Below are 190,710 nucleotides of genomic sequence, written 5' to 3' on the forward strand. Positions count from 1 at the left end.
CTCCTCGTCGTCTTCGACGGCTGGGAAACAGTGGCCACACAGGCGTCGTCCGTGGGCGTGATGCTGGGGCGCTGAGCGGCGACCCCAGGCCCGGAAGAGCGGTCCGGGCGGGGACATCCACCCATGAAACCCCGTGGGGACGGGGGTGCGGCGGACGGCACAAATGCCGGCGCAGCTGGGGAGCTGCGCCGGCATTGCTCTGCCCTGACCCCGGAACGCCCGCTTCCCCCGAGGCACGGACGTGACCGGCCCGTGCCCCCGTCCACCGCCGGGCCTCGCCGCCACAGTCGGGGCGCTCCAACCGCCGGCCGGCAGGCCCGGAGGGCCCCGTTCCCGCCGTCCAGTCGCGGGCAGTCGTGCTGGCCCGGGGCGGCACGGGTGGGCGCAGGCGGCACCCCGCCCGCGCCGGGCTGCGCGACCCCCCCGCCCCGACACGGCGCATCCGGCAACCCCGGCCACGGCCCCTGCGTACGCTCGCCCACAGACCCGCACGCCCAGGGAGCCCCATGACCGCCACCCCCCTGCTCACCGAGCTCACCCTCCGAGCCCGAGCGCAGGCTCACGCAGTCAGGTCGCCCTGCCCCTGCGGCGCAGCCACCCTCGCCGACCGTCCCGACGCCACCGTCGTCCGCCACGCCGACACCGTCGCCAAGGCCCACGCCCCGGACACCACCCCGACGGACCTGACCCCCCGCCTCGCCGCCGCCACGCACCTCCCCGACGTCCTCCTCCCCCCACTCACCTCCACCCCCACCCCCCTGCACGGCCGCCTCGTCACCTTCTGGCCGTACGGCACCCCGGTGGACCCGGACGACCCGGACGCCGCCCCCTGGGAAGCCGCGGGCACCCTCCTCGCCCGACTCCACCGCACCCCCGCCCCCGTCCCGCTCCCTCCGATGCGCGGCCCCGCCAAAGCGGCCCTCGCCGTGACACGCCTCCGCGAGTCCGGCCCCCACCCCGGCGCCGCCCCGGTCCTGCGCGCCTGGAGCCACCTCCCCGCCTGGGCCCGTGCCGAGGCCCCCATGCCCGGCACCGCCACCCTCTGCCACGGCGACCTCCACCTCGGTCAGCTCGTGCGCCACCCCGCCCCCGACGGCCCTTGGCGCCTCATCGACGTCGACGACCTCGGCGTCGGCGTCCCGGCCTGGGACCTCGCCCGCCCCGCCGCCTGGTACGCCTGCGGTCTGCTCCCGCCCGAGGAGTGGACCCGCTTCCTGACCGCCTACCGCGAGGCGCACGGCCCGGCCGTCCCCGCCGAGGGCGACCCCTGGCCGGCCCTCGACGTCCCGGCCCGCGCCCTGACCGTCCAGACCGCCGCCCGCGCCCTCACGAAGGCGCTCGCGCAGGACCGCCCCCTGGACGAGGTCGAGCAGTCCCTCGTCGACGCCTGTGCGCGAATGGGGCCGGTGCCCCCGCAGTTGGCACCGAGTTCCGCGACATAGGGTGCAACCGACCGCAGCCGGACAGAGTCTGTCCTGGCGATACGCGAAGCAGGACCGACCGGCGAGGAGTTGAGCCGAACCATGCAGTGTCCGAAGTGTCACGCTCCCATGCACACCTACAACCGCAACGGCGTCCAGATCGAGCAGTGCAGCAACTGCCGTGGGATCTTCCTCGACTACGGCGAGCTGGAGGCGCTGACCCGCCTGGAGTCCCAGTGGTCCCAGCCGGCCCCGCCGCCTCCGGCCGCCCCGCAGGCCTACCCGCCGGCCCCGCCCGCTCCCGCCTGGGGCGCCCCGCACGGCGGCCACGGAGGGCACTACGGCCATCGCCGTAACAAGAGCTTCGGCCACATGCTCTTCTCCAGCTGAGCCGACGGGCCGGCCCGGCGCCGAGCCCGCACACGGAGAAGCCCCCGGCCGCAGAGACGGCCGGGGGCTCCGGAGTGTGGACGATACTGGGATTGAACCAGTGACCTCTTCCGTGTCAGGGAAGCGCTCTCCCGCTGAGCTAATCGTCCTCGGGACCACGACCCGCGGGTCGGGGGTGCTGCGTGCGCGATACTGGGATTGAACCAGTGACCTCTTCCGTGTCAGGGAAGCGCTCTCCCGCTGAGCTAATCGCGCGGGGGATCCGAAGATCCAGTGGACGATACTGGGATTGAACCAGTGACCTCTTCCGTGTCAGGGAAGCGCTCTCCCGCTGAGCTAATCGTCCTTGGAGGTGGAGACGGGATTTGAACCCGTGTAGACGGCTTTGCAGGCCGTTGCCTCGCCTCTCGGCCACTCCACCAGGAGTGTAGGGGACCGGGAAGATCCCTACTTCCTTCGAGCGGACGACGAGGCTCGAACTCGCGACCTCAACCTTGGCAAGGTTGCGCTCTACCAACTGAGCTACGTCCGCTTGTCGGTTCGGTCGGCTCACGCGTCCCGGCGACGTGTTGAACTCTAGCGGATTCCCGGGCCAGTACAAAAACGCGTTTGTGCAGCGTGCTGCCCTGCGTGCCGCCGAAGACCTGCTCGGGCTCCCAACGGGACATCCGCAGGCCACCCCCGGGACACCCGCCCTAGACTCGACACCGTGCTCGACCTCCCTCCTCTCGCCCGCTTCGGTGACCGAACCGCCACCGGCCTCCTCGATGTCACCGACGACCCCGCGGCCCTGGACTCCACCGGTTTCTGGGCCGTCTGCGCCGACTTCGAGGGCCGTCTGGTCTGCGCCCGGTTCGCGGACGTGCGCGTGGGGCCGGTGCCCGCGCCGGTACCGGGGGAGTGGCGGGGACCCGCGGACGGTGACTGGACGTCGTCCCTCGACCGCGCCGCGTACACGGCCGGGGTGCGCCGCATCCGCGAGCACATCGCGGCCGGCGAGGTCTACCAGGCCAACCTCTGCCGCGTCCTGTCCGCGCCGGTCGCGCCCGACGCCGACGTGGACGCGCTGACCGCGCTGCTCGCACGCGGCAACCCGGCGCCGTACGCAGGAACGATCCGTCTGCCCGGGTACGGCGTCGAGATCGCCACCGCGTCGCCCGAGCTCTTCCTGCGCCGCGACGGGCGGGTCGTCGAGTCCGGGCCGATCAAGGGCACCGGACGGACCGAGGCGGACCTCCTCGACAAGGACTACGCCGAGAACGTGATGATCGTGGACCTGGTCCGCAACGACATCGGGCGCGTGTGCGCCACGGGCAGCGTGACCGTCCCCGATCTGTGCGCGGTGGAGAAGCATCCGGGCCTCGTGCACCTCGTGTCGACCGTCCGCGGCGAGCTGAGGGAGGGCGCGGGATGGGCGGAGCTGCTCGACGCCGCCTTCCCGCCCGGCTCGGTCACCGGGGCGCCCAAGTCCAGCGCCCTCAGGATCATCGACGCGCTGGAGACCGCGCCCCGCGGCCCGTACTGCGGCGGTATCGGCTGGGTCGACGCCGACCGGGGCACGGGCGAGCTGGCCGTCGGCATCCGCACCTTCTGGATCGACCGCGCGGAAGGCGTGCTCCGCTTCGGTACCGGCGCCGGAATCACCTGGGGCTCGGACCCCGAGGCGGAGTGGCGGGAGACCGAGCTGAAGGCGGCCCGACTGCTCGCGGTAGCGTCGGGAGCGTACGAGGTGGAGGGAAGGACACTGACGTGAAGATCTGGCTCGACGGCGGACTGCAGGACACCGAGTCCGCCCGCGTCTCCGTCTTCGACCACGGCCTGACCGTGGGCGACGGCATCTTCGAGACCGTGAAGTCGGTGGACGGGAAGCCGTTCGCGCTGACCCGCCATCTCGACCGGCTGACCCGCTCCGCGCGCGGCCTCGGCCTGCCCGACCCCGACCACGACGAGGTCCGCCGCGCCTGCGCCGCCGTCCTCGAGGCGAACCCGATGCCGCTCGGCCGGCTGCGCATCACCTACACCGGCGGCCACGGCCCACTCGGCTCCGACCGCGGCGAGCACGGCCCGACCCTCGTGGTCGCCCTCGGCGAGACCACCCGCCGCCCCGACTCCACGGCCGTGATCACCGTGCCCTGGACCCGCAACGAGCGCGGCGCGCTCACCGGCCTGAAGACCACCTCGTACGCCGAGAACGTCGTCGCGCTGGCCCGCGCGCACCAACACGGCGCCTCCGAGGCGCTGTTCGGCAACACGGTCGGGCAGCTCTGCGAGGGCACGGGATCGAACGTGTTCGTCGTCCTCGACGGCGAGATCCACACTCCTCCGCTCGCTTCCGGCTGCCTCGCGGGCATCACGCGTGCGCTGGCCGTCGAGTGGACCGGAGCCAAGGAGACCGACCTGCCGCTGGAGGTGCTCCAGCAGGCCGATGAGGTCTTCCTCACCTCCACCCTGCGGGACGTCCAGGCCGTACACCGCGTCGACGACCGCGAACTGCCGGGTACGGCGGGCCCGGTGACCGCCAAGGCGATGCGGATCTTCGACGAGCGGGCGGGCGACGACCTCGACCCGTAGGGCCCGCGGGCAGCGCCGTACAGGGACGCCCCTGCGCAGAGGCCGTACATATTCGGCTGATCCGGAGCGCGGCAGCGGGTAGAACACCGGTGATGACCACGACCCTGCGGCCGACCGAGCCGCTCCAGCGCGCCGCCGACGGGGGGCTGTCCCGCCGCTACCAGGTGTGCGTGAACAGCCGTCCCGTCGGCGCGATACACCTGTCGACGTCCGCCACCTTCGGGCCCCGCGTCGCCGAGATCAAGGATTTGCGCATCGAGGAGCCGGACCGCGGGCGCGGCCGGGGCACGGTGGCCGCGCTCGCCGCCGAGGAGGTGGCGCGGGGCTGGGGCTGCGGGCGGATCGACCTGAGGGTGCCGGCCGACGCGGAGGCCGCTCTGCGGCTGGCCACCGCGCTCGGATACGTCCACCGCAACCGCGGCCTGGAGAAGCCCCTCGGCAGCGTCGTGCCCGAACTGCCCGCCGGCAGCCGGGCCCGGCCCATGACGGAGGCCGAGTTCGGGCGGTGGTACGAGCAGGCCGTCCCCGAGTACGCCCAGGACTGGCTCGACCGGGGGGTGCCGGAGGACGAGGCGTGGGCCAGATCGCGCCGGGACCACGAGGTGCTGCTGACCCAGGGCCTGGCGACGGAGAACATGCGGTTCAGCGTCCTGGAGCACGAGGACACCCGGGTCGGCGTCCTGTGGGTGTCGTTCGCCGACGCCAAGGCGTTCGTCTTCGACGTCAGAACCGACGAGCCCTTCCGGGGCCGAGGCCACGGCCGGTCGCTGATGCTGCTGGCCGAGGCCCAGGCGGCGGCCGCCGGCAAGCGCGCGATCGGCCTCAACGTCTTCGCCGGGAACACCCCCGCCGAGCGGCTCTACGAGTCACTCGGGTACGTACCGGTGGGGTACTCGCTCTACAAACACCTGCTCTGAGCGCCGGCCCGAGACCGGCTCACGCCCCCTCGGCCAGCAGCCGGTCCGCGATCTCCTCGACGCGCTCGCGCAGCCCTTCCTGGCTCTTGCCGCCGTCGAGACGCTCGCCGCCGATGACGTACGTCGGGGTGCCGGTGACGCCGATCGCCTTGCCCTCGGCCTGGTCGGCGTCCACGATCAGGATGTGCCGCCCGTCGATGAGCGCGGTGTCGAACTCCTCGGCGTCCAGCCCGAGTTCCCCGGCGACCTCGACCAGGAAGGGTTCTCCCTCACGGTCCAGTTCCTCGACCCGGCCGAGCACCGCCTCGACGTACGGCCACCCCTGCCCCTGCTCCGCGGCCTCCTCGGCGGCCTGCGCGGCGGCGAAGGCGTGCTTGTGCTTCTCCAGCGGGAAGTGCCGCAGCCGCAGCTCCAGCCGGTCGCCGTAGCGCTCACGCAGGGCGCGCAGGTCGTCGAGGGCGCTGCGGCAGTCCGGGCACTGCAACTCGCACCAGACGTCGAGGACGACGGCGGGTCGGGCGGGTACGGGTGCCGGGGCGGAGGCCCGGGAGGGGGCCGGGGAGGAGTCGCTCATGCCACCAGTCTCCCAGCCCGGCTCCCACTGCCCCAATCCGGACCGCACGCACCGCTTGTACGGCGCACACTCCTGTACGACGCACACCGCACCTGCGGAGGAGGGGACCCGGAGATGTCCCTGATGTCCGCTCGAACCATGGCCCGGGAGCGTCGCGCAGGTGCAGGATGGAGGGGACGAAGCGCCGCCCTGCCGCGGTGCCGAGCCGAACCGCCCTGCCCGAGTGTGCCGCGTCTGGAGGCCCGGATGATTGCCGAGACCGTCTGTTCCGCCGTCGCCGCGGCCGGCCTGGGCGTCGCCGCGGTCACGGCCTACCGCAAGCGTTTCCTGAAGGCGACGCGCATCGCGGCCTACGCGCTCGTTCCGCTCGGCCTGGTGATGACCGGGGTCGTCGAGTGGATCGCCGGCACCGCCTTCAGCCCGATGGCCTGGGCCGGCTTCGGTGTGCTCGGCGCCGCCTGGGCCCTCTTCGCGACCACCCGGGTCGTGGAGCGCCGCCGCGGCGGCACCCGCAAGGAGCGCAAGGCGGCAGCGCGGTCCGCGCAGGCCGACGCCGTCGCCCCGGTCGCTTCGGCGCCGTCCCTGGGGGCGGGGTCGGGCCAGGGCTCCCGACCGGCCTCCCGGCCCGCCGCGGCACCCCGGGCGACGGCCTCCGACGACTTCAGCGACATCGAGGCCATCCTCAAGAAGCACGGCATATGAAGCGGTGCCGTACCCGACGGATACGGCACCCGCGTCGACGCCGCAGCTGAAACGGCCCTGCACAGGCCGCTCGCCTCGCGACTGAAACGACACAGTCGAGCCGCACACGCGCGGAAGTGATCAAGGCTGGAAGCCGAACTCGCGGAATTCGGCGAAGACCCGCTCAATCCGGGCACGTTGATCGCGTCATGTGTCCTGCCTGCGTCATCATCGCCCGCGAGATGCTGGACACGACACAGAGCGACGCCGCGCCACCTCAGGAGGAACCGCGCGGGTGCCTCTTCGCCCTTTCCCAGCCACCGCTGATGATCTTCCTTGCGGTGATCGGGTGTCTGCTGCTCATGGCTGCGCTGCACGATCTGCTGCTGCTGTGACCGTACCCGCGGTCCCCGGCGCCACCCGCCGGGCCCGCGTCGGCATCGAGGACGTAGACGACCGGTGGCCCTGCCGGCCGATGGCCTTCCCACGCCCGCCTATCTGGCTCCAGACGGCGTTCCCGCCCGACTGCCTGGCGACCGATGGCCTCCCTCGCCCCACTGCCCGGCGCCCGATGGCCTCCCCGCTCGACTGCCCGGATCGGCGGCCTTCGGAATCGGCCGCCTGGGGCGAGGGCCTTTGCGGTCGACGGGGGCCTTGCGGCCGACTGTCTGACGCCGACGGACTGACCGCCTCCGGATCCACGATCTTCCCGCCTTACGGCCGACACCCTCCGCCCGACCACCTGACGGCCTCCCGATCGGTGCCCAGGCGATCGGCGGCCTCGCGGCGATCGGCGGCCTCGATCAGATGGGCGGGGCTCAGACGCGGGATGCGCGTCGTGGATCAGCACCTCGGCCTCGTTCTCCACGGTCACGGTGACGACCTCGGGTCGCCGGCCCGGGGCCTCGCCGCGACCGGTGGCCTCGGTCAGGCGGCCGTGGCTCAGCCCGCGGCCTCCTTGCGGCGCGCTCGGTAGGCGGCGACGTGGAGGCGGTTGCCGCAGGTGCGGCTGTCGCAGTACCGGCGGGAGCGGTTGCGGGAGAGGTCGACGAAGGCGCGTCGGCAGTCCGGGGCCTCGCAGCGCCGCAGCCGCTCCTGTTCCCCGGCCACGACGAAGAAGGCCAGCGCCATCCCGCAGTCGGCCGCCAGGTGGTCGGCGACGGAGGCACCGGGTGCGAAGTAGTGCACGTGCCAGTCGTAGCCGTCGTGATCGGTGAGCCGGGGCGTGGTGCCCGCGGCGGCGACCAGTTCGTTGATCAGTCCGGCGGCGCTACGGGCGTCGGGCGCCGCGAAGATCCCCGCGAACCGCCCGCGGATCTTGCGCACCGCGGACAGGTCGAACTCGGAGAGCACACCGACGTCACTGATCTCGTGCTTTCGTACGAAGTCCTCGAGGGTGGCGACATCCGGCAGCCCGTCCGGAGAGGTGTCGTCCTCCGGTGCGGTGTTCACCAGATCCACCACGGCATCGAGCGCACACCGGGCGTCGTGGGTGATCAGCACGTTTCGCTCCCTGGCCTGGGGGACGGGCGGGCGCCCGCCGATGCTGGCCGATGGTAGCCGCACCGGGCCGTGAAGCCACGGGCGGTCGACGTCCCGCATGCTCGCGAACACGTCGGCGCCGCCCCACGGTGGACCCGTGGCGCGGCGCCGGCGCGTGCCCTATGCGGTTGTACTGGCCCGAGCCGTCTCCCCGAGTGGACGGCGCCGGGCTGCTCAGTGAGAGCCTCGTCCTAGCTTTCCGCCAGGATGTGCGAGAGCTCCTGATCGAGATCGAAATGGCGGTGTTCCGTGCCGGGGGGCACGGCTGCGTCCGTTCGCTTCAGGAAGGATTCCAGGGCCCGCGCCGGGGCCTCGAGCAGGGCCTCGCCCTCGGGGGAGCTCAGGGCGATGCAGACGACGCCCTGACCGTGGCTGCGCGACGGCCAGACGCGGACGTCGCCGGTGCCCGTGGGCCGGTGCAGGCCCTCCGCGAGGAGGTCGCGGGCGAACACCCACTCGACGGTCTCCTCGGCTCCGGTGTGGAAGGTGGCGTGCACGGCGTAGGGGTCGGCCGTGTCGTACCGCAGGCCTGCGGGGACAGGCAGGGAGGACTCGCTCGACACAACGAGGCGCAGGTGCAGCTCGCAGCTGACCGTGGTGTTCATAAGCGCCAGGGCCTTTCGCTCAGTGTGCGCTCGGGGATTCGCACGTCGGCGAAATCGACATGCCACCTACGGTGCCGTTGTAAACCCCTCTGCGTGTTTTGCGTGCCTTTACGTAACTCTTCCGGCCGAGACATCGTTCGAGAAGTACCACCAATACGGTGACGGGAATCTCTCGGGTAGGGTTTGGCCGTATGAATACGGGGAGTGACGAGCCGGGCGAGGTGGCCATGGCGGCGGACGACCAGGAGACCGACGAAGTGACGGAGGAGCACGGGCAGGGGCTCGGCTCCCGGGCGCCGGAGTTCATCAAGGCGCGCCGCATCCTGCACCTGAGCTGGCAGGTCGGGATTTTCATCATCGGCCTCGCGGTCGTGGTCGCCGGCATCATCATGCTGCCGCTGCCCGGACCCGGCTGGATCGTGATCTTCGGTGGCATGGCGATCTGGGCGACCGAGTTCGTCTGGGCCCAGATCGTGCTGGGCTGGACCAAGCGCAAGGTCACCGAGGCGGCCCAGCGTGCCCTGGATCCGAAGGTGCGCCGACGCAACATCATTCTGACGTCCGTCGGCCTCGTGATCATCGCGGTGATCACGGGCGTCTACGTGTGGAAGTTCGGCTTCGAGATGCCGTGGAAGATCAAGGACCAGTGATCTACGGCGGGCGTGAGGATCGGCCGACCGTGGTCACAGGCACCCCCTGACTTGGGGTAATCTTCTTCCTGCGTCCGGGCGATTAGCTCAGTGGGAGAGCGCTTCGTTCACACCGAAGAGGTCACTGGTTCGAACCCAGTATCGCCCACCCGGAACGGCGGCCCGTCTGCGACAGAGCAGACGGGCCGCCGTCGTCGTAGGGCGGCGCGATGAGGTGCCGTCGCCAGCCTGCCGACAGGGGCCGTCGCCGGCCCCTGTCGGCGTCGTGAGCCTGTCGACGGGGTGCCTTGACAGCCTCTCGTCGGCGTCGCGGTGCCGCCGACGAGAGGCTGGGCCGACGGTCACGACGGCCCCACGGCAGGAGACTCGCGACGGTTCCACGGCGGCTGACCCACGACGGCCCCACGACAGCCCTACGGCAGTTGACCTCGAAGAGCGAGGCCTCCGGCCGGAAGGAAAGTGCTCCACGGCCGCCGAATCGATCCAAGCCGCACCGACGACTCGCCGAGGGGCTTCACCAGACCGAGCCGGGCGCGGCCTCGCGCCGGCACCCCTGATGAGCTCCCAGCGGGATCCTGGCGCGGCGCGGCGCGTTGCCGCAGGCCGTGGGCGTGCTCCCGCCGGGATCCCGGGTGCGCTCCCGCCGCCGCCCCTCACGCCCTCGCGATGGGCCCCTCACGTCCCTCCCGCCGGCGCCCCCGGCGCTACCCCGGCACGACCTCCAACTGCGCCCCGTCCCGGCCCCGTCCCGCACGTCCAGCCCCACCGCTCCGGGCGGATTTCAGTCCCTCGCCATGGTTCCGCGCACGCCCACTCGCCGTCCGGGAAGCCGAACAACCGTCTCTGACCTGCGAGTTCACCCCGTTCGTGACAGCGCATCAGCCCGGCGGCACCCCGTCGACCCGCACCCGCCCCGCAAGAAATTCCTGTCCGAATCATTGACGCTCCCTCAGCCCCCTCGTACCTTGTGCCAGCAAGCGCTTTCTTGAAACGATTCATGCCAGTGACAGCGACGCTGCGGGGAGGCCGACTGTGGGAACCAGCGGGAACATCGAGAGGCGAACGATCCTGAAGGCGGCGGGGGCCACGGCGGCCACGCTCGGCCTGGCCGCGACCACGGGCTGCGGGGGGAACGGAGGCACGTCCTCCGACGGGACGGTGACGATCCGTTACTCCTGGTGGGGTGCCGACGAGCGGGCCAAGCGGATCAACGAGTCCATCAAGCTCTTCGAGAAGAAGTACCCGAAGATCAAGGTGAAGACGGACTTCCAGGACTACCTCTCTTTCTGGGAGAAGTTCCAGACCCAGGCCGCGGGCGGGAATCCGCCGGACGTTTTCCAGAACGCAGTCGGTTTTCTTCGGAAGTACGACAAAAGAGGAATACTGCTGGACCTCAAGTCCCAGATCGACGCGGGGAATCTGAGCCTCGACAACTTCCGTGAGGGCGTCACCACGGTCGGCGAGGTCGACGGAAAGCAGCTCGGCATTCCCGTCGGCTCCAACACCATGGCGCTGGTCATCGACAAGAAGGTCTTCGCGAAGGCCGGCGTCGAGCCGAAGCCGGGCTGGACCTGGGACGAGTACTTCAAGGCCCTGAAGACGATCCACGACAAGACGAAGGTCGCGGGCGACACGGGCTACCACAGCATCATGTACCTGTACGACCTGTACCTCCGGCAGAACGGAAAGGCGTTCTTCTCCGAGGACGGACTCGGTTTCGAGCAGGCCGATCTGACCGAGTGGTGGACGGACGCCTTCAACCGCGTCAAGGCGGGCATCATCACCGACCCGAAGATCGTCGAGCAGGACAAGCCCAAGTCCTCCCTGGCCGCCGGTCACGGCGCCTCGGAATTCACCTGGGACAACTTCACGGTCCGTTATGCCGCGGAGGGCGACAGCGAGTACGGCCTCGCGCCGATCCCCACCACCGACGGCAAGAACACCGGCCAGTACCTCGCCTCCCTGATGCTGAGCGCCTCCGCGCGCACCAAGCACCCCAAGGAAGTGGCCCAGTTCATCAACTTCATGGTCCACGACCCCGAGGTCGGCAAGATCATGGGCTACGACCGCGGCATCCTCGCCAGCACCGAGCAGTACGAGGCGTACAAGCCGACCGAGGCGATCGGCCAGGAGATCGCGAAGTACGAAGAGGACACCGCCAAGGCCGGCGTCCTCGGCAAGATCACCCCGCACCCGGCCGGTGCCGACACCGTCGAGGCCGCCTTCCTGCGGATCGGCGGGGACATGGCCACGGGCAAGACCAAGGTCTCCGACGCCGTGAAGCAGTTCTTCTCCGAGGCCGAGGCCGCCTTCCAAGCCTGATTGCCTGATTGGGAACCCCCGTGACGCTCGTCAAGGACTCACCTCTCGACACCCGGAAGGCACGGCCCGTCGCCCCCGCCGCCGTCAAGCGGCGGGGCCGCCGGGAGAACCTCGCCGGTTACCTCTTCATGTCCCCGTGGATCGCGGGCTTCCTGCTCCTGACCGCGGGCCCGATGGCCGCCTCGCTGTACTTCGCGTTCACCGACTACAACCTTTTCAACTCCCCGCAGTGGATCGGCTTCGACAACTTCACGCGGATGCTCGACGACCCGCGCTGGCAGAAGTCGGTCGAGGTGACGGCGAAGTACGTCGTCATCGGCACCCCGCTCAAACTGCTCCTGGCCCTCGGCGTGGCCCTGCTGCTCGCGCAGAGCCGGCGAGGCCAGGCCTTCTACCGGGCCGCCTTCTACGCGCCCTCGCTGATCGGCGCGAGCGTCTCCGTCGGCTTCGTCTGGCGGGCGCTCTTCTCCGACGAGGCCATCGTGGACCAGGGCCTGTCCGTCTTCGGCGTGAACGTCGGCGGCTGGGTCGGCAACCCCGACTGGGTCCTCTACTCTCTCGTCGCCCTGACGGTCTGGCAGTTCGGCGCCCCGATGGTCATCTTCCTCGCCGGCCTCAAGCAGGTGCCGCAGAGCCTGTACGAGGCGGCCGAGATGGACGGCGCCGGACCCTTCCGCAGGTTCTGGAACATCACGCTCCCGATGATCTCCCCGGTGCTGTTCTTCAACGTGCTGCTGGAGACCATCCACTCGTTCCAGATCTTCGGCTCCGCCTACGTCGTCTCGAACCAGTCCTGCGGACCGGCCGACGCCACGCTCGTCTACACCTGCTACCTGTACCAGAAGGGCTTCAAGGAGTCCCAGATGGGCTTCGCCTCCGCGATGGCCTGGATGCTGCTCCTCGCCGTGGCCCTCGTCACCGCCGTCCTCTTCTGGTCGCAGAAGAAGTGGGTGCACTACGAGGAGGACGCCCGATGAGCGCCACCACGTCCACCACGCCGCCCGCCCTCCACAAGGCGTCCGGTCTCGGCCGCAGGCGCGCGGGCTCGCTCGTCTGGCACCTCGGCTCCGTGCTGGTCCTGGCCGTCGTCCTCTATCCCGTGGTCTGGGTCATCGGCGCCTCGTTCAAGCCCAGCCGGGAGATCGTCGGCAGCCTGGAGCTGTTCCCGACGGATCCGATCGTGGCCAACTTCAAGGGCCTCGCCGACGGCATCGCCGACATCTCGATCGCGACGTTCTTCCAGAACTCCCTGTACTACGCGCTCGGCTCGGTCGTCGGCATCCTCGTCTCCTGCTCGCTGACGGCGTACGCCTTCGCCAAGATCAGGTTCGCCGGCCGCAACCTGATGTTCTCGCTGATGATCGGCACGCTGCTGCTGCCGTACCACGTACTGCTCATCCCGCAGTACGTGATGTTCCAGAAGATGGAGCTCATCAACACCTACGTCCCGCTGCTGATCGGCAAGTACCTGGCCACGGAGGCGTTCTTCGTCTTCCTCATGGTGCAGTTCATGCGGAACCTGCCGAGGGAGCTGGACGAGGCGGCCCGCCTCGACGGGTGCGGTCATTTGCGGATCTACTGGTCGATCGTGCTGCCGCTGTGCCGTCCGGCGCTCATCACCAGTGCGATCTTCACCTTCATCAACGCCTGGAACGACTTCATGGGCCCGCTGATCTACCTCAACGAGCCCGGCAAGTACACCGTCTCCCTCGGCATGATGATGTTCCGCGACCAGGAGAGCGTCGCCAACTACGGCGGCATGATCGCGATGTCGCTGGTCGCGCTGCTGCCGGTGCTGCTGTTCTTCCTCGCCTTCCAGCGGTACCTCATCGACGGTATGGCGACCTCCGGACTGAAGGGCTGAGGCGGGTCACACCATGGCCGAAGCGCGCGTGAAAGCCCCTAAGGAGTCCGCCTACGCCGAGCGGTTCGGTGTGTTCGCCGAGTGCCTGCTCACCGGAGTGTGGATCGCGGTGGCCTCGGTGGGGGTGGTGACCTATCCGGCCGCCTTCGCCGCCGGGGCCCGGCATCTGCGCCGCCGTACCGCTCACGAGGCGGGCGGCTGGCGGGAGTTCGTCGCCGACTTCCGGGCGGCGGTGCGCGGGGGGTGGCTCGCCGGGCTCGCCGGATGGGGGGCGGCGGCCGCGGTCTGGGTCGACGTGCAGGCAGCGCGGGCCGGAATCCCCGGCGGGCCGCTCGTCGGGGCCGTGGGCCTGTTCGCGCTGATCGGGTTCGCGGTCGCCGGGATGCGCGCGGCCGCGGTCTGGGCGCCGGGCGACTCCTGGCGCTCCCTGCTCGCGCGGGCCGGCCGCCGAACCGTGCTGGACCCCGCCGGATCCTTTCTGCTCACTGCCGGGCTGGCCGTGGTCGCCCTGTCCGGCTGGTTCGTCGCACCGCTGGCGGTCCCCGTCCTGGGGGCCGTCGCGGCGGCGGCCGTCGCCGTCGAGGAGCGCTACCGGCACCGCTGACGGGCGGTGCCCCCGCTACCGGGTCGGCGCCCCGCGCGCCGTACCTCTTTCTGCCATGCCCCTGACCACCCCGTATCCCGCACGGACAGGAAAGGCTGCATCTCTATGTCTCCCATCCCCCGCAGGTCCGTCCTCAAGGCGGCGGCCGTCGCCGGAGCCGCCGCCCAGTTCAGCTGGGCGCTAGGGGCCAAGGACGCCGAGGCCGCCCCGAGAGCCGAGCCCGCCGGTGCGGATCCGGTGACCCTGGACTGGCTGGAGGACGGCGGCCTCGGCGCCGCTCCCGGCTCCACCCTCGGTGTGCCCTGGCCGATGGGCACCTACCAGGAGGACCAGACCTTCGCGCTGACGGACGCCGACGGCAAGGACGTGCCCGTACAGTCCTGGCCCATCGCCTACTGGCCGGACGGGTCCCTGAAGTGGACCGCCCACGCCGTCAGCTCCGGCACCGGCAAACTCACCCTCACCGCCGGCGCCCCGGCCGCCCCCGCCAAGAAGGTCACCGTCGACAAGAGCGGCGGCACCATCGACGTCTCCACCGGTGTCATCACCGCGAAGATCGGCAAGTCCGGCGCCACCCTCGTCAAGTCGGTCACCCGCGGCTCCACCGAGATCGCCCGTAACGGCCGCCTGGTGCTCATCCGGCAGCCCGAGATCGAGGACGAGGACCAGGGCACGGTCAAGACCGAGCGCTTCGACGGCGCCATCTCCGAGGTCACCGTCGAACAGGAGGGCCCGGTCCGCGCGGTCGTCCGCATCGACGGCAAGCACCGCAAGGGCAGCCGCAGCTGGCTGCCGTTCTCCATCCGCCTCTACTTCTACGCCGGCGCCGACTCCTTCCGCATGGTGCACACCATCACCTACGACGGCACCCAGGAGCCCGGCAAGGCCAGCGGCGACTTCATCCGCGGCCTCGGCGTCCGCTTCTCCGTCCCCCTGCGCGACGAGTCCTACGACCGCCACATCCGCATCGGCGGCGAGGGCACCGGTCTGCTCCGTGAGGCCGTCAAGGGCATCACCGGTCTGCGCCGCGACCCGGGCGCGGCCGTCCAGGCCGCCCAGTACGAGGGCAAGAAGCTCCCCGACCCCGCCACCTGGGACCAGCGGGTCACCACCCGCCTCCAGTACATCCCCGAGTGGGGCGACTACACCCTCTCCCAGCTCTCCGCCGACGGCTTCACCCTGCGCAAGCGCACCAAGAAGGGCTACGGCTGGATCGGCGCCGGCGGCGGCAAGCGGGCCTCCGGGTTCGGGTACGTCGGCGGCGTGAGCGGCGGATTCTCCTTCGGCCTCCGTGACTTCTGGGAAAAGTTCCCGGCCCAGCTCGACATCCGTGACGCGCACACCGACGAGGCCGAGGTCACCCTCTGGCTCTGGTCGCCCGAGGCGCAGCCCATGGACCTGCGCTTCTACCACGACGGTATGGGCCAGGACACCTTCCCCGAGCAGCTCGAAGGCCTCAACATCACCTACGAGGACTACGAGCCCGGCTTCGGCACCCCCTACGGCATCGCCCGTACCTCCGAACTCCTCTTCTGGGCCAACGACTCCACCCCCAGCCCCGAGAAGCTCGCCGAACAGGTCGAGGCCGTCCGCGTACTGCCCCAGCTCGCCGCCCCGCCCAAGCAGCTCATCAGGGCCAAGGTCTTCGGCCCCGGCCTGTACTCCGAGCCCGACCGCTCCACCCCGGCCAAGGCCAGGATCGAGGACCACCTCGACTTCCTCTTCACCTACTACAAGGACCAGGTGGAGATGCGCCGTTGGTACGGCTTCTGGGACTACGGCGACATCATGCACACGTACGACACCGTCCGGCACCAGTGGCGGTACGACATCGGCGGCTACGCCTGGGACAACTCGGAGCTGTCGCCGGACCTGTGGCTGTGGTTCGCGTATCTCCGCTCCGGCCGCGCGGACGTCTTCCGCTTCGCCGAGGCGATGACCCGCCACACCGGCGAGGTCGACGTCTACCACCTCGGCCAGTGGGCGGGCCTCGGCACCCGGCACGGCGTGCAGCACTACGCCGACAGCGCCAAGCAGCAGCGCATCGCCAACACCACCTACCGCCGCTACTACTACTTCCTCACCGCCGACGAGCGCGTCGGCGACCTCATGCACGCCAACGTCGACTCCGACGAGACCTTCCTCGTCCTCGACCCGATCCGCAAGATCCGCACCGAGCCGTACACCCCCGACCGGCACGCCCTGTCGATCGGCTTCGGCACCGACTGGAGCGGCCTGGTCTCCGCGTGGCTCACCGAGTGGGAGCGCAAGGGCCCCAAGTGGGAGAAGGCCAAGGCGCGCGTCCTGTCGACCATGGAGACGATCGCCGCCCAGCCCAACGGCTTCGTGCAGGGCACCGGCCTGTACGACCTGGACACGGGCCGGTTCGCCATCGCCGACAAGCCGGTCGTGGGCGTCTCGCACCTCTCGGCCGTCTTCGGCCTCAACGAACTGTGCGCCGAGCTCATCCACCTCGTCGACATGCCGAAGTTCAACGAGGCGTACTACGACTACTGCCGCTACTTCAACGCCACCAAGGCGGAGCAGGCGGCCCGGTACGGCTCCAACTTCGGCACGCTGCTGCTCTTCCAGGGCCACTCGCGTCTCGACGCGTACGCGGCCGTGCAGACCGGGGACGAGAAGCTCGCCAAGCGGGCGTGGGACAAGTTCTACAACTCCGACGGATACAAGGAGTCCGCGCCCTGGAAGACGGAGCGGCTGAGCGGCCCCGCCACCCTGGTACCGGGCAGCGAGGCCACCTGGGTGTCCACCAACGACACCGCGCTGTACGGCCTCGCCGCCATCGAGAACCTGGCGCTCCTCGGCGACAAGATGCCCTCGTAGGGGCCTAGGTCATCCTCCCCAGCACCTCCCGCACTCGCCGTGCGTCACGCAGCCGCCGCTCGTAGGTGGCACCCAGCGCGAGCAGCAGCAGACCGGCGAGTGCGGGAGGCATCCACCGCGGGAGGAGACCGGCGACCTGGGCGAGGTACGGCGCGAGCTCGTGCAGCGCGTCCAGGGCCAGGACCGAGGCGCCCAGCGTGAGGGGCGCCTGGAGGCGGTGCCGGGCGCCCAGCAGGGTGACCAGCAGGGCCGTCGCGCCCAGCAGCAGTGGGCGCGTCCACTGCGGGTCGCCCCAGGCCGCGGCGAGGCTCGGCAGGAGCGTGGCGGCGAGTCCGGGGCCGTACGCCGTCCAGGACGAGGTCAGCGGGTCGCGGTGCCGGCGCCAGGCGCCGACGACCAGGGCCGCGGCGGTCACGGGGAGGGTGTACGCCTCGGGCGTGGTGACGTCCCAGGCGGCCAGCCGGACCCAGGTGGCCAGGAGGAACAGGACGGTGGCCGCGTAGCCGACCCGCCGGCGGTCGGCGCGGACCGCCGTGGCCGCGGTGATCACAGCGCACAGGGCCAGCACCAGGGCCAGCATCGGCGGATCGGTCACCGCCAGACCCATGGCGAGCAGGCCGGCGGCCGCCCCCGTCACCTCGACCGGCACGGTCGCCGGGGACTGTCCGAGCCGGGCGGCGAGCAGGGCCGCGGCCACGGGGACCGTGAGCACCAGCAGCGCCGTGTGCGGCGGCGGCCAGTTCGCGGCCGCGCCCGTCGCGCAGGCCAGCGCGGCGGCGTACCCGAGCGCGGCCGGGGCCGTGACCGGGGTGAGGCGAGGCCGCGCGGACACGGTCACGAACAGCGCGGTCAGGGCCGCCAGCACGGTCAGGGTCGCGCTCTGCGTGGCCAGGGAGAGGAAGGCGAGGTTGAACGAGGTGCCCAGGGCGAGGGTGGTGGCGGTCCACGGTGTGGGCAGGAAGGCCGCCGCCGCGGTCAGGACGCCCAGAACCAGCAGCGTGGCCACGTAGGAGAAGGCGAAGGCCGCCGGAACGGCCACGCCCGCCGCCCACCCCAGGCCCAGCGCGGCTGTCAGCGCCCGCGGCCGCCAGGTCTCGTCCCGGACGGCCGAGGCGAGCACCGCGGCGACGACCACCAGGACGAGCAGCGCCTGTGCCGTGTACGGCGGCCACGGCATGTGGACCGTCACCGCGGCGCGGGCGTCCGACGGCTCGCCCGACCAGGGCCGCTCCACCCAGCCGAGCGGGCCCAGCACGGTGACGAGGACCAGCGGGACGGCCCACAGCAGCGCCAGCGCCTGCACCGCGACGCAGGCCCGGGCGAGACCGTGCCGTACGGACTCGGGGAGCCCGGTTCGTACCGCCGCCAGCAGAACGATGCCGCAGGCCAGGTGGGCGGGGACGGCCCAGCCGTCGGGCAGCGCCGTCCGCAGCGGGCCGCCGCCCGCCGCCACCAGCAGCAGACCGCCGGTGAACGCGGTCGCCCTCGCGACGGCCGGCTTCGGCAGCCGCGGCGCGGCGCCCAGCGCGATGGCCGCCGCGAGGGCGAGGAGCGCCGCCGCACGGGTGGCGGCGCTCGGACCGGCGGCCGTCCAGGACAGCCAGCCGGCCGCCAGAACCCCACCGCCACCCAGGCCGCAGGCCCCGGCGGCGGCGGTGACCCGCACGGCACGGGCGCTCACGCGGAGCGCGACGACCGTGTCGAGGCCGGAGGTCACCAGCAGCGCCACCGCGACGGCGTACGGGTCCGCTCCGGTCGCGAAAGCCGTGAGGGGCAAGGGGAGTTGGGCCGCGACCAGCGCGGCGGGCAGGGGCAGGCGCAGGGCGTCGAGGCCGCGGCCGTAGAGCGCCCACAGACCCGCCAGGACCGCCGCCGCGACCGCCGCGTACCCCGTGCCGTCGGTGCCGGTCAGCGCCGCCTCGTGCAGCGCGTAGGCGTCCAGCACGGTCAGTGCCAGTCCCAGGCCCGCCAGCGACTCCGCGGTCGAGCGCAGCCCGCGCCTCAGCAGGGGCACCGGCGCGGCGAGCACGGCCAGCGTGACCGTGCCGAGCACCAGGGCCCGCCCGGCGATCCCCAGATGACCCCAGCTGACCAGCGTGAACGCGATCGCCGCGATGGTGAGCAGGATGCCGCCCAGCAGCAGGAGGACGTTCTGCACCCGTGGGGCGGTCGCCTCGGGGCGCACTGCGGCGGGGGACGGCCGTACCGGCTGCCGCGGCTGCTGGAGCGCGGCGACCAGCCAGGCGCGGCGAGTCAGCAACTGGGCCCGGCGGGCGTCCAGTTGCCACAGCTCGGCATCGACGAGCCGCAGCTCCTCGGCCGGGGACGGAATGTGCGTCATGGATCGGAGTGTGGCCCGCGTCACGTCGTACGGCATGAGCGCGGCTACTCAGAACGTACTCAGATCCCCGCCCGGGTACCGGCACACTCGGCCCATGGACTGGACGCACTACCGCTTCCGCAGCCTGTGGCCCCTGCCCGCGCCCCCCGCCGCCGTCTTCGGGGCCCTGGAACGGCCCGAGGACTACCCCCGCTGGTGGCCCCAGGTCCGGGAGGTGACCCGGCTCGACGACGTCACCGGCGTCATCACGATCCGCTCGCTCCTGCCGTACGCCATGACCTTCACCGCGCGCGAGGTGCGGCGCGATGCCGGGGCCGGGGTGCTGGAGGTCGCGCTGTCCGGGGACATCGAGGGCTGGGCGCGCTGGACGGTCACCGCGGCCGGGTCCGGCACACTCGCCCGCTACGACCAGGTCGTCCACGTGAACAAGCCACCGCTCAGGCGGTTCGCCGTGCCGGGGCGGCCGGTCTTCCGCGCCAACCACCGGCTGATGATGCGCGCCGGACGACGAGGGCTCGCGGCGTACCTGCAAGCGGTTTGAAGGAAGCCCGCGGGGACCTGTATTGTTCAGTGCGTTCCCGGGCGATTAGCTCAGTGGGAGAGCGCTTCGTTCACACCGAAGAGGTCACTGGTTCGAACCCAGTATCGCCCACCGGGAAAGGCCGGTCCGCACCACGCGGGCCGGCCTTCTTCATGCCGCCGACCCCCTGTCCGCCGCCGTCGGCAGCGCCGGGCGCAGCGGCCACGACGTGTCCACGACCTCCGGCGAGCCACTGCGCGCGAACCACGCCTGAAGCCCGCGCGCCTGCGCCGCGTGCCAGGACGTCTGCAACGAGTGCAGTTCGGCGGGGGAGAGACGCTCCAGCCGGGCCGCGAACCGCCGGCCCAGGGCCCGTACGACCTCCAGCGCGGCCACCGCGTCCGCGGCCGCGTCGTGCGCGTCGGCCAGCGGCACGTCGTAGTGCGCGCACAGGTCGGTGAGCGTGCGGCGCCCCTTGCGGTAGCGGTCCAGGTGCTTGTCCAGCACCCGTGGGTCCAGCACCCGCAGCGGCGCCGGCTCCAGCCAGTGGGCCAGTGAGGAGGCGCGGTGCCGGCGCAGCTCGCGGTCGAGCAGCGTCAGGTCGAACGGCGCGTTCATCACCACCAACGCCCGTCCCGCCGCCGCCTGTTCGGCGAGCAGCTCGGCTATCTCGTACATCACCGGCGCCGGCCAGCGGCCGTTGCGGTGCAGATGTTCCTCCGTCAGCCCGTGCACCGCCGTCGCCTCGGCGGGCACCGGCACGCCCGGATTCACCAGCCAGCGGCTCACCCGCGGCCGGACGCCCGGCGCGTCCTGGACGACGAGCGCGGCCGACACGATCCGGTCGGTCTCGACGTCCACTCCTGTCGTCTCCGTGTCGAACGCCGCCAAAGGGCCCTCGTACCAGCACGCCATAGCTCACAACCCCTCGTCCACCCATGGCAGCTGACGCCCCGTCTTCTGCCTGTTTGGTGATACCCGGGCTGTTTGCGCCGTACGCCGGGAGGACACAACAGGAGTACGGGTCTTTGCAGTTCAGGGGCTCGACGCGGAACTCACTCGGCCCCCGGTGCGGGGATCCTCTTTGCTTGGAAGGCTGTTGGTCATGGCGATAGCGCAGCCCGAGCGGGGCGGGCTGCTGCCCGAGCGTGCGGACCCCCGCCGCGGCACACTCGCCACCACCGCCTGTATGGAGACACTGCAGGTCGGTTACCTCCACGCGGTCGCGGCGGCCGCCGGCTGCTCGCTGTCCCAGCCCTTTCCGGACAACGGCATCGACTGGCACGTCAGCCACAGCGCGCCCGGGCACACCGTCGACGACGAGGTGACCATCAAGGTGCAGCTGAAGGCGACCTACCAGATCCCGCCGAACCCGCCCGGCCGGTCCTTCTCCTTCACGCTCGACAACGAACACCTGAGGAAACTCGCCCGCACCCCGGTGTCGGTGCACAAGATCCTCGTCGTGATGATCGTCCCCCGGTCCCGGGACCAGTGGCTGCGGGCCGGCCACGACCGGCTCGACCTCCGGCACTGCTGCTACTGGGTCAACCTGGCCGGCCACCCGATCACCGGTCGGACCCGGACCACCGTGCGGATACCGACCTCACGCGTCTTCGACGACCGGGCCCTGTGCGAGATCATGACGCGGGTCGGTACGGGAGGCAGACCATGACGCACCGCCCCCTCGACGAACCCCTGCGGCCGGTACGGCCCCACCCCGCCGGGACCGCCTGGGACCGTCCCCCCGACCCGGGGGAGGTCGACCCGGCAGTCCTCGGCGCCCTCCTGCGCCGGCACGGCTGGCAGCGGCGCGGCGGCGCCGCCGGACGCTACGGCCGCTGGACCCCGCCCGGTCCCGGCGGCAGCGGCACCAGCCTGCTCGTGCCCGAGAGCCGTGCCTTCCCCGACAGCGACGACCTGCTCGGCGAAGCCCTCCAGGCGCTGGCCCGCAGCCAGACCCCGGCCGCGCGCGAGGTGCTGGTCGGCCTCGCCGTGCCCAGCGACGAGATCCGCTGGTGGCGGGACACCCCGACCGGCCCGGCCGAGACCGCCGGGGCCGCCGGGGCCGCCTCCTGGGCCGTCGAGGAACAACTGCGCGGCGCCGCCCGGCAGATGCTCCTCGCCGGCGCGCTCGCCACCCGCGCGCGTGCCGGCTACTACGGCGCCCGGCACCGGCGCACGGCCGGCGCGATGCTGGAGACCGTCCTCGTCGGCTCCGCGGCCGGCGGCCGCCACCTGACCGCGTTCACCCCCGTCGCCACCGCCCGCCCCCTCGCCGTACGCCTCCACCAGGCGCTGTACGCCGTCCGCGAGGCCGTCGACTACCAGCGGGCCACCGGCGGCATGGACGCCTTCGACGGCGCGGTGGAGGCCGGCGCCAGCCGCGAGCTGACCGAGGCGCTGATCGCCCTCGTCCGGGGCACCGAGGGCGCCCGCGTCGCCGTCGAGTGGGCGCCCGCGGCGGGGGTCCCCGAGGACTGCGCCGCCGACGACGAACCCGTGGAGTTCTCGCCCGGCGACCTGCCCGCGCTGCGCGAGGCCGGCGCCCGCTACCTCCGCGCGGAACCCTCCGTGCCCGTGCGGATCACCGGCACGGTGGTGCGGATGCGCAGGTCGGGGCCGCGCGGCGAGGGCAGCGTACGGCTGCGGGTGCTCGCCGGGGCCGAGATCCCGCACGTCCGGCTCACCCTCGACGAGGAGGACTACCGCATCGCCGGCCAGGCCCACCTGGTGGGAGTGCCGGTGCGGGTGCGGGGGCGGCTGGAGAGCGGGGGCGGGTTCCGCAGGATCACCGGCGCCTGCGAGGTCGTACCCGTACAGGTGGACGAGGCCGAGCGGGACCGGCTGATGAAGTCGCTCCAGGAGAATCTGGACTTCTTCGAGGAGGCCTGCGGAGGGGACTGAGGCGCGGGCGGGCCGGACGGCGCGCGGGGGTGAGGTCATCCGTTTCGCGGTCGGGGCGCCCGGGTCGGTACGATCCGGTATTGCGCGCGCTCCCGGTATGGCGCCGCACCCGCCTTCAGTCAGGAGAGACCGGTGTCAGACGTCCGTGTGATCATCCAACGCGATTCCGAGCGGGAAGAGCGAACGGTGACGACGGGCACCACGGCCGCCGACCTCTTCGCCGGCGAGCGCTCGGTCATCGCCGCACGCGTGGGCGGTGAGCTGAGGGACCTCACCTACGCGCTCCAGGACGGCGAGACCGTCGAGGGCGTGGAGATCTCCTCCGAGGACGGTCTCAACATCCTGCGCCACTCCACCGCGCACGTCATGGCCCAGGCCGTGCAGGAGCTCTTCCCCGAGGCCAAGCTGGGCATCGGCCCGCCCGTCAAGGACGGCTTCTACTACGACTTCGACGTCGAGAAGCCGTTCACGCCCGAGGATCTCAAGGCCATCGAGAAGAAGATGCAGGAGATCCAGAAGCGCGGGCAGCGCTTCGCGCGCCGTGTGGTGACCGACGAGGCAGCCCGTGAGGAACTCGCGGACGAGCCGTACAAGCTGGAGCTGATCGGCCTCAAGGGCTCGGCCTCCTCCGACGACGGCGCGGACGTCGAGGTCGGCGCCGGCGAGCTGACGATCTACGACAACCTGGACGCCAGGACCGGCGACCTGTGCTGGAAGGACCTCTGCCGCGGTCCCCACCTGCCCACCACCCGGAACATCCCGGCGTTCAAGCTGATGCGCAACGCCGCCGCCTACTGGCGCGGCAGCGAGAAGAACCCCATGCTCCAGCGCATCTACGGCACCGCCTGGCCGTCCAAGGACGAGCTGAAGGCGCACCTGGACTTCCTCGCCGAGGCCGAGAAGCGCGACCACCGCAAGCTGGGCAGCGAACTCGACCTGTTCTCCATCCCGGAGCAGATCGGCTCCGGCCTCGCGGTCTTCCACCCCAAGGGCGGCATCATCCGCCGGGTCATGGAGGACTACTCGCGGCGCCGCCACGAGGAGGCGGGCTACGAGTTCGTCTACACCCCGCACGCGACGAAGGGGAAGCTCTTCGAGACCTCGGGCCACCTGGACTGGTACGCCGAGGGCATGTACCCGCCCATGCAGCTCGACGAGGGCGTGGACTACTACCTCAAGCCCATGAACTGCCCGATGCACAACCTGATCTTCGACGCGCGCGGCCGGTCGTACCGTGAACTGCCGCTGCGCCTCTTCGAGTTCGGGACCGTGTACCGGTACGAGAAGTCGGGCGTCGTGCACGGCCTGACCCGGGCGCGCGGCTTCACCCAGGACGACGCGCACATCTACTGCACGCGCGAGCAGATGTCCGACGAGCTCGACAAGCTGCTCACCTTCGTCCTCGACCTGCTGCGCGACTACGGTCTGACCGACTTCTACCTGGAGCTGTCCACCAAGGACCCGGAGAAGTTCGTCGGCTCGGACGAGGTCTGGGAGGAGGCGACCGAGACGCTGCGCCAGGTCGCCGAGAAGCAGGGCCTGCCGCTGGTGCCGGACCCGGGCGGCGCCGCCTTCTACGGCCCGAAGATCTCCGTGCAGGCCAAGGACGCCATCGGCCGCACCTGGCAGATGTCGACCATCCAGCTCGACTTCAACCTGCCGGAGCGCTTCGACCTGGAGTACACCGGCGCGGACGGCACGAAGCAGCGGCCGGTCATGATCCACCGGGCCCTGTTCGGTTCGATCGAGCGGTTCTTCGCGGTGCTCCTCGAGCACTACGCGGGCGCGTTCCCGGCGTGGCTGGCGCCGGTGCAGGCGATCGGGATCCCGATCGGCGACGGGCACGTGGAGTACCTGGAGCGGTTCGCCGCGGCCGCCAAGAAGCAGGGGCTGCGGGTGGAGGTCGACTCCTCCTCCGACCGCATGCAGAAGAAGATCCGCAACGCCCAGAAGCAGAAGGTTCCCTTCATGGTCATCGCGGGCGACGAGGACATGTCCAACGGCTCGGTCTCCTTCCGCTACCGCGACGGTTCGCAGGAGAACGGCATCCCCTTCGACGAGGCCCTCGCGAAGATCGCGAAGGTGGTCGAGGAGCGGGCGCAGGTCTGACACGGCGACCGCCGGGGCCCTCGGGGATCAGCTCCCCGGGGGCCCCGCGTCGTCTCCCCGGGAGAACACCTGCAGCAGCCAGGACGAGAACGACCCGGTGACCGCGCCCAGCAGCGCCAGACCGCAGGCCATCAGGCCCACCGCGACCAGCCGTCCCAGGGGCGTCACCGGGGCGACGTCGCCGTACCCGACGGTCGCCAGCGTGGCGCAGGCCCACCACGCCGAGTCGCCGAAGGTCCGGATCGTGGCGTGCGGCGCGGCGTGCTCCTGGTGGTACACGGCCAGCGCCCCCGCGAAGCCGAGCAGACCCACCGACAGACCGGCGTACACGATCACCCTGAGGTGCAGCGCGAGCCGCGGGTGGCCGTGCCGGCGCTGCACGGCCTCGTACGTCTTGACGATCCGCACCGGCCGCAGCAGCGGCAGCACCACGACCACGGTGTCCAGCCAGTGCCGGTGCACGAAGCCCGGACCCTGCCCGCTCAGCCGCCAGCGCACGAGGTAGTCGACGACGAACATGCCCCAGACCACGCAGGTCACCGCCAGACACAGATCGCGCCAGGCGGCGGGCAGACCGTGCCCGAGGACCCTGACCGCGTACGAGCCGAGGTAGAGCAGCGATCCCACGGCGAGCGGGATCCCGGTGCGCTCTTCCCACCTGGTCAGCCTGCTGTCGTCGTCCACCGGCCCAGCTTGGCCCGCGGGGCTTTTCCCGCAACCCCGGCGACACGCCGCGAACGGGCGAAGCCATATGCTGCCTTGCATGACGAGTGAGCCGGAGCAGCAGATCGGAGTGGGGACGCAGGACGCGTTCCAGCGCCTGTGGACGCCCCACCGGATGGCCTACATCCAGGGCGAGAACAAGCCGACCGGTCCGGGGGCCGACGACGGCTGCCCCTTCTGCTCGATCCCGGCGAAGTCCGACGAGGACGGGCTGATCGTCCGGCGCGGTGAGCACGTGTACGCCGTGCTGAACCTGTACCCGTACAACGGCGGCCACCTCATGACCGTCCCCTACCGGCATGTCGCCGACTACACCGACCTGACCGGGCCGGAGACGGCGGAGCTCGGCGAGCTGACCAAGCAGGCGATGACGGCGCTGCGCACCGCGTCCGGTGCGCAGGGCTTCAACATCGGCATGAACCAGGGCTCCGTGGCGGGCGCCGGCATCGCCGCGCACCTGCACCAGCACATCGTGCCGCGGTGGGGCGGCGACACGAACTTCATGCCGGTCGTGGGGCACACGCGCGTGCTGCCGCAGCTGCTGGCGGACACGCGGAAGATGCTGGCGGAGGCGTGGTCGGCGGGGTGATGCCTCCCGGCGCCGGACGACGGTGCCGGCGTCGCCGTGCGACACGATCAGGCGCCTCACGGCGCCAGGCCGGGAGAACCAGCACGTCCGGCGTGTGAGGCAGAGGCCCGTTCAGGGGCCCGGAGCGGCGGCCTGGGGGCGGCAGCCCCCTGGGTCCGGCACACCTCATCACCCGCGCGAAGAACGAGAGCACGGGGCGCCGCCGCCTCCGCCGGCAAGGCCGGCCCGGACGCGGCCTTGAAGAAGGGCCTCACCGTCGGGACGACAGTCCGCGCCACCGCCGGAGACTCACGCGTCGTAGGTGTCGGCCTTGCGCGGTGACAGGTCCTGGATCGCTCCGCTGAGCACCGACGACCGCGAGCTGAACTTCTCGGTGTCCACGTCGTGCTCCTTGAGCACCCGCAGCGCGGCCGTGTGCACCACCCGCAGCACCGGCGCCGCCGCGCGCAGCGCGTCGTCGGCCATGAAGCGGTGCCGCCACGGCTGGTCGGCCCAGGCGTGCCGCAGGCCGAACGGCTCGGGCAGGCCTATGGAACCGCCGAGCCAGTTCAGCAGCGGCGGATACCAGCTCAGCGTGGCGCGCGCGGCCAGCCGGACCACCTCGTCGGCGGTGACCAGCGGCAGACTGATCTTGCGGGTCTCCCAGAAGCGGACGGTCTTCGCGACCTCCTTGGTCGGCGCCTCGGGCTTGGTGGTGAACAGGCCGTTCACGGGACCGAGCGCGTGACCGGTGACCTCGATGCGCAGCGTCTCGTGCAGCACCGTCACGGTGATCATCATGGTGATGATCAACTGGCCGTCCCAGAGCGGCCACTGGACCCCGAGGTAGTGCCGGTCGCCGGCGCCGAACTGCTGCTGGTCGCAGATCTGCTCGATCGCCTTCGGCTTGACCTGGTACGCCTCCACGTCCGTGCCCTCGGGCCTGGCCACCGCCGCGGCGTTCTCGCCGACGGGCGTGACGACCCAGTGGCGTACGGACGGGGGCGGGAAGCCGCCGGTCTTCAGGCTCTGCCGGTTCAGCAGGGTCAGCTGGTCGTGGATGGCGCGCACCACCGTCCAGCTGCGGAACTCGTGGACGCCCTTGTTGGGGTCGACCGGGACCAGTTCCTCCGCGAGGTGCCAGGCGCCCCAGCGCGTGCCCATGCCGAGGATGCCCTTGGGGCCGGCGTAGAAGACGGAGTTGGACTGCTGCTCGGCGCTGAGGCGGGCCAGGGACTGGCGCAGCTGCTCGGCCGCGGTCTGGTTGGGGCTGGTCGGCACCGCCTCGGGGACCTTGGCGCCGACGCTGCTGCCGGCGAGCAGGCTGTCCCAGCGCTCGCGCAGGTCCTTCGCCGTGCTCTCGCAGATCCGCTTGGCGAGGAACCAGCCGGCCACGGGGGCGATCACCGCACCGCGCGCGTACCACCCCCAGAAGCCCGTGAACGGCATACGGAGGATGAAGATCACGGCGAGGGCGCCGACGGCGATCAGCAGGCCGGTGGCGAGCCCGGAGACCCGCCTGTCGGTCAGCTTCCCCATCGTGGCCCGGAGCTGGAAGACCAGCAGCCACACCAGGAGGCCGGGGAGGAAGAGCAGACCGCACAGGACCATGACGCCGGTGAGCTTCTTGTCGCGCTCGCGGCGGATCCGGTTGGCGGCGAGACAGTGCTCGACGACCACCTGCGGCTCACTGCCGAACGACTGGATGAGCGGCTTGCGGCCGACGCCCAGCATCCGGTCGATCACCGCCTGGGAGAACGCCTCGCCGAGGTTCGGCCGGAAGATCCTGGCCCAGCTGCGGCCGGGGTTGACCGTCGACTGGTGCCACTCGTTGTCGGCCTTCTTGATGTCCTCGACGGGGTTGTCCCGGTAGGCGGCCGAGGCCAGCGCGAAGGTCGGTGTCTGCCCTCCGCCGCCCGTCTGGGGCACCTGTGGTCCGAAGATGTCCGCGTAACCACTGCCAACGGTCATTCCCGCCCCCCAACGCCGCCACTCTCGCTCCTGCGGCCTTCCCGACTTCCGTGCTCCGCACACCTGTTGATCAGGTCATCAGCGTATCCGCAGGCACCGACGTCCGTCGGCGGACGGCCGAAGCCGCCCGCCGAATCGGAGGAACACGTTCCCCACGGGCCACTTGAGGTCACCAAAGGCGACTCGGGGTCACCCGGCGCGACTTGCGGCGGCCCGCGGCCAACTCCTACCCGTCCTGCGCCTGTTGACGGATCCGCTCGGCCACCTGGGCCGGCATCGGCTCGTGCCGGGCGTAGGCGCGGTGGAAGCGGGCCGTGCCGTGCGAGAGGGAACGCAGGTCGACCGCGTACCGGCCGATCTCGATCTCGGGCACCTCGGCACGCACCAGGGTGCGTCCGCCGCCGGTCTGCTCGGTGCCCAGCACCCGGCCGCGCCGGCCGGACAGGTCGCTCATCACGGCGCCCACGTACTCGTCGCCGACCAGCACGCTCACCTCGGCCACCGGCTCCAGCAGATGGATCCTCGCGTCGGCCGCGGCCTCCCGCAGCGCGAGCGCGCCGGCCGTCTGGAAGGCGGCGTCCGAGGAGTCCACCGAGTGCGCCTTGCCGTCGAGGAGCGTGATCCGCACGTCGACCAGCGGATGCCCGGCCGCGACACCCCTGGCCGCCTGGGCGCGTACGCCCTTCTCGACGGACGGGATGAACTGGCGCGGCACCGCGCCGCCGACGACCTTGTCCACGAACTCGATGCCCGAGCCGCCCGGCAGCGGCTCCACCTCGATCTCGCAGATGGCGTACTGCCCGTGCCCACCGGACTGCTTGACGTGCCGCCCGCGCCCGGCGGCCTTCTCCGCGAACGTCTCCCGCAGGGAGACCTTGTGCGGCACGACGTCGACCTGGACGCCGTAGCGGCTGCGCAGACGTTCCAGGGCGACGTCCGCGTGGGCCTCGCCCAGGCACCACAGGACCACCTGATGGGTCTGCTGGTTCTGTTCGAGCCGCATCGTCGGATCCTCGGCGACCAGCCGGGCGAGGCCCTGCGAGAGCTTGTCCTCGTCGGGCTTGCTGTGCGCCTGGATGGCCAGCGGCAGCAGCGGGTCGGGCATCTGCCACGGCTCCATCAGGAGCGGGTCGTCCTTGGCGGAGAGGGTGTCGCCGGTCTCCGCGCGGCTCAGCTTCGCCACGCACGCGAGGTCGCCCGCGATGCAGTGCGTCAGCGCGCGCTGCTGCTTGCCGAAGGGCGCGGACAGGGCGCCGATGCGTTCGTCGACGTCGTGGTCCTCGTGGCCGCGGTCGGTCAGCCCGTGCCCGGAGACGTGGACGGTCTCGTCCGGGCGCAGGGTGCCCGAGAAGACACGGACGAGCGAGACGCGGCCGACGTAGGGGTCGGAGGACGTCTTCACGACCTCCGCGACCAGCGGCCCGTCCGGATCGCACGGCTTCAGCTGGCGCGGCTCGCCGTCGATGGTGGTGACACTGGGCGCCTCGCGTTCCAGGGGCGTCGGGAAGCCCCGGGTGACCAGTTCCAGCAGCTCGACCGTGCCGATGCCCTGCCGGGCGCCGTCGGCGGCCGGGGCGGCCGCGAGCACCGGGAAGAACGTGCCGCGGGCGACGGCCCGCTCCAGGTCCTCGATCAAGGTCTTGACGTCGATCTGCTCGCCCCCGAGGTAGCGGTCCATGAGGGTCTCGTCCTCGCTCTCGGCGATGATCCCCTCGATCAGTCGGTTGCGGGCCTCCTCGATCAGCGGCAACTCGTCCTCGCCCGGCTCGGACTCCTTGCGCTCCCCGGTCGAGTAGTCGAACAGCTTCTGCGACAGCAGCCCGATCAGCCCGGTCACCGGCGCGTGCCCGTCCGGTGCCTGCGGGCCGTGCAGCGGCAGGTACAGCGGCAGCACGGCGTCGGGGTCGTCGCCGCCGAAGGCCTCCGCGCAGATCCGGGTCATCTCCTCGAAGTCCGCGCGGGCGGCCTCCAGGTGCGTGACCACGATCGCGCGGGGCATGCCGACGGCCGCGCACTCCTCCCACACCATGCGGGTCGAGCCGTCCACGCCGTCCGAGGCCGAGACGACGAAGAGGGCCGCGTCCGCCGCGCGCAGACCGGCCCTGAGCTCCCCGACGAAATCGGCGTATCCGGGGGTGTCGAGGAGGTTGATCTTGATGCCGTCCCATTCGACCGGCACCAGGGAGAGCTGTACCGAGCGCTGCTGGCGGTGCTCGATGTCGTCGTAGTCGGAGACGGTGCCGCCGTCCTCCACGCGGCCCGCCCGGTTCACCGCTCCCGCGGTCAGCGCGAGAGCCTCCACCAGAGTCGTCTTGCCCGATCCGCTGTGGCCGACCAGCACCACATTCCGTACGGACGCGGGGTGGTCGGCCGCCGTAGCCCTGCCGGCGGCTCCGGGGTGGGTGTTCGCCTTGTCGCCCATTTCTTGCCTCCCGTGCACGGTGAGGTCATCGGGGGCGCGGACACGGCGGCTCCGCGTGCGGTGGCGGCTCCGGCGACGCCCGCGGTCCTTCGAGCTTTCCACTCCCGTCACGGTGCGTCCATACGAAGGACGCGACGACGCCCCACCGCCGCCGCGGGCGGGGCGGGACCGGGCCGCGATCCGGCCGCCGTCAGGCCGTGACACGGAGGGGTCGGGTGCCCGACGGTCGCACACGCGCGCGCGTGGCTACGATGGGCCAGCCGGCGGCCAGCAGGGGCCGCGGCGACACCGACCCTCGGGAAGGCCATGCTGAACAAGTACGCGCGTGCATTCTTCACGCGTGTCCTCACACCGTTCGCCGCGTTTCTCATCCGGCGGGGCGTCAGCCCCGACACGGTCACGCTGATCGGCACCGCCGGCGTGGTCGCGGGCGCGTTGGTCTTCTACCCCAGGGGCGAGTTCTTCTGGGGCACGGTGGTGATCACCCTCTTCGTCTTCTCCGACCTCGTCGACGGCAACATGGCCCGTCAGCTCGGCCGCTCCAGCCGCTGGGGCGCCTTCCTGGACTCCACGCTCGATCGGGTCGCCGACGGCGCGATCTTCGGCGGCTTCGCGCTCTGGTACGCGGGCGGCGGCGACGACAACGTCCTGTGCGCCGTCTCGATCTTCTGCCTGGCCAGCGGCCAGGTCGTGTCGTACACCAAGGCGCGCGGCGAGTCGATCGGGCTGCCGGTCGCCGTCAACGGGCTCGTCGAGCGGGCCGAGCGGCTGGTGGTCTCGCTGGTCGCGGCCGGGCTCGCGGGTCTGCACGCGTTCGGCGTGCCCGGCGTCCAGTACCTGCTGCCGGTGGCCCTGTGGATCGTCGCCGTGGGCAGCCTGGTCACGCTGATCCAGCGGGTCGTCACCGTCCGGCGCGAGTCGGCGGAGGCCGAAGCGGAGGCCCGGCCGGACACCGAGGGGCGTGAGGCGACCAAGTGAACGCCCGGGACCAGGTCACCGACGCGCTGTACGGTCTCGGCTGGAGCACCGTCAAGAGGCTCCCCGAGCCCGTGGCGGTACGCCTCGGCCACACCCTCGCCGACCTCGCCTGGAAGCGGCGCGGCAAGGGGGTGCTGCGCCTGGAGAGCAACTACGCGCGCGTGGTGCCCGACGCGAGCCCCGAGCGCCTGGCCGAGCTCTCGCGCGCGGGCATGCGCTCCTACCTGCGGTACTGGATGGAGTCCTTCCGGCTCCCGGTCTGGAGCCCCGAGCGCATCGCGAGCGGCTTCGACCCGAAGGACCTGCACCACCTGACCGACGGGCTCGCCGCCGGGAAGGGCGTCGTCATCGCGCTGCCGCACCTGGCCAACTGGGACCTGGCCGGCGCCTGGGCCACCACGAAGCTCGGGATCCCGTTCACCACGGTCGCCGAGCGGCTCAAGCCCGAGACCCTGTACGACCGCTTCGTCGCCTACCGCGAGGGCCTCGGCATGGAGGTCCTGCCGCACAGCGGCGGCTCCGCCTTCGGCACCCTGGCCCGGCGGCTGCGCGACGGCGGCCTCGTCTGCCTGGTCGCCGACCGCGACCTGTCCGCGTCCGGCGTCGAGGTCGACTTCTTCGGCGACACGGCCCGGATGCCCGCGGGGCCGGCCCTGCTCGCCCAGCAGACCGGCGCGCTGCTGCTCCCGGTCACGCTCTGGTACGACGAGTCACCCGTCATGCGGGGCCGCCTCCATCCCCCGATCGAGGTGCCCGAGTCAGGTACGCGGGCCGAGAAGACGTCTGTCATGACACAGGCGCTGGCGGACGCCTTCGCCACCGGCATCGCCGACCACCCGGAGGACTGGCACATGCTCCAGCGGCTTTGGCTCGCGGACCTCGATCCCACGCGTTCCCCCGGAGGAGCCGCGTGAGAATCGGCATCGTCTGCCCGTACTCGTGGGACGTGCCGGGCGGCGTCCAGTTCCACATCCGCGACCTCGCCGAGTACTTCCTCCGGCTCGGCCACGAGGTGTCCGTCCTCGCGCCCGCCGACGACGACACCCCGCTGCCGCCGTACGTCGTCTCGGCCGGCCGCGCGGTCCCGGTGCCGTACAACGGCTCGGTGGCCCGGCTGAACTTCGGCTTCCTGAGCGCGGCGCGCGTGCGGCGCTGGCTGCACGACGGCAAGTTCGACGTGGTCCACATCCACGAGCCGACCTCCCCCTCACTGGGCCTGCTGACCTGCTGGGCGGCGCAGGGCCCCATCGTGGCGACCTTCCACACGTCCAACCCGCGCTCGCGCGCGATGATCGCCGCGTACTCGATCCTCCAGGCCGCCCTCGAGAAGATCAGCGCCCGGATCGCCGTGAGCGAGTACGCCCGCCGGACGCTGGTGGAACACCTCGGCGGGGACGCGGTCGTGATCCCCAACGGCGTCGACGTCGACTTCTTCGCCAGGGCCGAGCCCAAGCCGGAGTGGCAGGGCGACACGATCGGCTTCGTGGGCCGCATCGACGAGCCCCGCAAGGGCCTGCCCGTCCTGATGCGGGCCCTGCCGCAGATCTTCGCCGAGCGGCCGAACGCGCGCCTGCTGGTCGCCGGCCGCGGCGACGAGGAGGAGGCCGTCGAGAACCTTCCGAAGGAGCTGCACGCGCGCGTGGAGTTCCTCGGCATGGTCAGCGACGAGGACAAGGCCCGCTTCCTGCGCAGCGTCGACCTGTACGTCGCCCCCAACACCGGCGGTGAGAGCTTCGGCATCATCCTGGTCGAGGCCATGTCCGCGGGCGCCCCGGTCCTCGCCTCCGACCTGGACGCCTTCGCCCAGGTACTGGACCAGGGCGCGGCGGGCGAACTCTTCGCCAACGAGGACGCCGACGCGCTGGCCCGGGCGGCGGTACGGCTCCTCGGGGACCCCGGGCGCCGGGCCGAGCTGCGGGAACGCGGCAGCGCCCACGTCCGGCGCTTCGACTGGTCCACCGTCGGCGCGGACATCCTGTCGGTGTACGAGACGGTGACGGCCGGCGCGGCGGCGGTGGCGGCGGACGACCGGGGATCGCCGGGGCTGATGGCCCGCTTCGGGCTGGCACGGGACTGACGGCGGTGGCGCCGTTCGCGGGCCTCGAAGCGCCGGCTCCGGCCAGTCGACCCGTCCGGCGGTCGAGGACGAGGCCCGCTCTGCGAGGGAGCGGGGTCTGGGGTGCGGCTACTTCGGCTCGGCCAGGTCGGGCTGGGGGCGGTGGCTCCGGTTCGGTCGCGTTGGGACGGGGTCGGCGGGCCTGGCTCGGTCGCGGTGGGCTTGGGGTCGCCATCGGCTGACCACCGGCGAGGGCAGGCTGTGCGGCATCGACCACGGCGTCACCTTCCACGTCGACGACAAGCTGCGCACGCTCCTGTCGGGCTGGGCGGGGGAGCCCCTCACCGGAGAGGCCGCCGAGGCCCCTCAAGGGCCTGAAGAGCGCCCTGAAACCGGGCGGTGAGCCGGCGGCCACCCTGGCCGCACTCCTCACGCCCACCGATCTCGACGCCACCCGCGCGCGGGTCATGCCCGCCGATCTCGACGCCACCCGCACACGGGTCGACGCGCTGCTGGAGTCCGGCCGACATCCGGATCCGGAGCCCGGCGGCGAGTGGCCCCGGCTCGGTCACGTCGGGCTGGGGTGGTGCCCCTGGTTCGGTCCCGTCGGGCTGGGGTGGTGCTCCCGGTTCGGTCACGTCGGGCTGAGGGGCGGCGGCCCCGGTTCCGTCACGTCGGGCTGGGGTGGTGCCCCCGGTTCCGTCACGTCGGGCTGAGGGGCGGCGGCCCCGGCTCGGTCACGTCGGGCCGGGTTGGACCGCTCCCGGTTCGGCCACACCAGGCTGGAAGCGGCAGCCCGGTTCCGGCCACGCCAGGCTGGAGGGCCGCAGCCCCCGGCTCGGCCACGCCAAGCTGGAGGCCACAGCCCCCGCTCGGCCACGCCAACGCGTCGCACGCCGCCCTGCCGGCCCGGGGGAGCGCCCCGGTAGCCTTGCCGCCCGTGACCGCAACACTCATCTGGATCCTCGTCGTCCTCGCCGCGATCGGCCTGTACCTGAGCTGGACCGCGGGGCGCCTGGACCGGCTGCACGCCCGCATCGACGCCGCGCGCGCCGCGCTGGACGCGCAACTGCTGCGCAGGGCGTCCGTGGCCCAGGAACTGGCCACCTCCGGGGTGCTCGACCCGGCCGCGTCGATCGTGCTGTACGAGGCGGCGCACGCCGCCCGGCAGGCCGAGGAGGAGCAGCGGGAGGTCGCCGAGAGCGAGCTCAGCCAGGCCCTGCGGGCGGTCTTCGCGGACGTACGGCAGCTGGAGGTCGTCCGCGAGGCGCCCGGCGGAGAGGCCGCGGCCGGCGAACTGGCGGAGGCCGTCCGCCGCGTTCCCATGGCCCGCCGCTTCCACAACGACGCCGTGGGCGCGGCCCGCCGACTGCGCGAACACCGCAAGGTGCGCTGGTTCCGGCTGGCCGGCCACGCCCCGTTCCCGATGGCCTTCGAAATGGACGACGAGCCGCCCGCGGCGCTGACCGACCGCGCGGCGTGAGCCCGGCCGGACCGTCCCGCGAACCGAAAAGGATCCACCGCCTTCCCATTGGCCCTTGCTGTGGACTGGTCCACTCGCGTTTCCTCGGTGCTTGCAGAAACCCCTTTTCCACTCCAGTGAGGTCAACCCGTGTCCATCACCGAGAACCAGGCCCCCGCGACCGGCACCGCGCGCGTGAAGCGTGGCATGGCCGAGCAGCTCAAGGGCGGCGTGATCATGGACGTCGTGACGCCGGAGCAGGCGAAGATCGCCGAGGACGCGGGCGCCGTCGCCGTCATGGCCCTGGAGCGGGTCCCGGCCGACATCCGCAAGGACGGCGGCGTGGCCCGGATGTCCGACCCGGACATGATCGAGGGCATCATCGAGGCCGTCTCGATCCCTGTCATGGCCAAGTCCCGCATCGGCCACTTCGTCGAGGCCCAGGTCCTGCAGTCCCTCGGCGTCGACTACATCGACGAGTCCGAGGTCCTCACCCCGGCCGACGAGGTCAACCACTCCGACAAGTGGGCCTTCACCACCCCGTTCGTCTGTGGCGCCACCAACCTGGGTGAGGCCCTGCGCCGTATCGCCGAGGGCGCCGCGATGATCCGCTCCAAGGGCGAGGCCGGCACCGGCAACGTCGTCGAGGCCGTCCGCCACCTGCGCCAGATCAAGAACGAGATCGCCAGGCTGCGCGGCTACGACAACAACGAGCTGTACGCCGCCGCCAAGGAGCTGCGCGCCCCGTACGAGCTGGTCAAGGAGGTCGCCGAGCTGGGCAAGCTGCCGGTGGTCCTCTTCTCCGCCGGTGGCGTCGCCACCCCGGCCGACGCCGCCCTGATGCGTCAGCTCGGCGCCGAGGGCGTCTTCGTCGGCTCCGGCATCTTCAAGTCGGGCGACCCGGCCAAGCGCGCCGCCGCCATCGTCAAGGCGACCACCTTCTACGACGACCCGAAGATCATCGCGGACGCGTCCCGCAACCTCGGCGAGGCCATGGTCGGCATCAACTGCGACACCCTGCCCGAGACCGAGCGCTACGCCAACCGCGGCTGGTAACCAGCCTGGTAAGGACCCGGACCACTCCATGAACACCCCTGTCACAGGCGTCCTGGCCCTCCAGGGCGACGTACGGGAGCACCTCATCGCCCTGGCCGCGGCCGACGCCGTGGCCAGGCCGGTGCGGCGCCCCGAGGAACTCGCCGAGGTCGACGGCCTGGTCATCCCCGGCGGAGAGTCCACGACCATCTCCAAGCTGGCCGTCCTGTTCGGCGTGATGGAGCCGCTCCGCGCGCGCGTGCGCGACGGAATGCCCGTCTACGGCACCTGCGCGGGCATGATCATGCTCGCCGACAAGATCCTCGACCCGCGCTCGGGCCAGGAGACCGTCGGCGGCATCGACATGATCGTGCGCCGCAACGCCTTCGGACGGCAGAACGAGTCCTTCGAGGCGGCGGTCGACGTCAAGGGCGTCGACGGGGCCCCTGTGGAGGGCGTCTTCATCCGCGCCCCCTGGGTCGAGTCCGTGGGCGCCGGGGCCGAGGTGCTCGCCGAGCACGACGGCCACATCGTGGCCGTCCGCCAGGGCAACGCGCTCGCCACGTCGTTCCACCCGGAGCTGACCGGTGACCACCGTGTGCACTCCCTGTTCGTCGACATGGTGCGCGCCAACCGGGCGGCGGAGTCCTTGTAGGATCTCTGGCGTTCGTATCTGGATGGGTTACGCGAAGGAGACAGGCAGATGTCCGGCCACTCTAAATGGGCCACGACGAAGCACAAGAAGGCCGTGATCGACGCCAAGCGCGGCAAGCTCTTCGCGAAGCTCATCAAGAACATCGAGGTCGCGGCGCGTATGGGCGGTGTCGACCTCGAGGGCAACCCGACGCTCTACGACGCCGTCCAGAAGGCCAAGAAGTCGTCGGTTCCCAACAAGAACATCGACTCCGCGATCAAGCGCGGTGGCGGTCTCGAGGCCGGTGGCGCCGACTACGAGACGATCATGTACGAGGGCTACGGCCCGAACGGCGTCGCGGTGCTCATCGAGTGCCTCACCGACAACCGCAACCGCGCCGCCTCCGAGGTCCGCGTCGCCATGACCCGCAACGGCGGCTCCATGGCCGACCCCGGTTCGGTGTCGTACCTCTTCAACCGCAAGGGCGTCGTGATCGTCCCCAAGGGCGAGCTGTCCGAGGACGACGTCCTCGGCGCCGTGCTGGACGCGGGTGCCGAAGAGGTCAACGACCTCGGTGAGAACTTCGAGGTCATCAGCGAGGCCACCGACCTGGTCGCGGTCCGCACGGCCCTGCAGGACGCCGGCATCGACTACGACTCCGCCGAGGCCAACTTCGTCCCGACCATGCAGGTCGAGCTGGACGAGGAGGGCGCCAAGAAGATCTTCAAGCTGATCGACGCCCTGGAGGACAGCGACGACGTGCAGAACGTCTTCGCCAACTTCGACGTCAGCGACGAGGTCATGGAGAAGGTCGACGCGTAGCGCCGCCGCGGGCTCAACCGGCTCAACGGGCCGACGGGACACACCCGTCGGCCCGTCGCTGTGCCGGGCGGTGCCGCGGCCGTTTGTCAGCGGCACCCGATAGCCTGCACAAACTGGGGGTACCGCCCAGCGAAGCCGGGGGAGATCGAAGGGAGGGCGCGTGCGCGTACTCGGGGTGGACCCCGGTCTGACGCGGTGCGGTGTCGGGGTCGTCGAGGGAGTCGCCGGGCGCCCGCTCACCATGCTCGGTGTCGGCGTCGTCCGCACGCCCGCCGACGCCGAGTTGGGACAGCGACTCGTCGCCGTCGAGCAGGGCATCGAGCAGTGGCTGGACGAGCACCGGCCCGAATACGTCGCCGTGGAGCGCGTGTTCAGCCAGCACAACGTCCGTACGGTGATGGGCACCGCCCAGGCCAGCGCCGTCGCCATGCTCTGCGCCGCCCGCCGCGGCATCCCCGTCGCCCTGCACACCCCCAGCGAGGTCAAGGCCGCCGTCACCGGCAGCGGCCGCGCCGACAAGGCCCAGGTGGGCGCCATGGTCACACGCCTGCTGCGGCTCGGCGCGCCCCCCAAGCCCGCCGACGCCGCCGACGCCCTCGCCCTGGCCATCTGTCACATCTGGCGCGCCCCCGCGCAGAACCGACTCCAGCAGGCCGTCGCCCTGCACACCGCCACAGCACAGCACACGTCGAAAGGCCGTACGGCATGATCGCCTTCGTGAGCGGCACCGTCGCCGCACTCGCTCCCGACGCCGCGGTGGTCGAGGTGGGCGGGGTCGGCATGGCCGTGCAGTGCACGCCGAACACCCTGTCCACGCTCCGGCTCGGCCGGCCCGCCAAGCTCGCCACCTCCCTCGTCGTACGGGAGGACTCCCTGACCCTGTACGGCTTCGCGGACGACGACGAGCGGCAGGTCTTCCAGCTGCTCCAGACGGCCAGCGGTGTCGGCCCGCGCCTGGCCCAGGCCATGCTCGCCGTGCACACCCCGGACGCCCTGCGCAGAGCCGTCGCCACCGCGGACGAGAAGGCACTCACCGCCGTTCCCGGCATCGGCAAGAAGGGTGCCCAGAAGCTGCTGCTCGAGCTGAAGGACCGCCTGGGCGAGCCGGTCGGCGCCCCCGCGACCGGCGCGCCGGTCACCCAGGGGTGGCGGGACCAGCTGCACGCCGCCCTGATCGGCCTGGGATACGCCACCCGCGAGGCCGACGAGGCCGTGTCCGCCGTAGCGCCCCGGGCAGAGGCAGCCGGGGGCACGCCCCAGGTGGGCCAGTTGCTGAAGGCGGCCCTGCAGACCCTGAACCGCGCCCGCTGACCGACCAGACCCCGAGGCACATCACATGAACTGGGACGAGACGACCGACAGCCCCGCCCCCGAGCGGCTCGTCGACCCCGCCGCGGAGCGGCTGGTGGGCTCTGTCGCCGACCGTGAGGACCAGGCCGTCGAGGCGGCCCTGCGCCCCAAGGACCTGGGCGAGTTCATCGGTCAGGAGAAGGTCCGCGAGCAGCTGGACCTCGTCCTGCGCGCCGCACGCGCGCGTGGGGCGACCGCCGACCACGTGCTGCTCTCCGGCGCCCCCGGGCTCGGCAAGACCACCCTCTCGATGATCATCGCCGCCGAGATGGGCGCCCCGATCCGCATCACGTCCGGCCCCGCCATCCAGCACGCCGGCGACCTCGCCGCGATCCTCTCCTCCCTCCAGGAGGGGGAGGTCCTCTTCCTCGACGAGATCCACCGGATGTCGCGGCCCGCCGAGGAGATGCTCTACATGGCGATGGAGGACTTCCGCGTCGACGTCATCGTCGGCAAGGGTCCCGGCGCCACCGCGATCCCGCTGGAACTGCCCCCGTTCACGCTGGTCGGCGCCACCACGCGCGCGGGCCTGCTGCCGCCCCCGCTGCGCGACCGCTTCGGCTTCACCGCCCACATGGAGTTCTACGAGCCGGCCGAACTCGAGCGCGTCATCCACCGCTCGGCGAACCTCCTCGACGTCGAGATCGACACCGACGGCGCCGCCGAGATCGCCGGCCGCTCCCGCGGCACGCCCCGCATCGCCAACCGCCTCCTGCGCCGCGTCCGCGACTACGCGCAGGTCAAGGCCGACGGCGTCATCACGCGCGAGATCGCCGCGGCGGCCCTCGCCGTCTACGAGGTCGACGCCCGTGGTCTGGACCGCCTCGACCGCGCGGTCCTGGAGGCCCTGCTGAAGCTGTTCGGAGGCGGGCCGGTCGGCCTGTCCACGCTCGCCGTCGCGGTGGGGGAGGAGCGGGAGACCGTCGAAGAGGTCGCCGAACCCTTTCTGGTCCGCGAGGGTCTGCTCGCCCGCACCCCGCGCGGCCGCGTCGCCACCCCCGCCGCCTGGACCCACCTGGGCCTCACCCCACCCGGCTCCACCACGTCGGGGAACGGACAACAGGGCCTGTTCGGGGCGTGACGACCGGTGCCGGCGCGGCGATCCGTGCCGGAACGTCACGGAATACGACGAAACGCGACAGGGTTGTTCGGAGGCCCGCACCGGTCAGGCATCGCGAGGACATCGGCGAGGCATCGGCGAGGGCGCCCAGCAGGACATCGGCGAGGGCAATGGCCGGGGCAGGAACCCAGGTGCCATGCTGAACGTTGTTCCCTGCGCGCGGACTCGCTTAGACTCCGCCGATGCCGCCGTTGTCGGCAGCACACATACACCCCCAACCATCAGGCCGCTCACCATCGCGGTCGCGTGAAGGAAGTACCGACCCGTGAGTCTCGTGACCCTCCTCCCGTTCATCGTGCTCATCGGGGCCATGTTCCTGATGACCCGGTCGGCGAAGAAGAAGCAGCAGCAGGCCGTGGACATGCGCAACGCAATGCAGCCCGGCAGCGGTATCCGCACCATCGGGGGCATGTACGCGACGGTCAAGGAGGTCAACGAGGACACCGTCCTCGTCGACGCCGGCCCGGGGGTGGAGCTGCTCTTCGCGAAGAACGCCATCGGCGCCGTCCTGACCGACGACGAGTACAACCGCATCGTCCACGGCATCGAGCACGACCTGAAGTCCGACTCCGACGTCGTCCCGGACGACGCCTCCTCCCTCACCGAGACCGACGAGTCCGCCGACGCTGCCGCCGCCTCCGACGACAAGCCCGTCGACCTCGGCAAGAAGGACGAGACCGAGGAGCAGGCCGCCGACGTCGAGGCAGAAGCAGAGCCGAAGAAGACCGACGGCGACTCCGACGCGAAGAAGTAGCCACGCCCCCGGGGGGCCGCGGGCGTGACCCGCGCACCCCGGGACGCGCGCATCTCGCACATAGGGGATCCCGACACCATGTCATGGCCGCCGCCGCGCTGACCCGGCGCGGGGCGGCCCGAGAGGGAGTACGAGAAGGTGGCAGCACCTAAAAAGGGCCGGAGCGCGAGTGCCCAGAGCAAGCCGGGGCGCTCGCTGGCCCTGATCCTGATCGCCATCGTGGCGCTCACCGGGGGAATGTTCCTCTCAGGGCACACCACCCCCCGTCTCGGCATCGACCTTGCCGGCGGTACGAGCATCACGCTCGAGGCGAAGGCCGACCAAGGGTCCGCGATCAACAAGGCCAACATGGACACCGCGGTGGAGATCATGAACCGCCGTGTCAACGGGCTGGGCGTCTCCGAGGCGGAGGTGCAGACCCAGGGCGACAGCAACATCATCGTGAACATCCCCAAGGGCACCAACTCCAAGGAAGCCCGGGAACAGGTCGGCACCACCGCCAAGCTGTACTTCCGTCCGGTCCTGGCCAGCGAGCCCACCGGCTCGGCCGCGGGCGCCTCGCCGAGCCCGTCCGCCAGCGGCTCGTCCACCGCCTCGCCGACCCCCTCCACGAGCGCCTCCCCCGGTGAGAAGGCCTCCTCCTCCGCGTCCCCCTCGGCCTCCGCGACCTCTCAGGGCCGCGCCGTCACCGACGCGCTGAAGGCCGACCCCACCCCGTCGGCGTCCGCGAGCGCCAGTGCCTCCGCCAGCCCGTCGGCCTCCGCGAGCGGCGGTGCCACCGACGAGGCCGCGGTCCAGGCGACGTACGCCTCCCTGGACTGCTCGAAGGAGTCCGTCCGCGTCGAGGCCGGCGAGGGCGCCAAGCCCGGCGACACGACCGTGGGCTGCGGCGAGATCCAGGGCGTCTGGTACAAGTACCTGCTCGGCCCGGCCGCCGTCGACGGCACCGAGGTCGAGAAGGCCCAGGCCGTCTTCGACACGCAGACCGCCGCCGGCTGGCAGGTCACCATGGACTTCAAGCCCAAGGGCGCGAAGAAGTTCGCGGACATCACGGCCCAGCTGGCGCAGAACCAGGACCCGCAGAACCAGTTCGGCATCGTCCTCGACGGCGAGGTCGTCTCCAGCCCGTACGTCAGCTCCTCCATCACCGGTGGCCAGGCGCAGATCTCCGGCAGCTTCACGCAGGAGGAGGCCCAGAACCTCGCGAACATGCTGTCGTACGGCGCGCTCCCGCTCTCCTTCCAGGAGCAGAGCGTCACCACGGTGACCGCCGCGCTCGGCGGTGACCAGCTGCACGCGGGTCTGCTCGCCGGCGCCATCGGCCTCGCCCTGGTCGTCATCTACCTGGTGGCCTACTACCGCGGCCTGTCCCTCATCGCGATCGCCTCGCTGCTGGTCTCCGCGGCCCTCACCTACGTGCTCATGGCGCTGCTCGGCCCGGCCATCGGCTTCGCGCTGAACCTGCCGGCCGTCTGCGGTGCCATCGTCGCCATCGGTATCACCGCGGACTCGTTCATCGTGTACTTCGAACGCGTCCGGGACGAGATCCGCGAGGGCCGCTCCCTGCGCCCCGCCGTCGAGCGGGCCTGGCCGCGCGCCCGGCGCACCATCCTGGTCTCCGACTTCGTGTCGTTCCTCGCCGCCGCGGTGCTGTTCGTCGTCACCGTCGGCAAGGTCCAGGGCTTCGCGTTCACGCTCGGTCTGACCACCGTCCTCGACGTCGTGGTGGTCTTCTTCTTCACCAAGCCGCTGATGACGCTGGCCGCGCGCCGCAAGTTCTTCGCGAGCGGCCACAAGTGGTCCGGCCTCGACCCCAAGAGCCTGGGCGCCAAGCCGCCCCTGCGCCGCACCCGCCGTCCCGCCGGTATGGCCGCCGGCCCCGTCGAGACGAAGGAGGCGTGAGCGTGTCGAAACTCGGCAACCTCGGCGCCCGACTGCACCGTGGCGAGATCAGCTACGACTTCATCGGTCACCGCAAGATCTGGTACGGCATCTCGATCCTGATCACCATCACGGCCATCGTCGGCCTGGCGGTCCGCGGCCTGAACATGGGCATCGACTTCCAGGGCGGTGCCGTCTTCACCACCGCGAAGAACACCAGCGTCTCCGTCTCGCAGGCGCAGAGCGCCGCGGAGGAGGCGGCCGGCCACGAGGCGGTCGTGCAGAAGCTCGGCGACGGCTCGCTGCGCATCCAGATCGCCGGCATGGACACCCAGCAGTCCAACGAGGTCAAGGAGACCCTCGCCGAGGACTTCAAGGTCGACCCGGAGACGATCGCGGCCGACCTGGTCGGTCCCAGCTGGGGTGACCAGATCGCCGACAAGGCCTGGCAGGGTCTGGCGATCTTCATGGTCCTCGTCGTGATCTACCTGGCGATCGCCTTCGAGTTGCGCATGGCCATCGCCGCGCTCGTCGCCCTGATCCACGACATCACCATCACCGTCGGCATCTACGCCCTCGTGGGCTTCGAGGTCACGCCGGGCACGGTCATCGGTCTGCTGACCATCCTCGGTTACTCGCTGTACGACACGGTCGTCGTCTTCGACTCCCTCAAGGAGCAGACGAAGGACCTCACCAAGCAGACCCGCTGGACCTACAGCGACGTCGCCAACCGTTCGATCAACAGCACCCTGGTCCGCTCGATCAACACCACGGTCGTCGCGCTGCTGCCGGTGGCGGGCCTGCTGTTCATCGGTGGCGGCGTCCTCGGCGCGGGCACGCTCAACGACATCTCGCTGTCGCTGTTCGTCGGCCTCGCGGCCGGTGCCTACTCCTCGATCTTCATCGCCACGCCGCTCGTCGCCGACCTCAAGGAGCGCGAGCCGCAGATGAAGGCCCTGAAGAAGCGCGTCTTCGCCAAGCGCGCCCAGGGCACCGCCGACGACGAGGAGTTCACGGACTCCCGCGGCGCCGACCTGCACGACGACGAGCCGGAGAGCGCGGCGGCCGCGGTCGTCGGCCCGCGCGCCCAGACCGCCTCCCGCAGCCGGGGCCGCGGCCGACCTTCGGGGAAGCGCCGGTGACCGACATCAAGGAGCTGCTGCTCAGCCGCATCCGTGACGTGGCCGACTACCCGGAGCCGGGCGTGATGTTCAAGGACATCACCCCGCTGCTCGCGGACCCGGCGGCGTTCACCGCCCTCACCGACGCGTTCGCCGAGACCGCCGAGCGCACCGGCGCCACCAAGGTCGTCGGCCTGGAGGCCCGGGGCTTCATCCTCGGCGCCCCCGTCGCCGTCCGCGCCGGCCTCGGCTTCGTCCCCGTACGCAAGGCGGGCAAGCTCCCCGGAGCCACCCTCGCCCAGGCCTACGACCTGGAGTACGGCTCCGCCGAGATCGAGATCCACGCCGAGGACCTCACCCCCGACGACCGCGTCCTGATCGTCGACGACGTCCTCGCCACCGGAGGTACCGCCGAGGCGTCGATCCAGCTCATCCAGCGCGCGGGCGCCGGCGTCGCGGGCGTCGCCGTCCTGATGGAACTCGGCTTCCTGAGCGGCCGGCCCCGCCTGGAGGCGGTCCTGGCCGGAGCGCCGCTGGAGGCGCTGCTCACGGTCTGAGCACCGCCGTACGGCTGTCGCAGCGCGAGGGGCGGGCCCGGAGGAATCCGGCGCCCGCCCCTTGCGTTTCTCGGGTAGACGGCCCTCACATCGGCCTGAAGGCGATCCTGGAGCCCAGGCTCGCTACGATGGGTGCTCCGGAGCCTGACCGGGGGACCCGGATCGCGCACGAGGAGTCCTCTTGCCAGACGAGGCCCAGCACCTGACCGCCGCCAAGCCCGAGTCCACCTCGGCGCCGGCGGCCACGCCCGCGTCGCAAGCGCAGAACGACGCCCGCGGGCCGGTCGAGCACGACCGTTCCGCGCCCGTCGACAAGCCGGCCGAGCAGCCCCGCCCCAAGCCGGCCCCGACCGAGCGCCCCGCGGCCACGCCCGCCGCCCGTCCGGCCGCCGCACAGCCGTCCGCCCGCTCCGGCTCCTCCAACCGCGTCCGCGCCCGCCTCGCCCGCCTCGGCGTCCAGCGCGCGAACCCCTACAACCCGGTCCTGGAACCCCTGCTGCGGATAGTGCGCAGCAACGACCCCAAGATCGAGACGTCGACGCTGCGCCAGATCGAGCGCGCCTACCAGGTCGCCGAACGCTGGCACCGCGGCCAGAAGCGCAAGAGCGGCGACCCGTACATCACGCACCCGCTCGCGGTGACGACGATCCTCGCCGAACTGGGCATGGACCCGGCCACCCTCATGGCGGGCCTGCTGCACGACACGGTCGAGGACACCGAGTACGGCCTGGACGACCTGCGCCGCGACTTCGGCGACGTGGTCGCCCTGCTCGTCGACGGCGTCACCAAGCTGGACAAGGTCAAGTTCGGCGAGGCCGCGCAGGCCGAGACCGTGCGCAAGATGGTCGTCGCCATGGCCAAGGACCCGCGCGTCCTGGTCATCAAGCTCGCCGACCGCCTGCACAACATGCGCACCATGCGCTACCTCAAGCGCGAGAAGCAGGAGAAGAAGGCGCGCGAGACCCTCGAGATCTACGCGCCGCTCGCCCACCGCCTGGGCATGAACACCATCAAGTGGGAGCTGGAGGACCTCGCCTTCGCGATCCTCTACCCCAAGATGTACGACGAGATCGTCCGCCTGGTCGCCGAGCGCGCTCCCAAGCGCGACGAGTACCTGGCCATAGTGACCGACGAGGTCCAGGCCGACCTGCGCGCGGCCCGCATCAAGGCGACCGTCACCGGCCGCCCGAAGCACTACTACAGCGTCTACCAGAAGATGATCGTCCGCGGCCGCGACTTCGCGGAGATCTACGACCTGGTGGGCATCCGCGTCCTCGTGGACACCGTCCGCGACTGCTACGCGGCCCTCGGCACGGTGCACGCGCGATGGAACCCGGTCCCCGGCCGGTTCAAGGACTACATCGCGATGCCCAAGTTCAACATGTACCAGTCGCTGCACACGACGGTCATCGGCCCCAACGGCAAGCCGGTCGAACTCCAGATCCGCACGTTCGACATGCACCGCCGCGCCGAGTACGGCATCGCCGCGCACTGGAAGTACAAGCAGGAAGCCGTCGCCGGCGCCTCCAAGGTCCGTACGGACGCGCCCAAGTCGTCCGGCAAGGACAAGGACGCCATCAACGACATGGCGTGGCTGCGGCAGCTGCTGGACTGGCAGAAGGAGACCGAGGACCCCAGCGAGTTCCTGGAGTCGCTGCGCTTCGACCTCTCCCGCAACGAGGTCTTCGTCTTCACCCCGAAGGGCGACGTCATCGCGCTCCCGGCCGGGGCCACGCCGGTGGACTTCGCGTACGCCGTCCATACCGAGGTCGGCCACCGCACCATAGGAGCACGGGTCAACGGCAGGCTCGTACCGCTCGAATCCACCCTGGACAACGGCGACCTGGTGGAGGTCTTCACCTCCAAGGCGCCCGGCGCCGGCCCGTCCCGCGACTGGCTCGGCTTCGTCAAGTCGCCGCGCGCCCGCAACAAGATCCGCGCCTGGTTCTCCAAGGAGCGCCGCGACGAGGCGATCGAGCAGGGCAAGGACGCCATCGCGCGGGCGATGCGCAAGCAGAACCTGCCGATCCAGCGCATCCTCACCGGCGACTCGCTGGTCACGCTGGCGCACGAGATGCGCTACCCGGACATCTCCTCGCTGTACGCGGCGATCGGCGAGGGTCATGTGGCCGCGCAGAACGTCGTGCAGAAACTGGTGCAGGCCCTCGGCGGCGAGGAGGCGGCCAGCGAGGAGATCGACGAGACGGTCCCGCCGTCCCGCACCCGCGGCCGCAAGCGGCGCACCAGCACCGACCCCGGTGTCGTGGTCAAGGGCGTCGACGACGTCTGGGTGAAGCTGGCCCGCTGCTGTACGCCCGTCCCCGGCGATCCGATCATCGGATTCGTCACGCGCGGTAGCGGTGTATCGGTTCACCGCAGCGACTGCGTCAACGTGGATTCACTGTCCCGCGAGCCGGAACGCATCCTCGACGTCGAGTGGGCGCCCACCCAGTCCTCGGTCTTCCTGGTCGCCATCCAGGTCGAGGCCCTGGACCGCTCCCGGCTCCTCTCGGACGTCACCCGCGTCCTGTCCGACCAGCACGTCAACATCCTCTCCGCGGCCGTCCAGACCTCCCGCGACCGCGTCGCCACCTCCCGCTTCACCTTCGAGATGGGCGACCCCAAGCACCTGGGCCACGTCCTGAAGGCCGTGCGCGGAGTGGAGGGCGTCTACGACGTCTACCGGGTGACGTCGGCCCGGAGACCGTAACCTACGGGGTGACCTGAGCGGAGGAGACGGGGGACGGGGCATGGGCGGGCCGGGACACGAGGGATCCACGAGCGCTGCGCCACCCTCCGTACCCGTCCTGGTCGCCGACCGCTACCGGCCCGTCCGCTTCCTCGGACGCGGCGGCATGGGCGTCGTCTACGAGGCGGAGGACACCCGGCTCGACCGCCGCGTCGCCGTCAAGATGCTCACCGCCGTCGACGGCCTGACCGGCGACAGCGAGGCCTGGGACCGCTTCCGGCGCGAGGCCCGCGCCCTGGCCCGGATCGACCACCCCGGCGTCGTCACGCTGTACGACAGCGGTGTCCACGACGGCACGCCGTACCTCGTGATGCAGGTGCTCGACGGCACGAGCCTGGCCGACCTGGTCTCGCAGTGGGCTCCCTTACCGACCCCGGTGGTGTGCACGGTGGCGTTCGGCATCGCGGAGGCCCTCGAAGCCGCCCACACGGCCGGCGTCCTGCACCGCGACGTCAAGCCCACCAACGTCGGCATCACCCGCAGCGGGCGCGTCGTCCTCCAGGACTTCGGACTGGCCCGGCTGGCGGGCGAGGCCGCGATCACCCGCACCGGTGCCATCGTCGGCACCCCGCAGTTCATGGCGCCCGAGGCCATGCGCGGCGCACTGCCCGAGCGCGCGGCGGACTGGTACGGCCTCGGCGCCTGTCTGTACCTGATGGTCACGGGCGACCTGCCGTTCGGCCCGACCGTCGACTACGGCGCCATCATTCAACGCGCCCTCGGCGACGGCGTCCCCCAGCTGTCCGGGCGCCGTTGGGACTGCCCCGAGGACCTGTGCCAACTGGTCGACGACCTGTGCCGGCAGGACCCCGCCCAACGCCGCCAGAACGCCGAGACGATCCGCGAGACCCTCCTGCCCCTGACCTACGGCGGTACGGAACTCCTGGCGGACCTCGTGCAGGGGCGGGTGCGCGAGGACGCCGTACGCGCCGCGCACGTGGTTCCCCGCGTCCCCCACCCGGTGTCCCGGGTCGAGGAGGTGCCCGAGTACCTCTGGGACGAGGAGGCCGCCCTGCCGGCCCAGCGCGAGACGCCCCCGGACCCCTTCCGGCCCGCCACCCTCAGCGACGCCACCCGTCGGATCGTCCTCGGCAGCATGACCCCGCAGAGCGCGCTGTCCCGGCAGCGCGAGGCGGTCAACCTGGTGCTGCGCGGCCGGCTCCAGGAGGCCGCGCAGATGCTGTCGGTCGTGGTCCCCGTCTGCCTCTCCACCCTCGGACCCGACCATCCGACCACCCTGACCAGCCAGTACTGGCACGCCGTGTGCCTGGCCAGGCTGGACGCCCGGCACGACGCGCTGAAGCTGTTCTCCAGCGTCAACAGACGCGTGACACGACGAACGGACGGACACGATGACTGACCCCGGTGCGCAGCTCTCGGCCTGTCTGGACCCCACGGGGACCGAGGACGACCTGCGCTCCCTGCTGCACTGGCTGCGCGAGGACGACGGCGTCGACCTGCCCGTCCGCCCCGGCAGCGCCGGCCCGCCCCCGCCCGGCGGCATGGGCACCGGCTTCGACGTCCTCCAGTTCGCGGTCTCCGGCGGCCTGTCCGCGGCCTCCCTCGTCGTCTCCGTCCTGCAGTGGCAGACCTCCCGCCGACGCGCCCCGGCCGTCACCCTGCGCCGCGGCGACGTGGAGGTCCTGCTCACCGCCCGGGCGGCCCGCGACGAGGAGACCGTACGCCGTCTCGTGACGCTCCTCGACGGGGACACCCGGCCCGCCACCGTGCCCGGCGCGCGCACCGAGGGAAGCGGAGGCGATGACGGCACTGCCTGACCCGGCGCGCTCGCGGGCCGTCCTCATCGGCACCGCCTCCTACCGCCACCTGCCCCAGCTCCCCGCCGTCGAGGCGGGCGTCATCGACCTCGCCGCCGAACTGTGCGACGCCACCGTCTGGGGGCTGCCCGTACAGCACTGCACGGTCGTCACCGACCCGCTCAGCCCCCAGACGATCCTCGACCCCGTCTACCAGGCGAGCGAGGAGGCCACCGACACCCTCCTCGTCTACTTCGCGGGACACGGCATGCGCGACGCCGAGTCCGCCGACCTCTACCTCGCCCTCGGCGACACCCGCGAACACCTCGGCTACACGGCCGTCGCCTACCAGCACCTGCGCTCCGCCCTGCGCTCCGCCCGCGCCCGCCGCAAGATCGTCGTCCTCGACTGCTGCTTCAGCGGCCGCGCCGCCCGCGCCCTGGCCGGCGGGGACGTCCTCGCAGCCGAGGCCGCCGTCGACGGCGCCTACGTGCTGACCGCCTCACCCCGCGACCGGATCGCCCTGGCCCCCGACGGCGAGCGCTACACCGCCTTCACCGGGGAACTCCTCGGCGTCCTGCGCCACGGCGTCGAGGACGGCCCCGAGCTGATCGACCTCGACACGCTCTACCGCGTCCTCCTGGAACGCCTGCGCGCCAAGAACCGCCCGCTGCCCCAGCACTCCCAGGAGAACGGCGTCGGACGCCTCGCGCTGGCCCGCAACAAGGCCCGCGCCGGCCACCACGCCCCCGCCGGACCGGTCCTGCCCGCCGACCTGCGCGCCGCCATGGTCTCCACCGGCCTCGCCGTCGCCCGCCTGCTGCGCGCCGAGGGCAACACCCGCGACGCCCTGCCCGTGCTGCGGCTCGCCCTTCAGGAACAGCAGACCGCCCGCGCCGAGGGCGACCTGCTCGCCGTCCAGCTCGAACTCTCCGAGCTGCTCTCCGAGACCGGCCAGGTCAAGGAGGCCATCGAAGTCCTGGAACACGCCTTCCAGCAGGTCCACAAGGTGTACGGCCCCGAGGCCGTCCTGGTCTGCCGACGGCTGGCCGACCTGCTTCAGGAGTCCGGCAACCACCTCCAGGCCTGCGAGGTGCTCAAGCACGCCCTGGACATCAGCGAGCGGGGCGGGCCGGGCTGAGGCCGGAACGCGCGACGGCCCGGCCGTGGTCTCCCACAGCCGGGCCGCGACGACCGCGACGGGCCGGCTCGCTCAGCCGCCGAACTCCTGCAGACCCTTCAGCGCCTGGTCCAGCAGCGCCTGACGGCCCTCCAGCTCCCGCTCCAGCTTGTCGGCCCGGGCGGTGTTGCCCTGGGCGCGCGCCTGCTCGATCTGGGACTTCAGCTTGTCCACCGCCGCCTGGAGCTGACCGGTCAGACCCTCGGCACGCGCGCGTGCCTCCGGGTTCGTCCGGCGCCACTCCGCCTCCTCGGCCTCCTGGATCGCCCGCTCCACGGCGTGCATCCGGCCCTCGACCTTCGGCCGGGCGTCCCGCGGCACATGGCCGATGGCCTCCCAGCGTTCGTTGATCGAGCGGAACGCGGCCCGGGCCGCCTTCAGGTCCTCGATCGGCAGGAGCTTCTCGGCCTCCTCGGCCAGCCCCTCCTTCAGCTTCAGGTTCTCCCCCTGCTCGGCGTCCCGCTCGGCGAAGACCGAGCTGCGGGCGGCGAAGAAGACGTCCTGGGCGCCGCGGAAGCGGTTCCACAGGTCGTCCTCGTGCTCGCGCTGGGCCCGGCCCGCGGCCTTCCACTCGGCCATCAGCTCGCGGTAGCGCGCGGCCGTCGGACCCCAGTCCGTCGAACCCGACAGCGCCTCGGCCTCGGCGACCAGCCGCTCCTTGGTCCGGCGGGCCTCCTCGCGCTGCGCGTCCAGCTGCGCGAAGTGCGCCTTGCGACGCTTGGAGAACGCCGAGCGCGCGTGGGAGAACCGGTGCCACAGCTCGTCGTCCGACTTGCGGTCCAGGCGCGGCAGACCCTTCCAGATGTCCACCAGGGCCCGCAGCCGCTCACCGGCCGCCCGCCACTGGTCGGACTGGGCGAGCTGCTCCGCCTCCGTGACCAGGTCCTCCTTGGCCCGGCGGGCCTGGTCGGACTGCTTGGCGCGCTGCTGCTTGCGCTCCTCGCGGCGCGCCTCGACCGTCGCCACCAGCTTGTCCAGCCGGACCCGCAGCGCGTCCAGGTCGCCGACCGCGTGGTGTGCGTCCACCTGCTCGCGCAGGTGGTCGATGGCGGCCTGGGCGTCCTTCGCCGACAGGTCGGTGGTCTGGACTCGCTTCTCGAGGAGGCCGATCTCGACAACCAGGCCCTCGTACTTGCGCTCGAAGTAGGCCAGCGCCTCCTCGGGGGAGCCTGCCTGCCAGGAACCGACGACCTGCTCGCCGTCGGCCGTACGCACGTACACGGTCCCCGTCTCGTCGACGCGGCCCCACGGGTCGCTGCTCACAGCGCCTCCTCCACATGATGCCTGCGTGGGGCTTCGGCGCCCCCGGCATCGTCCACAGTTTCGTCACGGCCAACATAGGCGACCGGCGGGTCGCCTGTCCGCATCCCGCACGACCGAAATTGCGCAGTTGACCGCCTTGCGGTCAGGACTTCGTGACCGTCGCCTTGTCAATCACGACCGTCGCGTTCGGAGCACCGTCACCGGCGCCCGTGTTCTCGCCCGCGGCGGCGATCTTCTTCAGGACCTTCATGCCCTCGGCCGACACCGTACCGAACGGTGTGTAGCTGGGCGGCAGCGAACTGTCCTGGTAGACGAGGAAGAACTGGCTGCCGCCGGTGTGCGCCTGACCGGTGTTGGCCATCGCGACCGTGCCCGCCGGGTACACGTTGTCCTTGAGGCTCGCGTCCTTCAGGTTCTCGTCCGGGATCGTGTAGCCCGGTCCGCCGCTGCCGCTGCCCGTCGGGTCGCCGCACTGGAGCACGTAGATGCCGTTGGTGGTGAGCCGGTGGCACTTGGTGTGGTCGAAGTAGCCCTTCGACGCGAGGAAGTTGAACGAGTTCACCGTGTGCGGGGCCGCCGACGCCTTCAGCGCGACGTCTATCTCACCGCACGTCGTCGCGAGCTTCATCGTGTACTTCGCCGACTTGTCGATCGACATCGCCGGCTCCTTCTTCCAGCTCTGCGACGTGACCGAGCCCGCGGCGGGCTTCTCGCAGGGGTCCTCGACCGCGCTGGGAGTGGCGGACGGGGTGGCCTCCGAGCTCGCGTTCGTCTTGTCGTCGTCCTTCAGGACGCCCGTCGTGTACAGCGCCAGGCTGCCCACCAGGACCACGCCGAGCACCGACGCGATCACCGAGTTGCGCACGCGCGCCTTGCGCCGCGCGGCCGTGCGGCGCTGCTGCTGCCGCAAGAACTTCTCCCGGGCGAGCTGACGCTTGCGCTGTTCCTGGGTGACCACCGGGTTCTCTCCTCATGGGTCTCGTAGGTCGACCGGTACGCGTGCGTCCTTGAGAGCCGACCGCCTGCGTGTGCCCCGTACCGTATATGGGTTCGCTGAGGAATCGGCAGCGCCGGTAGGCTCTGACGACGGGCGTAGCCGCTCGCAAGCCCTCCCGTACCGACACAACGAAGGACGATCGTGCTCATTGCCGGGTTCCCCGCCGGGGCCTGGGGGACGAACTGTTATCTCGTCGCCCCCGCCGCCGGTGAGGAGTGCGTGATCATCGACCCGGGCCACCAGGCGGCCCCCGGAGTCGAGGAAGCGATCAGGAAGCATCGGCTCAAGCCCGTCGCCGTCGTCCTCACCCACGGCCACATCGACCACGTGGCCTCGGTCGTCCCGGTCTGCGGCGCGCACGACGTACCGGCCTGGATCCACCCCGAGGACCGGTACATGATGAGCGACCCCGAGAAGTCGCTCGGCCGGTCCATCGGGATGCCGCTGATGGGCGAGCTGACGGTGGGGGAGCCGGACGACGTCCGGGAGCTGACCGACGGCGCGCGACTGGACCTGGCGGGGCTGGAGTTCTCCGTCGCGCACGCGCCGGGCCATACCAAGGGGTCGGTGACCTTCCGGATGCCCGAGGCGGCGGAGATACCGTCCGTGTTCTTCTCGGGCGACCTGCTGTTCGCCGGCTCCATCGGACGCACCGACCTGCCCGGCGGTGACATGGCCGAGATGCTCGACTCGCTGGCCCGCGTGTGCCTGCCGCTCGACGACTCGACCGTGGTGCTGTCCGGCCACGGCCCCCAGACGACCATCGGCCAGGAGCGCGCCACCAACCCGTATCTGCGGCAGGTGGCCGCCGGCCAGGGAGCATCGCAGGCTCCCCGACGAGGAATGTGACGAGAGACCTCCCGTGAGCACCTTCAAGGCCCCCAAGGGCACGTACGACCTGATCCCGCCGGACAGCGCCCAGTACCTGGCCGTCCGTGAGGCGATCGCCGCGCCGCTGCGCAACTCCGGGTACGGCTACATCGAGACGCCCGGCTTCGAGAACGTCGAGCTGTTCGCGCGCGGTGTCGGTGAGTCCACGGACATCGTGACCAAGGAGATGTACGCCTTCGAGACCAAGGGCGGCGACCGGCTCGCCCTGCGGCCGGAGGGCACCGCGTCCGTCCTGCGTGCCGCCCTGGAGGCCAACCTCCACAAGGCGGGCAACCTGCCGGTCAAGCTCTGGTACTCCGGCTCGTACTACCGCTACGAGCGCCCCCAGAAGGGCCGCTACCGCCACTTCTCCCAGGTCGGCGCCGAGGCGATCGGCGCCGAGGACCCGGCGCTGGACGCCGAGTTGATCATCCTGGCCGACCAGGCGTACCGCTCGCTGGGGCTCAGGAACTTCCGCATCCTGCTCAACAGCCTGGGCGACAAGGAGTGCCGCCCCGTCTACCGGGCCGCCCTGCAGGACTTCCTGCGCGGCCTGGACCTGGACGAGGACACCCTGCGCCGTGCGGAGATCAACCCGTTGCGCGTCCTGGACGACAAGCGCGAGTCGGTGCAGAAGCAGCTGACGGGCGCCCCCCTCCTGCGCGACTACCTCTGCGACGCCTGCAAGGCGTACCACGAGGAGGTCCGCGAGCTGATCACGGCCGCCGGTGTCGCCTTCGAGGACGACCCCAAGCTGGTCCGCGGCCTGGACTACTACACCCGGACGACCTTCGAGTTCGTCCACGACGGTCTCGGCTCGCAGTCCGCGGTGGGCGGCGGCGGCCGCTACGACGGCCTGTCGGAGATGATCGGCGGCCCCGCGCTGCCGTCGGTCGGCTGGGCCCTCGGCGTCGACCGCACGGTCCTGGCGCTGGAGGCGGAGGGCGTCGAGCTGGAACTCCCCGCGTCCACCAGCGTGTTCGCCGTCCCGCTCGGCGAGGAGGCCCGCCGCGTCCTCTTCGCCAAGGTCACCGAACTGCGCAAGCTCGGCGTCGCCGCCGACTTCTCCTACGGCGCCAAGGGCCTCAAGGGCGCCATGAAGAACGCCAACCGCAGCGGCGCCCGCTACACGATCGTCGCCGGCGAGCGCGACCTCGCCGAGGGTGTCGTCCAGCTCAAGGACATGGACTCCGGCGAGCAGACGGCGGTCGGCGTCAACGAGATCGTCGCGGAACTGGAGTCGCGGCTCGGCTAGATCGTGTCTTTCGGATCACCCCCGAGTCGGGCTGATCCGACAGAGACGGCCTGGTTCGCGCACGGGCGCCGGATGCCTCGAGGGGCGTCCGGCGCCTTCGTCGTACCCGGCGCGTGGCCGGAACCGAGCACCCGCCGGGCGTCAGACGTTCACCCTTATGTGAAGCGAACGGTGTGTACACGCGCGGGTGCGGCACAATGGCCCTTGCCCGAAGAAGGTCCAAGTCTCAAGTGACGGAATCGGCGTGATGAGCAAGACGACAGTCAAGGACGTCTCCACGGAACCCGAGCCGGAGCGCGCCGAGGTGGCCGCGCCGGGGACTGCGGGTGGCAGCCGGGCGCTGGCCCTGCTGCTGGTGATCACCGGCGCGGCCGGTCTGCTCGCCGCGTGGGTCATCACGATCGACAAGTTCAAGCTGCTCGAGGCGAAGGTCGAGGGCAAGACGTTCACTCCCGGCTGCAGCCTGAACCCCATCGTCTCCTGCGGCAGCGTCATGGAGAGCGAGCAGGCCGCCGCCTTCGGCTTCCCCAACCCGATGCTCGGCCTCGTCGCCTACGGCATCGTCGTCTGCGTCGGCATGAGCCTGCTGGCAGGCGCCCGCTTCCCGCGGTGGTACTGGCTCACCTTCAACGCCGGCACGCTCTTCGGGGTCGGCTTCTGCGCGTGGCTGATGTTCCAGTCCCTGTACCGGATCAACGCCCTGTGCCTGTGGTGCTGCCTGGCCTGGGTCGCCACGATCGTCATGTTCTGGTACGTGACCTCGTTCAACGTCCGCAAGGGCTTCCTGCCCGCGCCGGGCTGGCTGAAGAGCTTCTTCGGCGAGTTCACCTGGGTCCTGCCGGTGCTGCACATCGGCATCATCGGCATGCTGATCCTGACCCGCTGGTGGGAGTTCTGGACCAGCTGACCCCGGATCCCGGGCCGCCGGCCGCCCCGGCCGGATTGTCGGTGCGGTGATTTAGGGTTTCAGCGTGGAGCCCGACCTGTTCACCGCCGCAGCAGAAGAACGCCAGGAGAAGGACCCCGCCGGCAGCCCGCTGGCGGTCCGGATGCGTCCGCGCACCCTCGACGAGGTCGTCGGCCAGCAGCACCTGCTGAAGCCGGGCTCACCCCTGCGCCGCCTGGTCGGCGAGGGCGCCAAGGGGCCGGCCGGTCCCTCCTCGGTGATCCTCTGGGGCCCGCCCGGCACCGGCAAGACCACCCTCGCCTACGTCGTCTCCAAGGCCACCAACAAGCGCTTCGTCGAGCTGTCCGCGATCACCGCCGGAGTCAAGGAGGTCCGCGCGGTCATCGACGGCGCCCGCCGCGCCACCGGTGGCTTCGGCAAGGAGACCGTCCTCTTCCTCGACGAGATCCACCGCTTCAGCAAGGCCCAGCAGGACTCCCTCCTCCCGGCCGTCGAGAACCGCTGGGTGACCCTGATCGCGGCGACGACCGAGAACCCGTACTTCTCGGTGATCTCGCCGCTGCTGTCCCGCTCGCTGCTGCTCACCCTCGAACCGCTCACCGACGACGACCTGCGCGGCCTGATCCGGCGCGCCCTCGCCGACGACCGCGGCCTCAGGGGCGCCGTCACCCTCCCCGAGGACACCGAGGCCCATCTCCTGCGCATCGCCGGCGGCGACGCCCGCCGCGCCCTGACCGCCCTGGAGGCGGCCGCCGGGGCCGCGCTCGACAAGGACGAGACCGACATCGCCCTCTCGACACTGGAGGAGACGGTCGACCGCGCCGCCGTGAAGTACGACCGCGACGGCGACCAGCACTACGACGTCGCCAGCGCGCTCATCAAGTCCATCCGCGGCTCCGACGTCGACGCCGCCCTGCACTACCTGGCCCGCATGATCGAGGCCGGCGAGGACCCCCGCTTCATCGCCCGCCGCCTGATGATCTCCGCCAGCGAGGACATCGGCCTCGCCGATCCGCACGCCCTGCCCATCGCGGTCGCCGCCGCCCAGGCCGTCGCCATGATCGGCTTCCCCGAGGCCGCCCTCACCCTCAGCCACGCCACCATCGCCCTCGCCCTCGCCCCCAAGTCCAACTCCGCGACGACGGCGATCGGCGCCGCCCTGGACGACGTACGCAAGGGACTGGCCGGGCCCGTGCCGCCGCATCTGCGGGACGGGCACTACAAGGGCGCGGCCAAGCTGGGGCACGCGCAGGGGTACGTGTATCCGCACGACCTGCCCGAGGGGATCGCCGCGCAGCAGTACGCCCCGGACACCGTCAAGGAGCGCGAGTACTACACGCCCACCCGGCACGGCGCCGAGGCGCGGTACGCGGACGCCGTGGAGTGGACCAGGAAACACCTCGGTCGCAAGCGGTCCTGAGCACCCTGTAGAATCGGCCGAAGTGCTGCGTCCCGTGTCCGGGCCCTTGTGAAAGAGGGGCCGGCTCACCAGAGCGGGACATCCAGCCGGAGACCTGGTCCGCCAGGAACTCCAGGAGCGTCGCGCACCGTCGAACGGTGTCGCGGGCAGCCCACCACCACTCGGATCTCCGGGACGGTCGGTGGGCCACTCGCGTGCTGCACGTATGTGCCCAGACCAGGGAGCGGCTGCCCGGCCCGTCCATCAGGACAGGCGGGGTTTCCCAGGCTGCGGATGCGACCTCCCCTAACCCTGGTGAAGCCGTATTCGCATAAGAGACACGAGGTGTTTGGTTCATGGCGAACCAGTCCCGCCCCAAGGTCAAGAAGTCGCGTGCCCTCGGTATCGCGCTGACCCCGAAGGCCGTCAAGTACTTCGAGGCCCGCCCCTACCCGCCGGGTGAGCACGGCCGTGGCCGCAAGCAGAACTCGGACTACAAGGTCCGTCTGCTCGAGAAGCAGCGTCTGCGCGCGCAGTACGACGTGTCCGAGCGCCAGCTCGTCCGCGCCTACGAGCGTGCCTCCAAGGTTCAGGGCAAGACCGGTGAGGCCCTGATCATCGAGCTGGAGCGTCGCCTCGACGCCCTGGTGCTGCGTTCGGGCATCGCCCGCACGATCTACCAGGCCCGCCAGATGGTCGTCCACGGCCACATCGAGGTCAACGGCCAGAAGGTCGACAAGCCGTCCTTCCGCGTCAAGCCCGACGACGTCGTGATGGTCCGCGAGCGCAGCCGCGAGAAGACCCTCTTCTCGATCGCCCGTGAGGGTGGCTTCGCCCCCGACGGTGAGATCCCGCGCTACCTCCAGGTGAACCTCAAGGCCCTGGCGTTCCGCCTGGACCGTGAGCCGAACCGCAAGGAGATCCCGGTGATCTGCGACGAGCAGCTCGTCGTCGAGTACTACGCCCGCTGATCCCTCGGCGGTCGTAGGACTTCTGCGCCCGAACCCGTCGTCCCTCCGCCCTTCCGGGCGGGCGGGGCGGCGGGTTCGCGCTTTGTGCGCGCATGGGTGGGAGCGCCGTGGCTACCCGGCGGTCCGCACCGGCAAAATCCGGTTCGGAGCGCCGCCTGCGGCGCGATAGGCTCGGTGCACGACTTTTTCGATGCAGAGGCACGTATCAGGGAGCGGGTGCGCAGTGTCCGGTGGAGAGGTGGCCGGCATCCTGGTGGCCGTGTTCTGGGCGATCCTGGTCTCCTTCCTCGCCGTCGCGCTGGCGAGGCTGGCCCAGACGCTCAGGGCGACCACCAAGCTGGTCGCGGACGTGACCGACCAGGCCGTTCCGTTGCTGGCAGACGCGTCCGCCGCGGTGCGCTCGGCGCAGACCCAGATCGACCGGGTCGACGCGATCGCCTCGGACGTCCAGGAGGTCACCTCGAACGCCTCCGCGCTGTCCACCACGGTCGCCTCCACCTTCGGCGGGCCCCTGGTGAAGGTCGCCGCCTTCGGCTACGGCGTCCGCCGGGCCCTCGGCGGCCGCAAGGACGACGTGCCCACCCAAAAGCCCCGGCGTACCGTGATCGTGGGCCGCACCGTCCCGGCCTCGCGGCGGGCGAAGCGGAAGAAGGACTGACGCAGCAATGTTCCGCCGTACGTTCTGGTTCAGCACAGGCGTCGCCGCCGGTGTGTGGGCCACCACCAAGGTCAATCGCAAGCTGAAGCAGCTGACCCCCGAGAGCCTCGCCGCGACCGCGGCCAACAAGGCCCTCGAGACGGGAGCACGCCTCAAGGACCGAGCGGTGGGCTTCGCGCTCGACGTCCGCGACAACATGGCCCGGCGGGAGGCCGAGCTGGAGGAGGCACTCGGGATCCACACGGACCCCGAACTCCCGGCGCCCCGGCGGTACGCCGCCATCGAGAACCGCAGCACACCGAAGAACGCCCAGTACATCGAGAACACGACGTACTCGCAGACGAAGCACTCGTACAACCGGAATGAGGACCACTGATGGAGTCGGCTGAGATCCGCCGCCGCTGGCTGAGCTTCTTCGAGGAGCGCGGGCACACCGTCGTCCCTTCGGCGTCGCTCATCGCGGACGACCCGACTCTGCTCCTCGTCCCGGCCGGCATGGTGCCCTTCAAGCCCTACTTCCTGGGTGAGGTCAAGCCGCCCTTCGCGCGCGCCACCAGCGTGCAGAAGTGCGTGCGCACGCCCGACATCGAAGAGGTCGGCAAGACCACGCGGCACGGCACGTTCTTCCAGATGTGCGGCAACTTCTCCTTCGGCGACTACTTCAAGGAAGGCGCCATCAAGCTCGCCTGGGAGCTGCTCACCAGCACCCAGGACAAGGGCGGTTACGGCCTCGACCCCGAGCGCCTGTGGATCACCGTCTACAAGGACGACGACGAGGCCGAGCGCATCTGGCACGACGTCGTCGGCGTGCCCAAGGAGCGCATCCAGCGCCTGGGCATGAAGGACAACTACTGGTCGATGGGCGTCCCCGGCCCCTGCGGCCCGTGCTCCGAGATCAACTACGACCGCGGCCCCGAGTTCGGCGTCGAGGGCGGCCCCGCCGTCAACGACGAGCGGTACGTGGAGATCTGGAACCTCGTCTTCATGCAGTACGAGCGGGGCGAGGGCACCGGCAAGGAGAGCTTCGAGATCCTCGGCGACCTGCCGAGCAAGAACATCGACACGGGCCTCGGCCTGGAGCGCCTCGCCATGATTCTGCAGGGCGTGCAGAACATGTACGAGATCGACACCTCCATGGCCGTCATCGACAAGGCCACCGAGCTGACCGGGGTGGCCTACGGTGACGCCCACGACTCGGACGTCTCCCTGCGCGTCGTCACCGACCACATGCGCACCGCCACCATGCTCATCGGCGACGGCGTCACCCCGGGCAACGAGGGCCGTGGATACGTCCTGCGCCGCATCATGCGCCGCGCCATCCGCAACATGCGGCTGCTCGGTGCCACCGGTCCGGTCGTCCAGGACCTGATCGACGTGGTGATCGGGATGATGGGCCAGCAGTACCCCGAGCTGGTCACCGACCGCGAGCGGATCGAGAAGGTCGCCCTGGCCGAGGAGAACGCCTTCCTCAAGACGCTGAAGGCCGGCACCAACATCCTCGACACCGCCGTCACCGAGACCAAGCAGGCCGGCGGCACCGTCCTCTCCGGCGACAAGGCCTTCCTGCTCCACGACACGTGGGGCTTCCCGATCGACCTCACCCTGGAGATGGCCGCCGAGCAGGGCCTCTCCGTGGACGAGGACGGTTTCCGCCGCCTGATGAAGGAGCAGCGGGAGCGCGCCAAGGCCGACGCCCAGGCCAAGAAGACCGGCCACGCCGATCTCGGCGCCTACCGCGAGATCGCCGACTCCTCCGGCGAGACCGAGTTCATCGGCTACTCCGACACCCAGGGCGAGTCCACCATCGTCGGCATCCTCGTCGACGGCGTGTCCTCCCCGGCCGCCACCGAGGGCGACGAGGTCGAGGTCGTCCTCGACCGCACCCCGTTCTACGCCGAGGGCGGCGGCCAGATCGGCGACACCGGCCGCATCAAGGTGGACTCCGGCGCCGTCGTCGAGGTGCGCGACTGCCAGAAGCCGGTCCCGGGCGTGTACGTCCACAAGGGCGTCGTCCAGGTCGGCGAGATCACCGTCGGCGCCAAGGCCCACGCCTCGATCGACGCCAAGCGCCGCACGGCCATCGCCCGCGCCCACTCGGCCACGCACCTGACCCACCAGGCGCTGCGTGACGCCCTCGGTCCGACGGCCGCCCAGGCCGGTTCCGAGAACCAGCCCGGCCGTTTCCGCTTCGACTTCGGCTCCCCGTCCGCCGTGCCGCAGACGGTCATGACCGACGTCGAGCAGAAGATCAACGAGGTGCTCGCCCGCGACCTCGACGTGCGCGCCGACGTCATGGGCATCGACGAGGCCAAGAAGCAGGGCGCCATCGCCGAGTTCGGCGAGAAGTACGGCGAGCGCGTCCGCGTGGTGACCATCGGCGACTTCTCCAAGGAGCTGTGCGGCGGCACGCACGTGCACAACACCGCCCAGCTGGGCCTGGTGAAGCTGCTCGGCGAGTCGTCCATCGGCTCGGGTGTCCGCCGTATCGAGGCCCTCGTCGGTGTCGACGCCTACAACTTCCTCGCCCGCGAGCACACCGTCGTCGCCCAGCTCCAGGAGCTGATCAAGGGCCGTCCGGAGGAGCTCCCGGAGAAGGTCTCCGCGATGCTCGGCAAGCTGAAGGACGCCGAGAAGGAGATCGAGAAGTTCCGCGCCGAGAAGGTGCTGCAGGCCGCCGCCGGTCTCGCCGAGTCCGCCAAGGACGTGCGCGGCGTCGCTCTCGTGACCGGTCAGGTCCCGGACGGCACGACCGCCGACGACCTGCGCAAGCTCGTCCTCGACGTGCGGGGCCGCATCCAGGGCGGACGGGCCGCCGTGGTCGCCCTGTTCGCCGTGGCGAACGGCAAGCCGCTCACGGTCATCGCCACCAACGAGGCCGCCCGCGAGCGCGGTCTCAGGGCCGGTGACCTGGTCCGTACGGCCGCCAAGACCCTCGGCGGCGGCGGTGGCGGCAAGCCGGACGTCGCCCAGGGCGGGGGCCAGAACCCGGCCGCCGTCGGCGAGGCCGTCGACGCCGTCGAGCGCCTCGTGGCGGAAACGGCCAAGTGAGCGCCGACCGGCAGACGGGCGGGGACGGCCCGGTGATGCGCCGCGGTCGTCGCCTCGCGATCGACGTCGGGGACGCCCGGATCGGGGTCGCCTCGTGCGACCCCGACGGGATCCTCGCCACTCCGGTGGAGACCGTCCCCGGCCGTGACGTCCCGGCGGCTCACCGCCGGCTGAAGCAGCTGGTCGAGGAGTACGAACCGATCGAGGTCGTCGTCGGCCTCCCTCGCTCCCTCAAGGGGGGCGAGGGCCCGGCGGCCGTGAAGGTCCGCGGCTTCGCCCAGGAGCTGGCCAGGGGCATCGCACCGGTTCCGGTCCGGCTCGTCGACGAGCGGATGACCACCGTGACGGCCAGTCAGGGACTGCGCGCCTCGGGTGTGAAGTCCAAGAAGGGACGTTCCTTCATCGACCAGGCAGCCGCTGTGATCATCCTTCAGCAGGCGCTCGAATCCGAACGGGTGTCAGGTACAGCACCGGGCGAGGGCGTCGAAGTGGTCATCTGATCGCGATACGGTAACGTTCCGCGCGATGCGGCCGTGTTCGAACAGCTGCCGCACAAAGAGAGGCGGAACGGTAGCCGGGCCCACAAGCCGCGCGACTGCCGCCTCGCGGCTCTAGGGGATCGATGACTGAGTATGGCCGGGGCCAAGGCTCCGAACCGTGGCATCCGGAGGACCCGTTGTACGGGGACGGCGGATGGGAAGGGCAGCAGGCCCAGATCGGCCATCAGCCTGCCTACGGCGGCCAGCAGCAGCACCATCCGCAGCAGTCGCAGCAGCAGGAGTACGGCGACTGGGGCCAAGGACAGGCGCAACAGTACGACCAGCACCAGTACGGCCGGCAACAGTACGACCAGCAGCAGTACGACCAGCAGCAGTACGACCAGCAGCAGTACCCACAGCCGTATCAGCAGTCCTACGACGAGCAGCAGTACCGGCAGCAGTACGACCAGCACGGCCACCAGGACCACCAGGGCCAGCAGCAGGCGTACCAGGAGGGCGGGTGGGACGGCACCGGCACCCACGCGCACGTTCCCTACGCCGCCGACCCCGGTGACCCGTACGGCCAGCAGGCCGCCGCCTACGGTGCCGAGCAGCCCGACTTCTACGGCACCCCGGACGCCTATCCGCCGCCGGAGCCGCCCGCCCGGCGACGGACCGAGCCGGAGCCGGAACCCCAGGTCGAAGAGCAGCAGCCCGACTGGGACCCGGGTCCGGACCAGGGCGAGCACGCCTTCTTCGCGGGGGGCGGGGCCGACGAGGACGACGACGAGTCGGAGGGCCGGGACCGTCGGGGCCGGGGCGGAAAGGGCAGCAAGGGCGCCAAGGGCAAGAAGCGCCGCAACGGGTGCGCCTGCCTGGTCGTCGTCCTCGTGTTCGGCGGCGGTATCGGCGGCGTCGGCTACTTCGGCTACCAGTTCTACCAGAATCGTTACGGCGCGGCCCCGGACTACGCGGGCGACGGCAGCAGCCAGACCGTGAGCGTCGAGGTGCCCAAGGGCGCGGGCGGCGCGGAGATCGGCCGTAGGCTGAAGGAGGCGGGCGTCGTCAAGAGCGTCGACGCCTTCGTGTCCGCCTTCACGAGCAATCCCGACGGGGACCAGATCCAGGCGGGCGCGTACATCCTGAAGAAGCAGATGTCCGCGGCGAGTGCCGTCGAAATGATGCTGGACCCGAAGAGCCAGGCGAATGTGATGGTCACGCCCGGCCAGCGCAACATTCAGGTCTACAAGACGATCGACGCGAAACTCGGCCTTTCCGCCGGCACCACCAGGGGCGTCGCCGAAAAGGACTTCAAGACCCTCGGGCTGCCCAGCTGGGCGAACAACAACAGCGACATCAAGGACCCGCTGGAGGGATTCCTCCACCCGGGCACCTATCCCGCGGCCAAGGGCATGAAGCCCGCGACGGTGCTCAAGGAGATGGTGCAGCGGGCCAACGAGGCCTACGGCAAGTACGACCTGGAGGCCAAGGCCGAGGCGCTCGGCCTGGAGGACCCGTTGCAGGTCATCACGGTCGCCAGCCTTGTCCAGGCCGAGGGCAAGACGGACGATGACTTCCGCAGGATGGCGGAGGTCGTCTACAACCGCCTCAAGCCGACGAACACCGAGACCAACCAGTTGCTCCAGTTCGACTCGACGTTCAACTACCTGAAGAACGAGAGCAACATCCACATCAGCGAGTCCGAGATCAACAGCAACCAGGACCCGTACAACACCTACACCCAGAAGGGTCTTCCGCCGGGACCGATCGGAAACCCGGGTGCCAACGCCCTCACGGCGACGATGAATCCGACGAGCGACGGTTGGATCTACTTCGTCGCGACCGACGGCGAGAACAAGACGGAATTCGCGAAGACGTACGCGCAATTCCAGCAACTCAAGCAAAAGTTCAACGAGAGCGCCGGTAACTGAGCACATGAGCGACACCGCCAGGGCCGAGCACGTCCACCGTCATCGGGCGGCGGTGCTCGGCAGCCCCATCACCCACTCCCTCTCCCCGGTGCTGCACAGCGCCGCGTACCAGGCGATGGAGCTCACGGACTGGACGTACGACCGCTTCGACGTCGACGAGGCGGCCCTGCCGGGGTTCCTCGACGGGCTAGGCCCCGAGTGGGCGGGGCTGTCGCTGACCATGCCGCTCAAGCGGGCGGTGATCCCGCTGCTCGACGGGATCAGCGAGACGGCGGCCGCGGTCGAGGCAGTCAACACCCTGGTGTTCACCGAGGACGGCCGCCGTGTCGGCGACAACACCGACATCCCCGGCATCGTGGCCGCCCTGCGCGAGCACGGTGTCGAACAGGTCGACTCGGCCGCGATCCTCGGCGCCGGCGCCACCGCCTCCTCGGCGCTGGCCGCCCTGGCCCGGATCTGCACCGGCGAGGTCGTCGCCTACGTGCGCAGCGAGGCCCGCGCCGCCGAGATGCAGGGGTGGGGCGAGCGCCTCGACGTCGAGGTCCGTACGGCGGACTGGGCGGACGCGGCCGAGGCGCTCCGTTTCCCGCTGGTCGTGGCGACCACCCCCGCAGGGGCGACGGACGCCCTCGCCACCTCGGTGCCGGGGCGGCCCGCCACCCTCTTCGACGTGCTCTACGAGCCCTGGCCGACCGAACTGGCGGCCCGCTGGTCCATGTTCGGCGGTGCCGTCGTCAGCGGGCTCGACCTGCTGGTGCACCAGGCGGTGCTCCAGGTGGAGCAGATGACCGGGCAGGCCCCGGCCCCCGTGGACGCCATGCGAAAAGCGGGCGAACACGCACTCGCCTCCCGCTAGGATCCGCGGAGTTCCGCAGGGGGCGGAGCGCAGCGTGGGGGGAGTCAGGTACATGTCCAATGTGGTCGCCGGGGTGCCGCTGGCGTCGGTCAAGGGCGAGATCTTCGAGGCCGCCCTGTGGTTCCTGCCCGAGTGGGCGCAGCTCACGGTGCTCGCGCTGATCGTGCTCGCCGTCGTCGCCTCGTGGCTCCTGAAGCTGAAGCGCAGGATCGCCCACCGGCGTGCCGTACAGGCCGGTGTCGCCGTGCAGGCGGCCGCGCAGTACGGGCAGGGCCGCGGCGCGGACTACCTGGGTGCGTACGCTCCGCAGCGGAACCCGCAGAACCCACAGAACCCGCAGCACCCGCAGAACGAGAACCGGACGTCGCCGCCCCCGGCGGCGACCGGCCCCAGCGGTGCCGACTTCCTCGGCGCCTACGCCCCGCGGCGGAGGCCGGACGACGCGCGCTGAGGCCACCCCCGGTCCTCCACCGTCCGCCTGATGGACCGGCGGCCGGTTCCCGGTCGCGGACGTGGGAGGATCGTAGGTGGCGGGCCTGGGTCGCGCACCCGGTCGCGCCGTTGCCGTACGCGAGGACGCGCGTACGCAGGGCAGTACCAGGCGCGAGCACTGAGGAGCACCGTTGAGCAGGTTGCGCTGGCTGACCGCGGGGGAGTCCCACGGTCCCGCACTCGTGGCGACGCTGGAGGGCCTTCCCGCCGGCGTGCCGATCACCACGGAGATGGTCGCGGACCATCTGGCGAGGCGCCGGCTCGGCTATGGGCGCGGTGCGCGGATGAAGTTCGAGCGGGACGAGGTCACCTTCCTCGGCGGCGTCCGGCACGGCCTCACGCTCGGCTCCCCGGTCGCGATCATGGTGGGCAACACCGAGTGGCCGAAGTGGGAGCAGGTCATGGCGGCCGACCCGGTCGACCCCGACGTGCTCGCCGGGCTCGCGCGCAACGCGCCGCTGACCCGTCCGCGCCCCGGCCACGCCGACCTCGCCGGCATGCAGAAGTACGGTTTCGACGAGGCTCGCCCGATCCTGGAGCGCGCCTCCGCGCGCGAGACGGCCGCCCGCGTCGCGCTCGGCGCCGTCGCCCGGTCGTACCTGAAGGAGACGGCCGGCATCGAGATCGTCTCCCACGTCGTGGAACTGGCCGCCGCCAAGGCGCCCTACGGCGTCCACCCCACCCCCGCCGACGTCGAGAAGCTGGACGCCGACCCGGTGCGCTGCCTGGACGCGGACGCCTCGAAGGCGATGGTCGCGGAGATCGACCAGGCCCACAAGGACGGCGACACCCTCGGCGGCGTCGTCGAGGTGCTGGCGTACGGCGTTCCGGTGGGCCTGGGCTCGCACGTGCACTGGGACCGCAAGCTGGACGCCCGGCTGGCCGGCGCCCTCATGGGCATCCAGGCGATCAAGGGCGTGGAGATCGGCGACGGCTTCGAGCTCGCCCGGGTGCCCGGTTCGAAGGCGCACGACGAGATCGTCAACACCCCCGAGGGCATCCGGCGGGCCTCGGGCCGCTCCGGTGGCACCGAGGGCGGTCTGACCACCGGCGAGCTGCTGCGGGTCCGTGCGGCCATGAAGCCGATCGCGACCGTGCCGCGCGCGCTGCAGACCGTGGACGTCGCCACCGGCGAGGCCACGCAGGCCCACCACCAGCGCTCCGACGTGTGCGCGGTGCCGGCGGCCGGCATCGTCGCCGAGGCCATGGTCGCCCTGGTCGTCGCGGACGCGGTGGCGGAGAAGTTCGGCGGCGACAGCGTGGCCGAGACGCGCCGCAACGTGCGGTCGTACCTCGACAACCTCCCGATCCGATGAGCGGGCCGCTGGTCGTCCTGGTCGGGCCGATGGGCGTCGGCAAGTCGACCGTCGGGCAGCAGCTGGCCGAACGGCTCCGGGTCGCCTACCGGGACACCGACGACGACATCGTCGCCGAGCAGGGCCGTGCCATCGCCGACATCTTCGTCGAGGAGGGCGAGCTCGCCTTCCGGGCCATCGAGAAGCAGGCCGTGCACCGGGCGCTCACCGAGCACGACGGCGTCCTGGCGCTCGGCGGCGGCTCGATCCTGGACGCCGACACGCGCGCCCTGCTGTCCGGGCTGCGGGTGGTCTACCTGTCCATGGACGTCGAGGAAGCCGTGAAGCGCACCGGCCTCAACGCGGCCCGCCCGCTGCTCGCGGTCAACCCGCGCAAGCAGTGGCGCGAGCTGATGGAGGCGCGGCGGCACCTCTACGAGGAGGTCGCCACGGCCGTCGTACCGACGGACGGCCGCACGCCCGAAGAGGTCACCCGAGCAGCCCTGGACGCCCTGGAGTTGAAGGAAGCATGAGTGAGGCAGTGACGCGGATCAGGGTCGGCGGCAGCGCGGGCTCCGAGCCGTACGAGGTGCTGGTCGGCCGTCAGCTCCTCGGTGAACTCGGCGGACTGATCGGCGACCGGGTCAAGCGGGTCGCCGTCATCCACCCCGAGGCGCTCGCCGAGACCGGCGACGCGCTCCGCGCCGACCTGGCCGAGCAGGGCTACGAGGCCGTCGCCATCCAGGTGCCCAACGCGGAGGAGGCCAAGACCGCCGAGGTCGCCGCCTACTGCTGGAAGGCGCTCGGCCAGTCCGGGTTCACGCGCACGGACGTCGTGGTGGGCGTCGGCGGCGGCTCGACCACCGACCTCGCCGGGTTCGTGGCCGCCACCTGGCTGCGCGGGGTGCGCTGGATCGCCGTCCCGACCACCGTGCTGGCCATGGTGGACGCGGCCGTCGGCGGCAAGACCGGCATCAACACCGCCGAGGGCAAGAACCTCGTCGGCTCCTTCCATCCGCCGGCCGGCGTGCTGTGCGACCTGGCCGCGCTGGACTCGCTCCCGGTCAACGACTACGTCTCCGGGCTCGCGGAGATCATCAAGGCCGGCTTCATCGCCGACCCGGTGATCCTCGACCTCATCGAGGCCGACCCCGAGGCCGCCCGCACCCCGGCCGGCCCGCACACCGCCGAGCTGATCGAGCGCTCCATCAAGGTCAAGGCGGACGTCGTCTCCTCCGACCTGAAGGAGTCGGGCCTCAGGGAGATCCTCAACTACGGCCACACCCTGGCCCACGCCATCGAGAAGAACGAGCGCTACAAGTGGCGGCACGGCGCCGCCGTCTCGGTCGGCATGCACTTCGCCGCCGAACTCGGCCGCCTCGCCGGACGGTTGGACGACGCCACCGCCGACCGCCACCGCACGATCCTCCAGGCGGTGGGCCTCCCGCTGCACTACCGCTACGACCAGTGGCCCAAGCTGCTGGAGACCATGAAGGTCGACAAGAAGTCGCGCGGCGACCTCCTGCGCTTCATCGTCCTCGACGGCCTGGCCAAGCCCACCGTCCTGGAGGGCCCCGACCCCGCCGTCCTGCTCGCCGCCTACGGCGAAGTGGGCGAGTAGGTCCGCGGGGTTCCCTTCCGCCCGATTCGCTTTCCACACCGGGCACTTCGGACCGCCCCCGGCCGTTCACCAAACGACGGCCGGGGGCGGTACCGTTCCGTAGCGAGGGCGGGGCCCGCCCCTGCCCGCGTCGATCGACCGCGGCGCCGAAAGGGGCTCTGGCGCCCCGGAGGTGAACCGAGCCCCAAAAGAACGAGACGGAGTGGCACCGGATGCAGCACGCAGTGGGTTCTCCGCTGCCGCCGCCCCACCAGCCGGGGCACGGACCGGCCGTCGGCTGGTCCCCGGCCGCACAACATCCCGGTGCGCACCAGCCGGGCGCCAACCCCCCGCACTCCGCCCCCGCGCCCCCGCCGCACCCGGCACCGGGCTTCACCGGAGCGCCCTCGGGCCCGGTCCCGCCCGCGCCCCAGCCGCCGGTCCCGCCCGTGCCGCACCCGCCGGCCCCGCAGCACGCCCCCGTCCCGCCGGCCACCGACACCACCGGGCACGTCCCGCTGCCGCCCGGCGGCCCGGTCGGCGTGCCCAGCCCGCCCCCCGCCGCGACCGCCCCCGATCCGACGGCCACCACCCTCGCGGTGCTGCTCATCGGCCCGGCCGGCGCCGGAAAGACCAGCGTCGCCAAGTTCTGGGCCGACCACCGCCGGGTGCCCACCGCCCACATCAGCCTCGACGACGTGCGCGAATGGGTCCGCTCCGGCTTCGCCGACCCGCAGCGCGGGTGGAACGACAACTCCGAGGCCCAGTACCGCCTGGCCCGCCGCACCTGCGGCTTCGCCGCGCGCAACTTCCTCGCCAACGGCATCTCCTGCATCCTCGACGACGCGATCTTCCCCGACCGCCCTGCCGTCGGCCTCGGTGGCTGGAAACGCCATGTCGGCCCCGGCCTGCTGCCGGTCGTCCTCCTCCCCGGCCTCGAAGTCGTCCTGGAGCGCAACGCCGAACGCTCCGGCAACCGCCGTCTCACCGACGAGGAGGTCGCCCGCATCCACGGCCGGATGGCCGGCTGGTACGGCTCCGGACTCCCGATCATCGACAACTCCCAGCTCGACGTACCGACGACGGCGAGGGTCCTGGACGACGTACTGGCCAGGGCGATCGCGAGCCCGCCGAAGTGGTAGGTCCCGTCGCTCCACCCCGCTCGGCCCGTCGCTCCACCCCGCTCGTCCGTCGGCCACCCAGCTCGGCCCACTGAGCAGCCCGCTCGGCCCACGGAGCAGCCCGCTCGGCCCACTGAGCACCCCGCTCGGCCCTCCGACCACCCCACTCGGCCCCTCCCGACCGGCACGATCCGGCCATCGCTCCTACGCTCGACTCATGTCAGAGGTGTACGCGTCCCGCCGAACCCGCCTCCGGGAACACTGCAACGCGTCCGGCAACGCGGCAGCACTCATCTCCCGCCCCGCCAACGTCAGGTACCTCGCGGGCGCGGCGCCCCGGGGTGCCGTCCTCCTGCTCGGCAGACGCGAGGACCTGCTGGTCTGCACGGGCCCGCCCGACGAACGCCCCAGCGAGGGCCGGCCCGACGAGAACCTCCGGGTGCGGTCCCTGCCCGGGGCCGGAGGCGACGCCGCCGTGGCCGCCGCAGGCATCCTCGCGGCCGAGGGCGCCGACTCCCTCGCGGTCGAGGAACACCACCTCACCGTCACCCGCCACCGTGCCCTGCGCTCGGTCGCGCCGCGCCTGCGCCTCGCCGACCTCGGCGGCGCGGTCGAACAGCTCCGGGTGGTCAAGGACGAGGAGGAGATCTCCTGTCTGCGCATCGGCGCCGAGATCGCCGACCAGGCCCTGGGGGAGCTGCTCGAATCCATCCTCGTCGGCCGCACCGAACGCCATCTCGCCCTCGAACTGGAGCGCCGCCTCGTCGACCACGGCGCCGACGGCCCCGCCTTCCCCACCTCCGTGGGCACCGGCCCCCACTCCGGCCGCCGCGGCCACCGGCCCACCGACCGGCGCGTGGAGGAGGGCGACTTCCTCTCCGTCTGCCTGGGCGCGACCTACCGGGGCTACCGCTGCGAGATCGGCCGCACCTTCGTCATCGGCACCTCGCCCGCGGACTGGCAAGTGGAGCTGTACGACCTGGTCTTCGCCGCCCAGCGCGCCGGCCGCGAGAGCCTGGCGCCCGGTGCCGCCCACCGTGACGTGGACCGGGCCGCGCGCCAGGTGCTGGACTCGGCGGGGTACGCGCAGGCGCTGCCGGCGCTGACGGGGCACGGCGTCGGACTCGAAATCGACGAGGACCCGCAGTTGGCTCCCGCGGCCATGGGTAAACTGGACGCTTGCGTGCCGGTCACCGTCGAACCGGGGGTCCACCTCCCGGGCCGGGGCGGTGTCCGGATCGATGACACGCTCGTCGTACGCCCCGAGGCGGACGGCGGACCCGAGCTACTCACCATCACGACCAAGGAGCTGCTCGCACTATAGGCAGGTGCGTGCCCCCGGGGTCGTCCACGTCAGTCCAGGAGATTCCGCAACCGTGGCTTCCACGAACGACCTCAAGAACGGCATGGTGCTCAAGCTCGAAGGCGGCCAGCTCTGGTCCGTCGTCGAGTTCCAGCACGTCAAGCCCGGCAAGGGCCCCGCCTTCGTGCGCACCAAGCTCAAGAACGTGCTCTCCGGCAAGGTCGTCGACAAGACCTTCAACGCCGGCGTCAAGGTCGAGACGGCCACTGTCGACAAGCGCGACATGCAGTTCTCGTACATGGACGGCGAGTACTTCGTCTTCATGGACATGGAGACGTACGACCAGCTGCACATCGACCGGAAGGCCGTCGGCGACGCCGCGAACTTCCTCGTCGAGGGCTTCACGGCCACCGTCGCCCAGCACGAGGGCGAGGTGCTCTTCGTCGAGCTTCCGGCCGCCGTCGAGCTGACCATCCAGCACACCGACCCGGGCGTCCAGGGCGACCGCTCCACCGGCGGCACCAAGCCCGCCACCCTGGAGACCGGCCACGAGATCCAGGTCCCGCTCTTCATCACCACCGGTGAGAAGATCAAGGTCGACACCCGCACGAGCGACTACCTCGGCCGGGTGAACAGCTAACCGTGGCCGCCCGCAACACGGCCCGCAAGCGCGCCTTCCAGATCCTCTTCGAGGGCGACCAGCGCGGCGCCGACGTCCTGACGGTCCTCGCCGACTGGATCCGGCTCTCCCGGGCCGACACCCGGCAGCCGCCGGTGAGCGAGTACACGATGCAGCTGGTCGAGGGCTACGCGAACCACGCGAAGCGCATCGACGAGCTGATCGCCCAGTACTCGGTCGGCTGGACGCTCGACCGGATGCCCGTCGTCGACCGCAACATCCTGCGGCTCGGTGCCTACGAGCTGATCTGGGTCGACGAGACCCCGGACGCCGTCGTCCTCGACGAGATGGTGCAGCTGGCGAAGGAGTTCTCCACGGACGAGTCGCCCTCGTTCGTCAACGGCCTGCTGGGCCGGCTGAAGGAACTCAAGCCCTCCCTGCGCAGAGACGAGGCGTAAGCGGTACGACCCGCATGCCGGAGGGCCCGCAGCATCCCCGCTGCGGGCCCTCCGGCATACCCGTGTCCCGGGGCCCCCACAGGCCCGCAGAACGCCGCCGGGGCGGCCCGAACCCTCAGGTTCCGGCCACCCCGGCGGCACGTTTCTGCTGAGGCGCTACGGCGCTCAGCTCTCCTCGTGGGAGACGGCGCGGCGCGCGTCCGCGTCCAGCACGCCCCAGCTGATCAGCTGCTCGGTCAGGACCGACGGCGACTGGTCGTAGATGACGGCGAGCGTGCGCAGGTCGTCCTGGCGGATCGAGAGCACCTTGCCGTTGTAGTCGCCGCGCTGCGACTGGATCGTCGCCGCGTACCGCTGCAGGGGACCCGCCTTCTCGACCGGCACGTGGGCCAGCCGCTCCAGGTCCAGGACCAGCTTCGGCGGCGGCTCGGCGGCGCCGCCCGGGGTGGTGCCGGGCAGCAGCTCCTGCACCGGGACGCCGTAGAAATCGGCCAGCTCCGCAAGGCGCTGCACGGTCACGGCGCGGTCGCCGCGCTCGTACGAACCGACCACGACCGCCTTCCAGCGTCCCTGGGACTTCTCCTCGACACCGTGGAGGGAAAGGCCCTGCTGGGTGCGGATCGCCCGGAGCTTGGCCCCGAGCTGTTTGGCGTATTCGCTGGACATATAGCTCCCCGGCACTGGGTCGACGCGACTGGCTCTGGTTCCATGCCGCGCGGCTGGTAACTCACTGTGAGGTTACGCAGCGTGATTCTTCTGCGTCAAGCCGAATGGTCCACACCGACTCTTCCGTGGTAGCGATGGCCGATTACGCCAAGGGGGTGATCAGGGGACTCGTCCCGGCCTGCTACCGTGGATGGCGCAATTCCGACGTCCTTTAAGGTCCGTCCCGTGAGGCGGAGAAGGAGGTCCGTTTCATATGGACAAGCACGACACGCGGCTCGAGCCGCAGCAGTCCGATGCGAGGCCCGTTCTCGAGGGCCCCGACATCGCGCGGGTACTGACCCGCATCGCCCACGAGATCGTCGAACGCGCCAAGGGCGCCGACGACGTGGTGCTCCTCGGCATCCCGACCCGGGGCGTCTTCCTCGCCCAGCGGCTCGCCGCCAAGCTCGAGCAGATCACCGACCGCTCCATCCCGGTCGGCTCCCTCGACATCACCATGTACCGCGACGACCTGCGCATGCACCCGCCGCGTGCGCTGGCCCGCACCGACATCCCCGGTGACGGCCTCGACGGCAAGCTGGTCGTCCTCGTCGACGACGTGCTCTTCTCCGGCCGCACCATCCGCGCCGCCCTCGACGCCCTGAACGACATCGGGCGCCCGCGCGCGGTGCAGCTCGCGGTCCTCGTCGACCGCGGCCACCGCGAACTGCCCATCCGCGCCGACTACGTCGGCAAGAACCTCCCCACGTCGCTGCGGGAGACGGTCAAGGTCCAGCTCGCCGAGGAGGACGGTCGCGACACCGTGCTGCTCGGTGTGAAGCAGACCGCACCGGGCGAGTAACAGTCCGGCGTACGCCCACGCGTGCGCGTTCTCATGCGCCCGCATGCCCGAAAACTCCCCCTTGTCCTACGGAGCCTGACAGATGCAGCGTCATCTCATCTCGGCCGCCGACCTCACCCGCGACGACGCCGTCCATGTCCTCGACACCGCCGAGGAGATGGCCCGGGTCGCCGACCGGCCCATCAAGAAGCTGCCGACCCTGCGCGGCCGCACCATCGTGAACCTCTTCTTCGAGGACTCCACCCGCACCCGCATCTCCTTCGAGGCCGCCGAGAAGCGCCTGTCCGCGGATGTCATCAACTTCTCCGCCAAGGGCTCCAGCGTCTCCAAGGGCGAGTCCCTCAAGGACACCGCCCAGACCCTGGAGGCGATGGGGGTCGACGCCGTCGTCATCCGGCACGGCGCCTCCGGAGCCCCCTACCGCCTGGCCAACTCCGGCTGGATCGACGCCGCCGTCATCAACGCCGGCGACGGCACCCACCAGCACCCCACGCAGGCCCTGCTCGACGCCTTCACCATGCGCCGCCGGCTCGTCGGCCGGGACGCGGGGATCGGCCAGGACCTGTCCGGCAAGCGCATCACCATCGTCGGGGACGTCCTGCACAGCCGGGTCGCCCGCTCCAACGTCGACCTGCTGCACACCCTCGGCGCCGAGGTCACCCTCGTCGCCCCGCCCACCCTGGTGCCGGTCGGCGTCGAGACCTGGCCCTGCGAGGTGTCGTACGACCTCGACAGCACGCTTCCCAAGTCCGACGCGGTGATGATGCTGCGCGTCCAGCGCGAGCGGATGAACGCCGCGTTCTTCCCGACCGAGCGTGAGTACTCGCGCCGCTACGGCCTCGACGGCGACCGGATGGCGCGGATGCCCGAGCACGCCATCGTGATGCACCCCGGCCCGATGGTCCGCGGCATGGAGATCACCGCCGAGGTTGCCGACTCCGACCGCTGCACCGTCGTCGAGCAGGTCGCCAACGGCGTGTCCATCCGCATGGCCGTCCTGTACCTGCTGCTGGGCGGGAACGAACCCGCTGTCCGCCACGCCCGTACCCCCGGCACCACCGGCACCCCCGAGGAGAAGTAAGCGACCATGAGCAAGATTCTGATCCGGGGCGCGAAGGTGCTCGGCGGCGAGCCGCAGGACGTCCTGATCGACGGCGAGATGATCGAGGCCGTCGGCGACGGGCTGTCCGCCGAGGGCGCCGAGGTCGTCGAGGCGGCCGGCAAGGTGCTGCTGCCGGGCCTGGTCGACCTGCACACCCATCTGCGCGAGCCGGGCCGCGAGGACTCCGAGACGGTCCTGACGGGAACCCGCGCGGCCGCCTCCGGTGGTTACACGGCCGTGTTCGCCATGGCCAACACCTTCCCCGTCGCCGACACCGCCGGCGTCGTGGAGCAGGTGTACCGGCTCGGGCAGGAGCACGGCTACTGCGACGTGCAGCCGATCGGCGCCGTCACCGTCGGCCTGGAGGGCAGGAAGCTCGCCGAACTCGGCGCCATGCACGAGTCGGCGGCCGGTGTCACCGTCTTCTCCGACGACGGCAAGTGCGTCGACGACGCCGTGATCATGCGGCGGGCGCTGGAGTACGTGAAGGCCTTCGGCGGGGTCGTCGCCCAGCACGCGCAGGAGCCGCGGCTGACCGAGGGCGCCCAGATGAACGAGGGCATCGTCTCCGCCGAGCTGGGACTCGGCGGCTGGCCGGCGGTGGCCGAGGAGTCGATCATCGCCCGGGACGTCCTGCTCGCCGAGCACGTCGGCTCCCGCGTCCACATCTGTCACCTCTCGACCGCCGGCTCGGTCGAGATCGTCCGCTGGGCCAAGTCCCGCGGCATCCAGGTCACCGCCGAGGTCACCCCGCACCACCTGCTCCTCACCGACGAGCTGGTGCGCACCTACAACCCGGTCTACAAGGTCAACCCGCCGCTGCGCACCGAGCGCGACGTGCTCGCCCTGCGCGAGGCGCTCGCCGACGGCACCATCGACATCGTCGCCACCGACCACGCCCCGCACCCGCACGAGGACAAGGACTGCGAGTGGGCCGCGGCCGCCATGGGGATGGTCGGGCTGGAGACCGCGTTGTCAGTGGTCCAGGAGACGATGGTGGAGACCGGGCTCCTCGACTGGGCCGGGGTCGCCGACCGCATGTCCTTCCAGCCAGCCCGGATCGGGCGGGCCAGGGGCCACGGGCGACCCGTCTCGGCAGGTGAGCCCGCCAACCTCACGCTCGTCGACACGGCATACCGTGGGTCGGTGGACCCCGCGGGCTTCGCCTCGCGCAGCCGGAACACCCCGTACGAGGGGCGTGAGCTGCCGGGCCGTGTGACGCACACGTGGCTCCGGGGCAAGGCCACGCTCGTCGACGGGAAACTCACGTGACACCTGTAATCCTGCTCGCGGCCGAGAAGGAATCGGCCGAAGTGACCGACTGGGCCGCCCGCATCGGCTGGGTCGTCGGCCTCGCCCTGTTCGTCGCGCTCGTCTACTGGCTGATGCGCGAGGGCTGGAAGTGGCGCGGCACGCTCCAGGGCGACCTGCCCGAGCTGCCCACCCGCCCGTCGCCCACCACCCTCGACGCAGGCGGCGAGCCGCCGCTGCCGGGAATGCCGGACGAGTCCGGTGAGGCGAAACTGACGATGAGCGGCCGCTACCACGGCTCGACCACCGCCGGGCAGTGGCTCGACCGCATCGTGGCGCACGGCCTGGGCACCCGCAGCCGGGTCGAGCTCACTCTGACGGACGCGGGACTGGACGTCGTACGCCCCGGCGCGGCCGACTTCTTCGTCCCCGTCGCCGCGCTGCGCGAGGCCCGGCTCGACAAGGGCATCGCCGGCAAGGTGCTCACCGAGGGCGGACTGCTCGTGGTGACCTGGGCGCACGGCGACAGGCTGATCGACTCCGGGTTCCGCTCGGACCGCGCGGCCGAGCACGGCGAGTGGGTCGACGTCATCAACTCCCTGATCAACAAGACGGAAACTCAGACGGAAACGGAAGGCGCACGATGACGACCTCCACCAGGGGAGCCACCAAGGCTTCCGCCGTACTCGTCCTGGAGGACGGCCGGAGCTTCCGCGGCCGCGCCTACGGGGCCGTGGGGGAGACCTTCGGCGAAGCGGTGTTCTCCACGGGCATGACCGGCTACCAGGAGACCCTGACCGACCCGTCGTACGACCGCCAGATCGTCGTCGCGACCGCCCCGCAGATCGGCAACACCGGCTGGAACGACGAGGACGACGAGTCCAGGCGCATCTGGGTCTCCGGTTACGTCGTCCGCGACCCCGCGCGCGTGCCCTCCAACTGGCGGGCCAAGCGCTCCCTCGACGACGAGCTGGTCGCCCAGGGCGTCGTCGGGATCTCCGGCATCGACACCCGCGCCCTCACCCGCCATCTGCGCGAGCGCGGCTCCATGCGCGCCGGCATCTTCTCCGGCGAGGCGATCGCCCCCGAGGCGGAGCTCCTCGCGCGTGTGCGGGCCCAGCCGCAGATGAAGGGCGCGAGCCTCTACGAGGAGGTCGCCACCCAGGAGTCCTACGTCGTCCCGGCGGTCGGCGAGAAGCGCTTCACGGTCGCCGCGATCGACCTCGGCATCAAGGGCATGACGCCGCACCGCATGGCCGAGCGCGGCATCGAGGTGCACGTGCTGCCGGCCACGGCCACGGCGGACGAGGTGTACGCCGTCGAACCCGACGGTGTGTTCTTCTCCAACGGCCCGGGCGACCCGGCCACCGCCGACGGCCCCGTGGCGCTGATGACCGAGGTGCTGGAGCGCAGGACGCCCCTGTTCGGCATCTGCTTCGGCAACCAGATCCTCGGCCGCGCCCTCGGCTTCGGCACCTACAAGCTGAAGTACGGCCACCGCGGCATCAACCAGCCGGTCCAGGACCGTACGACCGGCAAGGTCGAGGTCACCGCCCACAACCACGGCTTCGCCGTGGACGCGCCGCTCGACAAGGTCAGCGACACCAAGTTCGGCCGCGCCGAGGTCTCCCACGTCTGCCTCAACGACAACGTCGTGGAGGGGCTGCAGCTGCTCGACCAGCCGGCCTTCTCCGTCCAGTACCACCCCGAAGCGGCCGCCGGCCCGCACGACGCCGCCTACCTGTTCGACCGCTTCGTATCCCTGATGGAGGGCCAGCGTGCCTAAGCGCACCGATATCCAGTCCGTCCTGGTCATCGGCTCCGGCCCGATCGTCATCGGCCAGGCCGCCGAGTTCGACTACTCCGGCACCCAGGCGTGCCGGGTCCTGAGGTCCGAGGGCCTGCGGGTCGTGTTGGTGAACTCCAACCCGGCGACGATCATGACCGACCCGGAGATCGCCGACGCCACCTACGTCGAGCCGATCACCCCGGAGTTCGTCGAGAAGATCATCGCTAAGGAGCGGCCCGACGCCCTGCTGCCCACCCTGGGCGGCCAGACGGCCCTCAACACCGCCATCTCGCTGCACGAGAACGGCGTGCTGGAGAAGTACGGCGTCGAGCTGATCGGCGCCAATGTGGCCGCCATCCACAAGGGTGAGGACCGCGACCAGTTCAAGGATGTCGTGGAGGAGGTCCGCAAGAAGATCGGGCACGGCGAGTCCGCCCGCTCGGTGATCTGCCACACCATGGACGAGGTCCTCGCCGGCGTCGAGGAGCTCGGCGGCTACCCGGTCGTCGTCCGCCCCTCCTTCACCATGGGCGGCGCCGGCTCCGGCTTCGCGCACGACGAGGAGGAACTGCGCCGCATCGCCGGCCAGGGCCTCACGCTCTCCCCGACCACCGAGGTGCTCCTGGAGGAGTCCATCCTCGGCTGGAAGGAGTACGAGCTGGAGCTGATGCGCGACAAGCATGACAACGTCGTGGTCGTCTGCTCCATCGAGAACTTCGACCCGATGGGCGTCCACACCGGCGACTCGATCACCGTCGCGCCCGCGATGACGCTGACCGACCGCGAGTACCAGATCCTGCGCGACATCGGCATCGCCGTCATCCGCGAGGTCGGCGTCGACACCGGCGGCTGCAACATCCAGTTCGCGGTGAACCCCGAGGACGGGCGGGTCATCGTCATCGAGATGAACCCGCGCGTGTCGCGTTCGTCGGCCCTGGCCTCCAAGGCGACCGGCTTCCCGATCGCCAAGATCGCGGCCAAGCTCGCCGTCGGCTACACCCTCGACGAGATCCCGAACGACATCACCCAGGAGACGCCGGCCTCCTTCGAGCCGACCCTCGACTACGTGGTCGTGAAGGCACCCCGGTTCGCCTTCGAGAAGTTCCCCTCGGCGGACTCGACCCTCACGACCACCATGAAGTCGGTCGGCGAGGCCATGGCCATCGGCCGCAACTTCACCGAGGCCTTCCAGAAGGCGCTGCGCTCGCTGGAGAAGAAGGGCAGCCAGTTCACGTTCGTCGGCGACCCCGGCGACAAGGACGAGCTGCTGCGCGAGGCCGTCCGTCCCACCGACGGCCGGATCAACACCGTCATGCAGGCCATCCGCGCGGGTGCCACGCCCGAGGAGGTCTTCGAGTACACGAAGATCGACCCCTGGTTCGTCGACCAGCTCTTCCTGATCAAGGAGATCGCGGACGAGTTGGCCGCCGGGGACCGCCTGGACGTCGACCTGCTCGCCGAGGCCAAGCGGCACGGCTTCTCCGACCAGCAGATCGCCGAGATCCGCGGGCTGCGCGAGGACGTCGTGCGCGAGGTGCGGCACGCGCTGGGCATCCGCCCGGTCTACAAGACGGTCGACACCTGCGCCGCCGAGTTCGCCGCCAAGACGCCGTACTTCTACTCCTCCTACGACGAGGAGAGCGAGGTCGCGCCGCGCGAGAAGCCGGCCGTCATCATCCTGGGCTCCGGCCCGAACCGCATCGGCCAGGGCATCGAGTTCGACTACTCCTGCGTCCACGCCTCCTTCGCGCTGTCCGACGCCGGGTACGAGACCGTGATGGTCAACTGCAACCCGGAGACCGTCTCCACGGACTACGACACCTCCGACCGGCTGTACTTCGAGCCGCTGACGCTGGAGGACGTGCTGGAGGTCGTCCACGCGGAGGCGCAGGCCGGTCCGATCGCCGGTGTCGTCGTCCAGCTCGGCGGCCAGACCCCGCTGGGCCTGGCGCAGGCGCTGAAGGACAACGGCGTGCCGATCGTCGGCACGCCCCCCGAGGCGATCCACGCGGCCGAGGACCGGGGCGCCTTCGGACGCGTGCTCGCCGAGGCGGGCCTGCCGGCGCCGAAGCACGGCACGGCCACCACCTTCGCCGAGGCGAAGTCCATCGCGGACGAGATCGGCTACCCGGTCCTCGTCCGGCCGTCGTACGTCCTCGGCGGCCGGGGCATGGAGATCGTCTACGACGAGACGCGGCTGTCCTCCTACATCGCCGAGTCGACCGAGATCAGCCCGACCCGGCCGGTCCTCGTGGACCGCTTCCTCGACGACGCCATCGAGATCGACGTCGACGCGCTCTACGACGGCGAGGAGCTGTACCTCGGCGGCGTCATGGAGCACATCGAGGAGGCCGGCATCCACTCCGGCGACTCGGCGTGCGCCCTGCCCCCGATCACGCTCGGCGGCTTCGACATCAAGCGCCTGCGGGCCTCCACGGAGGCCATCGCCAAGGGCGTCGGCGTCCGCGGCCTGATCAACATCCAGTTCGCGATGGCCGGCGACATCCTCTACGTGCTGGAGGCCAACCCGCGCGCCTCCCGCACGGTCCCCTTCACCTCGAAGGCGACCGCCGTACCCCTGGCCAAGGCCGCCGCCCGGATCTCCCTGGGCGCGACCATCGCCGAGCTGCGGGCCGAGGGGCTGCTCCCGGCGACCGGCGACGGCGGTGAGCTGCCGCTGGACGCGCCGATCTCCGTCAAGGAGGCCGTGATGCCCTGGACCCGCTTCCGGGACACCTCCGGACGCGGCGTCGACACCATCCTCGGCCCGGAGATGCGCTCCACCGGCGAGGTCATGGGCATCGACACCGTCTTCGGCACGGCGTACGCCAAGTCGCAGGCGGGCGCCTACGGGCCGCTGCCGACCAAGGGCCGCGCGTTCATCTCGGTCGCCAACCGCGACAAGCGCTCGATGATCTTCCCGGCACGGGAGCTGGTCGGCCACGGCTTCGAGCTGCTCGCCACCTCCGGCACCGCCGAGGTCCTCAAGCGCAACGGCATCAACGCCACGGTCGTGCGCAAGCAGTCGGAGGGCATCGGCCCCAACGGCGAGAAGACCATCGTCCAGCTCATCCACGAGGGCGAGGTCGACCTCATCGTCAACACCCCGTACGGCACCGGCGGCCGCCTCGACGGCTACGACATCCGTACGGCGGCCGTGGCGCGGTCCGTGCCGTGCCTGACGACGGTCCAGGCGCTCGCCGCCGCCGTCCAGGGCATCGACGCGCTCAACCACGGTGACGTGGGCGTCCGTTCGCTCCAGGAGCACGCGGAACACCTGACCGCGGCCCGCGACTAGCAGCCGACGAGGGGGACACCGGAAACGGTGTCCCCCTCTTCATGAGGACCCCCGTCCTCATGAGGACCCCTGAGGACTCACGAGATGTACAAGATCTTCTTCCGTCTGGTCTTCCAGCGGATGGACCCCGAGAAGGCCCACCACCTCGCCTTCCGCTGGATCCGCCTCGCCGTCCGCGTCCCCGTGCTGCGCACCTTCGTCGCGGCCGCCCTCGCGCCCCGCTACAAGGAGCTGCGCACCGAGGCCTTCGGGCTGCGCATGCACGGCCCCTTCGGGCTCGCCGCCGGCTTCGACAAGAACGCGGTCGCCATCGACGGGATGTCGATGCTGGGCTTCGACCACGTCGAGGTCGGCACGGTCACCGGGGAGGCGCAGCCCGGCAACCCCGGGAAGCGGCTGTTCCGGCTGGTGGCCGACCGGGCGCTGATCAACCGCATGGGCTTCAACAACGAGGGCTCGCTGGCCGTGGCCGCCCGCCTGGCCTCCCGCGAGCCCGTCTTCAAGACGGTCGTGGGCGTCAACATCGGCAAGACCAAAGCCGTACCGGAGGAGAAGGCCGTCCTCGACTACGTGAAGTCGGCCGAGCGCCTGGCGCCGTACGCCGACTACCTGGTCGTGAACGTCTCCTCGCCGAACACCCCCGGCCTGCGCGATCTCCAGGCGACGGAGGCGCTGCGCCCGCTGCTGACCGCCGTACGCGAGGCCGCCGACCGCACGGTGACCAACCGCCGCGTCCCGCTGCTGGTGAAGATCGCGCCGGACCTGGCCGACGAGGACGTGGACGCGGTCGCCGACCTGGCCGTGGAGCTCGGCCTGGACGGGATCATCGCCACGAACACCACCATCGCGCGCGACGGCCTGGGTCTGGCATCCGACCCCTCCCTGGTCGGCGAGACCGGCGGACTGTCCGGCGCGCCGCTGAAGGCACGCTCCCTGGAGGTGCTGCGCCGCCTCTACGCGCGCGTGGGCGACCGCATCACCCTCGTGGGCGTCGGCGGCATCGAGAACGCCGAGGACGCCTGGCAGCGCATCCTCGCGGGCGCCACCCTCGTCCAGGGCTACAGCGCCTTCGTCTACGAGGGGCCCTTCTGGGGCCGCGCGATCCACAAGGGGCTCGCGGCCCGGCTGCGCACGAGCCCGTACGCCACCCTGGCCGACGCCGTCGGCGCCGACGTGAGGAGCACGGCATGACCCTGGAGCCCTTCGGCGCGCGCCTGCGCCGGGCCATGGACGAGCGCGGCCCGCTCTGCGTCGGGATCGACCCGCACGCCTCCCTGCTCGCCGAGTGGGGCCTGGACGACGACGTCGCCGGGCTGGAGCGGTTCAGCCGGACGGTCGTCGAGGCGACGGCCGACCGGATCGCCGTCCTGAAGCCGCAGAGCGCCTTCTTCGAGCGGTTCGGCTCGCGCGGCATCGCCGTCCTGGAGAAGTCGGTCGCGCAGGCGCGGGCGGCAGGCGCCCTGGTGGTGATGGACGCCAAGCGCGGCGACATCGGGTCGACCATGGCCGCGTACGCCGAGTCCTTCCTCCGCGAGGACGCCCCGCTGTTCTCGGACGCCCTCACCGTGTCGCCGTACCTCGGCTACGGCTCGCTGAGCCCGGCCGTCGCGCTGGCGCGGGAGAGCGGCGCCGGGCTGTTCGTGCTGGCGCTGACCTCCAACCCGGAGGGCGGCGAGGTGCAGCACGCGGTGCGCGTCGAGGACCCGGCCGGGCGGAACGTGGGCGCGACGATGCTGGCGCACCTGGCCGCCGAGAACGCGGGAGAGGAGCCGCTGGGCTCCTTCGGCGCGGTCGTCGGCGCCACGCTGGGCGACCTGTCGTCGTACGACCTCGACATCAACGGTCCGCTCCTCGCGCCCGGCATCGGGGCCCAGGGGGCGACTCCGGCGGACCTGCCCCGGGTGTTCGGGGCGGCGGTGCGCAACGTCGTGCCGAACGTGAGCCGGGGAGTGTTGCGCCACGGTCCCGACGTGGTCGCTCTGCGTGACGCCGCGGACCGGTTCGCGGACGAGGTCAGGTCCGCGGTCGGGGCCGCCTGAACGCCGTCGGCCGCCCGACCGGGGGCTCCGGCGGGCGGCCGTGGGCCGACTTGAGCCTGGATACATCCTCAAATCCAGGGCATTATGTCCTAAATATCCGTCCTGGCGGAGGCTGACCAGGACTTTTCCTCTGTTCTCGCTGACTCTGGCGGAGTTGGCCGCTAGTCTCCGACGGAGAGTGAACGGGCAAGCGTGTTGCTCGTAGCTCCCCAGGTGTGGGGCGATTAGGTTCCTCACCGGTCCGTATCCGACAGTTCGACATCCGAGGTGACGTAGGCGTGGCTCTTCCGCCCCTTACCCCCGAACAGCGCGCAGCCGCGCTCGAAAAGGCCGCCGCGGCTCGCCGGGAGCGGGCCGAGGTCAAGAATCGACTCAAGCACTCCGGCGCCTCCCTCCACGAGGTCATCAAGCAGGGTCAGGAAAACGACGTCATCGGCAAGATGAAGGTCTCCGCCCTGCTCGAGTCCCTTCCGGGCGTGGGCAAGGTCCGCGCCAAGCAGATCATGGAGCGACTCGGCATCTCCGAGAGCCGCCGGGTGCGCGGTCTCGGGTCCAACCAGATCGCCTCTCTGGAGCGCGAGTTCGGCGACACCGCCAAGTGAGTCCGAGGTGCTCCGGACCGAGCGTCCCGGGCACTGCGGGACAACTGGAATAATCGCTGCATGAGTGAACGTCCGCGGCTGACCGTGCTCTCCGGCCCCTCAGGGGTCGGCAAGAGCACGGTCGTCGCCCATATGCGCAAGGAACACCCCGAGGTCTGGCTCTCGGTGTCGGCGACGACCCGCAAGCCCCGCCCGGGCGAGCAGCACGGAGTCCACTACTTCTTCGTCACCGACGACGAGATGGACAAGCTGATCGCCAACGGCGAACTGCTGGAGTGGGCCGAGTTCGCCGGCAACCGCTACGGCACTCCGCGGGCCGCCGTGCTGGAGCGCCTGGAGGCGGGTGAGCCCGTGCTGCTGGAGATCGACCTCCAGGGCGCGCGGCAGGTCCGCGAGTCCATGCCGGAGGCCCAGCTGGTGTTCCTGGCTCCGCCCTCCTGGGAGGAGCTGGTGCGCAGACTCACCGGACGCGGCACCGAGCCGCCCGAGGTGATCGCACGCCGTCTGGACGCGGCGAAGGTCGAACTCGCGGCCGAGCCGGAGTTCGACGAGACCCTGGTCAACACCTCCGTCGAGGATGTAGCGCGCGAGCTGCTAGCCTTGATGGATGTCGTGTGATCACGATTGCCGTGGTCACCGCCCGTCTTTTCCCATCCATCGGAAGGTAGAGCGTGTCCTCTTCCATCTCCGCGCCCGAGGGCATCATCAACCCGCCGATCGACGAGCTCCTCGAGGCCACCGACTCGAAGTACAGCCTCGTGATCTACGCGGCCAAGCGGGCCCGCCAGATCAACGCGTACTACTCGCAGCTCGGCGAGGGCCTCCTCGAGTACGTCGGTCCGCTCGTGGACACCCACGTCCACGAGAAGCCGCTCTCGATCGCCCTCCGCGAGATCAACGCCGGCCTGCTGACGTCCGAGGCCATCGAGGGCCCGGCTCAGTAGTATTTTCGGTTCGCAGTTGGTTTTTCCACAGGCCCGGCAGCATCACTGCCGGGCCTGTGGTGTGTGATGGACTCGTACGCCGGGAGCCGAGGCGTGCGTATCCGAGGTTCGGGGAGAGACGGTGGACAAGCCGAGGGTCGTGCTCGGGGTCAGTGGTGGCATCGCCGCCTACAAGGCCTGCGAGCTGCTGCGCAGACTGACGGAATCCGGCCATGACGTGCGGGTCGTGCCCACCGCCTCCGCCCTGCACTTCGTCGGCGCCGCGACCTGGTCCGCCCTCTCGGGGAACCCGGTCTCCACCGAGGTCTGGGACGACGTCCACGAGGTCCCCCACGTCCGCATCGGCCAGCACGCCGACCTGGTCGTCGTCGCCCCCGCCACCGCCGACCTGCTCGCGAAGGCCGCCCACGGCCTGGCGGACGACCTGCTGACGAACACCCTGCTCACCGCCCGCTGTCCGGTCGTCTTCGCCCCGGCGATGCACACCGAGATGTGGGAGCACCCGGCCACCCAGGAGAACGTGGCGACACTGCGCCGTCGCGGCGCCGTCGTCATCGAGCCGGCCGTCGGCCGCCTCACCGGCGTCGACACCGGCAAGGGGCGGCTGCCCGACCCTGCCGAGATCTTCGAGGTCTGCCGCCGCGTTCTGGCCAGAGGCGTCCGCGAGCCCGACCTCACCGGCCGCCATGTCGTCGTCAGCGCCGGCGGCACCCGTGAGCCCCTCGACCCCGTCCGCTTCCTCGGCAACCGCTCCTCCGGCAAGCAGGGCTACGCCCTCGCCCGCACCGCCGCCGCCCGCGGCGCCCGGGTCACGCTGGTCGCGGCCAACACCGGCCTGCCCGACCCGGCGGGCGTCGACGTCGTCCAGGTCGGCACGGCCGTGCAGCTGCGCGAGGCCGTCCTCAAGGCGGCCGCGGACGCCGACGCGGTCGTCATGGCGGCCGCCGTCGCCGACTTCCGCCCGGCGGCGTACGCGGCCGGCAAGATCAAGAAAAAGGACGACCGGGATCCGGACCCCATCGTCCTCGTGCGAAATCCGGACATCCTCGCGGAGATCTCCGCCGAGCGCGCCCGCCCGGGCCAGGTGGTCGTCGGCTTCGCCGCCGAGACGGACGACGTGCTGGCCAACGGCCGGGCGAAGCTGCGGCGCAAGGGCTGCGACCTGCTCGTGGTGAACGAGGTGGGGGAACGCAAGACCTTCGGCTCCGAGGAGAACGAAGCCGTCGTCCTGGGCGCCGACGGCAGCGAGACCCCCGTACCGCACGGGCCGAAGGAAGCACTGGCCGAAACCGTGTGGGACCTGGTGACGGGACGCCTGGGCTGACTGTTTGATGCGCTTCGCCGTTCCCTACCAACCTTGCGCGATTGGGCGTGGCGCCCCTGGCCACGGCACTCGGCATTCGGCAGAATGCCCGTGCCGCAGGTCACAGCGCTCCCGAGAGGCGAGACGGGTGGGCCGGTGGTGAAGCGCGACCGATAAACTGTTCAAGGACGACGCCGGGCGCAGCCTCCGTCGCGTCCGCCAATGATCAGCCAGCAGCCGCTGCAACCCCAGGGAGCGTTGTGTCCCGTCGCCTGTTCACTTCGGAGTCCGTGACCGAGGGTCACCCCGACAAGATCGCTGACCAGATCAGCGACACCATTCTCGACGCGTTGCTCCGTGAGGACCCGACGTCCCGGGTCGCCGTCGAGACGCTGATCACGACCGGTCTGGTGCACGTGGCCGGTGAGGTCACCACCAAGGCGTACGCGCCGATCCCGCAGCTCGTCCGGGACAAGATCCTGGAGATCGGCTACGACTCCTCCAAGAAGGGCTTCGACGGCGCCTCCTGCGGTGTCTCCGTGTCGATCGGCGCGCAGTCCCCGGACATCGCCCAGGGTGTCGACGCGGCGTACGAGTCGCGGGTCGAGGGCGACGAGGACGAGCTGGACCGTCAGGGCGCCGGTGACCAGGGCCTCATGTTCGGCTACGCCTCCGACGAGACGCCGACGCTGATGCCGCTGCCGATCTTCCTGGCCCACCGTCTGTCCAAGCGCCTGTCGGACGTCCGCAAGAACGGGACCATCCCCTACCTGCGCCCCGACGGCAAGACCCAGGTCACCATCGAGTACGACGGCGACAAGGCGGTCCGCCTCGACACGGTCGTCGTCTCCTCGCAGCACGCGTCCGACATCGACCTGGACTCGCTGCTCGCTCCCGACATCCGCGAGTTCGTCGTGGAGCCGGAGCTGAAGGCGCTGCTCGACGAGGGCATCAAGCTCGACACCGAGAACTACCGTCTGCTGGTCAACCCCACCGGCCGCTTCGAGATCGGCGGTCCGATGGGCGACGCCGGCCTGACCGGCCGCAAGATCATCATCGACACGTACGGCGGCTTCGCCCGCCACGGCGGCGGCGCCTTCTCCGGCAAGGACCCGTCCAAGGTGGACCGGTCCGCGGCGTACGCGATGCGCTGGGTCGCGAAGAACGTCGTCGCCGCGCGCCTGGCCGCGCGCTGCGAGGTCCAGGTCGCCTACGCGATCGGCAAGGCCGAGCCGGTCGGCCTGTTCATCGAGACCTTCGGCACGCACCAGATCGACCCCGAGAAGATCGAGAAGGCCATCGACGAGGTCTTCGACCTCCGTCCGGCCGCGATCATCCGCGACCTCGACCTGCTGCGCCCGATCTACGCCCAGACCGCCGCGTACGGTCACTTCGGTCGTGAGCTGCCCGACTTCACGTGGGAGCGCACGGACCGGGTGGAGGCGCTGCGGAAGGCGGCGGGTCTGTAGTCCCGCACCCAGTCGTCCAGCGGGCCCGGCTCTCTTCCGCGGAGAGCCGGGCCCGTCCCCGTTGAGGGCCCCGGCGCGGGAATCGTCCCGGGCCCAGGTCCCGGTGGGGGGCTCGCTCTCACGGCGGTGCGGAGCCGTACGGACGTCCCGGTTGTCAGTGGCGTTTGGTAAGAATGCAAGCGTGAGCAGCGAGAACGGGCAGGGGGGCGGTGGCGGCGGGGAAGGGGCGCCGCCGGAGCAGCTCGCGCTGATCCGGGAGAGTGTGCGCCAGGCCAAGGTGCCGCGGGCGAAGCCGCGGACGTGGCGGGGGGCCGCGTTGGCCGAGGAGTTGCCGGTGGCGCGGGTGCTCGTCGACAAGGGCGTGCTGCATCTCGACCGGTACTTCGACTACGCGGTGCCGGCCGAGCTGGATGCCGACGCCCAGCCGGGGGTGCGGGTGCGGGTGCGGTTCGGGGCCGGGCGCGGGCGGGTGCGTGAGGGACGGCGTGAGGGCGGGGGGCTCATCGACGGGTTCCTGGTCGAGCGGCTCACCGAGTCGGACTACGCCGGTCCGCTGGCCGCCCTGGCCCAGGTGGTGTCGCCCGAGCCCGTGCTGAGTCCGGAGCTGCTCGGACTGGCCCGGGCGGTCGCCGACCGGTACGCGGGAAGCCTGGCGGACGTGCTGCAACTGGCCGTGCCGCCGCGCAGCGCGCGGGCCGAGCGGAGGCCCTCGCCCCCGCCGCTCCCACCGCCGGAGATGCCGGCGGTGGGGTCCTGGGCGCGGTACGAGCAGGGCGGCGCGTTCCTCCGGGCGCTGGCTTCGGGAGCGTCCCCGCGGGCCGTGTGGAACGCCTTGCCCGGGCCCGGGTGGAGCGAGGAGGTGGCGCGGGCCGTCGCCGCGACGCTGGCCTCCGGACGCGGGGCCCTGGTCGTCGTACCGGACGGGCGGGCCGCGGCGCGGGTGGATGCCGCGCTGACCGGTGTGCTGGGGGAGGGGCGGCACGCGCTGCTCACCGCCGACGCCGGGCCCGAGAAGCGGTACGGCGAGTGGCTGGCCGTGCGGCGGGGGGCCGTGCGGGCGGTCGTCGGGACACGGGCCGCCATGTTCGCCCCGGTGCGTGACCTCGGTCTGGTGGCCATCTGGGACGACGGGGACGACAGCCACAGCGAGCAGCACGCTCCGCAGCCGCATGCGCGCGACGTGCTGCTGCTGCGGGCGGCGCAGGACAAGTGCGCCTTCCTGATGGGTGGGTGGAGCTGCACCGTCGAGGGCGCGCAGCTCGTCGAGAGCGGGTGGGCGCGGCCGCTGGTCGCCGCGCGGGAGCAGGTGCGGGGCGCGGCTCCGCTCGTGCGGACGGTGGGGGACCAGGACCTCGCCCGTGACGAGGCCGCCCGGGCCGCCCGGTTGCCCACGCTCGCCTGGCAGGCGGTGCGGGAGGGGCTGCGGCAGGGGCCGGTGCTCGTGCAGGTGCCGCGGCGGGGATACGTGCCGCGGATGGCGTGTGCCGACTGCCGGGCGCCGGCGCGCTGCCGGCATTGTTCCGGGCCGTTGGAGGCGCGGGACGGCGGGGCGCTGTCGTGCGGGTGGTGCGGGCGGGAGGAGAGCGCCTGGCACTGCCCGGAGTGCGGGGGCTTCCGGCTGCGGGCGCAGGTCGTCGGGGCGCGGCGGACCGCCGAGGAACTGGGGCGGGCCTTTCCCGCGGTCCCGGTGCGGACGTCCGGGCGTGAGCATGTGCTGGACACCGTGCCGGGGACGCCCGCGCTCGTGGTGAGCACACCGGGCGCCGAACCGGTCGCCGAGGGCGGGTACGCGGCGGCCCTGCTGCTGGACGGCTGGGCCATGCTGGCCCGGCCCGACCTACGGGCCGGGGAGGACGCGCTGCGACGGTGGATCGCCGCCGCCGCGCTGGTACGGCCGCAGGGTGACGGGGGGACGGTGGTCGTCGTCGCCGAGCCGACCCTGCGGCCCGTGCAGGCGCTGGTGCGGTGGGATCCCGTCGGGCACGCCGTGCGCGAGCTCGCCGAGCGGGCCGAGCTGGGTTTTCCGCCGGTGTCGCGGATGGCGGCGGTGGCGGGCACGGCGGAGGCGGTGGCCGAGTTCCTCGGGACCGTGGAGTTGCCGGCGGAGGCCGAGGTGCTGGGGCCCGTTCCGCTGCCGGTCACGCCCGCGGGGCGGGCACGGCGGCCGGGGGGGCCGCCTCCCGGCGAGCAGTGGGAGCGGGCGTTGATCCGGGTGCCGCCGGGGCGGGGGGCCGCGCTGGCCTCCGCGCTCAAGGCCGCGCAGGCCGCGCGGATGGCTCGGGGTGGCAGCGGGGGTGGGGGACCGGCGGTGTGGGTGCGGATCGATCCGCCCGACATCGGGTGACGAGCCGTGGAGGCTCGGATCGGCGCGGGCTTGCGGCGGGCCGGCGGGTGGCGTTGACGCCGGATACGCGGCTGCCCTCCCGACCAGGTGCCGGGAGGACAGGTGGGGGGCGCGGTGGGCCGGGCCGCGGTGACCCGCGGCCGGAAGGGAGGATCAGCCGTTGCGCGGGCCGGGGAAGGCCGACGGTCTCGCCTCGTCGCGCAGGGACGGGCTGCCCGCCGTCGGCTGCGTCGGCATCGAGCGGGCGGCGGGGACCGCCGGGACTGTCGGGACCGCCGGGACTGCCGGGACCGCCGGGACCGCGGGGATCGCGGTGCCCACGTTGACCGTACGGTTGGCCGAGGGCTCCGTCGGCCGGTCGGGCTCCGCCGTCGCCTGGGCGGCGGCACGGCGGGAGCCGTAGCGCCGGTGGACGGCCTGCTTGGTGACGCCGAGCGCGGAGCCCACCGCGTCCCACGAGAAGCCGAGCGAGCGGTCGAAGTCCACCGCCGCGGTGACCAGGGTCTCGACGCTGTCTCGCAGCTCCTGCGCGAGGCGGACCGTGGGGGCGGGGGCGCGTCCGTAGACGACGAAGCCCGTGGAGGGACCGGAGCGGCGCGGACGGTAGACGTTGCCCAACTGGGCGGTCAGGGTGCGCAGTGCGTCCACCTGCCGGCGGACCCGCTCGATGTCCCGCACCAGCAAGTGCAGGCTGGCCCGGGCCTGGGCGTCGTGGGTTGCGTGGTCGGCCATGAACAAGCCTCTCGAACCGGCGTTGAAGAGAAAGGGTCGGGCCGCTGTGGGGAGCGGCCCGGTGTGGTCAACTCTGTCTTGACCAACGCGGGGCAGCTCCGCCGGTCACGGTGTGGGGGCGTATGGGCATATGCGTACGCCCCCTTCGCGGGGGTGTGCGCGGCCCGACGCGCGGCGTTCGCCTCCTTCGTGGGGGGTGTGCGGCCCGACGCGCGGCGTTCGCCTCCTTCGTGGGGGGTGCGCGGATCGGCCCCCGGCGTTCGCCGTCGGGTTCTCCCACCCGCGCACCGTCCGTGCCCCTTGGACGAGAGGCGGACGCCCCCCGTCGTTGGCCGTCCGCCCTCAGCGGCTTTCCCCTTCCTCCCCAATAAACTTGGGCGTTGCCCGTCGTCCCTTCCTCCGAGAGGCCCGTGCCCACCCATGAAGCTCGTCTTCGCCGGTACCCCCGAGGTCGCCGTTCCCGCCCTGGACGCCCTGATCGCCTCCGGGCGGCACGAGGTGGCCGCCGTCGTCACGCGGCCCGACGCTCCGGCGGGGCGGGGGCGGAGGCTGGTCGCGTCTCCCGTGGCCCAGCGGGCCGAGGAGGCCGGCATCGAGGTGCTGAAGCCGGCCCGGCCGCGCGAGCCGGAGTTCCTGGAGCGGCTCGGGGAGATCGCCCCGGACTGCTGTCCGGTCGTCGCCTACGGCGCCCTGCTGCCCAAGGTGGCCCTCGACATCCCGGCCCACGGCTGGGTCAACCTGCACTTCTCGCTGCTGCCCGCCTGGCGGGGTGCCGCGCCCGTGCAGCACGCCATCATGGCGGGGGACGAGATCACCGGCGCCTCCACCTTCCTCATCGAGGAGGGGCTCGACTCCGGGCCCGTCTACGGGACGGTCACGGAGGAGATCCGGCCCACCGACACCAGCGGGGACCTGCTGACGCGGCTCGCGTTCGCGGGCGCCGGGCTGCTCGCCGCCACCATGGACGGGATCGAGGACGGCTCGCTGAAGGCCGTACCGCAGCCGGCCGACGGCGTCTCCCTCGCTCCCAAGATCACGGTCGAGGACGCGCGCGTCGACTGGAGCGCCCCGGCGCTGCGTGTCGACCGGGTGGTACGCGGGTGCACGCCCGCCCCCGGCGCCTGGACCACCTTCCGGGGCGAGCGGCTGAAGCTGATCCAGGTGCAGCCGGTCCCGGGGCGCGGCGACCTCGCGCCGGGCACGCTGGGCGTCGGCAAGAACAGCGTCCACGTCGGCACCGGGTCGTACGCCGTCGAGCTGCTGTGGGTGCAGGCACAGGGCAAGAAGCCGATGCGGGCGGCGGACTGGGCCCGGGGGGTGCGGATCGCGGACGGCGAGCGCGTCGGGGCGTAACGCTCCTGCACGGGCCCCGGTCCGCCCGACGTAGGCTGGGTGGGTCTTCCTTCCTGCAATCCGGAGCACCTTTTTCGTGAGCGATCAGCCCCGCCGTTCCCGCCCCACCGGCAAGCCCTACCGCCGGCCCAAGAAGGACCCCGTCCGCATCCTCGCCTTCGAGGTGCTGCGGGCCGTGGACGAGCGGGACGCGTACGCCAACCTCGTGCTGCCGCCGCTGCTGCGCAAGGCGCGCGAGGGCGGGGATTTCGACGGACGGGACGCGGCCCTCGCCACCGAGCTGGTGTACGGGACGCTGCGGCGGCAGGGGACGTACGACGCGATCATCGCCGCGTGTGTCGACCGGCCGCTCAGGGAGGTCGATCCTCCCGTGCTCGACGTGCTCGGTCTCGGCGCGCACCAGCTGCTCGGGACGCGGATCCCGACCCACGCGGCCGTGTCCGCCTCGGTCGAGCTGGCGCGGGTGGTGCTGGGCGACGGGCGGGCCAAGTTCGTCAACGCCGTGCTGCGCAAGATCGCGCAGCACGATCTCGACGCGTGGATCGAGAAGGTCGCGCCGCCTTACGACGACGACCCCGAGGACCATCTCGCCGTCGTGCACTCGCACCCGCGATGGGTCGTCTCCGCGCTGTGGGACTCCCTCGGCGGCGGGCGGGCCGGCATCGAGGACCTGCTGGAGGCCGACAACGAGCGGCCCGAGGTGACCCTGGTCGCGCGGCCCGGGCGGGCCACGGTCGACGAGCTGCTGCGCGAGGAGGCCGCCGTGCCGGGGCGCTGGTCGCCGTACGCCGTACGGCTCACCGAGGGCGGCGAGCCCGGCGCCATCGACGCCGTACGGGAAGGGCGCGCGGGGGTGCAGGACGAGGGCAGCCAGCTCGTGGCGCTCGCGCTCGCGGGCGCGCCCCTCGACGGGCCCGACGAGAAGTGGCTGGACGGGTGTGCCGGGCCCGGTGGCAAGGCCGCGCTGCTGGCGGCCCTCGCGGCCGAGCGGGGCGCCCTGCTGCTCGCCTCGGAGAAGCAGCCGCACCGGGCCGGGCTCGTGGCCAGGGCCCTGGACGGGAACCCGGGGCCGTACCAGGTGATCGCCGCCGACGGGACGCGTCCGCCGTGGCGGCCCGGGTCCTTCGACCGCGTGCTGATGGACGTGCCCTGCACCGGGCTCGGCGCCCTGCGGCGACGGCCCGAGGCGCGGTGGCGGCGCAGGCCGGAGGATCTGGACGGGTTCGCGCCCCTCCAGCGCGGGCTGCTGCGGACCGCGCTGGAGTCCGTACGGGTCGGGGGCGTCGTCGGGTACGCCACCTGCTCGCCGCACCTCGCCGAGACCCGGGCCGTCGTGTCCGACGTCCTCAAGCAGCACGCGGGGGCCGAGCTGATCGACGCCCGGCCGCTGCTCCCCGGTGTGCCGGCCCTGGGCGACGGCCCCGACGTCCAGCTGTGGCCGCATGTGCACGGGACCGACGCGATGTACCTGGCGGTCGTACGGCGGACCGCGTGAGCTGAGCGGGGGTGGACGACCGGGCGGGACCGGCCGGCCGCGTGGTGGTGCGCAGGGCGGCCCGCACGGGCGGCGGCGCCGAGGGCACCGGCCGGTCCGCGCGGTTCACAGGGGCGGATGGGCGGCAGCGGGCGGTGGGGCGGATGGGCGGCAGCGGGCGGTCCGGGCTCGCGGGGCGCGGGGGGACCGTGCGGCCGGTCGCGGGCGGTCCGTGCCGTCGTGCGACCGCCTCCACCGGGGACCGATGCCGCCAACCCCTGGAGGGCATGGCAGGCTTGGGTCATGGCCGCGCAGATCAACCCCAGCATCCTGTCCGCCGACTTCGCCCGCCTAGCGGACGAGGCACAGGCGGTCGCGGGAGCCGACTGGCTCCATGTCGACGTCATGGACAACCATTTCGTCCCGAACCTCACGCTCGGCGTGCCGGTCGTGGAGTCGCTGGCCCGTGCGACGGACACTCCGCTGGACTGCCACCTGATGATCGAGGACCCCGATCGGTGGGCCCCGCAGTACGTCGAGGCGGGTGCCTCGTCCGTCACCTTCCATGTCGAGGCGGCCGCCGCGCCGGTCCGACTCGCCCGTGAGATCCGGGCCAAGGGCGCCCGCGCCTCCATGGCGCTCAAGCCCGCGACGCCGATCGAGCCGTTCGAGGACCTGCTGCCCGAGCTCGACATGCTGCTGATCATGACCGTCGAACCGGGCTTCGGAGGCCAGGCCTTCCTCGACATCATGCTTCCGAAGATCCGCCGCACCCGCGAGCTGATCGGCAAGCACGGCCTTCAGCTGTGGCTCCAGGTGGACGGCGGTGTCTCGGCCTCGACGATCGAGCGGTGCGCCGACGCCGGCGCCGACGTCTTCGTGGCCGGGTCGGCCGTGTACGGTGCCGAGGACCCGGCCGAGGCGGTCCGTGGCCTGCGCGCACAGGCGGAAGCGGCCACCGCCAAGGCGTCGTGGGCGTGCGACCACTGAGCCACAGCTACGTGAACGGCTCTCATCAGGGCTGATCGAGTGCGCCGGATCTGCAAGGATGAACGGCGAATCCAGAGTGTGAACAGCAGTGAGGAGATCGCCGTGTCGGGTATGTCGGCGGGCCGGTCAGCCATGCGGATGGGACCCGCTGAGCTGGTGCAGGCGGCGGCCATGGCCCGCCGCTTCTACCTCGAGGGGAAGTCCAAGATCCAGATCGCGGAGGAGTTCGGCGTCAGCCGCTTCAAGGTGGCCCGGGTCCTGGAAACCGCTCTCGAACGGGATCTCGTGCGTATCGAGATCCGCGTGCCGGCCGAACTGGACGCCGAGCGCTCCGACGCGCTCCGTGCCCGGTACGGCCTCAGGCACGCCGTCGTGGTCGAGTCCCCGGCCGATGCCGAGGAGTCGCCCGATCCCGAGAACCTGGGAGAAGTGGCCGCCGACCTGCTCGGCGAACTCGTCAACGAGGGGGACGTCCTGGGCCTGGCCTGGGGCCGCTCCACCATCCACATGGCGGCGGCGCTGGACCGGCTGCCGCCCTGCACGGTGGTCCAGCTGACGGGCGTGTACGACGCCGGGACCGCCGAGCGCGGCTCGGTCGAGGCCGTCCGCCGCGCCGCCCAGGTGTCCGGCGGAGACGCGCACCCCATCTACGCGCCGATGCTGCTGCCGGACGCGGCCACCGCGACCGCGCTGCGCCACCAGACCGGGATCGCCCGGGCCTTCGAGTACTTCGACAAGGTCACGGTCGCCTGCGTCTCCATCGGCTCCTGGGAGCCGGGCATCTCGACGGTGCACGACATGCTCAGCGACGAGGAGCGGGCTCACTACGCCTCGCTCGGCGTCGCCGCCGAGATGTCCGCGCACCTCTTCGACGCCGAGGGCCGCCGGGTCGGGCGCGACCTGGGCGAGCGGTGCATCACGGTCAAGGCGGACCAGCTCCGCCGTATCCCCGAGGTCGTCGCGATCGCGGGCGGGCAGCGGAAGGCGGCCGCGATCGACGCGGTGCTGCGGTCCGGGCTCGTCACCAGCCTGGTGACGGACACCTCGGCCGCGGACTACCTGATGACGGCCGGGCCGACGCCGAAGCCGGCGCTCAACCGGGCGGATCCGGACGGGGTCTGACGGGACGTCATGCGGGGGCGGCCGTGACGGCAGACCGTCGCGGTACGCCCCTGCGTGTCATGCGCATGTTGTTCTGGTCGGGTGCCTGTCGTCCGCCGGCGCCGGAACCGCCCGTGGCGCTCGCCCTGCGGGGCGATACGGGAGCTCGGCCGCCGGGCCGGGCGGCATCCCCTTGGACGTTCCTCCATACAGCCCCCTGACCAGCCTGGACGATCGTCCCGGGCAGGGCATCCCGGGCTTCGTGGGACACTGAAGTACGTGCTTTTCCCCCTGGCTGACCGGTCCGGGGGTCACCTCTGATCGACTGGGATGTGCAGCACGTGCGTTTCCTCAACGACATCCAGCCCGCCTACGACCTCACCTACGACGACGTCTTCATGGTGCCGAGCCGCAGCGCGGTCGGATCTCGTCAGGGCGTGGACCTCGGCTCCCCGGACGGCACGGGAACCACGATCCCGCTGGTCGTCGCCAACATGACCGCCGTCGCCGGCCGCCGTATGGCCGAGACCGTGGCCCGGCGCGGCGGTCTCGTGGTGATCCCGCAGGACATTCCGATCGACGTCGTCACCGAGGTCATCTCCTGGGTGAAGAGCCGCCACCTGGTGCTGGACACCCCCATCGTGCTCTTCCCGCACCAGACCGTCGCCGACGCGCTGGCCCTGCTGCCCAAGCGCGCGCACAACGCCGGTGTCGTCGTGGACGACGACCACCGGCCCGTCGGCGTGGTCACCGACGCGGACCTCACCGGCGTCGACCGCTTCACGCAGCTGACCGAGGTCATGTCCAAGGACCTGCTGCTCCTCGACGCGGACATCGACCCGCGCGAGGCCTTCAACAGGCTGGACACGGCCAACCGCCGCTATGCCCCCGCCGTCGACGCGGACGGCCGGCTCGCCGGCATCCTCACCCGCAAGGGCGCCCTGCGCGCCACGCTGTACACGCCGGCCACCGACGCGCGGGGCCGGCTGCGGATCGCCGCGGCCGTCGGGATCAACGGCGACTTCGCGGACAAGGCCAAGCTGCTGCTCGACGCGGGCGTCGACACGCTCGTCATCGACACGGCGCACGGCCACCAGGAGTCGATGCTCAACGCGATCAAGCTGGTCCGTGACCTCGACCCGCAGGTGCCGATCGCCGCGGGCAACATCGTCTCCGCCGAGGGCGTCAAGGACCTCGTCGACGCGGGTGCCGACATCATCAAGGTCGGCGTCGGCCCCGGCGCCATGTGCACCACCCGCATGATGACCGGGGTGGGCCGGCCGCAGTTCTCCGCCGTCCTGGAGTGCGCCGCCGAGGCGAAGAAGTACGGCAAGCACGTGTGGGCCGACGGCGGTGTCCGCCACCCGCGCGACGTCGCCATGGCCCTGGCGGCCGGCGCGTCCAACGTGATGATCGGCTCGTGGTTCGCGGGCACGTACGAGTCGCCGGGCGATCTCCACCAGGACGCGAGCGGCCGCCTCTACAAGGAGTCGTTCGGCATGGCCTCCGCGCGCGCCGTGCGCAACCGCACGGCCGAGGAGTCGGCGTACGACCGGGCCCGCAAGGCACTGTTCGAGGAGGGCATCTCCACCTCCCGGATGTTCCTCGACCCGGGCCGCCCGGGCGTCGAGGACCTGATCGACTCGATCATCGCTGGCGTCCGCTCCTCCTGCACCTACGCCGGCGCCGCCTCCCTGGAGGAGTTCGCCGAGAAGGCCATCGTCGGCGTCCAGAGCGCGGCCGGCTACGCGGAGGGCAAGCCGCTGCACGCCAGCTGGAGCTGACCCGACGCTGATCCAGCACCCCTTTGCGCACGGCCCCCGCCGACCCGGCCACCACCGGGAGAACCGGGGGCCGTTCGCCTGCCCGGCGGCCACGTCGGCCTCATGGAGATCACCGTCTGCGGCGCCGCCGACGTGGCGCTCCTCGACCGGCACATCGGCCCACCGGGAGCCACGTCCTGCCACGCCCGCCGGTTCGCACGCCAGGAGCGGGGCGAGAGCACGTACCTCGTCGCCTGGCGGGACGGGCGGCCCGTCGGGCACGCGGAAGTGCGCTGGACCGGCTGTGACGCCCCGGCCGTGCGCGCCGCGCGGCCAGGCTGCCCGGACATCGGCGGGCTCGGCGTACGGCCCGAGGAACTCCGCTCACGGGGCATCGGCACGGCCCTCGTGCACGCCGCCGAAGAACTGGCCAGGGAACGGGGCATCACCGTCGTCGGCCCCGGCGTCGCGAAGGACAACCCGCGCGCGGCCGCCCCCTACGCCCGGCTCGGGTACCGGCCCCTGATCGACTACGTCGACCGCTGGTCGTCCGAGGGCACCGACGGCACGACCCACGAGTGCGTCGACCCGTGCAGCCTCCTCGTCGGGGAATCGCGCCGGCCGGCCCCTGCGCAAAGGTCGACAGCGCCCGCGCAACAAATGCACGGCCACCCGCGAGGAACGCAATGATCTTACGGTGACGCGCAAGGTTGCTGCATTACAACGGCAACGCTCCTCCTCGTAGGGTCATGCGCTGTACGTGGCGTGGCGGGGACCCCGCTCGGTGGGTTCCTGCTCGCGCAGGGCTGCCTCCGGCCCCCGCCGCCCCGATCGGCAGCGACAAAGGAGTCAGCGCGTGCTCGACCAAGGCGCACCCCCGCAGCAGCGCAGTCAGACCGCCCCCGCGTCCCCGGGGCTCGGCGCGCGCCTCATGCGGCGCAAGCCCGTGGAACGCCTGGTCGCCGAGGGCGGCCAGGGAGAGGGAGGGTCTCTCAGGCGTTCCCTGGGGCTGTGGCAGCTCACCATGATCAGCATCGGTGCGACGCTTGGCACCGGCATCTTCGTCGTGCTCGGCGACGCCGTCCCCGAGGCCGGCCCCGCGGTCACCCTCGCCTTCGTGATCGCCGGTCTCACGGCGCTGTTCTCGGCCCTGTCCTACGCCGAGCTGGCGGGCAGCATCCCGGTCGCCGGTTCCTCGTACTCGTACGCATACGCAACCATGGGCGAACTCGTCGCCTGGGTCTGCGGCTGGTGCCTGGTGCTGGAGTACGGCGTGTCGGTGGCCGCCGTCGCCGTCGGCTGGGGCGAGTACCTGAACGAGCTGCTCGACGGGACCATCGGGGTCACCATCCCGGCCGCGCTGTCCTCGGCGCCGGGGGAGGGCGGGATCATCAACCTGCCCGCCCTGATCGTCGTCCTGCTGGCGATGGTGTTCCTGCTCGGCGGGGTGCGGGAGTCCGCGCGCGCCAACACGATCATGGTCGTGGTGAAGATCGCCGCGCTGGTGCTGTTCTGCGCGGTCGGCTTCATGGGCTTCAAGTCCGGCAACTACGCCGACTTCATGCCGCTCGGCATGGCCGGCGTCAGCGCCGCCGGTGCCACGCTGTTCTTCTCCTACATCGGGTTCGACGCCGCCTCCACCGCGGGCGAGGAGGCGAAGGACCCCAAGCGCGACCTGCCGCGGGCGATCATGCTGTCGCTGATCATCGTGACCGCGCTGTACGTGCTGGTCGCGGCGGTCGCCGTCGGCGCCTGGAACTGGAAGAAGTTCGAGGGCTCCCAGGCCTCGCTCAGCGCGATCACGAACGACGTCAGCGGCCAGAGCTTCTGGGGCACCCTGCTCGCGCTCGGCGCCGTCATCTCCATCGCGAGCGTGGTCCTCACCGTGCTCTACGGCCAGACCCGCATCCTCTTCGCGATGTCCCGCGACGGTCTGGTGCCCAGGGCGCTCGGCAAGGTCGATCCGAAGACCGGCGCCCCCCGCCTCAACACGGTCATCGTGTCCCTCTTCTGCGGCGTCCTCGCCGCCATGATCCCGCTGGGCAAGCTCGTCGACGCCACCAGCATCGGCACGCTGTTCGCCTTCGCGCTGGTCAACATCGCGGTGATCGTCCTGCGGTACAGGCGCCCGGAGCTGGAGCGCACCTTCAAGGTGCCGTTCGGCCCGGTCCTGCCGCTCCTGGGCTTCGCCTTCTGCGCGTACAACATGTTCAGCCTCGACACCGTGACCTGGGTCGTCTTCGGGTGCTGGATGGCCGCGGGTCTCGTGTTCTACTTCCTGTACGGCTATCGCCGCTCCCGTCTTGCCGCGCCAGAAGTGAAGTGAACCACCCTCCGTGCTGAACGATCTCGACGAACGCATCGTGCACGCCCTCGCCGAGGACGCCCGCCGCTCCTACGCGGACATCGGGCAGCTCGTCGGACTCTCCGCGCCCGCCGTGAAACGGCGCGTGGACCGGCTGCGCGCCACCGGAGCCATCACCGGCTTCACCGTGCGCGTCGACCCCGCGGCCCTCGGCTGGGAGACCGAGGGGTTCGTCGAGATCTACTGCCGGCGCAACACCTCTCCGGAGACGATCCAGCGGGGTCTGGAGCGCTATCAGGAAGTCGTGGCCGCCTCCACCGTCACCGGGGAGGCGGACGCGGTCGCCCAGGTCTTCGCCGCCGACATGCGCCACTTCGAGCGCGTGCTGGAGCGCATCGCGGGGGAGCCGTTCGTGGAGCGGACGAAGTCCGTGCTGGTGCTGTCCCCGCTGCTGCGCCGGTTCTCCTCCGGATCGCCCACCTGAGCCTCCTGAGCCTCGCGTGAGGGCCCGGGCCGCCCGCGTGAAAGCGGTGGTGAGCCGACCGGAGACGGGTCTACGCTCGGTGTCGTGACCTGGCGACATTGATCCACCAGCCGTGCCTCCCGAGGGCCGCCTCGGACGCCGTACCCCCGGTGTCCGAAACGTCCCTGCGGGAAGGCCTCATGACTCTCTCACCTGCGCGTGTGCCCGTCGGCGCCCATGACGTACGACGGCTCACGGCCACGCTGTACGGCTACTCGTTCCTCGACGAGTTCGTCCTGCTCTACCCGGTGTACGCGCTGCTGTTCGCGGACACCGGTCTGTCCGTCTGGCAGATGTCGTCGCTGTTCGTCCTGTGGTCGGCGACCGGCGTCCTGCTGGAGGTTCCGTCCGGCGCCTGGGCGGATGCCGTCTCACGGCGGTCGCTGCTGTGGCTCGGCCCGCTGCTGGGCGCCGTCGGCTTCGCCCTGTGGGTGCTCGTCCCGTCGTACTGGGCCTTCGCCGCCGGCTTCGTCCTGTGGGGCGCCCGGGGCGCGCTGGGATCCGGTGCGCTGGAGGCGCTCGTCTACGAGGAGTTGGAGCGGCTCGGCGCGGCGGACCGCTACGCCCGGGTCATGGGCCGCGCGCACGCCGCCGGGCAGGTCGCCACGACGGCCGCCATGACCCTGGCCGGACCGGTGTTCGCGGCGTACGGGTACCCGGTGGTCGGCGCGGCCAGCGTGCTGGCCTGCCTGCTGACCGCGGCCGTCGCCACCCGCTTCCCGGAGCACCGGGCCGCCGCCACCGGGAGCGAGCACTGGGCCGCCGCCCTGCGGTCCGGCCTCGCCGAAGCCCGCCGCGACCGCTCCGTCCGCGGCGCCCTGCTGCTCGTCCCCGCCGTCGCCGCGGTCTTCGGCGCCCTCGACGAGTACACCCCGCTGCTGGCCCGGGACACCGGCGTACCGGACGTGGCCGTGCCCTACCTGCTCGTGCTGATCTGGGCCGGCGTCACGGCCGGAAGCCTGCTGGCCGGCCCGGCCGAACGCCTCGGCCGCAAGGGAGTCGCCGCGGTGCTGTCGGTCTGCGCCCTCGCCCTCGCCGTCGGCGCGACCACCCGCACACCGGCCGGCATCGTCCTCGTGGCCGTCGCCTTCGGCGGCTTCCAGCTGGCGACCGTGCTGGCCGACGCCCGGTTGCAGCAGCGCATCGAGGGCACCGGGCGGGCCACCCTCACCTCGGTCGCCGGACTGGGCACCGAGCTGGCCACCATCGCCGTCTACGGCTCCTACGCGGTCCTCGCCTCGACGGGCACCCACGGCACCGCCTTCGCGCTGTTCGCCGTGCCGTACCTGGTGACGGCGCTGGTGCTGTACCTGCGCCGCGAGTGAGGAGCGCGCACGCCCGTGAGGGGCCTGCCCGCACCGTCCATGAAGGGCATGCACCGCCCATGAGGGGCGCGCAACGAATCGCCGTCGGGCGCCCCGCCGACGCAACGAACCGCTCACCAGCGCGCAACGGCTCCTTCTTGTCCGCCCTGGTCAGCCGCCCGTACCGTCTACGTGGCCCCCCGAACCCCCTCGTCCAGGTGAGGAACACGCATGCGCACCGCCCTGCTCCAGAGCTCCGGCCGCCCCGGCTCGGTCGTCGAGAACCTCAAGGTGCTCGACGAGGCCGCGGGCCGGGCCGCCGCCGCGGGCGCCGGGCTGCTCGTCGCGCCGGAGATGTTCCTCACCGGGTACGCGATCGGCGACGACATCGCCCGCCTCGCCGACCCGGCCGACGGGGCCTGTGCGGACGCGGTCGCGGAGACCGCCTCCCGGCACGGGCTGGCGATCGCCTACGGCTACCCGGAGCGCGACGGCGGGACGGTGTACAACTCCGCCCAGCTGATCTCCGGCGACGGCACCCGCCTCGCGAACTACCGCAAGACCCATCTCTTCGGCTGCTTCGAGCGCGACCACTTCACGCCCGGCGGGCAGACGGTCGTCCAGGCCGAGCTGAACGGCCTGACCGTCGGCCTGCTGATCTGCTACGACGTCGAGTTCCCGGAGAACGTCCGCGCCCACGCCCTGGCCGGCACGGACCTCCTGGTGGTGCCGACGGCGCAGATGCACCCCTTCCAGTTCGTCGCCGAGTCGATGATCCCGGTGCGCGCCTTCGAGAACCAGATGTACGTCGCCTACGTCAACCGGGCCGGCGCGGAAGGGGAGTTCGAGTTCGTCGGGCTCTCCACGCTGGCCGGCCCGGACGGGGTCGCCCGCGCCCGCGCCGGGCGCGGCGAGGAGCTGGTGTTCGCCGACGCCGACCCCGTCCTCCTGGCCGCCTCCCGCGAGGCGAACCCGTATCTGCACGACCGCCGCCCCGGCCTCTACGGGTCCCTCGTCTGAGCCCTCGCCACCCTCCCCCCAGTTCTTTCGCGCAAGGAGTCCGTACCCCATGACGTCCACGGTGCCCAACGCCGTCGAGCACGCAGACGAGCAGCAGCCGCCGATCACCATGTTCGGCCCGGACTTCCCGTACGCGTACGACGACTTCCTCGCCCACCCGGCGGGCCTCGGACAGATCCCGGCGACCGAGCACGGCACCGAGGTCGCCGTCATCGGCGGCGGCCTGTCCGGCATCGTGGCCGCGTACGAGCTGATGAAGATGGGCCTCAAGCCCGTCGTCTACGAGGCCGACCGGATCGGTGGCCGGCTGCGGACCGTCGGCTTCGAGGGCTGCGACCCGTCGCTGACCGCCGAGATGGGCGCGATGCGCTTCCCGCCGTCCTCCACGGCGCTCCAGCACTACATCGACCTGGTGGGGCTCGAAACCCGGCCCTTCCCCAACCCCCTCGCCGAGGCGACCCCGTCGACCGTCGTCGACCTCAAGGGCGAGTCGCACTACGCGGAGACGATCGACGACCTGCCGCAGGTCTACCGGGACGTCGCCGAGGCGTGGAACAAGTGCCTCGAAGAGGGCGCCGACTTCTCCGACATGAACCGCGCGATGCGCGAGCGGGACGTGCCGCGCATCCGGGAGATCTGGGCCAAGCTCGTCGAGAAGCTCGACAACCAGACCTTCTACGGCTTCCTCTGCGACTCCGAGGCCTTCAGGTCCTTCCGGCACCGCGAGATCTTCGGCCAGGTCGGCTTCGGCACGGGCGGCTGGGACACCGACTTCCCGAACTCCATCCTGGAGATCCTCCGGGTCGTCTACACCGAGGCCGACGACCACCACCGCGGCATCGTCGGCGGCTCCCAGCAGCTGCCGCTGCGCCTGTGGGAACGCGAGCCGGAGAAGATCGTCCACTGGCCCCACGGCACCTCGCTGGCGAGCCTGCACGAGGGCGGCGAGCCCCGCCCGGCCGTGACCCGGCTGCACCGCACCGCCGGCAACCGGATCACGGTGACGGACGCGAACGGCGACATCCGCACCTACCAGGCGGCGATCTTCACCGCCCAGTCCTGGATGCTGCTGTCGAAGATCGCCTGCGACGACTCGCTCTTCCCGATCGACCACTGGACGGCGATCGAGCGCACCCACTACATGGAGTCCAGCAAGCTCTTCGTGCCCGTGGACCGGCCCTTCTGGCTGGACAAGGCCGTCGACGACAGGGGAAACCCCACCGGCCGGGACGTCATGTCGATGACGCTCACCGACCGTATGACCCGCGGGACGTACCTTCTCGACGACGGCCCCGACAAGCCGGCCGTGATCTGCCTGTCGTACACCTGGTGCGACGACAGCCTGAAGTGGCTGCCGCTGTCCGCGAACGAGCGGATGGAGGTCATGCTGAAGTCGCTCGGCGAGATCTATCCGAACGTCGACATCAAAAAGCACATCATCGGCAACCCGGTCACGGTCTCCTGGGAGAACGAGCCCTACTTCATGGGCGCGTTCAAGGCCAACCTGCCCGGCCACTACCGCTACCAGCGGCGCCTGTTCACCCACTTCATGCAGGACCGCCTGCCCGAGGACAAGCGGGGGATCTTCCTCGCCGGCGACGACATCTCCTGGACGGCCGGCTGGGCCGAGGGCGCCGTCCAGACCGCGCTGAACGCGGTCTGGGGGGTCATGCACCACTTCGGCGGCGCGACGGACGCGGCCAACCCGGGCCCGGGTGACGTGTACGACGAGATCGCCCCGGTGGAACTGCCGGAGGACTGACCGGTGGCACTGCCGGAGGACTGACGGCGGTCACCCCGGCAGCGGCGTCAGCAGCATGCGGCCCGCGAGGCCGACCGCCGCGTCCAGCCGGGTGGTGAACTCCTCGGCGAGGTCGGGAAGCCCGCGCAGCGCCCACAGCGCGCGGGCGGCGGACCAGGTGGCGTCGCGGGCGCGCTCCAGGCTCCAGGAGCCGAGGAGATGGGTGAGCGGATCGGCGATCTGGAGCAGGTCGGGGCCCGGCATCAGGTCCTCGCGGATGCGTTCCTCCAGCGTGACGAGGAGATCGCCCACGCGGTCGAACTCGTCCTCCAGATCGGCCGGTTCGCAGCCGAGGGTACGGCAGGCGTCCACGACGGCGAGCGCGAGGTCGTGCCCGATGTGCGCGTTGATGCCCGCGAGCGCGAACTGCAGTGGTCGTACGCCGGGATGGCGGCGGAACTGGAACAGCGGGCGCCAGCAGGCCGGCGGGCGGCGGTCGGACGCCGCCGCGTCGACCGCGGCGAGGTAGCGCTCCGCGAACCGCACGTCCAGCGTGATCGCGGCCCGGGCGTCCGGGAACCGGCCGGCGCCGATGCGCCGGCCGACCTCCTCCGTGACGGTGAGGTAGACGCGGTTGAAAACCGCGACCCCGTCCCGGGGCGGCAGGGCCGCGTCGAGGGTGCGCAGACGGCGGAGCACTCCGTCGAGGGGGACGCCGGGAGGGTCCCGGGGAGGGGCGGACGGTTCCAGGTGCGGCATGGGGCAAGGCGGCATGGGGGAAGGGTCGCAGCCCCGGACCGGCCGGCGGGTCGGCGAGCCCGGGGCTTCCCCGGAACGGGGTAACGCAGCCGTCGCGCGGGGAGGGGCGAAGAGCGGTCGCGACCCGGACGGCCGTAGATCGGCCGCGGGTGCCTTCAGCCCGTCGTACGCCTACGAACTCGACCGCTGATCCGTCCGCTGCTCTGTCCGGTGTTCCGTCCGGCGTTCCGTCCGGTCGTCCTCCGTGTCGTACGACGACGTGCCCTCGTCCAGCAGGGGTCGCTGCGTCTTGAGGTGGGCGGGGGCGAAGGCGCGCAGGGCGTGGTAGCCGGTGATGACGACCAGGGTGCCGAGGGCGATGCCGCTGAGGGAGAAGGTGTCGGTGAACTCGATGGTGACGTTGCCGACGCCGATGATGATGCCCGCGGCGGCCGGCACCAGGTTCAGCGGGTTGCGCAGGTCGACCTCGGCGTTGATCCAGATCTGGGCGCCGAGCAGGCCGATCATGCCGTACAGGATGACGGTGATGCCGCCGAGGACGCCGCCCGGGATCGCGGCCACCACCGCGCCGAACTTGGGACACAGGCCGAAGAGCAGCGCGAAGCCGGCGGCGGCCCAGTAGGCGGCCGTGGAGTAGACGCGGGTCGCGGCCATCACGCCGATGTTCTCGGAGTAGGTGGTGTTGGGCGGGCCGCCCACCGCGGTGGAGAGCACCGAGCCGAGGCCGTCGGCGGAGATGGCCGTGCCGAGCCGGTCGTCCAGCGGGTCGCCGGTCATCTCGCCGACCGCCTTGACGTGCCCCGCGTTCTCCGCGACCAGCGCGATGACGACGGGCAGCGCGACGAGGATCGCGGACCACTCGAAGGACGGGCCGTGGAAGGAGGGGAGCCCGATCCAGTCGGCCTGGCCGACGGCGGAGAAGTCCAGCCGCCAGTGGTCGGTGACCTTGCCGCTCGCGTCCGCCGAGTGGATCCGGCCGAAGACCCGGTCGAACACCCACGAGATGCCGTACCCGAAGAGCAGGCCCAGGAAGATGGCGATGCGCGACCAGAAGCCGCGCAGGCAGACCACCGCCAGACCGGTGAACAGCATGACCAGCAGGGCCGTCCACTGGTCCTGCGGCCAGTAGGTGGCGGCGGTGACCGGGGCGAGGTTGAAGCCGATCAGCATCACGACCGCGCCCGTCACGATCGGGGGCATCGTGGCGTGGATGATCCGCGCGCCGAAGCGCTGCACGGCCAGCCCCACGAGGAACAGCGCCACGCCCACGACGAGGACCGCGCCGGTGACCGTGGCGCTCGTGCCGCCGTCGGCGCGGATGACCGCGGCCACGCCCACGAAGGAGAGGGAGCAGCCGAGGTAGCTGGGGATCCGGCCGCGGGTCGCGAGCAGGAAGATGACGGTCGCGACACCCGACATCATGATCGCCAGGTTGGGGTCCAGGCCCATCAGGACGGGCGCTACGAAACTCGCCCCGAACATGGCCACCACGTGCTGGGCACCGAGCCCGGCCGTGCGGGGCCAGGAGAGCCGCTCGTCGGGGCGGACCACCGCGCCGGGCGCCGGGGTGCGTCCGTCGCCGTGCGGTTTCCAGCGGACGCCAAGATCCATGGTGCGGTTTCGCTTTCGTTCGTGCGGTGCGATGTCCGGCCCATTCTCGCCCGAAAAAGAAAGGTGAGCGACCGCTTAGGATAGGGATGGTTGTCTCGTACACCTGCCCGAGAACGTCGTTTCCGCACCTCAGGAGCCCCACCCAGTGACCGCCGAAGCCCCGACCGCCCCCGCCCCGTCGTACGGCAGGCTCGTCCCCGTCACCGTCCACTTCGACGACCTGGACGCGCTCGGGCTGTTGCACAACGCCCGTTACCCGCTGATGGTCGAGCGCGCCTGGACCGAGCTGTGGCAGGGGCACGGGGTCCGCTTCGAGGGCGACTGGGCGACGGCCGGCGACGCCTGCAACGCCGTCAAGGAACTGCGCATCACCTACGAGGCCCCGGTCACCAAGCCGGGCGCGTACGCCGTCCACCTGTGGCTGGAGCGGCTCGGCACCACCGGTCTGACGTATGGCTTCCGGTTCTGCTCCACCGATGGCGCGATCACGTACGCGCGGGGCACCCGGGTCCTCGTCCGGCTGGACGCGGCGACCATGCGCCCCGCGCCGTGGAGCGAGACGCTCAGGTCCGCGGGCCGGGAACTGCTTCGCTCGGCCGGCTGACCTGCGGCCGGTCGCGGTCGCCCGCGCGCAGCACCCCCGCGAAGGCCACCAGCCCACAGGCCAGCAGCGTCACCAGCCAGAACGACACCGTCAGGCTGGTCGCCTGGGCCAGACCGCCGATGGCGCCCGGCGCGACCAGACCGGAGGTGTAGGTGATGGTCGCGACGCCCGCGATGGCCTGACTCGGGTTGGGGCCGCTGCGGCCCGCCGCCGCGAAGCAGAGGGGGACCACGACGGCGATGCCCAGGCCCATGAGCGCGAACCCGCCGATCGCCAGCGGCGGACGATCCGCCACGACGATGAGCAGACCGCCGAGGACGGCGAGGACGCCGCCCGCGCGGACCGTCCGGACCGACCCGTACCGGTCCACCACCTTGTCGCCGACGATCCGGGCGATCGCCATGGTGAGCGTGAAACCGGTCGTGCACGCGGCGGCGAGCCCCGCCGAGGAGTCGAGCCGGTCGCGCAGATAGACCGCCGACCAGTCCAGACTCGCGCCCTCCGCGAACACCGCGCAGAAGCCGACGGCTCCGATGAGCAGCGCCGACCTGGGCGGCAGGGCGAACCGAGGGGGCGGCTCCTCGTCCTCGGCGGGCTGCAGGTCGAGGACCCAGGCGCACGCCGCCACCCCCACCACGGTCAGCACCGCGGCCGCCAGGAGGTGGTGCAGCCGGGCGTCCGAGCCCAGGTGCGCGGCGAGTGTCCCGCCGGCCGAGCCGATCAGGGCGCCCGCGCTCCACATGCCGTGCAGACCGGACATGATCGACCGGCCGAGCCGGTTCTCCACCTCGACGCCGAGCGCGTTCATCGCCACGTCCGCCATGCCCGCCGTGGCGCCGTAGGTGAACAGAGCCAGGCAGAGCGTCGCCAGGTTGGGGGCGAGGGACGGCAGGACCAGCGACAGCGTCCACAGGGCGATCAGGCCGCGCAGGGCGTTCCGGGCGCCGAACCGGTGGCTGATGCGGCCGGCGACGGGCATCGCGACCGACGCGCCGAGGGCGGGGAAGGCGAGTGCGAGCCCCAACTGCCCGGCGCTCACCGAGGCGTGGTCCTGGATCCACGGCACCCGGGTGGCGAACGAGCCGGTGACCGCGCCGTGCACGGCGAACACGGCGGCCACGGCGTACCGGGCTCGCCGCAGTACCGACGGTGCGTAGGCCACTTCGCTCATTCTCCGTCCCTTCCCGCGAGGCGCGGTGCGCCTTCTCGTCGGCGCGCGCCGACGTAAACTATCAGGAACCCTGCCTGATAAATAGACGGCCGCTCGGAGTCACGCCCGGCGCCCCGTGGGAGGATTCCGCGCATGCCCGCATCCCCGCGCACCGCCCGGGCCATCAACGACCGGCTCGCCCTGCGGCTGCTCCAGGACGAAGGCCCGCTGACGGCAGGGCAGCTGAAGCAGCTCACCGGACTCTCCCGGCCGACGGTCGCGGACCTCGTCGAACGCCTCACGGCCTCCGGTCTGATCGAGGTCGTCGGCGAGGCCGGCGAGCAGCGCCGCGGCCCCAACGCCAAGCTGTACGGCATCGTCGCCGACCGCGCCCACCTGGCCGCCCTGGACGTGCGTACGGAGGGCGTCGCGGTGCTCGTCACCGACCTGGTCGGCCGGGTGCTCGCCGAGGCGTCCGTGCCGATCGGCGGCGACACCGGCACGGGCCCCGCCGTCGAGCAGGCGGTGACGCTGGTCGAGCGGGTGGTCAAGGAGGCCGGCGCCGACCGGTTGCACACCGTCGGGATCGGCGCCCCCGGCCTGATCGACCCCGCGAGCGGCGAACTGCGCGACTCCACCGGCCTGCCGGCCTGGCACCGCCGCCTGGCCGCCGCCCTCCAGGAACGGCTGCCCCAGGCCCGGGTCAGCGTCGAGAACGAGACCAACCTCGCCGCCCTGGCCGAACAGCGCGAGGGCGTCGCCCGGGACCGGGACACCTTCGTCCTGCTGTGGCTCGGCCACGGCACGGGCGCCGCCGTCGTCCTCGACGGCGCCCTGCGCCGCGGGGCCTCCGGCGGCACCGGCGAGATCGGCTTCCTGCCGGTGCCCGGGACGGGCGGCCTGCCCTCGGCGACGGACTGCGAGGGCGGCTTCCACTCCCTGGCCGGGTCGGCGGCGATCGTCGCGCTGGCGGCGGAGCACGGGCTCGAGGCAGGACCCGAGGGGGACGAGCCGAGGGGGGCGGCGGCGGTGCGGGGGGCTGTGCGGGCGGTGGGGGGCGACCACCGACTCGCCGACGGTGTGGGTGCGGTGGGTGCGGTGGGTGCGGTGGGTGCGGTGTCGGCGTCGGCGGTGGCAGTGGCGGGGGCCGGGGACGAGATGCCGTCCGGGCGCGAGGCGCCGCCGGGACGTGCGGCCGGGTCGGTGACGGAGTCGGCGGCGGGGTTGGTGGCGGGGTCAGGGCGCGGGACGTTGCCCGGGGATGCGGCGGGGCCTGGGGGCGGGACACCGCCCGAGTACGGGGCGCCTCCCGAGCGGGGGTCCGCGCCGGGGTCGAGGTCGGGTGTGGTGCCGGAGCCGGTGTCGGTGTCGGTGTCGGCGGGGCTTGGGGGCGGGACACTGCCCGAGTACGGGACGTCTCCCGAGCGGGGGTCGAGGTCGGGTGCGGAGCCGGAGCCGGTGTCGGCGGGGCCTGGGGGCGGGACACTGCCCGAGTACGGGACGTCTCCCGAGCGGGGGTCCGGGCCGGGGTCGAGGTCGGGTGCGGAGCCGGAGCCGGAGCCGGAGCCGGAGCCGGTGCCGGTGCCGGCGGGGCCTGGGCGCGAGCCGCCGCCTGGGCGCTGGACGCCGCCCGAGCACGAGACGCCGCCCGAGCACGAGACGCCGCCCGAGCACGAGACACCTCCCGGGTGGCCGGCGGAGTCGACGCCCGCGGCATCGGGTGAGGTGCGGCCGATGCCCGGACGGCCGGAAGCCGTACCGGACGCGGTGGGTGCCGATGCCGCCGCCCGTTTCCTCGACGCCCTCGCCGACCGGCTCGCCATCGGAGTCGCCTCCGTCGTGGCCGTCCTCGACCCCGGGTGCGTGGTGCTCGGGGGCGAGGTCGGCCGGGCCGGCGGGGAGGTGCTCGCGGCGCGGGTGGAGGAGCGGCTGCGACGGATGGCCCCCCTGCCGACAGAGGTGCGGCCCAGCAGCCTCGGCGGCGGCGCGGTGCTGCGCGGGGCGCTGCTCACCGCCCGCGGCTCCGCGCAGGCGGAGCTGTTCGGCGAGCCCTGACCGGACCGCCGGGGACGCCCGGACCGCGTTGCCCCGCGTCCGCGACGTGATCCGGACGACGGGCCCCAGGTGCGTCCCTAGCGGCGGGCCCGCCTCGCCAGGTACTCCTCGAACGTCCCCTTCCCGACCGCGAGTTGCGGCGCCAGGTGGCCCCCGGCCCGGAACGCCCGGTAGGCCGCGCCCCACAGCGGCACGTTCACCAGCGCACGCCGCTTGCCGGCCGCCCCGAGATACGCGCGGGCCAGCGACTCGAACGTACGGACCTCGGGCCCGGCCATGTCGTCCACCCGCCCCGCCGGCGCCCCGGCCGCCAGCTCCGCGAGCCGCGCCGCGACCTCCGCCACCTCCACGGGCTGGTCGCTCACCCCCGCCGGCAGCAACATCACGGGCACCTTCGACAACGCCTCGAGCACCTGGAACAGCAGGTCGTGGAACTGGGTCGCGCGCAGCACGGTCCAGCCCAGTCCCGACTCCTCCACGAGCCGCTCGACGGCCAGCTTGGACCGGTAGTAGCCGAACGGCACCCGGTCCACCCCGACGATCGAGATGTAGACCAGGTGCCCGACCCCCGCCTTCCGCGCCGCCCCGATCAGATGCTCGGCCGCCCGCTCGTCACCCCCGCGCGGCGTACTGGCGCAGTGCACGATCGTGTCCACGCCCGCGACGGCCGCGTCCAGCCCCGGCCCGCCCTCGCGCAGATCGACGGCGTACGGCTGCGCGTGCCGGCTCAGCACCCGCACCTCGTGCCCGTCCGCGCGCAGCAGTTCGGTGACGTGCCGGCCGAGGGTTCCGGTACCGCCGGTCACCAGAATCGTGGTCATGCTGGTCAGCTCCTTCGCCTGCGGGGCGCTCCCGGCCGGAGCACCCTCCGACGGGGAGACCGGGCAGCCCGCGAAAATGTGACAGCCTTCTGCACCCGGCTTCCCACCCGGCTTCGGACCCGGCTCTACGCCCGGCCGAGCTGACGCCGTACGAAGTCCAGTTTGTGCGGGTTCATCACGGTCCGCACGCCCGTGATCTCGCCGTCGCCGTACTCGAACCCGACCGCACCCGCCAGGGTGCCGCCCTCCCAGGCGAAGAACCCCGGCGCGCCGTTGACCTCGGCGACCGTGAACGTGAACCCGGCCGCGAAGCCCTGGAACGCGCCCGCCAGGAACCGCAGCACCTTCTCGCGCCCCTCGATCGGCCGCAGGGCCGCGGTGACCCTGCCGCCGCCGTCGCTCCACCAGGTCACGTCGGCCGCGAGTATCCGCTCCAGCCCGGCGAGGTCACCGTCCCGGGCGGCCGTGAGGAACGAGGCGAGGAGTTCCTCCTGCCGCCGGGGAGGAGCCTTGAAGCGTCCCTTCGCAGAGGCCAGCCGCTGTTCCGCCCGCCGGTACAGCTGACGGCAGTTGGCCTCGCTCAGATCCAGCACCTCGGCGATCTCCCGGTGGCTGTACGCGAACGCCTCGCGCAGGACGTACACCGCCCGCTCGGTGGGCGTCAGCCGCTCCAGCAGCACCAGCATCGCGAGCGACACGGCCTCGCGCTGCTCCGCCGACTCCAGGGGGCCGAGGGTGCCGTCGGAGGTGACGACGGGCTCCGGCAGCCAGGTCCCGACGTACTGCTCGCGCCGCGCCCGGGCCGAGGTCAGCCGGTTCAGACAGAGGTTGGTGACGGTCTTCGCGAGCCAGGCCGCCGGGTGCGTGATCTGGGCGCGGTCGGCGCCGCTGAATCGGAGGTACGCGTCCTGGACGGTGTCCTCGGCCTCGTCGGCGGAGCCCAGCATCCGATAGGCAAGGCCGAACAGCCGGGGGCGGTGGGCCTCGAACTCGTCGGCGGTCGCGCTCGTCGTCATGGGGCCACCCTGCCAGAACCGTGAGGTGGGAGGCCCGGCGGCGGGCAAGGGCCGTCGTCACCGCCGCCGGGCCGGTCGTACGGGGTCGGCAGGAGCCGGGGTCCTGCCGCGCCCCCCGTTCACCCGTGGTGCCGGGCTCCTCGCCCCCGTCCACCACGTGGCCTTCCAGGAGTGCCGCTCATGCCACGAGACCACGCTGCCGCCGGTGTACTCCACGGGCGGAGTCCCGCCAGGCCGCGGCCGCGCACTGCCCCCTTGAAGAGGGCGGAGAGGGCGAGGGGGTTCCCGAAGGAGTGCCCGGAGCGGTGGTCGCCCTTCAATCCGCTGGTGTCGCTCCCCGTGGGGTCGACGCGGATCACCGAGGTCCCACGGCTCCACCGGTCCGCGGCGTTGCCGGCCGCCGCGGGTGTCGCCCGGCGTCGCGAAAGGGGCAGCACGGTCGGTTCCTCTCCACGGAGTTGGGCAGACCCTAGAGAGGACTAGACCAGTGAGTCAATAGGTATGGACCAATCTCAAGGGTGCCTCGACGGTGGGGAGTTGGGGCGGCGGCGGCCCCTCCGAGAAGTCCATCCCTACGGTCTGTGAGCCACCCCACACTGATCGCCCGTATGGACGACGATCGGCCGTGGCACACTGGCCCTGTACCTAAAGCAGCGCACTCCGGGGTCGGTGAAAGTCCGAACCGGCGGTTACAGTCCGCGACCCGGTCGCTTCCAGCGACCGGTTGACCAGGTGAAATTCCTGGACCGACGGTTAAAGTCCGGATGGGAGGCAGTGCGCGGCGGGCGGGCATTCGTGCGCGCCGCCGTATACGTACTCGTCCCTGGACGAGTCTGTCCGGCGTCGCCCCGGTGTCCTCGCCCGTACTTTCTGTCGTCATCGACAGGCCCCGGAGTCCGTGCCCGAACGAGGCAGGAGGACCCGGGAAGTGTTCACCGGAATCGTCGAAGAACTGGGTGAGGTCACCGCCGTCGAGGACCTCGGCGACGCCTCCCGCTTCCGGCTGCGCGGCCCCGTCGTCACCGAGGGCGCGAAGCACGGCGACTCCATCGCCGTGAACGGGGTCTGTCTCACCGTCGTCGACCACGAGGGCGACGAGTTCACCGCCGACGTCATGGCGGAGACCCTGAACCGCTCCAGCCTCGGCTCCCTCTCCGTCGGCTCACGCGTCAACCTCGAACGGCCCACGGCCGTCGGCGCCCGCCTCGGCGGTCACATCGTCCAGGGCCACGTCGACGGCACCGGCCAGGTGCTGGAACGCAAGCCGTCCGAGCACTGGGAGATCGTCAGGATCTCGCTCCCCGCCGACCTCGCCCGGTACGTCGTCGAGAAGGGCTCCATCACCGTCGACGGCATCAGCCTCACCGTCGTCGACGCCGGCCTCGACCACTTCACGGTCAGCCTCATCCCCACCACCCTCGCGCTGACCACCCTCGGCCTCAAGCAGCCCGGTGACCCGGTCAACCTCGAGGTGGACATCGTCGCCAAGTACGTCGAGCGCCTCCTCGCCACGACGACCTCCCCGGGGGCCGCGCAGTGAACAGGCTGAACTCGGAGGCGTTCGTCCTGTTCGACCAGCACATCCTCTGGTCGGACATGATCGGCAACATCTTCGGCCTCGCCGCCCTCGCCCTCGGCTGGCGCCGGTCCATCTGGAGCTGGCCCGTGCAGTTCCTCTCCGGCCTCATCCTCTTCGGGGCGTTCTTCGGCCACCTGACCGGCAGCGCCGGCAAGCAGGCCGTCGTCATGGCCGTCGCCCTGTACGGCTGGTGGCAGTGGAACCGCGACAAGGACCGGTCCGAGGACGGCCACATCGTCCCGCGGTTCGCCACCTGGCCCGAGCGCGCGACGATGGTCGCCGCCGCGGCCGTCGGCACCGTCGCCGTCGCCCTCCTCTTCAAGGCCTACCCCGCCCTGTCCTGGGACCCCTGGCCGGACGCCTACATCTTCGTCGGCACCATCGTCGCCATGTACGCCCAGGCCCGCGGCATGGTCGAGTTCTGGTTCGCCTGGCTCCTCGTCGACCTCGTCGGCGTCCCCCTGAACTTCGCCAACGGCTACGCCTTCTCCGGCTTCGTCTACGTCATCTACGGCGCGCTCGTCCTGTGGGGCATGCGCGACTGGTGGCTGCGCTCCCGCAAGGGCCCGCAGCCCGCTCTGGAAGGAGCGCCGGCATGAGCACGGCATCGATCCTCTACAGCTCCGACGGCATCGAGGACTTCGCGCTCGACCCCATCGAGCAGGCCATCGCCGACATCGCGGCCGGCCGCCCGGTCGTGGTCGTCGACGACGAGGACCGCGAGAACGAGGGCGACCTCGTCATCGCCGCCGAGAAGGCCACCCCCGAGATCGTCGCCTTCATGATGAGCGAGTGCCGCGGCCTGATCTGCGCCCCCATGGAGGGCGACGAACTCGACCGGCTCCGGCTCCCGCAGATGGTCGCCGACAACACCGAGTCGATGAAGACCGCGTTCACCGTCTCCGTCGACGCCTCCGCCGCGCACGGCGTCACCACCGGCATCTCCGCCTCCGACCGCGCCACCACCCTCCAGCTCCTGGCGAGCGGCACCGCCGAGCCGACCGACCTGGTCCGCCCCGGCCACATCTTCCCGCTGCGCGCCAAGCCCGGCGGCGTGCTCGTCCGCGACGGCCACACCGAGGCCGCCGTCGACCTCGCCCGCCTCGCGGGCCTGCGCCCGGCCGGCGCGATCGTCGAGATCGCCGGCGAGGACGGCCGCATGCTGCGCCTGCCCGAACTGATCCCGTTCGCCCGCAAGCACGGCCTGACGATCATCTCCATCGAGGACCTGATCGCCTACCGCCGCACCGCCGAACCCACCGTCCGCCGCGAGGCCGAGACCCGCCTGCCCACCGTCCACGGCCCCTTCACCGCGTACGGCTACCGCTCCACCGTCGACGGCGTCGAGCACGTCGCCCTCGTCCACGGAGAGATCGGCGACGGCGAGGACGTCCTGGTCCGCGTCCACTCCGAATGCCTCACCGGTGACGTCTTCGGCTCCGCGCGCTGCGACTGCGGCCCCCAGCTCGACGCCTCCCTGGAGCGCATCCAGACCGAGGGCCGGGGCGTGGTGGTCTACCTGCGCGGACACGAGGGCCGCGGCATCGGCCTGCTGTCCAAGCTGCGGGCGTACGAACTCCAGGAGCAGGGCCACGACACGCTCGACGCCAACCTGGAGCTCGGCCTGCCCGCCGACGCCCGCGACTACGCGGCCGGCGCCCAGATCCTCGAGGACCTGGGCGTGCGCAGCGTGCGCCTGATGACCAACAACCCGGAGAAGACCGACGCGCTCACGCGCCACGGCCTCAAGGTCCGCGCACGCGAGCCGATGCCCGTACAGGCGGGCGAGCACAACATCCGCTACCTGCGCACCAAGCGGGACCGGATGGGACACGACCTGCCCTGGCTGGACGCGGCCCCCGTGTCCCCCTGCGGCAACCAGTAACCACGGCAACCAGTAACCACGGCACGACGGCACCAAGGCACGAAGGAGAGACGTGAGCGGCAAGGGCGCACCGGAACTGTCCGTACGCAATGTGGGGGACCTCAGGGTCGCCGTCATCGCGGCACAGTGGCACGAGAAGGTGATGGACGGTCTGGTCGACGGCGCCCTGCGCGCCCTGCACGACCTGGGCATCGACGAGCCGACCCTGCTCCGGGTCCCCGGCAGCTGGGAACTCCCGGTCGTCGCCAAGGTCCTCGCCGGACGCGGCTACGACGCGATCGTCGCCCTCGGCGTCGTCATCCGCGGCGGCACCCCCCACTTCGAGTACGTGTGCCAGGGCGTCACCCAGGGCCTCACCCAGGTCTCCGTCGAGACCGGTGTCCCCGTCGGCTTCGGCGTCCTCACCTGCGACACCGAGGAGCAGGCCCTGGACCGGGCCGGCATCGAGGGCTCCAGCGAGGACAAGGGCCACGAGGCGGTGACGGCGGCGGTGGCGACCGCGGCCACCCTCCGCTCAGTATCCGAACCGTGGCGCTAGGCCGGTCGGCACAACGCGTAAAGTGGGCGCCACCATGTCCAAGAAGACGTTCGAGGAGCTCTTCACCGAGCTCCAGCAGAAGGCCGCCACCGGCGACCCCGCCACTTCCCGCACCGCCGAACTGGTCGAGAAGGGCGTCCATGCCATCGGCAAGAAGGTCGTCGAAGAAGCCGCCGAGGTATGGATGGCCGCCGAGTACGAGGGCAAGGACGCGGCCGCCGAGGAGATCTCGCAGCTGCTGTACCACGTCCAGGTGATGATGGTCGCCCGCGGGATCTCCCTGGACGACGTCTACGCCCACCTCTGAGCCGCACCCGCACCGATTCCCGTACGAACGAAGGAAGCTCGCCTCATGCTGCGCATCGCCGTCCCCAACAAGGGTTCCCTGTCCGGCCCTGCGGCGGAGATGCTGCATGAGGCCGGCTACCAGCAGCGCCGCGAGTCCAAGGAGCTGCGGATCGTCGACCCGGAGAACGAGGTCGAGTTCTTCTACCTCCGCCCCCGCGACATCGCGATCTACGTCTCCTCCGGCCGCCTCGACATCGGCATCACCGGCCGCGACCTGCTCATCGACTCCGGCGCCAACGCCGAGGAGATCCTCCCGCTCGGCTTCGCCCGCTCCACCTTCCGCTACGCCACCAAGCCGGGCACGGCGAAGGGGGTCCGGGACCTCAACGGCATGACGGTCGCCACCTCCTACGAGGGCATCGTCGCCAAGCACCTCGCCGACCACGGCATCGACGCCTCCGTCGTCCACCTCGACGGCGCCGTGGAGACCGCCATCGAGCTCGGTGTCGCCGAGGTCATCGCGGACGTCGTCGAAACCGGCACCTCCCTGCGCAACGCGGGCCTGGAGGTCATCGGCGAGCCGATCATGAAGTCCGAGGCCGTCGTCATCCGCCGCACCGGCGCGGACGGCGAGGAGCCCAAGGTGCAGCAGTTCCTGCGCCGCCTCCAGGGCGTCCTCGTCGCCCGGACGTACGTGATGATGGACTACGACTGCCGGGTCGAGCAGCTCGAGAAGGCCGTCGCGCTCACTCCCGGCCTGGAGTCGCCGACCGTCTCCCCGCTGCACAACGAGGGCTGGGTCGCCGTCCGCGCCATGGTCCCCGCCAAGGAAGCCCAGCGGATCATGGACGACCTCTACGACATCGGCGCCCGCGCGATCCTGACCACGGCCATCCACGCCTGCCGTCTCTGAGACCGCAGCCGCCGTGTCCGACCGTCTCTGAGAGCCGCAGCCATGTCCGACCTTCCCACCCTGCCCGTCACGTTCCGGCCGGGACGCACCCGCGCGGTGCTGCTCACCGCCGGCGTCGCCATCTTCGTCGTCATCTCGGCCGTCGCGCTGCTCCTGGAGCAGCTCGGCCCGGGGGAGCGGCTCAGCTTCATCGTGACCGGCGGCCTCATCTTCTGGGTGCTGGCCCGGCTCGCCCGCGTCCGGGTCGTCGCCGACGACTCCGGTGTCACCGTCGTGAACATCGCCGGCAAGAGGCGCCTGGACTGGGCGGAGATCCTCCGGGTGAACCTCCGTCCGGGCGACCCGTGGGTGTTCCTCGACCTCAGCGACGGCACCAGCCAGCCCGCGCTCGGCATCCAGCCGGGCATCGCCAAGGAACGGGCCATCGCCGACGCGCGCACCCTGCGCACCCTCGTCGAGGCCCGCTCCCTCCGCGACCCCGAGCAAGATCAGGGCTGACTCGGGGGCGTCCACCCTGCCGCAGGAGCCCGTGTCTTGATTAATCTGGTGGCGGAGACGCGCCCCTTGCGTCTCCGCCCCTGTCGTGCCGTGCCCGGCGCACAGGGGTTCCTGCTACCCGAGGAGTGACCCTCTCCGGCGATGGACGGATCGTCCTGCAGTACCTGCGCCGCCCCCTGCCGACATAGCGCGGACCGAGATCTCTCGGCCCGCGGCTCTGCGGAGGCGGCGGCATCATGACCACCCCCCTGCTGCTCCTGGCAGCCGCGTTCCTGCTGATCCTCGCCAACGGCTTCTTCGTGGCCGCCGAGTTCGGCCTCGTCACCGTCGAGCGCGCGGAGGCCGAGAAGGCCGCCGCCGAGGGCGACAAACGAGCCCGTACGGTCGTCGAGTCGCTCAAGGAGCTGTCCTTCCAGCTCTCCGGCACCCAGCTGGGCATCACCATCACCTCCCTCGTCGTCGGCATGCTCGCCGAGCCCGCGCTCGCGGAGCTGCTGCACGGCCCGCTCACCGCGATCGGCATACCCGAGGGCGCCGTCTCCGGTGTCGCCGTCGCCGTGGGCATGCTGCTGGCCTCCGCCGTGCAGATGGTGATCGGCGAACTGGTGCCCAAGAACTGGGCGGTGTCCAGGCCGATGCAGGTCGCGCGCTTCGTCGCCGGCCCGCAGTACGCCTTCGCCCGCCTGTTCCGGCCGGTCATCGCCGGCCTCAACGCCGTCGCCAACCGCCTCGTGCGCGCCCTGGGCGTCGAACCCACCGAGGAGCTGGCCTCCGCCCGCACCCCCGGCGAACTCGTCTCCCTGGCCCGGCACTCCGCCCGGGCCGGCGCCCTCGAACAGGACACGGCCGACCTCTTCGTCCGGACCCTGTCCCTGGCCGAGCTGACCGCGCAGCACGTCATGACGCCGCGCGTGAAGGTCAGTTCCCTGCAGGCGTCGGCCACCGCCGAGGACGTGGTCAACCTGACCCGCGCCACCGGCCTGTCCCGCTTCCCCGTCTACCGCGAGAAGATCGACGAGATCGTCGGCATGGCCCATCTCAAGGACGCCCTCGCCGTCCCCGTCCGTGACCGGCTGCGTACCCCGGTGGGCCGTATCGCCCGCCCGGCGCTGCTCGTCCCCGAGACCCTCCCCGTCCGGCCCCTGCTGGCCCGGCTGCGCAGCGAGCAGCCCATCGCCGTCGTCGTCGACGAGTACGGCGGCACGGCCGGCGTGGTGACCCTGGAGGACATCGTCGAGGAGATCGTCGGCGAGGTCCGCGACGAGCACGACGGCCTGGACACCCCCGAACTCGCCGCCGCCCCGCCCGAGGACGGCCGGCCCGCCTGGGACGTCGACGGCAGCTGCCGCGTCGACACCCTCCAGCGGGTGGGCCTCGACGTGCCCGAGGGACCGTACGAGACGGTCGCCGGGCTCGTCGCCGACCTGCTCGGCCGCATCCCCGCCGTCGGCGACCGGGCCGAGCTGCCCGGCTGGCGCCTGTCGGTGCGCCGCGTCGGCCACTACCGGGCCGAACGGGTCCGCCTGGTGCGCACCGGCACGGTCGTGGAGGTCGCCCGGTGAGCGTCCTCCAACTCGCCTTCGCCGCCCTCCTCGTGCTCGCGAACGGCTTCTTCGTCGGCGCCGAGTTCGCCCTGGTCTCCGTCCGCCGCAGCCAGATCGAACCGCTCGGCACGGCGAGGGCCCGCCAGGTCCTCCACGGTCTGGAACACCTGCCGCAGATGATGGCCGCGGCCCAGTTCGGCATCACCGTCTGCTCCCTCACCCTGGGCGCGGTCGCCGAACCCACGGTCGCGCACCTGCTGGAGCCCGTCTTCGAGTGGATCCACCTGCCGCACGGCATGATCCACCCGCTGGGCTATGTCATCGCCCTGGCGGCCGTGGTCTTCTGCCACCTCGTCATCGGCGAGATGCTGCCGAAGAACCTCGCCATGGCGGCCCCGGAGAAGGCCGCGCTGTGGCTCAGCCCGGGCCTGGTCGCCTTCGCCCGCCTGTGCCGTCCGATCACCGTCGCCCTCGGCGCCTGCGCCCGGGGCATCCTGCGTCTGTTCCGCGTCGAGCCGAAGGACGAGGTCGAGGCCGTCTTCACCAGCGAGCAGCTCAACCGGCTGGTGGAGGACTCCGGCCAGGCCGGCCTGCTCGACCCCGAGGAGCAGGAGCGGCTGGAGGACGCGCTGGAGCTGGGCTCCCGCCCGGTGACGGACGTGCTGTTGAAGCGCGAGTCGCTGGTGACGGTCGGCCCCGCGGTCACCCCCGGGGAGATCGTCGGCCTCACCGCCCGCACCGGTTACTCCCGCTTCCCGGTCGCCGCGGAGAACGGCGCCTTCATGGGCTACCTGCATGTGAAGGACGTCCTCGACCTGGAGGACTCCGAGCGGGCGGTCCCGCAGCAGGTGTGGCGCCCGATGACGACACTCCGCTCGGAGCTGCCGCTCGACGACGCGCTGACTGTCATGCGCAGGGCGGCGACCCATCTGGCCCAGGTCGCCGACGCGTCGGGCAAGGTGCTGGGGCTGGTCGCGCTGGAGGACGTACTGGAGCTGCTGGTGGGCGAGGTACGGGATCCGGCGCACCGGGAGACGTCGAGCGCCAGGGTCGAGGTGAGGGTGACCAAGCCGCAGGTGAGCGGGGCGCCGGAAGAGGTCCTGGCGAGTTAGACCGCCCCCGCCGGTGCGGCGTCGCCCCCGCGCCGGTGGGGGCGGGTGGTTGCGCTCGCCAGCGCCGGCGGGGTGCCTCACATCGGCGACGGATCCTGCGGCCCCCGCCCCGACAGCACTTCTCCGTACGCCTGCATCAGATCCGGCAACCGCAGCGTCGACAGGTCGTCCCGCGACAGCGTCCCCGGATACGTCGACAAGCGCAGATCCCGGTAGGCGCAGCTCTTCTCGTACAGCGTCCGCAGGAACCGCCCGTTCCCCAACTCGTCGATCCACCCCTGGTCCACCACGTGCCCGGCGATCGACCGCAGCTCGTCCAACGCCTCCTCGTCCCACACGTCACCGTTCTCCGCGGCGAGCACCTCGCCGATCGAGGTGAGTTCGAGGGGCCGGTACGAGGGGAAGTCGACGCGGGTCGTGAAGCGGGACGACAGCCCGGGGTTCGCCGCGAGCAGCCGGTCCATGCCCTCCGGATAGCCGGCCAGGATCACCACCAGGTGGTCCCGGTTGTCCTCGGCCCGTTTCAGCAGCACCTGAAGGGCCTCGTCGCCGTACGCGTCGCCCTTGCCGTAGCCGGTGTTGGAGAGGGAGTACGCCTCGTCGACGAAGAGCACCCCGCCCAGCGCGGAGTCGATCAGTTCGTTGGCCTTGACGGCCGTCTGGCCGAGGTACTCGCCGACCAGGTCGGCCCGCTGGGCCTCCACGAGGTGGTCGCCGCCGAGCAGGCCGAGGGCGTAGAAGACGCGGCCGAGGATGCGGGCCACGGTGGTCTTGCCGGTGCCGGAGGGGCCGGAGAAGACGAAATGCCGTTTGGGCGGTTGGACCGGCAGGCCCTGCCCGGCCCGCAGCCGGGCCATGTTGAGCTGTGCCGACAGGGCCTTGACCTGGCGTTTCACCGGCTCCAGACCCACCATGCGCTCCAGTTCGGCGAGCGCCTCCTCCAGCAGGACGGGGTCGGTGGGCCCGGCGGGCAGCACCGAGGGCACCAGCGTCTTCTCGCGCACCGCCGGGTCGGTCACCGAGGGAAGGGGAGCGACGGGCGGCAGATCGGCGGGCTCGGTGAGTTTCAGGTCCCGCCCTTCGGTGCCGAACAGCGGGTCGAGGGCGTCCAGCCCGTCCCCGGTGTCCTGGCCGGCCCCGGCGAGTGTGATGGCGGCGAGGTCGGCGGGATCGTCGTAGCCGTCGCCCTCGGCGATCGCGGCGAGCCGGGCGGAGGTGTCCATGAAGGCGGGGTCGACGCGGTGGACGGCCCGGTAGAGGGGGAGCGCGGCCGCCGAACGGCCCGTGCCCTCGTGGGCCCGCGCCAGCCAGTACCGCAGCTCCTTGCGCTGCGGCTGCTCGCTGCGGCAGCGCATGAGCGCCGTCGACAGCAGCGGCTCGGCCTGCCCGTACATTTCCAGCCGCACCCGGGCCATGCCGCCGAACAGACCGGCCTCGATGCCGAGCAGGGGGTCGTCGAGCAGCGGGTCGGTGTGCCGGACGAGCTGTTCCCAGTCCTTGACCAGGTAGGCGCGGCAGGCGTGCAGGAAGCGGACCTGGTGGTCGGTGTCCACGGGCGGGAGCCCGGCGAGTGCCCGGTCCAGCTCGGGCACGTGCCGGCCGTCCAGCCAGTGCGAGGCGTGCGCGAGGAGCAGGTCGCGGGGGCTTTCCAGGACCGGCTGCACCCACCAGCCCAGCCAGTACCAGGAGTTCAGGGTGCGGCGGTGCCGGGTGCGCTGTTCACCGAAGCGGTCGCGGTGCCGGAACATCCTGAGCAGCGCGGTCGTCGTGTCGACGCGCAGCGCGTGCAGCCCGAGCCAGCCGTCGGCCATGCCCGGGTCGATCCGCACCGCGGTGCGGAACTCCTCCTCCGCCTGCGGATAGGCGCCCATGGTGTAGGCGTCCACGCCTCGCAGCCAGGCGAGGTCGGCCGGGGCCTCGGGGCCCCGCGTGCCGAAGTCCATCACGTCCCCCACAAACCGTGCCCCCGTCGGTATGCCGCAGGGCCGTCGCCCACCGGCTGCCTTGGTCGAACCGCTGTGCCGCGGACCGGAGTTGCAAGGTGCGCGCAGCAGCTGTCCGTAGGTCGCACCGAGGGCATCGTACCTGCGGGGGAGTCGCCCGCCGAAGGGTGCCGCACAGGCCGTTTGACGAGGTGGGAGCAGAGGGGGCGCACCGGGCGCGGTGACCCTGGGTGAGCGAATCGCGTCGCGTCGCGGTCGCAAGGAGCGCGGAAAACGGGGTGCGGGCAGAACGAAGCCCCCGATCACGGGGGAACAACCGGGGGCTTCGCGTCCTGAGGCGGCTTCGATTGCCGCACATTGAGAACGTAAGTCCTGTCCGGCTCGCGGGTCAAGCCGAGTTGAGGCACTTGGCGAAGTTCGAACGCACGGCCCTTCACAGCTTCACCACATCGCGGAGGGTCCCTCACGCTGCGTGACATCGCGGTGCGGTCCGCGCGTCCACATGGGCCCCGGCAGCACCTCATACCCCTCCGCCAACTGCCGTACCAGAGTGTCGGCGTACGGCCTCGAGGGGTCTTCGGCGAAATGACGTAGCTCGGCCCGTACCCATCCGTCCCAGAACTCCCGCTGTTCCTCCCCGTCCCGCGAGCGTCCCCGCGCCCAGGCGTCCTCGCGGGGCACGTCCATCCACAGCAGATGGGCGAGGTGCGGCCGCAGAACGCGGCGGCCGGCGCCGACGCCCTCCAGCAGGACCACGGGGGCCGGGGGCAGGGGGCGGGGCGGGCCGAAGCGGCGGGTGTGCCAGTCGTAGGGGGTGTAGTGGGCCGTCTCGCCGCGGCGGAGGGGAGCGATCACCTGGGTCAGCAGCCGTCCGGTCCAGGCGAACAGTTCCTCGTGGCTCGCGATGTCGTCGAGGTGGAGGACGGGCGGGTCGCCCAGTGCCTCGGCCAGCCGTCCCGCGAACGTGGACTTCCCCGAGCCGGCGTGCCCGTCGACGCCTATCAGACGGACGGGGCCGCAGGACGGGGGGAGGCGGCGGAGCCGGGAGGCGAGCTGGCGGATGGCGGTTCCTGGGTGTGCGGGGGCGCGCGCAAGTCTAGTCGGGTGCGTGTCGTGTTCCGCGGCGGTCGCGCCATTGGTCCACCCCCATGGTTCCCGGGCGTGGCACGGGCGGAGGTGCTGGCGGGTGCGGCCGCCTGCGTCCATAGTGGGCGCACACCGTGCACCGGACCCGCCCCGATGCGGACACCTTGGGGGTCTTCCGTCCATGAGCAGAGCCCAACAGCCGCCCCTCAGAGCCGATCAGCGCCTCGCCGGAGCCGATCAGCCCTCCCGCCGGAGCCTCCTCGCCGTCGCGGTCGCCGCCGCCGTGGCCGGGGGAACGGGGCCGGCGGCCGCCGACGCGACCGACACCGCGGGCTCCGCGGCGGCCCCGGCCCGGCCGGTCGACCACCACTCGTGGACCACCTACGCCGACTGGCGCACCGGCACCGCGCGGGGCACCCGGGCCGTCGCGGGCGCCCGCCCGGGCCTGGTCATCGGCACCCCGGCCGGCACCACCGACTACACCGACCCGCACACCGGCACCACCGCCGCCTGGGAGTACGCGACCTGGACGTCCCCGGTCCACCGGCCGACCGTCCCCTCGACCGAGGTGATCGTCTCCTGGAACGCGAGCACCCCGGCCGGCACCTGGCTCCAGATCGAGCTGCGGGGCACCTACTCCGACGGCACGGACACGCCCTGGTACGTGATGGGGCGGTGGGCGGCGAGCGACCGGGACATCCGGCGGACCTCCGTCGACGGCCAGTCCGACGGCAGGTCCACCGTCTGGACGGACACCCTCGCGATCGACGACGCCTCCACCGGCCGGCGGCTCACCTCGTACCGGATCCGCCTGACCCTGTACCGCAGGCCCGGCACGAAGCTCACGCCGACCGTGTGGCGGGTGGGCGCGATGGGCTCCGACGTCCCGGACCGCTTCACGGTCCCGGCCTCCGTGCCCGGCCTCGCCCGGGAGCTGAGCGTCCCGCGTTACTCGCAGGAGATCCACGTGGGCCAGTACCCCGAGTACGACAACGGCGGTGAGGCCTGGTGCAGCCCCACCTCCTCACAGATGATCATCGAGTACTGGGGCGGCCGCCTCACCCCCGAGCAGCTCGCCTGGGTCGACCCCGCGTACGCCGACCCGCAGGTGTGCCACGCGGCCCGCTACACGTACGACCACCAGTACGCGGGCTGCGGGAACTGGCCGTTCAACGCCGCCTACGCGGCCACCTTCGACGATCTCCAGGGTGTGGTGACCCGGCTCACCTCCCTGACCGATCTGGAGACGCTGATCGCGGCCGGCATCCCGGCCATCACGTCGCAGTCCTTCCTCAAGGGGGAGCTGACGGGCGCGGGCTACGGCACCGCCGGCCATCTGATGACCGTGATCGGGTTCACCGCGGACGGGGACGTGATCGCCAACGACCCGTACGCGGCGACCAACGAGGCGGTGCGGCGCGTCTACCCGCGGCGGGAGTTCGAGAACGTCTGGCTGCGCACCAAGCGCCACGACGCGAGCGGCAAGGTCGTCTCCGGTACCGGAGGCGTCTGCTACCTCTACTTCCCGGCGCGTCCGAGCGCGCGCGGGCGCAGGGCGCTCGCGGCGGTGGGGGTGCGCTGAGCGCACGGCGGGAGGCCCGGGCCTCCCGCCGTGTGAGCAAGGTCTCGGCCGCAAAAGCCCTGAGCGGTGGCAAGGTGGACAGACCGGATCCTGTCCACCCGACCTAGCGAGACACCATGAGCGCACACGCAGCCACCGCCGCCCGCACCCGCACCGGCGGTCCTCAGGACGACGGCCCGAAGATCCTCGAGCACGTCATGGGCTGGGTCCTCGTCGCGGTCGTCGCCATGCTCGTGACCCAGCTCGGACTGCTCTGACACCGGTGTCGTGATCGTCCCGCACGGTGAACTGATCCACCTTTCGACCTGACATACTGACGTCGTCCCGCCGACCGTTGAGACCAGGGTCGAAAGTGAATATCAGTCACCAGCGCGACGCCGTCCGCCCCCGGGCGCGCGGCACCGAGCGCTCGCTGGCGCGTCGCGCCGAACTCATCGCCATCGGGCGGAAGTTGTTCGCCGACACGTCCTATGACGCGCTCTCCATGGATGACATCGCCCGGCAGGCGCATGTCGCCAAGGGGCTGATCTACTACTACTTCCAGTCCAAGCGCGGCTACTACCTGGCGATCATCCAGGACTCCGTCGCCGACCTGGTCTCCTTCGCGGCGAGCGGCCTCGAACTGCCCCAGGTGGACCGGGCACACCGCACGATCGACAGCTACCTGCGCTTCGCCGAGCACCATCAGGCCGCCTACCGCACGATCGTCAGCGGCGGTGTCGGCTTCGACACCGAGGTGCACGCCATCCGGGACGGGGTGCGCGAGGCGATCGTGGCGACCATCGCCGAGGGCGCCTACGGCCGCAGCGACATCCCGCCGCTGCCCCGCATGGCCCTGCTCGCCTGGGTGTGCAGCGTGGAGGGCGCCACGCTCGGCTGGATCGACCGCCCCGACCTCTCCCGCGAGACGATGGGCGACCTCCTGGTGAAGACCCTGGGCGGCACGATGCGTGCCATCGAGGAGATGGATCCCGCCTTCCCGGCGCCGAAGCCGGCCCGCCGGGGCGACGACTGACACGGGACGGCCCGGACGACACGCGCGGGGGGCGGAGGCTCGTGGTCCCCCGCCCCCCTGCCCTCGTGGGTCCGGTCAGTTGATGGCCTTGATCAGCTCACCGCCCGCCGTGTCCCCGCTCAGCTCCCAGAAGAAGGTGCCGCCCAGGCCCTGCTGGTTCTTGTACGTCATCTTCGTCGCGATGGTCGCCGGGGTGTCGTAACTCCACCAGTTGGTGCCGCACTTGGCGTATGCCGTGCCGGCCACCGTCCCCGTCGCCGGGCACTTCGCCTTCAGCACCTTGTAGTCGTCGATGCCCTGCTCGTACGTCCCCGCCGCCGGGCCGGTCGCCGTGCCGCCGGGTGCCGACTGGGTGACGCCGGTCCAGCCGCGGCCGTAGAAGCCGATGCCGAGCAGCAGCTTGGCGGAGGGGATGCCGAGGCCCTTGAGCTTGGCGATGGTGGCCGAGGTGTAGTAGCCCGCCTTCGGGATGCCCGCGTAGGAGTTCAGCGGGGAGTGCGGGGCCGTCGGGCCGGTCGCGTCCCAGGCGCCGAAGAAGTCGTACGTCATCGGGTTGTACCAGTCCACGTACGGCGCCGCGCCCGCGTAGTCCGCCGCGTCGATCTTGCCCCCGGGTGTGGCGTCGGCGGTGATCGCCGCGGTGACCAGGTTGCCGGAGCCGAACTTGGCCCGCACTGCCTGCATCAGGTTCTTGAAGGCCGCCCGGCCGCTCGTGTCACAGGTCGCGCCGCACGCGTTCGGGTACTCCCAGTCGAGGTCGATGCCGTCGAAGACGTCGGCCCACCGGGAGTTCTCGACCAGGTCGTAGCAGGACTGGGCGAAGGCGGCCGGGTTCTTCGCGGCCTCACCGAAGCCGCTCGACCAGGTCCAGCCGCCGAAGGACCACAGGACCTTGAGGCCGGGATGCTTCCTCTTCAGCTCGCGCAGCTGGTTGAAGTTGCCGCGCAGCGGCTGGTCCCAGGTGTCGGCGACGCCGTCGACGGACTCGGCGGCGGTGTAGGCGCGGTCGGTGGCCGCGTAGGCGTCGCCCATCGCGCACTTGCCGCCGGTGACGTTGCCGAAGGCGTAGTTGATGTGGGTGAGCCTGGCCGCCGAGCCGGAGGTCTCGATGTTCCGGACGTAGTACTTGCGGTCGTAGGTGCCCCATTCGGTGAAGTAGCCGACGACCTTGGAACCGGGGGCGACCCGTGTGGCCTGGGCGGCCTGGGCGGCCTGGGTGGAGGGGGTCGCGGTCGCGGTGCCCGCGCCGGCCAACAGGGCCGCGCCGAGGACCGCGCAACACACGGCCGAGACGAGCGCCCGGAAACGGGAGCGGTGGGGAGGGTGCTGCATCGGGTGTCACCTCATGCAGGAGAGGGGGAGGCGCATCGGATTGGCATGAACGCGGTAAAGCGGTGTCGTGAGCGTAGGAGGACTAGACCAGTGCGGTCAATGGTTCGGACCAATGTGGCGCTCCGGCCCTCGCCGCCCCGTGCGGCCACCGCCCCCGGCGGGCATACTCACAGCGCCGAACCCCGGCCGAGCCAGGGAGGAGAGCGTCACCATGCCCGACCGTGTCCCGCCGCCGGTTGACCGCCTCCTGCCCACGGACGAGGCCCGCGACCTGCTCGCCCTCGTACGGGACATCGCCCGGCGCGAGATCGTCCCGGCGGCCGCCGAGGAGGAGGACGCCGGCCGCTTCCCGCGCGAGCTGTTCACCCTCCTGTCGGAATCGGGACTGCTGGGCCTGCCCTACGACTCCGTGTACGGCGGCGGGGACCAGCCGTACGAGGTCTACCTTCAGGTCCTCGAGGAACTCGCCGCCGCCCGCCTCACCGTCGGGCTCGGCGTCAGCGTCCACACCCTGGCCTGCTCCGCGCTCGCCGCCCACGGGACCGACGCGCAGCGGGCCGCGCACCTGCCGGGGATGCTCGGCGGCGGGCAGCTCGGCGCGTACTGCCTCTCCGAGCCCACCTCCGGCTCGGACGCCGCCTCGCTGCGCACGCGGGCGGTGCGGGACGGAGACGACTGGGTGATCACCGGCACGAAGGCCTGGATCACCCACGGCGGCATCGCCGACTTCTACACGGTCATGGCGCGCACCGGCGGCGAGGGACCGGGCGGGATCACGGCCTTCCTGGTGCCCGGTGACGCTGAGGGCGTCAGCGCCGCGCCACCGGAGCGGAAGATGGGGCTGAAGGGCTCGCCGACCGCCCAGGTCCACTTCGACGGCGTGCGGATCCCGGACGCGCGGCGCATCGGCGACGAGGGGGAGGGGTTCGCGATCGCTCTGGCCTCGCTGGACTCCGGGCGGCTCGGGATCGCGGCCTGCGCGATCGGGGTCGCCCAGGCTGCCCTGGACGAGGCGGTCGCGTACGCGAGGCAGCGGCGGCAGTTCGGGCGGCCGATCGCCGACTTCCAGGGGCTGCGCTTCCTGCTCGCCGACATGGCGACCCGGATCGAGGCGGGCCGGGCCCTGTACCTGGCCGCGGCGCGGCTGCGGGACGCCGGCCGGCCGTTCGCGCCGCAGGCGGCCATGGCCAAGGTGACCTGCACCGACGCCGCGATGCAGGTCACCACCGACGCCGTCCAGGTCCTCGGCGGCTACGGCTACACCGCCGACTTCCCCGTCGAGCGCTACCTGCGCGAGGCCAAGGTCCTGCAGATCGTCGAGGGCACGAACCAGATCCAGCGGATGGTCATCGCCCGTCACCTAGTGGGTCCGGAGACCCGCTGAACTGCCCCGGCCGCACCAGCGGGGCCACCAGCCGCACCCACTCCGGGTCGTGCCGGCCCGGCAGAGTGCGGCCCCGGTCGGCCCAGGTCCGCATCATGTCGCGGTAGATCGGCGGGTCCTGCGTGCGCGCCGGAGCCGGCGGAACCGATTCTGCGGACACCGGGACGAAGAGCTGGCGGTGACGCCCGGGCGCTGTCGAGTACGTGGGAGCCATACCGGGCCAACGCCGACGCGCGAGTCCAGGTCACCGGCTCGCGCGGTAGGGCGTGAGTTCGGAAGGTGCCCCCGTCTCCGTGCGGGCGGGCGTCCGACCACCTAGGATGCCGTCTGACGTACCGTCAAATTCCCTCCAGGCAGGTGCGCTCACGGCCGACGACCGTCCCGTGCCGCTCGACGACTACCCCGTCCACCAGGTGCTGCTGTCGATGAAGCCACGGCGCGCGGCTCGCGCGGGACCATCCGGCCGGGGGCTTCCACGGGATCCGGTGCCTGGTCCGCCTCGACAACCGCTTCCTGATGGTGATCACCCAGGAAGCCGCCGACGGCCACTGCTCCCTGAACGACGCCACCCTCGTCCGCTCCGGCCGACGCGACCTGGGCCGGCCCAAGGCACCTACCGCCCCGGCACCCGCCACCCGGGGCGTGCCCCGATCCACCTCGGCGCCCTCCGCAGACCCCTGAAGCTGGAGGTGGCGACCCTCACCTTCTCCCCGCTCGCGATCGGCGTCGGCTGTCCGCCGGTCGACGACCGGCACCACGGCACCGGGCGCGGCCCCGGTCGGACCGACCGCCGCCGTGACGAGCTGACGCGGCAGCATCCCTCGCCGTCCACGGCGTCACCGACCACGCGGCCCGCTTCAGGGCTCGACGGCCAGGTCGGTCACGGCATCTCCGAGAACGGCTCGTTCGGCCGCCACGACCCAGCGGCTTCACCGGCTTCGCCTCGCTCGCGCCGCAGGGGAGTTGACGCCACGGCACCGGCCCGCGGCCGTCCTCGACCGGGGAGGGTGCCATGGCCCCCGCGCGTGGTGGACCTCGCCCGGACCGGCTACCCGCACCGCTTCTTGCACGGCCTCGCCGTCTCCTCCGGCGCGCCCCGACCGCCCGCGCCTGTCCGGGCACACCGAACCCGCACCACGGCAGCCTGCTGGCCATGGTGCAGGGCAGGGCGGGCGGCTACGGAAGACGAACCGGCTCCGGTCGAGCGGAGACGCTCAGGCGGCGTGGCGGCGCATCGTCGGCACGCGCATCGGGCGCGAGCCCGGGCCGCCGACGTGCGAGAAGGGCTGCGTACGCCAGTCGAGACCCTGAGGGAGCGTCAGCAGGAGTGCGGTGTCCTGCTCCTGGGGCTCGAAGGACTCGTCCGCGGGGCGCGCCTCGGACGCCGCGCGTCCCGTACCGGCGCAGACCGTGAGCCCGAACGGGTTCCACGGCGAGGCGCACAGCGCGTGCTCCGGCAGGACCTCCTCGTCCGCCAGCAGCGCGATGGGCTGCGCGCAGTCCGGGCAGATCACCCGGTACATCTCGAAGGTGTCGTACGCGTCGAACTCGTCGGCACCGTCGGTGTAGTCGGCGTCGGGGCCGTCGGGTTCGACGCCCTCCGGCTCGGGCTCGACGACGACCGGCTGGAACCGCTTGGGCACGGTACGACCAGGGCGCTTAAGACTCTGCATGGGATTCTCCCCCTCGGGCTGGGCCGTGAAGGCACTGCGGCCTCGACCACAGCAAGCACTTCCCAACCCGTCTCGGCGGTAATCACGAGAACATCACGAAGCCCGGACGCGGTCTGTGGCATTCGTCACATGCCACCCGCAGGTGCCCGCCCGCGCGCCCCTGGCCTCGGAATCACCCGGACGATTGACAGGCCGTCCGGCACCACATCACGAACCGGTATGACCTGGGCTGCATAGGTATACGAAGAGATCGGGCGCCCTGTAAGTTCTTGCGCCATGGAGGAGCTGGACCGACAAATCGTGCAGCTGCTCGTCAAGGACGGGCGGATGAGTTACACCGATCTGGGCAAGGCCACGGGCCTGTCCACGTCGGCCGTGCACCAGCGGGTGCGCCGGCTGGAACAGCGCGGCGTCATCCGGGGATACGCGGCCGTCGTCGACGCCGAGGCCGTCGGGCTGCCCCTGACCGCCTTCATCTCGGTGAAACCGTTCGACCCCAGCGCACCCGACGACATCGCCGACCGCCTCGCCGGGGTGCCCGAGATCGAGGCCTGCCACAGCGTGGCCGGCGACGAGAACTACATCCTCAAGGTGCGCGTGGCCACCCCGCACGAACTGGAGGAACTGCTGGGGCGGCTCCGGGCGCTCGCGGGCGTCTCGACGCGGACGACGGTCGTGCTGTCCACCCCCTACGAGGCCAGACCGCCCCGAATCTGAGGGGGCCGTGCCGGACGGCTCCGGCAAGGCGCGAGACTGTTCCCCATGAGTGAGCGCACCCCCGAGCCGAAGACCGTCCTGCTCCGCCGTGGAGAGGTCCACAGCCCCGCCGACCCGTTCGCGACCGCGATGGTCGTCGAGCGCGGCCAGGTCGCCTGGGTCGGCTCCGAGGGCGCCGCCGACGCCTTCGCCGACGGGGTCGACGAGGTGGTCGACCTGGACGGCGCCCTGGTCACGCCCGCGTTCACCGACGCCCACGTCCACACCACGTCCACGGGCCTCGCGCTGACCGGCCTCGACCTGTCGACCGCCCCCACCCTGGAGGTGGCCCTCGCCTGGGTGCGGGACTTCGCCGCCGCCCGTCCGCGGGACAAGGTGCTGCTGGGGCACGGCTGGGACGCCTCCCGCTGGCCCGGCGGACGCCCGCCGACCCGCGCGGAACTGGACGAGGCCACGGGCGGCCGACCCCTGTATCTCTCCCGCATCGACGTCCACTCCGCGGTGGTCACCACGGCCCTGCTGGACCTGACGCCCGGCCTCGGCGCGGCGGACGGTCCGCCGGAGGGCCCGCTCACCGCCGACGCCCACCACGCCGTACGGGCCGCCGCGTTCGCGGCTGTGACGGACCGGCAGCGCACCGAGGCCCAGCGCGCCGCCCTCGCGCACGCCGCCTCCCTCGGCATCGGCTCGGTCCACGAGTGCGCCGGCCCGGAGATCTCCTCCGAGGACGACTTCACCGGCCTGCTGAGGCTCGCCACCGAGCAGCCCGGACCCCGGGTCGTCGGCTACTGGGCCGAGCGGGATGTCGAGAAGGCGCGGGAACTGGGTGCCCTCGGCGCGGCCGGCGACCTCTTCGTCGACGGCGCCCTCGGCTCCCACACCGCCTGCCTGCACGACCCGTACACCGACGCGGACCACACCGGCACCGCCTACCTGGACGCCGCCGAGGTCGCCGCACATGTCGTCGCCTGCACCGAGGCCGGACTCCAGGCGGGCTTCCACGCCATCGGCGACGCCGCCGTGACCGCCGTCGTCGACGGCATGCGCGCCGCCGCGGACAAGGTCGGCCTGGCCCGCGTCCGCGCCGCCCGCCACCGCGTCGAGCACGCCGAGATGCTCACCCCGGAGACGATCGCCGCCTTCGCCGAACTCGGCCTGACCGCCTCCGTCCAGCCCGCCTTCGACGCCCTGTGGGGCGGCGGGGACGGCATGTACGCCCAGCGCCTGGGCGCCGAACGGGCCCGCACCCTGAACCCCTTCGCGGCGCTGCTGCGGGCCGGTGTGCCGCTCGCCTTCGGCTCCGACAGCCCCGTCACGCCCCTCGACCCGTGGGGCACGGTCCGTGCCGCCGCCTTCCACCGCACCCCCGAGCACCGCGTCTCCGTACGCGCCGCGTTCACCGCCCACACCCGGGGCGGCTGGCGGGCCGTCGGACGGGACGACGCGGGCGTCCTGGTGCCGGGCGCGCCGGCGGACTACGCGGTGTGGCGCACGGACGAGCTGGTCGTCCAGGCCCCGGACGACCGGGTGGCCCGCTGGTCCACCGACCCCCGCTCCGGCACCCCCGGCCTGCCCGACCTGACACCCGGCGCCGACCTGCCCGTATGCCTGCGCACGGTGGTCGGCGGGCGGACGGTGTTCGTACGGCCGGGCGAGTGATCTCCCGGGTCGGCGGGCGGAGGATCACCCGTCCGCCCGCCGTCGCACGACCGCCCCGCTGACCAGCGCATTGACCGGATACCCGCAGGTGGAACGGCTGTTGACAGCCGACGGCGGGGGGCGGGTAGGTTCGGCCGAGTCCACCACCGGACGCCCCGCCGGGGAACGTCCGCGCACTCGCCGAGGCGCCGCTGGGTCAGGGACGGTCCGTCGCACCGGCGCACCGCCACTGGGAGCCAGGCGCAGCGCTCGCGCCCAGCGAGCGAACGTTCCGGCCGGTCGGGGGAGGTGTGACTCGGGTGGGGCCCGGCCGCTCAGTAGACAACGGCTCTGGGTCGATCCGCAGCCAGCGGGTCCCAGGTCGGCCCGAAGGGCGCCGGGCCCCCATCCGCAGGGCCTGGGCGGAGACCGCTTCGGCACCCCCGTACGCAGTAGCCTCGTACAGACAAGCCGAAAAGCGCATCCTTACCCCGCTTTTCTGCGAACGACACCCACCATACGAACGTCCCGTCACGTCAGCGCAGGCGACGGCCACTATGGTGGTCCCCTGCGTACGGACTTGAAGGGGCAGCAGTGAACGACGGCGACGCGACCCTCGCGGCACAGGACCGCGGGAGGCAGTTCGGTCCGCTCGGCAAGGCCTTGGTGATCATTCCGACCTACAACGAGGCGGAGAACATCAAGGCCATCGTCGGCCGGGTGCGCAAGGCTGTCCCCGAGGCCCACGTCCTCGTGGCCGACGACAACAGCCCCGACGGCACCGGAAAGCTCGCCGACGAGCTGGCCGCCGAGGACGACCATGTCCAGGTGCTGCACCGCAAGGGCAAGGAAGGGCTCGGCGCCGCCTACCTCGCGGGCTTCCGCTGGGGCCTGGAGAACGGCTACGGCGTGCTGATCGAGATGGACGCCGACGGCTCCCACCAGCCCGAGGAGCTGCCCCGTCTGCTGACCGCCCTCAAGGGCGCGGACCTCGTCCTGGGGTCCCGCTGGGTGCCGGGCGGCCGCGTGGTGAACTGGCCCAAGTCCCGCGAGGTCATCTCGCGTGGCGGCAGCCTGTACTCCCGCTTCGCCCTGGACCTGCCGCTGCGGGACATCACCGGCGGCTACCGCGCCTTCCGCCGCGAGACCCTCGAGGGCCTCGGTCTCGACGAGGTCGCCTCACAGGGCTACTGCTTCCAGGTCGACCTCGCCCGCCGCGCGGTCAAGGCCGGTTTCCATGTCGTCGAGGTGCCCATCACCTTCGTCGAGCGCGAACTCGGTGACTCCAAGATGAGCCGCGACATCCTCGTCGAGGCGTTGTGGCGGGTCACGGCGTGGGGCGTGGGGGAGCGGGTCGGCAAGATCGCGGGCAAGGGTGCCGTTCGGCAGGAGCCGGCGCAGCCCCCGGCCTCGGCTCCGGCGAAGCCGCAGCAGTCGGCGCAGCCACCGGCCTCCGCTCCGGCGACGCCGCAGCAGCCGCAGGGGAACGGCTGATCGGCCCCTTATCCCGCTCTGAGCCGGGTCCGGGCACACTGGGAGCATGACGACTGGCGCTCCGACCCCCACCCACCCCGCCCGGCCCCGGCGCTCCCGCCTGCGGAGGTTCCTGCCGCTGGGCCTCGCCGGGTGGCTGGTGCTGGAGATCTGGCTGCTGACCGTGGTCGCCGGCGAGGCGGGCGGGCTCACCGTCCTGCTGCTGCTGCTCGCCGGACTGGTCCTCGGCTCGGTGGTCATCAAGCGCGCCGGCCGACGCGCCTTCCAGAACCTCAACGAGGCGATCCAGCGCGGCACTCCGCCCTCCCGGGGCGGCGGCAACGGGCTGATGATGCTCGGTGGCCTGCTGCTGATGATCCCGGGCCTGATCTCCGACGCACTGGGCCTGCTCCTCCTCGTCCCGCCGGTCCAGAAGGCGGTCGCCCGCTCCGCGGAACGCACCATGGACCGCAAGCTGCGCGAGGCGATGCCGGGCTCCCTGGGCGACGCCTTCCAGCAGGCGCGGATGCACCGCCCCGACGGCAAGGTGGTGCAGGGCGAGGTGATCAAGGACGGCGAACAGACCGGCGACGTGAGCCAGGGGCCACGCCCGCCGCTGACCCGCTGATCCTGCGCCCCGGTAGCCGCTCGCACCCCGGTGGCCGGCCGCTCACCGCACCAGCCGCTCACGCACACGACCGCGGGCGCCGTACGTCATTCACGTACGGCGCCCGCGGTCGTTCGTTCACGTGCGCTGGAACCGGCCCTGCCTCCGCAGGACTACGCGGACTTGCGGCTGTCCCGGGGATGCACCGCAAGGTTCATCGCCCCGGACCGCAGAACCGCCAGCCGCTCCTCGAGGACCTCTTCGAGTTCCTCACGGGTCCGCCGCTCCATCAGCATGTCCCAGTGCGTACGCGCGGGCTTGGCCTTCTTCTCCTCAGGGCCGTCGCCGTCCACGAGGAGTGCCTGGGCCCCGCAGACCTTGCACTCCCACTCCGGCGGGATCTCCGCCTCGACCGAGAAGGGCATCTCGAAGCGGTGCCCCTTCTCGCATGCGTACTCCACGGCCTGGCGCGGGGCCAGGTCGATGCCGCGGTCCGTCTCGTAGCTGGTCACCACGAGGCGCGTGCCGCGAAGAGCTCGCTCACTCATGAATCGTGCCTCCCGGGCTTGTCGCCCACAGGACAGGTGTGTCGCTGTCGTCGTCATCCGGTCAACGTCCGGTCGGCGGTAAAGATTCCCGTTCCGAGTCCCGTTCCGGGTCATGCGTCGCCGTCGTAGCCGCAGCCTTGTCAACCAGTGCAGTACCCACCGGCGCCCGGTTTGTCACATCTGAAAGGAGATGTCACCCAGCGTTTCGGCATCTTTGACGCGCAGTAACGGTACGCCTGGCAGGCCAAACGCGTACACTACCGCCCTTTCGCCTTGAGTGCTAAATCCTTTCCGGCACCGGATTTCCCGCGTCGGCGATCGCCCGCCGCACCGGCACCCGTGCGAGCAGCGCGAACCCCAGGACGAAGAAGGCCACCAGGGAGATGATCGCGGCACGGTAACTTCCGGTCAGCTGGTAGGTGAGGCCGAACAACAGCGGCCCCAGCCAGCTCATCCCGCGGTCGCTCACCTCGTACGCGGAGAAGTACTCGGCCTCCTTGCCTGGCGGGACGAGATGGGAGAAGAGCGAGCGCGACAGGGCCTGGCTGCCGCCGAGCACCAGACCGATCGCGGCCGCCAGCAGGAAGAAGCCGACCGGCGCCCCGGCCGGCAGGAAGTACCCGGCGCCCAGGGTGAGCGTCCACGCCACCAGTGAGCCGAGGATCGTGCGCTTCGCGCCGTACCTGCGGGCCAGGCGGCCCATCGTCAGCGCGCCCGCGACGGCCAGCACCTGGACCAGCAGGACGGCGCCGATGAGGGTGGACTGGCCGAGGCCGAGTTCCTCGGAGCCGTAGATCGAGGCCTGGGAGATCACCGTCTGGATGCCGTCGTTGTAGACGAGGTAGGCCAGGAGGAAGGCGAGGGTCAGGGGATGGCGGCGCATGTCGCGGATCGTCGCGGCGAGCTGGCGCAGGCCGGGGGTGGCCGCCGCGCGGTCGCCCCGCGGGCGGTCGCGCAGTCTGAGCAGCGGGACGAGGGCGAAGCCGCCCCACCACAGGCCGGCCGAGGCCAGACAGATCCGGACGGCCGTGGACTCGGAGACGCCGAGGGAGTCGTGGCCCAGGTACAGGCCGAGGTTTACGACCAGGACCAGCGAACCGGCCGCGTATCCGAAGGCCCAGCCGCGCGAGGAGACCGCGTCGCGTTCCTCGGGCGGGGCGATCTGGGGCAGATAGGAGTTGTAGAGCATCATCGCCACGGACTGGGCCGCGTTCGCCACGACCAGCAGCAGCCCGCCCAGCAGGTAGCGGTCGCCGGAGAGGAAGAACATTCCCGTCGTGGCCGCGGCGCCCACGTACGCGGCGGTCCCCAGGAGGGGCTTCTTGCGGCCCGTGCGGTCGGCCGCCGCACCCACCAGCGGCATCACCAGCACGGCCACGATCACCGACAGCGACACCGAGTACGCGAAGAAGGAGCCCGCCCGGACCGGGAGGCCCAGGGGGTGCACATACCCGTCGGCGTCCGCCGCCCGCTCGGCGACCGACGTCAGATACGGCCCGAGGAACACGGTGAGCACGCTCGTCGAGTAGACGGAGCACGCCCAGTCGTAGAAGTACCAGCCGCGTTGTTCACGCCGCCGCCCCGCGGCGTCGTCGGACGCCGCCGTCCGCACGGTATCGGTGCCCACCCGTGCCCTCGCTTCCCCGCCGTGTCGCCGCGCGCGGTCCGGGGACGGCAGGCCGGGGGTGATCGGTGTCAGACCCAGACGCCCCGGTCCTCCATGACCTTGCGCAACGTGTCGATGTGGTCGGTCATGATGCCATCGACCCCCAGGTCCAGGAGCCGGTGCATCCGATCCGGTTCGTTGATCGTCCACACGTGCACCTGCAACCCGCGCGCGTGGGCGGCGCGGACGAAGCGGTGGTCCACGACCTGGATGCCGGACTGGACCTCGGGCACCTGCGCGGCGACCGCCGACCGGCGCAGCGCCGCGGGCACACCCCAGGACCGCAGTCGCAGGTTGAGCACGCCCCGGGTGCCGTACGACGTCGCCAGCCGCGGCCCGGCGAGGCGCTGGGCGCGCATCACGCGGGCCTCGGAGAAGGAGCCGACGCAGACGCGGTCCCAGGCGCCGGCGCGCGCGATCAGGTTGAGCAGGGGGTGCAGGGCCGGCTCGGCCTTGAGGTCCACGTTCCAGCGCACCTCGGGGAAGGTCTCCAGGAGCTCCTCGAAGAGCGGGACCGGTTCACTGCCGCCCACGCGCGCGTGCCGCACGTCCGCCCACGGCAGGTCGGCGATACGGCCCGCGCCGTCGGTCACCCGGTCCAGCGTCGCGTCGTGGAACGCGACGAGCTTGCCGTCCCGCGTGGCGTGCACGTCGGTCTCGATGTAGCGGTACCCCAGGCCGACCGCGCGCCGGAACTGCGCCACGGTGTTCTCCAGACCGTCCGCGGCCCCGCCGCGGTGCGCGAACGGAATGGGCCCCGGATGGTCGAGATACGGGTGGCGTATGGGGGTGGTCACGGACGCAGTATCGCTCCCCGGGGTGGCCCGGTGGCAACGACCGTGCTGCCGCCGGATGCCGGGGGAACGGCGAACACCCGCAGGAAGAGCTGGGCGAGCGGACCGATCGCCACCGCGTACAGCAGCGTGCCGAGGCCGATGGTGCCGCCGAGGACGAACCCGGTGACCACGACCGCCACCTCGACGGTCGTCCGCATCAGGCGGATCGAGCGGCCGGTGCGCCGGTGCAGCCCCGTCATCAGCCCGTCGCGCGGCCCCGGCCCGAACCTGGCCGCTATGTAGAGGCCGGTGGCCGCGCCGTTGAGGACGATGCCGGCCGCCAGCAGCGGCACGCGTACGGCCAGGGAATGCGCCTCGGGGACCAGCGCGAGCGTGCCGTCCATGGCGAGGCCCACCACGAAGACGTTGGAGACCGTGCCGAGGCCCGGGCGCTGGCGCAGCGGGATCCACAGCAGGAGCACGCCGGCGCCCACCACGATCGACACGACGCCGATCGACAGACCGGTCAGCTCGGCGAGGCCCTGGTGCAGCACGTTCCACGGCTCGAGGCCCAGGCCGGCCCGTACGAGGAGGGCGGAACTGGCGCCGTAGAGCGCGAGGCCGGCGTAGAGCTGGACCAGGCGGCGGGGGAGGCCGCCTCCGGGTGGGCCGCCGTTCGGTGAGCTGTCTTGGGCTGGGCTGTCTTGGGCTGGGCTGTCCATGGGCGGCGTCGCGGACAAGGAGTCCCCCCGGTGGTGGTAGTGGCCTGACGCGTGACACTCTGTGGCTTGGAAGGAAACGCCATCCATGGCCAATTCAGGGAAGGTGGACTGGTAATCATGGCGCAGTGGACCTCCGCGGTGGGGGCCGCGCAGCTCGCGCGGCTGCTCACGTCGCAGCAGGACCGCCCGGCGGGCCCCGGGACGCGCCGCCCGCCCGCCTACCGTGCGCTCGCCGACGGCATCCGGCTGCTCGTCCTGGAGGGCCGTGTCCCCGTGGCCGCCCGGCTGCCCGCCGAGCGGGAGCTCGCGCTGTCCCTGTCCGTGAGCCGTACGACCGTCGCGGCCGCGTACGAGGCGCTGCGCGCGGAGGGCTTCCTGGAGTCCCGGCGGGGTGCCGGCAGCTGGACGGCCGTCCCGGCGGGCAACCCCGTCCCCGCGCGCGGCCTGGAGCCCCTGCCGCCCGAGGCCCTCGGCTCGATGATCGACCTCGGCTGCGCGGCCCTGCCCGCGCCCGAACCCTGGCTCACCCGCGCCGTGCAGGGCGCGCTGGAGGAGCTGCCGCCGTACGCCCACACCCACGGCGACTACCCGGCGGGCCTGCCCGCCCTGCGCGCGATGATCGCCGAGCGCTACACCGCGCGCGGGATCCCGACGATGCCCGAGCAGATCATGGTGACGACGGGCGCGATGGGCGCGATCGACGCCATCTGTCATCTCTTCGGCGGGCGCGGTGAACGCATCGCCGTCGAGTCGCCGTCCTACGCCAACATCCTCCAGCTCATGCGGGAGGCGGGCGCCCGGCTGGTGCCCGTCGCCATGGCCGAAGGGCTCGCCGGATGGGACATGGACCGCTGGCGGCAGGTCCTGCGCGAGGCCGCGCCGCGGATCGCCTATGTCGTCGCCGACTTCCACAACCCGACCGGCGCGCTCGCCGACGAGGACCAGCGGCGCCGGCTCGTCGAGGCGGCCCGGTCGGCCGGGACCGTGCTCGTCGCCGACGAGACGATGAGCGAGCTGTGGCTCGACGAGGACGTCGAGGGTGCCGCGATGCCGCGTCCCGTGTGCGGCTTCGACCCCGCCGGGTCGACGGTGGTCACCGTCGGGTCGGCCAGCAAGGCCTTCTGGGCCGGGATGCGTATCGGCTGGGTCCGGGCGGCTCCGGACGTCATCCGCAGCCTGGTCGCCGCGCGCGCCTACGCCGACCTGGGCACACCGGTGCTGGAGCAGCTGGCGGTGAACTGGCTGTTCAGCACGGGCGGCTGGGAGCAGGCCGTGGAGCTGCGGCGCGCCCAGGCCCGGGAGAACCGGGACGCGCTGGTCGCCGCGGTGCGGCGGGAGCTGCCCGACTGGGAGTTCGCCGTGCCGAAGGGCGGGCTGACGCTGTGGGCGCGGGCCGGCGGCCTGTCGGGGTCGAGGCTCGCCGAGGCGGGGGAACGGGTGGGCGTGCGGGTGCCCTCCGGGCCGCGGTTCGGCGTCGACGGCGCCTTCGAGGGGTATGTGCGGCTGCCGTTCACCGTGGGGGGCGCGGTCGCCGAGGAGGCGGCGATGCGGTTGGCCGCGGCGGCGCGGATCGTGCGGAGCGGGGGGACCGTGGGGGCGGAGGGACCGCGGACGTTCGTCGCGTAGGAGGGCGGGCGGGTGAGGTCACCCGCCCGCGTTCGTGCGTCAGGAGCCTTCCACGGCCATGGCCTCGGCCGGCACCGGCAGTGACTCCCCGTCCGCCGGGGTCGTCCGCGGCGGCAGCAGGTCCAGCACCGCCTGCCGGTGCGCGTCGCTCGTCGCGTCGTCGTACGGATCCGGGGTCGCCGGCACCTGGAGCCGGTGCACCGGTCCGGCGCCCAGCCGGGCGTAGCCGCGCCCCGGCGGGACGTGGTCGAGGGGGGTGGTGTGCGGGCGAGCGCCCAGGACCGCCTCCAGCTGGGCGGCCGGCGCGGTGCCGAGGACGACACGCGCGCGTGTGTGCTGCCGTACGGCGTCGCTCAGGGCGTCGAGGCTGTCGAACTGTTCGGCCACGACCACCGTGACATGTGCCGCGCGGCCGTGCCGGAGAGGGATCTGGAGGAAGGACTGCGGGTCCTTGCGGCCGTCGGCCTCGGCGAGGTGGGTGAACGCGGTGGGACGGTCCAGGAGGATCCACAGGGGGCGCTTGGTGTCGTCCGGTGCAGGGTGGCCCGCCTGGCGGGCCTGGTTCGCGGCGACGAGCCGGCGCTCGGTCTCCTGCGCCGCCCACTCCAGGCTGGCCAGCGCCCCGGCCAGTCCGACCTCGACGCCCAGGACGCCGTCCCGGCCGGTCAGGCAGGCGTACTCGCCGGTGCCGCCGCCCTCGACGACGAGGACGTCGCCGTACCGGAGGGCCTGGAGGGCGATGGAGCGGAGCAGCGTCGAGGCGCCGCTGCCGGGCTGGCCGACCACCAGCAGGTGCGGTTCGGTGGAGCGGATGCCGGTGCGCCAGACGACCGGCGGGACGTCCCGCTGTTCCGCACCGAAGCCGAGGGGGAGCGTGCGCGGGACCTGGGAGGGGTCGGTGAAGCCCAGGACCGTCTCGCCGGGCGCGGTCACGAAGCGCTGGGCGGCGATGTCGGCGGGGAGCGGGGCGAGGACGGTCACGGTCAGGGTGTTGCCCTCCTCGTTCCAGCCGAAGTGGTACTCGCGGCCCCGGCCGCACTTGGCGGTCAGCAGATGCTCGATGCGCGCGCGTGCCGCGGCCTCGCCGTCCGGGAAGTACGCCGGGTACGTGATGTCGAGGTGGGCGATCCGGCCCGAGCCGTCGAACTCGTAGGACGGGAAGGCCTTCTCCCACTCGCCGCCGTGCGCGTAGAGGGGAGAAGGGTCCTCCGCCGTGGAGAAGTACGGGACCAGTGCCTCGTACAACGCCTGGAGCCGCTGGGTCTGCGACTCGTCGGGGCCTTCGGGAGCCGGTGGGGTGCGGTCCCGGCCCTGCCAGGCGGCCGCCGCCATTACCGTGATGACGGCGAGCAGGGGGCCGTACGGCACGAGGCCCACGACCAGGATCACCGAGGCCGCCAGGAAGAGCAGTGGCCCGCGCCTGTCCTGGGGCGTCTCCGCCCACCTGCGCCACCCGGCCGCGGCGAGCCGGCGCAGACCGCGGGTGATCGTGATCAGTGGGTGGAGGACGTCGGTGGCGCTGTCGGCCGCCGTCCGGGCCAGCTCCCGGCTCCGGGCGATCTGCGCGCTGCCTGTGCTCAGGATGCGGGGGAGGGGGCGCCGGGCCACTGCTGTCTCCTGACGGTGCGTACGGGCGATGGGTCCCCCGGGACGGAGGCTGTCGGAGTCCTGGGGGAGGGCGGCGGGATCGGCGGCGTCAGAACTTGATGCCGCCGAGGAGGCTCGCCAGGCTCTCGCCGCCCGCCTTGATGCTCGGGGCGATGGCCGTACTCGCCAGGTAGAAGCCGAACAGGGCCGAGACCAGGGCATGGGACGCCTTGAGCCCGTCCTTCCGGAAGAACAGGAAGACGATGATGCCGAGCAGGACCACGCCTGAGATGGACAGGATCATGTGAGTTCTCCTGGTTCGCGGGGACAGTCACCATGAGTACTTCCAGGATCACAGGATGTATCCATATGATTAAAGGTGCAAATGGGTGATATTCGGTTGATTTCCCTCTGGTGGCGGAAGCGCTCACGGGCCGCCTGAGCAGGAGAGTTGCGTCGAACGGGTCTGGTGGTGATCTTTGCCTTCGACGGTTCCCGTCATGTGCCCGTCGAGCCAGTACCCTGGCGATTCACCTGAACGGCTGCAACGAGAGGCGGTCCCGCCGATGAGCGAAGCCCCCGACCCCGAGGTCGTGGAGCTGGCGACCAAGATCTTCGATCTGGCCCGCCGGGGACGGACCGACGAGCTCGTGGCGTACGTCGACGCGGGCGTTCCGGCCAACCTCACCAACGACCGCGGCGACTCGCTCGTGATGCTCGCCGCCTACCACGGTCACGCCGACGCCGTCCGGGCGCTGCTCGCCCGCGGCGCCGATGCCGACCGCATCAACGACCGGGGCCAGACGCCGCTCGCCGGGGCCGCCTTCAAGGGCGAGACGGAGGTCGTCAAGGCCCTCCTGGAGGCCGGCGCCGACCCGGCCGCGGGCACCCCCTCGGCCGTCGACACGGCCCGGATGTTCGACCGGACGGAACTGCTCCGGTTGTTCGGCGCGCAGTGACAGCGACCGCCGGGAGCCGGTAAAAACAAAGGTTCTGAGCAGGTAAATCGACGACCACGGGGGAGGCGGTACGGGGCCGCCGGAAATTTCGGTCGCGGCAGGCTGAACTGCCGAGTCATCATGACGTCGTGATTCACGGACGCGATGGCCGGGCAGGTGTTGCCGCACCGCGCGGGCCGTGAAGCGGTCCGCATGGGCCACCGACGAGAGGCAGAGGAAGATGGGCTACAGCAAGCAGGAAACGGCGGGCACCCCGACGTGTTGGCACGCGGCCAGGTAATGCACGTCCCCGGTTGCGTCGACGCTTGATGTGAGGCTGTTTCCCATGTTCGATCCGGTCATAGCGCCCAGCGGCACGCTGCTCGGCCTGCTCCAGCGGGGCCGCGGCGACGGCACACTGCACGCGCTCACCGCTCCCCGCCCCGAGGCACTCGCGGCACTGAACCACTGTGTGCTGCGCGACCCCCGCCACGACTGGCAGGTGGAGAACCGCTCCCTCTACTACGCCCGTCTCTACCTCGACCTCAACGGCGAGCTGGACGAGATCGAGGCGCACCTCTTCGACGTCGAGGACGTCTTCGACACCGACGAGTCCCGCACGGGCCTCGCCCTGGCCGTCCTGGGCCACCTCGCCTCCTACGGCAGGCGGGACGCCCTGGAACTGCTGCGCAGGTACGCGGCCTCGGGGTCCAACTGGGCCTGGGCCCTGGACGAGCTGGCCCTGCGCGACGACGACGCCGGCCTGCGCGCCCTGGCCGCGCCCGTGCTGGCCCGGTTCGGTACCGACGCCGAGGGTGAGGCCGAGCTGGCCGCCGCCGTGCGGGACGCCTTCGAACCCCGGCCATGGCGACTGTGGGCGGAGGATCCCCGCGAGTACATCTCCACGCGCGTGCGTGCCGCCCACGAGACCGGCTGTTTCGACCGCTGGCAACGGCAGATGAGTCCCACCGGGCCCCGCCCCGGCTGGAGCGTGCAGGCCGTCTTCGAATGGGCCCAGCAGGGCGTCGAACGGGGCGCCGCACTCCATGTCCCCGCCGCCCGCTGCCTCACCGCCGTGGCCGGGCCCGAGGACCGGCCGGAGATCGTGCGGGCGGCCAAGGACGGCACCGAGGGAGCCCGGTGCACCGCCCTGCGCTACCTCGCCGACAGCCATGATCCCGACGCCCTCGAGCTGATCGAACGGGCCGTGGCCACCGGCTCGGCGCCCGTCGTCGAGGCAGCCGTCGACGCCTTCGAACGCATGCGCAGCGTCGCCGCCATCGACCGCGCCCGCGGCTGGGCCCACCGGCCCGACGCCCTCGGCGCCGCCGCCGGCCGCATGCTCGCCTGCCGGGGCGGCACCCGGGACAGCGACCTCGTGCTGGGCGCCCTGCGCGAGGCCGTACGCGGCGAGGGCTGCGACGCGCCGACCCTGTGGACCCTGGTCGACGGCGCCGGACGCCTCGGCATCGTCTGCGCGGCCCCCGTCCTGCGCCACATCTACCGTGAGACCGCCTCGTCCCATCTGCGCGGACGCTGCGCCCGCGCACTCGCCGCCACCGACCCGTCCTTCGCCACCGGCTTCGCCGTCGAGTGCCTGTGGGACTGCGAGGAGGCCACCCGCGAGATCGCCGCCCGGCATGCCGAGACCGGCGACGCCCGGGTCGTGGAACGCCTGCGCCGGCTCGCCGCCGACCCGGCCGAGGAGGCGGAGGTCCAGACGGCCGTACGCAGCCGGATCGGGACCGGCGGTGCCGGTGACGCGTCGGACGCGGCCACCATGTGACACGGTGGCGAGGCGGGCGCCGTGGGAGGCCGCGGCGTCGGGGCCACGGCGACGAGGCCGCGGAGCTCGCGGGCGCGGTGGTCGAGCAGGGCGGGAACCCGGCTCCCCGGGCAGTGGGCTGCCCGCCGGGTGAACACGGGATGGCCTGCGGGTCAGGCGGGCATGGACGCCGTCCGACCTGCCCGGGTGCGCAGCGCAACGCTCATGGGACGTTTGTCGCCCGGAAAGATCCACGTTGACGCGCCCACGTCCAGCACGGCGACAACACCGGTATGCGTGTCGTCATCGTGACCGAATCCTTTCCCCCCGATGTGAACGGCGTGGCCCACTGCGCGCTCCAGACCGCCCGGCACCTCGCAGATCGCGGTCACCTCCCGCTCGTCGTCGCGCCGGCCGCCGCGGCCGGTACCGGGCCCGGGGCCGACGCCCTGGCGCCGTACCCCGTCGTCCGGGTCCCCTCCCTTCCGCTCCCGGGCTACCCCCAGGTCCGCGTCGCTCTCCCCAGCCGACGCGTCGCCGCCGCCATCGCCGACCACCGCCCCGACATGGTGCACCTGGCCAGCCCCTTCGTGCTCGGCGTCCGCGGCATGGCGGCCGCCGCCCGGCTCGGCATCCCGGCCGTCGCCGTCTACCAGACCGACCTGGCCGGGTACGCCCGCACCTACATGGGCGCCGGCGAGGCCGCGGCCTGGCGGCGGATGCGGTCCGTGCACGCCGCCGCCGACCTCACCCTCGCCCCCTCCACCGCCGCCCTGCACGATCTGGAGACGCACGGAGTGCCCCGGGTCAAGTTGTGGGCGCGGGGCGTGGACACCGTCCGCTTCCGCCCCGGACACCGCGACGAGGCACTGCGCCGCGCACTCGCCCCCGACGGCGAGGTGATCGTCGGCTACGTCGGCCGGCTCGCCCCCGAGAAACAGGTCGAGCTGCTGGCCGGGGCGTGCGGACTGGAGGGCGTACGGGTCGTGATCGTGGGCGACGGGCCCAGCCGTACGGGGCTGGCCGAGGCGCTGCCCGGCGCGGTCTTCCTGGGGCGGCGCACCGGCGACGACCTCGCCCGCGTCTTCGCCTCGCTGGACGTCTTCGTGCACACCGGTCCCTTCGAGACGTTCTGCCAGACCGTGCAGGAGGCCATGGCCAGCGGGGTTCCGGTGGTCGCGCCCGCCGCGGGCGGACCGCTGGACCTGGTCGCCCAGGGCCGCACCGGGGTGCTCGTGCCGCCGCGTGACGCCGCCGCCGTGCGCGACGCGGTGCGCTCCCTCGTGGCCGACCCCGCGCGGCGGACGGCCTACGGGGCCGCCGGGCGGGCCATGGTGCAGGGGCGCACCTGGGCCGCCGTCGGCGACCAGCTGATCGGCCACTACACGGACGTGCTCGCCGCGCGCCGCCCGGTGGTGGCGGCATGAGCGCCGGGGCCGGCGGCGGCTCCGGCGGGCCGCTGCGGATCGTCCGGCTCGCCAACTTCGTCGCGCCCGCCTCGGGCGGGCTGCGCACGGCGCTGCGCGAGCTGGGCAAGGGCTATCGCGCCGCCGGCCACGACCCGGTCCTGATCGTGCCCGGCGAGCGGGCGGGCGACCGCGAGACCGGACAGGGCCGGGTGATCACCCTGCCCGGGCTCCTGCTGCCCGGCACCGGCGGCTACCGCGTCCTCACCGACAGGCGACGCGTCGCCCGCCTGCTGGAGGAGCTCGCGCCCGACCGTCTGGAGGTCTCGGACCGGACGACGCTGCGGTGGACCGGCCGGTGGGCGCGGCGGGCCCGGGTGCCCGCCGTGATGGTCTCCCACGAGACCGCCGACGGCGTGCTGCGCACCTGGGGCCTGCCGGAAGGGGTGGCGCGGCGGGCCGCCGACGCGCTCAACATCCGTACGGCGCACACCTACGCGCGCGTGGTGTGCACCACCGAGTTCGCCGAGCGGGAGTTCGTGCGGCTCGGGGTGCGGAACGTGGTGCGGGCGCCGCTCGGCGTCGACCTGGTCGAACGGCACCCCGCGCTGCGTGACGCCGGGGTGCGGGCCCGCTACGCGCGCGCGGACGAGGCGCTGCTGGTCACGTGCACCCGGTTGTCCGTCGAGAAACGGCCCGGTACGGCCCTGGAGGCCCTGGAGGCCCTCGTGCGGCGCGGCAGGCGCGCGGTGCTGGTCGTCGCCGGGGACGGGCCGCTGCGGGGCCGGCTGGCACAGCGGGCGCGGGAGCGCGGGCTGCCCGTCACCTTCCTGGGGCACGTCGCCGACCGGGGCGCCCTGGGTGCCCTCCAGGCGTCCGCGGACGTGTGTCTGGCGCCGGGGCCCGCGGAGACGTTCGGGCTCGCCGCGCTGGAGGCCTTGGCGTGCGGGACGCCGGTGGTGGTGAGCGCCCTCTCCGCGCTGCCCGAAGTGATCGGGGCCGCGGGCGCCGTCGCGGCCGACAGCGGGGAGTCCTTCGCCGACGCGGTGGAGATGCTCCTCGAACGGTCCGTGGGGGAGCGGCGCGAGGGGGCACGCGCGCGTGCGGAGTGCTTCGGGTGGGGAACGGCGGTGGAGGCGTTCCTCGCGGCCCACGACGCGCCGGTGCCGTCCCGTCCGGGTGCCGGTGCCGGTGCCGATGGGGTGGTGGTGCCGTCTGGTCTGGGCGCGGGCGGGGCAGCCCCGTCCGGTCTCGGTGCCGGTGGGGCGGTGCCGTCTGGTGTGGGTGCGGGTGGGGCGGTGCCGTCTGGTGTGGGTGCGGGCGGGGCAGCCGCGTCCGGTCCGGGTGCGGGTGGGGTGACGGCGGCGTCCGGCCCGGGTGCGGGCGGGGTGTCGGTGCCGCTGCGTTCCGGGGCCGGCGAGGGAACGGCGCCGTCCTGTCCCCTCGGGGACGACGCGACGGGCCCGTCCCCCCGTTCTGCCGAGGCTGAGGCGACGGCGGCGTCCGGGCCCTTCGTGTCCGGAGGGCCCGGATGAGACCCGTCCGCTTCGTGGCCCTCGGGGACTCGCTCACCGAGGGCGTCGGGGACCGCGTGGGCGACGCGTGGCGCGGCTGGGCGGCGTTGCTCGCCGGCGGACTCTCCGGGGAGGCCCAGGGAGCCGTCGACTTCACCAACCTCGCGGTCGGCGGGTCGCAGACGCGGGACGTCCTGGAGCGACAGCTCCCGGCCGGGCTCGCGCTGCGGCCCGACATCGTCTCCGTCGTGGTCGGCGTCAACGACACCCTGCGCCGCACCTTCGACATCCACGCCGTCGCCGCCCGGCTCGACACGGTGTACGGCTCCCTCACCGAGCGGGGCGCGGTCCTGCTCACCGCGTGCCTGCCCGACCCGGGGGCGATGCTCGGCCTGCCCGGTGCCCTGGCCGGACCGCTCGCTAGGCGTCAGCACGCGATCAACACCGTCGTCCACGCGCTCTCCGAGCGGTACGGAGCGGTCCACCTCCACGCGTCCGAGGGCGCGTGGCTGACGGACCGCGCCCTGTGGAGCGCGGACCGGCTGCACCCCGGCGAGCGGGGCCACCGGCAGTTGGCGGTGCGCTTCCACGCGCTGCTGGCTCAGGCGGGCCTCGCGACCGGGCCCCCGCCCTCGCCCGAGCCGGAGTTCCCCGCACCCTCGAAGGCGGCCGGCCTGTGGTGGCTGGCGACCGCGGGCACCGGCTGGGTGGCCCGGCGGTGCACCGACCTGCTGCCGCAACTGCTCGCGCTGGCCGCCGACGAGATGCGGCACCGCGCGCGCGGCACGAGCGCCCGGCTCGACCTGCGTGCCGCCGCGGGGGTGTCGGCGGCACTGGCGGCGGTGTCGGTGGCGGAGCGACAGCCCGACGTGGCGCAGGGCGGCGGGCGGCCGCCGCGGGCGGCTACCACGTCGGCGTACGGGCCCACCGCCGGCGGCACGTACGCGGCTCAGCGTCGGCGTACGGCCGTGAAGCGGACCGGCGTTCCCGGCACCGCCTGCGCGGCGGCCGGGAGGTCGGCCGGACGGACCACGCCGATCACCGGGTAGCCCCCGGTGGTCGGGTGGTCGGCCAGGAAGACGACCGGCCGGCCGTCCGGGGGGACCTGCACCGCGCCCAGCACCATGCCCTCGCTGGGGAGTTCGCCGGGGCGGGCCCGCTCCAGCGCGGGGCCCTCCGTGCGCAGGCCGATGCGGTTGCTCATGGGTGACACGCGGTACGCGCGCGAGGTGAACGTGCGGATCGCCGCCGGTGTGAACCAGTCGTCGCGTGGGCCCGGGGTCACGCGCAGGACGAGTTCCGAAGGGGGCGCCGGCTGCGGCGCGACGTCCACGCGCGGGTGCGGGGCGAGGACGTGCCCCAGGGGCAGGACCGTGCCGTCCGCGAGGGGCGCCGGGCCGAGGCCGGAGAGCAGGTCCGTGGAGCGGCTGCCGAGGACGGGTTCGACGGCGATGCCGCCGGACACGGCCACATAGCTGCGTACGCCGCGGAGCGCCGGCCCCACCTCCAGCAGCGCGCCCGCGGGCACCGGGACGGGCGCGCCCCAGGCGGCCGGCCGGCCGTCGACCGAGACCGGGCAGGGTGCGCCCCCGACGGCCACGGTGACGGCCGAACGGGGGCGCAGAGTACAGCCGTTGAGCGTCGTCTCCAGAACGGCCGCGTCGGCCGGGTTGCCGACCAGCCGGTTGACGAGCGCCGCCGCGGGCGCGTCCAGGGCACCGGAGCGGGGCACGCCGAGGTGGGCGTGGCCGGGTCGGCCGCGGTCCTGCACGGTGGTGAGCGCCCCGGCGCGGACGACGGCGAGTGCGCGGTCGCTCATGCGGCGCGCTCCGGGACGAACCGCACGCGCGCGCCCGGCGCCAGCAGCGCGGCCGGCACGCGCGCGTGGTCCCACAGCACGGCGTCCGTGCTGCCGATCAGCTGCCAGCCGCCCGGGGACGAGCGCGGGTAGACACCCGTGTACGGGCCCGCCAGCGCCACCGAACCGGGCGGAACGGCCGTGCGGGGAGTGGCCCGGCGCGGGACGTCGTAGTGCGGCGGCAGGCCCGTGAGGTAGCCGAAGCCGGGGGCGAAGCCGCAGAAGGCGACACGGAACTCGGTGGCCGCGTGGATACGGGCCACCTCCCGCTCCGGGACGCCCCAGTGGGCGGCCACGTCCGCGAGGTCGGGGCCGTCGTAGCGCACCGGCAGCTCGATCACCTCGTGGGTGGGCGGGGAAGCGGGCGGAAGGGCGGCGGTGGTGAGTTCGGCGACCCAACGGTCCGGATCGGCCAGGCCGTCGAGGAGGACCGTGCGGGCCGCCGGGACGATCTCGCGGACGGTCAGCGAGCCGTCCGCGCGGCGCCGCAGCAGCTCCGCGTGCAGGGCCTGGGCCTCCTCACCCGAGTCCACCTCGACGAGCAGGGCGTCCTCGCCGACGGGCAGCACCCTCATACGAAGGCCTCCACCCGCACACCCGACTCCTCCAGCCGCCGGCGGACCCGGCGGGCCAGCTCCACCGCGCCGGGCGTGTCGCCGTGCAGGCACAGGGACCGCGCGCGGACCTCGATGCGCGCGCCCGTGTGGGAGACGACCGCGCCCGACCGGGCCAGGCTCACCGACCGCTCGACGACGGCGTCCGGGTCGGTGACGACGGCGCCGGGCTGCGCGCGCGGGACGAGCGTGCCCCCGTCGGTGTAAGCGCGGTCCGCGAACGCCTCCGTGACGGCCGGCAGGCCCGCCTCCGCCGCCAGCTCCAGCAGTCGGGAACCGGGCAGCCCGAGCACGGGCAGCGTGGCGTCGGCCAGGAGCACGCCCTCGACCACCGCGCCGGCCTGCTCCTCGTCCCGCACGACCCGGTTGTAGAGCGCGCCGTGCGGCTTGACGTACGCCACGCGCGCGCCCGCCGCCCGCGCGAAGACCTCCAGGGCGCCGATCTGGTACGCCACCTCGGCGGCCAGTTCGGCGGGCGGCACGTCCATCGCGCGCCGCCCGAACCCGGCGAGGTCGCGGTAGGAGACCTGTGCGCCGATCGTCACGCCCCGCTCGGCCGCCAGCTCGCACACCCGCCGCATGGTGGCCGCGTCCCCGGCGTGGAAGCCGCAGGCCACGTTGGCGCTGGTGACGACGGACAGCAGTTGCTCGTCGTCGGTCAGCCGCCAGCGGCCGAAGCCCTCGCCCAGGTCGGCGTTGAGATCGATCGCGGTCATGGCTCCTTCGTGTCTCCTCGTCAGGCCACGCGGTACTGCTCGTCGCGGGCGTCGGTCAGGAACATCTGTCCCGGGGCGTGGGTGAGGGCGAACGGCGGGCGCGAGGCCATCACCGCGGCCTGCGGGGTCACACCGCAGGCCCAGAACACCGGGATGTCGTCCGGTTCGGCGTCCACCGGATCGCCGAAGCCGGGGCGGCCGAGGTCCTCGATGCCCAGCCCAGAGGGGTCGCCGCAGTGTACGGGGCTGCCGTGCACCGCCGGGAGCAGACTGCTCTCCCGGATCGCCGCCGCCAGGTGCTCCGGCGGCACCGGACGCATGGACACCACCATCGGGCCGTGCAGCCGTCCCGCCGGGCGGCACTGACGGCTCGTCACGTACATCGGGACGTTGCGTCCCTGCTCGACGTGGCGGATCGGGACGCCCGCCTCGGCCAGCGCCCACTCGAAGGTGAAGCTGCACCCGATCAGGAACGTCACCAGGTCCTCGCGCCAGTACGCGCGCACGTCCTTCGGCTCGTCCACCAGCTCGCCGTCCCGCCACACCCGGTAGCGCGGCAGGTCGGTCCGCAGGTCGGCGCCCTCGGCCAGCACGGTCGTCCACGAACCGGCGTCGGTGACGTCGAGCACCGGGCAGGGCTTCGGGTTGCGCTGGCAGAACAGGAGCATGTCGTACGCCCAGTCCGCGGGGACCGAGATCAGGTTGGCCTGGGTGTGGCCCGCCGCGACGCCGGCCGTGGGGCCCGTCAGCCCGTCCCGGAAGCGGGAGCGGGCGGTTCTCGGGCTCCATGCGTGCGCGTGCTCGTCGACGAGGGTGAGGGGACGGTCTTCCGTGGGCGTCGGACGGTTCACCGCAGTTCCTTCCCGCGCGTCTCCGGCAGCCCCAGCAGCGCCAGGGCCGCGAGGCCGTAGCCGACCGCCCCGAAGACCAGCGCGCCGCCCACGCCCCAGCTGTCGGCCAGGAAGCCGACCGTGGTGGGGAAGACGGCGCCGACGGCGCGGCCGGTGTTGTACGTGAAGCCCTGTCCGGTGCCGCGCACGGCCGTCGGGTAGAGCTCGCTCAGGAAGGACCCGAAGCCGCTGAAGATCGCCGACATGCAGAACCCGAGCGGGAAGCCGAGCACGAGGAGCAGGGTGTCGGCGCCGCTCGGGATGTTCGCGTACGCCACGATGCAGACCGCCGACAGCAGGGCGAACAGCCAGATGTTGCGGCGCCGTCCCAGTCGGTCGGTGAGATGACCGCCGGTCAGGTAGCCGAGGAAGGCGCCGGAGATCAGGAACGTCAGATAGCCGCCCGTGTTGACCACCGACAGGCCGCGCTCCGTCTTGAGGTACGTCGGCACCCACGTCGCCAGCGTGTAGTAGCCGCCCTGTACGCCGGTCGAGAGCAGGCCCGCGAAGATCGTCGTCCGCAGCAGGCGGCCCCGGAAGATCGCCCGGAACGATCCCCTGTCGGCGCTGTGCTCGCGCGCCGCGACCGCCGTCGGCGCGTCCTGCACGCGGCGCCGCATCCACACCACGAGCAGCGCGGGCAGCGCGCCGGTCCAGAACATCACGCGCCAGGCCACGTCGTCGCCGAAGACGGAGAACACCAGCGTGTACATGATCGCCGCCAGACCCCAGCCGACGGCCCACGAGCTCTGGATCGCGCCCAGGGTGCGTCCCCGGTGCCTGGCGCTCGCGTACTCGGCGACCAGGATCGCGCCGACCGCCCACTCGCCGCCGAAGCCGAGGCCCTGAAGCGCGCGGAAGAGCAGCAGGGTCTCGTAGGTCGGCGCGAAGCCGCAGGCGACGGTGAAGACGGCGTACGTCACCACCGTGATCATCAGGGCCCTGACCCGGCCGATCCGGTCGGCCAGCACGCCGGCGACGGCGCCGCCGATCGCGGAGGCGGCCAGCGTGACGGTGGTGAACAGGCCGGTCTGGCCGCTGTCCAGGCCGAAGTAGGCCGCCAGCGCGACCATGCTCAGCGGCAGGGTGAAGTAGTCGTAGGAGTCGAGGGCGTAGCCGCCGAACGCGCCCGCGAAGGCGCGGCGGCCGCGCGGGCCGAGGGCGCGCAGCCAGCCGAGTGCGCCGTCGTCGTCGGTGTGTTCGGCGGCCCGGGTCCGGGCGTCGGTGGACGGGGCCTGCGGTGGAGGGGTCGTGCTCAAGGGGCACCTCGCAGAGGGATGACGGAGGGTGCGGGGAACTGAGCCGTGCCGTGCGGAAGCGGTGACGCCGCGGTGGGGACGGGGCGACGCCGTGCTGAGCAAGGTAGAGGATTGTTGAACGATCCCTCAATACCCCTGTTGTTTCGTTCTCGTGTCTGCGGTTGAATTCCGGGCATGGCAGAGCAGCTGGCGGGACTGGCCGACGACCGCGCCCTCCTGGGCCGCACCAGCACGGCCGAGCGGGTCTCCGACATCCTCAGGAGCCGTATCGCCGAGGGCTATTTCCCGCCAGGGACACGGCTGTCGGAGGACAGCATCGGCGGAGCTCTCGGCGTCTCCCGCAACACCCTGCGCGAGGCGTTCCGGCTGCTCACCCACGAGCGCCTGCTCGTCCACGAGCTCAACAGGGGAGTGTTCGTACGGGTCCTGACCGTCGAGGACGTCGAGGACATCTACCGCACGCGCACCCTCGTCGAGTGCGCCGTCGTACGCGGGCTGGGGGAGCCGCCGTACGCGCTCGACGGCCTTCAGGCGGCCGTCACGGAAGGACAGCTGGCGGCCGTCGAGAATGACTGGAAAGCGCTGGGCACCGCCAACATCCACTTCCACCGCGAACTGGTGGGCCTGGCCGGCAGCGACCGCACCGACGAGCTGATGCGCAGTGTCTTCGCCGAGCTGCGCCTCGCCTTCCACGTCGTCGACGACCCGCGACGGCTGCACGAGCCGTACCTCGCGCGCAACCGCCAGATCCTCCAGGCGTTGCAGGCCGGCGACAAGGCCGAGGCGGAGCGGCTGCTCATGACCTACCTGCGGGACTCGCTGGAGCGGATCGTCGAGGTGTACCGGCGGCGGGTGGGGGACGAGGGGCGGACCGCCGGCTGAGGCCGGGGGCCGCGTCCGGCCCGGTCCGCTGCGAACACGACCCCCTCGGCCGGGTCGCGTCCCCCGAGGTCGTCTCGCGTCTTCGTGACGGCGGTCGCTCTGCGCCGTTTGGGTCGTTGTCAGACCGAGGACCTAGTCTGTGCACCGTGACTTCGCCTGCATCGACGGACCGTGTTCCGCCCCAGCTCAGCGCGGGGCCGCGCCCCGCTCCGGGCCCGGCCGCCGACGAGGGACTGGCGCGGCGGCTGCGCGCGCTCGCCTGCACCGCGCCGATCCACGACCTCGACGCACGCAAGGCCAACCTCGCCGGTGAGTACTCGGTGTACGGCATGGCGGAGATCGCCCTCGCCGCCATCGACCTCGTCACCCTGAACATGGACTTCGACACCGGCGCCGACCACGACCAGATAGTGGCCCGCCTCGTCCCGCGCATCGCCGCGCAGGCCCCGCGGCGGCCCGCCGAGGAACACGAGCGCGTGGCCCGCTGGGTCCTGGAGAACCTGATCAACGTCGGCAGCGTCGACCGCGGCTTCCGCGCCGTCTACGGCACCTTCGCCCCGGACGGCACCTACGTGCGCCGCGACTACGACTTCAAGCTGCTCGAGGAGGTCCCCGGGTACGGCGGCGCGGTCTACCTCCGCACGACGGACGAGGCCGTCAACGTCCTCGTCGGAGCCCTCGACACCGATGTCACCAGCGCGCAGATCGCCGCCGAGGTCAAGCTCGAGGTCCTCATCCGCCGCGGCCGCCTCGCCGACGCCCAGCTCGCCGCGGAACAGGCCCGCTACCGCACCGTGCAGTACTCGGAGACGCTGCGCCGCGCCCTGGACGCGACCCGGCGCAACGTCCGCGCGGTCGACTGGCTCAACACCGTGCCCGACATGATCGCCGAGGCCCTCGACCACGTGGCCGACCGCTACCGCCACGAGAACGCCATCCTCACCAACATCCGCAAGGCGCGCGACGAGTCCGAGGACCCCGAGCACAAGCGGCGGGCCGCGGAACTCGTCGACATCGTCAAGGACTGCATCCGGCGGCACACGCAGTTGCAGTCCCGGCTGCTGGAGGCCGGCCCGCTCTTCCGCGCCGAGCAGGACCGGCAGGCCTTCGCCACACCCATGACGACCTCGGGGATCGACCTCTACGGGCACCTCGTCGCACCGGTGCTGCCGCTGCCGCTGGAGCAGGCGGTCAAGGTCACCGACGCGTTCTTCGCACGTGGGACCGGGCTGCGCACACCGGCGTCCGTCCGGGTCGGCGACCTGGTCGACCTGCTGCTGACGCCGCCCGTGGAGCGGGAGCACCTCGGGGCCGAGATGCCGGAGCCCGACCTCATCGCGACGCCGGACGACAGCCGGTTCAGCGAGGACCAGCTGGCGGCGGCCATGGAGCTGCTGGACCTGCCGGCGGACGCGCCCCGGAGGCTGTCGGGACTGCTGGCGCAAGCGCGCCGGGCGGATCCCGAGCTGCCGTACCTGGTCGCACTGCTGGCGGTGCACGCGGCCAGCCCCGCGGTGGGGACCGCCTACCGGCAGGGCGAGGAGAAACTGCTGTTCGCCGTCGACGACGGGACGGAGCTGGACGATCCGGAGTTCGGCGGAGCCGACCTCATCGTCGGTACGGCCCTGCTGGACGCGGCCGGGATGGCCGCCGACCGGACGGAAGCAGCATGAGCCGGGCCGAGAACCGAACGTACGAGCACCAGCGCACCAAGGAGCCCCAACCGTGACCGAGCACGTCGAGTGGAGCGAGACGGAGGCTCCCGCCCCGTCGGCGAACGCCGCCGTCACCCCTGCCGACGCCGCCGACGCGGCGCGGCTCGTCGCCTTCGGGCTCCAGCCCAGACTGCAGCCCGCGCGGGACCAGGAGTACACCGAGCTGCTGCGGCGCTACCGCGAGGACCCGGCGTTCGCACGGCTCGCCGACGCCGTCGCGGCCGGGCTCGGGCTCGTCGTCCTGGAGGTGTCCCCGCGCGCGGGGATGGCCGTGACGGCGGCCGAGGACTCCGTGTTCGCCGTGCGCATGGGCGACTACGCGCGTAGGACGTCCGCCGACGGCGGGGACCGGTTCCTGCACGGCCTCGCGCATCTCGCCGTCGCCGCGATGGCGTTCCCACGGCCCGAGGACCTGGCCGACGACGCCTACATCGGACGCGTCAGCGTCAACGGAGTCGACGCCTTCGTGCGCCAGGCCTGCCGCCGGCTGGAGGAGCGGGCGGAGGAGCAGGGCGAGAACACCGACCCGGCCAGCGACGCGCCCGGTCTGGAGGCCGCCTGGCGGATCTGGGCCCGGCGCAGCGCCACCGGCGCCACCAAGGACGCGCGCAGACTCGCCGGTTCGACGACCGGCATCGTCGGCAAGGCCGTCGCGTTCCTCACCGAATCCGGATTCCTCCAGCGCACCGGCGACGACAACGGCGGCACCTACCGGACGACGGCCCGCTACCAGCTCCAGGTGCGGGACATGGCGGGGAGCGCCGCTATGGCCGAGCTGCTCGACCTGGGCGTCGTCCCGGTCACCGACGGCACGCCGACGCTGCTGCCCGCCGACGACGCGGACGAGCTCGTGACCGACGCCGGGCTGCCGTTCCACTCCTGAGGATCCCCCAGATCCTCAACCAGATCCTCAACCCCCCCGATCTGCCGAAGACTTACGAGAGTCCGCCATGTACGAGCTGTCCCGGGTCCGCCTCTACTCCATCGGGCCTGCCGGTGCGCGCTACGCCGACACCGTGCTTGACCTGCGGGGCGTGGGCGACGTCGTGCCCGACCCCGCGCCCACCCAGGCGGAGTTCTTCGAGGAGGAGCCGGTCGGCCCGCCACGCCGGCCCGCGCCCGCCGGCGTGCTCTTCCTGGAGAACGGCGGCGGCAAGTCCGTCCTGCTCAAGCTGATCTTCTCCGTGATGCTGCCCGGGCACCGCAACACCCTCGGCGGCGCCAGCTCCGGTGTGCTGCGCAAGTTCCTGCTCGCCGACGACTGCGGGCATGTCGCGCTGGAGTGGCAGCACGTGCTCACCGGCGAGTGCGTGGTCGTCGGCAAGGTGAGCGAGTGGCGCGGGCGGCAGGTCTCCAACGACCCGCGGAAGTTCGCGGAGGCCTGGTACTCCTTCCGGCCCGGGCCCGGACTGACCCTGGACAACCTGCCCGTCGCCGAGTCCACCGCCGTACGGCCGCCCGTCGAGGGACAGTCGGGGGCACAGGGACGGCGGCGGACCATGAAGGGGTTCCGCGACGCGCTCACCGAGGCGGGCAAGGCGTATCCGCACCTGGAGGTGCACTGGGAGGAGATCCACGACCGCTGGATCGAGCACCTCGGCGAGCTGGGCCTCGACCCCGAACTGTTCCGCTACCAGCGGGAGATGAACGCCGACGAGGGCGAGGCCGCCGGCCTCTTCGCGGTCAAGAAGGACTCCGACTTCACCGACCTGCTGCTGCGCGCGGTGACGGACACCCGGGACACCGACGGACTCGCCGACCTCGTCAGCGGCTTCGGCAACAAGCTGGGCCGGCGCGCCGAGCTGATCGCCGAACGGGACTTCACGGCCGGGTCGGTGGACCTGCTCGGGCGGATCGTGGAGGCCGCCGACGCACGGGCACGCGCGCGTGACGTCCACACCGGGGCCGAGCGGCGCACCCGCACCCTGGCGCGGCGGCTGTCCGCGCGGGGCGTGCGGGAGCGGGCCCGGGCCGCGGACCTCGCCCAGCGCGTCACCGCGGCCGCCTACACCGTCACCCACTCCGAGGGAGCACGCGAACGCAGCGCGCTGATCGCCGCCGAACTCGCCTTCCGGCACGCCTCGCTGGCGCTCGCGGCCGCCGAGAAGTCGGCGGCCGCGCAGAAACGCGAGCTGGCCGACGCCCGCACCCTGCACGCCGCCTGGCAGGCCGCCGAGGCCGTACTGCGCCACCGCGCCGCCGCCGACCGGGTCGCGCGCGTGTCCGCCGCGATCCAGGAGGCCGAGCGGGACGCCGCCCCGGCCCTCGCCGCCCGCGCCAAGGCCGCCGTCGACCTGGTCCGGGCCCTGCACACGGCCGCCGAGAGCGCCGAGACCCTCGCCAACGAGGAGGAGGAGCGCTCCGCCGCCCTCCAGGAGGCCGGCGAGGCCGCGTACCGGGACTCCACCTCCGCCGCCACCGAGGCGCAGCGTGCCCGCAGCGAGGCCGGACACCTGCGCCAGCGCCTCACCGAGGTCGAGCAGGAGACCGCCGAGGCCGTGCGCGCCGGCTGGCTCGACGACAGCGCACCCGACGCCGACCCGGCCCGCGCCGCCCTCGCCGCCAGCGACGCCGAGAAGACCGCCGTCGCCGCCTGGGACACCGCGCGTGAGGCGTCCCGCAGGGCCACCGAGCACGCGCGCGAGGCGGCCTCCGCCGAGTCCCGCGCCGAGCTGACCGCCGCCCGCGCGGCGGACGCGGCGACGGCCGCGCAACGGTCGTACGAGGCCGAACGGCGGATCGCCGAAGCGCTGGCCGGGGAGGAGCGGCTGGCCGAGCTGCTGGGCCTGACCGGCGGCACCCCCCGCCGGATCATCCCGCAGCCCCGCCAGGACGGCGAGCCGGCCGACACCGGCCTCACCCCCGAGGACCTGGACCGCTACGCCGACGAACTGCGCGAACTCCTCGACGACGCCGTCTCCGCCGCCGAACGGCAGCTCTTCGAACTGCGCACCGCCGCCGCCGACGACTCCCGCATCCTCGGCGCGCTCGGCGACGGCGGCCTGCTGCCGCCCGGTCCGGACGTGCTGGCCACCGTCGAGTTCCTCGGCGAGCACGGCATCCCCGCGCTGCCCGGCTGGCGCTACCTCGCCCAGGCCGTCGACCCCGCCGACCACGCGCGCGTGCTCGCCGCCCGGCCGGAGCTGGTCGACGGCGTGATCATCACCGACCCCGACTCGCACGCACGCGCCCGTGAGGCGCTGAGCGACGCCGCCCTGCTGCCCCGGTCCGCCGTCGCGGTCGGCACGGCCGCCGCCCTGCTCGCCCCGACCCCGCCGCCCGACGCCGACACCGGTGACGTCTTCCTCGTACCGCCGAACCCGGCCATGCACGACGAGCACGCCGCCGACGAGGAGCGGCAGGCGTTGCGCGCGCGGGCCACGGAGCGGGACGAGGAGATCCGGCGGCTCGCCGCCCGGCTCGGCAAGGACCGGGAACTGGCGGCCCGGCTCGCCTCCTGGCGGACGGGCTGTCCGGCGGGACGGCTGGTCGAGCTGGCCGAGGCCGCCCGGGAGGCGGTTTCCTTCGCCGAGGAGTCCGAGGCCGAGCTGGCCGAGGCGCGGACCGTGCGCGCGGAGGCCGACGAGACCGCCGCCGAGGCCGCGCGGGTGCGGGACGAGCGGCAGGAGGCCGCCCAGAAGGCCCGGCGCGCCGCCGACGCCCTCGCCGGGCTCGCCTTCCGGCTGCGCGAGCGCGCCGGCTGGCAGGTCAAACTGCGCGAACTCGCCGACGAGGCCACCGAGTCCGAGGCCCGCGCGCAAGCCTGCCTGGAGCGCGCCCGCGCCGCCGACGAGGACCGTCGCGCCGCCCAGCGCGCCGCCGACGACGCCCGCCGCACCGCGCGTGCGCTGCGCGCCGAGCGCTCCGAGATCGCCGGCGCCCCCGACGACGTACCGGAGGACGAGGCGGACGCGCCCAAGGCGTCCCTGCCCGCTCTGCGCGAGGCCTACCGGGCCGCCTCCCAGGTGTACGAGAAGGTCGGCGTCGGCGCCGACCTGCGGGCCGAGCAGGCGCGGGCGGAGAGCGACGAGAGCGCCGCACGGGCCGAGCTGGACCGGCTCAGCAACAAGGTCCGCACGCGCGCGGAGCAGCTGCTCCAGTCGCCCGACGGCTCCGACGGGCCGTCCCGGCAGGCCGCCGCCGCGCGCGCGGAGGAGCTGGTGCAGCTCCTGGAGACCCGGACGACCAGCGCGAGCGAGCAGCTCGGCCGGCTGCGCGGCGAGGCCGAGCGGCACGCACCCGAGGACGGCGAGACCCACACCGAACTGCCCGAGGAGCTCGTCCCGCGCGACGCCGAGCACGCCCAGGCGCTGCTGCGCACCACCACGGCCGAACTGGCCGCCCGCACCGAGGCGTTGAGCCAGGCCCGCGAGGCACACGCCGAACTGCTGGAGGCGCACCGGGCCGCCGAGGACGCGGCCGGCGGCTTCGACGAGATCGCCGCCATGCTGCGCGACCTGCTGCGCGAGCACACCCCCGAGGACGACCCGGAGCCGCCGGAGCCCTACCCCGGCACCCTGGAGGAGGCACGCCAGTCCGCCGCCGAGGCCCGCCGTTCACTGCGCGGCTGCGCCGCCGACCTGTCCGCCGCCGAGGCCGCCGTCCGCGAGGCGAGCGACGTGCTCGTCCGGCACGCGAACTCCACCCGCTACGAGCAGGTCCGCACCCCCGCCCGGCAGCAGATCCGCGAGCTGCCCGCCTCCGCGCTGCCCGAGCACGCCCAGAAATGGGCGGACGCCTTCGCGCCCCGGCTCCGGGTGCTCACCGACGAGCTGGCGCAGCTGGAGCGCAACCGCGACTCGATCGTGGACCGCCTCAGAGGGCTCGTGGAGTCGGCGCTCGCGACCCTGCGGTCCGCCCAGCGGCTGTCCCGCCTGCCCGAGGGGCTCGGCGAGTGGTCCGGGCAGGAGTTCCTGCGCATCCGCTTCGAGGAGCCCGACCAGGCCACCCTCACCGAGCGGCTCGGAGAGGTCGTCGACGAGGCGACCCGGGCGGCGGTGAAGAAGAACTCCGACCTGCGGCGCGACGGCATGTCCCTGCTGCTGCGGGGCGTGGCGGCCGCGCTCCAGCCCAAGGGCGTCGCCGTGGAGATCCTCAAGCCGGACGCCGTCCTGCGCGCGGAGCGGGTGCCCGTCGGGCAGATGGGCGACGTCTTCTCCGGCGGCCAGCTGCTCACCGCGGCCATCGCCCTGTACTGCACCATGGCCGCGCTGCGTTCGAACGACCGGGGACGGGACAAGCACCGCCATGCCGGCACGCTGTTCCTCGACAACCCCATCGGGCGCGCCAACGCCACCTACCTGCTGGAGCTCCAGCGGGCCGTGTCCGACGCGCTGGGCGTCCAGCTCCTCTACACCACCGGCCTGTTCGACACCACGGCTCTCGCGGAGTTCCCGCTGGTCATCCGGCTGCGCAATGACGCCGACCTGCGGGCGGGCCTGAAGTACATCAGCGTGGAGGAACACCTCCGCCCGGGACTGCCGCAACAGCCCCAGGCGGGGGAGGCGGGGCACAGCGAGATCACGGCCACGAGGATGTACAAGCGCCCGCAGTAGCGCCCCCGAGGGGCGCGGGGAGCCGCGCGACCAGCAGCAACGGACCCGCGGCGCCCCACCGCCTCCGCCACGGACTCCTCAGGCGTCGGCCTTCAGGAGATCCGCGCACTTCTCGCCGATCATCATCGTCGTGATGCACGGATTGACGGCCACGATGTCCGGCATCACCGACCCGTCGGCGACCCTGAGCCCCTCGATCCCCTTGACCCGCAGCCGCGCGTCGAGTGGGGCCGAGGGGTCGTCGTCCGCGCCCATCTTCACGGTGCAGGACGGGTGGTAGACGGTGTTGTGGGTCTTGTGGATGTAGTCGAGCAGCTCGTCGTCGCCGCGCACATCCGGCCCGGGGGCCAGCTCCGCGCCCGCCCACCCGCTCAGCGCCGGCTGCGAGGCGATACGACGGGCCAGCCGCAGACCGTACGTCATCACCCGCACGTCGTGCTCGTGGGTGAAGTACCGCGGATCCACCTTCGGCTTGTCCCGGTAGTCCCGGGTCCGCAGCCGCACCGTCCCCCGCGACTTCGCCTTCGTCACGTTGGGCGTGAGGCAGAAGGCGTTCTCGGAGGTGGGGTAGCCGTGCCGCGCGGTGTTCATGTCGAACGGCACCGACCCGTAGTGGAACATCAGGTCCGGCCGGTCCAGGCCCGGCTCGGTGTCGTAGAAGATGCCCGCCTCCCACCACTGTGAGGAGGTGGCCGGCATCGGCTGCCGGGCCTCCCACATGATCACGCCCTCGGGGTGGTCCTGGAGGTTCTCGCCGACGCCGGCCGCGTCCACGACCACTTCGACGCCGACCTCGCGCAGGTGCCCGGCCGGTCCGATGCCCGACAGCATCAGCAGTCTGGGCGTGTCGATCGAGCCGCACGAGACGATCACCTCGCGCCGGGCCCGGACCGTCCGGGTGTGGATCAGGTCGGGGTCCAGGTACTCGGCGCCGACACAGCGCCGCCCCTCCAGCACCAGCTTCTTCGCCCGTACGCCCGTGCGGACGTCCAGGTTGGGCCGCTTGCCCATGACCGGGTGGAGGTAGGCCACCGAGGAGGACTGGCGGATGTTGTTCTCGTCGGAGTTGATCTGGAACCAGTTGGCGCCCCGCACCACCGTGCTCCCCGCGTTGAAGGCGACCGTGGGGATCCCGGCCTGCGCGCACGCCTCCAACAGGGCGGTGCCGCAGGGGTCCTCGCCCTTCAGCGTGCGCAGCTTCACCGGGCCGGTACGGCCGTGGTGGTCGCCGGGGGCGTCGTTCGACTCCAGCCGCCGGTACAGCGGGAACAGGTCGGCCGCGCTCCAGCCCGTACAGCCCGCCGCCGCCCAGTCGTCCAGGTCCTCGGCCGGCGCCCGGAACGCGATACAGGAGTTGTGGGACGAACAGCCGCCCAGCACTTTCGCGCGCGCGTGCCGCAGGAAGCTGTTCCCGCTGGCCTGGGGCTCTACCACGTAGTCCCAGTCGTAACCGGACTCCAGCAGGCCCATCCAGCGTTCCAGCCTGAGGACGTCGTCGTCGCCGACGTCGCTCGGGCCCGCCTCCAGCACGCACACCGTGACGTCGGGGTCCTCGGAGAGCCGGGCCGCGACCACGTTGCCCGCCGTGCCGCCGCCGACCACGACGTAGTCGAACTCGTCGATGTTCATGAGCTGACCTCCTTGTCGGCCACCGGGGTGGCGAGGGAAACGGTCGGGGTGGCCGGGCCGGCAGGGCGTGTTCGGCGAGGACGCCGGTGCGGTGGCGCTGGACGAACCAGTAGTAGGCGAAGCCGCCGCCCGCGATCACGGCGACGAAGAGGACGGCGCCCCACCGCAGGTACCAGTGGAAGGGCGCGGTCGCGTTGTAGACCTCGGCACGCGGCCAGATCAGGTTGATCGTCATCGCCGTGCCCCACACCACCGCGACGATGTTGACGGGCAGCCCCCAGCGGCCGAGCGAGAACCTTCCCTCGGTCGCCGGCTCCCACTTCCCGCGCAGCCGCGCCACCAGCATCGGCCCGGTCACACCGAGGTAGGCGAGGTGGATCATGATGATGCCGATGCTGGTGACGACCGTGAAGATCTGCGGCTGGCGGATGTTCACCACGAGGATCGCCAGCGCCAGGATCCCGATGATCACGGCCGGCAGCACCGGTGTCCGGAAGCGCGGGCTGCACCGGGCCAGCAGCGAGGACGCGGGCAGGTTGTTGTCGCGGGCCATCGCGAACGCCAGCCGGATCGCCGCCGTGTGGACGGCCAGGGCGCACACGGTGACCGCGATCAGCACACACCACAGCATCGCCTTGCCGGCCGTCGGACCGAGCACGTCCAGGACGATGAACTGCAGCCCCTCCGTGGACAGCTTGCCGCCCTTCAGGCTGGAGACGCTCATCAGCGCGAGCAGCAGGATCAGGCCGCCCAGGACGAACGAGGCGACGATCGCCCGGATGATCGCGCGGGGCGCGTTGCGGGACGGGTCCAGCGACTCCTCGCCGAGCGAGGCCGCCGTGTCGAAGCCGTACATGACGTACGCGGAGGCCAGCGACGCCACCAGGAAGGCGCCGAGGTAGCCGGCCCCGTGACCCGTGCCCGTCCCCTGGGTGTCCAGGACGACCTGCGGACCCCGCGTGATGTGGACCGCGAACAGGACGATCAGCACGACCGTGGCGATCAGCTCGATGAACACGCCCGCCGTGTTGATCGTGGCCATCAACTTGACGCCGAAGGCGTTCACCAGCGTGATGAACAGGATCAGCACCGCGGCCAGGACGACCGCGTTGGTCGCCACGTCGTACGTGCCGGTGCCGTCGCCCACGAACTGGAAGAACGAGGAGATCTGCGGAAGCGTCAGCTGGTAGGCGAGGGCGACGGCCGAGATCGACACGATCGAGGCGATGAGCATCATCCAGCCGGCCAGCCACCCCAGATGCCGGTTGCCCATCTTCTTCGACCAGTTGTAGACCGACCCGGCGACGGGATAGCGGGCGGCCAGCTCCGCGAAGCACAGGGCGACCATGAACTGGCCGGCGAAGACCATCGGCCACGACCACCAGTAGGCGGGGCCGCCGCTGCCGTAGCCGAAGTAGAAGAGCTGGAAGGTGCCGGTCAGGATGGAGATGTAGCTGATGCCGGCGGCGAAGGTGTGGAAGGTGCCGAGGGTGCGCTTGAGTTCGGGCCGGTAACCGAACTCGGCGAGTTCGGCGTCGTCCTGGCCGGGTGGACCGGACGAACCGGGTTGTCCTGACGAACCGGGTTGTCCTGACGGGCGGGCTGTCGTCGTCATGAGCGGACTCCTCGTGGGCCTGGGGAGGGGAGGGAGTGCCTCCGCGGGTGCCGGGGTCTGCGCGGGCGGGGTACCGGGCCGGTCCTCTCGGCTCATTCCGGGGTCGCGAGCCGGGCTGATCCGAAAGAACCGGCCTAGGCGAACCAGCCTTGGGGCGTCGGCGCGGTGTTGCGCCAGATGTGCTTCGTCTCGCGGTACTCGGCGAGCCCCGAGGGCCCGAGTTCACGGCCGAAGCCGGACTGCTTGAAGCCACCCCACTCGGCCTGCGGGACGTAGGGGTGGTAGTCGTTGATCCAGACCGTGCCGAGGCGCAGCCGGGCCGCGACGCGCGCCGCCTTCGGCTCGTCGGTCGTCCATACGGCGCCGGCGAGCCCGTAGACCGTGTCGTTGGCGAGCCGGACCGCCTCCGCCTCGTCGGTGAAGCGCTCGACGGTCAGCACCGGACCGAAGGACTCCTCCCGGACCACCGACATCGCGGCCGTGCACGCGTCGAGCAAGGTGGGCCGGTAGTAGAAGCCCTCCTCGAAACCCGGTCCGGACGGGCGCTCGCCGCCGCACCGCAGGACGGCACCCTCCGCCAGCCCCCGGGCGACGTACGCCTCGACCTTCGCCCGGTGCGCCGCCGAGATCAGCGGGCCGCTCTGCGCCCGTTCGTCGAAGGGCCCGCCGAGACGGATCTCCTCCGCCCGCCGTACGACCTCGTCGACGAACCGGTCGTGCAGGCGGTCCTCGACCAGCAGCCGCGCGCCCGCCGAGCACACCTGCCCGGAGTGCAGGAACACCGCGGTCAGCGCCATGTCGACGGCCGTGTCGAAGTCGGCGTCCGCGAAGACGATGTTGGGGTTCTTGCCGCCGAGTTCCAGGGCGACCTTCTTCACGGAACCGGCGGCGGCCGCCATCAGCCGGCGCCCGGTCTCCAGGCCGCCCGTGAAGGAGACCAGGTCGACGTCCGGGTGGTCGCCGAGCGGAGCGCCCGCCTCCGGGCCGGCGCCGAGGACCAGGTTGCTGACGCCGGGCGGGAGTCCGGCCTCCTCCAGCAGCCGCATGAGGCGGATCGCGGTGTGCGGGGTCAGCTCGCTCGGCTTCAGCACGAAGGTGTTGCCGGCGGCGAGCGCCGGGGCGACCTTCCAAGAGGTCTGGAGGAGCGGGTAGTTCCAGGGCGTGATGAGCGCGCAGACGCCGACCGGCTCGTACACCACCCGGCTGTCGACGTGCGCCCGGCCGGTGTCGACGGCCCGGCCAGCTGGAGGGCTGCCTCGTCGAATGCCCGCTGCACGCCGCCTCGTTCGACCTGCGCACCGGCGAACCGACCTGTCTGCCGGCCCGCCGCCCCGTCCGCACCCACCGCGTCACCGTGGAAGACGGCGTCATCCACGTCCACCTGGTGGCGGAGGAAGCCACGGCGGCATGAACGTGACGCCCGCAACGGTTCCGGCGACCCACGCCCCTCTGCCGGCCGGTGTCGTCCCGTCGTGCCTCGTCCCGGTGCACCCCCTCGCACCCACCCCCAGCCTCTCCACTCCCACCCCGCCAGAGAGGACCCGCACCACATGAGGACCGTGGCCATCCTCGGCGCCTCCCTCTCCGGCCTCTACGCGGCCCGTGAACTGCGCGCCCAGGGCTTCGACGGACGTCTGGTCGTCATCGGTGACCAACCCCACGCCCCCTACGACCGCCCTCCCCTCTCCAAGGACTTCCTCACCGGCCGCGCCGAAGAGGCTCAACTCGCCCTCAGCGACGCCGAGGAGACGACCGGACTCGACGCCGAGTGGCTCCTCGGCACCCGCGCCCGCGGCCTTGACGTCCGCGGCCGCACCGTGCTCCTCGACGGTGGCCGAACCGTCACCACCGACGGCGTCGTCATCGCCACCGGCGCCTCGGCCCGACGCCTACCGGGCGCCGACCTCACCGGCGTCCACACCCTGCGCACCCTCGACGACGCCCGCGGCCTGCGCGAGGACCTCACCCGAGGCTCCCGCCAGGTCGTCGTCATCGGCGGCGGCTTCATCGGTGCCGAGACCGCGTCCTCCTGCGCCGCCCTCGGCCACACTGTGACCGTCGTCGAGGCCGCCCCGCTGCCGCTCGTCCCCCAACTCGGCCCGGAGACGGCCGCCGTGTGTGCCGCCCTGCACCGGCGTGGCGGCGTGGAGTTGATCACCGGCATCGGCGTGGCCGGCCTGCGCGGCACCGACACCGTCACCGCCGACGGCGGCCTCCTCGCCGTCTACGAACGCGAGGGCCACACGACCGCGGTGCTCTCCGTGGACCGCCCGCGCCCCTTCATGCGGGTACGACGCGAACTGGCGCGGGAGCAGCGACGGGTGGGATCGGGGGCGGCGTGACCGACCGAACGCTGGAGCCGTTCGGCTCCAGCGCGCCTCGGGAGGTGTGGGTCAGGAGTGGGACAACTGCCCGGCGCCGCCCTGACGGCGTATCCGCTCCTGGGCGCGCTCGGCAGCCCGCTCCTGCCGGCGTGCGCGTCGCCGCTCGCGTCGCAGCGCACGCGCCGTGCTGCTCGGCGTCGACACGACACCGTTCCGCTGGTTCCACACCTGCCGGGTCACCCAGACGTCCAGCACACCCCACGTGGCCACCACCGTACTGGCCACGCTGCTGATCACCATGGGGAAGGCCAGCCAGGACCCGGCCAGGGTGCACAGGAAGGCGACCATGGCCTGAAGCAGCGTCACCGCGATGATGATCACGGCGCGCACCGCCGCGGTACGGACGGGGTCGGGAAGCCGACGCCGGCGCGCGGGCTCCTCGACCCACAACGGCCGGTAGGCCACCCGCTCCTTTTCCACACCGCTGCTCGCACCACCGCTCTCGGCCGCGCCCGCCCGCCCGGTGCCCTTGGACGCGCCACCGGCGGCCCCCGCAGCCGCCGGACGGCCATGCCCGCCGTCCTCACCCCTGAGCCCGCTCGCCGGAATACCGCGATCCGATATTTCGGGTGCCTCGGGTGATTCGCGTTCCCGCAGCGCCGTACCGCGCGCCGCCGCGCCGTCTTCGGGCGCCTCGCGCCGCTCCGCCGTGCCCATCAACGTGTCACTCCCCACCGCCGGCAGACCACTTGCCTCCGGCTCAAAGAACCGGCTCCCCAGTGGCTGCCCGGCTTGCGCTCTTTTACGCCGCCCAGGCGCGGCATGCGGCTCCTGTGGCCGATTCCGCCCCCAATTCCCAATGAGTAGGACGCACAACACGCCCCGAAGATTCCCCAGTTTCGAAAAATTCTGGCCAACTCGCCCACCCTGCAGATCCGATGGGGCACGCTTCGCAAGCACGGTTCCGGGGAGGCAATCTCCCGCAATGACCGGACAACTCCCCCCGTAGCGCAGCCCATACGGACGGTCTGCTTCCGGACGCCTCTTCGAGTTAACTTTTCGTCGGTAGTAGGCTCGCGACGTTTGTTGACGCACATGCGTACCCCCTGCCGGTGGGGGTTCGAGCTGGGGGAGGCCATGCGCTTTCGCGGGAAGTCCATCCGCCGGAAGATCGTGGCGCTGCTTCTCGTGCCGCTGGTGTCCCTGACCGCCATCTGGGGCTTCGCCACGGTACTCACGGGCCGTGAGGCGAACCGCCTGTTCACCGTGTCGCACGTCGTGGAGAAGATCGGCTACCCCATAGAGGACACCGTCCGCGTCGTCCAGCAGGAACGCCGCCAGACCCTGGTCTACCTGGCCGATCCCCGTGCCTCCGACGCGCTCTCCGCGCTGGGACGCACCCGGACGGCCACGGACGAGGTCCTCGCGGAGATCCGCAAGAACGCCAAGGATCCCGACGTACGCGACGTGCTGGACCAGGACGACGGCGAGGACCTGACCGCGGTGCTCGACGCCTTCGGCGGCCTCGACTCCCTGCGCCGCAGCGTCGAGGAAGGCACCGTGACCCGGGCGCAGGCGCTGGACCTCTACAACCGGCTGATCGAGCCCTGTTACACCCTGCTGGCCAAGCTGGACGTGGTCGACAGCGTGGAGATGGACAAGCAGTACCGGGCCCTCGTCAGCGTCGCCCGCGCCCGCGAACTGCTCTCCCAGGAGGACGCCCTGCTCGGCTCCGCCCTGGTCGTGGGCCGGCTCAGCCGCGAGGAGATACGCGTCGTCTCCGACCTCGAGGCCCAGCGGGAAGTGGTCTACGACATCGGCCTCGCCCAACTGCCCGTCGCGGAGCGCGAACGCTACGAAAGCTTCTGGAAGAACGCCACCACCGCCCCCCTGCGCACGGCCGAGCAGGCCGTCGTCGCCACCACGCCCGGCGACATGCCCCGCGGCGTCACCGCACGAACCTGGGACACCACGGCCGCCAACGTCCTCGACGAACTCGGCACCCTCGACGAGCAGGCGAACGACCGCTACCAGGACCGCGTCCGTCCGGTGGCGATCGAGGTCATCGTCAAGGCGGTCGTCGCCGGTGTCCTCGGCCTGATCGCGCTGCTCGTCTCCCTCGTCCTGTCCGTGCGCATCGGCCGCGGGCTCATCCGCGATCTGCGCCAGCTTCGGCTGGAGGCCCACGAGGCGTCCGGCGTCCGGCTCCCCAGCGTGATGCGCCGCCTCTCCGCGGGCGAGCAGGTCGACGTCGAGACCGAGGTACCGCGCCTCGAGTACGACAAGAACGAGATCGGCGAGGTCGGCCAGGCCCTCAACACCCTCCAGCGCGCCGCGGTCGAGGCCGCCGTCAAACAGGCCGAGCTGCGCGCCGGCGTCTCCGAGGTCTTCGTCAACCTCGCGCGCCGCAGCCAGGTGCTGCTGCACAAGCAGCTCACCCTGCTCGACACCATGGAGCGCCGCACCGAGGACACCGAGGAACTCGCCGACCTCTTCCGGCTCGACCACCTCACCACCCGCATGCGCCGGCACGCCGAGGGCCTGGTGATCCTCTCCGGCGCCGCGCCCTCCCGGCAGTGGCGCAAGCCCATCCAGCTCATGGACATCGTGCGCGCCGCCGTCGCCGAGGTGGAGGACTACGAACGCATCGAGGTCCGTCGCCTGCCGCGCGTCGCCGTCACCGGACCGGCCGTCGCCGACCTCACCCACCTCGTCGCCGAGCTCCTGGAGAACGCCACGGTGTTCTCCCCGCCGCACACCGCCGTCCACGTCCTGGGCGAGCGGGTCGCCAACGGGTTCACCCTGGAGATCCACGACCGCGGCCTCGGCATGGCGCCCGAAGCGCTCCTCGAGGCCAACCTCCGGCTCGCCGAGACCCCGGAGTTCGAGCTGTCCGACACCGACCGGCTCGGACTGTTCGTGGTCAGCCGGCTCGCCCAGCGGCAGAACGTCCGGGTCTCCCTGCAACCGTCCCCGTACGGGGGCACGACCGCCGTCATCTTCATCCCCGACGCGCTGCTCACCGACGACGTCCCCGACACCAACGGCATCGGCTTCCGTCTCGACCGTCCCCGGCCCGCCAGGGACAGCGAGCCCGCGGAAACCCGCAGGCCGGCGCTCTCCCACACCCCGGTGCAACTCCCCGGAGTGCCCGCCGCACTGCTGGACGGCCCGGTCGAGCTGGAAGCCCCCGTCGACCTGGACGCCCTCGACGACTTCCCGGTCCCGCTGGACGACCAGGACGACGACCGAGGCGGTCTGTTCCGCCCACGCCGCTCCCTCACCCGTGCGGAGGAGGAGCCGGCCGCCCACACTCTCGAACCGCACCGCCGGCTTCCCGACCCCCGCGGCGAACCGGACCGGACCGCCCCCGGCGACCCGATGGCCCCCGTACCCCTGCCGAGCCGCCGGACGCCCAAACTGGTCAGCTCCCACGGCCGACCGGTGACCGATCAGCGGACCCGTCACGCCGAGGCGGGCGAGGACTCCCCGTCGCGCCCCGGGGCACGTCGGGCGGAGGACACCCCGGCGCCCCTGCCGTCCCGCCGACGCGGCGCGACGGCCCACATACCGCGGAACGCCGGCGCGGGCGAGTACCCCGGCCGTGGCACGGACGAGCCGTCCCAGCCACCCGCCCTTCCCCGACGGACCCGGCAGGCCGATGCCCTGCCGACCGGCCCGGACGACCCGGGCCGGCGCCCGGACGGCACGCCCCACCGCCCCGCGGACGCGGCGCCCGGCAGCCCCCAGGGCTCCGCCGGGAAACCCGGCCCCGCACCTCATGACACGGGCTCCGGCACGGGCCCCCTGCCCCGGCGCGTACGGCAGGCGAACCTGGCCCCGCAGCTGCGGCAAGGCCCGGAACCGCGCACCGAGGACCGCACGGACCCCGCCGACCGGGACGCCGACGAAGTACGCAGTCGCATGGCCTCGCTCCAGCGCGGCTGGCAGCGCGGCCGCGCCGAGAACGCCGCGGGCGAAGACGCCCACCGCGGCACAGCACCACAAGGAACGAACAAGGGGGACGGTCGATGACCGCACCGAAGGCGACCGGCCACACCACGACCAGCAACGGCCAACTGAACTGGCTCCTCGACGAACTCGTCGACCGCGTCGCCAGCATCCGCAAGGCCGTCGTACTCTCCGGCGACGGCCTGCCGACGGGGGTCTCCAAGGACCTGACCCGGGAGGACGGCGAACACCTGGCCGCCGTCGCCTCCGGCTTCCACAGCCTCGCCAAGGGCGTCGGCCGCCACTTCGAGGCCGGCAGCGTCCGGCAGACCGTCGTCGAACTCGACGAGGCCTTCCTGTTCGTCACCGCCGCCGGCGACGGCAGCTGCCTCGCCGTCCTCGCGGACGCCGACTCGGACGTCGGACAGGTGGCGTACGAGATGACGCTCCTCGTGAAGCGGGTCGGCGCACATCTGGCCACCGCGCCGCGCACCGATCTGCCCTCGGGCGGGTAGTGGGATGGCATGAGCACAGAGGGTCAGGCAAGCAGCCACTGGTTCGACGACGAGGCCGGACCGGTCGTCCGTCCGTACGCCATGACACGTGGCCGCACCACCAGTGCGGTCCAGCACCGTCTCGACCTGATCGCGGTGGTCGTCGCCGAGCCCCACGCGGAGGACCCCGAAGCGGACGCCTCGCTGTCCCCGGAACACGTGGACATCGTGGATCTGTGCAGTGACGCGCCACAGTCGGTCGCCGAGCTGGCCGCGGAACTCGATCTGCCCATCGGCGTGGTCCGGGTCCTCGTCGGGGACCTCGTGGACGCGCGATTCGTCCATGTGAACCGGCCGGTACCCCCGGCCGAACTGCCGGACGAGAGTATTCTGCGCGACGTGATCAACGGCCTCCGAGCGCTGTGAGCGCGGAAGCGGGGTGATGACGTGACCGGCTGGCAGTTCTGGGTGGACCGGGGCGGCACCTTCACCGACATCGTCGCGCGCCGCCCCGACGGTCGGCTGCTGACCCACAAGCTGCTGTCCGACAACCCGGCGCGGTACGCCGACGCGGCCGTGGCCGGCGTCCACGCCCTGCTGGGGGACGCGCAGGACCCCGTCGACTCCGTCCGCATGGGCACGACCGTGGCCACGAACGCCCTGCTGGAGCGCAAGGGCGAGCGCACCCTGCTCGTCGTCACCCGGGGCTTCCGCGACGCCCTGCGCATCGCCTACCAGAACCGCCCCCAGATCTTCGCCCGCCGTATCGACCTCCCCGAGCTGCTGTACGAGCGGGTCGTGGAGGTCGACGAGCGCATCGCCGCCGACGGCACCGTCCTGCGCGCCCCCGACCTGGCAGGTCTCAGCGGGCCGTTGCAGGAGGCGTACGACGACGGCATCCGTGCCGTGGCCGTCGTCTGCCTGCACAGCCACCTCCACCCCGCCCACGAGCAGCGGGTGGGCCGGCTGGCCGCCCGCATCGGCTTCCCGCAGATCTCGCTGTCCAGCGAGGTCAGCCCCCTCATGAAACTCGTCCCGCGCGGCGACACCGCCGTCGTCGACGCCTACCTGTCGCCCGTACTGCGCCGTTACGTCCGGCAGGTCGCCGACGAGCTCCACGGCGTACGGCTGATGTTCATGCAGTCCAACGGGGGACTCGCCGAGGCGAACCAGTTCCGCGGCAAGGACGCCATCCTGTCCGGTCCCGCCGGCGGCATCGTCGGCATGGCCCGCATGTCCCAGCTCGCCGGCTTCGACCGCGTCATCGGCTTCGACATGGGCGGCACCTCCACCGACGTCTCCCACTTCGCGGGCGAGTACGAACGCGTCTTCACCACCCGGATCGCGGGCGTCCGGCTGCGCGCCCCCATGCTGGACATCCACACCGTCGCCGCGGGCGGCGGCTCCGTCCTCCACTTCGACGGCTCCCGTTACCGCGTAGGACCCGACTCGGCCGGCGCGGACCCGGGACCGGCCTGCTACCGCGGCGGCGGCCCGCTCGCCGTCACCGACGCCAACGTGATGCTCGGCCGCATCCCACCCGCCCACTTCCCGCAGGTGTTCGGCCCGCACGGCGACCAACCCCTCGACGACGCGCTCGTCCGTGACCGCTTCGCGGCCCTCGCGCGCGAGATCCGCGAGAGGACCGGCGACGACCGCACGCCGGAGCAGGTCGCCGAGGGATTCCTCCAGATCGCCGTGGCCAACATCGCCAACGCCGTGAAGCGGATCTCCGTCCAGAAGGGCCACGACGTCACCCGCTACGCCCTCACCACCTTCGGTGGCGCCGGCGGTCAGCACGCGTGCATGGTCGCCGACTCGCTCGGCATCCGCACCGTCCTCGTACCCCCCATGGCCGGCGTCCTGTCCGCGCTCGGCATCGGCCTCGCCGACACCACGGCCATGCGCGAACAGTCCGTCGAGGCTGCCCTGGAGGCCGCCACGATGCCCGGGATCCGCAAGACGGCAGACGACCTCGAGACAGCGGCCCGCGCCGAACTCCTCGCCGAGGACGTCCCCGACGACCACATCCAGGTCACCCGCCGCGCCCAGCTCCGCTACGACGGCACCGACACCACCCTCACCGTCGAGCTGACCGAGCCCACCGCGATGAGACAGGCCTTCGAAGAACGTCATCGCGCCACGTACTCCTTCGTCCTCGACCGCCCGATCGTCGTCGAAGCACTCTCCGTCGAAGCCACCGGCATCACCGACCCCCCCGATCTCTCCGCCCTCGCCCCTTACGAAGGCCGCACCGCCGCCGCCCGGACAGTCCGCCTCCACACCGGCGGCACCTGGCGCGACGTACCCCTCCACCGCCGCGAGGACCTGCCTCCCGGCGAAACCGTCACCGGCCCGGCGATCATCACCGAGTCCGGCGCGACGACCGTCGTCGACGACGGCTGGCGGGCCGCGACGACCCACGACGGGCATCTGCTCATGGAACGCGCGACGGTTACGCAGAGTTCCGATCTCGGCACGAAAGCGGACCCCGTTCTTCTCGAGGTCTTCAACAACCTCTTCATGTCCATCGCCGAACAGATGGGCGCCCGCCTGGAGTCGACGGCCCAGTCGGTCAACATCAAGGAACGCCTCGACTTCTCCTGCGCCCTCTTCGACCCCGACGGAAACCTGGTGGCCAACGCGCCGCACATCCCCGTCCACCTGGGCTCCATGGGAACCAGCGTCAAGGAGGTCATCCGCCGCCGCGGCTCCCGGATGCGCCCCGGCGACACGTACGCGGTCAACGACCCGTACCACGGCGGCACCCACCTGCCCGACGTCACCGTGATCACCCCGGTCTTCGACACCCCGGGCTCGACGGACACGAAGAGTGACCGTGACGTCCTCTTCTACGTCGCCTCCCGAGGCCACCACGCGGAGATCGGAGGCATCGCCCCCGGCTCCATGCCCGCGAACAGCCGCACCATCGACGAGGAGGGCGTCCTTTTCGACAACTGGCTCCTCGCGGAGAACGGCCGCTTCCGCGAGGAGGAGACCCTCCGCCTGCTCACCGGGGCACCCCACCCCTCGCGCAACCCGCGGACCAACCTCGCCGACCTGCGCGCCCAGATCGCCGCCAACCAGAAGGGCGTCGACGAAGTCGCCCGGATGATCGAGAACTTCGGGCTCGACGTCGTACAGGCGTACATGAGGCACGTCCAGGACAACGCCGAGGAGGCCGTGCGCCGCGTCATCGACGCCCTCGACGACGGCGAGTACGCCTATGAGACCGACGCGGGCGCCGTGATCCACGTACGCGTGCGCGTGGACCGCGAAAGCCGCTCCGCGACCGTCGACTTCACCGGCACCTCGCCCCAACTGGCGACGAACTTCAACGCCCCCTACGCGGTCGTCAACGCGGCCGTCCTGTACGTCTTCCGCACCCTGGTCGCCGACGACATCCCGCTCAACGACGGCTGCCTGCGCCCGCTGCGGATCATCGTTCCGCGCGGCTCCCTGCTCGCCCCCGAACCACCCGCGGCCGTCGTCGCCGGCAACGTCGAGACCTCCCAGGCGATCACCGGCGCCCTCTACGCGGCACTCGGCGTCCAGGCCGAGGGGTCCGGCACCATGAACAACGTCACCTTCGGCAACGAACGCCACCAGTACTACGAAACCGTCGCCTCCGGATCCGGTGCCGGCGACGGCTTCCCCGGCGCGAGCGTCGTGCAGACCCACATGACCAACTCCCGTCTGACCGACCCCGAGGTCCTGGAGTGGCGGCTGCCCGTGCGGCTGGAGGAGTTCGCCGTCCGGCACGGCAGCGGCGGCCCCGGACGGTGGCGCGGCGGCGACGGCGCGGTGCGCCGCATCCGGTTCCTGGAGCCCATGACCGTCTCCACGCTGTCCCAGCACCGCAGAGTGCCCCCGTACGGCATGGCCGGCGGCGCACCCGGCGCGCTGGGCGCCAACCGGGTGGAACGCGCGGACGGCACCGTCGTCGGACTCGGCGGCAGCGACTCCGTGGACGTCGGCCCCGGCGACGTCCTCGTCATCGAAACCCCCGGCGGCGGAGGCTACGGCCCACCGCCCCACGAGCCCCCATCAAGCAGGAGAAGTGATCGATGATCTTCGGGCGTTCTGAGCGCGGCAAGCCCCCGGTCGAGCCCGTCACGCTCAAGATCCTGGTGGCCGGCGGCTTCGGTGTGGGCAAGACCACCCTCGTCGGCGCCGTCAGCGAGATCAGGCCGCTGCGTACCGAGGAGTTCCTCACCGAGGCGGGCCGCCCGGTCGACGACACCACGGGCGTCGAACGCAAGCACACCACCACCGTCGCCATGGACTTCGGGCGCATCACCCTGCGCGAGGACCTGGTGCTGTACCTGTTCGGGACGCCCGGCCAGGAGCGGTTCTGGTTCATGTGGGACGAGCTCTCCGAGGGCGCGCTGGGCGCCGTCGTGCTCGCCGACACACGGCGCCTGGAGGACTGCTTCGCCGCCATCGACTACTTCGAGCGCCGCTCCATACCCTTCCTCGTCGGCGTCAACTGCTTCGAGGGCGCAGCCCGTTACCCGGCCGAGGACGTCCGCCGGGCGCTCGACCTCGACGACGACGTACCCGTGCTGCTGTGCGACGCCCGCGACCGTGGCTCGGTCAAGGACGTCCTGGTGGGCGTCGTCGAGCACGCCATGGAGTACGGCGCCGACCGCCGCCGGACCGTCACCTCCTGAGGCTGGGGCACGGCCCGTACCCCCGCCGACAGGGGTACGGGCCGCGGCTCACCGAGGACGCACGCGCGTGCGTCCTCGGCCGTGTCTCTCGGGTCATCCCGGGGCCGCGGGGCACCGGCGTCAGCCAGGCACCGCAGCCCCGAGTCGGGCTGGTCCGCAAGACCCGTCCTAGCCCTCGCCGTCCTCCACCCACCCGAGGCTCTTCTCCACGGCCCTGCGCCAGTTGCGGTACTCGCGGTCCCGCACCGACGCCTCCATCGACGGTGTCCACTCGGCGTCCTTGCGCCAGTGCGCCTTCAGCTCGTCGAGGTCGTTCCACACGCCGGTGGCCAGCCCGGCCGCGTACGCCGCGCCCAGGCAGGTCGTCTCCGAGACCCGGGGCCGGATCACGGGCACCCCCAGCACATCGGCCTGGTGCTGCATGAGGAGGTTGTTCTTCGTCATGCCGCCATCCACCTTCAGGGTCGTGATGCGCACCCCGGAGTCCTGGTACATGGCGTCCACGACCTCCCGCGTCTGCCAGCTCGTCGCCTCCAGCACCGCGCGCGCGAGATGCGCCTTGGTGACGTACCGGGTGAGCCCGGTGACGACACCGCGCGCGTCGGACCGCCAGTACGGCGCGAACAGCCCGGAGAAGGCGGGCACGATGTACGCGCCGCCGTTGTCCTCGACGCCGGCCGCCAGGGTCTCGATCTCGTCAGCCGTACGGATGATGCCGAGCTGGTCCCGGAACCACTGCACGAGCGCGCCCGTTATGGCGATCGAACCCTCCAGGCAGTAGACGGGCGCCTCCCCGCCGATCTTGTAGCCCATCGTCGTCAGCAGTCCGTTCTTCGACGGCACCGGCCGGTTGCCGGTGTTCAGCAGCAGGAAACTGCCCGTCCCGTACGTGTTCTTCGCCGCCCCCACGTCGTAGCAGGCCTGCCCGAACACCGCGGCCTGCTGGTCACCCAGCGCCGAGGCGACGGGTACTCCGGAGAGCTGGCCCACCGCGGTGCCGTACACCTCCGCGGAGGACCTGATCTCCGGCAGCACGGCCTCGGGTACGTTCATCGCGGACAGGATGGACGCGTCCCACTGGAGGGTCTCCAGGTTCATCAGCATGGTGCGCCCGGCGTTGGTCACGTCGGTCACGTGCCGGCCGCCGTCGACGCCGCCCGTCAGGTTCCAGATGAGCCAGGAGTCGATGGTGCCGAAGGCGATCTCGCCGCGCTCGGCGCGGACCCTGAGCCCGGGCACGTGGTCGAGCAGCCAGGCCGCCTTCGGCCCGGAGAAGTAGCTGGCCAACGGCAGTCCGGTCTGCTCCCGGAAGCGGTCCTGCCCGTCGGTGCCGCCCAGTTCGCCGCAGAGCGCGGCGGTGCGGGTGTCCTGCCACACGATCGCGTTGTGGACGGGTTTGCCCGTGGCGCGGTCCCACAGCACCGTCGTCTCGCGCTGGTTGGTGATGCCCAGCGCGCTGATCTGGTCCGCGCGCAGCCCGGCCTTGGCGATCGCCCCGGCGACCACCGCCTGCACCTTGGACCAGATCTCTGTGGCGTCGTGCTCCACCCAGCCGGGCTTGGGGAAGATCTGGCGGTGCTCACGCTGGTCGACGGCGACGATCGCGCCGCCCCGGTCGAAGATGATGCAGCGGCTCGAGGTGGTGCCCTGGTCGATCGCGGCGACGTACTTCTCGGAGTTGTCCGTCATGGCTACCCCTTGGGCTGGGTTCAGAAGGCTGCTCGGATGCTGCGCTGCTGCGCTGCTCGGATGCTGCTCAGAAGGCCGCGTTGTAGAGGAGGCCCGCGAGCACTCCGCCGATCAGCGGGCCGACGACCGGGATCCAGGCGTAACCCCAGTCGGAGGTGCCCTTGTTCGGGATCGGCAGGAAGGTGTGGACGATGCGTGGCCCGAGGTCGCGCGCCGGGTTGATGGCGTAGCCGGTGGGGCCGCCGAGGGAGAGACCGATGCCGACGACGAGCAGCGACACGATCAGCACGAGCGTGCCGGACTGCCCGAGCCCCTTCGTCAGCCCGAAGGCGAGGACGGGCAGGACGAGCGCGACGGTCGCGATGATCTCCGTGACCAGGTTGGCGACCGGGTTCCGGATCTCGGGGATGGTGGAGAAGATGCCGAGCGTCGGCGTCGGTTCCTCGGCCGTGCCCTCGGTGGTGCCCGTCTCACGCACGTTCGCCCGGAACTGTGCGAGATACACCAGGTATGCGAGGACGGCGCCGAGCATCGCGCCGATGATCTGGCCCAGCAGATAGATCCCGACCTTGCCCCATTCGCCCGTGTCGACGGCGATCCCGAGGGTGACCGCCGGATTGAGATGCCCACCGGACAGCGGTGCGGCGGTGTACGCCCCGGCCAGCACCCCGAACCCCCACCCGAAGGCGATCACGATCCATCCCGAGGCCCGGGCCTTGGAGTGTCTGAGGGTGACGGCGGCGCAGACACCCGCGCCGAACAGGATGAGGATCGCGGTTCCGATGACCTCGCCGACGAATATGTCTCCGTTGCTCATGGCGGCTCCTAGGCCGGCCCGGGGCGATCGGCCCCGGTGCTCCGTGCAGGGTGCGGTTCCCGTGGCTGCTTCGGCCAAGGCGGGGAGGTTCCGCGCCCCGCCCGGCATCCGTGACGAGCGTGCCGTCGTAGCCGAATCGCCCGTGGGGGAGTGGGCCTTGGACCGGGGAGCCCCTGTGGCGCAGTGCCTGGTACGCCGTGAATGTACGGCGATGTCGGCTGACACCGGGAAGTGTTCACCGGCGTCCAGGGAGCGTCAAGGAGGATGACGGCAACCGTTGGGGAAGGCGGGGCGCGCCGACGGGTGGTCGATGTCCGCACAGGATGATCGCCGAGACCGGTCCGCGGTCCCTCATCCGACCCCCGGCTCCACCCCCACCTCCCTGGACCCCGCAGCCCCCACCGGCAGCGATCCCCGCCGTACCTCGTGCCCGGGCAAACCCGTCCGCCCCAGCACCCAACTCGCCCCGTACAGCGCCTTCGCGGCCTTCTTCAGCGGCGCCAGGCAGGCCGCCGCCCGGCGATGGTCCGTCACGCTGCCCGGCGGGCACAGGATCGTCGCCAGCGACAGCGTGACCGGGCACCCGCCCGCCGACCACGGCGCGTCCAGCACCGAGGCGGCCAGTCGGTCCAGGTCCTCCGGATCGGCCAGGACCAGGAAGTCGTCCCCGCCGATGTGCCCCACGCGCGTACTCCCTGACGCCGCGTCCAGCAACGCGCGCCCCACCGAGCGGATCAACTCGTCCCCGGCCGCGAAGCCGGCCCCGTCGTTGACCCGTTTGAAGCGGTCGACGTCCAGCCAGCTCAGCGCGAACGTCCGCCCGTCCGCGGTCCGCCGGTCCACCTCCCCGGTGATCGCGTCCGAACCGGGCAGCCGCGTCAGCGGATTGAGCCCCGCCGCCTCCTCGACCCGTGTCTCGGCCAGCGCCCGCACCAGGTCCGCGAGCCGGACGACGCCCACGCACCGCCCGTGGTGGTCGACGACGGCCACGTCGTCGGAGGTACGGTCCCGGCCGCCGACGGCGACCACGTCCAGCACCTCCCACGCCGTCGCGTCCATGCCCACCGTGCGTGGCGGATCACCGAGCTTGGTCGCCGGCCGGTCGGCGTACAGGGCGTGTCCGTAACGCCCCGACATCGCCAGCAGGAACCGCGCGCGGTGCACCGACCGGACCGGCACTCCCGCCCTGTCGGTACGTGCGCGTACGGCGGGACGACGTCGACCGTCACCTCCCACGGCAGCCGCCCCGTCTCCCGCACGGCGTCGTGCAGCGGGGTGAGACCGCCGAGGTCGGCCAGCGTCCCGGCGAACACGTTCACATGCAGGGGCAGCAGCGTCTCCTTGCGCGCCGCGGCCCGCACCGCCGACACGGCCAGCCGGGCGTCGAGTCCGGCGTCCCTCCGGGCCCCCGCCAGCACGTCACCGGTCTCCGGTCGGGCGAGTATCTCCAGTGCTGCCACTCCTCCGGTGGCCAGGTTGACCACCGGCTGGAAGGCGAAGCGGAGAGTGTCCGTCCAGGAGTGCACGGGAGCATGATGGCGCCGCGTGCGCGCGCCCAGGCGCGGTTCATGAGACGTTCACTCAGGATTCCTGACCGCTCACGGAGCGTCAGAACGCACGCCCGAGCACGCGCCCGGCCGAGAGCGTCGTCCCCGCGTGGCGCCCCCGCGTGGCGCCCCGGATCCTCCGGTGGCCCGTCTCTCCGGCCTCACCGCACGGCGACCACCGCCGATCCGTGTCCGAAGAGCCCCTGGTTCGCCGTGAGACCCACGCGCGCGCCACTGACCTGGCGATCACCCGCCTGCCCCCTCAACTGCCAGGTCACCTCGCAGACCTGGGCGATCGCCTGCGCCGGCACCGCCTCCCCGAACGAGGCCAGGCCACCGCTCGTGTTCACCGGTATGCGACCGCCCGGCGCCGTCACGCCGTCCCGCAGCAACTTGGCTCCCTCGCCCTCTCCGCACAGCGCGAGGTCCTCGTACCACTGCAACTCCAGTGCCGTGGACAGGTCGTAGACCTCGGCCAGGGACAGGTCCTCGGGACCGACGCCCGCCTCCTCGTAGGCGGCCGCGGCGATCGACGCCCTGAACGCCTCGCCCGTCGGCGCAACCACCGCCGCCGAGTCGGTCGCGATGTCCGGCAGGTCCAGCACCGTGCTGGGGTAACGGGGCGTGACGGTGGCCACCGCCCGGATCCGCACCGGGTCCGCCGACCCGTGGCGCCGTGCGAACTCCATGCTGGACAGCACCACCGCCGCCCCGCCGTCCGAGGTGGCGCAGATGTCCAGCAGCCGCAGTGGGTCGGCCACCACCGCGGACGCGGCGACCTCCTCGGCGGTGACCCGCGCGCGGTAGCGTGCGTGCGGATTCAGCGCCCCCATCAAGGCGTTCTTCACCTTGACCTGGGCGAAGTCGGCGGGCGTGTCCCCGTGCACTGCCATGCGCCGACGCGCGAACAGCCCGAAGTACGCCGGATTGGTCGCGCCGAGCACCCGGAACCGCAGCCAGTCGGGGTCGTCCGGCCGGTCCCCGCCGGCGGGGCGGAAGAAGCCCTTGGGCGCGGCGTCCGCCCCCACCACGAGCACCACCTCCGCCAGGCCCGCGAGGATCTGCGCCCGCGCCGCGTTGATCGCCTGGGCCCCCGAGGCGCACGCCGCGTACACACTCGTCACCCTGGCCCCCTGCCAGCCCAGCGCCTTCGCGAAGGTCGCCCCGGCCACATACCCCGGATAGCCGCCACGCACCGTGTCCGCGCCGACGACCGAACCGACCTCCCGCCAGTCCAGGCCGGCGTCCGCCAGCGCCGCGCGCGCCGCGACCACGCCGTACTCGACGAAGCCGCGCCCCCACTTGCCCCAGGGGTGCATCCCCACGCCGAGCACCGCCACATCCGCCGTCATCCCCTCACCCCCGTCGGCCGCCAGTGCCAGGTCGTCCAGGTCGTCTCCGCGTCCTCGTGGAGCACTCCGGGGACGACCTCCACCTCCGTGCCCACCGTCAGATCGGCGACGGTGACCCCGGGAACCGCCTGTCCCAGTACCACCATCCGCTCGGACTCCAGCTCCACAGCGATCAACGCGTACGGCTCCCACGGAAGTTCCGGATCGGTCACATAGGGTGACGGAGGTCGATATCGGCTGTCGGTGTACGACCACACGCGCCCCCGCCGTGACAGCGGGACCTCCTCCAGCTCGCCACCTCCGCAGTCCGGATTGCGGCAGCGCGTGTCCTCGCGGGGGAAGAAGACCGAGCCGCAGGCCGAGCAGCGCGTCCCGAGCAGCCTGAAATCGTCCCCGTCCCCGGTGAACCACCCGGCGACCACGGGTGTTCGTGTACCTGACATACAGCCCTCCCGGCGAAGGATCTGACGGAACGTCAGAAGTGTGGCACGCATACGGCCGAGGGGGCAGGCATCCCGCATCGGGGCCGGACTGCATGCGATCGCTTCCCCACCGGAACCCCGCTCTGATAGACGCAGGAGACATGACACGCCTCTCCAGCGCTGTACGCGGTGTCGTCACCGCGCTCGCCGCCCTGCTGACCGTGACCGCCGCGCCCGCCACCGCCCGCACCCACACCGAACCCGAGGCCCCCGCGGACTTCGTCGCCCTGAGCACCGTCGACCCGACGATCCTCCAGGAGATGCGCTACGTCACCCGGCACAACTTCCTCGGCGCCCGCGTCGACGGCTACCGCCGGTCGCTGTGCATCCTCACGCGCCCGGCCGCCGAAGCCCTCCACAAGGCCCAGACGAAGCTCCTGTGCCAGGGATACACACTCAAGGTGTACGACTGCTACCGGCCGCAGCGCGCCGTGGACCACTTCGTCCGCTGGGCGCAGGACCTCGACGACGAGGCGATGAAGGGCGAGTTCTACCCGAACGTCGACAAGACCCGTCTGTTCGAGGACGGTTACATCGCCGAGAAGTCCGGCCACAGCCGCGGCTCCACCCTGGACCTCACGCTCGTGAAGCTCCCGGCGCGACCGACCAGGCCCTACGTCCCCGGTGAACCCCTCGTACCGTGTTACGCGCCGCAGCAGGAGCGCTTCCCGGACAACTCCGTCGACATGGGCACCGGTTTCGACTGCTTCGACACCCTCAGCCACACCCTCGACCCGCGCGTCCAGGGTGAGCAGCGCGCCCACCGGCTGCTCCTCAAGGGCACCCTCGAAGAGCTCGGCTTCGTCAACCTCGCCGAGGAGTGGTGGCACTACACCTTCAAGCCCGAGCCGTACCCGGACACCTACTTCGACTTCCCCGTCTCCGCCAAGTCGCTCACCACGGCGTCCAGGACGCCCGCGCGCGACGCCCACTCATGATCGGATACAGTCCGCGCGTGTCCGAAACTCAGCACTCCGCTTCCAACTCGCCCCGCAACTCCCACTGTTCAAGCTGCGGAGCACCCTACGGGGAGGGCGTCACCGGCTGGCCCCGCACCTGCCCGGCCTGTGCCACCGTGGCCTACCGCAACCCGCTGCCGGTCGCGATCGCACTCCAGCCCGTGTACGACACGAAGGGCACCGCTTTGGTCGTCATCACCCGGACCATCGCCCCCGCGCGCGGGGGCATCGCCCTGCCCGGCGGGTACATCGACGACCGTGAGGACTGGCGGCAGGCCGTCGTCCGTGAGCTCAAGGAGGAGACGGGCATCGACGCCGCGAGCCGCGACGTACGCCTCGTCGACGCCATGAGCTCCCCCGACGGCCACCTCCTCCTCTTCGGCCTCCTGCCGGAATGCCCGGCGGACCGCCTGCCGACGTCCGCCACCACCGACGAGACGGAGGGCTGGCACCTCCTGCGCAGGCCGGAGGAGCTGGCCTTCCCGCTGCACACACTCGCCGTGCGGGCGTTCTTCGAAGGACGCTACGTCTGAGAGGACCCACCGAGCCCGCGTACGCGCACAGGGTGGGACGGCTCGCGCACGCCGTCCTCACCCTCCCGCTCGACGACGACCGTCCGGCCACCCTGCCGGCGGGAGACGTACCGCTCGATCTCCGGCTCGTCCCAGCCGTCACCGCTGTCCCGCACCACCAGACCGCCCCCCGTCCGTCCGTGGGCCGGCGCCCACACCTCCAGCTCCAGCCCGCCGTCCTCCCCACGCACCGGTATGACGGCACCCGCGCGCGCGAGCACCGGAATACGCGCCGGCGGAGCATCGACGAGTACCTGCCCCGGCCCCTCGTAGGCCTTCCCCGACGCCGTGTCGTACCAAAGCCCCCGCGGCAGCTGCACCGCCCGCCGGTCCGCGCCCGGGTCGAGCACCGGCGCCACCAGAAGACAGTCACCCAGAAGGAAAGCGTCCTCGCAGTCCCGCAGCGCCCGGTCCTCGGGCGCTCCCCACCACAGCGGACGCACATAAGGAGCCCCCGTACGCCTGGCCAGATGCGCCAGCGTCATGAAGTACGGCAGCAGCCGCCGGCGTTCGACGAGCGCCGCACGCGCGTGCTCCAGCACCTCGGCCCCGAACTCCCACGGCTCCCTGCGCCCCGCCCGCAGACTCGCGTGCGTACGGAACAGCGGCAGATACGCACCCAGCTGGAACCACCGCAGATACAGCTCCGGAGAAGGACTGCCGTCGAAACCGCCCACGTCCGGTCCCGAGTACGGCACTCCGCACAACCCGAGCCCCAGGACCAGCGACAGGGATGACCGCAGCCCGGGCCAGCCCGTGGCGACGTCGCCGGACCAGGTGCCGCCGTAGCGCTGCAGACCGGCCCACCCGGAGCGGGAGAAGACGAACGGACGCTCCTCGGGCAGCAGGTCCCGCAACCCCTCGTAGCCCGCCTGCGCCATGCACAGCCCGTAGACGTTGTGCGCCTCGCGGTGATCACCGCCCCGCCCGTCCAGGGCGTGCCGCGCCGACCGGGGGAGGGTCGACTCCCCGAAGGCGGTGAACGACGTCGGCTCGTTCATGTCGTGCCAGAAACCGGAGAACCCCTGCGCGATCCGCTCCGCGTACAGACCTCCCCACCACCTCCGCACGCGCGCGTGCGTGAAGTCCGGATAGACCGACTCGCCGGCCCACACCACGCCCTCGACGACGCGCCCCGACGCGTCCCGCACGAACGCGTCCTCGGCGAGCCCACTGTCGTGGACGGCGTTGCCCGGCGTGGCCTTCACCGCCGGATCGACGATCGACACCAGACGGATCCCGTCCCTCCGCAGTTCCTCGGCGAGGACCGGAAGCTTGGGAAAGCGCTCCTGGTCGACGGTGAAGACCTGGTGGCCGTCGAGGTGGTCGATGTCCAGATGGACCGCGTCGAGCGGCAGACCGCGCTCCTGGTAGCCCGCCACGATGCGCCGCACCTCCTGCTCGCTCCCGAAGCCCCAGCGCGCATGATGGTGACCGAGCGCCCACGCGGGCGGCAGCGCCGGCGCCCCGGTGAGCGAGGCCCAGGTGAGCAGCACGCGCGCGGGGGTGCCCACCATCACCCAGCAGCGCAGAGGGCCGCCGTCCATCCGCAGCGCGGACGTCCCGGCCCGGTCGTGCCCGGAGCCGGCCCCCTCCTCACCCTCCCGCAGGGTCACCGTGCCGTCCCATGATGTGTCGTGGAACGCCAGGTGCGTGGTCGCGTCGGCCACCACCAACTGCACCGGCATGGTCAGGTACAGCGGGTCGTCCCCACGGCCGAACGGACGCCCGGGGTCGGTGTTCCACAGCCGGTACGTCCCGTCACGCAGACGCGGGCCCGACGCCCGCCCACCGAGCCCGAAGAAACGCGCGTCCGCCGCCACCTCCGACCGCTGCATCCAGCGCCCCGGACCGCCGCCCTGCGGTTCCCACCACCGGGGCGGCAGCTCACGCCGCACCGTCACACCTCCCGGCGTGCGCACCTCGATCGCCCCGTGCCGCGAGACCACCACCGTCACCCGCTCGGCGACGACCCGCCACCCGCCGTCCTTGTCCGGCTCCAGCACCGCCCGGGGATCCGCCTCCGGGCAGCGCCCCGCCAGCGCGTACGACGGCTCCGGACCGGACCCGTCCCACCCCCAGAACACCGCCCCGTTCACGGCGACGTGAATCCGCAGCTCCGAGCGGCTGAACCGGACCGTCCCACCCCCGGGGCCGGGCTCCACCTCCTGCATCTGTCCCGGCACCCGCGCGCGCTCGCCGCCCCGCGCCGGCAACCCGGTGGCGTCGGCGCGCCGCCTGCGCCACGCGGCCCGTACGGTGCGCAACCCCTGGGCCGCCCCCGCAGAACCAACCACCCTTATCGAACGCACCAGGTCACGACCGTCCATGCTGCTCACCCTGCCACTGACCGCCTCACACGCGTGTGCCGTTCAACTGCCGTTCACCCGTGGCCGGACCACATCTTCACGACACGGACTGTGTGGGGCTCGCCCTGGTGTGGAAGTCGATCACATGGCATCGTCCGTGTCAGCCGCGTCACGCGCACACCCCAGCACGTGCGCGGACGACGCACACGACGCGCACAGTCCGGGAGCCGCCCCATGTCGACCGTGAACCCCGAGCCGCTCTGGCGGCCCGACCCCCAGCGCATCGCCCAGGCCCAGGTCACCAGGTTCCACGCCTGGGCGGCCGAACACCACGGAGCCCCGTCCGAAGGCGGCTATCCGGCCCTGCACCGCTGGTCCGTGGACGAGCTGGAGACGTTCTGGAAAGCCGTGACCGAGTGGTTCGACGTACGGTTTTCCACGCCCTACGCGCGCGTGCTGGGCGACCGCTCCATGCCCGGCGCCCAGTGGTTCCCCGGGGCGACGCTGAACTACGCCGAGCACGCCCTGCGCGCGGCCGCCACCCGCGCGGACGAACCGGCCCTCCTGCACGTCGACGAGACCCACGACCCGCGTCCGGTGACCTGGTCCGAGCTGCGCCGTCAGGTCGGCTCCCTCGCCGCCGAGCTGCGCGGTCTCGGCGTCCGCCCCGGAGACCGGATCAGCGGCTACCTCCCGAACATCCCGCAGGCCGTCGTCGCCCTCCTGGCCACGGCGGCCGTCGGCGGCGTCTGGACCTCCTGCGCCCCCGACTTCGGCGCCCGCAGCGTCCTCGACCGGTTCCAGCAGGTCGAGCCCGTCGTCCTGTTCACCGTCGACGGCTACCGCTACGGCGGCAAGCAGCACGACCGCCGCGACGTCGTCACCGAGCTCCGCCGGGAACTGCCCACCCTGCGTGCCGTGGTCCACATTCCCCTCCTGGGCACCGAGGCGCCCGAAGGAGCCCTGGAGTGGTCGGCCCTGACGGCCGCGGACGAGGACCCCGTCTTCGAACAGGTCCCCTTCGACCACCCCCTGTGGGTGCTCTACTCCTCCGGCACGACCGGCCTGCCCAAGGCCATCGTCCAGTCCCAGGGCGGCATCCTGGTCGAACACCTCAAGCAGCTGGGCCTGCACTGCGACCTGGGCCCCGAGGACCGCTTCTTCTGGTACACCTCGACCGGCTGGATGATGTGGAACTTCCTCGTCTCCGGCCTCCTGACCGGCACCACGGTCGTCCTCTACGACGGCAGCCCCGGCTACCCCGACACGGCCGCACAGTGGCGCGTCGCCGAACGCACGGGAGCCACCCTCTACGGCACCTCCGCGGCCTACGTCATGGCCTGCCGGAAGGCCGACGTCCATCCGTCCCGCGACTTCGACCTCTCCACGGTGCGGTGCGTCGCCACCACCGGCTCCCCGCTTCCGCCCGACGGATTCCGCTGGCTGCACGACGAGGTCCGCGACGACCTGTGGATCGCCTCCGTCAGCGGCGGCACGGACGTGTGCTCCTGCTTCGCCGGAGCCGTCCCGACCCTCCCGGTCCACACCGGCGAGCTCCAGGCACCCGGCCTCGGCACCGATCTGCAGTCCTGGGACCCGGCCGGTCGTCCCGTCATCGACGAAGTCGGCGAACTGGTCGTCACCAACCCCATGCCGTCCATGCCGGTCTACTTCTGGAACGACCCCGACGGCAGCCGCTACCACGACAGCTACTTCGACACCTACCCCGGCGTCTGGCGCCACGGCGACTGGATCACCGTCACCTCGCGCGGCTCCGTCGTCATCCACGGCCGCTCCGACTCCACGCTCAACCGCCAGGGCGTGCGGATGGGCTCGGCCGACATCTACGAAGCCGTCGAGCGCCTCCCCGAGATCAAGGAATCCCTCGTCATCGGCATCGAACAGCCCGACGGCGGCTACTGGATGCCCCTGTTCGTCCACCTGGCACCAGGAGCCGTACTCGACGAGGCACTCCTCGACCGGATCAAACAGACCATCCGCGAACAACTCTCCCCGCGCCACATCCCCGACGAGATCATCGAGGTTCCCGGAGTCCCCCACACCCTCACCGGAAAGCGCATCGAGGTCCCGGTCAAACGCCTCCTCCAGGGCACCCCACTGGAGAAGGCGGTCAACCCCGGCTCCATCGACAACCTCGACCTGCTCCACTTCTACGAGGACCTCGCGCGCAAGCGGGCCTGACGACCCACTCGCCGTCACGGCGGCGAGTGCCGTTGAACCCCCTCGGTGGACGGCCGGCGACCGGAATCACTGCTCTGACCAGTGCGTTTCGGTCACTGCCCGGTTTGTGATCGCTCCGCCCGGAACCCGCTGTCAGTGCCGTCGATTACTGTGAGTGAGCATTGATCGACTGTGCACACAGGGGGAACCATGGCACACACCGACCACCAGACCATGCGACGCGTCCTGCGCCGTGAAATCGCCGGCACCATCGGCCTGCTCACCGACGAGCACGACTTCCGTGCCATGCGGCGCTACCGCAGCTTCCCCTTCGACGACCACGCCACCTACCTCCAACAGGTCGAGGACCTCCTCAAGACCCGCGCCCTCCAGGGCATCCACACCACGGTGGCCCTCTTCGACCCGCAGGAGTACGCCGAGTTCTGCACCGCCCAGGGACTCGACCCCGACGTCCCGGCCCACCGCACCCGCTTCACCGCCCAACTCGCGACGACCGGCCCCACTCTTCCCTACGAGGGCCAGCCGCTGGCCGACCTCGTCCCCGCCCTCGTCGACGAAGCCGTCCGGCAGGCGACCTGGGAGTACGCGGCCACCCTCCTGGCCCGCCTCGGCGCCTGCGCGAGCTGTGGCGAGGACCTCGGCCGCGCCGCCTTCGCACAAGCCTCGGACCTCCTCGTCCGCATCCTCGACACCGCACCACCGGGCAACCGGCACCTCGTCTGCAGCGTCACGGGCACACCCGAAGCCCTCGTAGCCGTCCTCCACGCCGACCAGACGCCGAACGGCACCACACCCCTCGACGAGGCCGAGGCCCTCGAATTCACCACCGTTCTCGCCCTCGGCCTCGCCACCCAGAGCCCCGGCGGCCTGGTCATGCGCACCAGCGCCCCAGGCGCCCCCGACCGGATCTACGGATGGCGGCTGCGCGGCGACGGCCTCGAACCCCTGACGGCCGGCGAGGTCTTCGACGCCTACTGCACCGACGTCGAGTCCGGAGACCTCATCTCGCCCGAGTCCAACGTCGACTACTGCGTACCGCCGGACCTCGGCCAGGACGGGCGGGAAGGACCGATGCCGGGCCACCACCACTGACACGGCAAAGGGGCGCCCCACCCGAAGGCGGGGCGCCCCTGCTCACCAGCCGGACGCCGACCCGGTCCGACTACTCCTACTCGCCGGACAGCACAGCCTGTGCCGCGGTCCGTGCGTCCTCGGCGCTGTCGGTCGCGCGCGCCGCCGCGGCCGCCCGCTCGCACTGCGCCAACGTGTACTTCGCCAGCGTCGCCCGCACATAGGGAATCGACGCCGAACCCATGGACAGGGAGGTGACCCCCAGACCGGTCAGCACACATGCGAGCAGCGGGTCGGACGCGGCCTCGCCACACACACCACAGCTCTTGCCCTCGGCCTTGGCCGCCTCAGCGGACAGCGCCACGAGGTCGAGCAGCGCGGGCTGCCACGGATCCTGCAGACGGGACACCGCACCCACCTGACGGTCGGCGGCGAAGGTGTACTGCGCGAGGTCGTTCGTCCCCAGCGAGAGGAACTCGACCTCCTGCAGGATCGAACGGGCCCGCAGCGCGGCCGACGGAATCTCCACCATCGCACCGAACTTCGCCCGCAGCCCCGCCGCCCGGCACGCGTCCGCGAACGCCTTGGCATCGGCACGGTCGGCCACCATCGGGGCCATCACCTCGAGGTAGACCGGCAGGCCCTCGGCCGCCTTCGCCAGCGCCGTCAGCTGGGTGCGCAGGATCTCGGGGTGGTCGAGCAGCGTCCGCAGACCACGCACGCCCAGTGCCGGGTTGGGCTCGTCCGCCGGCGTCAGGAAGTCCAGCGGCTTGTCCGCACCCGCGTCCAGCACGCGCACGACGACCCGCCCCTCGGGGAACGCCTCGAGCACCTGCCGATAGGCCTGGACCTGCTTCTCCTCGGACGGCGCGTTCTTGCTGTCGTCGAGGAAGAGGAACTCGGTGCGGAACAGACCGACGCCCTCCGCGCCCGCCTCGACGGCGGCCGGCACGTCGGCGGGCCCGCCGACGTTCGCCAGCAACGGCACCTTGTGACCGTCGGCGGTGACACCCGGCCCGGTCGAGGCGGCGAGCGCCGCCCTGCGCTCCGCGGCCGCGGCCCGGAGCTGCGCCTTCTTGTCCTCACTCGGGTTCACGAAGATCTCGCCGGTGCTGCCGTCAACGGCGATCACCGTGCCCTCGGTGAGCTCACCGGCACCGGGCAGCGCCACGACGGCCGGCACACCCAGGGCGCGCGCCAGAATCGCACTGTGGCTCGTCGGCCCGCCTTCCTCGGTGACGAACCCGAGCACCAGCGTCGGGTCCAGCAGAGCGGTGTCGGCAGGCGCCAGGTCCCGAGCGACCAGCACGTACGGCTCGTCACTGTCCGGGACACCCGGCATCGGGACGCCCAGCAGACGGGCGACGATACGATTCCGCACATCGTCGAGGTCGGCCACGCGACCGGCGAGGTACTCCCCGGCGCCCGCAAGCAGCTCACGGTAGGCGGCGAATGCGTCGTACACGGCGCGCTCGGCCGTGCTCCCGACGGCGATGCGCCGCTCCACGTCCGCCATCAGCTCGGGGTCCTGAGCCATCATGGCCTGCGCCTCGAGCACCGCCTGGGCCTCGCCACCCGCCAGATTGCCGCGCGCAATCAGGTCGGCCGCCACAGCTTCCACGGCCTTGCGGGCGCGCCCCTGCTCGCGCTCCGCCTCCTCGGCCGGGATTTGCTTGGCGGGCGGTTCGAGCACCGCCGTTCCCATGTGCCGAACCTCGCCGATCGCCACCCCGTGGCTCACGCCGACGCCTCGCAGCGTTGTCTCCATCTCACCCGTCTCCCATAGTGCGGCGGGTCCCGCCGCCGCGGTGGTTGTCCTGCGTGCCGTCCATGACGGCTTCGGCATCAGTGCCAGGAAAAGAGAACGTCGCCAGTCTTCACGTCGCCGTCTTCACGGAGCTCGCCGAGGGCATCGGCGGTGGCCTCCAGCGCCACGATCGGGCACACCGCCGACTTGCCTGCTTCTTCCACCGCGGCCGGATTCCAGCGCACGATGCCCTGCCCACGCGTCACGGTGTCGCCCTTGTTCACGAGGAGCTCGAAGCCCTCACCGTTGAGCTGCACGGTGTCGATACCGAGGTGGGTGAGCACCCCGTGCCCATGGGCGTCGACCACGACGAAGGCGTGGGGATGGAGGGAGACGATGACTCCGTCCACGGGTGCGACGGCCTCGGAAGGCTCGCGCACCGGATCGATCGCCGTACCCGGGCCGACCATGGCCCCGGAGAAGACCGGATCCGGCACGGTGGCCAGTCCGATGGCGCGTCCTGCCAACGGGGACGTCACGGTGGTCATGGGAAGCCTCCCAGGGGTGGAGATGTATACGGGCCGTCACTGCAAGTCCAGGACGGCGCACTGTGCAGCAGGGTATGTCAGGGCGAAGTACCGGTCCCGCACGAGAGTCCGTCGTGGTCTAGACCACCAGCCTAAGGGATTTGCACCGCCTCCGCGCCCCCGTGTACAGTCGTACTCCTGCTTGAGGGTGAGTGACGCGAGCGAGCGCACTTAACCGAGCAGCATCCAACTTGTCAGATCCTATCTTTGGATCATCTTCTGCATGCCTGCGGGACGGTGGTCAGAGAGACGGAAAATCCCTGATAGAGTCGGAAACGCAAGACCGAAGGGAAGCGCCCGGAGGAAAGCCGCGAGAGAGTCTCTCGGGTGAGTACAAAGGAAGCGTCCGTTCCTT

157 protein-coding genes, 7 tRNA genes, 11 pseudogenes and 1 riboswitch (1 of these 176 running past the window's edge) are annotated in these 190,710 nt (G+C 72.1%); of the genes and pseudogenes, 126 read left to right on the forward strand and 49 right to left on the reverse strand.

Features of this window, described 5'->3' with window-relative positions:
- The 3 genes from ACF1A1_RS08725 to ACF1A1_RS08735 form a co-directional block, all read left to right on the forward strand.
- Window positions 1-75, forward strand: the final stretch of a protein-coding gene (locus ACF1A1_RS08725) for a hypothetical protein (RefSeq protein WP_391646886.1). The gene continues 120 nt to the left of window position 1, outside the view; the window shows 75 of its 195 coding nt (coding positions 121-195); its start codon lies off the left edge, out of view; the stop codon is at window positions 73-75.
- A 431-nt stretch (window positions 76-506) separates the two neighbouring features.
- Window positions 507-1,442 (forward strand): phosphotransferase family protein, encoded by a 936-nt coding sequence (locus ACF1A1_RS08730; RefSeq protein ID WP_391646888.1) that lies wholly within the window; start codon window positions 507-509, stop codon window positions 1,440-1,442.
- 81 nt (window positions 1,443-1,523) lie between these two features.
- Window positions 1,524-1,811, forward strand: a complete 288-nt coding sequence (locus ACF1A1_RS08735; protein WP_391646890.1) for a zf-TFIIB domain-containing protein — start codon at window positions 1,524-1,526, stop codon at window positions 1,809-1,811.
- A 77-nt stretch (window positions 1,812-1,888) separates the two neighbouring features.
- Here ACF1A1_RS08735 and ACF1A1_RS08740 read toward each other — a convergent pair.
- The 5 genes from ACF1A1_RS08740 to ACF1A1_RS08760 all read right to left on the reverse strand — a co-directional run bounded on the left by ACF1A1_RS08740 (window position 1,889) and on the right by ACF1A1_RS08760 (window position 2,343).
- Window positions 1,889-1,960: transfer RNA gene (locus ACF1A1_RS08740), tRNA-Val, on the reverse strand.
- A 34-nt stretch (window positions 1,961-1,994) separates the two neighbouring features.
- Window positions 1,995-2,066, reverse strand: a tRNA-Val gene (locus ACF1A1_RS08745).
- Window positions 2,067-2,085: 19 nt separating this feature from the next.
- Window positions 2,086-2,157 (reverse strand) — tRNA-Val (locus ACF1A1_RS08750).
- A gap of 1 nt (window position 2,158) precedes the next feature.
- Window positions 2,159-2,232, reverse strand: a tRNA-Cys gene (locus tag ACF1A1_RS08755).
- Between the two features lie 38 nt (window positions 2,233-2,270).
- Window positions 2,271-2,343, reverse strand: a tRNA-Gly gene (locus ACF1A1_RS08760).
- 177 nt (window positions 2,344-2,520) lie between these two features.
- Here ACF1A1_RS08760 and ACF1A1_RS08765 point away from each other — a divergent pair.
- The 3 genes from ACF1A1_RS08765 to ACF1A1_RS08775 all read left to right on the forward strand — a co-directional run bounded on the left by ACF1A1_RS08765 (window position 2,521) and on the right by ACF1A1_RS08775 (window position 5,299).
- Window positions 2,521-3,564 (forward strand): chorismate-binding protein, encoded by a 1,044-nt coding sequence (locus tag ACF1A1_RS08765; protein WP_391646892.1) that lies wholly within the window; start codon window positions 2,521-2,523, stop codon window positions 3,562-3,564.
- Window positions 3,561-4,382: an aminotransferase class IV gene (locus tag ACF1A1_RS08770; protein WP_391646894.1), complete on the forward strand. Its 822-nt coding sequence runs from the start codon at window positions 3,561-3,563 to the stop codon at window positions 4,380-4,382. The genes ACF1A1_RS08765 and ACF1A1_RS08770 overlap by 4 nt, the downstream gene beginning before the upstream one ends.
- Window positions 4,383-4,474: 92 nt before the next feature.
- Window positions 4,475-5,299, forward strand: coding sequence for a GNAT family N-acetyltransferase (locus ACF1A1_RS08775; RefSeq protein WP_391646896.1), 825 nt, complete (start codon window positions 4,475-4,477; stop codon window positions 5,297-5,299).
- Between the two features lie 19 nt (window positions 5,300-5,318).
- Here the strand turns inward: ACF1A1_RS08775 and ACF1A1_RS08780 are convergent, their stop codons facing one another.
- Complete coding sequence (locus tag ACF1A1_RS08780; RefSeq protein ID WP_391646898.1) at window positions 5,319-5,873, reverse strand: DsbA family protein; 555 nt, start codon at window positions 5,871-5,873, stop codon at window positions 5,319-5,321.
- A 246-nt stretch (window positions 5,874-6,119) separates the two neighbouring features.
- On the opposite strand from ACF1A1_RS08780, the gene ACF1A1_RS08785 reads away from it, so the two are divergent.
- Together ACF1A1_RS08785 and ACF1A1_RS08790 are read left to right on the forward strand one after the other, a co-directional pair.
- Window positions 6,120-6,575, forward strand: a complete 456-nt coding sequence (locus ACF1A1_RS08785) for a hypothetical protein (RefSeq protein ID WP_391646900.1) — start codon at window positions 6,120-6,122, stop codon at window positions 6,573-6,575.
- Between the two features lie 188 nt (window positions 6,576-6,763).
- Window positions 6,764-6,949 carry a hypothetical protein gene (locus tag ACF1A1_RS08790; RefSeq protein WP_391647214.1) on the forward strand — a complete coding sequence of 62 codons (186 nt, stop codon included), beginning with the start codon at window positions 6,764-6,766 and terminating at the stop codon, window positions 6,947-6,949.
- 547 nt (window positions 6,950-7,496) lie between these two features.
- Here ACF1A1_RS08790 and ACF1A1_RS08795 read toward each other — a convergent pair.
- Window positions 7,497-8,057: a CGNR zinc finger domain-containing protein gene (locus tag ACF1A1_RS08795; protein ID WP_391646901.1), complete on the reverse strand. Its 561-nt coding sequence runs from the start codon at window positions 8,055-8,057 to the stop codon at window positions 7,497-7,499.
- A 230-nt stretch (window positions 8,058-8,287) separates the two neighbouring features.
- On the reverse strand, window positions 8,288-8,701 hold the full coding sequence (locus ACF1A1_RS08800) for an SsgA family sporulation/cell division regulator (protein WP_004002642.1): 414 nt from the start codon (window positions 8,699-8,701) through the stop codon (window positions 8,288-8,290).
- Between the two features lie 191 nt (window positions 8,702-8,892).
- On the opposite strand from ACF1A1_RS08800, the gene ACF1A1_RS08805 reads away from it, so the two are divergent.
- The 7 genes from ACF1A1_RS08805 to ACF1A1_RS08835 all read left to right on the forward strand — a co-directional run bounded on the left by ACF1A1_RS08805 (window position 8,893) and on the right by ACF1A1_RS08835 (window position 16,985).
- Complete coding sequence (locus tag ACF1A1_RS08805; protein ID WP_391646903.1) at window positions 8,893-9,351, forward strand: TIGR02611 family protein; 459 nt, start codon at window positions 8,893-8,895, stop codon at window positions 9,349-9,351.
- A gap of 76 nt (window positions 9,352-9,427) precedes the next feature.
- Window positions 9,428-9,499: transfer RNA gene (locus ACF1A1_RS08810), tRNA-Val, on the forward strand.
- 884 nt (window positions 9,500-10,383) lie between these two features.
- Window positions 10,384-11,673, forward strand: coding sequence for an ABC transporter substrate-binding protein (locus ACF1A1_RS08815; protein ID WP_391646905.1), 1,290 nt, complete (start codon window positions 10,384-10,386; stop codon window positions 11,671-11,673).
- Between the two features lie 20 nt (window positions 11,674-11,693).
- Window positions 11,694-12,650, forward strand: coding sequence for a carbohydrate ABC transporter permease (locus ACF1A1_RS08820; protein WP_391646907.1), 957 nt, complete (start codon window positions 11,694-11,696; stop codon window positions 12,648-12,650).
- The gene (locus ACF1A1_RS08825; RefSeq protein WP_391646909.1) at window positions 12,647-13,537 is read left to right on the forward strand and encodes a carbohydrate ABC transporter permease; all 891 of its coding nucleotides are present in this window, start codon (window positions 12,647-12,649) and stop codon (window positions 13,535-13,537) included. The genes ACF1A1_RS08820 and ACF1A1_RS08825 overlap by 4 nt, the downstream gene beginning before the upstream one ends.
- A gap of 13 nt (window positions 13,538-13,550) precedes the next feature.
- Window positions 13,551-14,141 carry a hypothetical protein gene (locus ACF1A1_RS08830; protein WP_391646911.1) on the forward strand — a complete coding sequence of 197 codons (591 nt, stop codon included), beginning with the start codon at window positions 13,551-13,553 and terminating at the stop codon, window positions 14,139-14,141.
- Window positions 14,142-14,246: 105 nt separating this feature from the next.
- Window positions 14,247-16,985, forward strand: coding sequence for a Tat pathway signal sequence domain protein (locus ACF1A1_RS08835; protein WP_391646913.1), 2,739 nt, complete (start codon window positions 14,247-14,249; stop codon window positions 16,983-16,985).
- A 4-nt stretch (window positions 16,986-16,989) separates the two neighbouring features.
- Here ACF1A1_RS08835 and ACF1A1_RS08840 read toward each other — a convergent pair whose 3' ends face one another.
- Complete coding sequence (locus ACF1A1_RS08840) at window positions 16,990-19,326, reverse strand: SCO7613 C-terminal domain-containing membrane protein (protein ID WP_391646915.1); 2,337 nt, start codon at window positions 19,324-19,326, stop codon at window positions 16,990-16,992.
- 94 nt (window positions 19,327-19,420) lie between these two features.
- On the opposite strand from ACF1A1_RS08840, the gene ACF1A1_RS08845 reads away from it, so the two are divergent.
- Both ACF1A1_RS08845 and ACF1A1_RS08850 read left to right on the forward strand, forming a co-directional pair.
- Window positions 19,421-19,867 (forward strand): SRPBCC family protein, encoded by a 447-nt coding sequence (locus ACF1A1_RS08845; protein ID WP_391646917.1) that lies wholly within the window; start codon window positions 19,421-19,423, stop codon window positions 19,865-19,867.
- 39 nt (window positions 19,868-19,906) lie between these two features.
- Window positions 19,907-19,978: transfer RNA gene (locus ACF1A1_RS08850), tRNA-Val, on the forward strand.
- A gap of 39 nt (window positions 19,979-20,017) precedes the next feature.
- Here ACF1A1_RS08850 and ACF1A1_RS08855 read toward each other — a convergent pair.
- Window positions 20,018-20,761 carry a 3'-5' exonuclease gene (locus ACF1A1_RS08855; RefSeq protein ID WP_391646919.1) on the reverse strand — a complete coding sequence of 248 codons (744 nt, stop codon included), beginning with the start codon at window positions 20,759-20,761 and terminating at the stop codon, window positions 20,018-20,020.
- A 190-nt stretch (window positions 20,762-20,951) separates the two neighbouring features.
- On the opposite strand from ACF1A1_RS08855, the gene ACF1A1_RS08860 reads away from it, so the two are divergent.
- The 3 genes from ACF1A1_RS08860 (at window position 20,952) to thrS (ending at window position 24,859) form a co-directional block, all read left to right on the forward strand.
- On the forward strand, window positions 20,952-21,518 hold the full coding sequence (locus ACF1A1_RS08860) for a DUF4365 domain-containing protein (RefSeq protein WP_391646922.1): 567 nt from the start codon (window positions 20,952-20,954) through the stop codon (window positions 21,516-21,518).
- Window positions 21,515-22,750, forward strand: a complete 1,236-nt coding sequence (locus tag ACF1A1_RS08865) for a hypothetical protein (protein ID WP_391646924.1) — start codon at window positions 21,515-21,517, stop codon at window positions 22,748-22,750. The genes ACF1A1_RS08860 and ACF1A1_RS08865 overlap by 4 nt, the downstream gene beginning before the upstream one ends.
- A gap of 132 nt (window positions 22,751-22,882) precedes the next feature.
- Window positions 22,883-24,859 carry a threonine--tRNA ligase gene (gene thrS, locus ACF1A1_RS08870; RefSeq protein WP_391646926.1) on the forward strand — a complete coding sequence of 659 codons (1,977 nt, stop codon included), beginning with the start codon at window positions 22,883-22,885 and terminating at the stop codon, window positions 24,857-24,859.
- 27 nt (window positions 24,860-24,886) lie between these two features.
- Here the strand turns inward: thrS and ACF1A1_RS08875 are convergent, their stop codons facing one another.
- On the reverse strand, window positions 24,887-25,543 hold the full coding sequence (locus ACF1A1_RS08875) for a potassium channel family protein (RefSeq protein WP_391646928.1): 657 nt from the start codon (window positions 25,541-25,543) through the stop codon (window positions 24,887-24,889).
- A gap of 67 nt (window positions 25,544-25,610) precedes the next feature.
- Between ACF1A1_RS08875 and ACF1A1_RS08880 the strand changes: the two genes are divergently transcribed.
- Entirely contained in the window at window positions 25,611-26,171 is a 561-nt protein-coding gene (locus ACF1A1_RS08880) for an HIT family protein (RefSeq protein WP_391646930.1), read from the forward strand.
- 288 nt (window positions 26,172-26,459) lie between these two features.
- On the opposite strand, the gene ACF1A1_RS08885 is transcribed toward ACF1A1_RS08880, so the two are convergent.
- Both ACF1A1_RS08885 and ACF1A1_RS08890 read right to left on the reverse strand, forming a co-directional pair.
- Complete coding sequence (locus ACF1A1_RS08885; RefSeq protein ID WP_391646932.1) at window positions 26,460-28,121, reverse strand: hypothetical protein; 1,662 nt, start codon at window positions 28,119-28,121, stop codon at window positions 26,460-26,462.
- A gap of 226 nt (window positions 28,122-28,347) precedes the next feature.
- Window positions 28,348-30,543, reverse strand: coding sequence for an elongation factor G-like protein EF-G2 (locus ACF1A1_RS08890; RefSeq protein ID WP_391646934.1), 2,196 nt, complete (start codon window positions 30,541-30,543; stop codon window positions 28,348-28,350).
- A gap of 306 nt (window positions 30,544-30,849) precedes the next feature.
- Here ACF1A1_RS08890 and pgsA point away from each other — a divergent pair, with 306 nt between their 5' ends.
- The 19 genes and pseudogenes from pgsA to ACF1A1_RS08985 all read left to right on the forward strand — a co-directional run bounded on the left by pgsA (window position 30,850) and on the right by ACF1A1_RS08985 (window position 49,960).
- Window positions 30,850-31,521, forward strand: coding sequence for a phosphatidylinositol phosphate synthase (pgsA, locus tag ACF1A1_RS08895; RefSeq protein ID WP_391646936.1), 672 nt, complete (start codon window positions 30,850-30,852; stop codon window positions 31,519-31,521).
- Window positions 31,518-32,435 carry a phosphatidylinositol mannoside acyltransferase gene (locus tag ACF1A1_RS08900; protein WP_391646939.1) on the forward strand — a complete coding sequence of 306 codons (918 nt, stop codon included), beginning with the start codon at window positions 31,518-31,520 and terminating at the stop codon, window positions 32,433-32,435. Before pgsA ends, ACF1A1_RS08900 begins: the two co-directional genes overlap by 4 nt.
- Window positions 32,432-33,598: a glycosyltransferase family 4 protein gene (locus ACF1A1_RS08905; RefSeq protein WP_391646941.1), complete on the forward strand. Its 1,167-nt coding sequence runs from the start codon at window positions 32,432-32,434 to the stop codon at window positions 33,596-33,598. Before ACF1A1_RS08900 ends, ACF1A1_RS08905 begins: the two co-directional genes overlap by 4 nt.
- A 205-nt stretch (window positions 33,599-33,803) precedes the next feature.
- Window positions 33,804-34,143, forward strand: a pseudogene (locus ACF1A1_RS08910) (hypothetical protein); the annotation flags it as partial.
- Between the two features lie 374 nt (window positions 34,144-34,517).
- The gene (locus ACF1A1_RS08915; protein WP_391646943.1) at window positions 34,518-35,060 is read left to right on the forward strand and encodes a hypothetical protein; all 543 of its coding nucleotides are present in this window, start codon (window positions 34,518-34,520) and stop codon (window positions 35,058-35,060) included.
- 129 nt (window positions 35,061-35,189) lie between these two features.
- A complete protein-coding gene (gene pdxS, locus ACF1A1_RS08920) occupies window positions 35,190-36,095 on the forward strand; it encodes a pyridoxal 5'-phosphate synthase lyase subunit PdxS (protein ID WP_391646945.1) in 906 nt (301 codons plus the stop codon).
- Window positions 36,096-36,123: 28 nt separating this feature from the next.
- Complete coding sequence (pdxT, locus tag ACF1A1_RS08925) at window positions 36,124-36,729, forward strand: pyridoxal 5'-phosphate synthase glutaminase subunit PdxT (protein WP_391646947.1); 606 nt, start codon at window positions 36,124-36,126, stop codon at window positions 36,727-36,729.
- 48 nt (window positions 36,730-36,777) lie between these two features.
- Entirely contained in the window at window positions 36,778-37,530 is a 753-nt protein-coding gene (locus ACF1A1_RS08930) for a YebC/PmpR family DNA-binding transcriptional regulator (RefSeq protein ID WP_391646949.1), read from the forward strand.
- 160 nt (window positions 37,531-37,690) lie between these two features.
- The gene (gene ruvC / locus ACF1A1_RS08935) at window positions 37,691-38,239 is read left to right on the forward strand and encodes a crossover junction endodeoxyribonuclease RuvC (RefSeq protein WP_391646951.1); all 549 of its coding nucleotides are present in this window, start codon (window positions 37,691-37,693) and stop codon (window positions 38,237-38,239) included.
- Window positions 38,236-38,841 carry a Holliday junction branch migration protein RuvA gene (gene ruvA / locus ACF1A1_RS08940; protein ID WP_391646953.1) on the forward strand — a complete coding sequence of 202 codons (606 nt, stop codon included), beginning with the start codon at window positions 38,236-38,238 and terminating at the stop codon, window positions 38,839-38,841. Before ruvC ends, ruvA begins: the two co-directional genes overlap by 4 nt.
- Before the next feature lie 25 nt (window positions 38,842-38,866).
- Window positions 38,867-39,961: a Holliday junction branch migration DNA helicase RuvB gene (ruvB, locus tag ACF1A1_RS08945; protein ID WP_391646955.1), complete on the forward strand. Its 1,095-nt coding sequence runs from the start codon at window positions 38,867-38,869 to the stop codon at window positions 39,959-39,961.
- A gap of 304 nt (window positions 39,962-40,265) precedes the next feature.
- A complete protein-coding gene (gene yajC / locus ACF1A1_RS08950) occupies window positions 40,266-40,754 on the forward strand; it encodes a preprotein translocase subunit YajC (RefSeq protein ID WP_391646957.1) in 489 nt (162 codons plus the stop codon).
- 138 nt (window positions 40,755-40,892) lie between these two features.
- A complete protein-coding gene (gene secD, locus ACF1A1_RS08955) occupies window positions 40,893-42,656 on the forward strand; it encodes a protein translocase subunit SecD (RefSeq protein ID WP_391646959.1) in 1,764 nt (587 codons plus the stop codon).
- A 2-nt stretch (window positions 42,657-42,658) separates the two neighbouring features.
- A complete protein-coding gene (gene secF / locus ACF1A1_RS08960) occupies window positions 42,659-43,777 on the forward strand; it encodes a protein translocase subunit SecF (RefSeq protein WP_391647202.1) in 1,119 nt (372 codons plus the stop codon).
- Window positions 43,774-44,313 carry an adenine phosphoribosyltransferase gene (locus ACF1A1_RS08965; RefSeq protein WP_391646961.1) on the forward strand — a complete coding sequence of 180 codons (540 nt, stop codon included), beginning with the start codon at window positions 43,774-43,776 and terminating at the stop codon, window positions 44,311-44,313. The genes secF and ACF1A1_RS08965 overlap by 4 nt, the downstream gene beginning before the upstream one ends.
- 181 nt (window positions 44,314-44,494) lie before the next feature.
- Window positions 44,495-47,023, forward strand: a complete 2,529-nt coding sequence (locus ACF1A1_RS08970) for a RelA/SpoT family protein (RefSeq protein WP_391646963.1) — start codon at window positions 44,495-44,497, stop codon at window positions 47,021-47,023.
- A 40-nt stretch (window positions 47,024-47,063) separates the two neighbouring features.
- Window positions 47,064-48,422 (forward strand): protein kinase, encoded by a 1,359-nt coding sequence (locus tag ACF1A1_RS08975; RefSeq protein WP_391646965.1) that lies wholly within the window; start codon window positions 47,064-47,066, stop codon window positions 48,420-48,422.
- A complete protein-coding gene (locus ACF1A1_RS08980) occupies window positions 48,415-48,840 on the forward strand; it encodes a hypothetical protein (RefSeq protein ID WP_391646967.1) in 426 nt (141 codons plus the stop codon). Before ACF1A1_RS08975 ends, ACF1A1_RS08980 begins: the two co-directional genes overlap by 8 nt.
- Window positions 48,824-49,960, forward strand: coding sequence for a caspase family protein (locus ACF1A1_RS08985; RefSeq protein ID WP_391646969.1), 1,137 nt, complete (start codon window positions 48,824-48,826; stop codon window positions 49,958-49,960). The genes ACF1A1_RS08980 and ACF1A1_RS08985 overlap by 17 nt, the downstream gene beginning before the upstream one ends.
- Before the next feature lie 72 nt (window positions 49,961-50,032).
- Here ACF1A1_RS08985 and ACF1A1_RS08990 read toward each other — a convergent pair whose 3' ends face one another.
- On the reverse strand, window positions 50,033-51,262 hold the full coding sequence (locus ACF1A1_RS08990; RefSeq protein ID WP_391646971.1) for a DUF349 domain-containing protein: 1,230 nt from the start codon (window positions 51,260-51,262) through the stop codon (window positions 50,033-50,035).
- Window positions 51,263-51,404: 142 nt separating this feature from the next.
- Entirely contained in the window at window positions 51,405-52,220 is an 816-nt protein-coding gene (locus tag ACF1A1_RS08995; protein WP_391646973.1) for a peptidylprolyl isomerase, read from the reverse strand.
- A gap of 180 nt (window positions 52,221-52,400) precedes the next feature.
- Here ACF1A1_RS08995 and ACF1A1_RS09000 point away from each other — a divergent pair, with 180 nt between their 5' ends.
- The 19 genes from ACF1A1_RS09000 (at window position 52,401) to nusB (ending at window position 71,521) form a co-directional block, all read left to right on the forward strand.
- On the forward strand, window positions 52,401-53,108 hold the full coding sequence (locus tag ACF1A1_RS09000; RefSeq protein ID WP_391646975.1) for an MBL fold metallo-hydrolase: 708 nt from the start codon (window positions 52,401-52,403) through the stop codon (window positions 53,106-53,108).
- Between the two features lie 13 nt (window positions 53,109-53,121).
- Window positions 53,122-54,384, forward strand: coding sequence for a histidine--tRNA ligase (gene hisS, locus ACF1A1_RS09005; RefSeq protein ID WP_391646977.1), 1,263 nt, complete (start codon window positions 53,122-53,124; stop codon window positions 54,382-54,384).
- Between the two features lie 247 nt (window positions 54,385-54,631).
- The gene (locus tag ACF1A1_RS09010) at window positions 54,632-55,291 is read left to right on the forward strand and encodes a vitamin K epoxide reductase family protein (RefSeq protein WP_391646979.1); all 660 of its coding nucleotides are present in this window, start codon (window positions 54,632-54,634) and stop codon (window positions 55,289-55,291) included.
- A gap of 64 nt (window positions 55,292-55,355) precedes the next feature.
- On the forward strand, window positions 55,356-56,711 hold the full coding sequence (locus ACF1A1_RS09015) for a replication-associated recombination protein A (protein WP_391646981.1): 1,356 nt from the start codon (window positions 55,356-55,358) through the stop codon (window positions 56,709-56,711).
- A gap of 335 nt (window positions 56,712-57,046) precedes the next feature.
- Window positions 57,047-57,661, forward strand: a complete 615-nt coding sequence (rpsD, locus tag ACF1A1_RS09020; protein WP_055623782.1) for a 30S ribosomal protein S4 — start codon at window positions 57,047-57,049, stop codon at window positions 57,659-57,661.
- 223 nt (window positions 57,662-57,884) lie between these two features.
- A complete protein-coding gene (locus ACF1A1_RS09025; protein WP_391646983.1) occupies window positions 57,885-58,319 on the forward strand; it encodes a DUF948 domain-containing protein in 435 nt (144 codons plus the stop codon).
- Window positions 58,320-58,326: 7 nt separating this feature from the next.
- Complete coding sequence (locus tag ACF1A1_RS09030) at window positions 58,327-58,695, forward strand: hypothetical protein (RefSeq protein ID WP_391646985.1); 369 nt, start codon at window positions 58,327-58,329, stop codon at window positions 58,693-58,695.
- Window positions 58,695-61,367 carry an alanine--tRNA ligase gene (gene alaS, locus ACF1A1_RS09035; protein WP_391646987.1) on the forward strand — a complete coding sequence of 891 codons (2,673 nt, stop codon included), beginning with the start codon at window positions 58,695-58,697 and terminating at the stop codon, window positions 61,365-61,367. Before ACF1A1_RS09030 ends, alaS begins: the two co-directional genes overlap by 1 nt.
- Window positions 61,368-61,402: 35 nt before the next feature.
- A complete protein-coding gene (gene ruvX / locus ACF1A1_RS09040; protein ID WP_391647204.1) occupies window positions 61,403-61,867 on the forward strand; it encodes a Holliday junction resolvase RuvX in 465 nt (154 codons plus the stop codon).
- A gap of 122 nt (window positions 61,868-61,989) precedes the next feature.
- Window positions 61,990-63,777, forward strand: coding sequence for an endolytic transglycosylase MltG (mltG, locus tag ACF1A1_RS09045; RefSeq protein WP_391646989.1), 1,788 nt, complete (start codon window positions 61,990-61,992; stop codon window positions 63,775-63,777).
- 4 nt (window positions 63,778-63,781) lie between these two features.
- Entirely contained in the window at window positions 63,782-64,633 is an 852-nt protein-coding gene (locus ACF1A1_RS09050; protein ID WP_391646991.1) for a shikimate dehydrogenase, read from the forward strand.
- A gap of 52 nt (window positions 64,634-64,685) precedes the next feature.
- Window positions 64,686-65,084 carry a hypothetical protein gene (locus ACF1A1_RS09055; RefSeq protein WP_391646993.1) on the forward strand — a complete coding sequence of 133 codons (399 nt, stop codon included), beginning with the start codon at window positions 64,686-64,688 and terminating at the stop codon, window positions 65,082-65,084.
- Between the two features lie 172 nt (window positions 65,085-65,256).
- Window positions 65,257-66,441, forward strand: coding sequence for a chorismate synthase (gene aroC / locus ACF1A1_RS09060; protein ID WP_391646995.1), 1,185 nt, complete (start codon window positions 65,257-65,259; stop codon window positions 66,439-66,441).
- On the forward strand, window positions 66,438-66,953 hold the full coding sequence (locus tag ACF1A1_RS09065; RefSeq protein ID WP_391646996.1) for a shikimate kinase: 516 nt from the start codon (window positions 66,438-66,440) through the stop codon (window positions 66,951-66,953). Before aroC ends, ACF1A1_RS09065 begins: the two co-directional genes overlap by 4 nt.
- The gene (aroB, locus tag ACF1A1_RS09070; protein ID WP_391646997.1) at window positions 66,950-68,041 is read left to right on the forward strand and encodes a 3-dehydroquinate synthase; all 1,092 of its coding nucleotides are present in this window, start codon (window positions 66,950-66,952) and stop codon (window positions 68,039-68,041) included. The genes ACF1A1_RS09065 and aroB overlap by 4 nt, the downstream gene beginning before the upstream one ends.
- Window positions 68,042-68,253: 212 nt before the next feature.
- Window positions 68,254-69,162 (forward strand): Pro-rich N-terminal domain-containing protein, encoded by a 909-nt coding sequence (locus ACF1A1_RS09075; RefSeq protein WP_391646999.1) that lies wholly within the window; start codon window positions 68,254-68,256, stop codon window positions 69,160-69,162.
- Between the two features lie 196 nt (window positions 69,163-69,358).
- Window positions 69,359-70,465 (forward strand): aminopeptidase P family protein, encoded by a 1,107-nt coding sequence (locus tag ACF1A1_RS09080; protein ID WP_391647001.1) that lies wholly within the window; start codon window positions 69,359-69,361, stop codon window positions 70,463-70,465.
- Window positions 70,466-70,517: 52 nt separating this feature from the next.
- Window positions 70,518-71,084 carry an elongation factor P gene (gene efp, locus ACF1A1_RS09085; protein ID WP_391647003.1) on the forward strand — a complete coding sequence of 189 codons (567 nt, stop codon included), beginning with the start codon at window positions 70,518-70,520 and terminating at the stop codon, window positions 71,082-71,084.
- A 2-nt stretch (window positions 71,085-71,086) separates the two neighbouring features.
- Window positions 71,087-71,521 (forward strand): transcription antitermination factor NusB, encoded by a 435-nt coding sequence (gene nusB, locus ACF1A1_RS09090; protein WP_391647005.1) that lies wholly within the window; start codon window positions 71,087-71,089, stop codon window positions 71,519-71,521.
- A gap of 165 nt (window positions 71,522-71,686) precedes the next feature.
- Here nusB and bldD read toward each other — a convergent pair whose 3' ends face one another.
- Window positions 71,687-72,187, reverse strand: coding sequence for a transcriptional regulator BldD (gene bldD, locus ACF1A1_RS09095; RefSeq protein WP_009313753.1), 501 nt, complete (start codon window positions 72,185-72,187; stop codon window positions 71,687-71,689).
- Window positions 72,188-72,440: 253 nt separating this feature from the next.
- Between bldD and pyrR the strand changes: the two genes are divergently transcribed.
- From pyrR to ACF1A1_RS09165, 14 genes are all read left to right on the forward strand, one after another.
- Window positions 72,441-73,028 carry a bifunctional pyr operon transcriptional regulator/uracil phosphoribosyltransferase PyrR gene (gene pyrR, locus ACF1A1_RS09100; protein WP_391647007.1) on the forward strand — a complete coding sequence of 196 codons (588 nt, stop codon included), beginning with the start codon at window positions 72,441-72,443 and terminating at the stop codon, window positions 73,026-73,028.
- 82 nt (window positions 73,029-73,110) lie between these two features.
- Entirely contained in the window at window positions 73,111-74,109 is a 999-nt protein-coding gene (locus ACF1A1_RS09105) for an aspartate carbamoyltransferase catalytic subunit (protein WP_391647009.1), read from the forward strand.
- 6 nt (window positions 74,110-74,115) lie between these two features.
- Complete coding sequence (locus ACF1A1_RS09110; protein ID WP_391647011.1) at window positions 74,116-75,402, forward strand: dihydroorotase; 1,287 nt, start codon at window positions 74,116-74,118, stop codon at window positions 75,400-75,402.
- Window positions 75,399-76,028: a hypothetical protein gene (locus tag ACF1A1_RS09115; RefSeq protein WP_391647013.1), complete on the forward strand. Its 630-nt coding sequence runs from the start codon at window positions 75,399-75,401 to the stop codon at window positions 76,026-76,028. Before ACF1A1_RS09110 ends, ACF1A1_RS09115 begins: the two co-directional genes overlap by 4 nt.
- Window positions 76,025-77,167, forward strand: coding sequence for a glutamine-hydrolyzing carbamoyl-phosphate synthase small subunit (gene carA / locus ACF1A1_RS09120; protein ID WP_391647015.1), 1,143 nt, complete (start codon window positions 76,025-76,027; stop codon window positions 77,165-77,167). The genes ACF1A1_RS09115 and carA overlap by 4 nt, the downstream gene beginning before the upstream one ends.
- Entirely contained in the window at window positions 77,160-80,468 is a 3,309-nt protein-coding gene (gene carB, locus ACF1A1_RS09125) for a carbamoyl-phosphate synthase large subunit (protein ID WP_391647018.1), read from the forward strand. The genes carA and carB overlap by 8 nt, the downstream gene beginning before the upstream one ends.
- A gap of 84 nt (window positions 80,469-80,552) precedes the next feature.
- A complete protein-coding gene (locus ACF1A1_RS09130) occupies window positions 80,553-81,659 on the forward strand; it encodes a quinone-dependent dihydroorotate dehydrogenase (protein WP_391647020.1) in 1,107 nt (368 codons plus the stop codon).
- The gene (pyrF, locus tag ACF1A1_RS09135; RefSeq protein ID WP_391647022.1) at window positions 81,656-82,507 is read left to right on the forward strand and encodes an orotidine-5'-phosphate decarboxylase; all 852 of its coding nucleotides are present in this window, start codon (window positions 81,656-81,658) and stop codon (window positions 82,505-82,507) included. The genes ACF1A1_RS09130 and pyrF overlap by 4 nt, the downstream gene beginning before the upstream one ends.
- 278 nt (window positions 82,508-82,785) lie before the next feature.
- Window positions 82,786-83,109: an integration host factor gene (locus tag ACF1A1_RS09140; protein ID WP_189936491.1), complete on the forward strand. Its 324-nt coding sequence runs from the start codon at window positions 82,786-82,788 to the stop codon at window positions 83,107-83,109.
- A gap of 60 nt (window positions 83,110-83,169) precedes the next feature.
- Window positions 83,170-83,727, forward strand: coding sequence for a guanylate kinase (gene gmk, locus ACF1A1_RS09145; RefSeq protein ID WP_391647024.1), 558 nt, complete (start codon window positions 83,170-83,172; stop codon window positions 83,725-83,727).
- A 53-nt stretch (window positions 83,728-83,780) separates the two neighbouring features.
- Entirely contained in the window at window positions 83,781-84,053 is a 273-nt protein-coding gene (rpoZ, locus tag ACF1A1_RS09150; protein ID WP_003977348.1) for a DNA-directed RNA polymerase subunit omega, read from the forward strand.
- 121 nt (window positions 84,054-84,174) lie between these two features.
- Window positions 84,175-85,377, forward strand: coding sequence for a bifunctional phosphopantothenoylcysteine decarboxylase/phosphopantothenate--cysteine ligase CoaBC (gene coaBC / locus ACF1A1_RS09155; protein ID WP_391647026.1), 1,203 nt, complete (start codon window positions 84,175-84,177; stop codon window positions 85,375-85,377).
- 239 nt (window positions 85,378-85,616) lie between these two features.
- Complete coding sequence (gene metK / locus ACF1A1_RS09160) at window positions 85,617-86,825, forward strand: methionine adenosyltransferase (RefSeq protein ID WP_391647028.1); 1,209 nt, start codon at window positions 85,617-85,619, stop codon at window positions 86,823-86,825.
- 181 nt (window positions 86,826-87,006) lie between these two features.
- Window positions 87,007-89,169: a primosomal protein N' gene (locus ACF1A1_RS09165; RefSeq protein ID WP_391647032.1), complete on the forward strand. Its 2,163-nt coding sequence runs from the start codon at window positions 87,007-87,009 to the stop codon at window positions 89,167-89,169.
- A gap of 153 nt (window positions 89,170-89,322) precedes the next feature.
- Here ACF1A1_RS09165 and ACF1A1_RS09170 read toward each other — a convergent pair whose 3' ends face one another.
- Entirely contained in the window at window positions 89,323-89,901 is a 579-nt protein-coding gene (locus tag ACF1A1_RS09170; RefSeq protein WP_391647034.1) for a hypothetical protein, read from the reverse strand.
- A gap of 420 nt (window positions 89,902-90,321) precedes the next feature.
- Between ACF1A1_RS09170 and fmt the strand changes: the two genes are divergently transcribed.
- From fmt to ACF1A1_RS09225, 11 genes are all read left to right on the forward strand, one after another.
- Entirely contained in the window at window positions 90,322-91,254 is a 933-nt protein-coding gene (fmt, locus tag ACF1A1_RS09175; RefSeq protein ID WP_391647036.1) for a methionyl-tRNA formyltransferase, read from the forward strand.
- Between the two features lie 76 nt (window positions 91,255-91,330).
- Window positions 91,331-92,749 carry an RsmB/NOP family class I SAM-dependent RNA methyltransferase gene (locus ACF1A1_RS09180; protein ID WP_391647038.1) on the forward strand — a complete coding sequence of 473 codons (1,419 nt, stop codon included), beginning with the start codon at window positions 91,331-91,333 and terminating at the stop codon, window positions 92,747-92,749.
- A 282-nt stretch (window positions 92,750-93,031) separates the two neighbouring features.
- Window positions 93,032-93,718: a ribulose-phosphate 3-epimerase gene (rpe, locus tag ACF1A1_RS09185; RefSeq protein ID WP_391647040.1), complete on the forward strand. Its 687-nt coding sequence runs from the start codon at window positions 93,032-93,034 to the stop codon at window positions 93,716-93,718.
- A gap of 78 nt (window positions 93,719-93,796) precedes the next feature.
- The gene (locus ACF1A1_RS09190) at window positions 93,797-94,840 is read left to right on the forward strand and encodes a sugar-binding transcriptional regulator (protein WP_391647042.1); all 1,044 of its coding nucleotides are present in this window, start codon (window positions 93,797-93,799) and stop codon (window positions 94,838-94,840) included.
- A gap of 320 nt (window positions 94,841-95,160) precedes the next feature.
- A complete protein-coding gene (locus ACF1A1_RS09195; protein ID WP_391647206.1) occupies window positions 95,161-96,603 on the forward strand; it encodes a GuaB1 family IMP dehydrogenase-related protein in 1,443 nt (480 codons plus the stop codon).
- Window positions 96,604-96,705: 102 nt separating this feature from the next.
- Window positions 96,706-97,272 (forward strand): GNAT family N-acetyltransferase, encoded by a 567-nt coding sequence (locus tag ACF1A1_RS09200; protein ID WP_391647044.1) that lies wholly within the window; start codon window positions 96,706-96,708, stop codon window positions 97,270-97,272.
- Window positions 97,273-97,438: 166 nt separating this feature from the next.
- The gene (locus ACF1A1_RS09205; protein ID WP_391647046.1) at window positions 97,439-98,908 is read left to right on the forward strand and encodes an amino acid permease; all 1,470 of its coding nucleotides are present in this window, start codon (window positions 97,439-97,441) and stop codon (window positions 98,906-98,908) included.
- A gap of 10 nt (window positions 98,909-98,918) precedes the next feature.
- On the forward strand, window positions 98,919-99,371 hold the full coding sequence (locus ACF1A1_RS09210; protein ID WP_276111955.1) for an Lrp/AsnC family transcriptional regulator: 453 nt from the start codon (window positions 98,919-98,921) through the stop codon (window positions 99,369-99,371).
- Between the two features lie 179 nt (window positions 99,372-99,550).
- Window positions 99,551-100,735 (forward strand): MFS transporter, encoded by a 1,185-nt coding sequence (locus ACF1A1_RS09215; RefSeq protein ID WP_391647048.1) that lies wholly within the window; start codon window positions 99,551-99,553, stop codon window positions 100,733-100,735.
- Between the two features lie 210 nt (window positions 100,736-100,945).
- On the forward strand, window positions 100,946-101,734 hold the full coding sequence (locus ACF1A1_RS09220) for a carbon-nitrogen hydrolase family protein (RefSeq protein ID WP_391647050.1): 789 nt from the start codon (window positions 100,946-100,948) through the stop codon (window positions 101,732-101,734).
- Window positions 101,735-101,783: 49 nt separating this feature from the next.
- Window positions 101,784-103,496, forward strand: coding sequence for a flavin monoamine oxidase family protein (locus tag ACF1A1_RS09225; RefSeq protein WP_391647052.1), 1,713 nt, complete (start codon window positions 101,784-101,786; stop codon window positions 103,494-103,496).
- A 30-nt stretch (window positions 103,497-103,526) separates the two neighbouring features.
- On the opposite strand, the gene ACF1A1_RS09230 is transcribed toward ACF1A1_RS09225, so the two are convergent.
- Together ACF1A1_RS09230 and ACF1A1_RS09235 are read right to left on the reverse strand one after the other, a co-directional pair.
- Entirely contained in the window at window positions 103,527-104,234 is a 708-nt protein-coding gene (locus ACF1A1_RS09230; protein WP_391647054.1) for a DUF5995 family protein, read from the reverse strand.
- Window positions 104,235-104,405: 171 nt separating this feature from the next.
- Window positions 104,406-105,845 carry a uracil-xanthine permease family protein gene (locus ACF1A1_RS09235; protein WP_391647056.1) on the reverse strand — a complete coding sequence of 480 codons (1,440 nt, stop codon included), beginning with the start codon at window positions 105,843-105,845 and terminating at the stop codon, window positions 104,406-104,408.
- Between the two features lie 145 nt (window positions 105,846-105,990).
- On the opposite strand from ACF1A1_RS09235, the gene ACF1A1_RS09240 reads away from it, so the two are divergent.
- Window positions 105,991-106,449, forward strand: coding sequence for an acyl-CoA thioesterase (locus ACF1A1_RS09240; protein WP_391647058.1), 459 nt, complete (start codon window positions 105,991-105,993; stop codon window positions 106,447-106,449).
- On the opposite strand, the gene ACF1A1_RS09245 is transcribed toward ACF1A1_RS09240, so the two are convergent.
- Window positions 106,409-107,620: an MFS transporter gene (locus ACF1A1_RS09245; protein WP_391647060.1), complete on the reverse strand. Its 1,212-nt coding sequence runs from the start codon at window positions 107,618-107,620 to the stop codon at window positions 106,409-106,411. The two genes, ACF1A1_RS09240 and ACF1A1_RS09245, sit on opposite strands and share 41 nt — an antisense overlap.
- 132 nt (window positions 107,621-107,752) lie before the next feature.
- Here ACF1A1_RS09245 and ACF1A1_RS09250 point away from each other — a divergent pair.
- Both ACF1A1_RS09250 and ACF1A1_RS09255 read left to right on the forward strand, forming a co-directional pair.
- Window positions 107,753-108,790 (forward strand): annotated as a pseudogene (locus ACF1A1_RS09250) (ROK family transcriptional regulator); the annotation flags it as partial.
- A gap of 588 nt (window positions 108,791-109,378) precedes the next feature.
- Window positions 109,379-109,654 (forward strand): annotated as a pseudogene (locus ACF1A1_RS09255) (ROK family protein); the annotation flags it as partial.
- Window positions 109,655-109,731: 77 nt separating this feature from the next.
- Here ACF1A1_RS09255 and ACF1A1_RS09260 read toward each other — a convergent pair.
- A complete protein-coding gene (locus tag ACF1A1_RS09260) occupies window positions 109,732-110,475 on the reverse strand; it encodes an SDR family oxidoreductase (protein ID WP_391647062.1) in 744 nt (247 codons plus the stop codon).
- A 125-nt stretch (window positions 110,476-110,600) separates the two neighbouring features.
- Window positions 110,601-111,491, reverse strand: coding sequence for an RNA polymerase sigma-70 factor (locus ACF1A1_RS09265; protein ID WP_391647064.1), 891 nt, complete (start codon window positions 111,489-111,491; stop codon window positions 110,601-110,603).
- Between the two features lie 651 nt (window positions 111,492-112,142).
- A riboswitch (FMN riboswitch) is annotated at window positions 112,143-112,273 on the forward strand.
- A gap of 146 nt (window positions 112,274-112,419) precedes the next feature.
- On the opposite strand from ACF1A1_RS09265, the gene ACF1A1_RS09270 reads away from it, so the two are divergent.
- The 9 genes from ACF1A1_RS09270 to ACF1A1_RS09310 all read left to right on the forward strand — a co-directional run bounded on the left by ACF1A1_RS09270 (window position 112,420) and on the right by ACF1A1_RS09310 (window position 119,848).
- The gene (locus tag ACF1A1_RS09270) at window positions 112,420-113,031 is read left to right on the forward strand and encodes a riboflavin synthase (RefSeq protein ID WP_391647066.1); all 612 of its coding nucleotides are present in this window, start codon (window positions 112,420-112,422) and stop codon (window positions 113,029-113,031) included.
- Window positions 113,028-113,669, forward strand: a complete 642-nt coding sequence (locus tag ACF1A1_RS09275; protein WP_391647068.1) for a nicotinamide riboside transporter PnuC — start codon at window positions 113,028-113,030, stop codon at window positions 113,667-113,669. Before ACF1A1_RS09270 ends, ACF1A1_RS09275 begins: the two co-directional genes overlap by 4 nt.
- On the forward strand, window positions 113,666-114,955 hold the full coding sequence (locus ACF1A1_RS09280; RefSeq protein ID WP_391647070.1) for a bifunctional 3,4-dihydroxy-2-butanone-4-phosphate synthase/GTP cyclohydrolase II: 1,290 nt from the start codon (window positions 113,666-113,668) through the stop codon (window positions 114,953-114,955). Before ACF1A1_RS09275 ends, ACF1A1_RS09280 begins: the two co-directional genes overlap by 4 nt.
- 52 nt (window positions 114,956-115,007) lie before the next feature.
- Entirely contained in the window at window positions 115,008-115,493 is a 486-nt protein-coding gene (gene ribH / locus ACF1A1_RS09285; protein WP_062704495.1) for a 6,7-dimethyl-8-ribityllumazine synthase, read from the forward strand.
- Window positions 115,494-115,527: 34 nt separating this feature from the next.
- Window positions 115,528-115,800 carry a phosphoribosyl-ATP diphosphatase gene (locus ACF1A1_RS09290; protein ID WP_389519516.1) on the forward strand — a complete coding sequence of 91 codons (273 nt, stop codon included), beginning with the start codon at window positions 115,528-115,530 and terminating at the stop codon, window positions 115,798-115,800.
- Window positions 115,801-115,845: 45 nt separating this feature from the next.
- Window positions 115,846-116,694: an ATP phosphoribosyltransferase gene (gene hisG, locus ACF1A1_RS09295; protein ID WP_391647072.1), complete on the forward strand. Its 849-nt coding sequence runs from the start codon at window positions 115,846-115,848 to the stop codon at window positions 116,692-116,694.
- A 42-nt stretch (window positions 116,695-116,736) separates the two neighbouring features.
- Window positions 116,737-117,192 carry a PH domain-containing protein gene (locus ACF1A1_RS09300; protein ID WP_391647075.1) on the forward strand — a complete coding sequence of 152 codons (456 nt, stop codon included), beginning with the start codon at window positions 116,737-116,739 and terminating at the stop codon, window positions 117,190-117,192.
- Window positions 117,193-117,428: 236 nt separating this feature from the next.
- Entirely contained in the window at window positions 117,429-118,754 is a 1,326-nt protein-coding gene (locus ACF1A1_RS09305; RefSeq protein WP_391647077.1) for a hemolysin family protein, read from the forward strand.
- Complete coding sequence (locus ACF1A1_RS09310; RefSeq protein ID WP_391647079.1) at window positions 118,751-119,848, forward strand: hemolysin family protein; 1,098 nt, start codon at window positions 118,751-118,753, stop codon at window positions 119,846-119,848. Before ACF1A1_RS09305 ends, ACF1A1_RS09310 begins: the two co-directional genes overlap by 4 nt.
- Window positions 119,849-119,925: 77 nt before the next feature.
- Here ACF1A1_RS09310 and ACF1A1_RS09315 read toward each other — a convergent pair whose 3' ends face one another.
- On the reverse strand, window positions 119,926-121,791 hold the full coding sequence (locus tag ACF1A1_RS09315; protein WP_391647081.1) for an AAA family ATPase: 1,866 nt from the start codon (window positions 121,789-121,791) through the stop codon (window positions 119,926-119,928).
- A gap of 441 nt (window positions 121,792-122,232) precedes the next feature.
- Window positions 122,233-122,997, reverse strand: a complete 765-nt coding sequence (locus ACF1A1_RS09320) for a uridine kinase (RefSeq protein ID WP_391647083.1) — start codon at window positions 122,995-122,997, stop codon at window positions 122,233-122,235.
- 61 nt (window positions 122,998-123,058) lie between these two features.
- On the opposite strand from ACF1A1_RS09320, the gene ACF1A1_RS09325 reads away from it, so the two are divergent.
- The 3 genes from ACF1A1_RS09325 (at window position 123,059) to ACF1A1_RS09335 (ending at window position 125,474) form a co-directional block, all read left to right on the forward strand.
- Window positions 123,059-124,459, forward strand: a complete 1,401-nt coding sequence (locus ACF1A1_RS09325; protein WP_391647085.1) for a peptidase C39 family protein — start codon at window positions 123,059-123,061, stop codon at window positions 124,457-124,459.
- Between the two features lie 116 nt (window positions 124,460-124,575).
- Entirely contained in the window at window positions 124,576-124,716 is a 141-nt protein-coding gene (locus tag ACF1A1_RS09330; RefSeq protein ID WP_391647087.1) for an SCO1431 family membrane protein, read from the forward strand.
- 95 nt (window positions 124,717-124,811) lie between these two features.
- Window positions 124,812-125,474, forward strand: a complete 663-nt coding sequence (locus ACF1A1_RS09335) for a TetR/AcrR family transcriptional regulator (RefSeq protein ID WP_391647089.1) — start codon at window positions 124,812-124,814, stop codon at window positions 125,472-125,474.
- A 75-nt stretch (window positions 125,475-125,549) separates the two neighbouring features.
- Here ACF1A1_RS09335 and ACF1A1_RS09340 read toward each other — a convergent pair whose 3' ends face one another.
- A complete protein-coding gene (locus ACF1A1_RS09340; RefSeq protein ID WP_391647091.1) occupies window positions 125,550-126,806 on the reverse strand; it encodes a glycoside hydrolase family 18 protein in 1,257 nt (418 codons plus the stop codon).
- Between the two features lie 211 nt (window positions 126,807-127,017).
- Here ACF1A1_RS09340 and ACF1A1_RS09345 point away from each other — a divergent pair, with 211 nt between their 5' ends.
- The gene (locus tag ACF1A1_RS09345; protein WP_391647093.1) at window positions 127,018-128,190 is read left to right on the forward strand and encodes an acyl-CoA dehydrogenase family protein; all 1,173 of its coding nucleotides are present in this window, start codon (window positions 127,018-127,020) and stop codon (window positions 128,188-128,190) included.
- A gap of 435 nt (window positions 128,191-128,625) precedes the next feature.
- A pseudogene (locus tag ACF1A1_RS09350) lies at window positions 128,626-129,157 on the forward strand (hypothetical protein); the annotation flags it as partial.
- A gap of 247 nt (window positions 129,158-129,404) precedes the next feature.
- On the opposite strand, the gene ACF1A1_RS09355 reads toward ACF1A1_RS09350, so the two are convergent.
- Window positions 129,405-129,863: a hypothetical protein gene (locus tag ACF1A1_RS09355; RefSeq protein ID WP_391647095.1), complete on the reverse strand. Its 459-nt coding sequence runs from the start codon at window positions 129,861-129,863 to the stop codon at window positions 129,405-129,407.
- Window positions 129,864-130,139: 276 nt separating this feature from the next.
- On the opposite strand from ACF1A1_RS09355, the gene ACF1A1_RS09360 reads away from it, so the two are divergent.
- The 4 genes from ACF1A1_RS09360 to fxsA all read left to right on the forward strand — a co-directional run bounded on the left by ACF1A1_RS09360 (window position 130,140) and on the right by fxsA (window position 134,319).
- On the forward strand, window positions 130,140-130,580 hold the full coding sequence (locus ACF1A1_RS09360; RefSeq protein WP_363091426.1) for an Lrp/AsnC family transcriptional regulator: 441 nt from the start codon (window positions 130,140-130,142) through the stop codon (window positions 130,578-130,580).
- Window positions 130,581-130,625: 45 nt separating this feature from the next.
- A complete protein-coding gene (locus ACF1A1_RS09365) occupies window positions 130,626-132,239 on the forward strand; it encodes an amidohydrolase (protein WP_391647097.1) in 1,614 nt (537 codons plus the stop codon).
- 573 nt (window positions 132,240-132,812) lie between these two features.
- The gene (locus ACF1A1_RS09370; protein WP_391647099.1) at window positions 132,813-133,712 is read left to right on the forward strand and encodes a polyprenol monophosphomannose synthase; all 900 of its coding nucleotides are present in this window, start codon (window positions 132,813-132,815) and stop codon (window positions 133,710-133,712) included.
- Window positions 133,713-133,758: 46 nt separating this feature from the next.
- Window positions 133,759-134,319, forward strand: coding sequence for an FxsA family membrane protein (gene fxsA / locus ACF1A1_RS09375; RefSeq protein WP_391647101.1), 561 nt, complete (start codon window positions 133,759-133,761; stop codon window positions 134,317-134,319).
- A gap of 152 nt (window positions 134,320-134,471) precedes the next feature.
- On the opposite strand, the gene ACF1A1_RS09380 is transcribed toward fxsA, so the two are convergent.
- The 4 genes from ACF1A1_RS09380 to ACF1A1_RS09395 form a co-directional block, all read right to left on the reverse strand.
- Window positions 134,472-134,846 (reverse strand): RNA polymerase-binding protein RbpA, encoded by a 375-nt coding sequence (locus ACF1A1_RS09380; protein ID WP_010357981.1) that lies wholly within the window; start codon window positions 134,844-134,846, stop codon window positions 134,472-134,474.
- 280 nt (window positions 134,847-135,126) lie between these two features.
- Window positions 135,127-136,473, reverse strand: coding sequence for an MFS transporter (locus tag ACF1A1_RS09385; RefSeq protein WP_391647103.1), 1,347 nt, complete (start codon window positions 136,471-136,473; stop codon window positions 135,127-135,129).
- Window positions 136,474-136,541: 68 nt separating this feature from the next.
- Window positions 136,542-137,309: a glycerophosphodiester phosphodiesterase gene (locus ACF1A1_RS09390; RefSeq protein ID WP_391647105.1), complete on the reverse strand. Its 768-nt coding sequence runs from the start codon at window positions 137,307-137,309 to the stop codon at window positions 136,542-136,544.
- On the reverse strand, window positions 137,306-138,010 hold the full coding sequence (locus tag ACF1A1_RS09395) for a YitT family protein (protein ID WP_391647107.1): 705 nt from the start codon (window positions 138,008-138,010) through the stop codon (window positions 137,306-137,308). Before ACF1A1_RS09395 ends, ACF1A1_RS09390 begins: the two co-directional genes overlap by 4 nt.
- Before the next feature lie 117 nt (window positions 138,011-138,127).
- Here ACF1A1_RS09395 and ACF1A1_RS09400 point away from each other — a divergent pair, with 117 nt between their 5' ends.
- Entirely contained in the window at window positions 138,128-139,636 is a 1,509-nt protein-coding gene (locus ACF1A1_RS09400; protein ID WP_391647108.1) for a PLP-dependent aminotransferase family protein, read from the forward strand.
- A gap of 39 nt (window positions 139,637-139,675) precedes the next feature.
- Here ACF1A1_RS09400 and ACF1A1_RS09405 read toward each other — a convergent pair whose 3' ends face one another.
- Together ACF1A1_RS09405 and ACF1A1_RS09410 are read right to left on the reverse strand one after the other, a co-directional pair.
- Entirely contained in the window at window positions 139,676-141,244 is a 1,569-nt protein-coding gene (locus ACF1A1_RS09405; protein WP_391647110.1) for a hypothetical protein, read from the reverse strand.
- A gap of 88 nt (window positions 141,245-141,332) precedes the next feature.
- Complete coding sequence (locus tag ACF1A1_RS09410; protein WP_016434155.1) at window positions 141,333-141,527, reverse strand: hypothetical protein; 195 nt, start codon at window positions 141,525-141,527, stop codon at window positions 141,333-141,335.
- Between the two features lie 262 nt (window positions 141,528-141,789).
- On the opposite strand from ACF1A1_RS09410, the gene ACF1A1_RS09415 reads away from it, so the two are divergent.
- The 5 genes and pseudogenes from ACF1A1_RS09415 (at window position 141,790) to ACF1A1_RS09435 (ending at window position 147,895) form a co-directional block, all read left to right on the forward strand.
- Complete coding sequence (locus ACF1A1_RS09415; RefSeq protein WP_391647112.1) at window positions 141,790-142,182, forward strand: ankyrin repeat domain-containing protein; 393 nt, start codon at window positions 141,790-141,792, stop codon at window positions 142,180-142,182.
- A 325-nt stretch (window positions 142,183-142,507) separates the two neighbouring features.
- Complete coding sequence (locus ACF1A1_RS09420) at window positions 142,508-143,947, forward strand: HEAT repeat domain-containing protein (RefSeq protein WP_391647114.1); 1,440 nt, start codon at window positions 142,508-142,510, stop codon at window positions 143,945-143,947.
- A 272-nt stretch (window positions 143,948-144,219) separates the two neighbouring features.
- Window positions 144,220-145,353 carry a glycosyltransferase family 4 protein gene (locus ACF1A1_RS09425; RefSeq protein WP_391647117.1) on the forward strand — a complete coding sequence of 378 codons (1,134 nt, stop codon included), beginning with the start codon at window positions 144,220-144,222 and terminating at the stop codon, window positions 145,351-145,353.
- Window positions 145,350-146,516 (forward strand): annotated as a pseudogene (locus ACF1A1_RS09430) (glycosyltransferase); the annotation flags it as partial. The gene ACF1A1_RS09425 and the pseudogene ACF1A1_RS09430, both read left to right, overlap by 4 nt.
- 347 nt (window positions 146,517-146,863) lie before the next feature.
- Entirely contained in the window at window positions 146,864-147,895 is a 1,032-nt protein-coding gene (locus ACF1A1_RS09435) for an SGNH/GDSL hydrolase family protein (protein WP_391647119.1), read from the forward strand.
- Here the strand turns inward: ACF1A1_RS09435 and ACF1A1_RS09440 are convergent.
- Genes ACF1A1_RS09440 through ACF1A1_RS09460 form a run of 5 tightly spaced genes read right to left on the reverse strand, consistent with a single transcriptional unit; the run spans window position 147,796 to window position 152,183 of the window.
- Window positions 147,796-148,665 (reverse strand): biotin-dependent carboxyltransferase family protein, encoded by an 870-nt coding sequence (locus ACF1A1_RS09440; protein WP_391647122.1) that lies wholly within the window; start codon window positions 148,663-148,665, stop codon window positions 147,796-147,798. The genes ACF1A1_RS09435 and ACF1A1_RS09440 overlap by 100 nt on opposite strands.
- Window positions 148,662-149,279, reverse strand: coding sequence for an allophanate hydrolase subunit 1 (locus ACF1A1_RS09445; RefSeq protein WP_391647124.1), 618 nt, complete (start codon window positions 149,277-149,279; stop codon window positions 148,662-148,664). The genes ACF1A1_RS09440 and ACF1A1_RS09445 overlap by 4 nt, the downstream gene beginning before the upstream one ends.
- Complete coding sequence (locus tag ACF1A1_RS09450; protein ID WP_391647126.1) at window positions 149,276-150,034, reverse strand: LamB/YcsF family protein; 759 nt, start codon at window positions 150,032-150,034, stop codon at window positions 149,276-149,278. Before ACF1A1_RS09450 ends, ACF1A1_RS09445 begins: the two co-directional genes overlap by 4 nt.
- Window positions 150,035-150,054: 20 nt before the next feature.
- A complete protein-coding gene (locus ACF1A1_RS09455) occupies window positions 150,055-150,885 on the reverse strand; it encodes a putative hydro-lyase (RefSeq protein ID WP_391647128.1) in 831 nt (276 codons plus the stop codon).
- Entirely contained in the window at window positions 150,882-152,183 is a 1,302-nt protein-coding gene (locus tag ACF1A1_RS09460) for an MFS transporter (RefSeq protein WP_391647130.1), read from the reverse strand. The genes ACF1A1_RS09455 and ACF1A1_RS09460 overlap by 4 nt, the downstream gene beginning before the upstream one ends.
- A gap of 174 nt (window positions 152,184-152,357) precedes the next feature.
- On the opposite strand from ACF1A1_RS09460, the gene ACF1A1_RS09465 reads away from it, so the two are divergent.
- The 4 genes from ACF1A1_RS09465 (at window position 152,358) to ACF1A1_RS09480 (ending at window position 160,335) form a co-directional block, all read left to right on the forward strand.
- Window positions 152,358-153,065, forward strand: coding sequence for a GntR family transcriptional regulator (locus ACF1A1_RS09465; protein ID WP_391647132.1), 708 nt, complete (start codon window positions 152,358-152,360; stop codon window positions 153,063-153,065).
- 146 nt (window positions 153,066-153,211) lie between these two features.
- Window positions 153,212-154,738: a hypothetical protein gene (locus tag ACF1A1_RS09470; protein WP_391647134.1), complete on the forward strand. Its 1,527-nt coding sequence runs from the start codon at window positions 153,212-153,214 to the stop codon at window positions 154,736-154,738.
- Window positions 154,739-154,790: 52 nt separating this feature from the next.
- Window positions 154,791-155,663, forward strand: coding sequence for a hypothetical protein (locus tag ACF1A1_RS09475; RefSeq protein WP_391647136.1), 873 nt, complete (start codon window positions 154,791-154,793; stop codon window positions 155,661-155,663).
- Between the two features lie 67 nt (window positions 155,664-155,730).
- Window positions 155,731-160,335, forward strand: coding sequence for a hypothetical protein (locus ACF1A1_RS09480; protein ID WP_391647138.1), 4,605 nt, complete (start codon window positions 155,731-155,733; stop codon window positions 160,333-160,335).
- 78 nt (window positions 160,336-160,413) lie between these two features.
- Here the strand turns inward: ACF1A1_RS09480 and ACF1A1_RS09485 are convergent, their stop codons facing one another.
- From ACF1A1_RS09485 to ACF1A1_RS09495, 3 genes and pseudogenes are all read right to left on the reverse strand, one after another.
- Window positions 160,414-161,964: a GMC family oxidoreductase gene (locus tag ACF1A1_RS09485; protein ID WP_391647140.1), complete on the reverse strand. Its 1,551-nt coding sequence runs from the start codon at window positions 161,962-161,964 to the stop codon at window positions 160,414-160,416.
- Window positions 161,965-162,112: 148 nt separating this feature from the next.
- Window positions 162,113-163,675: pseudogene (locus ACF1A1_RS09490) on the reverse strand (APC family permease); the annotation flags it as partial.
- Between the two features lie 38 nt (window positions 163,676-163,713).
- A pseudogene (locus ACF1A1_RS09495) lies at window positions 163,714-164,820 on the reverse strand (aldehyde dehydrogenase family protein); the annotation flags it as partial.
- On the opposite strand from ACF1A1_RS09495, the pseudogene ACF1A1_RS09500 reads away from it, so the two are divergent.
- Both ACF1A1_RS09500 and ACF1A1_RS09505 read left to right on the forward strand, forming a co-directional pair.
- Window positions 164,817-164,990 (forward strand): annotated as a pseudogene (locus ACF1A1_RS09500) (Rieske 2Fe-2S domain-containing protein); the annotation flags it as partial. The pseudogenes ACF1A1_RS09495 and ACF1A1_RS09500 sit on opposite strands and share 4 nt — an antisense overlap.
- 139 nt (window positions 164,991-165,129) lie before the next feature.
- Window positions 165,130-165,792 (forward strand): annotated as a pseudogene (locus ACF1A1_RS09505) (NAD(P)/FAD-dependent oxidoreductase); the annotation flags it as partial.
- Between the two features lie 180 nt (window positions 165,793-165,972).
- Here ACF1A1_RS09505 and ACF1A1_RS09510 read toward each other — a convergent pair.
- Window positions 165,973-166,620 (reverse strand): hypothetical protein, encoded by a 648-nt coding sequence (locus ACF1A1_RS09510; RefSeq protein WP_391647142.1) that lies wholly within the window; start codon window positions 166,618-166,620, stop codon window positions 165,973-165,975.
- Between the two features lie 420 nt (window positions 166,621-167,040).
- On the opposite strand from ACF1A1_RS09510, the gene ACF1A1_RS09515 reads away from it, so the two are divergent.
- From ACF1A1_RS09515 to ACF1A1_RS09535, 5 genes and pseudogenes are all read left to right on the forward strand, one after another.
- Complete coding sequence (locus ACF1A1_RS09515) at window positions 167,041-169,938, forward strand: nitrate- and nitrite sensing domain-containing protein (protein ID WP_391647208.1); 2,898 nt, start codon at window positions 167,041-167,043, stop codon at window positions 169,936-169,938.
- The gene (locus ACF1A1_RS09520) at window positions 169,935-170,369 is read left to right on the forward strand and encodes a roadblock/LC7 domain-containing protein (protein ID WP_391647144.1); all 435 of its coding nucleotides are present in this window, start codon (window positions 169,935-169,937) and stop codon (window positions 170,367-170,369) included. Before ACF1A1_RS09515 ends, ACF1A1_RS09520 begins: the two co-directional genes overlap by 4 nt.
- A 9-nt stretch (window positions 170,370-170,378) precedes the next feature.
- Window positions 170,379-170,774, forward strand: coding sequence for a DUF742 domain-containing protein (locus ACF1A1_RS09525; RefSeq protein WP_391647146.1), 396 nt, complete (start codon window positions 170,379-170,381; stop codon window positions 170,772-170,774).
- A gap of 21 nt (window positions 170,775-170,795) precedes the next feature.
- A pseudogene (locus ACF1A1_RS09530) lies at window positions 170,796-174,435 on the forward strand (hydantoinase B/oxoprolinase family protein).
- Window positions 174,416-175,021, forward strand: coding sequence for an ATP/GTP-binding protein (locus ACF1A1_RS09535; RefSeq protein ID WP_391647148.1), 606 nt, complete (start codon window positions 174,416-174,418; stop codon window positions 175,019-175,021). Before ACF1A1_RS09530 ends, ACF1A1_RS09535 begins: the two are co-directional and overlap by 20 nt.
- Before the next feature lie 168 nt (window positions 175,022-175,189).
- Here ACF1A1_RS09535 and glpK read toward each other — a convergent pair whose 3' ends face one another.
- The 5 genes and pseudogenes from glpK to ACF1A1_RS09560 all read right to left on the reverse strand — a co-directional run bounded on the left by glpK (window position 175,190) and on the right by ACF1A1_RS09560 (window position 180,848).
- On the reverse strand, window positions 175,190-176,710 hold the full coding sequence (glpK, locus tag ACF1A1_RS09540; protein WP_391647150.1) for a glycerol kinase GlpK: 1,521 nt from the start codon (window positions 176,708-176,710) through the stop codon (window positions 175,190-175,192).
- Between the two features lie 67 nt (window positions 176,711-176,777).
- Complete coding sequence (locus ACF1A1_RS09545) at window positions 176,778-177,527, reverse strand: MIP/aquaporin family protein (RefSeq protein WP_391647152.1); 750 nt, start codon at window positions 177,525-177,527, stop codon at window positions 176,778-176,780.
- A gap of 351 nt (window positions 177,528-177,878) precedes the next feature.
- Window positions 177,879-179,053: pseudogene (locus ACF1A1_RS09550) on the reverse strand (diguanylate cyclase domain-containing protein).
- Window positions 179,054-179,235: 182 nt separating this feature from the next.
- Window positions 179,236-180,426 carry a lipid-transfer protein gene (locus tag ACF1A1_RS09555; protein WP_391647154.1) on the reverse strand — a complete coding sequence of 397 codons (1,191 nt, stop codon included), beginning with the start codon at window positions 180,424-180,426 and terminating at the stop codon, window positions 179,236-179,238.
- Window positions 180,423-180,848, reverse strand: a complete 426-nt coding sequence (locus ACF1A1_RS09560) for a Zn-ribbon domain-containing OB-fold protein (RefSeq protein WP_391647210.1) — start codon at window positions 180,846-180,848, stop codon at window positions 180,423-180,425. Before ACF1A1_RS09560 ends, ACF1A1_RS09555 begins: the two co-directional genes overlap by 4 nt.
- 161 nt (window positions 180,849-181,009) lie before the next feature.
- Between ACF1A1_RS09560 and ACF1A1_RS09565 the strand changes: the two genes are divergently transcribed.
- Both ACF1A1_RS09565 and ACF1A1_RS09570 read left to right on the forward strand, forming a co-directional pair.
- Window positions 181,010-181,846: a M15 family metallopeptidase gene (locus tag ACF1A1_RS09565; protein WP_391647156.1), complete on the forward strand. Its 837-nt coding sequence runs from the start codon at window positions 181,010-181,012 to the stop codon at window positions 181,844-181,846.
- 17 nt (window positions 181,847-181,863) lie between these two features.
- Window positions 181,864-182,400 carry an NUDIX domain-containing protein gene (locus ACF1A1_RS09570; RefSeq protein ID WP_391647158.1) on the forward strand — a complete coding sequence of 179 codons (537 nt, stop codon included), beginning with the start codon at window positions 181,864-181,866 and terminating at the stop codon, window positions 182,398-182,400.
- Here ACF1A1_RS09570 and ACF1A1_RS09575 read toward each other — a convergent pair.
- The gene (locus ACF1A1_RS09575; protein WP_391647159.1) at window positions 182,391-184,769 is read right to left on the reverse strand and encodes a TIM-barrel domain-containing protein; all 2,379 of its coding nucleotides are present in this window, start codon (window positions 184,767-184,769) and stop codon (window positions 182,391-182,393) included. The two genes, ACF1A1_RS09570 and ACF1A1_RS09575, sit on opposite strands and share 10 nt — an antisense overlap.
- A gap of 213 nt (window positions 184,770-184,982) precedes the next feature.
- Between ACF1A1_RS09575 and ACF1A1_RS09580 the strand changes: the two genes are divergently transcribed.
- Together ACF1A1_RS09580 and ACF1A1_RS09585 are read left to right on the forward strand one after the other, a co-directional pair.
- Window positions 184,983-186,950 (forward strand): acetoacetate--CoA ligase, encoded by a 1,968-nt coding sequence (locus ACF1A1_RS09580; RefSeq protein ID WP_391647161.1) that lies wholly within the window; start codon window positions 184,983-184,985, stop codon window positions 186,948-186,950.
- 189 nt (window positions 186,951-187,139) lie between these two features.
- A complete protein-coding gene (locus ACF1A1_RS09585) occupies window positions 187,140-188,042 on the forward strand; it encodes a hypothetical protein (RefSeq protein WP_391647163.1) in 903 nt (300 codons plus the stop codon).
- A 76-nt stretch (window positions 188,043-188,118) separates the two neighbouring features.
- On the opposite strand, the gene ptsP is transcribed toward ACF1A1_RS09585, so the two are convergent.
- Both ptsP and ACF1A1_RS09595 read right to left on the reverse strand, forming a co-directional pair.
- Window positions 188,119-189,789 carry a phosphoenolpyruvate--protein phosphotransferase gene (gene ptsP / locus ACF1A1_RS09590; protein WP_391647212.1) on the reverse strand — a complete coding sequence of 557 codons (1,671 nt, stop codon included), beginning with the start codon at window positions 189,787-189,789 and terminating at the stop codon, window positions 188,119-188,121.
- 77 nt (window positions 189,790-189,866) lie between these two features.
- Window positions 189,867-190,316: a PTS glucose transporter subunit IIA gene (locus ACF1A1_RS09595; RefSeq protein WP_391647165.1), complete on the reverse strand. Its 450-nt coding sequence runs from the start codon at window positions 190,314-190,316 to the stop codon at window positions 189,867-189,869.
- Between the last annotated feature and the right edge of the window lie 394 nt (window positions 190,317-190,710).

Source organism: Streptomyces sp. NPDC014995 (genome assembly GCF_043080745.1).
Lineage (GTDB): Bacteria > Actinomycetota > Actinomycetes > Streptomycetales > Streptomycetaceae > Streptomyces.

Coding starts and splice junctions, on each gene's coding strand:
- ACF1A1_RS08730 (WP_391646888.1), top strand. CDS start 507: ATGACCGCCACCCCCCTGCTCACCGAGCTCACCCTCCGAGCCCGAGCG.
- ACF1A1_RS08735 (WP_391646890.1), top strand. CDS start 1,524: ATGCAGTGTCCGAAGTGTCACGCTCCCATGCACACCTACAACCGCAAC.
- ACF1A1_RS08775 (WP_391646896.1), top strand. CDS start 4,475: ATGACCACGACCCTGCGGCCGACCGAGCCGCTCCAGCGCGCCGCCGAC.
- ACF1A1_RS08780 (WP_391646898.1), bottom strand. CDS start 5,873: ATGAGCGACTCCTCCCCGGCCCCCTCCCGGGCCTCCGCCCCGGCACCC.
- ACF1A1_RS08785 (WP_391646900.1), top strand. CDS start 6,120: ATGATTGCCGAGACCGTCTGTTCCGCCGTCGCCGCGGCCGGCCTGGGC.
- ACF1A1_RS08790 (WP_391647214.1), top strand. CDS start 6,764: ATGTGTCCTGCCTGCGTCATCATCGCCCGCGAGATGCTGGACACGACA.
- ACF1A1_RS08800 (WP_004002642.1), bottom strand. CDS start 8,701: ATGAACACCACGGTCAGCTGCGAGCTGCACCTGCGCCTCGTTGTGTCG.
- ACF1A1_RS08805 (WP_391646903.1), top strand. CDS start 8,893: ATGAATACGGGGAGTGACGAGCCGGGCGAGGTGGCCATGGCGGCGGAC.
- ACF1A1_RS08825 (WP_391646909.1), top strand. CDS start 12,647: ATGAGCGCCACCACGTCCACCACGCCGCCCGCCCTCCACAAGGCGTCC.
- ACF1A1_RS08830 (WP_391646911.1), top strand. CDS start 13,551: ATGGCCGAAGCGCGCGTGAAAGCCCCTAAGGAGTCCGCCTACGCCGAG.
- ACF1A1_RS08835 (WP_391646913.1), top strand. CDS start 14,247: ATGTCTCCCATCCCCCGCAGGTCCGTCCTCAAGGCGGCGGCCGTCGCC.
- ACF1A1_RS08840 (WP_391646915.1), bottom strand. CDS start 19,326: ATGACGCACATTCCGTCCCCGGCCGAGGAGCTGCGGCTCGTCGATGCC.
- ACF1A1_RS08845 (WP_391646917.1), top strand. CDS start 19,421: ATGGACTGGACGCACTACCGCTTCCGCAGCCTGTGGCCCCTGCCCGCG.
- ACF1A1_RS08855 (WP_391646919.1), bottom strand. CDS start 20,761: ATGGCGTGCTGGTACGAGGGCCCTTTGGCGGCGTTCGACACGGAGACG.
- ACF1A1_RS08860 (WP_391646922.1), top strand. CDS start 20,952: ATGGCGATAGCGCAGCCCGAGCGGGGCGGGCTGCTGCCCGAGCGTGCG.
- ACF1A1_RS08865 (WP_391646924.1), top strand. CDS start 21,515: ATGACGCACCGCCCCCTCGACGAACCCCTGCGGCCGGTACGGCCCCAC.
- ACF1A1_RS08880 (WP_391646930.1), top strand. CDS start 25,611: ATGCTGCCTTGCATGACGAGTGAGCCGGAGCAGCAGATCGGAGTGGGG.
- ACF1A1_RS08885 (WP_391646932.1), bottom strand. CDS start 28,121: ATGACCGTTGGCAGTGGTTACGCGGACATCTTCGGACCACAGGTGCCC.
- ACF1A1_RS08890 (WP_391646934.1), bottom strand. CDS start 30,543: ATGGGCGACAAGGCGAACACCCACCCCGGAGCCGCCGGCAGGGCTACG.
- pgsA (WP_391646936.1), top strand. CDS start 30,850: ATGCTGAACAAGTACGCGCGTGCATTCTTCACGCGTGTCCTCACACCG.
- pdxT (WP_391646947.1), top strand. CDS start 36,124: ATGAACACCCCTGTCACAGGCGTCCTGGCCCTCCAGGGCGACGTACGG.
- ACF1A1_RS08930 (WP_391646949.1), top strand. CDS start 36,778: ATGTCCGGCCACTCTAAATGGGCCACGACGAAGCACAAGAAGGCCGTG.
- ruvA (WP_391646953.1), top strand. CDS start 38,236: ATGATCGCCTTCGTGAGCGGCACCGTCGCCGCACTCGCTCCCGACGCC.
- ruvB (WP_391646955.1), top strand. CDS start 38,867: ATGAACTGGGACGAGACGACCGACAGCCCCGCCCCCGAGCGGCTCGTC.
- ACF1A1_RS08975 (WP_391646965.1), top strand. CDS start 47,064: ATGGGCGGGCCGGGACACGAGGGATCCACGAGCGCTGCGCCACCCTCC.
- ACF1A1_RS08980 (WP_391646967.1), top strand. CDS start 48,415: ATGACTGACCCCGGTGCGCAGCTCTCGGCCTGTCTGGACCCCACGGGG.
- ACF1A1_RS08985 (WP_391646969.1), top strand. CDS start 48,824: ATGACGGCACTGCCTGACCCGGCGCGCTCGCGGGCCGTCCTCATCGGC.
- ACF1A1_RS09010 (WP_391646979.1), top strand. CDS start 54,632: ATGAGCAAGACGACAGTCAAGGACGTCTCCACGGAACCCGAGCCGGAG.
- rpsD (WP_055623782.1), top strand. CDS start 57,047: ATGGCGAACCAGTCCCGCCCCAAGGTCAAGAAGTCGCGTGCCCTCGGT.
- ACF1A1_RS09030 (WP_391646985.1), top strand. CDS start 58,327: ATGTTCCGCCGTACGTTCTGGTTCAGCACAGGCGTCGCCGCCGGTGTG.
- alaS (WP_391646987.1), top strand. CDS start 58,695: ATGGAGTCGGCTGAGATCCGCCGCCGCTGGCTGAGCTTCTTCGAGGAG.
- ruvX (WP_391647204.1), top strand. CDS start 61,403: ATGCGCCGCGGTCGTCGCCTCGCGATCGACGTCGGGGACGCCCGGATC.
- mltG (WP_391646989.1), top strand. CDS start 61,990: ATGACTGAGTATGGCCGGGGCCAAGGCTCCGAACCGTGGCATCCGGAG.
- ACF1A1_RS09050 (WP_391646991.1), top strand. CDS start 63,782: ATGAGCGACACCGCCAGGGCCGAGCACGTCCACCGTCATCGGGCGGCG.
- ACF1A1_RS09055 (WP_391646993.1), top strand. CDS start 64,686: ATGTCCAATGTGGTCGCCGGGGTGCCGCTGGCGTCGGTCAAGGGCGAG.
- ACF1A1_RS09065 (WP_391646996.1), top strand. CDS start 66,438: ATGAGCGGGCCGCTGGTCGTCCTGGTCGGGCCGATGGGCGTCGGCAAG.
- aroB (WP_391646997.1), top strand. CDS start 66,950: ATGAGTGAGGCAGTGACGCGGATCAGGGTCGGCGGCAGCGCGGGCTCC.
- ACF1A1_RS09075 (WP_391646999.1), top strand. CDS start 68,254: ATGCAGCACGCAGTGGGTTCTCCGCTGCCGCCGCCCCACCAGCCGGGG.
- ACF1A1_RS09080 (WP_391647001.1), top strand. CDS start 69,359: ATGTCAGAGGTGTACGCGTCCCGCCGAACCCGCCTCCGGGAACACTGC.
- bldD (WP_009313753.1), bottom strand. CDS start 72,187: ATGTCCAGCGAATACGCCAAACAGCTCGGGGCCAAGCTCCGGGCGATC.
- pyrR (WP_391647007.1), top strand. CDS start 72,441: ATGGACAAGCACGACACGCGGCTCGAGCCGCAGCAGTCCGATGCGAGG.
- ACF1A1_RS09105 (WP_391647009.1), top strand. CDS start 73,111: ATGCAGCGTCATCTCATCTCGGCCGCCGACCTCACCCGCGACGACGCC.
- ACF1A1_RS09110 (WP_391647011.1), top strand. CDS start 74,116: ATGAGCAAGATTCTGATCCGGGGCGCGAAGGTGCTCGGCGGCGAGCCG.
- carA (WP_391647015.1), top strand. CDS start 76,025: ATGACGACCTCCACCAGGGGAGCCACCAAGGCTTCCGCCGTACTCGTC.
- ACF1A1_RS09130 (WP_391647020.1), top strand. CDS start 80,553: ATGTACAAGATCTTCTTCCGTCTGGTCTTCCAGCGGATGGACCCCGAG.
- pyrF (WP_391647022.1), top strand. CDS start 81,656: ATGACCCTGGAGCCCTTCGGCGCGCGCCTGCGCCGGGCCATGGACGAG.
- gmk (WP_391647024.1), top strand. CDS start 83,170: ATGAGTGAACGTCCGCGGCTGACCGTGCTCTCCGGCCCCTCAGGGGTC.
- ACF1A1_RS09170 (WP_391647034.1), bottom strand. CDS start 89,901: ATGGCCGACCACGCAACCCACGACGCCCAGGCCCGGGCCAGCCTGCAC.
- fmt (WP_391647036.1), top strand. CDS start 90,322: ATGAAGCTCGTCTTCGCCGGTACCCCCGAGGTCGCCGTTCCCGCCCTG.
- rpe (WP_391647040.1), top strand. CDS start 93,032: ATGGCCGCGCAGATCAACCCCAGCATCCTGTCCGCCGACTTCGCCCGC.
- ACF1A1_RS09200 (WP_391647044.1), top strand. CDS start 96,706: ATGGAGATCACCGTCTGCGGCGCCGCCGACGTGGCGCTCCTCGACCGG.
- ACF1A1_RS09215 (WP_391647048.1), top strand. CDS start 99,551: ATGACTCTCTCACCTGCGCGTGTGCCCGTCGGCGCCCATGACGTACGA.
- ACF1A1_RS09220 (WP_391647050.1), top strand. CDS start 100,946: ATGCGCACCGCCCTGCTCCAGAGCTCCGGCCGCCCCGGCTCGGTCGTC.
- ACF1A1_RS09225 (WP_391647052.1), top strand. CDS start 101,784: ATGACGTCCACGGTGCCCAACGCCGTCGAGCACGCAGACGAGCAGCAG.
- ACF1A1_RS09230 (WP_391647054.1), bottom strand. CDS start 104,234: ATGCCGCACCTGGAACCGTCCGCCCCTCCCCGGGACCCTCCCGGCGTC.
- ACF1A1_RS09235 (WP_391647056.1), bottom strand. CDS start 105,845: ATGGATCTTGGCGTCCGCTGGAAACCGCACGGCGACGGACGCACCCCG.
- ACF1A1_RS09245 (WP_391647060.1), bottom strand. CDS start 107,620: ATGAGCGAAGTGGCCTACGCACCGTCGGTACTGCGGCGAGCCCGGTAC.
- ACF1A1_RS09260 (WP_391647062.1), bottom strand. CDS start 110,475: ATGACCACGATTCTGGTGACCGGCGGTACCGGAACCCTCGGCCGGCAC.
- ACF1A1_RS09265 (WP_391647064.1), bottom strand. CDS start 111,491: ATGACGACGAGCGCGACCGCCGACGAGTTCGAGGCCCACCGCCCCCGG.
- ACF1A1_RS09280 (WP_391647070.1), top strand. CDS start 113,666: ATGAGCACGGCATCGATCCTCTACAGCTCCGACGGCATCGAGGACTTC.
- ACF1A1_RS09290 (WP_389519516.1), top strand. CDS start 115,528: ATGTCCAAGAAGACGTTCGAGGAGCTCTTCACCGAGCTCCAGCAGAAG.
- hisG (WP_391647072.1), top strand. CDS start 115,846: ATGCTGCGCATCGCCGTCCCCAACAAGGGTTCCCTGTCCGGCCCTGCG.
- ACF1A1_RS09300 (WP_391647075.1), top strand. CDS start 116,737: ATGTCCGACCTTCCCACCCTGCCCGTCACGTTCCGGCCGGGACGCACC.
- ACF1A1_RS09305 (WP_391647077.1), top strand. CDS start 117,429: ATGACCACCCCCCTGCTGCTCCTGGCAGCCGCGTTCCTGCTGATCCTC.
- ACF1A1_RS09315 (WP_391647081.1), bottom strand. CDS start 121,791: ATGGACTTCGGCACGCGGGGCCCCGAGGCCCCGGCCGACCTCGCCTGG.
- ACF1A1_RS09320 (WP_391647083.1), bottom strand. CDS start 122,997: ATGGACGCAGGCGGCCGCACCCGCCAGCACCTCCGCCCGTGCCACGCC.
- ACF1A1_RS09325 (WP_391647085.1), top strand. CDS start 123,059: ATGAGCAGAGCCCAACAGCCGCCCCTCAGAGCCGATCAGCGCCTCGCC.
- ACF1A1_RS09330 (WP_391647087.1), top strand. CDS start 124,576: ATGAGCGCACACGCAGCCACCGCCGCCCGCACCCGCACCGGCGGTCCT.
- ACF1A1_RS09340 (WP_391647091.1), bottom strand. CDS start 126,806: ATGCAGCACCCTCCCCACCGCTCCCGTTTCCGGGCGCTCGTCTCGGCC.
- ACF1A1_RS09345 (WP_391647093.1), top strand. CDS start 127,018: ATGCCCGACCGTGTCCCGCCGCCGGTTGACCGCCTCCTGCCCACGGAC.
- ACF1A1_RS09355 (WP_391647095.1), bottom strand. CDS start 129,863: ATGCAGAGTCTTAAGCGCCCTGGTCGTACCGTGCCCAAGCGGTTCCAG.
- ACF1A1_RS09360 (WP_363091426.1), top strand. CDS start 130,140: ATGGAGGAGCTGGACCGACAAATCGTGCAGCTGCTCGTCAAGGACGGG.
- ACF1A1_RS09365 (WP_391647097.1), top strand. CDS start 130,626: ATGAGTGAGCGCACCCCCGAGCCGAAGACCGTCCTGCTCCGCCGTGGA.
- fxsA (WP_391647101.1), top strand. CDS start 133,759: ATGACGACTGGCGCTCCGACCCCCACCCACCCCGCCCGGCCCCGGCGC.
- ACF1A1_RS09380 (WP_010357981.1), bottom strand. CDS start 134,846: ATGAGTGAGCGAGCTCTTCGCGGCACGCGCCTCGTGGTGACCAGCTAC.
- ACF1A1_RS09395 (WP_391647107.1), bottom strand. CDS start 138,010: ATGGACAGCCCAGCCCAAGACAGCCCAGCCCAAGACAGCTCACCGAAC.
- ACF1A1_RS09400 (WP_391647108.1), top strand. CDS start 138,128: ATGGCGCAGTGGACCTCCGCGGTGGGGGCCGCGCAGCTCGCGCGGCTG.
- ACF1A1_RS09410 (WP_016434155.1), bottom strand. CDS start 141,527: ATGATCCTGTCCATCTCAGGCGTGGTCCTGCTCGGCATCATCGTCTTC.
- ACF1A1_RS09415 (WP_391647112.1), top strand. CDS start 141,790: ATGAGCGAAGCCCCCGACCCCGAGGTCGTGGAGCTGGCGACCAAGATC.
- ACF1A1_RS09420 (WP_391647114.1), top strand. CDS start 142,508: ATGTTCGATCCGGTCATAGCGCCCAGCGGCACGCTGCTCGGCCTGCTC.
- ACF1A1_RS09425 (WP_391647117.1), top strand. CDS start 144,220: ATGCGTGTCGTCATCGTGACCGAATCCTTTCCCCCCGATGTGAACGGC.
- ACF1A1_RS09435 (WP_391647119.1), top strand. CDS start 146,864: ATGAGACCCGTCCGCTTCGTGGCCCTCGGGGACTCGCTCACCGAGGGC.
- ACF1A1_RS09440 (WP_391647122.1), bottom strand. CDS start 148,665: ATGAGCGACCGCGCACTCGCCGTCGTCCGCGCCGGGGCGCTCACCACC.
- ACF1A1_RS09445 (WP_391647124.1), bottom strand. CDS start 149,279: ATGAGGGTGCTGCCCGTCGGCGAGGACGCCCTGCTCGTCGAGGTGGAC.
- ACF1A1_RS09450 (WP_391647126.1), bottom strand. CDS start 150,034: ATGACCGCGATCGATCTCAACGCCGACCTGGGCGAGGGCTTCGGCCGC.
- ACF1A1_RS09465 (WP_391647132.1), top strand. CDS start 152,358: ATGGCAGAGCAGCTGGCGGGACTGGCCGACGACCGCGCCCTCCTGGGC.
- ACF1A1_RS09480 (WP_391647138.1), top strand. CDS start 155,731: ATGTACGAGCTGTCCCGGGTCCGCCTCTACTCCATCGGGCCTGCCGGT.
- ACF1A1_RS09485 (WP_391647140.1), bottom strand. CDS start 161,964: ATGAACATCGACGAGTTCGACTACGTCGTGGTCGGCGGCGGCACGGCG.
- ACF1A1_RS09510 (WP_391647142.1), bottom strand. CDS start 166,620: ATGGGCACGGCGGAGCGGCGCGAGGCGCCCGAAGACGGCGCGGCGGCG.
- ACF1A1_RS09515 (WP_391647208.1), top strand. CDS start 167,041: ATGCGCTTTCGCGGGAAGTCCATCCGCCGGAAGATCGTGGCGCTGCTT.
- ACF1A1_RS09520 (WP_391647144.1), top strand. CDS start 169,935: ATGACCGCACCGAAGGCGACCGGCCACACCACGACCAGCAACGGCCAA.
- ACF1A1_RS09525 (WP_391647146.1), top strand. CDS start 170,379: ATGAGCACAGAGGGTCAGGCAAGCAGCCACTGGTTCGACGACGAGGCC.
- ACF1A1_RS09535 (WP_391647148.1), top strand. CDS start 174,416: ATGATCTTCGGGCGTTCTGAGCGCGGCAAGCCCCCGGTCGAGCCCGTC.
- glpK (WP_391647150.1), bottom strand. CDS start 176,710: ATGACGGACAACTCCGAGAAGTACGTCGCCGCGATCGACCAGGGCACC.
- ACF1A1_RS09545 (WP_391647152.1), bottom strand. CDS start 177,527: ATGAGCAACGGAGACATATTCGTCGGCGAGGTCATCGGAACCGCGATC.
- ACF1A1_RS09555 (WP_391647154.1), bottom strand. CDS start 180,426: ATGACGGCGGATGTGGCGGTGCTCGGCGTGGGGATGCACCCCTGGGGC.
- ACF1A1_RS09565 (WP_391647156.1), top strand. CDS start 181,010: ATGACACGCCTCTCCAGCGCTGTACGCGGTGTCGTCACCGCGCTCGCC.
- ACF1A1_RS09575 (WP_391647159.1), bottom strand. CDS start 184,769: ATGGACGGTCGTGACCTGGTGCGTTCGATAAGGGTGGTTGGTTCTGCG.
- ACF1A1_RS09580 (WP_391647161.1), top strand. CDS start 184,983: ATGTCGACCGTGAACCCCGAGCCGCTCTGGCGGCCCGACCCCCAGCGC.
- ACF1A1_RS09585 (WP_391647163.1), top strand. CDS start 187,140: ATGGCACACACCGACCACCAGACCATGCGACGCGTCCTGCGCCGTGAA.
- ptsP (WP_391647212.1), bottom strand. CDS start 189,789: ATGGAGACAACGCTGCGAGGCGTCGGCGTGAGCCACGGGGTGGCGATC.
- ACF1A1_RS09595 (WP_391647165.1), bottom strand. CDS start 190,316: ATGACCACCGTGACGTCCCCGTTGGCAGGACGCGCCATCGGACTGGCC.